Source organism: Pseudomonas fluorescens (assembly GCF_001648775.1).
GTDB classification, from domain to species: domain Bacteria; phylum Pseudomonadota; class Gammaproteobacteria; order Pseudomonadales; family Pseudomonadaceae; genus Aquipseudomonas; species Aquipseudomonas fluorescens_M.
Window position 1 is genome coordinate 395,687 of the sequence record NZ_LVEJ01000001.1, and the last position, 197,074, is coordinate 592,760.

The window sequence follows — 197,074 nt, forward strand, 5'->3', positions numbered from 1 at the left end:
CGCAGCGGCGCTGTTCGATTTCTTTGGCCAACGCCTGATTGAGCTGCTCGCTGCGCGCCTGCGTCTGCTGCAGGTGTTCGATAAGGTGCTGATTCTGGAAGCGCCGCAGCAAGCCGCGATCGATCAGCCGATTGACCTGCCACGCCACCACGCTCAGCGAGCCGAGCAGGATCAGTCCGAGCCAGCCCCAGCCGCGTGCCTGCTCGTCACCGCCCCAGAACAGAAAGCCGATCGCCGGCAACAGACAGGGCAAGGTAAACGACAGGAAGGCCGGCAGGCTCACCGCGTAGGCAACACTGGCCGACAGCGTTGCGGCGCCGATCAGGCCGAACACCCAGGCTTGTTGAATGAAATTATCGGCGGGCACCAGCGCAATACCGGCACCGGCCAGGGTCAGCCCGGTCATGGTCGAGCCAAGCAGGAACATGCGAAACCAGATGGGTTGGGCCTGGCGATTGGGGATCGCCGAATCGAACGCCGCGACCTGGATCACCCGTAACGCGACCAGCGACAGCAACCACACCAGCCAGACGCTGACCACGAAGTAGCGCTGCGGGCTCCAGAGCAAACCGGCGCAGACCAGACCATTGATCAACATGAACAGCGTGGGCAACAAGGAGCCCTGATACAGCAGGCGCGTGCGCTCGACCGCCATTTCGACGGCATAGTGCTTGCGGATAACCCGGGGTTCCACAGAGGGGCCCGACAGTTCGGAGCTGAGGGTCATGGGCAACGTTCTTGTTCTTATAAGGAGGGCGTGCGCCCGAAACGTGGACGGAGCATACACAAGCCGATCCCGTTGCCAAACTGCTCCAGATCATAATTTCACCGAAACTGTTCCGCCCTTTGCCACCGGCCAAACCCTTGAAGCGCGGTGGGCCGATGCCTGCAGGCAGTGACCGACCGGTCGTCATCGACAGGACTTTCATCGGCTAATGCAAAGCTCGGTTTGCCCGGGCCTGCGGCGCACCCTAGAATGCCCCGATGCGCGATGATCTCTCCCTTCTGCTGAACTCCCTCAACGATGCCCAACGCCAGGCCGTAGCAGCCCCCGTTGGCCGTCAGTTGGTCCTGGCCGGTGCTGGCTCCGGTAAAACCCGAGTGCTGGTGCACCGTATCGCCTGGTTGATCCAGGTCGAAAACGCCTCGCCCCACTCCATTCTGTCGGTGACCTTCACCAACAAGGCCGCTGCCGAGATGCGTCATCGCATCGAGCAGTTGCTGGGCATCAACCCGGCCGGCATGTGGGTCGGCACCTTCCACGGCCTGGCGCACCGCTTGCTGCGGGCGCACTGGCAAGAAGCCGGCCTGAGCCAGACCTTCCAGATTCTCGACAGCGACGACCAGCAACGGCTGGTCAAGCGGGTGATCCGCGAGCTGGGTCTGGACGAGCAACGCTGGCCGGCGCGTCAGGCGCAGTGGTTCATCAACGGCCAGAAAGACGAAGGCCTGCGTCCGCAACACATTCAGGCCAGCGGCGATTTGTATCTGGCGACCATGCGCGGCATTTACGAAGCCTACGAGGCGGCGTGCCAGCGTGCCGGCGTCATCGACTTCTCCGAACTGCTGCTGCGCGCCCTCGACCTCTGGCGCGATCATCCGGGCCTGCTGGCGCACTATCAGAAGCGCTTCCGCCATATTCTGGTAGACGAGTTCCAGGACACCAACGCCGTGCAGTACGCCTGGTTGCGCTTGCTCGGCAAGGGCGGTGACAGCCTGATGGTGGTTGGCGACGACGACCAGTCGATTTACGGCTGGCGCGGCGCGAAGATCGAGAATATTCATCAGTACTCGTCCGACTTCGCCGACTCGGTGACCATTCGTCTCGAGCAGAACTACCGCTCCACTGCCGGCATCCTCAAGGCTGCCAACGCCCTCATCGCCAACAACACCGGGCGTCTGGGCAAAGAGCTGTGGACCGACGGCGGCGATGGCGAAGCGATCAATCTGTATGCCGCGTTCAACGAACACGACGAAGCACGCTACGTTGTCGAAACCATCGAAAGCGCGCTGAAAACCGGCTTGGCTCGCAGCGATATCGCGATTCTGTACCGCTCCAACGCCCAATCGCGCGTTCTGGAAGAAGCCTTGCTGCGTGAACGCATTCCGTACCGCATCTATGGCGGCCAGCGCTTCTTCGAGCGTGCGGAAATCAAGAACGCCATGGCCTACTTGCGCTTGCTAGAGGGTCGCGGCAACGATGCGGCGCTGGAACGCGTCATCAACGTGCCGGCCCGTGGCATTGGCGAGAAAACCGTCGAAGCCATCCGCGATCACGCGCGCCACAGCGATGTGTCGATGTGGGAGGCGATGCGCCAACTGGTCGCCAACAAAGGCCTGACCGGTCGCGCGGCCGGTGCTTTGGGTGCATTTATCGAGTTGATCGAGAATCTCGCCGCCAAGTGCATGGAAATGCCGCTGCACTTGATGACGCAAACCGTCATCGAGCAGTCCGGCCTGATCGCTTATCACGAAGCGGAAAAAGGCGAGAAAGGCCAGGCCCGGGTAGAAAACCTTGAGGAACTGGTCAGCGCCGCGCGCAACTTCGAGAACACCGAAGAAGACGAAGAGCTGACGCCATTGGCGGCGTTCCTCGGCCACGCTTCGCTGGAGGCCGGCGACACGCAGGCCGACGAGCACGAAGACAGCATTCAGTTGATGACCCTGCACAGCGCCAAAGGCCTGGAATTCCCTTACGTGTTCCTCGTGGGCATGGAAGAAGGCCTGTTCCCACACAAGATGAGCCTGGAAGAGCCCGGTCGTCTTGAAGAAGAACGGCGTCTGGCCTATGTCGGTATCACCCGGGCAATGCAGAATCTGGTGATGACCTATGCTGAAACCCGACGCCTGTACGGCAGCGAGACCTATAACAAGGTCTCGCGTTTCGTCCGCGAAGTGCCGAAGGGTCTGATTCAGGAGGTGCGTCTGTCGAACAGCGTCAGCCGACCGTTCGGAGGTAATCAGTCGATGAGCGGCAGTAACCTGTTCAGCGGCAGCGAGATTCCGGAAACGGGTTTCAGCCTCGGCCAGGCGGTGCGCCATTCGATCTTTGGCGACGGCGTGATCCTCAACTTCGAGGGCGCAGGCGCGCAGGCGCGGGTGCAGGTGAATTTCAGCGAAGGCAGCAAGTGGCTGATGCTCGGCTACGCCAAGCTGGAAGCGATCTGAAGCCGGTTTCGCTTTTCTGTGGGAGCGAGCCTGCTCGCGAATGAAATCACCGCGGTTGATCTGATAGACCGCGGTGCAGCTTTCGCGAGCAGGCTCGCTCCCACAGGGTTTGGCTTTGAGTGATCTATCAAGGATATCTCCATGGGCTCAGGCTTCTTTTCTTCCTGGACATTCTGGGCCCTGCTCTCGGCGACGTTCGCCGCATTGACGGCGATCTTCGCCAAAGTCGGCATCGAAAACGTCAACTCCGACTTCGCCACCCTGCTGCGCACCATCGTGGTACTGGTCAGTCTGGCCTTGATTTTGTACGCGACGGGCCAATATCAGTCATTGGGATCGATTTCCGCCAAAAGCTATCTGTTCCTGTTGTTGTCCGGTCTGGGTACCGGCGCGTCGTGGCTGTGCTACTTCCGCGCGCTGAAAGTCGGCCCGGCCTCGCTGGTCGCACCGGTGGACAAACTCAGCGTGGTACTGGTGGCGGTGCTTGGCGTGATCCTGCTGGGCGAGAAACTCGACTTGCGCCAATGGGGCGGTATCGGCCTGATCACGGCCGGTGTGGTGATGCTGGCGTTTCGTCGCTGAGCACGTTTTCTTACTGAACCTGTCTCGATTTCCTACAGCCAAAAGTACATGGCCTTATTGCCCCGACCGAGCTGAACGTAACCTGTCAGGCAAAAGCCCGAAACACTCTCTCGCTAGCCAGCAACACTTCAGCTGTGCAACATGGCGCGCGTGTCTCCACAAACGGGAATTCCCTTTATGAAACGTTTTCTTAGCATCGCCATGGCGTTGTGCATCGGCCTGACGATGAGCCTCGACGCCAACGCCAAGCGCTTTGGTGGTGGCAAAAGCGCCGGCGCTGCGCCGACGCACCAGACCAGCCAGATGGCTCCTTCTTCTCCAGGCATGGGCGGCGCAGCAGCGACCGCTGGTGCTGCCGGTGCCGCAGGCGCTGCGGCCAAGGCCGGCGGTGCTTCGAAATGGCTCGGCCCTCTGGCCGGCATCGCTGCCGGTGGCCTGCTCGCGTCCATGTTCATGGGCGGCGGTTTCCAGGGCATGCAGATCTTCGACATCCTGATCATGGCGGTAATCGCGTTCGTGATCTTCCGCTTCATCGCCGCGCGTCGACGCAAGCAGCAGGAGCAATTCGCTCCGGCCGGCGCGCCGATGCAGCGTGAAGTGTTCGAGCAAAAGCCTGCAGCCATGGGTTCGATCTTCGGTGGTTCGGCGCCTGCCGCTGCCGCTCGTCCGGTGATCAACGCACCGGCCTGGTTCAACGAAGAGCGCTTCCTTGAAGCTGCGCGCAGCCACTTCCAGTCGCTGCAACAGCACTGGGACGCCAACGAAATGGACAAGATCGCCGAGTTCGTCACTCCGCAGATGTTCGAGTTCCTCAAGCGTGAGCGTGCGGATCTGGGCGACGCGTTCCAGTCGACCTACATCGACAACCTTCAGGTGCAACTGGACGGCGTCGATGACCGTGCCGACAAGACCATCGCCACCCTGACCTTTAACGGCGTGTCGAAGTCTTCGCGCTTCGACCAGGGTGAAGTGTTCAGCGAAAGCTGGAACATGGAACGTCCGCAGGGCGACAACCAGCCTTGGCTGGTCGCCGGTATCCGCCAGAACGGCTGATCCCTCCCTCGCTTCACTTGCTGTAATAAAAACCCCAGCCTCGGCTGGGGTTTTCTATTTCGCGGTTGCATCTATAGCAAGCTACTGTATAAACCGGCCCATATAAACCGCGCCATTCAAGCAAGAGGATCCCGGACGTGGAAGAAATCATCGAACAACTGCGTGAAGCCAACGAACCCGTGCCGGTTCCTTTGGAATTGCCTGACGAAGACCAACTGGTGGAAGTCGAAGAAGAACTCTTCATCAACATTCCGTTCGTCTTCAAAGAGTTTTTGCTGACCGTCAGCGATGTGGTTTACGGCAGCCTGGAGCCGGTGACCGTCACCGACCCGCAATCGCACACCTATCTGCCCGATGTCGCGGCCAATGCCTGGGACATCGGTGTACCGCGTGATCTGATTCCGATCTGCCAGGACGGCGAGAACTACTACTGCGTCGAAGAAGACGGCACCGTGGTGCTGTGGTCGGGCGAAGAAGAGCTGATCACCGAAGAATCCTGGGAATCGGTCTGGCACTGGGCGCGGGACGTCTGGCTGGAAAGCTGATCGACCCGCCGCCCCGGCCGGTCAATGCCCCGACGACTCCTTATGGTTGTCGAGGGTTTCCAGCAGCGCCACCTGCATCCGCGTGTGCACGCGAATGAACCAGCGCCAGAGCAGCGCCGCTACCGCAGCGGCGACGACGGCAATCAGCACCAGCAACTTGTTGGTCGGCAAGATACTGGCCGACAAGGCTGCCAGCAGCAGGAAAATCACCAGCAGCGAGAGGATCGGGATCACTTCGGCGATCACCCGGCGCACTCGCTGTGTGTGCCGCCCGGCCATCTCCGGCTTGACGCCCATCTCCGCCAGCAGCATCGACAGCGCCTTGAGCTTGCGATACGCCGCGATCAGGAACGGCAGCGATACCAACAACGCCCCGCCCCAGATCAACGCCTTCTGCCAGCTCGGATCGCTGATCCAGTCTTGCAGCCACAGCGAGATGCGTTCAGCGAAATACGCGCCGGCGAAGAAGATCGCGATCACCAGCGCCAGATTGACGCCGACCTGCAGCAAGATCTTGCGAATGATCGACGCCAGCATCGCCCCCTCACCCTGCGGCTGAATGCTGCGCAGCCATTCGCCGTACATGCCCAACACACGGCCAAGAGGCTTGGGCACCGCCGCCGACAACTTGATCGACAGCGGATCAGCCGCGCGGATCAGGTACGGTGTCAGCAGCGTGGTGATCACCGACACCGCCACGGCGACCGGATAAAGGAAGTTGCTGGTGACCTGCAGGGTCATGCCCAGCGCGGCAATGATGAAGGAAAATTCGCCAATCTGTGACAGACCCATACCCACGCGCAGTGAGGTGCGTCCGTCATTGCCAGCGATAAACGCACCGAGGCCGCAGGACAACATCTTGCCGAGTACCACGGCGACGGTGATCACCGCGATCGGCCACGCATAGTCGAGAAGGATCATCGGGTCGAGCATCAGGCCGATCGCCACAAAGAAGATTGCGCTGAACAGGTCGCGTACCGGCTCGATCAGCCGTTCGATCTTCAGCAATTGCCGCGACTCGGCCATGATTGCGCCGATCAGGAAGGCGCCAAGCACCATGCTGTATTCGAGTTTGACCACCAACAGGCAGAAGCCGAAACACAGGCCGAGCACGGTGATCAGGAGCATTTCGTTGCTTTCGAATTTGGCCACGTAGGCCAGCAATCGCGGCACCAGCAGGATGCCGATGACCAGCGCGACGATCATGAACAGCGACAGCTTGCCGACCGTGGAAAATACTTCACCGGAGCTGACAGTGCCGCTGACCGCTATGCTCGACAGCAGCGCAATGATGCCGATGCCGAGGATGTCTTCGACGATCAGCACGCCGAAGATCAGCTGCGCAAAGCGCTCGTTCTTCATCTTCAGGTCATTGAGTGCCTTGACGATGATGGTGGTCGAGGAAATCGCCAGAATCGCGCCGAGGAACAGCGAATCCATGGTGTTCCAGTCGAACCAGCGGCCGATTTCGTAGCCGATCCAGATCATCAGGACAATTTCGAGGAACGCCGCGATAAACGCCGTGGCGCCAACCTTGAACAGCTTGCGCAGACTGAATTCCAGGCCCAGACAGAACATCAGGAAGATCACCCCGAGTTCAGCGAGGGTCTTGATGGTTTCTTCATCATGGATCAGGCCGAACGGTGGCGTATGCGGGCCGATAATGAAACCGGCGACGATGTAGCCGAGTACCACCGGTTGCTTGAAGCGATGGAACAGCACGGTCACCACGCCTGCGACCAACATGATCACTGCCAGGTCCTGAATAAAACTGATGGCATGCATGGCGTGGCCTCCTTGAATGACGAGACTCGCGGGCAGACGTCAGAAAGGTCTGGGCGAGTTGGGTAAAAATCCGATTTTCATGTGGGAATTGCCCTTGAGCAGGGCCTTTTGCAGGTTAACACCGCGACTTCCCACTGGAAGGCGGTGCAATATAAGGAAACAGATCGATTCCGGCGTGACGGCGGCCAGTCGCCCGGCGTCCCGATAACGGTGCTTTTGAAAAGTGACCAGGCACCCGCAGAGGTGCTTCCAGAAACCAGCCTTGATCCGTGAGAACGTTATGGAACCCGGAAACGCCCAGCTGTCGATGACGGTACTGATGACCCCCGACATGGCCAACTTCTCTGGCAATGTCCACGGCGGCACGCTGCTCAAATACCTCGACGAAGTGGCCTACGCCTGCGCGAGCCGTTATGCCGGCCGCTACGTGGTGACGCTGTCGGTGGATCAGGTGATTTTCCGCGAGCCGATCCATGTCGGCGAACTGGTGACCTTCCTCGCGTCGGTCAACTACACCGGCAACACCTCGATGGAAGTCGGTATCAAAGTCGTCACCGAAAACATTCGCGAGCGTTCGGTGCGCCACACCAACAGCTGCTTCTTCACCATGGTCGCCGTGGATGACCAGCGCAAACCAGCCGCCGTGCCGCCGCTGCAGCCGCAGAACAGTGAAGACAAGCGTCGTTATATGCAGGCGCAGCAGCGTCGGCAGATTCGTCAGGAGCTGGAGAAGCGCTATCAGGAAATCAAGGGCGACGCCTGAGATTGGTAGCGATCTGAAGAACGCTTTCGCGAGCAAGCTCGCTCCCACGCATTCCAAATGTGGGAGCGAGCCTGCTCGCGAATGGGGGCAACGCGGTCTTAAAGACTGATTGCAGTAGCCTCGAACTTCACCCGCGGATGCGCAATCCGGTCCTGCGCCCGCACCAACTGCAGCTCATAACTGGCGCACGCCTGCGTTTCCAGCAGCACCTCATGCACCGCCGCCGCGGTGAACTCGAACGCTGCCACCAGGCTGTCGCCCAGCAGCACCCGCGCCAGAAACAAGCCGGATGTCAGGTCCCCCACGCCCACCGGCTGACGCGGAAACGCCAGCAGCGGACGGCGCAAGTGCCAGCTGCCCTCGGCCGTCACCAGCAACATCTCAAAGCCATCCGCCGGTTTGCCCGGATAGTCCAGATGCTTGACCAGCACCGCTTTCGGCCCACGCGCCAGCAGCGCCCGCGCCATCGCCAGGCAATCGAACAGCGACTGCGGCTTGCGCCCGGAAAAGCTGTCCAGCTCCAACTGGTTCGGACACAGGATGTCGGCCACGGCCGCCGCCTCTTCCAGCAGGAAATCGCTGACCTCGGTCGGCACACTGCAGCCCTTCTCCGGGTGGCCCATCACCGGATCACACAGATACAAGGCCTTCGGGTTGACCGACTTGATGCGCTCGACGCCGCTGAGAATTGCTCGCCCCTGCGCCGCGCTGCCGAGATAACCGGACAGCACTGCGTCGCAGTTGCCCAGCTCGCCAATCGCCGCAATGCCTTCGACCAGCTCGGGAATCTGCTGCGGCGCCAGTACTTCGCCGGCCCATTGGCCATACTGGGTGTGGTTGGAAAACTGCACGGTATTGAGCGGCCAGACATTCACCCCGACTCGCTGCATCGGAAAAACCGCAGCGCTGTTGCCGGCGTGGCCGAACACTACGTGGGACTGAATGGCGAGCAGATGAGGCGTACGTTTCATTCGGGTCATTCCGTAAAACGATTGAAATTCAAGCCGCGCAGTATGCGACGAAACGCAGCCTGTACGACAGACCGGCGACGCAGTTAAGCTGACGCTATCTTTTGGAGTTCGATGTTGATGCTGACCCTGGAAAACATCTTCGTGCTGATGCTGTTCGCCGCCGCTGGCGCCTGGCTATGGCACAACCATGGCTTGCGCGAGCGGGCGCTGGAGCGGGTCAAACAGCATTGCATCAACGTCGGCGTCGAACTGCTGGACGGTAACGTCGCACTGAAAAAGATCGGTTTGATCAAAGATGCCAGTGGTCGCCGACGACTGGCGCGGGTCTACAACTTCGAATTCACCGTGACTGGCGAAACCCGGCACAACGGCACCATCACCCAATTCGGTGCGCACAGTGCGCAGATTGAACTGGCGCCCTACCCGGCACCGTTCGACGACACCCCGCCGGTGGTTGAAGTGCACAAGCCGCGCGCGGAAGTGATCGAGCTGAGTCAGTGGCGGCAGGAACACACCAAGTGGAAGCCTTGAACTCAATTCGTTCGGCAAGCCGATAACGCCCTCTGCAGCACTTCAACCTTTTGCGGCTCACTGAAGATCAGCTCGATACGCGAATCCTTTCGCCATTCACTGGTCTGCCAGACCAACGCTGCATTCTCCAGCGCATTCGCCGAAACCCAGCCTTCAGCGCTGTGGATAACCAGTTTCGCGCGCTTGCAGTCGAGGCCGGTTAGCCATTCGGCAATGCGCCCCAAGTCGAACGTCTGAGCGGGATGCCAACGCCACCCGATGCTCCAGCCACCCTCCTGCGCCTGGCTCAGGCAAATGGGCAGCGTCGGATCGCTCCAGACCGCCGGCATTTGCGCCAGTCCGTCAGGCACCACTAGGTTATCCACACCGATAACCGCTTGCGCCGCCAGCCCCGGCAGATCGCTCAAAGTGAATTGTGCATGCTGCGTCCAGATCTGCCGGACCGGCGGCAGCTGACGGGCAATTTTCTGCCGTTCATTCTCGTCAAGGTTTTCAGCCTTGTTCAGCACTAACAACCCGGCGCTGGCCAATGCTTCCTGCTGCGCTGCCGCCAGCGCTTTCCCAGCGTGGAGTGCTTGAGCATCAAGCACCAGAACACACGGCTGAACCGCCAACACCCCCAGCCATGGCGCCTCATTCAACTGTTTGAGCAACTGCGCCGGATGCCCCAGCCCGGACGGTTCGATGAACAGTCGATCCGGCCTCGCCTTGCGCAGCAACCGCCCGAGGCCAATCTGAAACGGCGCGCCATTGACGCAACACAGGCAGCCACCAGCCACTTCGCCCAGTGCGATACCCTCGGCGTCGCGGGTCAGCAGTGCCGCGTCGAGGCCGATCTGGCCGAACTCATTGATCAGCACCGCCCAGCGCTCGCCGTCTGGCCGCTGTGCCATGAGCTGGCGAATCAGGCTGGTCTTGCCGGCGCCCAAAGGGCCAGCAATGACATGGGTAGGAATATTCTGCAACATGGCCGCCAGCTTTCTTGGGAGATTCAAAGATGCGTCGGATGGGATGGTCGTTGCTGTTGGCGCTGCTGTCGAGCGAAGTGTGGGCTCAGGCCTGCGTGGTGCACAGTCAGGGCGAGCGGCTCGACGTCAAAGTCTGTCAGCAGAACCGCAACATTCCGCAGAAACTGTTCAACGACGGTTTCTGCCAGCCAACGCTGGCCGGGCAGAAAGTCGAGGTGCAGTACGTCGATCAATGCCCGAGCGGGGCTTTCGGTGTGTGCAGCAACGCGCAAGTCGCCAATATGCCTTATCGCCAGGACATCCACTATTACGGCGTCGCCACCGATGCGGCGTATTTGAAGCCGTATTGCGAAGGTCAGAGCCAAGGATCGTGGCTAAAACCTTGAAGCGTCTTGAGACGTTAGCCGAGCCAGTCGAGGGTGAGGATCAATCGACGCTCGCCTGCGGGCGGTTGCGGCGAGCGATGGATGAGACCGAAGCCTTCATTGCCGTGCCATTTCTCGCCTTTCAATAGCGCGACGTCGCCACTGTTCAGTTGCTGAATGTGCGCTTGGGGTTCGGCGTTGGCCTGCCCCAGTTGCTGACGATCCATCGCGCCTTCCTTGAGCCATTGGCTGCCGACCCCGGCGTAGGTGGTGATCAGCCGCACCGGTACGTGATCGACGTGGAAACGCGGACACATGGCCTTATCGAGTACCCGCAGGCGCAGGCCGATTCGCTTGGCTCCCAGCAAGCACGCGAAGGCACTGACCAGCCATTTCAGGTCAGCGATAAAGCCTTCGTAGCCTTCTAGATCACGCAAGCCTGAGGCCAGCCCGGTCAGGTCAGGCTCGTCGTCCTCATCCGGCAGTTCCAGGCACAACGATTCAGCCAAGGGCTCGTTAAGCGACACCAGTAACTTGGCGAAATCGCTGATGTGCAATGGCAGTTGACGCTGCCAGACGGCCAGGTTGGTGTCGTCATGCAGAATATTAGTCAGCGCTTTCGGCGTAGGGCCTTGATGCTGATGACGGGTTCGGTTTTGCTGCAGTTTGAGTGCGAGCATCAGGCAGCCTCTTCGTGCCAAGGCCCGAACGGATCCGGCAGCAATCGCCAGCCCTCTACGCCAAGGGCCATTTCTTCATCGGTGAGCAGGCAGTCGTCCAGTTCCTCAGAAAGCTGTAGGAAATCGATGTTCTGACCAATGAAAACCAGTTCTTGGCGACAATCTCCTACGCTCGGCGTCCAGTTTTCCATGATGGCGGCAGTGCTTTCCTGATCCTGTGGCCACTGGTTCTTCGGCACGAAACGCCACCAGCGCCCGGCGAAACCATGCCGCATCAACCCGCCGGCCTGCGACCAGCTCCCGGCGTCCGTGGGTTTGCTGGCGAGCCAGAAAAAGCCTTTGGAGCGCAGCAGTTTGCCGTTCAGCCACGGTCGATCGATGAAGCTAAAGAAACGTTGCGGGTGGAACGGGCGGCGTGCGCGGTAGGCCGTGGAGGCGATGCCGTATTCGTCGGTTTCCGGCACGTGTTGACCACGCAACTCCTGCAACCAACCGGGTGCTTGCGCAGCTTTCTCGAAGTTGAAGCGGCCGGTGTTGAGAATCTTCTCCAGCGCTACCTCGCCCATCACCATCGGGATGATTTCAGCTTGGGCATTGAGGCGCTTGAGGATGGCGATCAGCTCTTCGCGCTCGCTTTGGCTGATCAGGTCGATCTTGCTGATCAACAGTACGTCGGCAAACTCGATCTGTTCGATCAACAGGTCGGTGATGGAGCGCTCGTCTTCTTCGCCGAGAATCTCGCCACGCGAAGCGAGGCTTTCGGCCGCCTGGTAGTCCGGCAGGAAATTCATACCGTCGACTACAGTCACCATGGTGTCGAGGCGGGCGATGTCAGAGAGGCTTTGGCCATGTTCATCGCGGAAAGTGAAGGTTTCTGCGACCGGCAGCGGCTCGGAGATGCCGGTGGACTCAATCAACAAATAATCGAAGCGTCCTTCACGAGCGAGTTTGCTGACTTCATCGAGCAAGTCTTCGCGTAACGTACAGCAGATGCAGCCGTTGCTCATTTCGACGATTTTCTCTTCTGCGCGGTTCAGGCTGACATCACGCTGGACTTCGCTGCCATCGATGTTGATCTCGCTCATATCATTGACGATGACCGCTACACGCAATCCCTTTCGATTACGTAGTACGTAATTCAAAAGTGTACTTTTTCCAGCACCGAGAAATCCTGAAAGTACGGTGACGGGCAATTCGGCTGACATTGGATAATCCTCATAGGAAGGCAGGCGATTGGCGCTTTTGCCAGCGCTTGGCGTTTTGGCGCTTCAGGCGAGGGTTTCGCTGAAGGTAAACGCTTGAAACCGGCCCGCTCAGGCTCAGTTGTTATTTATGTTATAGTATAACAACAAGAATAAACCAGCCCTGCTCTTGTCCTGAACAATAAACAGCAGGAAGCTGAGCTAATCCCAGTTTCGGAATCCGCAATGAAAAGTGCGTTGAAATGCTCACTGTTGAGCCTTGGATTGCTGCTGGCTGGCAATGCATGGGCACAGTTGCCGGCGCTCGCTACCTGCACACGCAGCGCCAACCTGTTGGCATGTGTCGATGCCGACGGTAATGCTTACAGCGTCAATACGGTCGGCAGCACGCTTTACCTGCGCGGCTTTGAAAAGAATGGTCAGCGCTATTGGGCGCAGACCAACAGTCGGTTTGGCCAACTGACGTTTTTCACCGGTATCGCCTCCGATGGCGAAGCCTGGGTTGGCTACACCCGGCGTGTCGGCTGGACGACGATCAATCGTTTCTCCAGCTCCGGCGGCAGCAGCGCAAAATTCACCTGCAGCCGCCTTACTGGATGCTAGACCCGCGCCTTCTGTTCCTCCTGCCGCCAGGCAAGGTAGCTATCGATCGGCGGATTCTTTTCAAAATAACGCTGCAAGCCCTCAAATAAACCGTCAGCCACGGCCTGTTGGTGGCGCGCTGTGACCAGCCGTTGACTGTCGCGCGCATTGGAAATGAACCCCGTTTCGACCAGAATCGAGGGGACATCCGGCGACTTCAGCACGGCAAATCCTGCCTGTTCCACGCGCTTCTGATGCAGTGTAGTGATGCCGGCGAGGCTGCCAAGAATTGTGCTGCCGAGTTGCAGACTGGCAGCGATCGTGGCGTTCATCGACATGTCGAGAATCACCCCGGCCAGCATCGGATCCTTGTCTTTCAGATTGAGCAGACTGGTGGCGCCGAGCAGATCCGCGCCGTTCTCACGCTGCGCCATAAAGCGCGCTGTCGCCGAGGTGGCACCGCCCTCGGACAAGCAATACACCGACGCGCCAAACGCCGTGAGCCGTGGCGCGGCATCGGCATGAATCGAGATGAACATGTCGGCCTTGTGCTGACGGGCGATCTCCACGCGCTTGCGCAAAGGCACGAAAAAGTCGTCATTGCGCACCAGCTTTACGTCGAAACCTTTCTCTTTCTTCAAGCGTTTGGCGAGCAGTTGCGCGATGGAAAGCACTACATCTTTTTCCCTTTCACCCTTGGCGCCGACTGCACCGGGATCCTTTCCGCCGTGTCCAGGATCGACAACTACGATGATGTCGCGCTTCGAGTGAGGCCCCACCTTGGGTGTTTCACGTGGAACCTTTGGTGCCGGTGGCACCGCTTTTGCGCTGACTAAATCCAGAACCAAACGATGACCTTGGCCATCCTGGGGCGCTAAAAGGAAGCTGTTCAGCAGCACCGGGTTGCTCAGATCGAGAACAATCCGCGTATCTCCCTGACCAAAAGGCCCGGATCGAATCGACCGGATCACCGTGTCACTCAGTGCCAACTGACTGAAATCACCGCTCAAGTTGGCACCGGACACATCAATGATCAGCCGTTCCGGAGCGCTCAGCGTGAAGGTTCTGTAGCGCACTGGACCGCTCAAATCGAAGACCAATCGCAACTTCTCATCAGAACGCCAAAGTCGCGCGTTGCGAATTTGCGTGGCTGAAACACTGAACGGGAGGGCGAAGGCCGCGCTGGCCAGAATCAGATTGAGCAGATGACGTCTGTGCATATGAAAGCCTGTTCATGAAAAAGGCATCGTGATTTGTATTGTTATAATGTAACATCGATTTGAATCAACACGATGGTTCCGAACATGAATTCGCTGACACTTCCGGATATCGCCGCGCAGTCCGCTCGCCAAGCCTTGCCCCTCGAATGGGTGGGCATGCACGGCATCGCATTACCTGTTTTATTGGAAGGCCAACGCTTGAGCGCGAACGCTGATGCGGGAGTGAGCCTGGATGATGGCGAGGCGCGGGGCATTCATATGTCGCGTCTGTATCTGGCCCTGGAAGCGCTCGAACAGCAGAGTCTTTCACCCCTCCTGCTGCACCAGGTACTCAAACGTTTTTTGGCTAGCCACGAAGGTTTATCCAACTGTGCCTACCTGAATATCCACACCGATCTGCTGCTGAAAAGGCCTGCGTTAATCAGCCCATTGGCCGGTTGGAAATCCTATCCCGCGACCATTTCAGCCAGTCTGAAAAACAAGATGTTCCACGTGGAACTCAAAATAGAGGTGCCCTACTCCTCGACTTGCCCTTGTTCCGCAGCCTTGGCGCGACAGTTAATCCAGCAACAATTTGTCGACGACTTTGCCAACAAAGCCCTTCAGCACGCCGATGTGTTGGCATGGCTCGGCTCGACGCAAGGCATCATCGCCACGCCTCACAGCCAACGCAGCACCGCAAAATTGCATCTGCACCTCGATGAGTTCATCGACGAATTACCGCTGAGCGCGATCATCAATGACGCCGAAGCGGCGCTCGGCACCGCCGTACAAACCGCAGTAAAGCGCGCAGACGAGCAAGCCTTCGCCCTCGCCAACGGACAGAACCTGATGTTCTGCGAAGACGCCGCACGTCGACTGAATCTCGCGCTACGCCGCACACCCGGCGTCAACCAGTTCCACCTGCGAGTGATCCACGCCGAAAGTCTGCACGCCCACGACGCCGTAGCCGAAAGCCGTTGGCAGCGTGAGCAAGCATGATCCGCTGCCAATCCCTGAGTTGGGGCGCTCCTGGCCAGCCACTAACCGCCCCGCTGAATCTGGAGTTCGACAGCGGTAGCCTGACCGCGATTATCGGTGCCAACGGTTGTGGCAAGAGCAGCCTTTTGAAAGTCGTCGCCGGCCTGCAAAAACCTTTAGCAGGCAAAGTCAGCCTGAGTGTTCCACGTCAAAGCGGATTGTCCTTCCTGCCGCAACAACAGCACCTCGACCGCCAATTCCCCATCAGCCTCGAAGAGTTGATTGCCGCCGGGTTCTGGGGACGTCGACTCTCAACCCAACTGCGTGCGCAACGTCTCAAAGACGCATTGGAAAACTGGCACCTGAGTGGACTGGAACAACGCCCGCTCATGGCTCTGTCCGGCGGCGAATTGCAGCGCGCCCTGCTCGCTCGTTTGAGTCTGACCGATGCCGCCGTTCTGCTGCTCGACGAACCTCACGCCGCGCTCGATGAACTTGGCCAACAGTTACTCTGGCAACACCTGCATGCCTGGCATAACGAAGGTCGAACAATCGTCGTGGTCTGTCATGACCTCTGCGCCGTGCGCCAGCACATCCCGCAAACCCTGCTGATCAAAAACCGCGAATGCGTGTACGGCGCCAGCGTCGACCTGATCCGGCAAACACCTCACACGCAGGTGGCCTGATGCTCGCCGTCGCCCACTTCTGGCAACCGTTCAACGAGTTCGTGTTCATGCGCCGCGCGCTCCTTGGCGGGTTGGTATTGGCATGCAGCACGGCACCACTCGGCGTGTTTTTGATCCTGCGACGGATGAGCCTGATCGGTGACGCGGTGGCCCACGGCATCCTTCCCGGCGCGGCATTAGGATTCTGGTTTGCCGGTTTGAGTCTCCCCGCGCTCACACTCGGCGGCCTCGGTGCCGGCCTGAGCATGGCCGGACTCGCCGCCTGGATCACCCGCCGCACCGGTCTGCGCGAAGACGCCAGTCTCGCCGCAATCTATCCAATCTCCCTCGCCAGCGGCGTATTGATCCTCGGCATCGCCGGCAAACGCCTCGATCTCCTGCATCTATTGTTCGGCTCGGCTCTGGCCGTCGACGGCCCGACACTCAATGGCATGTTGTGGGTCTCGGCATTCAGCCTGATTGCCATGGCACTGATCTACCAGCCACTGCTGCTCGACACCCTCGACCCGCTGTTTCTGCGAACCGTGAGCCGTCTCGGGCCCCTCGCCCACGGCGTGTTCCTGACCCTCGTGGTGTTGAACCTGGTGATCGGTTTCCAGGCGATCGGCGCACTGATGGTGGTCGGGTTGATGATGCTGCCCGCCGCGGCCTCGCGATTCTGGAGCCGACGGTTACCGATCCTGATCGCCATCGCCGCCGCCATCGGTTGCCTCTCGGTGTGGTTCGGATTGTTGCTGTCGTTCTATTACTCGCTGCCAAGCGGCCCGGCCATCGTGCTGGTCGCAGGCCTCGGTTATCTGTTGTCCGTGGTGTTCGGGCCGGTTCATGGCTTGCTGCGCCGCCCGCCCTTGCTCACATCCCAATGAGGTGTTTCCCGATGCGTGCTCTACTCGTGTTGTTCAGCCTGATGCTGTCGATGTCCTTGTCGGCGGCGGAAAAATTGCCGGTGGTGACCAGCTTCAGCATTCTCGCCGACATGGTTCACCAAGTCGGTGGTGAGCATATCCAGATCACCAACATGGTCGGCCCGGACGCCGATGCGCACACCTATGAGCCGACACCGGACGATGCCAAAGCCCTGCTCAGCGCCAAACTGATCATCAAGAACGGCCTCGGTTTCGAGCCGTGGCTGGATCGCCTGGTGACCAGCACCGAGACCAAGGCCAGCGTCATCAGTGCCAGCCATGGCGTGATTCCGCGCTCACTGGATGAGGACGGCGAAACCGTGCCCGACCCTCACGCCTGGCACAATCTGGCGAACACCGAGTTGTACATCGCCAACATCACCAAAGCGCTGATCGCTGCCGACCCGGCGAACAAGGCCGATTACCAAAGCAACAGCCAAACCTATCTGAAACAGATCTACGCCCTGCTCGCCGAAGCCAAGGCCAAGTTCGGTTCGCTGCCCCCAGGCAATCGCAAGATCGTCACCAGCCACGATGCCTTCGGTTATCTCGGTCAGGCTTACGGTATCGACTTCATGGCGCCGCAGGGTTTGTCCACTGAGCGTGAACCTTCGGCCGCCGAAGTGGCTGCGCTGATTACCCAGATACGTCAGGCCAAGGTCAAAGCGGTGTTCATGGAAAACATCAAGGATGCGCGCCTGCTTAAACAGATCGCCGACGAAAGCGGCGCCCACATCGGCGGCACGCTGTACTCCGATGCCCTCGCCGCCAGCGGTCCTGCCAGTACCTTTGCGGGGCTGTTCGAATACAACCTCAACACCCTTTACAACGCCCTGAGCCGACCATGATCCGTAAAAACCCTTCAGGTGATTTACCGCAAATCGCCGAGTCGGCGTACGTCGATAAAACCGCAATCATCTGCGGCAAAGTGGTGATCGGCGAGAACGTCTTCGTCGGTCCTTACGCGGTCATCCGTGCTGACGAAGTCGACGCGACTGGCACGATGGAGCCGATCACGATCGGCGCCAATTCGAACATTCAGGACGGTGTGGTGATCCACTCCAAATCCGGTGCAGCGGTGACCATCGGCGAGTTCAGTTCCATCGCCCACCGTTCGATCGTGCATGGTCCCTGCGTGGTTGGCGACCGCGTGTTCATCGGTTTTAACAGTGTGCTGTTCAATTGTGTGGTGGGTAACGGTTGCGTGGTGCGGCACAACTCGGTGGTCGATGGTCGCGACTTGCCGGATGCTTTTTATGTGCCCTCCACCACCCGCATCGGCCCGAACACCGACCTCTCGTTATTCCCGCCGGTGAGCGTCAGCGCTTCGGATTTTTCCGAAGACGTGGCGCGCACCAACGTCGATCTGGTGCGCGGCTACAAAGCCTTGCAGAACGAGTTCTGAACCATGAGCAGCGTGCTGATTCGCAACGCGAGACTGGTCAATGAAGGACGCGAGTTCGACGCGGATCTGTTGCTCAGCAATGGACGCATCGTCAAGATCGCGCGCAGCATCGAAGGTGAAAATGCCACGGTGGAAATCGATGCCAACGGCCAATGGCTGCTGCCGGGGATGATCGATGATCAGGTGCATTTTCGTGAACCGGGTACGCCGGCCAAGGGCAGCATTCACAGCGAATCGCGCGCTGCGGTGGCCGGCGGCATCACCAGCTTCATGGACATGCCCAACACCAACCCGGCAACCCTCACCCTCGAAGCGCTGGCGGATAAAAAGCGCCGGGCAGCGATCAACTCGGTGGCCAATTACGGCTTTCACTTTGGCGTGAGCCGCGACAACCTCGACACGGTCGCCGCGCTCAATCCGTGTGAAGTGGCCGGCGTGAAAGTATTCATGGGTGCCTCGACCGGCAACATGCTGGTGGACGATCCACAGATTCTCGAGCGGCTATTTGCCGAGGTGCCCACCATCCTGTTGGCGCACTGCGAACACACGCCGAGCATCGACGCCAACGCAGCCAATCTGCGTGAGTTGTTCGGTGAGCGAATCCCGCCTGCCGCTCATCCGCTGATCCGTAATGCCGAAGCGTGTTTTCGCTCTTCGTCACTGGCGGTGGAACTGGCCAAACGTCATGGCACACGCTTGCATGTTTTGCACCTGACCACGGCGCGCGAACTGATGTTGTTCGAGGACAAACCGCTGGCGCAAAAACGCATCACCGCGGAAGTCTGTCTGCACCATTTGCTGTTCGATGATCGCGACTACCCGAGCCTGGGCAACCTGATCAAGTGCAACCCGGCGATCAAGACTCAGAACGATCGCGATGCCCTGCGCGAAGCATTGAACAGCAATCGACTGGACGTGATCGGCAGCGATCACGCACCGCACACCTGGGAAGAAAAACAGCGGCCCTATGCGCAAGCGCCCTCTGGATTGCCACTGGTGCAGCATGCGTTACCGGCACTTTTGGAGTTGGTGGCGGAGGGAGTTTTACCAGTCACTACTTTGGTGGCGAAGACCAGCCATCGCGTCGCGGATCTGTTTGCGATTCCGGATCGGGGTTATTTGCGTGAGGGGTATTGGGCGGATCTGGTACTGGTTGAAGCGCAGACGCTGGAGGTCGATCGGCAACCGATCTTGTCGCAATGCGGATGGACGCCGTTTGCCGGGCGCAGCTTTCGGCATCGGGTGAGTACGACGATTGTGTCAGGGCAGATTGCCTGGCGGGAAGGTCGGGTGAACGAGCGATGTCGGGGGTTGGCGCTGCGTTTTATGCGTTGAATGTGATGACGCCATCGCGAGCAGGCTATCTCCCACAGTTGGAATGCATTCCCCCTGTGGGAGCAAGCCTGCTCGCGATGCTTTTAAGCGCGAGGCTTCACTGCGCCACAATCCTGGCCCAACCAAACCGCCCGCGTTTCGAGACTGCCCTTCTGGTTGATGCCGATCGCATTGAACGTGCCGTTGGCCACCGTGGTGAACTCACGATCACTGAGGAACGTCGCCACGCCAGTGCCCTGCGCTTTCGGGCAACTGAAACGGAATTTCCACTGGTTGCCGGTGCGATCAGTGATCTGCTGTTTGCAGCCCGATTGTGGATCAGCCAACGGAATGTCGTTGGTTGCCACTTGCTCCGGCGTCAGACAGGCACGAATGCCCTTGCCGCCGATGTTGATGCCGTTCTTCTCCAGCGCCGCGCGCTGTTGCGGGGTCATCTGGCCTTGAAGCTGGCCGAGGATCGATTGCACATCCATTGGCTGGTCATCGACCTTGACGTTGCTCGAGGTCATTTCCCACAGCCCCGGCTGCAGCATCTGCGCCTGCGCAATCACCGGCAATGCCAAACCCAGGCCCAGCGCCAAACCCAGCAGACGAACGTTCATCGAAAAACTCCTGATCAGTAGTGGCCGTTAGACGTCGGCCGATTGCTTCGGTTCATGCACCAATTAAATAGCGACATTCGCCACAGAACATGGTCTGTTAAGCATTGAATCTTCCGGAGCAAGGCTGCCCCATGGATTATTTTGGACCGCACATTTTCGGTTATCTGATTGCCCTGTTACATACCCTCGGCTTGATCGCCGCCGTCCACGCGGTGCTCACCGTGCGCACGGCTCAAGGCTCGATCGCCTGGGCATTGTCGCTGATCTTCATTCCTTATCTCACGCTTATTCCGTATCTGGTGTTCGGCCGCAGCACCTTCGATGGCTACATCAAGGCGCGACGCCAGGCCAACGAACAAATGCGCCAGGCGATCTCTGAGTTGAACTGGCGGCCGTGGGTCGAAGAAGCTCTGACTGCCCGCGCCTCGAATGCCTACGCCTCGTTACGGGCCATGCCCAAACTCGGGCGCATGCCTTGTCTGGCGAACAACGAAGTGCAGTTGTTGATAAACGGTACGGCAACCTTTGACGCGATCTTCCAGGCCATTGATCAGGCGAAGGAAGCTGTACTTATTCAGTTTTTCATCATCCACGATGATCGCCTCGGCCAGCGTCTGCGCGATTTGCTCCTGAAGAAAGCCAGCGAAGGCGTGACGATTTATCTGCTCTACGACCGCATCGGCAGCCACGCCCTGCCCCACAGCTATGTGCAGGCGTTGCGCGATGCCGGTGTCGAGGTCAAAGCCTTCGCCACGCGCAGCGGCTGGCTAAACCGCTTTCAGGTCAACTTCCGTAACCACCGCAAAATCGTCGTGGTCGATGGCGTGGTCGGCTTTGTCGGCGGACACAACGTCGGCGATGAATACCTGGGTGAAAAACCGCCGCTGGCACCGTGGCGTGATACCCACGTGAAGGTCCGCGGTCCGGTGGTGGCGTGCATGCAGGAATCCTTCGCCGAAGACTGGTTCTGGGCGGCGCGAACGCTGCCACCGCTGATCCTGCCGGATCAATACCCGGATGACGGCGTACTCTGCCAACTGCTCGCCAGCGGTCCCGCCGATGCCTACGAAACCTGCTCGCTGTTCTTTGTCGAAGCGATCCACGCGGCGACGGAACGCGTGTGGATCACCAGCCCGTATTTCATCCCCGACGAAGCGGTATTCGCCGCATTAAGGCTGGCGGTATTGCGCGGTGTCGACGTGCGTTTGCTGCTGCCTTCACGTCCCGACCATCGCATCGTCTACGCCGCTTCCAGCCTGTATGCCTTCGAAGCCGTGCGCGCCGGCGTTCGGGTGTTCCGTTACGAACCCGGGTTTCTGCATCAGAAAGTGGTGTTGATCGACAGCGAGATCAGTGCGATCGGTAGCGCCAACCTCGACAATCGCTCGTTCCGGCTGAATTTCGAAGTGATGTTGCTGACTGTCGACAGTGCCTTCGCTGCCAGCGTGGAAGCGATGCTCAACGAGGATTTCGCGCAGGCCTATGAGATTGCCAAAGAAGAAAGCCGGGAGATCCACCGCCTGCAACAAGTCGGCATGCGGATCGCCCGGCTGATTTCACCGATTCTATGAAACCCTCTCCCCGCGAGGAGAGGGTTTCGCGCGGCATCAAGGGTTGTAGATATCGTCGCGGGTCCATGGCAGTTCATGGCTGCCATCCGGGTGCGCTTTCACCGCGAGAATCTGGTGCAGGTTGATCCAGCCACGTGCAAACGCGTACGCACAACCGGCCAGGTACAAACGCCAGATGCGCAGTGCTTGATCGGGCACCAGTTTGCCAGCCGCTTCGAGGTTGTCTTCCAGCCGCTCACTCCAGTGATCGAGCGTACGCGCGTAGTGCAGGCGCAGGCTTTCGACGTCGACAATCTCCAGCCCGGCTTCGCTGATTTCGGCAGAAATCATCGACAGGTGTGGCAGTTCGCCGTTGGGGAATACGTACTTCTCGATGAAATCCCCGGCTCCGCGTCCCACCGGACGGCCGTCGGTGTGCTTGGCGGTAATGCCGTGGTTCATCACCAGCCCGCCCTCCTTCACCGCGCCGAACAGGGTTTTGCAGTACTCGGCGAGATTGGCGTGGCCGACGTGTTCGAACATCCCCACGCTGACGACTTTGTCGAAACGCCCGTCTTGCGGCAGATCGCGGTAGTCGAGCAGCTGCAGTTCGATCTGGTCTTCGAGGCCTTCGGCCTTGACCCGTTCGCGCGCCAGTTCCAGCTGTTCTTTGCTGAGGGTGATGCCGAAGACTTTCGCGCCGAATTCGCGCGCGGCATACCGCGCCAGCCCACCCCAGCCGCAGCCAACATCCAGCAAGTATTCGCCCGGCTGCAAACGCAGCTTGCGGCATAAATGACGGAATTTGGCTTGCTGCGCCTGCTCCAGGGTTTCGCTGCCCGTTTCGAAATACGCGCAGGAATACGCCATGTCGCTGTCCAGCCAGAGCTGGTAGAACGCATTGGACAGGTCGTAATGGTAGGAGATGGCTTTGGCGTCGGTTTCCTTGTCATGCAAGGCCCGCACCGGCTGATTGTCGTCATCGTCACCGAGCAACGCATTGCTCAATTCGTCGCAGACCCGGATGACCTCGCTGATCGAGCCCTCCAGTTCAAGTTTGCCTTCAACGAATGCCGCTCCGAGCGCATCAAGGCTTGGATGGGTGAACTGGGTGACCATCTGCGGGTCCTTGACCACGATGGTGACGCTGGGCGTCGGCCCCAGATTAAACTCATGGCCATCCCAGAGTCGCAAGCGAAGCGGAAGCTGCAGATTCTGTAAGGCCGGTGGAAGTTGCGCGAGCATGGAAAATCCCCCTTGTTTCAGACCGTCAGATCTGAGGGTAGACCATCCCAGAAAAATAGCAGGCTATCGATTTGATTAGCCTTATCTATCGTTACAGGCGCTCCAGCAAACCGTCCTGTACCCATTGTTTCAGCCAAGTAACAGCTTGCAGTGGAGCGCCCTCACCATAAGTGACTGCTAACGCTGCGCACAGTTCGGAGAAATTCCAGGCCTGGTTCAACAGTCCATCAAGGGCATCCGCCTCAGCGCTTTCGAGGCTGTGATAACTGCACACCAACTCACTGCGCCAGATCACACAGACGTGAGGCGACGCCAACGTCTGGCTCTCAGGAAAATCCGCTTCATCCTTTACCGAACGCCATATCGCAACACTGTTGAATTCGCACCGTAGCCATTGCAGTGAAGGCGTCGCTTTAAACTGCAGGGTCGGCCATTCTTCGGGGGCAAGCGCCGCCATTGCATTGATCGTCAGTGGCGTACCTGCCGGAGAATCGAATGCCAGGGTGAACGCCCATTCCAGTGCAGCCAGTTCAGCCAGTGGCGCGCTCTGTTCCGGTACCAGATGCGCACGGATAAAGGCTGCGAATTCTTTGCCCAGCCAGCGCAGGCTGAAATGCGCTGACGGGTGTTGGCGAATGTACGCCGAGGCGAGTTGATCGAACTCTGCGTCACCCAGCCAGTGCCAGATCGTCGCAAAGTCATTGCGCAGCACGTCCAGCAGACGCGCCTTATAGGCGTTGTGATAAATCGCCAGACCGGTGCCGACATCCAGCGTCGGCCCGCCAATCAGACTGTTGCCCAGGACCGCATCCGCCGCCGTTTCATCCAGCAAAAACGCTTCGAAGGCCAGCTGCCATTCATTCAGGCGCATCGCTGTCTCCCGGCCAGGGCGTGGTCGCCCAGTTCACGTGCGGTGTGCAACTCATCGAGCAACTCTTCGAAAGGCGGGAAGTGATCGTCGCGCTCCAGCAACGTCGCCACCGGGCCGAAGTGCGCCAGCGTGCGCTGGTACAACGCCCAGACCGGATCGCTTACCGGATGGTCGTGGGTATCGATGACGTAGTCGCCGAAATCGCTGTGGCCGGCAAGGTGCAACTGGCGGACCTTGTCGGTCGGCAGGCTTTGAATAAAGGTCCAGGGATCGAAACCGTGATTGCGCGAACTGACATAAACGTTGTTCACATCCAGCAGCAACTCGCAGCCAGTCGCCTGGCTCAACGCGCCTAGAAATTCCCACTCGGTGAAATCATCCGCAGCGCCGCGTACGTAACTGGAGACGTTCTCCAGCACCAGTGGCCGCTGCAGAACGTCCTGCACCTGAGCCACGCGGTCAGCAATGTATTCGAGACTTTCTTCGGTGTATGGCAGCGGCAACAAGTCATGCAACTGATGGGCGTTGCCACGGCTCCAGCACAAGTGGTCGGAGATCCACGCGGGTTTGATCCGTTCGGCTAATTGTTTGAGTTGCTTGAGGTAGTCCGGGTCGAGGGCATGCGGCCCGCCGATGGACAGGGACACGCCGTGCATCACCAGTGGATAGCGCTCGGCGATGGCGTCCAGGTAGTACAGGGCTTTGCCGCCCGGCACCATGAAGTTTTCCGAGACCACTTCAAACCAGTCGACATCCGGCGACTGTTCGAGGATCTGCTGGTAGTAAGCGCTACGCAATCCCAGGCCATAGCCGAGGAAGGGAAATGAAGCGGACATGGGCCGACTCCTGCAAAAAAAGTGGCCACAGTGGCCTGAACCACTGCGGCAGCACCTGGCGGTCAGTTATTCGCCGACCTTGCCACCGGCTTTTTCGCAAGCCGATTGAGTCATGGCTTTGAAGCCCTGGCCTTTGCAGGCGCCCATGCCTTTGCACGCGTGGTCTTTGGTTTTGCAGTCGTTTTGGCCTTTGCAGGCGTTGACGCCGTAGCAATGAACGTTGGCATCGGCAGCCATCGCGTTGGTAGCAATACCGGCAAACATCGTGGCGGCAGCCAAAGCGAGAGCGGCACCAGCAGCAGCGGTCTTGATGGTCATTTTTCTTATCCTCGGTAATCGTCAGGGGCGTCGGCTGGAAGGTTGTTCAGTCCCGACATAGCACTAGAGAAGGCTGCCCTTGTGGCGTTACAGAGGCGACGAAAATAATTTCAGAGGTCTTTCTTGAGCTTGAGCAACGGCTCCTGAAAGCGCAGCAAGCGCCCGGCATTGCCCAGCACCAGCAGCGTGCTGAGGTTATGCAGCAGCGCCGCAATCATCGCCCCGGCGGCGCCGAGCCAGCCGAATGCGGCAAACACCACGATTGCCAGGGTCCAGCCCAGACCAATGATCACGTTGACTTGCAGAGTCCGCCGGCACTGCCGGCTCAGTCGCACGCAAGTGCCGAGCCGACGCAGGTCGCTCCCGATCAGCACGATGTCGGCCGAGGCCAGGGCGATGTCGGCACCGCCCGCTCCCATCGCGACGCCCACCACGCCGGCCTTGAGTGCCAGCGAATCATTGATGCCGTCGCCGACCACCATCGGCCGGAAACCGTCATCGATCTCTTTGAGCACACGATTGAGTTTGTCCTCGGGCAACGCTTGCGCTTGCACCTCGTGCAAACCGACATCTTTGGCCAAGGCTTGAGCAACGCTGTGCCGGTCTCCCGTCAGCAACAATTGCCGCCCCAGGCCCAACTCGCGCAATTCGCCGAGGGCGAAACGCGCTTCCGGTTTGACGCTGTCGGCCAGCAACAACCAGGCGAGGAACTCACCGTTCAGCGCCAGTCCGGCAATCGGGCCATCGTGTTCGGGCACTGCCGTGGTAGCGATGCCCAACTGCGCGAACAACTCCGGACGGCCAAGTGCCGCTTCGCCCTGCGCGGTCATGGCGACGACCCCGAGGCCTTGGCGCTCATGAAAAACAGTCAGCGCCACACAATCCTCCGGGCGGACCAACCCGGCGAGTGCGCGACTGACCGGATGGCTGCTGGCCGCGCCGAGGCTGGCGGCCAGCGCCCTGACACTGGAAGAATCCGCGCGAGGACTGCTGATCGACTGCAAGTGCAAGCTGCCATACGTCAGCGTGCCGGTCTTGTCGACCACCAGCGAAGTCAGATCAGCCAGCTCTTCGAGGAACGCCGAGCTGCGGATCAGAATGCCGTGGCGCGCCGCCACCGCCACTCCGGCAATCGCCGTGGCCGGCGCCGACAAGACCAAGGCGCACGGACACGCGGCGACCAATACCGCGAGCATCGCCTGCGCGTTATTGGTGATGAACCAGGTCACTGCCGCCAGCAACAACACCAGCACCATGTAGCTGCCGGCATAGCGCTCCAGCAATCGGGTGATCGGGGGTTTCGAACGTTCGGCGTTTTGCATCAGCGCGATGACTTTACCGAGGGTCGACTCACCGCCGGTACGGGTAACTTCGATGCGCAGCAGGCCATCGAGATTGATCGCACCGCCGAACACGGTCATGCCGACACCCGCCTCCACCGGTACCGATTCACCGGTAATCGACGCCGTGTCGAGACTGGCCTGGCCGGACAACACACGACCGTCCGCCGGCACCCGATCACCTGCACGAACTTCAACGCTGTCGCCTGACTTCAGCGTGCCGTTGTCGACTTCGATGATCGTCCCGTCCGCCTGAATCTTGCGTGCATGGCTGCGGGTCAATTGGCCGAGGGCGTGAATCGCTTCCTGCGAACCGATGACACTGCGCTCCTCCAGCACATGGCCGAAGATCATGATGATCGGCAGCAGCGCCGCCGTGAGTAAATCACCGGTCGCCCAGGCCCCGAGCATCGCCAGAGCAATCAGTTGATCGGTAATGCCGTGCAGGCTTGGATAACGCAGGCTGTACCACGCCGAACGCATGACCGGCACGGCCACTAATAAAGAAGCGAAACCGAGCAGCAACTGACTCACGCCGCTTTGTTCCGGCAGCAGCCAACGCCAGATCAGACCGAGGCCGAGCAGCCCCAACGCGAGCATCGCCAGGGTCAGTTGTCGCGCAGCGCGGCGTTGTTCGGCCGAGGACAGCAGGCTAGGCGCAGCGGTGGTTGCAGTCATTTTGTCGCTCCCTGAATGATCAGGCGGGAATCGTCTTTCGGGTCGACCGTGGTCACCGAGCCGGCCTGGCCAAGAATCTTCGGCATGCGCTCGCGATACAAACGCAAGAGCATTTGCGGATCAGTGCCCTGCTGTTGCGCCTTGGCCAGACTCAACACCGTTGCAGTGTCCGTCGAAGCTTTGGCCAAACGTTCACCCGCTTGCGCATGTGCGACCTGCAGTGTGCGATCCGCCTGTTCGTTGGCCGTCTGAGTGAGTTTTTCTGCGTCAGTCCGCGCGTTGGCCACGGCTTTGTCGGCTTGCTGACTGGCGGTCAACACCGCATTGAAAGCACTGACCGCAGGGTCGGGCAAGCTTGATTGCACATCGACCCGAGCCACTTCGACACCGATGCCCTGCCCGCTCGCTTTCAATTCAGCCAGGCGCTGGTTGATGCCTTGCACCAGATCACCGCGCAGTCGTTCGCGGCGTTCAGCGGCCTGATTGTCGGCACCGATCAATTCCGGACGCGCAACCAGAATGGTGTCCAGATCGCGCGCAGCGGTGAGCGCCACGGCACTGCGGGTGACCAGACGATCCAAGGCTGGCAACACATGATCGCCCTGCAGTACGAAGTCATACGGGTCGGTGACTTTGTAAAAGACCCGCACATCCAGTTGCACCACGCCGGCGTCGCCGGTCAATAAATAACCAGAGCCAGCCAGCGCATCACTGATCGGCACAGCGAACGAGGCGACTCGATCCGCTTTCAGCGCCTCGTCGCTGCGTAACAGGTTTTCTACTCGACGCTCGATGACCCGGTCGGCTGCGGGCAGCAAAACCACTTGCTCGAATGGCTGCGGCCACGCCAATAACAGACCCGCATTTTGAATGCGGTCCAGCGCTCCCAAGTGCAAAACCACGGCACGATTTTGCGGGTCAATCTGCCGCACATTGGAAACCGCCCACGCCAATGCGGCCAACAGCGTCACCGCATACAGCGCAATGAACGCCAAACGACCGGCCTGAATCCACGGGCTATTTAGCGAATGTGTTCCACGTGGAACTTCTTCACTCATGGCTGCGATCCGGTTTTACTGTCGAGGCTCGGCGGGCCGTCGACCAATACACGGAACGGCGCGGCATCGGTGCGCAGAATCAGTTTTGTGTCCGGGCTGACGATGGTGCCAAGGGTGTCCAGTGAGCGCAGCAAATTGTAAAGCTGCGGTGAACTGGCGTAGGCACGCCCGTAGATTTGCGCGGCTTCGACGCGCGATTGCGCTTCAATGTCGGCGGCCTTCACCGTTGCGTCGGCCTGCACGATTCGCGCATCGCGCTCGGCGGCGGAGCGAATTTGCGCCGCCTCGCGTTTGCCGATCGCTGTGCGTTCGGTGGCAATGGTTTCCCGCTCGGCACGCATGCGATCGACCGTGGCGGTGAGTGTCACCGACGGCAAGGTCAATCGTTCAATGCCCACCTGGACCACGCGAACACCGTAGGTGGCGAGCAATTGCTGATCGATCTGCTGACGCAACTGCGCTTCGAAATCGGCGATGCGCACCTGACCGGCGTCAGTATTGACCAGACTCGCCAGATCAAAACTGCTGGCCGTGGTTTCCAGCGCCGAGCCGACAAACGTACGAATCTGCCGCGCCGCCTCGTCCGGCTGGTTCTGCACGGCGCGCATAAAGCGCTGCACATTGTCCGGGTCGCCCTGCACCTGCCACGCCACGTAAGCCTGGACGATGATGCGCAAACCGTCGCGCGTACCGACATCCTGTAAACCGCTGGAGGTGGTACGCAGGCGCAGATCAACCGGAATCGCCGCTTCGAACGGCGCCGGCCAGCGCCAGCTCAAGCCCGGATCAAGCAACACCCGCGACGGATTACCAAAACGGGTAATGACCGTGGCTTCGCCCGAGCGCACTTGCACCAGACTCGCCGCCGCGATGGCAAACGCCACCAGCAACGCCGCCCAGCCCATGCGCCGCCACGGGAACGGGCCAGCCTCTGCCGGTGCGCCGTGGTGGTGATGCCCATGATGATGGTGATGCCCGCCGTGGCCGTGGTCGTGGCCGCCGTGGTCATGATGATCGTGAGTGTGCGACTGGCTCAATGGGCAACTCCTGGTTGAGCGGTGGTGCGCGCTGGCGCTGGGTCTGCCGGCAGCGTGAACGTACGCAGGTCGATGGTCGGCGCGTTACTGCTGCCGCCAAGTCGATGATCAAGTACAAGCAACTTGGCTTTACTCAAGCCCTGACTGAGCTGACTGAAATATTGCTCCAGCACGAAGGCCTGACCGGCACTGGCGTAGGCTTTCTGTTCGGCGGTGAATTTCAGGTCCGCCGCCTGCGCCGCCGCCTGGGTTTCACGCGCGTTGGCGCTGGCCTGATCGCGCGCGAGGCTGGCCTGCAACTGCGCCTGATTGCTCGCTTGCGCCGCAGCGCCCCGCTCACGCGAGATCAACGCCTGCGCGCCGATCTGCGCCGCTTGCACACTGTGATAGGCATTGGCGGCACCGGCCGGCGGATGAATCGCCTCGACCACGGTCGCGAGAATCTCGACACCACTGTCGAGTTTTTGCAGATCGGCTTGGACTGCGCGACCGATTTCCTCGCCCAGCCCGACCCGATCGGCACCGAGCAAACCGTCGAGGGTGCGCGAAGCGAAGTCGTGCACCAGAATCCGGCTGGCCGTGCTGCGAATCAGCGTGGGTACATCGGCGCTGTTGTAGGTGGCGGCCAGTGCAGCCTGATCTGTCAGGCCAATGCGATAGACGAAACGCACATCCATATTGACGATCTGAAAGCTCTGCTGCTCGCCACGGCTACTGGCGATGACCTGCGACTTGTCGTTGACGTGGCTGGCATCCCACAGGCGATTGGCAGTGATGGGCGCCGGGCCTTCGGCAGGCTCCGGTTGCACCGCCAGCGGGTTTTCGACGCTGGTCGCCAGCTCATGTACCACACCGTTTTCAATGTTGATGACCCGTCCCAATGGCCACGGTAATCCCGTGTGCAAACCGGGGCTGAACACTTCAACCGGTTTGCCGAAACGCTCGTAGATGCCGCGACCTTGCAGAGGTATTTCATGAATACCGGTGAGTAACCAACCGAGCGCGGCGATCAGCAGCAACACCGGCAAAAACGCGCGGCGCATGTAGCTGAACGCCCAGATCTGGCGCAAATCGATGCCAAACCGGTTGTGCAATTCGTGCTGCAACGCGAGCAACGGTTGCGGTGGCCAGCGCAGCAGGTCGGCGACAAAACTGCGCGCCAGCAGGGTCGGCTCAAGCAGTTCACGGCGTGGACTGAACACCGAGAGAACAGCACGCAATAGCAGCTCGATTGCGACCAATCCCGGCAAAATACCAATCAACACCGCCAACCGGATAGGCCAAATAGCGTTGTCGCTGGCGAACAATAGACACAACGCACTGAGCAGCAAACTGGTGATTGCCACCCGCGTCAGTTGCGCCAGTACTCCGGCTTCCGGCCATTGCGCGGGATTTTCCTGCGCCAGGTGGCGCTCCAGCACCAGCAACGCAAACGCCAGCAGTAACGCCAGCACCGCACCGACGGTTGCCGACAAACCCACGGCAGCCGGTGGTAATGCGAGGTTCCATACCTGCTCGATACTCAGCACTGCCATCAGCGCCCAAGCGCCCAGCCACAGGGTCGCAGCACCGATCTGGCCGAGCAGATGCACACTGCGCTGACTCAAGCGATCGAGCAGCCGTTCGTACCAGCCATCTGGCGCAGTTTGCTCGTCCACCGCTTGAGAAACCGGCGCCAGCGGATTGATCACCCTTGCCCGCCACGCCGTCACCCACCAGGCCGACTGCAGTCCGCCGACCAGCACCAGCAATGCCGCGCTTTGATTGACCAACAGCGGCAACCACAGCGATTGCGGTGCAAACAGCCCGACAAAAAATGCCAGCACCCAACCCGCACCGGCGAGACTGCCAAGGCCAATGGCCCAGCGTCGTAATCGCCGCCCTTGCGCTGCCGCTTGTTGAAAGCGCGGCAATCCGCTCACTTGCGTGCCATCAACCTCCAGATCGACTTGCATATCACCCCAAAATCTTCGGCTCGCTGTTCATATCGTTACGATATAACGAAAAGCGTGAAATATTCGTACACAATTACGCTTATCTAAAGATGCCCAACCTGTCGCTTGCCTGAAGCCTTGACCGAAATGTCCGTAAACGCACATATTACGTGCGTAATTTTATCCGAGAACTACTTTTAGCGATCGCATCCATCAATCTGGAGTAAGCGCATGAGCAACTATGACGTGGTGATTCTGGGCGGCGGCCCGGGTGGTTATAACGCGGCGATCCGCGCCGGGCAGTTGGGCCTAAAGGCGGCGTGTGTCGAAGGTCGCGCAACCCTCGGTGGCACTTGCCTGAACGTCGGTTGCATGCCCTCCAAAGCGTTGCTGCATGCCTCGGAGTTGTACGATGCGGCGATGGGTGCGGAGTTCGCCAACCTCGGTATCGAAGTCAAACCGACGTTGAACCTCGCGCAAATGATGAAGCAGAAAGATGAAAGCGTGGCAGGCCTGACGAAGGGCATCGAATTTCTCTTTCGCAAAAACAAGGTCGACTGGATCAAGGGCTGGGGCCACATCGATGGCCCGGGCAAGGTCACGGTAACCGGCGATCAGGGCAGCAAGGTCGAGCTGACCGCCAAGGACATCATCATCGCCACCGGCTCCGAGCCCACTCCCCTGCCGGGTGTCGAGATCGACAATAAACGCATTCTGGATTCCACCGGCGCGCTGTCGCTGAGCGAAGTGCCCAAGCACCTGGTGGTGATCGGTGCCGGTGTCATCGGCCTCGAACTCGGCTCGGTGTGGCGGCGTCTGGGCGCGCAGGTCACCGTGGTCGAATACCTCGACCGCATTTGCCCCGGCGTCGATGGCGAAGCGGGCAAAACCTTGCAGCGCTCGCTGAGCAAACAGGGCATCGCCTTCAAACTCAGTTCGAAAGTCACCAGCGCGACCTCTTCCGCCAGCGGTGTGCAGCTCAGCGTCGAGCCCGCCGCGGGTGGCACCGCCGAGTTACTGGAAGCCGATTACGTGCTGGTGGCCATCGGTCGCCGCCCGTACACCGAAGGCCTGGGTCTGCAGAACGTTGGCCTGAGCACCGACAAGCGCGGCATGCTCGCCAACAAACAGCATCGCACCGAGGCCGCCGGGGTCTGGGTCATCGGCGACGTGACGTCCGGCCCGATGCTCGCGCACAAGGCCGAAGACGAAGCGATGGCCTGTGTCGAGCAGATCCATGGCAAGGCTGGTGAGGTCAATTACGACCTGATCCCCAACGTGATCTACACCAAACCGGAGCTGGCCAGCGTCGGCAAGACCGAAGAGCAGCTCAAGGCTGAAGGGCGCGCCTACAAGGTCGGCAAGTTTCCGTTCACCGCCAACAGCCGGGCGAAGATCAACCATGAAACCGAGGGTTTCGCCAAAGTCATCGCTGACGAACGCACGGATGAAGTGCTCGGTGTGCATCTTGTCGGCCCGAGCGTCAGTGAAATGATTGGCGAATTTTGTGTGGCGATGGAGTTCAGCGCGTCGGCCGAGGACATTGCGTTGACCTGTCATCCGCATCCGACGCGCTCCGAGGCGTTGCGCCAGGCAGCGATGAATGTCGAGGGGATGGCCACGCAGATGTAGGGACGCAAATGTTTATTGGCTGAGCTGCCGCCTTCGCGAGCAGGCTCGCTCCCACAATGACCGCGCTCTTTCAGGAATGTGACGATCGAATGTGGGAGCGAGCCTGCTCGCGAAGGGCCCGCCTCGGTCTACAGCGGAAGATGCCCCAGCGGCAAAGCGCCCGGGGTCTTCACCGTATGAATCGCAAAGTTGCTGCGAATGTCACTCACCCCCGGCAACTTCAACAGGCAGCCGCTGAGAAAGCGGTCATACGCGCGCAGATCCGGCACCACCACTTGCAGCAGAAAATCCGATTCACCCGACACCAGAAACGCTGAAATCACTTCCGGCAACGCGGTCACGGCTTTGTAGAATGCTTCGGCCTGCTCATCGTTATGCCGCTCGACCTTGACCCCGACAAACACCGTCAGCCCCAACCCGACTTCGTCACGGTCCAGATTGGCCTGATAGCCGCGAATCACTCCGGCCTCCTCAAGCATGCGCACTCGGCGTAAACATGGCGACGCCGACAGGCCGATCTCGTCTGCCAACTCGACGTTGCTCAGGCGTCCGTTGCGTTGCAGGGCAGCGAGAATTTTGCGGTCGAATGCATCGAGTTTCATCTTTGGCAGATCCTGATCGTCATGGCGCTGAAAGCCAGCAGGTTATGCCAAAGCTGCGAACTTTTGAAGCGGACTACGCAAGCACCTGCCCCACCCTTCGGCTCTAGACTTGGCTCACCGAATCGACAACGAAAGGACGGCGGCATGGCGAGTCTCTGGCTATTTTTCCTGGCATTGGCAGTGGTTTATCTGCTGCCCGGTCCGGACATGATCCTGCTCCTGCAAACCGGTGCGCGTCAGGGTCGCGGCGCGGCGTTGGCCACGGCGGTCGGCCTGGGAGTTGCTCGCGGCTGCCATGTCGCGCTGGCGGCGTTGGGTTTGGCAGCGCTGTTCAAGGCGGCGCCATGGACCTTTGAAGTGGTGCGCCTGGCGGGCGCGGCGTATCTGTTATGGATCGGCATTCAATGCTTGCGCAGCACGCTGCTGCCGAACCTGAATGCTGGCGATATTGCCAACACTCAGGGGCAATGGCGCGAAGCGATTCGGCGCGGTTTGCTGACCAACCTGCTCAACCCCAAAGCGCTGCTGTTCTGCTCGGTGCTGTTGCCGCAATTCATCGTCAATGACGGCGCGCCGGTACTGAGCCAATTCGCCGTGCTCGGTGCGCTATTGGTCGGCGTCGGCCTGCTGTTCGACAGCGCTTATGCGCTGACCGGCGCCGCATTGGGCCGCTGGCTGCAACACAGTCCAACGGCGCAACGGGTTCAACAATGGCTGTTCGGCAGCCTGTTGATCGGCTTCGCGATACGCTTGACCTTCGTCCAGCAGGCTTAGCCTTTGCGCGCCTTGCGCTGACGTCGTGAGATCAACAGCAACGCGGCCGCCGTGACCAGCACAATGGCGCCGATTTGCACCGGCCACTTGTACGGTCGCAGCGATGAGCGCACGGCATCCGTTACCTGCGTCACGTAGCGTTTGTCGGCGTTTTCGAAGTCCGGGTACGGGCACTGATTGCCGAAATCCACCGCCCACGGTACGAACGGGCCTTCTTTGATGTAACGCTGATACAGCGCGCTCTGATCTTCCAGGCTGCTGTTCCAGCCGGCGGCGTTACACAGCACGGCGGCAAACGCCTGACTGGTGTGCGGCAGATTGTCAGCGGCGCGCCCGGCCAGTTCGGTGGCGACGAAACGGTAGTGATAACGCTGATCCGGTTTCGCTGCACTGGCGACCTGACGTTGCACTTCGGCGTCGCTGACCAGCGGGCCGACTTTCAGCTCCGTGGTTTCCAGACTGTAGTTACCACCGAACGTGGCGTAGTCCGGAGCCATCTCGTAACCGAGAATGTCCATGCCCCACTCACGCGCCGTCCACGCGGCGTTGTAAAGCGCACTGGCACGCTTGGTCGGCCACCACGCAGCATCGGCTTTCAAGCGCTGCTCGCCGTAGAGGCGGGCCTTGTTTTGCAGGTCGGGATTGTCGAAGTAAGCCACCGCATCGGCGTAATGGCCTTCACGCAACAACCGCCGCCCGAGCAGATTGCGCAGACTGGCGGCGACCGGCAGCGGCACGTAGTTGTCACGCTGCTGCTGGGTCAGCGCGGGCGGCGCCGGCACGTTTTCATCGACGTAGCGTTTCAGTTCATCAACCGTCAGCACCCGCTCGGCCACGGTTGCGGCGTCAAACCAATAGGTGCTGTTGCTGCGATACAACTGCACGAAGGCTTGCAGATATTCGCCACGCTGCAACGCCAGAATGGCACTTTCACCTTCGACCCGGCACTTCGGCTGAACGCTTTCAAACGCCCAGTCCGGCGTGCGTCGATAGCCCCAATCCTCGTTCTGCGGAAAGGCCTGCGCGGCTTTGGAGTAGGCTTGCGCGGCGGCAGTCCTGTCGCCGTCGCGTACCGCCAGTTTCGCCCGTAGCCACCACGCCAGGCCGCCGTCCCCGGCGTTTACGAGGAAGGCCTTGGCGCCGGCATAGTCGCCCTGTTGATAGCTCATCGCGGCCAGGCGATCGGCGTTTTCGAGGCTGCCGCGCGTGCTGTTTTGCAGCAACTTGACGAGTTTTTTCTCGTTCGGCGGTTCATCGCCATACGACCAGCCCTCGCGACTGACCAGCGATGCCGTAACCAGTTGCTGCACCGCTTTATGCTGGAACAACTCAGCCAGTTCGGCCTCGGGCAATTCGGCCAGTTCATTCATCAATTGCTTGAGCGAGGTGTACCCCACGCCAGAGCCGTGCAGGTTTTGCGCTTCATACAATTCGATGGCGCCGCTCCAGTTGCCAGCCGTGCGCAGCACCCGCGCCTCTTCACCGAGGCTGGCAACCCCCAACTCCAGCGGATCGCTGAGACCGTCGATGCTCATCTGCCGGACCTGACGGAACGCCGCCAGCGATTGCTCCAGCGCTTCCACCGCATCGCCGCTCTCACTGCTGATGGCAAACCAGGTGCGCCCCAGCGAGTAGGCGGCCCACGTACTGCGCAACGGACGCTGATCCACCGGCAATGCCAGCAGTTTGTCGAAATACTCGACGGCGAGTTGATGATCGCCCGTGGCAAACGCCACCGCACCGGCCACGTACAAACGGATTTCCGCCGGCAGGCTGGCGCCCTGCGCCTCGGCCTGGCGCGCATCTGTCAGGCCGCGCAGTTGTTTGACCAACGCTTGCTGCTCGGCACTCAGGCCGGCCTGTTCGGCGATTTCCCGAGACTCGGCGGCGGCGTTTTCCTCGCCGTACACGTCGTTCGGATTGTGTGTCGCGGCGGTGACGTTCTTCAGCCCGGCGATGGTTTTGCCGAGGCGACTGAGTTCGAAGTGGAAGTTGCCTTCAGGCAGATCCGCCAGGCTCTGCCCGCGATTGTCGAGCAGGCGCATCGGGAAATCCGGCCCGCAGGCCAGCGCCGACCCCAGCGGCAAGCAGAGGCTCAGGCAGAGCAGATGGCGGGGCCAGTTACGGGTCAACATGCGAACCTCCTTGATCAATATGTGCGCAACGTGCCCAACCGATGGCGCGTTGTCCGCCCGCCGGCAATCGGCCGTCGCGCAGGCGGGTGAAGGTAAGCAGATCCGGGCTTTGTTGCAATGAGTAACCGGCGAGCGCATCAGCGCCTTCACAGCCCTGCGCCTTGAGGGTGATCCGCGCGGGCCAGGCGCTGTCGAGATTGCCGGGGTTGTCGAGTTTGATGTCGGAGAGACCGTCGTGTTCGCTCAACGTCACGCCGAGCCGACGATTGAGTTGATCGCCACGGGCGACGGCGCGCAGGGTGGTCAGGCTCCAGGCGCGGCGATCATTGACCAGCGGCAAGCGAAACCAGATCAACCCGGCCAGATGCGCCGGCGGCTGTTCGCGCAACGCTTGAGCGAGTTGGCTGAGTTGCAGCGGATCGGCGAGCAATTCCCGCCGCTGGCCGCCCCGCTCCAATTGCACTTCGCTTTCCACCACCGGCGCCCCGCCGTCATCCGGCAACAGCGCCACACCATAGGCCGGCAGCGCCAGATAGAACGGCTTGTCGGTGATCCGGGCCCAGGCCTTGGCCCACGTAAGCGCCTGCTCAGGATCAAACAGACCGCGGCGTGGATCGCTGACGGCATGCACTTGCAGCACGCTGCTGTCGACGCTTTGCAGGAGTTCGGGCAATTGCGCACTGTCGAGCCAGGCTGGCAGCGCCGTGATGCTCAGCGGTAGCGCGCTCGGCAATGCCGAGCGCAAATGGTTGAGGAATTGCGCGTACGCCGGCAAGCGCGCATTACCCGCGTCGTGATCGATCTCAACGCCACTCAGCGTCAGACCTTGCGCCTGCCAATCGGCCAGTACCTGAAGAATCTGCGCGGTGACTTGCTGCTGATCCAGCGCCTTGAGCTGCCCGTCGAGACGAATCACCGCAATCAACGGACGACCATCGGCTTTCAATAATTGCGCATCGATCCGCGCCCTGCTCCATCCGGCATTGGGAAAGGCTTGCAGGGCGAGCACGCGGAGCGTCGAGAAGTCAGGACGACTGTCACGCAACGCTGCCGCATGGGCCGGCGTCCATTGGCGTTGCCAGATGTAGAGTTGTTGGTCGAGCGGTGGCGCGTCCTGCTGCTTGCAAGCAGAAAGCACCATCAACGCAAACAGACCGACGAGAAACCGCATACTTTGCACACCCCTGAAACCACAAGGCAGCAAGGTTACACAAAACCTTGTGGCAGAAGATCAGGGTTTGCGGGCGATGATCACCTGACTTTTCGCGACCACTGCATCCAGGGCTTTTTTGATCTGCGCGCCGCGCGGCGAATCGAGCACCGCCTGCCAGGTGTCGGCCCAGCGATTGAGCAGCGGATGGTCAGGGTCGCTGAACTCGACCTTGGCCTCCCAGAACAACAGCATCCACATCGACCAGTAAAACCCGTACTGACTGTGGCTGATGATCTCCAGCCCGGCGTCACTGACCATCGCCTTGAACTGATCCTCGCTGATGATGCGAATGTGGTTGGGCTTCTGGAAGTACTCCGGTGCGGCGATGTCTTTTTGCAGGTCTTCGGAGCTCGGGTGCGGCACGCTCAACAGGTACAGTGCGCCCGGCTTGCCGACGCGCACCAGTTCGGCGAGAAACTGCGCGGGATCGTCAACGTGTTCGATGACTTCGGTCGAGACCACCCGCGTCGCGGTGGCATCGGCGATCGGCAGTGGGTTGCAATCAGTGACGTGGCATTCGATTTCGCGCGCCGGGGTATCACCCAGACGTTGACGGGTGGCCTCAACCTTGGCGCCGTCAATGTCGGCAATGATGATCTTCGCACCGCGCATGCCACAAAAATGTACGTTGCCGCCATCACCACAGCCAACGTCGAGCAGGGTGTCATCGGCGCTGACCGCAAACCCGGTGAACAGCTCACCGGTTTCCTGATTGAACCAGCCGCTGAGCATCGCATCGTGCAGACCGAGCATGTACGGATCGGTTTTTTCCTCGGCCGCAGCAACGGGCTGCTCAATCGGTGCAGGCGTCGCCGCCGTGAGTTTCTTCAAAAGGCTCAGCATGGGGTGGCTCCAATGGACGGGACGGCGATTCGAGAGGTGGACGGCTTGCGGCCAGTGATGACCTTGCGTTTTGGCAGCAAACGATGCCGTCCTGCGCGGGTGAGCAATGCGTCAATCATGTGCCGGTGGCCTCTACGGCCAGCACCGCTCGATGTTCGATCAATTGGGCGAGAAAATCGCGCAAGCGCTGTTCGGCCACAGCCTGACTGCAAAAAGCTTGCAGGCTGCTCACGGCCTGGGCTGACATTCGCGCATACGTGTGCGGATCATTTTTAGCCACCGCGTAACTGGCACGATAAGCCGCACATAACGACGCCCAGTCCGTCGCATAGCGCAACGTGCGAAAGGCCTTGCGCGGGTCGTGTGGCCACGCCGTGAGCTCGTCGGTGGACTTGATCAGGAAAGCGTTTTCCGCGCTCAGATAATCGACCATCGCCGTGGTTCGCGGGGCCACCGCCGGCTTGCCGCAGGACATGAACTCCATCAGCGGCAGGCACTGGCCTTCACCATAAGAGGTGTTCACCACGTAGCGGGTGGCCTGCACCAACCGTTCGTAGTCCGGATCGGCGAGGTAGCCGTGAATCAACACGATACGGCAGCGATACGACTGGTTTTTGTACAAGTGATGCAGGATGTCGCCGAGCGCTTCTTCGGCATCGAAGTGCGTGAGTTTCAGCACCAGCGTGGCGTCTTCAACGTCGCGAAAACTCACGCAGAACGCACTGAGCATGTCTTCCCAGTTCTTGCGACCGTCGCCTGGGTTGAACACCGAGGTGTACACCACACCGTCGAGCCATAGCGTCTGTTCGGTGACCGGCGCCGTGAAATCAATGCCCTCACCAGAGCGCAAATGCTCCGGCCCGAAGGCATTCAGATCGAGCTGACGACTGTCAGCGACCAGCCCTTTAATCGTCAACTTCAACGGCTCGGATGGCGTGCGGTTTTGCGCTTGCACGCCGCGAGCGGCAAAGCGATCCCAGACGGGCGCCGGGATGGCAATGATCGGGTAGTCGGCATCCATCGCCTCGCGCACGGCGTCGACCGTGTAGCTGGAATGGGTGATGGCTGCACCGCACGCCTGCAACACCGTGCGCCAGTCATTGCGCGGCTCATTGGCAAACGGTTCGTTGGGGATCGTGCTGAATTCCCAGGCAAACACCGGCAACGTCGGGCACGCCAGGTTCACCGGCGTGCGATGCGGCGGGGAAAACGACAGAAATACACAGGGCTCGCCACGGGCCAGGCACTCCAGATAGAGCACATCGACTTCTTTCTGCGGATCGGCCACCTCGACCACGCGCGCGATGCGTTCCAGTACCGGACGGTATTCCTTGAGCACGAAGTAATAGCTGTACTCGGAACGGCCCAGGTTTTGCGTGATGGTGTACTGGTTGGTTTCCGAATGAATGATGATCAGCATCAGGCGTTATCCATCACAGGTGTAGTCTGCGGAGCCTTGGCGGCCACCGCGAAAAAATCCGCCAGGCGCTTTTGCACCGGGGCAAACGCACAGTAATCATGCATGCGCGCGACGGCGGCGGCCGACATCTGTCGATAATCCTGTGGTTGCGCCGTGGCCATCCGGTAACTGTTTTCGTAGGCGTTTTTCAGCGATCCCCAATCCGGGCGGTAACGCAGGGTGCGGTAAATGATGCGGGTATCTTGCGGCCAAATAGTCAGCTCTTCGCTGGACTTGACCACGAATGCGACCGAGTCATCGATGTAATCTTCCATCGCCGTGTGGTCCGGGGCGATCACCGGTTTGCCGCTGGACATGAACTCCATCAACGGCAGGCACAGGCCTTCGCAGCGAGAAGCGTTGACGTAAAAACTGGCGGCCTTGTACAGCCCGGCGTATTGCGCATCGTCGAGGTAACCGTGCAGCACTACCACGCGGCAGGCGAACGGGGTCAGTTGTGCAAGCAACGTCATCAGCTCGGTGTAATAAGCGGCCAGATCGTTCTGCGTAATCTTCAGCACCAGCGTCGCGTCTGGCGTCTCGCGAAAGGCCCAGCAGAACGCGGTAATCAGGTGATGCCAGTTCTTGCGGCCGTCCTTGGGGTTGAACACCGAGACATACACCACGCCATCAACGCGGGTTTCGACCACCCCTGAGGTGTCCGGCAAATCAAGTGCCGGCGGTTCGACGACAGGGACCGGCTGCGGCCCGCAGATGGCCGGCAGGCGCTGTTCGAGCCAATTGTGCAGAGGCTCCGGGACTCGATCGCGAAGTCCTTCCCAGTACCCGTTCTGCAGGAATTTTACCCGCGGCACCGGCTCCTCCAGCTCCCGTCCAAGATCGAGCGCCCACAGACGCAAGTAATGCCGGGCGATGACGAATCGGCGTTTGAGCGTTAGCGGTGGCGGCCGCGCCGCCTCGATTGCAGCCGCCAGTGCAGCCTCTTCTTCCGCCGTCAGGGGCGTTGGAATCAGTGCATCGGCAGACAGGCCGAGCTCGCGACTGTCGAAAATGCAGCCCTTGATCGCCAGCGTGGCCCCCGGGTTGATCGGCGCAGGAACGTGTTGCTGACGAATCGCCGAGAAGTTTTCCCACAGCGGTGTCGGCAATACCAACACCGGGAAATCCTCACCCATGGCCCGGCGGATCGCCCGCGCGGTGTGGCTCGACAGGGTGATGACCCGTCCCTGGCGGGCGAGCATTTGTGTCCAGTCCTGGCGTGGATCGTTGTCCCACTGCTCATCGGGAATCGAATCGAATTCCCAGGCCACCACGCAAATCGTCGGGCACTGGAGATCGAGCGGGGTTTTCTGTGGTGGAGCAAACGAAAGGAAAACACACTCTTCGCCGGCAGCGAGCAGTTTTCGATAGAGGGGATCGACGTCGGCGGTGGACGCTACGACGTGCACACGCCCAAGGCTTTCCAGCACCGGCCGATAGGCCTTGAGCACAAAGTAGTAACTGTATTCAGGACGACCGAGACTCTGGCTGATGGAGTTGTCGTTGACGTCGGAGTAAAGAATGAAATTCATGGCACCCCACGCTGAAGCTGCCATCCCGGCAACCTCATGCTGTAACGAGCTGGTATTGGATCGGTCCGGAACTACCGGCACGCGTCCTTCATCAGGCACGTCTTCGTTCTTGTTTTAGTGGTCAGTTTCACCCTCAGTCGCCACCCCGTATCAACGCTCGGGATTTCGCGACGAGGGGCATTCTAAACACATCCGTCGAGTGTTCGTGAACCGTCCGGCGAGAATAAATCCGTCTACGCTGACGAGAACTGACCGGTCACGGTGTGCACTGTTGAAATTGTCGTGCAATTGGCACAGATTGGTCGCAAACAAATACAACAACTGTTTCGCCTGTTCTCTGACAGACCTTGTTTCTCGGTCTGACAGAGCTTTCCGACAAGCCTGTGGGAAGTGGCGAAAGTAAAAGGCCAAGGGGTCGCTGTTGAAAAATTGCCTGTTCATCACGGGTCTCAGTGGATTCGTGGAACACCCTCTCCACACACATCAGCGGCACGCCGTTTTCAGTCGGCACCGGCTGCATGCCGCATCGACGTGCGACCGCGCAACGGCGAGCCGCCTCGAGTGGCCATCACCCTTTGCCGGCTCGTGCACCACCCTCCTCGCAACACGTCCAGCCCTCGGCCGGGAAGAGCGTTACTGGCTCGCATCCGCTGCGCCAGCCGTAGGCACCCGCACTGCCCGGACATCGACAACCCGCAGCGCTGAATCGGCAATCACGGAGCGTGCCCCATGACTCGACTGCTGGTGGAATGCACCCATGTTTTCAACCACCCGAAACTCAATTCAGGGATTCAGCGGGTAGTCCGCAACGTCGTCAATAAATTGCCCTCAAGCACCGACGGTATCGAGTGCCTGCCAGTGGTCTTGCTCAATGGCCAGCTCTATCGGGTGCTGCGTCTGGCGCCTCTGAATACGCCGGTATTCAATGCCCTCGCGACCTTCGGCGAGCGACTCGAGCGCCTGGGCCATCGATGCTGGCAATGGCATCAGCGACGCGACGCCAAATGCCAGTCGAAACTGGCGCGGCGGCTGCTGTACGTCGGCTATCGGGCGTTTTCATTCGCAGCCTTTGGGGCACCGTTGCGGGTTTTGCGGCGCATAAGCCGCTTTCAACTGCTCAAGCGCTGCACGCCATTGCAACACCAGCCGGACGATCAACTGGTGCTGCTCGACTCCTCCTGGCATTCGGATTTTTTCCTCCATGCCGAACAACTCAAGCGCGAAGGCGTCGGGATCATTGCCGTGATCTACGACCTGATTCCGCTGACCCACCCGCATTTCTATGAAACGCGGCCAGCACAGGTGTTCCGCGAATGGTTCGACTGGATCTCGCGTACTGCCGACGGTTTCATGGCCATTTCCGCCACCGTACGTGATGAAGTACGTGAGGAACTGCAACGGCGGATCGGCACCGAACAGAGCGAAAAACGCTGGTTCGACTTTTTCCATCTGGGCTCGGAACTGGATCTGCGCAGCTCGGACGCAACAGTGGATCCCGCCCTGCAAACAATGTTCGAAGCGCCGGGACCGGTGTTCCTGATGGTCAGCACCATCGAACCTCGCAAGAACCACGCCTATCTGCTCGACGCCTTCGAACGCGCCTGGGCGAGCGGCTCCAAGGCAAGGCTGTGTATCGCCGGGCATATCGGCTGGAAGTGTGACGAGCTGATTGCACGCGTACGCAACCACCCTGAGTTCAACCAGCGCCTGTTCATGTTCAACCACTTGAGCGACACCAGCCTGGAGCATGCGTACGCCCATGCCAGTTCGCTGGTGTTCCCGTCTTTCGTCGAAGGTTTTGGCCTGCCGCTGGTGGAGGCGATGCAACGTGGCTTGCCGGCCATGGGCAGCGACATCGCGGTGTTCAGGGAAATCGGCAGCGACTTCATGGTTTACTTTGATTTGCGCGATCCGCACAGCCTCACTGAGCTGATCAACGCGTTCGAACAAAGCGGCCAGTTTCCGGCCAGTCGCGATGTTCGCGACTGGCGCTGGATCAATTGGAGCGAAGCCAGTCTGCAACTGGTCGAGCGCAGCGCGCGTCACGTTCTGCAGGGGTCGGCGACACCCTCCAGCGAGATCATCGAAGCCAGCAGCGAGCCGGTCAATTCATTGCCGTTGAAAACTGAATACTCAATACCTCGCACAGCGGTCTCGGTGACCACATCACCGCACTGGTGAGCACAGAAACCCCTGCGCCGCCCGGCGCAGGGTTACTGATGTCGCCAAAGGTCCGCGATGGTTAACGCGTGCGCACATTCATTCTTATAGATCCAGCACCAGCGGCTGCGCACTCTGTGCCGGCACCGCACAACAAATCAGTACGTGCCCCGCTTCGGGAACCTCGGCCGGCGGCTGTGGATAATTCACCGCACCACTGACCAGCCGAGTCTTGCAGGTACCGCACGATCCACCCCGGCAACTGAATTCCGGACGCAATCCACGACTTTCCGCCAATTCCAGCAGGCTGCCGCCATCCGGTTGCCAACGGGCTTCCTTGGCCGAGCGTTCGAACACCACGGGGACGGATGTCGTCGCTGCGGGCGGTTGCTCGATGACGATTGCGTCAGCATCTCGCTGGCGTTTGAGCGTCGAGGGGCCGAAGGTTTCCGCGTGAATCCGGGCATCGCGCACGTCCAGCTCACGCAGGCTGTCATACACACCTTGGGTAAAACCGCCGGGGCCACACAGGACAAAGTCGATTTGATCGTAATCCTCAACCTCAAGCAGATCGCGCAACAACGCACAGTCGATACGCCCATGCCGATCAAAATCTGCGTCCAGTTCAGCATCGGCTTCCGGCTGGCTGAGCAAACGCAGCACCCGCACGGCGTCACCCGCTTTCGCCAGTAAATGATCGAGTTCTTTGCGAAACGGCTGGTCAGCCAGACTGCGTGAACTCTGCAGCAACCACGTTTGGCGAATGCCGCGCGTCCGCAGGCCTTGGTAAACCACTTCGCGCAGCATCGACAGCAATGGCGTGATACCGACGCCCGCCGCCAACAACACCAACGGCCGGCGCTCCAGCGGCGCTACCGTGAAATGCCCCTGTGGCGCCCGCGCCTCCAGCACATCGCCGACGCGGATCTGTTCATGCAGGTGCGACGAAATCAGGCCTTCGCGCTTCACACTGATCCGGTAGAAACCATCCGATGGCGCGCTCGAAAGGCTGTAGGTGCGGATGTGCACCTCACCGTCGAGGGTGAACCGCAACGGCAGATGCTGGCCGGCAAGAAACACCGGCAAACCGGCGCCATCGGCTGGCTCCAGATAGATCGAGCGGATGCTGCGGCTTTCCGCTTCGATCTTCGCCACCCGCAATGGCCGCCATTGATTGCCCAGCGCCTGCGCCTGCAAACGCGCATCCGCTTCGGCCCAGTTGCCCGTCAACAGACTGGTTGGTGACATGCCGTCGAAGCGCCAACGTAATGCCAAAGCTGCCGGGCGCCGCACCAGTTTCTCCACCTCAAAGGTCCACAGCCGCTCCGCACCCTGGAAGGCCTCGATCTGCGGATCGTCGAGCAGAATCTCGGTGCGCCCGCTGAGTTGCAGCAGATCGCCTGTGGAAAAGTCGATGAACAGCAAGCCGGCCTTGGGATTGAGCAGCAGATTGCCGAGGGTGTTGAAATGCAGATTGCCGGCGAAATCGGGGATGGTCAGACGATTGCCTTCCACCCGAACGAAACCGGCCTGGCCACCCCGATGGGAAACATCCACCGCGCGTTGGCCATCGACGTCGACATAACTGGCGACGAAAAACGTGTCAGCGCCAGCGATCAGCGCTGTGGCTGCGTCATCGAGAACGTCCAGAGATTGCGCCGGGCGCGTCTGAGGGTCGGTCAGTGGCACGCGTTGAAACTGGCGCAACTGAATGTATTGCGGACAGTTGCCGAAGGCCTGGTCCACGCTGACATCGAACCCTTGCGCCGACAGATTACCGACATGGCCGTTGAGGCGATTGCGCCGACGGGTGTGCAGTTCGATGCCGAGCAAACCGATCGGCTCGCCATCACGCAGTTGCGCCGGATCATCGGCAGCAGGTTGGCTGGCGAACTGCAGATGCTCTGGATCAGGCGAATGGGCAAACCCCGGCGCGCCTTCGAGCACACTGGCCCACGGCCGCCCCTGCGCATCGACGGCGCCGTACAGCATGAAAGGCAATTGCTGATAGAACTCACGGTGCTGGTCCGGCATCCAGGTGCGAATGACCTTTCGCCCGAAGGCCTCCATGCGTTCGGCAACACCGACATGGGCCTGCAATTGCTGTTCGCCAGCGTGCCACGGTGAACGTTCCATCACGACCTCTCCCCTGCACCGTCGGCACAGTGTGGATTGCGAAATCAGGCGGTGGTTTGCAGACCGGCGACCGTGCGCGGCATGCCGACGAAACCGGGCAGGGCTTCAACCCGTGCCAGCCAGGCGCGGACGTTGCCGTAGTCGTCGAGCGACACGTTGCCTTCCGGTGCGTGGGCGATATAACTGTAGGCGGAAACGTCGGCAATGCTCGGTTCGGCGCCGGCCAGAAACGGCGTTTTGCCCAATTCGGCGTCCATCACCTTGAGCAGGTTGTGCGCACGGGTAATCGCTTCTTCAGCATTCAGTTGGGCACCAAACACCGTGACCAGGCGCGCAGCGGCAGGCCCGAAAGCAATCGGCCCGGCAGCGGCCGACAACCAGCGCTGCACACGTGCCGCACCGACAGGATCAGTTGGCAGCCAGCGACCGTGGCCGTATTTCTGCGCCAGATACACCAGAATTGCGTTGGAGTCAGCAAGCACCACGCCGCCGTCGTCAATCGCCGGCACCTGGCCAAAACTGTTGATCGCGAGGTACGCCGGCTGCTTGTGCTCACCCTTGGCCAGATCGATGAAGATCAACTCGGTCGGTAGTTGCAGCAGGGACAGCATCAGCTCGACGCGATGAGCATGGCCGGAACGCGGGAAGTTGTAGAGTTTAATCGCTTGCATGGTCGACTCCGCTGGACAGAGGCGCCGCTGCGGGGATGAGCGCGCCGATGGAGGCCATCTTCCCCTTAACGCGAAAAGAACAGAATCACCAGCAAGCGCAATCGATTATTTCATCTCGTGCAATAACGAAGGATTTTTCAATGAAGGATGCTCACGCAAAGCGTTTACTGCGAAATCGACAAAACTGCGAATCCGCGCCGGGGCCTTGCGCCCGCCCTGATACACGACATGAATCGGCAGCGGCGGCAGCTCGAATTCAGCGAGGACGATTTCCAGTTCCCCGGCAGCCACCTTGCTCGCCACTTGATAGGACAACACCCGGGTCAAACCCAGGCCCTTGCAAGCGGCCGTGATCGCAGCCTGATTGGCGGTAACGGTCAGACGCGGCTCGGGACGCACACTCAGCGGTTCGCCATCGTCGAGAAATGGCCAGGTGCGTTGCTGGCCAATCGCTGACGTCGCCACCACGGGCGCTCCCGCCAATGCCTGGGGATGAGCCGGTCGACCATGATTGGCAAAGTATTCAGGCGAGCCGCAAATAACCCGACGCACCTCACCCACGCGAATCGCATGCTGACTGCTGTCAGGCAGATCACCGATGCGCACCGCGACATCGATGCCCTCCTCAACCATGTTGACGATCCGATCAACCAGTAGGGCGTTGATCGTGACATCCGGATACTGCGCGAGATAACCCGCCATCACCGGCGTCACAAACAAATCACCGAACAACACCGGCGCTGTCACCGTCAGTTGCCCACGCGGCTCGGCATGACTGCCCGCCGCCGAATCCTCGGCTTCCTGCACCTCGGCGAGAATCCGCCGACAATCTTCCAGATAACGCTGCCCGGCTTCGCTCAAATGCACGCTGCGCGTAGTACGAACCAGCAACTGCGTGCCGATGCGCAACTCCAGCGCCGCCACCGCCCGCGTGACGCTGGCCGCTGACAAACCCAGACGCCGCGCGGCTGAGGAGAAGCCTTGCTCCTGAGCAACGGTGGTGAAGATGTGCATTTCCTGGAAGCGGTCCATGGTGCCCCTCAAGTCAGATACGAAAATCGCAGCCGAAGCTGCGATTTTGTTGTGTCGATATCAGCTGTGGATAACTTATTCCACCGTCACCGACTTCGCCAGGTTACGCGGCTGATCCACATCCGTGCCCTTGAGCACCGCCACGTAGTACGACAGCAACTGCAGCGGGATCGTGTAGAGGATCGGCGAGAGGATGTCGTGGATGTGCGGCATTTGCACCACGTGGGTGCCTTCGCCGTTGGTCATCCCGGCTTTCTCGTCGGCGAACACGATGAGTTCGCCGCCACGGGCGCGGACTTCCTGCAGGTTGGATTTGAGCTTTTCCAGCAGTTCGTTGTTTGGCGCGACGGTGACCACCGGCATGTCGTTATCCACAAGCGCCAGCGGGCCGTGTTTCAGCTCGCCGGCCGGGTAGGCTTCGGCGTGGATGTAGGAGATTTCCTTGAGTTTCAGGGCGCCTTCCATCGCCACTGGGAATTGCGCACCGCGACCGAGGAACAGGGTGTGGTTCTTCTCGGCGAACAGCTCGGCGATTTTTTCCACGGTGCTGTCCATCGCCAACGCTTCGCCCAAACGGGTTGGCAGGCGACGCAGCTCTTCGACCAGACGCGCTTCAACGCCGTCGGCCAAGGTGCCGCGCACCTGGCCCAGCGACAGCGTCAGCAGCAACAGGCCGACCAATTGCGTGGTGAACGCTTTGGTCGAGGCGACGCCGATTTCGCGGCCGGCCTGGGTCAGCAGGGTCAGATCGGATTCGCGCACCAGCGAACTGATGCCGACGTTGCAGATCGCTAGGCTGGCCAAGAAGCCCAGCTCTTTGGCGTTGCGCAGGGCAGCCAAGGTGTCAGCGGTTTCGCCGGATTGCGAGATAGTCACGAACAGCGTGTCCGGCTGCACCACCACTTTACGGTAGCGGAATTCGCTGGCGACTTCGACCTGGCACGGGATGCCGGCCAGTTCTTCGAGCCAGTAACGCGCAACCATACCCGCGTGATAGCTGGTGCCGCAGGCGACGATCTGCACGTTGCGCACTTTGGCGAACAGCTCGGCAGCTTGCGGGCCGAACGCTTGCACCAGCACCTGATCGTTGCTCAGGCGACCTTCGAGGGTGCGCTGGACTACGGCGGGTTGCTCGTGGATTTCCTTGAGCATGTAGTGGCGGAATTCACCTTTGTCGGCGGCTTCGGCACCGTCGCTGTACTGCACGGTCTGGCGCTCGACGGCATTGCCGTTGATGTCCCAGATCTGCACGTTATCGCGGCGAATTTCGGCGATATCGCCTTCTTCCAGGTACATGAAGCGGTCGGTGACCTGACGCAGCGCCAACTGGTCAGACGCGAGGAAGTTCTCGCCCAGACCCAGACCAATCACCAACGGACTGCCACTGCGCGCGGCGACCAGACGATCCGGCTGCTTGGCATTGATCACGGCCAGGCCGTATGCACCGTGCAGTTCCTTGACCGTCGCTTTAAGCGCAACGCTGAGGTCAGGCTGATCCTTGAGTTTGTGGTTGAGCAGGTGAGCGATAACTTCGGTGTCGGTGTCCGACGTAAACACGTAACCCAGCGCTTTCAGTTGTTCACGCAAGGCTTCGTGGTTTTCGATGATGCCGTTGTGCACCACCGCGATGTCGCCGGAGAAATGTGGGTGGGCGTTACGCTCGCACGGTGCGCCGTGAGTCGCCCAACGGGTGTGGGCAATGCCGAGACGGCCCACCAGCGGGTGTTCGGCCAGCGCCGCTTCGAGCTCGCTGACTTTACCCGGGCGACGCATGCGCTCGAGGGTTTCGTCGTTGGTGAAGACCGCGACACCGGCGCTGTCATAGCCGCGGTATTCAAGGCGCTTGAGGCCTTCGAGCAGGATGGCGGTGATATTACGTTCAGCAACTGCGCCGACAATTCCACACATGCTTATTTCTCCTGACTGACAGCCGCGCAAATCACGGTGATACCGCGGGCTTGAATCTGATCGCGTGCATCGATAGGCAGGCGATCATCGGTAATTAGGGTATGGACACTGCTCCACGGCAGCTCCAGGTTGGGAATCTTGCGGCCGATCTTGTCGGCTTCGACCATGACGATGACTTCCCGCGCCACTTCCGCCATGACCCGGCTCAAACCGAGCAATTCATTGAAAGTCGTCGTGCCGCGCACCAGATCGATACCGTCGGCACCAATGAACAACTGGTCGAAGTCGTAAGAGCGTAGTACTTGCTCGGCGACCTGGCCCTGAAAGGATTCCGAATGCGGATCCCAGGTGCCACCGGTCATCAGCAGCACCGGTTCGTGTTCGAGTTCGCTGAGGGCGTTGGCGACGTGCAGGGAATTGGTCATCACCACCAGGCCCGGCTGTTGGCCAAGCTCAGGAATCATTGCGGCGGTGGTGCTGCCACTGTCGATGATGATCCGCGCATGTTCACGGATGCGTTTCACCGCCGCGCGGGCGATGGCCTGTTTGTATTTGGAAACGCTCTGCGCGGTTTCCGCGACCAGTTCCTGAGGCATGGTGATCGCCCCGCCATAGCGGCGCAGCAACAGGCCATGACTTTCCAGCGCGGCCAGATCCTTGCGAATCGTAACTTCGGAGGTTTCGAAGCGCTTGGCCAGTTCATCCACACTGACTTCACCCTGCTCATTGAGCAAGGCGAGGATGTTGTGGCGGCGTTGCGGCGTATTGCGTTTCGACATGGCGACTTAAGTTTCGATTCGAAAGATAACGGAAGCAATCAAAACCTATCGGATCTCAATCGTCAAGCGGCAGTCAGACTATTTTGAAAACGACACAAACAAAAATGTGGGAGCGAGCTTGCTCGCGAAGGCATCGTGTCAGTCAACATCAATATTGAATGATCTACCGCATTCGCGAGCAAGCTCGCTCCCACATTGGATTTTCGTCGCTAAAAAGAAACTGTGGATAACTCAGCTCTTCTTGATTTTTTCCGGCCGCTTCCAGCCATCAATATTTTTCTGCCGTGCACGGCCGACGGCCAACTGCGCGTTATCCACATTCTGCGTAATCGTCGAACCGGCCGCCGTGGTCGCACCGTCAGAGATATCCACAGGCGCCACCAACGAATTATTGGAGCCAATGAACACATCGGCACCCAACACGGTTTTCCACTTGTTGGCGCCGTCGTAGTTGCAGGTGATGGTACCGGCGCCGACGTTGGTGCGCGCACCGATTTCGGCATCGCCCAGATAGGTCAGGTGTCCGGCCTTGGCGCCCTCGCCCATGTGCGCGTTCTTCAACTCAACAAAGTTACCCACATGCGCGCGTGCATCGAGCACGGTCCCCGGACGCAGACGCGCGAACGGGCCGGCATCACTGCCCTCGCCCAGGACGGCGCCTTCGATATGACTGTTGGCCTTGATCACCACGCCTTTGCGCAGGGTGCTGTCCTTGATCACGCAGTTCGGGCCGATGACCACGTCGTCTTCGATAACCACGTTTCCTTCAAGAATCACGTTGATGTCGATCAGCACGTCGCGGCCAACGGTCACTTCGCCACGCACGTCGAAGCGTGCCGGATCACGCAGGGTCACGCCTTGCGCCATCAAACGACGGCCGGCCCGCAACTGGTAATGACGCTCCAGTTCCGACAGCTGCTTGCGATCATTGGCGCCCTGCACTTCCATTGGGTCATGCGGTTGCTCGGTGGCGACGAGCAGGCCATCGCTGACAGCCATCTCGATCACGTCGGTCAGGTAGTACTCGCCTTGGGCATTGTTGTTGGACAGGCGACTCATCCAGTCGGCCAGACGATTGGCCGGCACAGCGAGGATGCCGGTGTTGCCTTCGGTGATCGCACGTTGTGCTTCGCTGGCGTCTTTGTGTTCAACGATCGCGGCCACCTTGCCGTCAGCGTCACGCACGATGCGGCCATAGCCGGTCGGGTCGTTCAGCTCGACGGTGAGCAAACCCATTTGCCCCGGCACGACGTGCTTGAGCAGGCGTTGCAAAGTTTCGACTTCAATCAGCGGCACGTCCCCGTAGAGGATCAACACGGTGTCGGCAGTGATGAACGGCACCGCTTGAGCAGTGGCATGACCGGTGCCCAGTTGCTTGTCCTGCAGGACGAAATTCAGATCATCAGCGGCCAGGCGTTCACGCACTACGTCGGCGCCATGGCCGATCACCACATGAATGCGTTGCGGCGCAAGTTGCCGGGCGCTGTGGATAACATGGCCCAGCATGGAATCGCCGGCAATCGGATGCAGCACTTTCGGCAGCGCCGAACGCATACGGGTGCCTTGACCGGCCGCGAGGATAACGATTTCAAGAGACATGACTGGCTACCAATCCTGGGTGGTCAGCAACTGCGACCGGGTTTCGGGAATTCGGAAAAGAAAAAAGGGTAGCCGAGGCTACCCTTTTTTATCAATCGCACAACAAGCGGCTGACGGATTAACCGCCAAACTTCTTGCGGATCTGCTGGACGGTGCGCAGCTGAGCTGCAGCCTCGGCCAGACGTGCTGACGCAGCGCTGTAGTCGAAATCAGCGCCTTTTTCATGCAGAGCATGCTCGGCAGCCTTGAGAGCTGCTTGAGCCTGAGCTTCATCCAGGTCGGCGGCACGTTGCACGGTATCGGCAAGCACTTTGACCATGTTCGGCTGAACCTCGAGGAAACCACCGGAGATGTAGAACACCTCGGCTTCCCCGCCTTGCTTGATCAGGCGGATCGGACCTGGCTTCAGATTAGTGATCAGCGGCGCGTGACCCAGAGCGATACCAAGATCACCCAGTGCACCGTGCGCAATCACCATCTCGACCAGGCCGGAAAAGATTTCCCCTTCCGCGCTGACGATATCGCAATGGACTGTCATAGCCATCTGATTGCCTCAACCTAAATTAGCGCCCGTTGCCGGGCGCCGGGATTACAGTTTCTTGGCTTTCTCGATCGCTTCTTCGATGCCGCCAACCATGTAGAACGCTTGTTCTGGCAGGTGGTCGTAGTCACCGTTGAGGATGCCTTTGAAGCCAGCAATGGTGTCTTTCAGGGAAACGTATTTACCCGATGCACCGGTGAAGACTTCAGCCACGAAGAACGGCTGCGACAAGAAGCGCTGGATCTTACGAGCACGGTTTACCAACTGCTTGTCGGCTTCCGACAGCTCGTCCATACCCAGGATCGCGATGATGTCCTTCAGCTCTTTGTAACGTTGCAGAACGTACTGAACGCCGCGAGCGGTGTCGTAGTGGTCCTGGCCGATTACGTTCGGGTCCAGCTGGCGCGAAGTCGAATCCAGTGGATCTACTGCTGGGTAGATACCCAGGGAAGCGATGTCACGGGACAGAACGACGGTGGCGTCCAAGTGGGCGAAGGTGGTCGCTGGCGACGGGTCGGTCAAGTCGTCCGCAGGTACGTATACCGCTTGGATCGAAGTGATCGAACCTTCCTTGGTCGAAGTGATACGTTCTTGCAGAACGCCCATCTCTTCAGCCAGGGTCGGCTGGTAACCTACTGCCGAAGGCATACGGCCCAGCAGTGCGGATACTTCAGTACCGGCCAGGGTGTAACGATAGATGTTGTCGACGAACAACAGAACGTCGTTACCTTCGTCACGGAACTTCTCGGCCATGGTCAGGCCGGTCAGTGCTACGCGCAGACGGTTACCCGGCGGCTCGTTCATCTGACCGTAAACCAGTGCCACTTTGTCCAGAACGTTGGAGTCCTTCATCTCGTGGTAGAAGTCGTTACCCTCACGAGTACGCTCACCCACACCGGCGAACACGGAATAACCGCTGTGCTCGATGGCGATGTTACGGATCAGTTCCATCATGTTTACGGTTTTGCCTACACCGGCACCACCGAACAGACCGACTTTACCGCCTTTGGCAAACGGGCAAACCAGGTCGATAACCTTGATGCCGGTTTCCAGCAGGTCGTTGCCGCCTGCCTGTTCAGCGAACGAAGGCGCTGGACGGTGAATGCCCCAACGCTCTTCGGTGTCGATCGGGCCAGCTTCGTCGATCGGGTTACCGAGGACGTCCATGATCCGGCCCAGGGTCGCTTTACCGACCGGTACGGAGATGGCTGCGCCAGAATCGGTAACTTCCAGACCGCGCTTCAAGCCCTCGGTGGAACCCATCGCAATGGTGCGAACCACGCCGTCGCCCAGCTGTTGCTGAACTTCCAGAGTGGTTTCAGCCGCGCTCACTACTTTCAGCGCGTTGTAGATGCTCGGTACGCTGTCGCGTGGAAATTCCACGTCGATAACGGCGCCGATGATTTGAACGATACGTCCGCTACTCATAGCTGGATCCTCTGAATATTTGAACCGTTAAACCGCGGCAGCGCCGCCGACGATTTCCGAGATCTCTTGGGTGATCGCAGCCTGACGCGCCTTGTTGTAGATCAGCTGCAAATCGCTGATCAAATCACCGGCGTTGTCGGTAGCGTTCTTCATCGCGATCATCCGCGCAGCTTGTTCAGCCGCGTTGTTCTCGACCACCGCCTGGTAGACCTGCGACTCAACGTAGCGGACCATCAAGCCGTCAAGCAGCTCTTTGGCATCCGGTTCGTAGAGATAGTCCCAGTGGTGCTTGAGATCCTGATCCGGGGTGGCCACCAGTGGAATCAACTGCTCCACGGTAGGCTGTTGCGTCATGGTGTTGATGAACTTGTTGGACACCACGGACAGGCGGTCAATACGGCCGTCCAGGTAGGCATCCAGCATCACCTTGACGCTGCCGATCAAGTCATTGATCGACGGCTCTTCACCCAGGTGGCTGATAGCTGCAACGACGTTACCGCCGAAGTTGCGGAAAAAGGCCGCACCCTTGCTACCAACGACACACAGATCAATCTCGACGCCGTTTTCGCGGTTTACCGCCATGTCCTTGACCAGGGCCTTGAACAGGTTGGTATTCAAGCCGCCGCACAGACCACGGTCACTGCTCACCACAACATAACCAACGCGCTTGATAGCGCGGTCGATCATGAACGGGTGGCGGTATTCCGGGTTGGCGTTGGCCAGATGCCCAATAACCTGGCGGATACGCTCCGCATAAGGACGGCTAGCAGCCATGCGCATTTGTGCCTTGCGCATTTTGCTGACCGCCACTTTTTCCATGGCGCTGGTAATCTTTTGCGTGCTTTTGATGCTCGCAATCTTACTGCGAATCTCTTTTGCGCCTGCCATGTAACACCTATCAGGTTAGCAAGCGGGAGCCTCGCGGCTCCCGCTGCGGCTTACCAGGTTTGGGTGGCCTTGAACTTCTCGATACCGGCTTTCATGCCAGCGTCGATTTCGTCATTGAAGTCACCTTTAACGTTGATCTTGGCCATCAAATCGGCGTGATCGCGGTTGAAGAAAGCGATCAGCGCTTGTTCGAAGCTGCCGATCTTGGCGATTTCAATGTCAGTCAGGAACCCACGCTCAGCGGCATACAGCGACAGCGCCATGTCAGCGATCGACATTGGTGCGTATTGCTTCTGCTTCATCAGCTCGGTAACGCGCTGACCATGCTCAAGTTGCTTACGGGTCGCTTCGTCCAGGTCAGAAGCGAACTGGGCGAATGCCGCCAGTTCACGGTACTGAGCCAGAGCGGTACGGATACCACCGGACAGCTTCTTGATGATCTTGGTCTGAGCGGCACCACCCACACGGGATACCGAAACACCGGCGTTCACTGCAGGGCGGATGCCCGAGTTGAACATGGCCGATTCCAGGAAGATCTGACCGTCGGTGATGGAAATCACGTTGGTCGGAACGAACGCGGAAACGTCGCCAGCCTGGGTTTCGATGATCGGCAGTGCGGTCAGGGAACCGGTTTTGCCGGTCACTGCGCCGTTGGTGAACTTCTCTACGTATTCTTCCGAAACGCGGGATGCGCGCTCCAGCAGACGGGAGTGGAGATAGAACACGTCGCCTGGGTAAGCTTCACGGCCTGGTGGACGGCGCAGCAGCAGGGAAATCTGGCGGTAAGCCACTGCTTGCTTGGACAGATCGTCATAAACGATCAGCGCGTCTTCACCGCGGTCGCGGAAGAATTCACCCATGGTGCAACCGGAGTACGGTGCCAGGAATTGCAGCGCAGGAGATTCCGAAGCACTGGCAGCCACGATGATCGTGTTGGCCAGGGCGCCGTTTTCTTCCAGCTTGCGAACCACGTTGGCGATGGTCGATTGTTTCTGACCGATGGCTACGTAGACGCAGAAAATGCCGCTGTCTTTCTGGTTGATGATCGCGTCGATCGCCAGAGCGGTTTTACCGATCTGACGGTCACCGATGATCAGCTCACGCTGGCCACGGCCGACAGGGATCATGGCATCGACAGCCTTGTAGCCAGTCTGTACAGGCTGGTCTACCGACTTACGCCAGATCACGCCCGGAGCAACTTTCTCGACCGCGTCGGTCTCGGTGTTGCCCAGTGGACCTTTGCCGTCAACAGGGTTACCCAGTGCGTCGACTACGCGACCCAGCAGTTCCTTACCAACAGGAACTTCGAGGATGCGGCCAGTGCACTTGGCGCTCATGCCTTCAGCCAGAGACTGGTAAGCGCCCAGTACAACGGCACCTACGGAGTCTTGCTCCAGGTTGAGGGCCATACCGTAGACGCCGCCCGGAAACTCGATCATCTCGCCGTACATTACGTCGGCCAGACCGTGAATCCGCACGATGCCGTCAGATACGCTGACGACAGTGCCTTCGTTACGGGCTTGGGAGGTCACATCGAGCTTGTCGATGCGGCCCTTGATAATTTCACTTATTTCGGAAGGATTGAGTTGCTGCATTGCTCTGCTGCCCCTTCAAACTCAAGATTTCAATGCTTCGGCAAGTTTCGCGATTTTGCCGCGAATCGAGCCATCGATAACCAGGTCGCCGGCGCGGATAACGACACCACCTATAAGGGCAGCATCCTCCGCAACTTGCAGGCGCACTTCCCGGTTGAGTCGTGCACTGAGAACCTTGGCGAGTTTGTCTTGCTGTTCTTGGTTCAATGCAAAAGCACTGGTCACTTCAACGTCTACCGACTTCTCTTGTTCGGCCTTGTACAGGTCGAAAAGAGCGGCAATCTCCGGCAGAAGCGGGAGACGGTCGTTTTCGGCAACGACGTTGATGAAGTTCTGTGCCTTGGCATCAAACTTGTCGCCGCACACGTCAATAAACGTGGCGGCCTTTTCTGCGCTCGTCAGTCGCGGGGCCTTGAGCACGCGCTGCATGGTGTCGTCTTGCGACACCGCTGCAGCCAGGCCGAGCATGGCTGACCAATTGGCCAGTTGCTGGTGGGCCTGAGCGTGCTCGAAGGCCGCCTTAGCGTAAGGTCGGGCCAACGTGGTCAGTTCTGCCATGATCGCCCTCGCTTAGATTTCAGCAGCCAGTTGGTTAACCAGCTCTGCGTGCGCGTTTTGATCGATTGTGGCACCCAGGATCTTCTCGGCGCCGCCGACAGCCAGCATGCCCACTTGGGCGCGCAGCTTGTCTTTGACACTGTTCAGTTCCTGTTCGATCTCGGCTTGAGCCTGAACCTTCACACGGTCAGCATCGACACGGGCCTTTTCAACGGCCTCTTCGACAATCTGGTTACCGCGTTTCTTGGCTTGCTCGATGATTTCAGCTGCCTGAGCTTTCGCTTCGCGCAGTTGCTGACCCGCTTTTTCTTGGGCCAACTCCAGGTCGCGAGCTGCACGGCTGGCAGCGTCCAGACCATCAGCGATCTTCTTTTGACGTTCGTGCAGAGCAGCGATGACCGGAGGCCATACATACTTCATGCAGAACAGTACAAAAATCAGGAACGCAACGGACTGGCCAATCAGGGTCGCATTAATGTTCACGCCAACACCTCGCAGTTACGTTGTCCATCACATCAAATTACTCGGAAGAATCCGGGTAATTAGCCAGCGATCTGACCAACGAACGGGTTCGCAAAGGTGAAGAACAGAGCGATACCAACACCGATCATGGTTACGGCGTCGAGCAGACCGGCAACGATGAACATTTTAACTTGCAGCATTGGAACCATTTCTGGCTGACGCGCTGCGCCTTCCAGGAACTTGCCGCCCAGCAGGCCGAAACCAATTGCGGTACCCAGTGCGCCCAGGCCGATCAACAGTGCAACAGCGATAGCGGTTAGACCAACTACAGTTTCCATCTTTCCTCCCGACTTTTACGTCGTATGGTTTAGGTTTTTTAGATTAAAGCGGTAAAACAAATCGTTTCAGGTGCCCTGTGAAGAGCCCCTTCCCGTTTGACCGGGAAGGACATCAGACTAGTCGAGACTGGTCTTAATGGTTTTCTTCGTGCGCCATCGACAGGTAGACGATGGTCAGCATCATGAAGATGAACGCCTGCAGGGTGATGATCAGGATGTGGAACACAGCCCACGCCCACTGCAGAACAACGCCCAGGCCGCTCAGCCAGAGCAGGCCGCTGCCGAACATCACAGCGATCAGAATGAACACCAGCTCGCCGGCATACATGTTGCCGAACAGACGCAGAGCCAGAGAGATCGGCTTGGCGATCAGGGTCACGAATTCCAGCAGGAAGTTCACCGGGATCAGCAGGGCTTGAACGAAGATGTTCTTGCTGCCGAACGGGTGCAGGGTCAGCTCGCCGATGAAGCCGCCGAGACCCTTGACCTTGATGCTATAGAAAATGATCAGTGCGAAAACCGAGAACGCCATGCCCAGAGTCGCGTTCGGGTCGGTCGTCGACACGGCACGGAACGGGATGTGGTGGTCGCCGGTGATCAGGATGGCCAGCTGAGGAATCCAGTCGACCGGTACCAGGTCGACGGCGTTCATCAGGAACACCCAGACGAAGATGGTCAGTGCCAGCGGTGCGATCACCGGGCTACGGCCATGGAAGCTGTCTTTCACGCTGCCATCGACGAATTCGACCAATACTTCAACGAAGTTCTGCAAAGCACCCGGCTGACCCGAAGTTGCCTTCTTTGCCGCCATGCGGAAAAGAAGAACGAAGATCAGACCCAGCGCGACCGACCAGCCGAGGGTATCGACGTGGAAAGCCCAGAAGCCCATTTCTTTGGCTTCTGCTGCGGTATGGGCAAAGCCCCAGCCGCCGTTAGGTAGCTGACCGAAGGTCAGGTTCTGCAAGTGGTGCTGGATATAGCCCGAAGCGGTTGTTTCTGCCATGGTTGCCTCAAACGCCCTAAGGTCTCGAAAGTCTTGTTCTCATCAGCAGGGGAGCGAACCAGCTGACCGACTGAGTCAGCACGAACACGCCGAATACTGCTACCGGCGCCAGTGGCTTCACACCTGCAAACACCAGCGCAAAAAGCACTGCCGTCAAAATCAGTTTGCCTGCCTCGCCGGCATAAAAAGACCGGACGATGGACTGGGCTGCTCGGGCGCCGGAAAACCGAAATGCCTTGTGAGCGAAATAAACATTGGGCAGCAAGGCTATCAGGCCTCCGCAAAGTCCCGAGTATCCGGCAACGACTCCATGCCACTGCCAGAGCGCCAAAGCGGCAATGAGCAAAATGACAAATTGAGCCATCAACACCGGAAAAACCGCCAGGCGATGGAACGGCAGGCGGTTTGGCTTGCGGGTTTCCATCACTATTGCTCTCCAATGGTCGGCTGCCAGAATTCAATAACTTGGCATAATTTGTGCCGACAAAATGCGCGCAGAGTATAGGGGCGGTTCTGCCCCTATTCAACTGTCAGGTAGTGATTTCCGACTGCGCGCTACATGAGGAAATGTTTCAGCGGATGTGTGCGAGCACACCTTGAAGCTCATCGAGGGAGTTGTAACCGATCACCAACTGACCCTTTCCCTTCTTGCCGTGGCGAATCTGCACCGCAGAGCCTAGGCGCTCGGCCAGGCGCTGTTCGAGACGAGCGATATCCGGGTCGGGTTTGGTCGCTTCTACAGGCTCCGGTTTGCCACTCAGCCACTGACGAACCAGTGCCTCAGTTTGGCGCACGGTGAGACCGCGTGCGACAACATGTCGCGCCCCTTCAACCTGCTGATTGTCCGGCAGACCGAGCAAAGCACGGGCATGACCCATTTCCAGGTCGCCGTGGGACAGCATGGTTTTGATGACTTCAGGCAGAGCAATCAAGCGCAACAGGTTGGCCACCGTGACGCGGGACTTGCCCACCGCCTCGGCAACCTGCTGTTGAGTCAGCTGGAATTCCTGCTGCAAACGCTGCAAGGCCACCGCTTCTTCGATCGGGTTGAGGTCTTCGCGCTGGATGTTCTCGATCAGCGCAATGGCGATCGCGGTTTCATCCGGTACATCACGGACCATCGCCGGGATGGTTTCCTGCCCGGCCTGCTGGCTCGCGCGCCAGCGGCGTTCACCGGCGATGATTTCAAAGCGGCCACCGCCAATCGGGCGCACCACGATCGGCTGCATCACGCCCTGCGCCTTGATCGACAACGCCAGTTCTTCCAGCGCCTGCGGATCCATGTCCCGGCGCGGCTGGTATTTGCCACGCTGCAGCAGATCCAGCGGCAGGTGTTGCAACTCACGGGTGTCAGCCTGCGCGGCCTGTTCTTCCAGCGCGCTGACGGTCGGACCACTCAGCAGTGCATCCAGTCCACGTCCGAGACCTCGTTTCTTGACGGCCATGGGGATTCCTTAAGTTGGCTGAGCGGCAGCAATGCGTGAATTTTTGCGTTGACGGCGAACCATCTCCCCCGCCAAAGCCAGATAGGCCAGCGCGCCACGCGATTGCTTGTCGTAGGCCAGTGCCGGCATACCGTAACTCGGCGCTTCGGCCAGGCGGATGTTGCGCGGGATCACCGTGTCGTACAGCTGCTCGCCGAAGTGTTCCTTGAGCTGCGCCGAAACGTCGTTCATCAGGCTCAGGCGCGGGTCGTACATCGTGCGCAGCAAACCTTCGACTTTCAGGTTCGGATTCAGCAGTTCGGCGATGCGCTTGATGTTATCCACAAGGTCGCTCAGACCTTCGAGCGCAAAGTACTCGCACTGCATGGGGATAATTACCCCGTCAGCGGCGACGAGTGCATTCAGAGTGAGCATCGACAGCGACGGCGGGCAGTCGATCAAAATGTAATCGTAGTTTTCACGGATCGGCGCCAGCGCGCTGCGCAGACGGCTTTCCTTCATCTGCATTTCCAGCAGCACCACTTCAGCCGCCGTCAGATCGCGGTTGGCCGGCAGCAGTTGATAACCGCCGTGCTCGGAATAGTGCATGGCCTGGGCCAGATCGCATTCGCCGATCAGCAGGTCGTAGACCGAGTTTTCCAGGCCGTGTTTATCCACACCGCTACCCATGGTGGCGTTGCCCTGTGGATCGAGATCGATCAACAGCACCCGGCGCTTGGTCGCGACCAGGGATGCTGCGAGGTTGATGCAGGTGGTGGTCTTGCCCACACCACCCTTCTGGTTCGCTATCGCGAATACCTTAGCCATTCTTGCTTGTGTTCCCAATCATGCCGTGCGGCGCAGTATCAGCAGATGGCGTTGGCCTTGGCAACCGGGTACGGCCAGGGCGTGTTCGCTATCGAGTTTGAAGTCTGCCGGCAATGCTACCAGCTCATCGGCCGGATGAACGCCCTTCATTGCCAGCCAGCGTGTATCGGCGTCGCCGAGGTGGCGAGTCCAGTTGGTGAAGTTCTCCATGCTGCTGAACGCCCGGGAAATGATCCCGTTGAACGGCTGCGCAGGCTGGAAGGCTTCGACACGACTGTGGATAACTTGCAGGTTATCCAGTTTGAGCTCGAGTTTGACCTGAGTCAGGAAGCGGGTTTTCTTGCCGTTGCTGTCCAGACAGGTCACTTGCGAGTCCGGGTACAGGATCGCCAACGGAATCCCTGGCATGCCGCCGCCGCTGCCGACGTCGAGCCAGCGGCCGTTTTCGATGAACGACATCACGCTGAGACTATCGAGCAAGTGCCGCGAAACCATTTCGTCCGGATCGCGCACAGCGGTCAGGTTGTAGGCCTGGTTCCATTTGATCAACAGGGCCAGATAACCCAGCAACAATTCGTGCTGGGTTTCAGTGAGATGGACACCGAGCTCGCGGGCTCCTGTGGATAACTCTTCGGCGTGTTGCGAAGTGACCTTAGAACTCAAGCGCTTTGCTCCAACTGACGGCCCGCGCCGCGTTTTTTCAAATGAATCATCAACAGCGAAATCGCTGCCGGGGTCACGCCCGGGATCCGCGAAGCCTGGCCCAGCGTCTCTGGACGAGTCGCGCCGAGCTTGCTCTGGATCTCCTTGGAGAGACCGGAAATGTTGGTGTAATCGATATCCACAGGCAATTTCGTGTCTTCACTGGCGCGCAGACGGGCGATTTCGTCCTGTTGACGGTCGATGTAACCGGCGTATTTGGTCTTGATTTCAACCTGCTCGGCGACCTGTGGATCTTCGGCGCCGTTGCCGGTCACTTCGACCAGACCAGCGTAGTCGATTTCCGGACGGCTCAAGAGGTTGAGCAAGTTGTATTCGTGAGTCAGCGGTGTGCCGAATTTCTCGGCAATCGCATCGCCCTGCTGCGTCTTCGGGCGAACCCAAGTGCTTTTCAGGCGCTGCTCTTCGAGTTCGATGCTTTCGCGCTTCTTGCAGAAGGCCGCCCAACGCGCGTCATCGACCAGGCCGAGCTCGCGACCTTTTTCGGTCAGACGCAGGTCGGCGTTGTCTTCACGCAGGATCAGGCGGTACTCGGCACGGGAAGTGAACATGCGGTACGGCTCTTGGGTGCCGAGGGTGATCAGGTCGTCGACCAATACACCGATGTACGCTTCATCGCGACGCGGGCACCAGGCTTCTTTGCCCTTGGCGCGCAGTGCGGCGTTGGCGCCCGCGAGCAAACCTTGAGCGCCGGCTTCTTCGTAACCGGTGGTGCCGTTGATTTGCCCGGCGAAGAACAGACCGCCGATGACTTTGGTTTCCAGGCTGTACTTCAGGTCGCGCGGATCGAAGTAGTCGTACTCGATCGCATAACCCGGACGCACGATGTGCGCGTTTTCCATGCCGCGAATCGATTGCACGATCTGCAATTGCACGTCGAACGGCAAGCTTGTGGATATCCCGTTCGGATACAGCTCATGGGTGGTCAAACCTTCCGGTTCGATAAACACCTGATGGCTTTCCTTGTCGGCAAAGCGGTGGATCTTGTCTTCGATCGACGGGCAATAGCGCGGGCCGATGCCTTCGATTTCACCGGCAGCGGAATACATCGGCGAACGATCGAGGTTCGCGGCAATGATTTCGTGGGTGCGGGCGTTGGTGTGAGTAATCCAGCAGCTGACCTGGCGTGGATGTTGTTCTTTGTTGCCCATGAACGACATCACCGGGATCGGTGTATCGCCCGGCTGCTCGGTCATCACCGAGAAATCCACAGACTTGCCGTCGATGCGTGGCGGGGTACCGGTTTTCAGGCGACCGACACGCAGTGGCATTTCACGCAGACGGTGAGCCAGGGCGATCGACGGCGGATCACCGGCACGGCCGCCGGAAAAATTCTGCAAACCGATGTGGATAAGTCCGCCGAGGAACGTACCGGTGGTCAACACCACGGAATCGGCGAAGAACCGCAGACCCATTTGCGTGACAACACCACGGACTTGTTCCTGCTCGACGATCAGGTCGTCAGCGGCTTGTTGAAATATCCACAGGTTGGGCTGGTTTTCCAGGATTTCGCGGACAGCGGCTTTGTACAGAATCCGGTCAGCTTGCGCACGGGTCGCCCGTACGGCCGGGCCTTTGCGGCTGTTCAACACGCGAAACTGGATGCCGCCCAAGTCGGTAGCTGTGGCCATCGCGCCGCCGAGGGCATCGATTTCCTTGACCAGATGGCTTTTGCCAATCCCACCGATGGCCGGGTTGCAACTCATGGCACCGAGGGTTTCCACGTTATGCGTCAGCAACAGGGTTTTTGCCCCCATACGTGCTGAGGCCAGTGCTGCCTCGGTACCGGCATGACCGCCGCCGATGACGATCACTTCAAAACGGGAAGGGAAATCCACCACGCACCTCGTGCCTGCTTAAGTAGGTAATTCAGGAATAGTTTGAGATCAGGTTTCTGGACCTGGTCGACAAGTATAGGGACTTCGCCCTTCCTAAAGAACCCTTTGCACAAAATTTAACCAGCTGTGGAGAACTCGAGGTTAAAAGAATAAAAAAGAGAGAAATTTATAAAACCTTTGTTTTTATGTTTATTCTTACTGAGCCACATTTCTGTGGATAGATCGCTACAGGCCTTTATATTCAATGTGTACAGAGTTTCAAAAGCCTGTGCTCATGTGCCAATGAGGCCCTTGGATAACCGGTCTAAGCCTGTGGATGAAAGGGATGGTTATCCACAAGGGGGGTTATATCCAGTTTTGAAGCCCTGTTATCAACCGACCTCAATGGCAGTTATTCACAGGGCTTAATCCACAGAAATTCGACCAGACGGCTTTTTCGAGGCGCAAAAAAAACGCCACCGAGGGATCAGTGACGATCATGAAGCCGATAGAGGGATGTGAAAGGGCTATTGTGAGAGAACGTAACAGAGGCTAATAATAGCCATTATCATTAACTCGTCAGTTTCTCCTTATGTCCCTACCCGCCCATCACGCTGCGATCGAGCAAATCTACGAGCAACACCATTCGTGGCTATATGGATGGCTGAAGGGCAAATTGCATGACGCCTGCGATGCGGCCGATGTCGCGCATGACACCTTTGTGCGGATTCTGGTGGCACGCAACGCCGCGCAGATTCGCGAACCGCGTGATTACCTGGCGACCATTGCACGCGGCCTGGTCATTGATCGTTATCGACGACAGGCCATCGAAGTCGCCTACTTGCAGACTTTGGCTACTCGACCAGAAGCCACCGCCATCAGCGAAGAAGACAAGGCGCTGATCATCGAAACCCTGTTCGCTGTCGATAAAGCCTTGGCCAGTCTCGGCACGCGAACCCAGCAAATCTTCATGCTTTCGCAGATCGACGGCCTGACTTATCAACAGATCGCCGCGCAGTTGAAGGTATCGCTGACCACCGTGAAGAAGCACATGGTCCGCGCTCTGACGGAATGTGCCCTGATCATGGCGCAGCGGTGATGGCCATCGCACCGAACCGCAAGGTTTTTGAAGCCGCCGCCAGTTGGTACGTGCAGTTTCAGGCCGATCCGCCGACGCTCGCGGAACAGAAAGCCTGGCAACTGTGGATAGATAGCGATCCAGCGCATATGGCAGCATGGAACCAGATGGACCAACTGCAGCGCCATCTCGGCACCCTGCCGCAGGACCTGAAACGTCGCGCGCTGAATACCGGCCAGCAACGGCGTCAGGTGCTGAAGCTGTTGCTGCTCGCGACCGGTACAGGTTTGCTGGGCTGGAATGTTCAGCAACACACATCCCTGGGGAATGTCTGGGCTGACTATAGAACCGGCGTTGGTCAGCGTCGCACCATCAGCTTGGCTGATGGCAGTCAGATCCAGCTCAATACCGACACGGCCATCGATGTGTCTTTCGACGCCGCGCAGCGACTGATTCGGCTGCGTTCAGGTGAGATCCTCATTCAAACCGGCAAGCTTGGCGATCAACGACCGCTTTTTGTTGAAACCCGCGATGGCCGCATTCAAGCGTTGGGTACCCGTTTTTCTGTGCATCAGCTGTCGGGCGTAACGCGGGTTGGCGTGCTGGAAGACCGGGTCAGCGTTCAGCCAGCTGATTTGCCAGCCGCCGCAGTTATTTTGAGCGCGGGTGAAGGCGCGGACTTCGACAGTCGGCATATCGGGCTCATTCATCCCTTCAAATCCTCGGCAGTCGCGTGGACCAACGGCCAACTTATCGTGCTCGATGCGCGGCTGGGCGAGGTGATCGAAGAGTTGGGGCGTTATCGCAGCGGCGTTTTACATTGCGACGAGCGCGCTCGGGATCTAAGAGTCTCCGGCACTTTTCGGCTTGATTCCACAGATGCTGTATTGGCCAATCTCCAGGCATCGCTGCCAATCAACGTGCGTTATTTCACCCGTTACTGGGTGTCGATCAGCCACGTCGCCTGAGCGAAAAAACACCTGGGGAAAAATAAATCGAAAACAGGGTTATCTTTTTTTGCCCTGACCCGGCCCTACAGGTAATCGCGATAAACGCGGCTCTTCGCCACCTTCAGGGCTTATTCCACACATGCGTCTTCCCATGTTCCGTCAGCGTTTTTCCCACCACTGCATTGCCTACAGCTTGCTGATGACCAGCGCCGCGTCCTGCCTGGTGATTAGCCATAACGCTGTCGCTGCATCAGTAGCCCAGCGTTATGCCATCGCCGCCGGCCCGCTGGATAATGCGCTGAGCCAGTTCGCCTCCGCCGCCAACGTGATTCTGTCGTTCTCTCCGCAACAGACCAGCCGCTTGCGTAGCACCGGGCTAAACGGCAGCTTCACCGTCGAACAAGGCTTCGCCCAACTGCTGCAAGGTTCGGGGTTGCAAGCCGTGCCGCAGGCCCCGGGCAGTTACATTCTGCAGGCGCTACCCAATGGTGACTCGCTGGAACTGGCCCCGACCAACATCAATGGTGAGTTGGCCAATCCGATGAACCTCGATTACGCCGCCGACGTCGGTTACAAGGCGCAAAACAGCCGGATCGGTACGAAAACCAGCACACCGTTGTCGGAAACGCCGCGCTCGGTGTCAGTCGTAACCGCGCAAAGAATGAAAGATCAGAAATCTCAGACACTCACCGAAGTACTCGGCTACGTGCCGGGGATCTTCGCCCCACCGTTTGCCGCCGGCGACAGTCTGGCCGGGGACCTGTTCTACATACGCGGTTTCAACGCCACCGATTATGGCTACGGTCTGTTGCGCGATGGACTACGCGTCCAGGGCAATCGGTATGACACCAGCACCGAGCCCTACGGACTGGAGCGCGTCGAGATTTTCCGTGGCCCGTCCTCGCTGCTCTATGGGGAAAACGCGCCGGGCGGTCTGGTCAATCTGGTGAGCAAACGGCCCACCGCTGCACCGCAAGGCGAAGTGCAACTGGGCTATGGCTCGAACAATCGTCGGCAGATCGGCGTCGATGTGTCGGGGCCACTCAACGACGGCGGCAACATTCTCGGGCGCGTAGTGATGCTCGGGCGCAAGTCCGACACCCAGACCGATCACGTCCCGGATGACCGCCTCTACATCGCCCCTTCGCTGACCCTGAATTTTGACGATTTCAACACCCTGACCCTGCTGGCCAACTACCAGAAGGATCACACCAACATGGAACTTGGCCTGCCGGCCGCCGGGACTTTGCTGACAAACCCCAACGGCAAATTATCCAAAGGCACCATGCTCGGCGACCCGGACTGGAACACGTTCGAACGGGAAACCTGGAGCAGCGGTTACGAGTTCAGCCACTCATTCAATGATGATTGGCAGTTCCGGCAGAACTCGCGCTATATGCAGTCGCGCATTACCCGCCATGAAACCTGGCCGGGCAACCTCAACAATGCCGGTTTCGGCACGCGCCTGAACATGACCGCCTACGATCGCTTCAACAAGTCGATGGTCTATTCGCTGGATAACCAACTGGAAGGCAAATTCCAGGTTGGCGGTCTGGAAAACACCGTGCTGTTCGGCGCCAGCTACGACCGCACCTCGTTCAATCAAGACTGGAATGCCGGCATCGTCGGACCGATCGATATCTATAACCCAGTTTACCTGCGCGATCCCACCACCCCGATCGCGGTACAAAACACCTTGCTCGAGCAGCAGATGAAAGGCGTTTATGCACAGATCCAGAGCAAGTATGACCATTGGCTGTTCCTGCTCGGCGGCCGTCAGGACTGGGTCGACAGTGATTTTCGCGACAAGGTGGCCAAGGGCAGCAACATCAGTTCCGAGGACAAGAAGTTCACCTATCAGGGCGGCGTGATGTACCAGTTCGACAACGGTATGACGCCGTATGTCAGCTACTCCACCTCGTTCGTCCCGGTGCAGCAGATTTCCAATGCCGGTACGCCACTCGACCCGATCACCAGCAGCCAATATGAAGTGGGCCTGAAGTACGAACCGCTCGGTTGGGACACAGCGTTCACGGCGTCGGTGTATGACCTTCGCAAAAAGGACGACACCTACTTCGACGCCACCACATCGAGCTATCGCCAAGTGGGCGAGAGCCGCTCCAAAGGTGTGGAACTGGAGCTCAACAGCAACCTGACCCAGAACCTCAACGTCACGGCGGCCTACACCTACACCGACGCGCGAATCACCAAGGATGCCGCGACGTCATTGGTCAAAGGCCATCAAATAACGGGCGTGCCGCGTAATCAGGCTTCGGTCTGGGCGAAATACCGTTTCCTCGATGGCGACTTGAAAGGTTTGTACGTGGGTGGCGGTGTGCGTTATTTCGACAGTGCCTTCGCTTACACCTCGCCTTCTCTCTACGGGAAGCTGGATGCCGGCGACGTCACCTTGGTGGATGCGGCCATTGGTTATCAGATCGATACGCACTGGAGCGTCGACCTGAATGCGAAGAACCTGTTCGACAAAGAATATGTGTCGGGTTGCAACGATGCGGGTCGTTGCTACTGGGGTGAGGATCGCACCCTGCTCGGTACGGTTTCCTACAACTGGTAAAACGAAAAAGGGGCTGTGGATAAATTGTCCACAGCCCCTTTTGTCATTTGCCGATACAGAAACTGGAAAAGATTCGTCCCAACAGATCATCAGAGCTGAAAGCCCCGGTTATTTCGCCGAGAGAATGCTGAGCCTGGCGCAAATCCTCGGCCAGCAACTCCCCAGCGCCAGCCAATGTCAGCTGAGCGCGGCCGTGCTCCAACGCTGCACTGGCGTGACGCAAAGCTTCCAGATGCCGGCGACGCGCGCTGAAACTGCTTTCCGACGTCTGCTCATAACCCATGCAGGCCTTGAGATGATCGCGCAGCAGATCCAGGCCTTCACCAGCCGACCTGGCGCTGAGACTGATCGTCACGTGGCCGTCTTCACTGGTTTCCAGGGCAATCGCTTCGCCGGTCAGATCGGCTTTGTTGCGAATCAGGGTAACTTTTGCCGGATCCGGACGGGTTTCGAGAAACTCCGGCCACAACGCAAACGGGTCGAGTGCTTCCGGTGCAGTCGCATCGACAACCAACAACACTCGATCGGCTTCACCAATGGCCTTCAATGCCCGCTCAACACCGATCTTTTCAACATGATCGTCGGTATCGCGCAGCCCTGCAGTATCGACAACGTGCAGCGGCATGCCGTCAATGTGGATATGTTCACGCAGGATATCGCGGGTGGTGCCGGCGATCTCTGTCACGATGGCCGCTTCGCGACCGGCCAATGCATTCAACAGGCTGGACTTGCCGGCATTCGGGCGACCGGCAATCACCACGGTCATGCCGTCGCGCAACAACGCACCTTGCCCGGCTTCACGCAGTACTGTGGATAACTCGTCGCGCACCTTGTCGAGCATGTTCAGCACGTGGCCATCGGCGAGGAAGTCGATTTCTTCTTCCGGGAAGTCGATGGCGGCTTCGACATAGATGCGCAGACCGATCAACTGTTCGGTCAAGTTATGCACACGCTGGGAAAACGCGCCTTGCAATGAACGCAATGCATTGCGCGCAGCCTGTGCAGAACTGGCTTCGATCAAATCGGCAATTGCCTCGGCCTGGGCCAGGTCGAGTTTGTCATTGAGGAAAGCGCGTTCGCTGAATTCACCTGGACGGGCCAAGCGGCAACCCAATTCCAGGCAACGCTTGAGCAACATGTCCAGAACGATCGGGCCGCCGTGGCCCTGCAATTCCAGCACGTCTTCACCGGTGAACGAGTTTGGCCCCGGGAAATACAGCGCCAGACCTTCATCGAGCACTTGCTGGTCGTCAGTGAAAAACGGCCCGTAATGGGCGTAACGCGGTTTCAGTTCGCGGCCGCTGATGGCTTTTGCCGCAACGCTGGCCAACGGCCCGGAAATACGGACGATGCCCACACCACCGCGGCCTTGAGCGGTGGCGACGGCGGCGATGGTTTCACGAGATACGCTCATTAACCGGAATCCAGACAAAAATGACAGATAGCAAAACGCCCCACTAGGGGGCGTTTTGAGTGGTTATCCACAGTGTAAATCAAGCGGCTGCTTTGGTAGCCCGTTCGATTTTACGCGTGATGTACCACTGTTGGGTGATAGACAGGCAGTTGTTCACAACCCAGTACAGCACCAGACCCGCCGGGAACCACAGGAAGAAGAAGGTGAAGATGATTGGCATCATTTTCATGACCTTCGCCTGCATCGGATCCGGTGGAGTCGGGTTCAGCTGCTGCTGGATGAACATGGTTGCGCCCATGATGATCGGCAGAATGAAGAACGGATCCTTGATCGACAGGTCAGTGATCCACAGCATGAACGGTGCCTGGCGCATTTCCACGCTTTCCAGCAGAACCCAGTACAACGAAAGGAAAACCGGCATCTGCACGAGGATCGGCAAGCAGCCGCCCAGCGGATTGATCTTCTCTTTCTTGTACAGCTCCATCATGGCTTGCGACATTTTCTGCCGGTCATCGCCATGTTGCTCTTTCAGAGCAGCCAGTTTCGGTGCAACGGCACGCATGCGCGCCATCGATTTGTAGCTGGCAGCCGACAGAGGGAAGAACAGACCCTTGATCAGCATGGTCAGGAAGATGATCGACCAGCCCCAGTTACCGACAATGGCGTGGATGTGTTGCAGCAGCCAGAAAATCGGCTGGGCAATGAACCACAGAATGCCGTAGTCGACGGTCAGTTCCAGACCTGGGGACAACTCTTTCAGCACAGCCTGGCTTTTTGGACCGGCGTACAACACAGCGCTGGTTTCAACTTTGGCACCTGGAGCAGCGGTCAGTGTAGGACCGGTGTAACCGATGATGTAGTTGCCTTTGCTGTCCTTGCGGGTCTGGACGACATTGTTTTCGCCCTTCGCCGGAATCCACGCGGTCACGAAGTAGTGTTGCAGCCAGGCTACCCAACCACCGGTGACGGTTTCTTTCAGTTGCGCCTTGTCCATGTCCTTCATGGACACTTTCTTGTACGGCTCCGAACTTGTCCACAGGGCAGCGCCCAGGTAAGTCGCGGTGCCAGTAGCGGTTGTGGACGAAGGATCAGCGCTGTTATCGCGCTTCAACTGAGCGAACATCGCGCCATTCCAGGGCTGAGCGCTCTGGTTATCCACAAGGTAGGAAACGGTTACGTCGTACAAGCCGCGTTTCAGGGTGAAACGCTTGATGTAATTGACGCCGTCCTTGCTGAACTTCAGGTCTACGACCAGTTGGTCCTGACCGTCAGCCAGTTGATAAGTCTTCTTCTCCGAGGAGTAAACCGGACGACCGGCCGGGTTTGCATCCGGGCCATTGGTGCCGATCAGACCGCTTTGTGCCAGATAAACACGTTCGCCGCCATTATCGAACAGCTGGAACGGCACATCAGGACGATCCTGACGACGCGGATACAGAGGCAAGGTCAGTTGAGCAACGTCACCACCCTGTGGATCGATTGCCAGATCGAGCACGTCGGTTTTGATCTGGATCAGATCCTTGCTGGCGGCTACCGGAGTTTCGGCAGGTGCGCTGGTATCGCTAGCGGCGCGCGGAATATCGTCACTGGCGGCAGCAGTATTGCCAGTGGCGGTGTCCGGCAAACCGGATGTAGTCGTACTGGAAGCAACATTCTGAGTCGGCAGGGCAGCCTGACCATAGTCCTGGTTCCATTTAAGGACCATAACGTAGGCCACGATTGCCAGGGCGACGATCAGGATCGTGCGTTTGATATCCATGATTACTCGGCCATCGAAGAAGAACGGGAGGTAGGGATAGGTGGAACCGGGTCATAACCACCGGGATTCCACGGATGACAGCGACCTAAACGACGAAAGGTCAGCCAGCCACCGCGCAGAAGGCCATGATTTTCGATGGCTTCTAACGCGTAGCAGGAACAGCTGGGGTAGAAACGACAGTGATTGGCCATCAAAGGACTGATGGCATAGCGATAAAACTGGATCGGAACGAGGGCCAGTTTACGCATCTGGACTGTCTACCCCTACAGTTTCGGTTTTGACTTCTGGAACGGGCTTGCTGCGTGCCAGACGCTTCCAGAGCTTGCCGAAATGCTGAATCAATTCGGGGTTTTCTACATCGCCCAGACCTTTGCGCGCGACGATAACGATGTCCCAGCCGACCAGTGAATCCTGGTGCAGACGGAACGATTCGCGCATCAAACGTTTGAGGCGATTGCGCTCAACGGAGAGCTTTACGCTCTTTTTCCCGATAACCAGCCCGAGACGGGGGTGATCAAGATCGTTGTTGCGTGCAAGGAGCAGGAGATTTTTCCCCGGAACCTTGCCGGTAGGGGAGTCAAAGACTGCCTTGAAATGCCGGGGGGTAAGCAGACGCTTTTCCCGACTGAAGTCCTGACTCACCTCCAGTACCGGATTATCAAACTGCCAGACGCGCACGACCTTTGGCGCGACGACGCGACAGGACTGCGCGGCCGTTCTTGGTAGCCATGCGAGCACGGAAACCGTGGGTACGAGCGCGTTTGATAGTGCTTGGTTGGAAAGTACGTTTCATGTCGTGTTACCTGGTTCGTCCACAACGGGCCGGAATGGCCCCCGTTTTAAGAGACCGGGGATTCTAGAGAAAGCAAGCCTTCAGGTCAATTTCCAACCAACGTTTCCTTATAAATAGATCTCGAGAGCAATTTCTCCCGATCACCTGTTCGCCATACATAAAAATAAAGAAGGGAATTATTTAAAGCTTTTCTGTAAAGCTTATAAAAGCTAGGCCGGCCTTCATCTGTGGATAAGTGCCATGAGCCCTTGTTTGACCTGATGTACAGAGAATGACAACTACAGTGGAAAACCGTGGTCAGCCTGTGCTGCGCTATCGGATAACCTGTGTGTGGAAAGGCCTGTTATCCACAGGCAGGTTATCCACCGAGTTTCGCCCCCACTTGTCCAATGCCCTCAGAGGCGGTTATCCACAGAGCTTATTCACACGCCGTTGGTCGCCTTTTTTCGTTTTAACGCATTGATAAATCATGGTCAGTGAGTCACCCGCATGTGGATAAGTGGACGGCTCGCCGCTACAATGGCCGCTTGTTTTTGCCTCACCGGCTTTCAACTTAGGGGATATCCGTGTCAGTGGAACTTTGGCAGCAGTGCGTGGAGCTTTTGCGCGAAGAGCTGCCTGCCCAACAATTCAACACCTGGATCCGTCCACTACAGGTCGAAGCCGAAGGCGACGAGTTGCGCGTCTACGCACCGAACCGTTTTGTGCTGGACTGGGTCAACGAAAAGTACCTGGGTCGCGTCCTTGAACTGCTGGATGAGCATGGCAACGGCATGGCGCCGGCGCTCTCCTTATTAATAGGCAGCAAACGCAGTTCGGCTCCGCGCGCCGCACCGAACGCCCCGCTGGCCGCCGCACAGGTTTCCCACGCGCAGGCAAATGCCTCATCTGCGAATGCGCCAGCACCTGCTCAGACGCAGGCCCCGGCGGCGAAGCGTTCGACGCAAAAAAGCCCCGAAGTCAGCGATGAGCCATCGCGTGACAGCTTCGATCCGATGTCCGGCGCTGCGTCGCAACAAGCGCCGGTTCGTGCAGAACAGCGCTCCGTGCAGGTTGAAGGCGCGCTCAAGCACACCAGTTACCTGAACCGCACCTTTACCTTCGAAAACTTCGTCGAAGGTAAATCCAACCAGCTCGCCCGCGCGGCGGCCTGGCAAGTGGCGGACAACCCCAAGCATGGCTATAACCCACTGTTCCTTTATGGTGGCGTCGGTCTGGGTAAAACCCACTTGATGCACGCGGTGGGTAACCACCTATTAAAGAAGAACCCGAATGCCAAGGTCGTGTACCTGCATTCCGAGCGTTTCGTGGCCGACATGGTCAAGGCGCTCCAACTGAACGCGATCAACGAGTTCAAGCGTTTCTACCGCTCGGTGGATGCTTTGCTGATCGATGACATTCAGTTCTTCGCCCGCAAAGAGCGCTCGCAGGAAGAGTTTTTCCACACCTTCAACGCTCTGCTTGAAGGTGGTCAGCAGGTCATTCTCACCAGTGACCGCTACCCGAAAGAAATCGAAGGCCTGGAAGAGCGCCTAAAATCCCGCTTCGGCTGGGGCCTGACGGTTGCCGTCGAGCCGCCGGAGCTGGAAACCCGCGTGGCGATCTTGATGAAGAAGGCCGATCAGGCCAAAGTCGATTTGCCGCATGACGCCGCGTTCTTCATTGCCCAACGCATTCGCTCCAACGTCCGTGAGCTGGAAGGCGCGCTGAAACGCGTGATCGCCCACTCGCACTTCATGGGCCGCGACATCACCATCGAGCTGATTCGCGAATCCCTGAAAGACCTGTTGGCGTTGCAGGACAAACTGGTCTCTGTGGATAACATTCAGCGCACCGTCGCCGAGTACTACAAGATCAAGATCTCGGATCTGCTGTCCAAGCGCCGTTCGCGCTCGGTCGCACGTCCACGTCAGGTAGCCATGGCGTTGTCCAAGGAACTGACCAACCATAGCCTGCCGGAAATCGGCGATGTGTTTGGCGGCCGCGATCACACCACCGTGTTGCACGCCTGCCGCAAGATCAACGAACTTAAGGAATCCGACGCGGACATCCGCGAGGACTACAAGAACCTGCTGCGTACACTGACCACTTGATGAACACCAGCGCAGCTTATTAAGGCAAGGGACTAGACCATGCATTTCACCATTCAACGCGAAGCCCTGTTGAAACCCCTGCAACTGGTCGCAGGCGTCGTCGAGCGTCGACAGACCTTGCCGGTACTGTCCAACGTGCTGTTGGTAGTCGAAGGCCAGCAACTGTCGCTGACCGGTACCGACCTTGAGGTCGAACTGGTCGGTCGTGTGCAACTCGAAGAGCCGGCTGAAACAGGCTCCATCACCGTGCCTGCGCGCAAGCTGATGGATATCTGCAAAAGCCTGCCCAACGATGCGCTGATCGACATCAAGGTTGATGAGCAGAAGCTGGTCGTCAAGGCTGGCCGTAGCCGTTTCACCCTGTCGACTCTGCCGGCCAATGATTTTCCGACTGTTGAAGAAGGTCCGGGCTCGCTGACCTGCAGCCTTGAGCAAAGCAAACTGCGTCGTTTGATCGAGCGCACCAGTTTCGCCATGGCTCAGCAGGACGTGCGTTATTACCTCAACGGCATGCTGCTGGAAGTGTCCGAAGGCATCATTCGCGCTGTGGCCACTGACGGTCACCGTCTGGCCATGTGCTCGATGAAAGCCGATATCGGCCAGCCGGATCGTCATCAGGTGATCGTGCCGCGCAAAGGTATTCTTGAACTGGCACGTCTGCTCACCGAGCCGGACGGCAATGTCAGCATCGTCCTGGGTCAACACCACATCCGCGCCACCACCGGCGAATTCACCTTCACCTCGAAACTGGTCGACGGCAAATTCCCGGACTACGAGCGCGTGCTGCCGAAGGGCGGCGACAAGCTGGTACTCGGCGATCGCCAGGCGCTGCGTGAAGCGTTCAGCCGCACCGCGATTCTGTCCAACGAGAAGTACCGTGGTATCCGCCTGCAACTGGCCAGCGGTCAGTTGAAGATCCAGGCCAACAACCCGGAGCAGGAAGAAGCGGAAGAAGAAGTGGGCGTTGAATACAACGGCGGCTCCCTGGAAATCGGCTTCAACGTCAGCTACCTGCTCGACGTGCTGGGCGTGATGACCACCGAGCAGGTTCGTCTGATCCTGTCCGACTCCAACAGCAGTGCGCTGGTGCAAGAGTCCGACAACGACGATTCGGCTTACGTTGTCATGCCGATGCGTCTGTAATCAGCTGACCCTGGATGTCCTTAAGTCGTGTTTCGGTCACCGCGGTGCGCAACCTGCACCCGGTGACCTTCTCCCCCTCCCCCCGCATCAACATTCTTTACGGCGCCAACGGCAGCGGCAAAACCAGTGTTCTGGAAGCCATTCATCTGCTGGGGCTTGCCCGTTCGTTTCGTAGCACGCGGCTGTTGCCGGTCATCCAGTACGAGCAACTCGCCTGCACCGTGTTTGGTCAGGTCGAATTGGCCGAGGGTGGCCACAGCGCGTTGGGCATCTCGCGTGATCGTCAGGGCGAGTTCCAGATCCGCATCGACGGCCAGAACGCCCGCAGTGCCGCGCAACTGGCAGAGATCCTGCCGCTGCAGTTGATCAACCCTGACAGCTTTCGCTTGCTCGAAGGTGCGCCAAAGATTCGCCGGCAGTTTCTCGATTGGGGTGTGTTCCATGTCGAGCCGCGGTTCATGGCCACTTGGCAGCGTTTGCAGAAGGCCTTGCGCCAGAGAAACTCCTGGCTGCGGCATGGTACACTTGACGCCGTTTCGCAAGCGGTTTGGGACAGGGAACTGTGCCAGGCCAGCGCTGAAATCGATGAATACCGCCGCGCTTACATCAAGGCCTTGAAACCAGTCTTTGAACAAACCTTGAGCGAACTGGTTGAGCTCGAAGGTTTGACGCTCAGCTATTACCGAGGCTGGGACAAAGACCGGGAATTGAGCGCCGTACTGGCCGGTTCCGTGCAACGGGATCAGCAAATGGGTCATACCCAGGCCGGACCGCAACGAGCTGATTTGCGTCTTAGATTGGGCGCACACAACGCCGCGGACATTTTGTCCCGGGGTCAGCAGAAGCTGGTGGTCTGTGCACTGCGGATTGCCCAAGGGCATCTGGTCAGCCAGGCCCGCCGCGGTCAGTGTATTTATCTGGTCGATGACTTGCCGTCCGAGCTGGACGAGAGCCACCGTCGCGCGCTGTGCCGCTTGCTGGAAGACTTACGCTGCCAGGTGTTCATCACCTGTGTAGATCACGAATTATTGAGGGAAGGCTGGCAGACGGAAACGCCAGTCGCTTTGTTCCACGTGGAACAGGGCCGTATCACCCAGACCCACGACCATCGGGAGTGAAGGCATTGAGCGAAGAAAATACGTACGACTCAACGAGCATTAAAGTGCTGAAAGGCCTGGATGCCGTACGCAAACGTCCCGGTATGTACATTGGTGACACCGACGATGGCAGCGGTCTGCACCACATGGTGTTCGAAGTGGTCGACAACTCGATCGACGAAGCCCTCGCCGGCCACTGCGACGACATCAGCATCATCATCCACCCGGATGAGTCCATCACCGTTAAAGACAACGGTCGTGGCATCCCGGTAGACGTGCACAAAGAGGAAGGCGTTTCCGCAGCCGAGGTCATCATGACCGTCCTCCACGCTGGCGGTAAGTTCGACGACAACTCCTACAAAGTATCCGGCGGTCTGCACGGTGTAGGTGTGTCGGTAGTGAACGCCCTGTCCGAAGAGCTGGTACTGACCGTTCGCCGCAGTGGCAAGATCTGGGAACAGACCTACGTCCACGGCGTGCCTCAGGCACCGATGGCCATCGTTGGCGACAGCGAAACCACTGGTACCCAGATTCACTTCAAGCCTTCGGCTGACACCTTCAAGAATATCCACTTCAGCTGGGACATCCTGGCCAAGCGTATTCGTGAACTGTCCTTCCTCAACTCCGGTGTCGGCATCGTCCTCAAGGATGAGCGCAGCGGCAAGGAAGAGCTGTTCAAGTACGAAGGCGGCTTGCGTGCGTTCGTTGAATACCTGAACACCAACAAGACTGCGGTCAACCAGGTGTTCCACTTCAACATCCAGCGTGAAGACGGCATTGGCGTGGAAATCGCCCTGCAGTGGAACGACAGCTTCAACGAGAACCTGTTGTGCTTCACCAACAACATTCCGCAGCGCGACGGCGGTACTCACCTGGTGGGCTTCCGTTCGGCACTGACGCGTAACCTGAACACCTACATCGAAGCCGAAGGCCTGGCGAAGAAGCACAAAGTCGCCACCACCGGTGACGATGCGCGCGAAGGCCTGACCGCGATCATCTCGGTGAAAGTGCCGGATCCGAAGTTCAGCTCGCAGACCAAAGACAAACTGGTCTCTTCCGAAGTGAAGACCGCGGTCGAACAGGAAATGGGCAAGTACTTCTCCGACTTCCTCCTGGAAAACCCGAACGAAGCCAAGCTGGTCGTCGGCAAGATGATCGACGCTGCGCGTGCCCGTGAAGCCGCGCGCAAGGCCCGTGAGATGACTCGCCGCAAAGGCGCGCTGGACATCGCCGGCCTGCCGGGCAAGCTCGCTGACTGCCAGGAAAAAGACCCGGCACTGTCCGAACTGTACCTGGTGGAAGGTGACTCCGCGGGCGGCTCTGCCAAGCAGGGACGTAACCGCAAGACCCAGGCGATCCTGCCGTTGAAGGGCAAGATCCTCAACGTCGAGAAAGCCCGTTTCGACAAGATGATCTCGTCCCAGGAAGTGGGCACCTTGATCACCGCACTGGGCTGCGGTATCGGTCGCGACGAGTACAACATCGACAAGTTGCGTTATCACAACATCATCATCATGACCGATGCTGACGTCGACGGTTCGCACATCCGTACCCTGCTGCTGACCTTCTTCTTCCGTCAGTTGCCGGAGCTGATCGAGCGTGGCTACATCTACATCGCCCAGCCGCCGCTGTACAAGGTCAAGAAAGGCAAGCAAGAGCAATACATCAAAGACGACGACGCCATGGAAGAGTACATGACGCAGTCGGCCCTGGAAGATGCGAGCCTGCACCTGAACGAAGAAGCCCCGGGCATTTCCGGTGAAGCGCTAGAGCGTCTGGTGAATGACTTCCGCATGGTGATGAAGACCCTCAAGCGTCTGTCGCGCCTGTATCCACAGGAACTGACCGAGCACTTCATCTACCTGCCGGCCGTGAGCCTGGAAAAGCTTGGCGACCACGCCGCGATGCAAGAGTGGCTGGCCCAGTACGAAGCGCGTTTGCGTACCGTGGAAAAATCCGGTCTGGTCTACAAGGCCAGCCTGCGTGAAGATCGTGAACGTGGCGTGTGGCTGCCAGAGGTCGAACTGATCTCCCACGGCCTGTCGAACTACGTCACTTTCAACCGCGACTTCTTCGGCAGCAACGACTACAAAACCGTGGTTACCCTCGGCGCTCAATTGAGCACCCTGCTCGACGAAGGCGCGTACATCCAGCGTGGCGAGCGTAAGAAAGCGGTCACCGAGTTCAAGGAAGCACTGGACTGGCTGATGGCTGAAAGCACCAAGCGCCATACCATTCAGCGATACAAAGGTCTGGGCGAAATGAACCCGGATCAGCTGTGGGAAACCACCATGGACCCAAGCGTGCGCCGCATGCTGAAAGTCACCATCGAAGACGCCATTGGCGCAGACCAGATCTTCAACACCCTAATGGGTGATGCGGTCGAACCTCGCCGTGACTTCATCGAGAGCAATGCGTTGGCGGTTTCGAACCTGGATTTCTGATCCGGGTTTGCGTCAAACAAAAAGGCCAACGCATTGCGTTGGCCTTTTTATTGGCGGATCAAAAGATCGCAGCCTGCGGCAGCTCCTACAGAGATCGATGTAGGAGCTGCCGCAGGCTGCGATCTTTTGATCTTTACTCGGGCGCTGCCGCCACACTCTCCAACCGATACCCATACCCATAAATCGTCAACAGCTGCCAACCCCGATCCGCCGTCAGCCCGAGCTTGTTCCGCAACCGATAGATATGCGTATCCAGCGGTCGCGATGACGCCATCTCCTCATGCGGCCAGAACCGCTCATACAGATAATCCCGCGACAACGGCCGACCCAGGTTGCTGAACAAACACCGTGCCAGTCGATACTCGCGTTCGGTCATGACAATCGGTTTGCCCTCGCGAGTGACGGTCAGTTCAGCGTCATCAAACGTCAAATCATTAAAGCTCAGCACCTCAGTAGCAGTCGCGCGTTGCTGGCTATGCCGACGCAACACCGCCGCCACTCGCGCTTTCAACTCATTCGGCCGAAACGGCTTGCTCACATAATCATCAGCCCCGGCATTCAGTGCCTGAACAATATCGCTCTCACCATCGCGACTGGTCAGCATGATCGCTGCCGGTGGCGCTTCCATGTGTTCGCGGGTCCAGCGCAGCAGCGCCAGGCCGGTGAGGTCGGGCAGTTGCCAGTCGAGGATCAGCAGGTCGAAGGTTTCCCGGCGCAGTTGGCGCAGCAGGTCCTCACCGCGTTCGAAGCTGTGCAGCGACCACGGCTGATCACCGGCATCGGCCATCTGTTGCAGGGTTTGCTCGACCCGGCGCAGTTCGGCGGGTTCATCGTCCAGTATCGCAACGCGCATACGCGGTTATTCCTTGATGCTTGGGCTGTTGGGCATGAACCATAGTCGCTGCGCCAACGCTATGAAAGTAAGCGGCCCGTCATGGGACGACGTCCGCTATGATTCTTCGGGTCTACGTCCTCAGACCTGTGACCTATGAATCCATTCGCCGCGCCCTGCCCTTTTTCCCGTGAATCCTCCTTCCATGAATAACGAACGTCGGCGTGAAAGCCGTGAGCCAAGTCAGGTTCAGCGATTGTTTCGACGGCTGGTCCGTGAGTGGGTGTGGATAAGTCTAGTGCTGTTGCCGCTGACTGCATTGTTGTCTTATCGCGCGCAGATCAATCTGCACGATGCCTCGCCAGTGTTGAGTGCCGCGCTCTCGGTGGTATTGGTCGCCTGTGTGCTAGGTCTGCTGCTGTGGCGTCCGCGTCTGGCGCTGTGGATAACGCTGGTGGGTATCGCCTGTGTATTGCTGAGCAGCGCCGGGCTTGCGGAAATCAGACGCTGGTGGTCGCCGACGCCGGCAGCGCTGGGCATGCTGTTTGGTTACCTGATCTGGAACTGGCGGCGCCTGAGCGTTGTGTTGACTTATTTTGGCTGGGAGTTGGCGCGACTCGATCGTGAGCCAAAGGTGTTTCCCGAACGCCGCCGCGCACAATTCACCGGTGCTGATCGTTTGCAGGGCCAGATCATGGCGCTCGAACAAGCGATGAGCCGCACCCGCGATACCCGACGGTTCATTGCTGATGGTCTGGAATATTTACCGGTGGCGACGCTGATCAGTGACCCGAGCGGAAAGATCCTGCTGGGCAACCGCAAGGCCCGTAACCTTTTCGAAAAGCCGTTGGTGGGCGACGATGTGCTCGATCAGTTGGCACAACTCGGCTACCCCGATTTGTCCACAACCCCGCGCCCACTGATGTCAGCCTTGCCGCTGCTGGAGTTTCGCGATCACAAGGAGCGCAGCTTGCGCCTTGAGCGTGCGGCGTTGTTGCCGGTGGATGGCGATACGCCGATTGGCTGGCTGCTGAGCCTTACTGACCTCAGTGCCGAACGCGCTGCCGAAGAGCAACGCAGCGTGTTGTTACGCTTTCTGTCCCACGACTTGCGTGCGCCGCATTCGGCCATTCTGGCGTTGCTCGATGTGCATCGTCATCAGGCTGAAGCGGATGCGCCATTGTTTGAGCAGATTGAACGGCAGGTGCGCCGGGCGCTCTCGCTGACCGACGGCTTCGTCTTGTTGGCGCGGGCCGAATCGGAGGCCTACCAGTTTCAGCCGAGCCTGTTTGCGATGCTCGTGCTCGACGTGCTCGATCAGGCACTGCCGATCGCGCAACAAAAAGGTATCGAGTTGCTCCACGACATGGATGAGCAGTCTCAGGAACGCCTTGTTTTAGCGGATCAGGGCCTGCTGACCCGTGCGCTGTTCAATCTGTTGGAGAACGCGATCAAATACAGCGGCGCCAATACCACGGTTCGCCTTAATGTTCGTTGCCATGAAGAATGGCTGCGCTGCGAACTGACCGATCAGGGTAAAGGCATCGCCGCCGAAGAGTTGCCCGACCTGTTCAGCCAGTACCGACGTTTTTCCTCCGCCCAAGGCATCGATGGCGTGGGCCTGGGCTTGTCGATGGTCAAAGCGGTCATCGATCATCATGGCGGCAAAATCGACTGCGAAAGCGTTGTCGATCAAGGCACCAGTTTCCGGCTCGAGTTACCGCTGATTGCCGAGTAAACAGGCACAAAAAAACCGGCTATATCAGCCGGTTTTTTTACTTCCTAAAAAAACTTATGCACCTTTTACGGTGTTTTATGAGCTTGAGAAATATATAGATAAATCAATAACTTACTTCCAATATTCAAGCTTTTTCAAGCAAACCGTACACAGGTTATCCACAAAATCTCAGACAGCGATCTGATCATTCGCAGCCGGTGCCTGCGGAGCCGGTGGCAGCGAGCCCATTTCGCGCTGAGTCTTCTCGTTCCAGGCTTGCACGCGGTCGTTCAGATCAGCGATGGCGCGCGGGCCTGTGCCTTCGGCGTACATCGGTTCACCGATGACCACAGTGATCACCCCAGACTTCTTGCCCCAGCCGATTTTCGGCCAGAATTTGCCGGCATTGTGTGCAATCGGCAGCACCGGAAGCGCCGCATTCACCGCCAATGCACTGCCACTGCGGGAGAACTTGCCGACAGTGCCAAACGGAACACGCGTACCTTCCGGGAAGATCAGCACCCAGACGTTATCTTTGAGCAGTTCATCACCCTTGGCCGCGACTTGTTTCAGCGCCGCTTTCGGGTTGTCGCGATCAATCGCGATTGGCCGCAGCATGGCCATTGCCCAGCCGAAGAACGGCACGTACAGCAGTTCGCGTTTGAGCACCTGGCTCAACGGCGAGAAATAAGCGGAGAGAAAGAATGTCTCCCAGGTGCTCTGGTGGTTCGATTGAATCACGCAGGGCCGGTCAGGCACGTTTTGCGCACCTTTGATTTCGTAACGGATACCGAGGAACACCTTGGTCAACCACAAGGCGCAACGGCACCAGTACACGTTGATAAAACGATAACGCGCCTTGAATGGCAAAAACGGCGCGATAAAAAAACTCAAGCTGCACCACAGCAGGGAAGTGGTGCCCAGCAGCAGGTAAAAGAGAAAAATCCTGATGGCCCGCAGTATCGACATAGTGACGTTTACCGTTACGGGGCAATGCCCGACTGTTCAAGCGCACTCCCGATCAATCCCTGGTCAGGAACTTCAGAAGTACTCTAGTTGTGGATAAGTTCTGCGGCAATCGCCGCCAGATCGTCAAAAATCAGAGTGCCAACCGGCAGGGTTTTGCCCTGAGTCTTTGCGCCTTTTCCGGTCTTTACCAAAACTGGCTGTGAATCGACGGCTTTGGCGGCCTCCAGGTCACCAAGGCTGTCACCGACGAACCAGACATTGGTCAGGTCGACGTCGTAATGCGCGGCGATGGTTTTCAACATCCCCGGTTTCGGCTTGCGGCAATCGCAGCCTTCGTCCGGGCCATGCGGGCAATACACGATCAGCCCGACTTCACCGCCCTGCTCCGCGACAAGCTCGCGCAAGCGCGCGTGCATGGCATCGAGGGTGGCGAGGTCGTAATAGCCGCGAGCAATGCCCGACTGGTTGGTGGCCACCGCCACCGTCCAGCCGGCCTTGCTCAACTGCGCAATCGCTTCGATCGAGCCCGGCAACGGAATCCACTCCGCCACTGACTTGATGTAAGCGTCGGAGTCGTAATTGATCACTCCGTCCCGATCGAGAATCAGCAGTTTCAACAGCAATCCCTCAACCCAGCAGCGAAATGTCGGCAACACCCAGGAACAGACCACGCAGACGCGCCAGCAGCGCGTAACGGTTGGCCCGCACATTGGCGTCGTCGGCATTGACCATTACCGCGTCAAAGAACGCATCCACCGGCTCACGCAATGCCGCCAGGCGTGCCAGCGATTCGTTGTACTGACGCGCCGCAGCCATCGGCTGTACCGCCTGATCCGCTTGCTGAATCGCCGAGTACAGCGAGAACTCGTTGGCGTTGTCGAAGTACTTGGCTTGGACTTCGGTCGGTACCGCGCCTTCGAGTTTGCTCAACAGGTTCGATACACGCTTGTTCACCGCCGCCAGCGCTGCCGCTTCCGGCAGTTTGCGGAATGCCTGAACCGCTTGCACACGCTGATCGAAGTCCAGCGCCGAACCCGGCTTCAGGGCACGTACCGACAGGTAAGTAGCGACTTCAACGCCTTCGTCTTCATAACGCGCACGCAGACGGTCGAAGATGAATTCCAGCACGGACTCGTTGAGGCCGGCAGCCTTGACCTTGGCACCGAACGCATTCACGGCGAAAGCCACAGCGTCGTTGAGGTCGAGGTCGAGTTTCTTCTCGATGAGGATACGCAGCACGCCGAGTGCCGCACGGCGCAGGGCGTACGGGTCTTTGCTGCCGGTTGGCAGCATGCCGATACCGAAGATACCGACCAGCGTGTCGAGCTTGTCAGCGATCGCGACGGCCGCACCGGTCAGGGTGGCTGGCAGTTCAGCACCGGCACCGCGTGGCATGTATTGCTCGTTGAGCGCCAACGCGACGTCTTCCGGCTCGCCATCATTGAGGGCGTAGTAGTAACCGGCGACACCTTGCATCTCCGGGAACTCGCCGACCATTTCGGTGGCCAGGTCGCACTTCGACAGCAGGCCTGCACGGGCAGCCCACGAAGCGTTGCCGCCAATGCGTGCGGCGATGTATGCGGCCAGCTTGGAAACGCGCTCGGCCTTGTCGTAGACGCTGCCGAGTTTTTCCTGGAACACCACGTTCTTCAGGCGATCATTGAAAGCTTCGAGCTTCTGCTTCTTGTCTTGCTTGAAGAAGAACTCGGCGTCGGTCAGACGTGGGCGAACCACTTTCTCGTTACCGGCGATGATCTGCTGCGGGTCTTTGCTTTCGATGTTGGCCACAGTGATGAAACGTGGCAGCAACTTGCCGTCGGCATCCAGCAGGCAGAAATACTTCTGGTTGTCCTGCATGGTGGTGATCAGCGCTTCCTGCGGCACGTCGAGGAAGCGTTCCTCGAACGAGCACACCAGCGGCACCGGCCATTCAACCAGTGCGGTCACTTCGTCGAGCAGCGCCGGCGGAACGATTGCCGTGCCTTCCTGACGGGTGGCCAGCTCTTCGGTGCGCTTGCTGATGATCTCGCGACGCTCGTTGGCGTCGGCCAGCACGTAAGCGGCACGCAGGTCGGCGAGGTAGCTCGACGGCGAACCGATGCGCACGTTTTCCGGGTGATGGAAACGGTGACCACGGGAATCACGGCCAGCCTTCTGCGCGAGGATGGTGCAATCGATGACCTGGTCACCGAGCAGCATCACCAGCCATTGGGTCGGACGCACGAACTCTTCCTTGCGCGCACCCCAACGCATGCGTTTCGGGATCGGCAGGTCGTTCAGCGAGTCTTCGACGATGGTTGGCAGCAGGCTTGCGGTCGGCTTGCCGGCGATGCTTTGGCTGTAGCGCAGTTTCGGGCCGCTCTGATCGATTTCGCTCAGATCAACGCCGCATTTCTTGGCGAAGCCCAAAGCTGCCTGAGTCGGATTGCCTTCAGCGTCGAACGCGGCCTGACGTGGCGGGCCGTCGAGGTTGATGCTGCGATCCGGTTGCTGGGTGGCCAGCGCAGTGATCAGCACAGCCAGACGACGTGGCGCGGCGTAGACGGTTTTGCTTTCGTAGCTCAGGCCAGCGGCTTGCAGGCCCTTGTCGATACCGGCGAGGAACGCCTCAGCCAAGGTGTTCAGGGCTTTCGGTGGCAGTTCTTCGGTGCCCAGTTCAACCAGAAAATCTTGCGCACTCATTGTGCTGCCTCCAGCTTGGCCAGTACTTCGTCACGCAGGTCCGGGGTCGCCATCGGGAAGCCCAGCTTGGCGCGCGCCAGCAGGTAGGCTTGCGCAACGGAACGCGCCAGGGTGCGTACGCGCAGAATGTATTGCTGACGCGCGGTCACCGAGATCGCCCGGCGCGCATCCAGCAGGTTGAAGGTGTGCGACGCCTTCAACACCATTTCGTAGCTCGGCAACGGCAGCGGCTGGTCGAGTTCGATCAGGCGCTTGGCTTCGCTTTCATAGAAGTCGAACAGTTCGAACAGCTTGTCGACGTTGGCGTGTTCGAAGTTGTAAGTGGACTGCTCCACCTCGTTCTGGTGGAACACGTCGCCGTAGGTGACTTTGCCCATCGGGCCGTCAGCCCAGACCAGGTCGTAGACCGAATCCACGCCTTGCAGGTACATGGCCAGACGCTCGAGACCGTAAGTGATCTCGCCGGTCACCGGGTAGCACTCGATGCCGCCCGCCTGCTGGAAGTAAGTGAACTGAGTCACTTCCATGCCGTTCAGCCAGACTTCCCAGCCCAGACCCCAGGCGCCGAGGGTCGGCGATTCCCAGTTGTCTTCGACGAAGCGAATGTCGTGAACCAGTGGATCGAGGCCGACATGCTTGAGCGAGCCCAGGTACAGTTCCTGGAAATTGTCCGGGTTCGGCTTCAGGACCACCTGGAACTGGTAGTAGTGCTGCAGACGGTTCGGGTTTTCGCCGTAACGGCCGTCAGTCGGACGGCGGCTTGGCTGCACGTAGGCGGCGTTCCAGGTTTCCGGGCCGATGGCACGGAGGAAGGTCGCGGTGTGGAAAGTGCCGGCGCCTACTTCCATATCGTAGGGCTGAAGTACCACGCAACCTTGCTCGGCCCAGTATTGCTGGAGCGCGAGGATCAAGTCTTGGAAGGTACGCACGGCTGGCGTAGGCTGGCTCACGAAATTCACCTGTTTCTTGGGCTGCGATTTAAAGAGCGGGAGTATACCCGATTCATTGCTGCGCACGCCCCCTGGAGCCTTATGCCACGCTGCTTTTGGTGTACCGAAGATCCGCTGTACATGGCTTATCACGACCAGGAGTGGGGCACGCCGCTACGCGATGCGCAGGGTTTGTTCGAGTTGCTTTTGCTCGAAGGGTTCCAGGCCGGGTTGTCCTGGATCACCGTGTTGCGCAAACGCGAGCGTTATCGCGAAGTGTTATTCGGCTTCGACGTACAGCGCGTAGCGCAGATGAGCGACGCCGAAATCGACGAGTTGATGCTCGATCCGGGGATCATCCGCAACCGCCTCAAACTCAACGCCGCCCGGCGTAACGCCCAAGCCTGGCTGGCGCTGGAGGATCCGGTGGCGTTCCTCTGGTCGTTCGTCAACGACCAACCGATCATCAATCATTTCAAGGATCGCAGCGAAGTCCCGGCGATCACCCCCGAAGCGCTGGCGATGAGCAAAGCCCTGAAAAAGGCCGGGTTCACGTTCGTCGGCCCGACCATTTGCTACGCGTTGATGCAGGCTTCGGGCATGGTCATGGACCACACCCGGGATTGCGACCGCTACGCGCAGCTCGCCAACGGCGGTTAGAATGGCCGCCTCGCGCACCGCACAAGATCAGGAGTGACCTGTGGAAAAGTTTAAAGGCGCCTTGCTGGTAGGCGCTCTGCGGCTGTTTGCCCTGCTGCCATGGCGGGCCGTGCAGGCCGTGGGTTCGGCGATCGGCTGGATCATGTGGAAAACCCCCAACCGCTCCCGCGACGTGGTGCGGATCAACCTCGCCAAATGTTTTCCACAGATGAATGCGGCCGAGCGTGAGCGTCTGGTCGGGCAGAGCCTGAAAGACATCGGCAAGTCGCTGACCGAAAGCGCCTGCGCGTGGATCTGGCCGGCGCAGCGCTCAATCGATCTGGTGCGCGAAGTCGAAGGCCTCGACGTGCTGAAAGACGCCTTGGCCTCGGGCAAAGGCGTGGTCGGCATCACCAGCCACCTCGGCAACTGGGAAGTGCTCAACCACTTCTATTGCAGCCAGTGCAAACCGATCATTTTCTATCGCCCGCCGAAGCTCAAGGCTGTGGATGAATTGCTGCGTAAACAGCGCGTGCAACTGGGCAACAAAGTCGCTGCTTCCACCAAGGAAGGCATCCTCAGCGTCATCAAGGAAGTGCGCAAAGGTGGTGCAGTGGGTATTCCTGCCGACCCGGAACCGGCCGAATCCGCCGGGATCTTCGTGCCGTTCTTCGCCACACAGGCACTGACCAGCAAATTCGTGCCGAACATGTTGGCGGGCGGTAAGGCAGTCGGCGTGTTCCTGCATGCGCTGCGCCTGCCCGACGGTTCTGGCTACAAAGTCATCCTCGAAGCGGCGCCGCAAGCCATGTACAGCACCGACACGGCTGAATCCTGTGCGGCGATGAGCAAAGTGGTTGAGCGTTACGTGGCGGCGTATCCGAGCCAGTACATGTGGAGCATGAAGCGCTTCAAGAAACGTCCGCCGGGCGAAGAGCGCTGGTACTGAGCTATTTAGATGTGATTGGCATGATCTGTGGATAACCTCTACTGGCGAGGTTATCCACAACCGTTCATTCAAGGGCGCAGCAGATGTCCGAACACCGCAAATCGTTTCGCATCAAGATCACCCACGACAGCTTCGGCGAATGCCTGGGGCAGACGCGCAACCTGTCGCCCACTGGCGTGTATGTCCAGCATCCGAGCCTGGCGTCGTTGCCCAAAGGTGCGGTGGTTTATGGCCAAGTGCAGGATTTACCCACAGGCGCGCCGCGTGTGCGGATGGAAGTGGTGACGGTGGACCCCGAAGGCATCGGCCTGCGTTATCTCTGATTCACTGCGCCTGACGATCGAGCTTCTTCAGAAACACCGTCATTTCCTTCTCGGCCTGCTTGTCGCCATGGGCGCGGGCCGCCTCCAGACCCTGTTCCCACGCATTACGCGCGGCGGCGTGATCGCCCTGCGCAAGTTGCGCCTTGCCTAACAGTTTCCACGCCGCCGAATACTTGGGATCGAAACCGACACAGCGCTGAAAATGCTCGGCAGCCTTGGCGTTTTCGCCAAGGTCCAGATAGCCCTTGCCCAGGCCGAAGCGCAGCAGGGAGTTATCCACACCCTTGGCGAGCATTTTTTCCAGGGATTCGAGCATTGGTGGATTCCTTTCTTGGGTGTCAGATGTTGATGAGGTGTATTGAGACCGCCTTCGCGAGCAGGCTCGCTGCCACAGGGGAAACGCATTCCAAATGTGGGAGCGAGCCTGCTCGCGAAGGGGCCAGTGCCGTCAGCGCAAACCTCAGAAGAAGCTCAACCCCACATGGAAGAGCTTCTCCACATCGCGAATATGCTTTTTATCCACAAGGAACAGAATCACATGGTCGCCCGCTTCGATCACCGTGTCGTCGTGGGCGATGATCACTTGTTCATTGCGGATCACCGCGCCAATCGTGGTGCCCGGCGGCAGGCCGATCTTCTCGATTGGCCTGCCAATCACCTTGCTCGACTTCGCATCGCCGTGGGCAATCGCCTCGATGGCTTCCGCCGCACCGCGCCGCAATGAGTGCACGCTGACGATATCGCCACGGCGCACGTGGGCCAGCAGCGTGCCGATGGTCGCCAGTTGCGGGCTGATGGCGATGTCGATGTCGCCGCCCTGAATCAGGTCGACGTAGGCCGGGTTGTTGATGATCGTCATGACCTTCTTCGCGCCCAGCCGTTTGGCCAGCAGCGACGACATGATGTTGGCTTCGTCATCGTTGGTCAGCGCGAGAAAAATGTCGGCGTCGGCGATGTTCTCCTCCAGCAGCAAGTCGCGATCTGACGCGCTGCCCTGCAACACCACGGTGCTGTCGAGGGTGTCGGAGAGATACCGGCAACGCGCTGGGTTCATCTCGATGATCTTCACCTGATAACGGCTTTCGATGGCCTCGGCCAGACGCTCGCCAATCTGCCCGCCACCCGCGATGACAATACGTTTATAGGTTTCGTCGAGACGGCGCATTTCGCTCATGACCGCGCGAATATTCTCACGGGCGGCGATGAAGAAGACTTCGTCATCGGCCTCGATCACCGTATCGCCTTGCGGCAGGATCGGCCGGTCACGGCGGAAAATCGCCGCAACGCGGGTCTCGACATTCGGCATGTGTTCGCGCAACTGCCGTAGTTGCTGGCCGACCAGCGGCCCGCCGTAATAGGCGCGCACCGCCACCAGTTGCGCCGCGCCTTCGGCGAAATCGATCACCTGCAACGCGCCCGGATGCTGGATCAGGCGTTTGATGTAGTTGGTCACCACTTGCTCGGGGCTGATCAGCACGTCGACCGGGATCGCTTCGTTCTGGAACAACTGTTCCTCGCGATGGAGGTAGGACGCTTCGCGCACCCGGGCGATCTTGGTCGGGGTGTGGAACAGCGTGTGGGCGACCTGGCAGGCGACCATGTTGGTTTCGTCGCTGTTGGTTACCGCGACCAGCATGTCGGCGTCGTCGGCACCGGCCTGACGCAGCACCGACGGCAGCGAGCCACGGCCCTGCACGGTGCGGATGTCGAGGCGGTCGCCGAGGTCGCGCAGGCGCTCGCCGTCGGTGTCGACCACGGTGATGTCGTTGGCCTCACTGGCCAAATGCTCGGCCAGCGAACCGCCGACCTGTCCTGCACCGAGGATGATGATTTTCATCCAGTCACTCCGTTGAATCCGTTTAGCCGCGCGCGGCAGCGATCTTGATCAGCTTGGCGTAGTAGAACCCGTCATGCCCGCCCTGCTGGGCCAGCAATTGGCGACCATGGGGCTGCTTGATCCCGGCACTTGTGGCCAGGTCCAGTTCGCGGGCGCCGGGCGTGCGCTCAAGAAACGCGGCGATGACTTCGGTGTTCTCGGTCGGCAATGTCGAGCAGGTCGCATAAAGCAGGATGCCGCCGACTTCGAGGGTTTTCCACATGGCGTCGAGCAGCTCGCCTTGCAGTTGCGCAAGGGCGACGATGTCGTCCGGCTGACGGGTCAGCTTGATGTCCGGGTGGCGACGAATGACGCCAGTGGCCGAACACGGGGCGTCGAGCAGGATGCGCTGGAACGGTTTGCCGTCCCACCATTTCGCGGTGTCGCGACCGTCGGCGGCGATCAGTTCGGCATCCAGACCCAGGCGTTCAAGGTTTTCCTTAACGCGCACCAGCCGCTTGGCTTCCAGATCCACCGCGACGACACCGGCCAGTGCCGGCTCGGCTTCAAGAATGTGGCAGGTCTTGCCGCCGGGGGCGCAGCAAGCGTCGAGCACGCGTTGGCCCGGCGCCAGATCGAGCAGGTCGGCGGCCAGTTGCGCGGCTTCGTCCTGCACGCTGATCCAGCCTTCGGCGAAACCCGGCAAGCTGCGCACGTCGGCGGCGGCTTCGAGAACGATGCCGTCGCGGCTGTAAACACACGGCGTCGCGGCAATCCCGGCTTCGGTCAGCAAGCCGAGGTAAGCGTCGCGGCTGTGATGGCGGCGATTGACCCGCAGGATCATCGGCGGATGCGCGTTGTTCGCCTCGCAAATCGCTTCCCACTGCTCAGGCCAGAAGGCCTTCAGGGATTTTTGCAGCCAGCGCGGGTGAGCGGTGCGCACCACCGGATCACGCTCCAGCTCGGCAAAAATCGTCTCGCTTTCGCGCTGAGCGTTACGCAGCACGGCGTTGAGCAGGCCCTTGGCCCACGGCTTTTTCAGCTTGTCGGCGCAACCTACGGTTTCACCGATGGCGGCGTGGGCCGGTACGCGGGTGTAGAGCAATTGGTAGAGACCGACCAGCAGCAACGCTTCGACATCGGCGTCGGCAGTCTTGAACGGTTTCTGCAGCAGCTTCTCCGCCAGCGCCGACAGGCGTGGCTGCCAGCGTGCGGTGCCGAACGCCAGATCCTGAGTGAAACCGCGATCGCGATCGTCGACCTTGTCCAGTTGCGTCGGCAGGGAGCTGTTCAGCGAGGCTTTGCCGCTGAGCACGGCGGCGAGTGCCTTGGCGGCGGCCAGACGAGGGTTCATTGCGCGTCCACCGCTGCGCCGAGCACCGTGCCGACAGCGAACTTCTCACGACGGCTATTGAACAGGTCGCTGAAATTCAGCGCTTTGCCGCCGGGCAATTGCAGGCGGGTCAGGCACAGCGCTTGTTTGCCGCAGGCGACGACCAGGCCGTCCTTGCTGGCGCTGAGGATTTCACCTGGCGCGCCTTTACCGTCGGCAAGCGTCGCCGCCAGCACTTTCAGTGCTTCACCGTTGAGGCTGCTGTGAGTGATTGGCCATGGGTTGAAGGCGCGGACCAGTCGCTCCAGCTCAACCGCCGGACGGCTCCAGTCGATGCGTGCTTCATCCTTGTTGAGTTTGTGCGCGTAGGTGGCGAGCTCATCGTTCTGCACTTCGCCTTCCAGCGTGCCAGCAGCGAGGCCGGCAATCGCTTGCACCACGGCCGGTGGGCCCATCTCGGCGAGACGGTCATGCAGGCTGCCGCCCGTGTCTTCGGCGCTGATTGGCGTGACGACTTTGAGCAGCATCGGCCCGGTGTCGAGGCCGGCTTCCATGCGCATCACGGTCACGCCGCTCTCCGCGTCACCGTGTTCCACGGCGCGTTGAATCGGCGCGGCTCCGCGCCAGCGTGGCAGCAAGGAGGCGTGGCTGTTGATGCAGCCCAGGCGCGGAATATCCAGCACCACTTGCGGCAGGATCAAGCCGTAGGCGACCACCACCAGCAAGTCCGGCTTCAACGCGGCCAGCTCGGCTTGAGCGTCAGCATTGCGCAAGGTCGGCGGCTGCAACACCTGGATATTGTTTTCCAGCGCGAGCTGTTTGACCGGGCTCGGCATCAGTTTTTGCCCGCGACCGGCCGGACGATCCGGTTGGGTGTAGACCGCAACGATCTCGTAAGGGCTGGTCAGCAGGGCCTTGAGGTGTTCGGCGGCGAATTCCGGGGTACCGGCAAAAACGATGCGCAGTGGCTCAGTCATGAAGGGAGTCTCATAAAAAGAAAAAGGCTTGCCGCAGCAAGCCTTTGAAGAGGGGCATCAAGCGTTCTGGCGGTGCTGCTTTTCCAGTTTCTTCTTGATCCGGTCGCGTTTGAGCGTGGACAGGTAATCGACGAACAATTTGCCGTTGAGGTGGTCGCATTCGTGCTGGATGCACACCGCGAGCAGGCCTTCGGCGATCAGCTCATAGGGCTTGCCGTCGCGGTCCAGCGCCTTGATTTTGACCTTTTGCGGGCGGTCGACGTTTTCGTAGAAACCCGGTACCGACAGGCAGCCTTCCTGGTACTGCTCCATTTCTTCGGTCAGCGATTCGAACTCGGGGTTGATGAACACCCGCGGTTCGGTGCGGTCTTCGGAAAGGTCCATCACGACGATACGTTTGTGCACGTTGACCTGGGTCGCGGCAAGGCCGATGCCCGGCGCTTCATACATTGTTTCAAACATGTCATCGACCAACTGACGCACTTCGTCGTCCACTACAGCCACAGGCTTGGCGATAGTGCGCAGACGCGGGTCCGGGAATTCGAGGATGTTTAAAATGGCCATAGGCTTTGATTGCTGCACATGTTGAGTAAAGTCGGGCGATGGCCTGGCAGGTCCGAAGATGCAGGCTACCGTTGTGAAGCGTAGCTTCTACAAAATCAGAAGCGAGCCACGGGGGCTCTGACGGTTCACGCGAATGCACATGATAAAGGGATTCACTGCATGAGGAAAACACTACTCGCCCTGCTGCTGTTGGCTTCGGCCGGCGTGGCACAAGGGCAAGTGCAACTCAGGGATGGTTTTCCACAGCAATACACGGTGGTTTCGGGGGACACACTCTGGGACATTTCCGGCAAATACCTGCGCGAACCCTGGCAGTGGCCACAACTGTGGCGGGCCAATCCGCAAATCGAAAACCCCAACCTGATCTATCCCGGCGACACGCTGACGCTCAGTTATGTCGATGGCCAGCCGCGTCTGACCGTCAATCGCGGTGAGTCGCGCGGCACCATCAAGCTCTCGCCACGCATTCGCACCAGCCCGGTGGCTGAGGCAATCCCGAGCATTCCGCTGAAATCGATCAACAGTTTTCTGCTGAGCAACCGTATCGTCGACAAGGTCGAGGACTTCGACAAGGCGCCGTACATCGTCGCCGGCGATGCTGAACGCGTGCTCAGCGGTACCGGTGACCGGATCTTCGCGCGTGGCCATTTCGACCCCGATCAACCGGTCTACGGCATCTTCCGTCAGGGCAAGGTCTACACCGATCCACAGACCAAGGAGTTCCTCGGGATCAACGCCGACGATATCGGCGGCGGTGAGATTGTGGCAACCGAAGGCGACGTCGCCACCCTCGCCTTGCAACGTACGACTCAGGAGGTACGCCTCGGCGACCGTTTGTTCAGCGGCGAAGAGCGCTCGATCAACTCGACCTTCATGCCCAGCGCACCGACCACCAGTATCAACGGCGTGATCATCGATGTCCCACGCGGCGTCACCCAGATTGGCGTGATGGATGTGGTCACATTAAACAAAGGCAAGCGCGATGGTCTCGCCGAAGGCAACGTTTTGGTGGTGATGAAAACCGGCGAAACCGTGCGTGACCGCATTACTGGCCAGCCACTGAAAATTCCCGACGAACGCGCCGGATTGCTGATGGTGTTCCGCACCTACGACAAACTCAGCTACGGCCTCGTTCTCAACGCTTCACGCTCGCTGGCGGTGCTTGACAAGGTGCGAAATCCGTAAGCTTGCTTCACAAGTTACCAACAGACTTATCCACAGCTTGTTCCGAATGGTTCGGGGCTTATAACGATCAAGGATGATCCATGATATTGCCTGTCTGTACGCCGGTTTCCCCAGCGGAACTGGAAGCGCGTTTGCGCCTGCACCGCTTGCCGGAAATCGGTCCCAAGCGTTTTACAAAGCTGCTCGAAGCCTTCGGCTCGGCATCCAAAGCCATCAGCGCGCCGGCCAGCGCCTGGCGTTCGCTGGGTTTACCGGCGGCCTGCGCCGAAGCGCGACGGTGTCCCGAAGTTCGCGACGGCGCCAGTCATGCAATGCGCTGGCTAGAGCGGCCGGAGCATCATTTGCTGATGTGGGACCAGGCCGATTATCCGGCGTTGCTCGGACAAATTGCGGATCCGCCACCCCTGTTGTTCGTGGCGGGCGATCCACTGATTCTGGAGAAACCGCAGCTGGCGATGGTGGGTAGCCGTCGCGCCTCACGTCCGGGAATGGACACTGCTGCGGCGTTTTCCCGCTGCCTTGCCGGGGCCGGTTTTGTCATCACCAGCGGTTTGGCACTGGGTATCGATGCGGCTGCGCATCAGGCCGCGCTGGATGTTGGCGGGTTGACGGTCGGTGTCCTCGGCACCGGCCTGGAAAATTTTTATCCACAGCGCAATCAACGCCTGGCGGACGCCATGATCGCCTCGGGCAGCGCGGTGCTTTCGGAGTTTCCGCTGGATGCCGGGCCGACGGCGAGCAACTTCCCGCGCCGCAACCGGATCATCAGCGGTTTATCCCTTGGCGTATTGGTGGTTGAGGCCAGTGTGGCCAGTGGTTCACTGATCACCGCGCGGCTGGCGGCAGAACAGGGGCGCGAGGTGTATGCGATTCCCGGTTCGATCCATCACCCCGGCGCGCGCGGCTGTCACCAATTGATCCGCGATGGCGCAGTGCTGGTGGAAACCATCGAACACATTCTCGAAGCCTTGCGAGGCTGGCAGCGCTTGCCGTTATCCACAGACACAGCGAAAGCGGATCATCCGTTGCTCGCCCTGCTCCACGCCGCGCCGCACACCAGTGAGGGCCTGGCTGACAGCAGCGGCTGGACGTTACCGAAAGTGTTGGCAGCCCTCACCGAGCTTGAGATGGAGGGCCGGGCGGTGAATGAAAATGGCCGCTGGTTTGCGCGAGTGAACTAACGTTTTTACAGGCTGGGTTTTACTAGGAAGATCGGTAAACTGCGCGAAACCTGTTTGCGGAGAGTTTTTTCATGGTCAACAGTTGGCGTGTGCAACAAGCCGCACGAGAGATTCGCGCCGGGGCGGTCATTGCCTATCCAACCGAAGCCGTCTGGGGGCTGGGTTGCGACCCGTGGAACGAAGAGGCGGTGGATCGACTGCTGGCGATCAAGAATCGCTCGGCGGACAAGGGCCTGATACTGGTCGCCGACAACATTCGCCAGTTCGATTTCCTGTTCGAAGACTTCCCGCAAGAATGGATCGACCGCATGGCCAGCACCTGGCCGGGGCCGAACACGTGGCTGGTACCGCATCAGAACCTGTTGCCCGTGTGGGTGACCGGCATCCACGACACCGTGGCGCTGCGGGTCAGCGACCATCCTCAGGTGCGCGATCTGTGTTCGATGGTCGGGCCGTTGATTTCAACATCAGCCAATCCGCAAGGCCGGCCGGCGGCGCGTACACGCTTGCGGGTCGAGCAATATTTCCGTGGTCAGATTGACCTGGTGCTGGGCGGCAGCCTCGGTGGTCGGAAAAACCCTAGCGTCATCCGCGACCTGGCGTCCGGTAACGTCATTCGTCCGGACTGACGCGTTTATTGCATTCTGATTGATGGCGTACTCCTCGGTGGTATTCACCGAGGAGTTTTGCGCATGCCGACTATTTCTTTTTAAACAGATCGTGCAACTTAAACAGTTCGTTGTTCATGTTGCGCTGTGCGTCAGATAAATCATTAAGTTCGAAATATCAGTAATTTTTCCCACGTCATTATCAGAAGTCGCGCAGTGGCGATATTTCTAAAAGCATCCATCCTTTCAATGCGCGCAGAAAACTTCGATAAGTTCACGTTTGCGGAGATTGAATGGATACTACGGATTTGCAACTCAGGGATTATCTCCAGGGTCTTCAACAGACATTAACTCGTCAGCAAGGTGATTATCGCGTCGTGATACTTGAGGCGGGTTGCGACCCGCTCGAGTTCGAGCGATTTATCGGTCGGCAATTTCGTCTTCGATTACAGCATTACATGTTGACCTCAAGAGCCCGGGCGCTTGAGACCAGCCTGGCGATCGCCTCGCGCAGTACTCATTTCCTGCTGTATCAGCGCGATCAGATCGTGGCGGTTTTAAGAGCGACTCCGGCGCCTTTCGAATGGGCCTCGCTGGCTCACCAGCACGTTTCGCCGACTGTGGCGCTGGCACGTCATGTCGAGTTCAGTCGCCTGATCACTCATTCTCAACAACACCGGCCGGTATCAATCAACGGCCTGCTGGCGACCGCCACCGAATGGGCCATCGATCGCGGTTATCAAGGCATTACCGCCATGTGCAGATCGCCCCAGCGGCGACTGTTCCAGCGTTTTGGTCTGACCCCGATCACCTCCAACTCACTTCATATCGAACATCGCGCTCGCGGCGACTACTGGCTGCTGTCTGCGCAATGGCGGCAAATCCTCACAGCGCTGCAACAACCCTTTCCCATGAACGCCAACTCCCCGGAGAGTCGCGATGAATGCATCCGTCAGTTTTGAACAGCAATTGATTGTGCTCGATCAACGAATTGAAAAAGCGTGGAGCGATATCCTGGATAACTCCCGGCTGGTCAAAGCCATCCGCGAGGGCAGTGTTTCCAGAGCGTTATATGCTATCTATATGATCGAGACCTTTCATTACACTGCGCACAACGCGCGAAACCAGGGGTTGGTCGGTGTGCGACATGCCGATAATCCTGTTTATGCGAAGTTCTGCTTTGAGCATGCGGCGCAAGAAGTCGGTCATGAAAAAATGGCTCTACATGATGTCATGAGTCTGGGATTGAAAAATGAGGTTTTTGATATCCCGCCAGCACTTCCTGAAACTGAAGTACTGATTGCTTACTTGTACTGGATTTCTTTTACCGGTAATCCGTTACAACGGCTGGGATACAGTTACTGGGCGGAAAACGCCTATCACTTCATTACTCCGCTGATCGACAAACTGAGCGAAACGCTGGCGCTGAAGCCCGCGCAACTGACGTTTTTCATCGCCCACTCGGATATCGATGTCGAGCACTTCAACGAGATCAAACTCATCCTGCAGCGGACCTGCAAGCACCAGGCTGACTGGGATGCCATCGCCACCGTGATGGAAACCAGCCTGCGCCTGACCGGCAATATGCTCGACGCGGTTTATAAGCAGTACGAAGCCTGGCAAAACGGCGATGCGCCCCGCTACGAATTCCTCCATGCCCTGGATAAATCATGAGCCCCTCACATTTATCTGCACGCCGGGCAGGTGGAGGTCGACATGGCTGATTACTTCGAGCGGTTGAACTACGCGTTGGGGGATGAGGACACGGCGCTCGAGTATGCGATTTTACCCAAGCAGGCCACGCATGTGGTGGCCGTTGCCGGTTGTGGCGGGCGGGTTCTGCCGTTGCTGGCGCGCAGACCGGCCCGTCTGACTTGCGCTGATATCAGCGCGCCGCAACTGGCCTTTACCCGTCTGCGTTTTGCCCTGCTGGAACAGACCGATCACCCGTCATTCATGGACTTCATGGGCTATTGCTCAAGCACTACGGCGCAACAGCGCCAGTCCATTTTTCGCCATCTGGACCTGCCGCCACCGGATCGCCGCTGGCTGAACGACCTGTTTCATTCCCGGCACTGGCAAGCACCGATCTACCTGGGTGCCTTCGAGCAGACTCTACAACGATTGGCAAAGGTCAACGGACTGTTCACCGGCAAGGCCGGCCGAGCGATCTTTCAGTGCCGCGAGCTGGGGGAACAATCGGCCTATTACCAAAGCCACTTCCCTCGCAGGCGCTGGAAAGCCGTGGTCGCATTGTTGGGAAATGCCGCGGTACTCAATTCGCTGCTGTACCGCGGCGCATTTCCCCGCAATAACCTGGGGATCAGCTCCCGCGAGGCCTATCTGGGTATTTTCCATACCTTGTTCACCACGCAGGTCGTGCGCGAAAGCTTTTTCCTACAAATGCTGTTTTTCGGTGAGCTGCGATATGAGCAAGGCTTTCCGCTGGAGTGTGATCCGCAACTTTTCCAGCAGGCTCGCAAGGCGCTCGGGGAGTGCAAGTTGAGCGTGGTGCAGGGCGATATTTTCGACTGCGTTGCGCACTGCCGGGATGTCGATTTTGTATCGCTTTCCGATGTGCCGTCATTCTTGCCCCCGGCGGTCGGCACCCGCGTCCTGCAGCAAATTCAGCCTGCCTTGGGCGAGCACGCACTGACGGTCATTCGCGGCCATTTGCATGTGGTAAAGCCCGATTGCCAAGGCTTCTGCGACGTCACCGCGCAGTTTCAGGACGCAATCGCACGAGAAAAAACCCAACTCTGGCGGGTACAGGTCTACCGCCAGACATCACCTGTGCAGGTATCTCGATGAATACGCCTCACCCGACCGTCAATTGGGTCAAGAACCGCGTGCGTCAGGCGCGTGACGATCAGCAGCAATTGTTCGATGCCGGACTCAATGGCCTGAAACTGGAAAAGCGCGAAGGCAAGGTCATTGAGTTGGGTAGCGGCGAGCAGTTGACCGAATTTCTTTCATGTTCCTATCTGGGACTTGAGAGCGATCCCCGCTTGATTCAAGGCGCAGTGCAAGCCGTCGAGTCCTTTGGTGTGCAGTTCGCTGCCGCCCGGACCCGAGCGCTGCTACCACCGATGCGTGAACTCGATGAGCAGTTGAACCGCATATTCCAGGGGCATACGGTCACGTTCAACTCGGTGGGCAGTGCCCATCTTGGTTGTTTGCCGCTATTGGGTTCCGGTGAGTTGCCGTCGTATCCCCTGCGTCGTGGCCCGGGCTGGATTGTTGACCGTGCGGCCCATGCTTCGATGCAAGTCCTGCAAGGCATTCTGTGGCAGTTCGGCCCGGTGCGGCGCTGCGATTGCAGCGATCTCCAGCAAGTCGAAGACGCCTGCTCCAGTGCTGTCGCTGCCGGCAATACGCCGATTATCCTGACTGACAGCATTGGCTCGATGCGCGGGCTTTATCCCGTCAGTCGACTGCTGCAACTGGCAGAGCGCTTTGAAGGTTACCTGTATGCGGATGACGCTCACGGTACTTCGATCCATGGCCAGGACGGGGGCGGTTATGCACTTGATGTCGCAGTTGAGCCGTTGCGCAATCGCCTGATCCTGCTGTCGTCATTGTCCAAGGCCTTCGGTGCAACCGGCGGTGCGATTACTGTGCTGACGGCAGCGGATGCCGAGCTGATTCGGCGCCATGCCTCGACTTATACCTTCGGTGGACCACTGTCCATGGGCGGTGTCGGCGCGGCAGTCGCCTCGGCCAGAATTCATCTTTCTGCGCAGTTGGGCCGGTTGCAGGCCTCACTATGGCGAAATGTGGCGGTCGTTGATGATCTGCTCGGGCCGGTGCTGGGCAACCACCAGATTGCTTCACCCATACGTTTTGTCCGGGTCGGCGCCGAGCGTGACGCCATCCGCCTGGCGTTGCATCTGCGCAGGCACGCCATCGCGGTCACCACGGCCCTGTTTCCGGTGGTGGCCAAAGGCGAAGCGATCCTGCGCCTGGCCATCAGCGCCAATCACAACCAGGTCCAGTTGGAGCATCTGGCCAGCGCCATTAACGACGGGTTCGCCGAATTGAACATTCGTCAGGGAGAGCCGCGTCATGCCCAGTGACTCGATGATGCATGCCAGTTCGACAGCCATTGACGCGGCTGCAACAGACGCCTTCGCGCATAAATTGACCCATGCGCGGTCATTGCCATGGTTCTGCACGTGGTGTCCGCAAATTCGCCAGGTACGGACCTTGAAGGATCTGCATCGGTTGCCGGTCCTGGCCGTAGAGGATGAACAGGGCGGATTGCTGTTTAGCCATCTCGGTGAAGCGTCACACCGTGGGTCGGGCGGCGGGTTGACGCTGACCTCGGGTGGCAGCACGGGTCTGCGCAAGCACATCACCCATTCCTGGACATTCAACGACAGCATCGTGCCCTTGGGCGCGCGGATGTTTGGTGCAACCGATGAACTCCCGCGTGTCGTCATCAATTGTCTGACGCCCGGTGAAATGCAGGGCGCCATTCAATACGCGGCGGCCATCGTCCAGCACATCGGTGCGCGTCTGCTGCCTGCCGGCGCCTTGATGGGCATCGCGCGTATTGCCGGTTTGATTCATGCACAAGCGGCCGATGCGCTGATCTGCACCCCTTCGTTTGCCGCGGCGCTGTTCAATCATGCCGATGGCAGTGAGGGGCAATTGAGCAGTTTGAAGTGGCTCTACTACATTGGCGAACCCTGCCATCAGCCGCTACGCGAGCAACTGGCTCGGGACTGGCCGGCGCTGAACATACGCTCATTGGGTTATAGCTCGACTGAAACCGGCCCGATCGGGTTCCAGTGCGCGCACCTCGAACAGGGTTTCTACCATTTGCATGCAGACGCCATGCTGCTTGAGGTGGTCGACCCGCTGAGCCTGCGAGCGCTGGCCGACGGCGAAACCGGTGAGTTTCTGCTGACGCCTTTGCTGCCCGATCACGTGCCTTTACTGCGGTATCGCATTGGCGATCGTGGGCGCGTCCTTGGCAGGCAATCAACGTGCGCCTGTGGCAGCGCTCTGCCAATACTGGAACTGGAAGGGCGAGTCGAGACCTCGATCAAGCTGGGCGGTGCGATTGTCACTCAGCGACAGGTTCTCAGCGTGCTCGCCGAGAAACTGCCTGAGCTGCACGCCTCGGATGTGCAGGTGCGGCTTGATCGACAGGCTGACGGTGCGCATCTGCACCTGCTCATCGCTGAGGACCGATTGCCGACCGGTGCAGAACGCGTTATCGAACAAGCCTTGCACCACGAGGCGCAGGCCAGCGCATTGCTCAAGTTGCCCGGTGTGCTGGGCATCCAGGTGCAGCGTCTGCCGCGTGGTGCCTTTGCAACCACCGTGGCAGGCAAAACAGCATTCTTTGTGGAGCGGCGAAGCGACCCGGACGCGTCATGACGATGCGTCCGGGTGCTCCGTTTGATGGCCGCGTGTCAGGGCAGCAGAACGGTCGAACCGGTGGTGCGCCGCGCCGACAGTTCGGTTTGCGCCTTCGCCGCATCAGCCAGTGGATAACGCTGGCTGACGTCCACCTTCAACTTGCCGCTGATGATCATCTCGAACAGTTCATCAGCCATCCGCTGCAGGTTTTCGGCATTGTTGGCGTAGGTCGCCAGCGTTGGCCGGGTCACGTACAGCGAACCCTTGGCGGAGAGAATCCCCAGATTCACGCCGTCCACCGCACCGGAAGCATTACCGAAGCTCACCACCAGTCCGCGCGGCGACACGCTGTCGAGCGAAGTCAGCCAGGTGTCCTTGCCGACGCCGTCATAGACCACCGGGACTTTCTTGCCATCGGTCAATTCCAGCACGCGCTGGGCGACGTTTTCATGGCTGTAATCGATCGTCGCCCACGCCCCATTGGCCTTGGCCAGATCAGCTTTCTCTTTGGAACTGACGGTGCCGATCAGCTTCACGCCCAAGGCCTTGGCCCATTGGCAGGCCAGCGAACCGACCCCCCCGGCCGCAGCGTGGAACAGAATGGTTTCGCCACCCTTGAGCTCATAAGTCTGACGCAGCAGATACTGCACGGTCAGGCCCTTGAGCATGACCCCGGCCGCCGTTTCGAAACTGATTTCGTCGGGCAGGTGCACCAGATTGTCCTGAGGCAAAACGTGCAACTCGCTGTACGCCCCCAACGGGCCGCTGCCGTACGCTACGCGGTCACCGACCTTGAACCGGGTCACGTCGCTGCCCACGGCATCGACGATGCCCGCACCTTCAGCCCCCAGGCCCGACGGCAAGGCTGGCGGCGCATACAGGCCGCTGCGGAAATAGGTGTCGATGAAGTTCAGGCCGATCGCCTTGTTGGCCACACGCACTTGATTCGGGCCAGGTGCGGCGGGTTGGTAGTCAACATATTCGAGCACTTCGGGGCCGCCGTGGGCGCGGAACTGGATACGCTTTGCCATTTGCCTGCTCTCCTTGGGTCTTTTGTCAGCCCCCTATCCAACTCCGATGCTTGATCTTCGTCAACTGCGGCGCGCCAGTCTGCGGTGGTATGCTACGCGCCCATTTGCGTCGCCCGCCTGCGGGGCGCCGCCCGATCCAAGGTGAAGCCATGACGACCCGCACCGACGCCGTAAAGGCCTATCTGCTCGACCTGCAAGACCGCATCTGCGCGGCTCTCGAAAACGAAGACGGCGGCACGCGCTTCGTCGAAGACGCCTGGACCCGGCCGGCCGGCGGTGGCGGTCGTACCCGCGTGATCGAGAACGGTACGCTGATCGAAAAGGGCGGCGTTAACTTTTCCCACGTCTTTGGCAGTGGCTTGCCGCCCTCGGCCAGCGCCCATCGCCCGGAACTGGCCGGTCGTGGCTTTGAAGCCCTCGGCGTGTCGCTGGTGATCCACCCGCACAACCCGCATGTGCCGACGTCCCACGCCAACGTGCGCTTTTTCATCGCCGAGAAGGAAGGTGAGGAGCCGGTCTGGTGGTTCGGCGGTGGCTTTGACCTGACGCCGTATTACGGCAACGAAGAAGACTGCATTCATTGGCACCGCGTCGCCGAACAGGCCTGCGCGCCATTCGGCTCGGATGTTTATCCGCGCTACAAGGCCTGGTGCGACACCTACTTCCACATCAAGCATCGCCACGAGCCGCGCGGCATCGGCGGCCTGTTTTTCGATGACTTGAACGAGTGGGATTTCGACACCAGCTTCGCTTTCATGCGCGCCATCGGCGACGCCTACATCGACGCGTATCTGCCGATTGTGCAACGGCGCAAAAACGATGCGTTCACCGCTCAACAGCGTGAATTCCAGGAATTCCGCCGTGGCCGCTACGTCGAGTTCAACCTGGTTTACGACCGTGGCACGCTGTTCGGCCTGCAATCGGGTGGACGTACCGAATCGATCCTGATGTCGCTGCCGCCGCAAGTGCGCTGGGGCTACGACTGGAAGGCCGAGCCCGGCAGTGAAGAAGCGCGCCTGACCGAATATTTCCTGCAAGACCGCGACTGGCTGGCCCAGGCCTGAGGATCTCTGATGGATCGTTACGTCGTTTTCGGAAACCCGATCGGCCACAGCAAATCGCCGATGATTCACAAACTGTTCGCTGAACAGACCGGTCAGAGCCTCGACTACAGCACCCTGCTGGCACCGCTTGATGATTTCACCGGCTGCGCCACGGCGTTTTTTCAGGAAGGTCGCGGCGCCAACGTCACTGTGCCGTTCAAGGAAGACGCCTACCGCCTGGCCAATAGCCTGACTGCCCGCGCAGAACGCGCCGGCGCGGTGAACACCTTGAGCAAACTGGCCGACGGCTCGCTGCTCGGCGACAACACCGACGGCGCCGGACTGGTGCGTGATCTGACGGTAAACGCCGGATTCAGCCTGGCCGGCAAACGCATCCTGTTACTCGGTGCCGGCGGTGCAGTGCGTGGTGCGCTGGAGTCGTTGCTGGCGGAGCAACCGGCGTCGGTGATCATTGCCAATCGCACGGTGGACAAGGCTGAATTGCTGGCGGAGTTGTTCTGCGATCTGGGGCCGGTATCGGCCAGTGGTTTCGATTGGTTGCGCGAGCCGGTGGACGTGATCATCAACGCCACATCGGCGAGCCTGACTGGCGATGTGCCGCCGATTGCGCCGAGCCTGATCGAGCCGGGCAAGACCCTGTGCTACGACATGATGTATGGCAAGGAACCGACGGCGTTCTGCCGTTGGGCCAGTGAACAGGGTGCAGCGGTGGCGATGGATGGTTTGGGGATGCTCGCTGAACAGGCGGCCGAGGCGTTCTTTTTGTGGCGCGGTGTGCGTCCCGACACGGCGCCGGTGCTCACAGAGTTGCGCCGACAACTATCCCTTTAAAAGCTACGCGAGCAAGCTCGCTCCCACAGTGGAATGCGATCAAATGTGGGAGCGAGCTTGCTCGCGAATGGCCGCACCGCCGGTCTTTGATCAATCCTCAAACCGGATCGGACATTTCTCCGGCCCTTCCAGCTTCCGTAACTCCTCCACCACCTGCGGCCGCGCCCGGCGCAACGTCAGGCTGCGATTCTGGCTCAGCAACCGCCGCGCCTCCTGATGCAGCATCTCCACCCCCGAATAGTCGATGAAGTTGATCTGCTGTGCCTCGATCACCACCCGCGCGCCGTGCATGCGTTGCAGGCGTACTTGCAGGTAATGGCTGGCGCCGAAGAAGATCGAACCGCCGACGCGCAGCACATCATCCTCACCGTCACGCCAATGCTGCACGCGCGGTTGCGAGGTGCGCTTGAGGTAGAAAAACAGCGAGGCCAGCACGCCTGCGTAGATCGCGGTCTGCAACTCCAGCAGCAACGTCGCCAGACAGGTCAGGGCCATGACCACGAATTCGGCGCGACTGACCCGCAGCAACGCGCGAATGCCGCGATGATCCACCAGCCCCCAGGCGATCAGCAGAATGCTCCCGGCCATGGCCGGGATCGGAATGTGCGCAATCAGTCCTGCGCCGAAAATCGCAAACAACGCCACCCAGATCGCCGAGAACACCCCGGCCAGCGGCGAGCACGCGCCCGCCTCGTAACTGAGCCCCGAGCGGGTAAAGGATCCGGCCGACAACGATCCGGAAAAGAACGCCCCGACGATATTCGACAAGCCCTGCGCGCGGACTTCCTGATTGGCATCGAGCAACTGCTGCGAGCGCGCCGAAATCGAGCGCGCAATCGACAGGCTGGTAACCAGTCCAAGCATGCCCACCGCCACGGCGCTGGGCAGCAACCGCAGAATCACATCCAGATCCAGCGGCAACCCACTAAACGGTGGCAACCGCCCAACGAATGCGCTGACCAGATGCACACGGCCGAACATCGCCGGCCACAGCCACACCAACAAGCTGGCCAGTACCAGGGTGATCAAGAGCGTCGGCCAGCGCGGCAGCAATTGTTTCAACACCACACCGACAACCACCGTCGCCACACCGAGTACCAACGAAGGCTTATCCACAGCCCTGAGGTGCTGCAGCAGATCCATCAAACTCGCCAGCGCCGTGGCTTTCGCCGGTAATTCCAGTCCCAACAGATTCGGCAACTGCCCGATGGCGATCACCACCGCCGCGCCGAGGGTGAAGCCGAGCACCACTGAATGCGAGACGAAATTCACCAGCGCGCCGAAGCGCAACAGGCCGAGCAGCCACTGGAAAATCCCGGCCAGAAACGTCAGCAGTAGAATCAGGGTGATGTAGTCCTGCGAGGCTGGCACGGCCAAGGGACTGACGCTGGCGTACAGCACAATCGAAATCGCCGCCGTCGGGCCGCAGATCAAATGCCACGATGAACCCCACAAGCAGGCGATCAACACCGGGATGATCGCAGCGTAGAGGCCATATTCAGGTGGGAGCCCGGCGATCAGTGCGTAGGCAATCGACTGGGGTAAGGCGAGAATCGCACCGCTGAGGCCGACGATCAGGTCCCGTCCGACGCTGGCGCGGGTTTGCCGCGGGAGCCAGGTGAGGAAGGGGAAGAGAGAGTGGCGGCTGGGGAAGGCCATGGATCCTCGCGGTTGGGGTTTTATTCAAGGTTATCAGGGTGTCAGGGAAAGAGCCCTCACCCTAGCCCTCTCCCGGAGGGAGAGGGGACTGATCGAGGTGTTTGAACTGAATGCGTCGACCTGGGGAATCAGCGTTGAACTCAGGTCTTGAATCCAACAAATATCGGCTCCCTTTCCCCCTCGCCCCCCTGGGGGAGAGGGCTGGGGTGAGGGGGCAAAAATCTTAAGCCAAGCCCAATTCCAGCCACCCCACAATCAAAGCTTCGCCTTCACCGCCGCCAACGCATCCTTCCCGTCGGCCGTCTTCACCCCTTCCAGCCACTTATCCAACACTGCCGGATTCGCCTTGATCCACGCCTTCGCCGCCTCGGCATTGCTGACTTTCTTGTTCACCACCTCGGCCATGATGCTGTTCTCCATCTCCTGAGTGAACGAAAGATTGGTCAGCAATTTACCCACATTCGGACAGGCCTCGGCGTAACCCTTGCGCGTCAGCGTAAACACGCTGCCGGTGTCGCCAAAGTATTTCTCGCCACCCTTCAGGTAATGCATCTTCAGCTGCACGTTCATCGGGTGCGGGGTCCAGCCGAGGAAGGTGACGAATTTCTGTTTTTTCACCGCCCGCGACACTTCCGCCAGCATCGCCTGTTCGCTGGACTCGATCAGTTTCCACTGGCCCATGTCGAAGTCGTTCTTCTTAATGATTTCCTGAAGCGAGATGTTCGCCGGCGCGCCGGAGCCGATGCCATAGATCTTGCGCTCGAACTTGTCGGCGTATTTGTTCAGGTCGGCAAAGTCATGCACACCGGCGTCCCATACGTAATCCGGCACGGCGAGGGTGAACTCGGTGCCGTCGAGGTTTTTCGCCAGTTGCGTGACATCGCCGGTGGCGACGAACTTGTCGTAGAAGCCCTGCTGCGCCGGCATCCAGTTGCCGAGGAAGACATCCACCTGGCCATCCTTCAAACCGCCAAAGGTGATCGGCACTGCGAGAGTGTCGACCTTGGCCTTGTAGCCCATGCCGTCCAGCAGAAACCCGGTGATGGCGTTGGTCGCGGCAATGTCGCTCCAGCCCGGGTCGGCCATTTTCACCGTATCGCAGCTCTGCTCGGCGAACGCCGAAGCGCTGCTCAACGCGAGCAGGCCGACCGTCACTACTGTGGATAACTTACGCATGGACTTCCCCTTAACATTATTGGTTTTGGCAGGGTTGTGGATAACGTGCTTTGCGCTCCAGATCATCAAGGTCGATGTGATTGCGCATGTACTGCTGACTGGCGTCCACCAGCGGCTGGTGATCCCAGCTCTTCAGCTTGCCGATGGTCAGTGCGTCGGCAACAAAACGGCGGCGGCGCTGACTGGCCAAGACTTGCCGATGGATTGCCGGAATATCCCATTTGGCCCGCGCTTCAGCGAGAAAATCGTCGAACAGCTGGCGATGTTGCGGCGATTGACTGAGTTCTTCCAATTCGCGCGGATCGTTGCTCACATCGAAGAGTAGGCAAGGGTCGCTTTCACTGTAGATAAATTTGTAAGGGCCGCGACGGATCATCATCAACGGGCTGACGGTGCCTTCGGCCATGTATTCGCCGAACACTTCGTCATGACCGCCCTTGCCTTGAAGGTGTGAAACCAGCGAACGGCCATCCAGCGGCAAACCGGGTTGCAGCGTGCCGCCGGCCAATTCAACGAAGGTTGGCAGCAGGTCCGCGGTCGACACAGCAGCACTGACTCGGCCTGAAGCAAACTGTCCAGGCGCACTTATCAACAGCGGCACGCGGGCTGCCATTTCGTACCAGTGCATTTTGTACCAAAGGCCCTTCTCGCCGAGCATGTCGCCGTGGTCACCGGAGAAAACGATGATGGTGTCATCGATCAGCCCGGTTTCTTCGAGGGTTTGCAGGAGTTTGCCGACGTTGGCGTCGATATAGCTGCACGCCCCGAAGTACGCCCGCCGCGCGTCGCGAATCTTATCCACAGGCAGTGGCTTATCCCACAGGTCATAAACCTTGAGCAGGCGTTGCGAGTGCGGATCGAGTGCGTGTTGATCCGGGGTTGTAGGCAACGGGATATCGGCATCGTCGTACAAATCCCAGAATGCCTTGGGAATCGTGTACGGATCGTGTGGGTGAGTCATCGACACGGTCAGGCAGAACGGCTGGTCGCCGTCCTCGCGGATGTGATCGAACAGGTATTGCTGCGCCTTGAACACCACCTCTTCATCGAAATCCAGTTGATTGGTGCGCACACAGGGCCCGGCCTGCAGCACCGAAGACATGTTGTGATACCAGGTCGGCCGCACATCCGGCTCATCCCAATTCACCGCCCAACCGTAGTCAGCCGGGTAGATGTCGCTGGTCAGGCGCTCTTCGTAGCCGTGCAATTGATCCGGACCACAGAAATGCATTTTCCCGGACAGCGCGGTGCGATAACCGAGGCGGCGCAAATAGTGGGCGTAAGTCGGAACATCGGCAGGGAAATCGGCGGCGTTGTCATAGGCGCCGATCTTGCTCGGCAACTGGCCACTGACCAGGGTGAAACGCGACGGCGCGCACAACGGGCTGTTGCAGTAAGCGGCGTCGAACACCACGCCTTGTTCGGCGAGGCGGGAAAGATTCGGCAGTTTGATCGGCGAAGGGCCGTAGAACGGCAACATTGGCGCGGCCATCTGATCGGCCATGATGAAAAGAATATTCTTGCGCTTCATCTGATCGCGGCATTCCATAGTGAATATTTATGCGACATTGCTGCGATCGAGCATGGAGTCCATGCTCTGTCGGGTAAAGCCCGCGCCGGGCAATGACTAGGATAAGCACAGCTTATGTATGAAGCCTTGGGCGATCTGTCGCTCGACCTGTTGCGTGCCTTCGAAGCTGCCGCCCGTCATCGAAGTTTTACCGCTGCCGCGGTCGAGCTGGGCACCACGCAACCGGCAATCAGCCAGCAGATCAAACGGTTGGAGGAACAGCTCGGCACGCGGCTGTTTGATCGCATCTATCGTGGGATCGAGTTAACCGAAGTCGGTGCAATCCTTTTCGAGCAAGTTAGCCTCGGTTTGCAGAATATCGATGCAGGGTTAAGCGCAATCAGCGCACAGCAACAACATGAAGTGCTGCAAGTCGCCACAGATTTCGCCTTCGCCGCGTACTGGCTGATGCCACGCTTGCACCGTTTCCACGAAGCCAATCCGCACGTCGACGTCAGCCTGGTGACCAGCGAACGCAACCACAACATGCTGCGCACCGATATCGATGTGGCGATTCTGTTCGGCGAAGGACGTTTCAAACAGGGCGAAAGCCATTGGCTGTTCAGCGAAGAAGTGTTCCCGGTGTGCAGCCCGCAATTGCTCAAGGACCGCGCCCTGCCCTTGCCCGCTCAAGCATTGCTGGAGTTTCCGTTGTTGCACTTGCGTGGCGAAAACAGCAGTAACTGGTTTGACTGGAGCGGACTGTTTCGCGAGTTGGGCATCAGCACGCCGCCAGCGCCGGGGCAATTGCGTTTCGACAATTACACGCTGTTGATCCAAGCGGCAATCGGCGGGCAAGGCGTGGCGATTGGCTGGCGGCACCTTGTGGATAACTTGCTGACCCAAGGATTGCTGTGCCGACCGATCGCCGAAACCACCCTGTCGCGCCTCGGTTATTACGTCGTGCTGCCGCAACGCAAACGCCGGGGTGCGCTGATTCAGCTATTTGTCGATTGGTTGATGGCGGAACAGGCGAGCAGCGCACAATCTCTCAATGGACTCGCACTGCCCGCCATCGCGGTATAGAGCCTATTCGCTGGCCGCAACGAAATTCACATGCTGGCCTACGTGCAAATTAAGCCGCAGCTCATCGGCAATCCCCACCGCTACGCGATTCAAACGCTCCAGCGGTTCGGCCAGCCCCGGCTCGAGGTTGCCGCCGACCTGACTGAAATGCTCAATCGTCAGCCCGGCCACACCGTGTGGCGCATTGACCAGCGTCCAGTGCAGCGGACTGCTTTGCAGGGCTTCGCGAATTTCCTCGGCGGCGTGGCGCTGCAGGCGATCGTCGACATCCGGCTCATCGAGCACGCCAAAATCCCCCACCAGAAACAGCCGCGAAACGTTGGCCGCTTGCAGCCCATCGACCAATGCATCGACGGCCAGCACCTGCTCGACTGGCCCGAGCACCACCGAGCGCTCAACGTGGTCGCTATTGAATGGCAACCCCGGCGCATCCAATAAGCAGATGACCGCCGAACTGCCGGCGACACTTTGATTGACCCGCTCGGAATCGAACAGGTCGCCGCTTTTGGTACGCAAGCCCGGACGCGGTGCGAGTGCGGTCAAATCGTCGAGAATGGCGATGACTTCGTGCTGGCGGCGCAGCAACTCAGCCATCAACGCACCGCCCAGGCTGGCCATGGCACCATAGAGCACCACTTTCACCGTCGGGGTTTCGGCATTTTTCATGGCTGATCCCTTTTGTTATCCCTTGTATGGCGTGTGACATACGGGCAACGCCGAGGGTTCGAACCGATTTGCGAGGGTTTCAGATGCAAGCGATCAAGGGCTACCACGCCCACGTTTATTTCGATGCGGGTTCCATCGACCAGGCGCGAGCCTTGTGCGAAACGGCGGCGCAGTTGTTTCCATTGAAGATGGGCCGCGTCCACGAGCGCCCGGTCGGGCCGCACCCGGACTGGAGCTGCCAGTTGGCCTTCGGCCCTGAGTTGATCGGTGATGTATTGCCGTGGCTGGCGTTGAACCGCAAAGGTCTGGTGGTGTTTCTGCACCCGGACACCGGCGATGACTTGCTCGACCACACTGAGCATGCCATCTGGATGGGCGCGATGCGGCCGCTGGATCTGTCTATCTTCTGATCAAAGCGTTTCTTCGGCTTCGCCCGGCAGGTGTTCGTCTAGATGCAGCCAGGGCAATTGGCTGTCGGTCCAGATATGTCGCTCGGCGGGCGCCAGTTCCGGGTGATCGAGGGTGGCAATGGTCACGTCGATACTGTCGGGGCTGAGCAACGTCATCAGCGCCAATTGCGCGCCGCATTGTGGGCAAAAGAATCGCGCACAACTGTCCGATGAGGCATAACGCGACGGCGTCCCGGCCAGCCACTGGAAATTCGCTGCCGGCACGGTGATCCATGTGGTGACGATGCCGCCGCTGACTCGCCGGCAAATCGAACAATGACAGTGCGCGATGTCCTGCAACGCCCCGCTGAACTGATAACGAATGTGTCCGCAGTGGCAGCCGCCGCTGTGCAATTCGCTCATGTCGAACGCCCTCCTTCCCGTGTTTGTTGACTGTAGTTCGCATCCGACGGCCGGTTGACCGTTCATTCAAAGCTTTCACCAGCGAAAGGTAGCTGAAAGCTTCCCCGATTAGGATCGCCTCCACTTCCGGCAACAGACCGGTTGGCCAATGCGTGTGATACCTCGCACGAACGGCCCAATTAACAACAACAATGGTGATTCTGATGTCCTCTGTAGCCCGCCTCCTCGCTGTGACTCCGCCCGTACGTCTCGTGCTTCCCGTTCTGCGCTGATCCGACCCGATCCGCTCACTCAACTAGCCGCGCTACGCCTGGAGTATTCCCATGCTGACTTTCCTTGGCTTCGCCATGGTCATCACGTTCATGTTCCTGATCATGACCAAGCGCCTGTCCGCGCTGATCGCTCTGATCATCATCCCGATTGTCTTCGCCCTGTTCGGTGGTTTCGCACCGAAGATCGGCCCGATGATGCTCGAAGGCATCACCAAGCTCGCGCCGACCGGCGTGATGCTGATGTTCGCCATTCTCTATTTCGCCCTGATGATCGACTCCGGCCTGTTCGACCCGGCCGTGCGCAAGATCCTCAAACTGGTCAAGGGCGACCCGCTGAAGGTTTCGGTCGGCACCGCCGTACTGGCGCTCGTCGTTTCCCTCGATGGTGACGGCGCGACCACTTACATGATCTGCGTGGCCGCCATGCTGCCGCTGTACAGCCGCATTGGCATGAGCCCGCGGATCATGGCCGGTCTGATCATTCTCGCCGGCGGCGTGATGAACATGACCCCGTGGGGCGGCCCGACCGCGCGTGCGGCGAGTGCGCTGCATGTCGATCCGTCGGACATTTTCGTGCCGATGATCCCGGCCATGGCCGCCGGGGTGGTGGCGATTCTGCTCATCGCCTACTTCTACGGCAAACGTGAGCGAGCGCGCCTCGGTGAGCTGCATCTGGCCGGCGACGAAATCGATCACAGCGAAATCAGCGTCTCGCAATTCCCGGATGCCCGCCGTCCAAAACTGATCTGGTTCAACGGCGCTCTGACCTTCGGCCTGATGTGCACCCTGATCGCTGGCCTGCTGCCGCTGCCGGTGCTGTTCATGGTGGCGTTCAGTATCGCCATGATCGTCAACTACCCTTGCCTGCAAATGCAGAAGGATCGCGTCGCCGCTCACGCCGGCAGCGTGCTGGCAGTGGTCGGACTGATCTTTGCCGCCGGTATCTTCACCGGTATCCTGAGCGGCACCGGCATGGTCGATGCGATGTCGAAGAGCCTGTTGGCGGTGATTCCGGATTTCCTCGGCCCGTACCTGGCGGTGATTACGGCGTTGGTGAGCATGCCGTTCACCTTCTTCATGTCCAACGATGCGTTCTACTATGGCGTGTTGCCGGTGTTGGCCGAAGCCGCCAGCCACTACGGGATTACCGCAGTGGAAATGGCCCGTGCCTCGATCGTCGGTCAACCCGTCCACTTGCTGAGCCCGTTGGTGCCATCGACCTATCTGTTGGTGGCCCTGGCCGGTATTGATTTCGGTGACCACCAGCGTTTCACCCTGAAATGGGCGATTCTGGTGTGCATCTGCATCCTGATTGCTGCACTGCTGTTGGGGACTTTCCCGGTGTTCAGCACTCTATAAGCCCAAGACTCACCGTTTCGGGTCCTGGCTTCGCGGTTTGAAGCCCGGACCTTTTTCGGTTTAACACTCGCTCAAAGGAATACACATGGATTGGCTGACCAACCCCGAAATCTGGGTTGCCTTCTTTACCCTGACCGCCCTGGAAATCGTTCTGGGCATCGATAACATCATCATGATTTCGATCCTGGTCAGCCGCATGCCCAAACACATGCAGCAGCGCACCCGGATCTTCGGTCTTGGCCTGGCCATGATCACCCGCATCCTGTTGCTGCTGTCGATCACCTGGGTCATGCGCCTTACCGCCGACCTGTTCGAAGTGTTCGGCCAGGGCATCTCCGGTCGCGACCTGATCCTGTTCTTCGGTGGTCTGTTCCTGCTGTGGAAGAGCTCGCAAGAGATGTACCACGCACTGGAAGGCGAAGACGAAAGCGACGACACCCCCGGCGGCAAGGGCGGCAACTTCCTCTACACCATCATCCAGATCGCGATCATCGACATCGTCTTCTCGCTGGATTCGGTGATCACCGCTGTCGGTATGGTTTCCCACGTGCCGGTGATGGTCGCGGCGATTGTCGTGGCGGTGCTGGTGATGATGCTGGCGTCGGGCAAGATCAGCGAGTTCATCGACAAGCACCCGTCGCTGAAAATGCTCGCGCTGTCGTTCCTGCTGGTGGTCGGTACTGTGCTGATTGCCGAGTCGTTCGACGTGCATGTGCCGAAAGGCTACGTCTACTTCGCCATGGCGTTCTCGCTGGCGGTTGAGGCGATCAACATCAAACTGCGCGGCGCGATGGCCAAGAAAAAACAGCAACAAGACCCGGTGAAACTGCGCAAGGACATCCCGGGCCAGTAACCCGGTAATCCAGACGCACGCAATACCCCTGTGGGAGCGAGCTTGCTCGCGAAGGCGTCATGTCAGTCGACAGAAATGTAGGCTGGCCCACCGCTTTCGCGAGCAAGCTCGCTCCCACATTTATTTTCGGCAACACACAGAACCGTGTCGGATTCAGGTGAGTGTATGAAGCGCTTTTCATGACACTTTTGTTTCAATCGACACTTTAGCTGTGCAATGCTGGCGTCCAGACCGTTAGCCAACTACAGCTTAAGTATCAAAAACGTAGAAACCGCGCGGTACCGTCAACTTGCTCCTCTGGGGCACTGCTAATACAGGGGGTCTGCATGCTCACCCTGCTCAATCTGCTTTCCGCCGTCGCCCTGCTGATCTGGGGCACGCACATTGTCCGAACCGGCATCCTGCGGGTGTACGGCACCAACCTGCGCCATGTGATTGGCCAGAACATGTCCAAGCGCTGGCTCGCCTTTGTCGCCGGCATCGTCGTCACCGCGATGGTGCAGAGCAGCAACGCGACGGCGATGCTCGTGACGTCCTTCGTCGGCCAGGGGTTGATGGCGCTGACCCCGGCGCTGGCGACCATGCTTGGCGCCGACGTCGGTACCGCGCTGATGGCGCGGGTGCTGACGTTCGACCTGTCGTGGCTGTCGCCGCTGCTGATTTTCCTCGGGGTGATTTTCTTTCTGTCGCGCAAACAGACGCGGCTCGGGCAAATGGGCCGGGTGTCCATTGGCCTCGGGCTGATCATTCTCGCGCTGCAATTGATCGTCGAAGCCGCCGCGCCGATCACCCACGCCCAAGGCGTGAAAGTGATATTCGCTTCGCTGACCGGCGACATCCTCCTCGACGCCCTGGTCGGCGCGCTGTTCGCGATGATTTCCTACTCCAGCCTCGCCGCCGTGCTGCTCACCGCGACGCTGGCCGGCGCCAGTGTGATCAGCCTGCCGGTGGCGATCGGTCTGGTGATTGGCGCCAACATCGGCAGCGGCGTGCTGGCGTTCATGAGCACCAGCATGCAGAACGCCGCCGGCCGGCAAGTGGCGCTGGGTAGCCTGTTGTACAAACTGATCGGCCTGTTGCTGATCATTCCGGTGCTCGACCCGCTGGTGCACTGGATCGACAGCCTCGATTTCAGCCCGCAGGAAATGGTCATCGGCTTCCACCTGCTCTACAACACTGCGCGCTGCCTGATTCTGCTGCCCAGCGTCGGGCCGATGGCGCGACTGTGCGCGTGGTTGCTGCCGGAGCGCCCGGAGGTCAACGGCAGGGCCAAGCCGCGTCACCTCGATGCCACCGCACTGGTCACGCCGAGTCTGGCGCTGGCCAACGCCGCGCGGGAAACCCTGCGCATGGGCGATCTGCTGGAGAACATGCTCGACGCCACCCTTGATGTACTGCGCGGCAAGCAGACGGCGGTGACCCAGGAAATTCGGCGCCTGACCGATGACATCGAGTCGCTGTACAGCGCGATCAAGCTGTACCTGGCGCAGATGCCCCGCGAAGACCTCGGCGAGCAGGACAGTCGGCGCTGGGCCGAAATCATTGAACTGGCGATCAACCTGAAACTGGCCAGCGACCTGATCGAACGCATGCTGCGCAAGATCCAGCAGCAGAAAACCTCGCAGCGCCGCTCGTTCTCCGAGGAAGGTCTGGAAGATCTGGCCGGTCTGCAACAGCAATTGATCTCTAACCTGCGCCTGGGCCTCTCGGTGTTTCTCAGCGGCGACCGCGAAAGTGCCCGGCAGTTGTTGCGCGAAAAACGTCGCTTCCGCGCACAGGAACGCCGGTTGGCGCATGCGCATGTCAGCCGTTTGCAACGCAAGATCGTGCAGAGTATCGAGACCAGTTCGCTGCACCTGGAGTTGATTGCCGACATGAAACGGCTGAATTCGCTGTTCTGCGGCAGTGCCTATGTGGTGCTGGAAACGGCGGACACCGGGGCGCTTGAGTCGGATGATATGGCCGACATTACGCATTCGCCTTGAACGTCTGGAGCTGGGGTTAGTCAGTAACTTTGATTCAGCTTTAAGACCTTCGCGAGCAGGCTCGCTCCCACAGGGGAATGCGTTTCAAAAGTGGGAGTGAGCCTGCTCGCGAATGGCGGCCTGAATAGCGACACGGATCTCCAAATCAGCCGTATGGAAGCCTGTTATGCGTTGCCTGTTGTTCGCCTGTCTGTTGCTCGGTTCCCTGCCTGCCTTTGCCCTGGATCGTTTTCAGGTCGAAGGCTATGCGCTGCCCAACGGTTTGCAACTGCTGCTCAAGCCCGGCACTGAACGCGGGCATGTGGCGATCCGGCTGGTGGTCGGCGTTGGTCTCGATGATTTCGACTGCGATGAAAAAGAGCTGCCGCACCTGCTCGAACACCTGCTGTTCAGCGGTATCGACGCGACCGGCGAAGGTGGTTTAGAGGAGCGCATGCAGGCGCTGGGCGGTGACTGGAACGCGTTCACCAGCAATGCCGACACCACTTTCGTCATCGAAGCCCCGGCGAAGAATCAGCGCAAGGTGCTCGACCTGCTGCTCGACTTGCTCACGCAAACGCGCATCGACGACAACGCGATCAATGCCGCCAAACGCGTGGTCGAGCGCGAGGACGGCGGCCATTACACTCGCCTGCAACGCTTTCTCGACCGTCAGGATCTGGGCCACACCGCGAGCAATCAACTCGCCGTCGAGCTGGGTCTGAAATGCCCGCAGCGCGCCGAGGTCGGCCACCTGACCCAGGAACAACTGGAGAAGGTGCGCAAGGCCTGGTACGCGCCGAACAACATGACGCTGATCGTCGTCGGCGAACTCGACAAACTGCTGCCGGCCTATCTGGAACGCACCTGGGGCGCCCTCGAAGCCGTCGACCCGAGCGAACATCGGCCGCTGCCGGACATCCGCACCAGCGCCGCGCATGAACGCACCCTCACTCGTGGTTTCATCGGCGACAGCGCCAAGTTGCACTGGCTGGTGCCGGAACCGGTGATCGACGATCAATACGACCAGACCTTCGACATCCTCAAGGATTACCTCGACTGGGCGCTGTATCGGCAGATCCGCCTCAATCATGGCTTGTCCTACGGGCCGTGGGCCGAGCGCGAGGTGTTTGGCGGCGTCGGTTTCATGAGCCTGAATGCCGATCTGGATCGCGATGATGTCGACGAAGCGATTCAGGTGCTGGAAGACCTCAAGGCTGATCTGCTGAAAAACGGCCTCGACCCGGACACGTTCGCGCGGATCAAACAGGCTTCGATCGCCCATCAGGCGTGGGCGGTGCAAGGCAACAGCGCGATGGCGGATTACTACTGGAGCGCCCTCGGCGATTACGAGGACGGCCGCTTTGCCAACCCGGCGCGCGAACTGCAAGGCGTGACGCTGGAAGCGGCGAACAAGGCCATGCGTGAGTTGCTGCTGCAGCCGGGGTATCTGCGGATTGAAAAACCTTTGATCAGTGATGATCAGGTGTTGTGGTTGAGTGCGGGTGGGTTGGGTGTGTTGCTATTGATCCTGATCGGCTGGCGTTTGCACCACCGTCGAAAACCCGCCGAACACTGACCTCTGTGGGAGCGAGCTTGCTCGCGAAGGCGTCGTGTCAGTCACTGCAATGTTGTATGACCCACCGCTTTCGCGAGCAGGCTCGCTCCCACAGGGTCAGGGGGTGAATTTACTGACCGGCAGCCTCGCCACAGCGCCCGGTGGGCGCTACTCTGTCGAGGTTTTTTCCTACAGCGTTGTGAACTGCCCAAATGCCGAAAATACAGCTCCTGATCCAGCGCATTCTCGAACTGATGAAGCGCTATCCCGGGGTCATTGCGCTCGGCGGTTTCATCTCCGGAGTCGGCAGTTTCATCATGGTCGATCGTCAGCAAGGGCTGGCGAGCTGGATCACCGTGATCATGCTGCTCAGCTGGATCTGGCTGATGCTGGAAAACACCCTCACCGGCCTCTTCACTCGCGTGTTCAAACGCGAGATTCCCCAGCCGCTGTTGCGTTACGCGACGCAGATGATCCATCAGGAAAGCCTGTTTTTCGTCCTGCCGTTCTTCTTCATCACCACGACGTGGAACAGCGGCCAGTTGTTCTTCACTGGCCTGCTCAGCGTCGCGGCACTGATCTCGATCGTCGATCCGCTCTATTACAAATGGCTGGCGCCACGGCGCTGGGCGTTTCTGGCGTTGCACACCCTGACGTTGTTCGCTGCCCTGCTCACCGCATTGCCGGTGATCATGCACCTGACCACGGCGCAGAGCTTCAAGTGGGCGCTGGGGATTGCCGTGCTGTTGTCGTTCCCGAGCCTGGCGTCGATTTTCCCGATCCGCACGGTGCGCAACGCCTTGGCGATCCTGTGCATCACGGTTGGCATTGGCGGCGTCGGCTGGGCGCTGCGCTCGTGGGTGCCGCCGGCGACACTGTGGATGACCGACGTGGCGATCAGCACGCAACTGCAGGATCGCACCCCCGGTGACAGCCTCGATGAGGTCAGCGCCGAGCAGATCCGCAACGGCGGGCTCTACGCCTACACCGCGATCAACGCGCCACGCGGGCTCGATGAGCGGATTTATCACGTCTGGCAGTTCAACGGCAAAGAGGTCGACCGCATCGCCCTCGATATCCATGGCGGGCGCAAGGAAGGCTACCGCGCGTGGACGCACAAGCAGAATTTCCCCGGCAACCCGGCGGGCAAATGGCAGGTGCGCGTGTTGACCGAGGATGGCCAGGTGATTGGCGTGCTGCGCTTCGAAGTCACCGACAGCACAGCGATCAAAGAAAAGTAATCCGGTTCGTGCTATTACGTTAGTTCGCTTAGCAGACGAACAAGCACGGAGCTTATGACCAGCAGCTCGATCAGCGGTAATGCCCAACTGGACACGTCGATCAGCCCTGCCCGCTTGCGGGTCACCGGGGACTGGACGCTTGCCCATTACGCCGAGCTCAAGCAACTGAGCGAAAAGCTCCACGGCCAGTACGACGCCAACACCCCGATTGATCTGAACAGCCTCGGCGCCCTCGACACCGCTGGCGCTTCGTTGCTGGTCGAACTGCTCGGCTCCGAGCGCCTCGGTAAATCCGCCGAACACCCCGATTGCACCCTGACCTCCGCCGACCGCGCGCTGCTACAAACCGTGTATTGCTCGATGACCGATTTCTGCGTGCCAATCAAGGAGCCGGAAATCAGCGTCAGCGTGCAATTGCTCACGCGCATCGGTCGTGCGGTCGATACGGTCTGGCAAGACACCCTGCAACTGCTCGGTTTCGTCGGCCTGATTCTGGAAACCATCGCTCGCAACCTGTTCCGGCCCAAGCGCTGGCGCATTACGCCAATGATCGCGCACATCGAACAGACCGGCCTCGACGCTGCACCCATCGTGGCGCTGCTGACCTTTCTGGTCGGTGCGGTGGTGGCGTTTCTCGGTGCGACGGTGCTGGCCAGTTTCGGCGCGACGATTTTTACCGTGGATCTGGTCGGGTTTTCGTTCCTGCGCGAATTCGGCGTATTGCTCACAGCGATCCTGATGGCCGGGCGCACAGCCAGTGCCTTCACCGCGCAAATCGGCTCGATGAAGGCCAACGAAGAAATCGATGCGATCCGCACCCTCGGCCTCGACCCGATGGAGTTGCTGGTGGTGCCGCGCGTGCTGGCGATGCTGGTGGCGCTGCCGATGCTGACGTTTTTGGCGATGCTCTGCGGGATCATTGGCGGCGGCGTGGTCTGCGCGGTGTCGCTGGATATTTCGCCGGCGATGTTCCTGACGCTGTTGCAGTCGGACATCGGCGTTCAGCATTTTCTGGTCGGCTTGGTCAAAGCGCCGATCTTCGCCTTCATCATCGCCGCGATTGGCTGCCTGGAAGGCTTCAAGGTCAGCGGCAGCGCCGAGTCGGTCGGCGCCCACACCACGTCCGCCGTGGTCCAATCGATTTTCGTGGTGATCGTGCTCGACGCGGTGGCCGCGCTGTTCTTCATGGAGATGGGCTGGTGAGTCGTCTACCCCGCGCGCCCTCGGAGGCGGTGATCGAAGTCCGTGGCCTGTGCAATCGTTTCGGCAGCCAGAGCGTGCACGAGAACCTTGATCTGGATTTGTACAAAGGCGAAATCCTCGCCGTGGTCGGCGGTTCTGGCAGCGGTAAGTCGGTGCTGTTGCGCAGCATTGTCGGTTTGCGCCGGCCCAGCGAAGGCATGGTCAAAGTGTTTGGCAAGAACCTGCCGAGCCTGTCCGAGCATGAACGTTCGCTGGTCGAGCGACGCTTTGGTGTGTTGTTTCAGAAAGGCGCGCTGTTCTCCTCGCTGACCGTCACCGAGAACGTCGCCCTGCCCCTCATCGAACACGCCGGCCTCAGTCGCAATGATGCCGAGCACCTCGCGGCGGTGAAGCTGGCGCTGGCCGGGCTGCCGCTGTCGGCGGCGGACAAGTACCCGGCATCGCTGTCCGGCGGCATGATCAAACGCGCCGCGCTGGCCCGGGCGCTGGCGTTGGATCCGGACATTCTGTTTCTCGATGAACCCACCGCCGGACTCGATCCGATCGGCGCGGCGCAGTTCGATCAACTGATCCTGACCCTGCGCGATGCGCTCGGCCTCAGTGTGTTTCTGGTGACCCACGACCTCGACACGCTCTACACCATCACCGACCGCGTGGCCGTGCTGGCGCAGAAGAAAGTGCTGGTCGCAGGACCCATCGACGTCGTCTCGGAAACCGACGACGCGTGGATTCACGAATACTTCCACGGCCCGCGCGGCCGCTCGGCGCTGGACGCCGCCAAATTGCTCAACGAGGTCTGACATGGAAACCCGAGCGCATCATGTATTGATCGGCTTGTTCACCGTGATCGTGGTGGCAGGCGCCCTGCTCTTCGGCCTGTTCCTGGCCAAGTCCAGTGTCGATACCGAGTTCAAGGACTACGAGATTGTCTTCAGTGAAGCGGTCAGCGGTTTGTCCAAGGGCAGCCCGGTGCAGTACAGCGGGATCAAGGTCGGCGATGTGATCAACCTGCGTCTTGACCCAAAAGATCCACGGCGGGTGCTGGCGCGGATTCGTCTGGCTGGGGACACGCCGGTCAAGGAAGACACCCAGGCGAAACTGGCGCTGGCCGGGATCACCGGCACCTCGATCATCCAGCTCAGCGGTGGTACGCCCGAGAGCCCGAAACTGCGTGGCCGCGACGGCAACTTGCCGACCATCGTCGCCTCGCCCTCGCCTATCTCGCGGCTGCTCAATGACAGTAACGATTTGATGACCGGTATTACTGCACTGCTGCAGAACGCCAACCAGATGTTTTCGGCTGAAAACGTCGAGCGCGTGAGCAAGACCCTCGCCCACCTTGAACAAACCACCGGCACCATCAACGATCAGCGCGGCGACATCAAGCAAGCGATGCAGCAACTGGCGACCGTCGGCAAACAGGCCGGCAGCATGCTCGAACAGACTTCGCTGCTGATGCGCAACGCCAACGGCTTGATCAATGATCAGGGCAAACAGGCGCTGGGCAGCGCCGAGCAAGCCATGAAGTCGCTGGAGCAAAGCACCGCGACGATCAGCACCTTGCTCAGCAAAAACGAAAACTCCCTCGACAACGGCATGCAGGGCCTCAATGGCCTGGCCCCGGCGATCCGCGAACTGCGCGAGACGCTGACCTCGCTGCGCGCCATCTCGCAACGCCTTGAGGCCAACCCCAGCGGCTACCTGCTGGGCCGTGACAAGAACAAGGAATTCACGCCATGAAGCTGACTCGACTTGCCCTCCTCGCCGGCTTCACGCTGATCAGCGCCTGTTCGATTCTGCCCCAGTCCGAGCCGTCGGATGTCTATCGCTTGCCGACCGCACAGGCGCCCACCCCGGCCAGTTCGGCGGCTGCTCAGCCTTGGTCGTTGCGGTTGAACAAGTTGCAGGCGAGTGAGGCGTTGAATCGGCCGACGATTGCGGTGATTCCACAGGGTGACGTGATCAGCAGTTACAAGGCCTCGCGCTGGAGCGATCCGGCGCCGGTGCTGATGCGTAACCGTTTGCTCGACGGCTTTGCGCGCGATGGCCGGGTGACGCTGCTCAGTACCGATGACAGCAACTTTGCGGCGGATCTGGAATTGGGCGGCAGCTTGCAGGCGTTTCAGACGGAATATCAGGGCTCGCAGGCCAGTGTCGTGGTGCGGGTTGATGCGCTGCTGGTGCGTGGCTACGACCAGCGGATTCTCGCCAGTCGGCGCTTTGAAGAGCGTCAGCCGTTGAGTGATGTTCAGGTGCCTGCGGTGGTCGCGGGGTTTGGCCAGGCCAGTGATCGTCTGACCGCCAAAGTCGTGGCTTGGGCTGTCAACCAGGGCCAGAAACTCGCCCCCCCAAAACCTTAAACCCGACACAATCCCTGTGGGAGCGAGCTTGCTCGCGAATGCGGCGGGTCATTCAGCGATGATGTTGACTGACTGGACGCCTTCGCGAGCAAGCTCGCTCCCACAATGGGATTAGTGGTTAGCCGAAGAACCAGTAGCAGACGAAGATAGCCCCGACCACACCAGCAAACTCCGCCAACAACGCACACCCCACCGCATGCCGCGCCCGTTGAATTCCCACCGCGCCGAAGTACACCGCCAGCACATAGAACGTCGTCTCGGTACTGCCCTGAATCGTCGCCGCGACCAATGCCGGGAAACTGTCGACGCCCGAGGTCTTCATGGTCTCGATCAACATCGCCCGCGCCGCACTGCCGGAAAACGGTTTGACCATCGCCGTCGGCAGCGCATCGACAAACCGCGTGTCCCAGCCGGCCCACTCGACCAGATGACGAATGCCGTCCAGACCAAAATCCAGTGCCCCGGAAGCACGCAACACACCCACCGCACAGAGCATCGCTACCAGATATGGCAGCAGATTCTTCGCGACATCGAAGCCTTCCTTCGCGCCTTCAACGAACGCCTCGTAGACCTTCACCTTCTTCAGCGCGCCGATCAGCAAAAACAGCATGATCAACCCGAACAGCGTGAGATTGCCGAGGATCGACGACAATCCGGCCAAAGCCGTTGCCGAAAGCGTACCCAGCAATGCCATGAATCCACCGAGGATCAGCGCACCGGGAATCAAGTAAGCCAACACCACCGGATCCCAGATTCGCAGGCGCTGCATGAACGCCACCGAGAGGAAACCGACAATCGTCGAGCAACTGGTCGCCAGCAGAATTGGCAGGAATACCAGCGTCGGGTCCGGCGCACCTTGCTGGGCGCGGTACATGAAGATCGTCACCGGCAGCAGCGTCAGGGAGGAGGCGTTGAGCACCAGAAAGAGGATTTGCGCGTTACTGGCGATGGTGGCACTGGGGTTGAGCTCCTGCAGCGCCTTCATGGCTTTCAGGCCGATCGGCGTGGCCGCGTTGTCGAGGCCCAGACCGTTGGCAGCAAAGTTCAGCGTAATGAGGCCAAGGGCAGGGTGACCGGCCGGGACTTCCGGCATCAGCCGCAGGAACAGCGGGCCGAGGACTTTCGCCAGCCATTCGACGATCCCGGCCTTCTCGGCAATGCGCAGAAAGCCCAGCCACAGAGTGAGGGTGCCGAACAGCAGCACCATGACTTCGACCGAGAGCTTGGCCATGGCGAAAATGCTTTCCACCATCGCCGCAAAGATCCCGGCGTTGCCGCCGATCAGCCACTGCGCCAGCGCCGATACGGCTGCGACGATAAAGAAGCCAAGCCACAGGCCATTAAGCATCAGTCAAATCCCCCGAAGAATGCGGCGAATGATAGCGGGGTCGCCAGAAACGACAAACCCCGGATTTCTCCGGGGTTCGTTGGTAAGCCTTGCATCAATCACTGTGGGAGCGAGCTTGCTCGCGAAGGCGGTGTGTCAATCAACATAATTGTTGGATGTGCCGGCCTCTTCGCGAGCAAGCTCGCTCCCACAGGGTTTTGCGTTACGGCTTGGAGATTTCGCCCGCTGGCAGTTTTTCCTTGCTGCGCCAGTGTGGCAGGGAGTTCCAGTAGCGCTCGCCCTTGGCGTCATCGTACATGCCTTCCCAGCGCGAGATCACCAGCACGGCCAGTGCGTTACCGATCACGTTCAGTGCGGTACGGGCCATGTCCATGACGCGGTCGACACCGGCGATGAACGCCAGGCCTTCCAGCGGAATACCCACGCTGCCCAGGGTAGCCAGCAGCACCACGAAGGACACGCCCGGTACACCGGCGATGCCTTTGGACGTAACCATCAGGGTCAGCACCAGCAACAGTTGCTGGCTGATCGACAGGTCGATGCCGTACAGCTGCGCGATGAAGATCGCCGCGATCGATTGGTACAGAGTCGAACCGTCGAGGTTGAACGAGTAACCGGTCGGTACCACGAAGCTGCAGATGGCTTTCGGCGCGCCGTAGGCTTCCATCTTCTCGATCACGCGCGGCAGCACGGTTTCCGAAGAAGCGGTGGAGTAGGCCAGCACCAGCTCATCCTTGAAGATGCGCATCAGCTTGAACACCGAGAAACCGAACAGCTTGGCGATCAGGCCCAGCACCACGAAGGCGAAGAAAGCGATGGCGAAGTAAACCAGGATCACCAGTTTGGCCAGCGGCACCAGCGAGGCGAAACCGAAGTTGGCGACGGTCACCGCGATCAGTGCGAACACGCCGATCGGCGCATAGTTCATGATCATGTGGGTGACTTTGAACATGCTTTCCGAGACGCCCTGGAACATCTTCACCAGCGGCTCGCGCAGGTCCGACTGCAGGCTCGACAGACCGAGACCGAACAATACGGAGAAGAAGATGATCGGCAGCATTTCGCCGCGGGCCATGGCCGCGAAGATGTTCGACGGGATCAGGTTGAGGATGGTCTCGATGAACGCGTGTTCATGCTGTACTTCGGCGGCGGTCGCCTGGTACTTGGAGATGTCCACCGTACCGAGGGTGCTCATGTCGATGCCGGCGCCCGGATGGAACAGGTTGGCCAGCAGCAGGCCGACGACGATGGCGATGGTGGTGACGATTTCGAAATAGATGATCGTCTTCAGGCCGATACGCCCGAGCTTCTTGGCGTCACCGACGCCGGCGATGCCGACAATCAGGGACGAGATGACGATCGGGATCACGATCATCTTGATCAGACGGATAAAGATATCGCCTGCTGGTTGCAGGACGTTACTGATCCACCAGGCCTTCTCGGCACTGAAATGGTTGAGCAACGCACCAATTGCAATCCCCAAAACCAGACCGATGAGGATCTGCCAGGCGAGGCTAATTTTTGCCTTCTTCATTATCTTTACCCTTACTTGCGTTTGACTCAGGCACATGCAGGAACTGGAACGCTCTTTAGCGGAAAAGTCTGTGCATCTGCCTCCGTATAAGGTGCCCCGAAGCGAGTGTTTACGGCTCTTCGGCAGGCGAAAAAAGGCGCAACTATTCCGATGCAAGGTTGCGCCGTCTAATGCCGTAAACGCCTACCCTATGCCGAATCGGCATGAGCTTTTTTAAATGAAACTGGCGTCCCAACCGGTTCGATTGTGACATTTCGGCCGGCATAAGTGCCGTGAACCGGCCATCACAGCGGAGGTTGGTTATTTTTTGAACGAGAAAATTCGACGAAAATTTTAGGAAAAAGCCTACGCAAGAAGACTAGAAGTCCTACTGTTTAAACGGTCTCTTTGTCGATATACGGTCGCGTGGAAACACCGCGTAATGTTTTCGCGCGCAGTGTCAGCGAAAAAAACCATGAGCTGGACGCTCTAGATCAACGTTTTGTTGAATTGAAAGCCCAGCGCAAGTCCGTCGAACCTCGGTGGGTCGGCGAACCTGCGGCGCAGCTTTTACCCTGACCCGGCCCTTGCGCAGGCACTCCCTGTACCCGTAGGTCACTCCGACCCTGTAACAGTCAGAACATCCCGGCCCCTTGGTCATGCGCCAGCCTTCCTCAGGTGGGCGCAATGGAGGGCAGCAGGGCGCTGCCCTCATGTTCAAATCAGTACCAGTTCGGATCTTTCTTCAGGGTTTCCATCAGAAGATCCTGCATGCCTTGATTCGGCTTGCCGAGGAAGCGGTAGGTGGCATGTCGCGTTGGCGACTTGTCGGCCGGCAGTCCTTCAGGCACATCGACGAGCATGGCGTAAGCATCTTTTTTGTCGAAACTGAACGCGACGATCAAGCGGTGGTTGAGGCATTTGTCTGCAGTTTCGCAGAGCGGCCCGACCAGATACTTGTCACCGTCTTCAGTCACGGCATTCATCTGTTGGTCAGGCGTGCCAGACAGGTTCATCACCCACTCCGGCAGGCGTTCTTCCTTCTTCACCACGCCTTCCCAGGTTTGCCGATATTGCGGGTCTGAGCTCAACAGTTCGTTAACCCGCGTCTGGCCATCATTGGCAGCCATCGCCATGGCACTACCGCCCAGAAGCAGGGCGGCTGCCAGTGTCTTTAACGCACTCATCGTTAACCTCGGCCGCGACGGCCAAAGAAGAAGGAAGCGATGAACATCACCAGGAACACGACAAAGAGAATCTTGGCGATACCCGTGGCGGTGCCCGCGATACCACCGAAGCCCAGTACTGCAGCGATGATGGCAATGATCAAGAATGTAATTGCCCAGCTCAACATGGTGATTCTCCTTACTTCTCTATTTAGGGGTGTTGCGTGTTCCGGCGCTGCGCGCCCGAATTCGTTTTGCTCTTTAGAAAACCCAACGCTCTTCACGTGGCAGCTGATCCAGTGGCTGTGCCTGGTCGACGTCCATCATGCGCATCGAGGCGCTCTCGGCCTGGCTGCTGCTGACGGCGCTGAAGTGCGTTTGCGTCTTGTGCTGGATCGAGATCAGCGGCTCAGCCTGCTGGCTGTTTTCCCAGCGCAGGTATTGCTGGCAAGCGATCAGAGTGATCAACAGCGCCAATACGCCAAACAGACCTTGCTGGATATGCAGTGGCGAGATACGCACTTGGGCGGCACGTTGGCGAGTCATCCTGGGTTCCTCACTCTTATTCGGTTGGGGCAGTTCATTTCTGCCCGGGCTGAGTAAGCTATTGCAGCCTGCATGCCAGTTTTTTAATCGAAAAATATTCAATAAAATCAACGTGTTACATGAATATGAAAAAACTTTCGCGACGCATCCTGCACGATGGGTCGTCTGGGATCGTGCGCAATGCACGATTTTTTCGTAGGAGATTTCATTCTTATGGAATTGCGAGCAGGGCGCAGATGTCAGAAAAGTACGCAGGGAATCCCCTGCAAATCGGCAATTGTTTAAAAAATCAGCAAAACCAACAACTTGGCTGTAAAGGCAGGAGAGAGCTACCCTCCTATGGCTGGCATCGTTCAGAATCAACCATGCAACTTGCCCGATTTTTCCGGGACTAACCCAAGACCAATCACTATGGAGCGTAGGAAAAATGGAATCTGCCACTGAGCATCAAGGCCGCATTCTGCTGGTGGACGACGAATCCGCCATCCTGCGTACCTTCCGTTATTGCCTCGAAGATGAAGGCTATACGGTTGCCACAGCCAACAGCGCGGCTCAGGCCGACGCCTTGCTGCAACGCCAGGTCTTCGACCTGTGCTTCCTTGATTTACGCCTTGGCGAAGACAACGGTCTCGACGTGTTGGCGCAGATGCGTATTCAGGCGCCGTGGATGCGCGTGGTCATCGTCACCGCGCATTCGGCAGTGGACACCGCCGTCGATGCGATCCAGGCCGGCGCCGCTGACTATCTGGTCAAGCCGTGCAGCCCGGATCAGTTGCGTCTGGCCACCGCCAAGCAACTGGAAGTGCGCCAACTGTCGGCGCGCCTCGAAGCCCTCGAAGGCGAGATCCGCAAGCCGAAGGACGGTCTCGATTCCCACAGCCCGGCGATGAAAGTCGTACTGGAAACGGCCCGCCAGGTCGCCAGCACTGACGCCAACATTCTTATCCTCGGCGAGTCCGGTACCGGTAAAGGTGAACTGGCCCGAGCGATTCACGGCTGGAGCAAACGAGAGAAGAAATCCTGCGTGACCATCAACTGCCCATCGCTGACGGCGGAACTGATGGAAAGCGAATTGTTCGGTCACAGCCGCGGTGCGTTCACCGGTGCCAGCGAAAGCACTTTGGGTCGGGTCAATCAGGCCGATGGCGGCACGCTGTTTCTCGACGAGATCGGCGATTTTCCGCTGACATTGCAACCCAAATTGCTGCGTTTCATTCAGGACAAGGAATACGAGCGGGTAGGGGATCCGGTCACCCGCCGCGCAGACGTGCGTATTCTGGCGGCGACCAATCTCAATCTTGAAGACATGGTTCGTGACGGTCGTTTCCGTGAAGACCTGCTGTATCGCCTGAACGTCATCACCCTGCATCTGCCGCCGCTGCGCGAGCGCGCCGAGGACATCCTGACCTTGGCCGATCGCTTCCTCGCCCGTTTCGTCAAAGAATACGCGCGCCCGGCACGGGGTTTCAGTGATGAGGCGCGTGAGGCGCTGCTCGGCTACCGCTGGCCGGGTAACATTCGCGAACTGCGCAACGTGGTCGAGCGCGCGAGCATCATCTGCCCGCAGGAGCGCGTGGAAATCAGCCACCTCGGCATGGCCGAGCAACCGGCCAACAACGCGCCAAGGGTGGGTGCCGCGCTGAGCCTGGATGAGCTGGAGAAAGCGCACATCGGTGCGGTGCTTGCCACCGCCGGCACGTTGGATCAAGCGGCGAAAACCTTGGGCATTGATGCTTCGACCCTTTATCGCAAGCGCAAGCAGTACAACCTGTGAGTGCCCGGCGATGAAACTGGCGATGAAGTTGCGCACACGCTTGTTCCTGAGCATTTCGGCACTGATCACCGTGGCCTTGCTCGGGCTGTTGCTCGGGCTGGTCAGCGTGATGCAGATGGCCGGGTCGCAGGATATGACGCTGCGTAACAACTTCGTCACTCTCGATTTGGGCCTCAAGCTGCGGCAAACCTTGGGCGATCAACTGGTCCTCATGCTCGCCGAAGAATCCGATCCGGTCGCGTTCGAGGCGTCCAAGCAGCAATACCTCAAGTTGCTGGATGAAGGCATCGCCCAAGAGCAGGTGGGTGATGGCCGCCATTACGGTTTCAGTCAGGCCAAGGCGGATTACCTGAGTTTTCTTCAGGCCTTCGATGTGTCCCGTGATCCGGCGGCTGCGTTGAGCAGCAACGCCAATCTCAGAGAGCGCTTCAATACGTTGCGCAACGGTTTGATCACCGAACACAAGCATGCGCTGGACAACATCAATGCGGTCCAGCATCAAGCGCGTGACCGCGCCTTGTTGATTGCCGGCCTGCTGGGATTTGTCGGATTGGCGGTGCTGATCATCGGTTTCATCACCGCCCACGGGATTGCGCGGCGTTTCGGCGCACCGATCGAGGCGCTGGCGCAAGCGGCAGACAATATCGGCCAAGGCAATTTTGAAGTGACCCTGCCGATTTCCTCGGCGATGGAAATGAATCAGCTGACCAAGCGTTTCGGGCTGATGGCCGAAGCGCTGCGTGAGCATCAGGCGACCAACGTCGATGAACTGTTGGCCGGTCAGCAACGCTTGCAGGCGGTACTCGACAGCATCGACGATGGTTTACTGATGATCGACCGTCAGGGGCATCTGGAGCACCTCAACCCGGTCGCTCAACGCCAGTTGGGTTGGGACGATGATCGCCTCGGCCAAGGCTTGGGCACGGCGCTGCAGCGGCCGGAGCTGGATGCACAGCTGCAACTGGTGTTGCGTGGCGGCACGCTGGAACGCGCACCGGAAGACTTGATCATCGAGGTCGACGGCGAATCACGCTTGCTGACCTACAGCCTGACGCCGGTCAGCCACACGCAGGGGCATATTCTCGGGGCGGTGATGGTCTTGCATGACGTCACCGAGCAGCGCGCCTTCGAACGCGTGCGCAGCGAATTTGTCCTGCGCGCGTCTCATGAGTTGCGCACACCAGTCACCGGCATGCACATGGCCTTCGGGCTGTTCCGCGAGCGGGCGAAGTTTGCCCCGGAATCACGCGAAGCCGATCTGCTCGACACGGTGAACGAAGAGATGCAGCGCTTGATGCAGTTGATCAACGACTTGCTCAACTTCTCGCGCTACCAGAACGGCTTGCAGAAACTCACGCTGGCGCCGTGTTCCATCGAAGATTTGCTGGAGCAGGCGCAGTTGCGCTTTGCCGAGTCGGCCGCGGACAAAGGCATCGCCTTGAATGTTGAAGTGCAGAGCCCGCTGCCGCGCTTGCAGGCGGATCAGGCGCAACTCGACCGCGTGCTCGACAACCTCATCGACAATGCCTTGCGCCATACCGCCCGTGACGGCCAGATTCGCTTGCAGGCGCGTCGTCACGGTGAGCGCGTGATCATCAGCGTCGAAGACAATGGCGAAGGCATCGCCTACGGTCAGCAAGGGCGAATTTTCGAACCGTTTGTGCAGGTCGGGCGCAAGAAGGGCGGTGCGGGACTGGGGTTGGCGCTGTGCAAGGAAATCGTCCAGTTGCATGGCGGGCGGATGGGCGTTTATTCGCGTCCGGGGCAGGGCACTCAGTTTTATATGGCGCTGGCGGTCTAAGCTTCATCGTCCATGCGTCGACCGGCAAGGCGTCGGCCACGGGTGATCAGTTCGATGAACTGCACCGCGCTCAGGGCATGTGCGAACAGCCAGCCCTGACCGAATTTGACCCCTTCACTGCAGAGCAATTGCGCTTGGGATTCGAGCTCGATGCCTTCGGCAATCACCTTCAGATCGAGTGCCTGGGCCATGTGGATGATGTGCGGGGCCACGCCGCTGCTGGCTGCGTCATGGCCAAGGGCATCGATAAAGGCCTTGTCGATTTTCAGGCAGTCGACCGGCAGGGTTTGCAGGTAGGCGAGGCTGCAATAGCCGGTGCCAAAATCGTCGATCAGCACCTGATGGCCAACATCGCGCAGCGCTTGCAGATTTTCCCGCGCGACCACCACATCAATCAAACCACGCTCGGTGACCTCGAAGGCAATCTGTCGTGCGGCGACGCGGTGCAACGTGAGCAGCCGCGCCATGACTTGGCCAATACGCGGCACCATGACGTCGCACGCGGCGAGGTTGACCGAGATGTACAGCGCTGGATTGGCGCGCAGCAACTGGCCGAGTTGCTCCAGCAAGCGTTGCAGGACGAAGTCGGTCATCTGACGGATCTGTCCGGTGTTTTCCGCCATCGGGATGAACAGGTCGGGGCTGGTCAGCGTGCCGTCCGGGCGGCGCCAGCGCAGCAAGGCCTCGGCGCCGACGCAGTTGCGGCTGTCGAGATCGAAGATCGGTTGATACAGCACCTGCAACTCGCCACGGCGGATCGCGCCGTGCAATTCGGCGTCCAGCGACTGGCGTTGACGCACCAGCAGAAATACCAGGAAGCCGACAATGGCGCCGGCGATGAGGCAGGCGGGGATCATCCACCACCAGACGGCGGGAATGTGCATGCCGCTGCGCGGGGTGATCAGCACCAGTTGGTATTCGGGGTTGTCGGTGGGCATGCGATAGATCAGCCGGGTTTGCGTCACCTGCAACGCATCGCGGCTTTTTGGCGGCCAATGTTCCGTGGGCGGCCAGGCCTGCTCCGTGCCCAGCACCGGTATGGCCCGGGTGCCGTGGTCAAGCACCACCAACAGGCTGCTGCCGGGCGACAGATCGACCATGTCGGTCAGGTGTCCGCGTGAAGTGGCCACGCGGAAATTGCCGCGCCCCAGCATCAGCGCGGCGCGGTTTTCATCCGGTTCGGTGGTGGTGTTCAGCCAATAGCTGTAAGTCGGGCCTTTGATATCAGGCGCGCGGACAACCGACAGACCTTCCTGGCGCGGGCGGTTGGAGCAGATTCGCGAGGAATCCATATAGGCGGCTTCATAAACGAAGCGATAGTTGAAGGTGACTTGCTGCAGCGTGGCGATCATTTCGTCGTCGCAGCTTCGTAAGGGCTGAGCTTCAAGATCGTCGAGGCTTTCGCGCAACTGGCCGAACAATTGTTCCAGACGGGCGAGGAAACGCTCGCCTTGCGCGTTCATCTCCTGGCTTTCGCTTTGCTCGACCTGGCGCATCGCCACGAACATACCGCCGGCGATCAGCAGGCTGGCACTGAGGACAGCCGCGATCATCGCCAAAAACCAGGGGCGATAAAACCAGCTACGCAGCGTCTCTCGGGTAGCAACCATCATGGAATATCCGAAGAATTACCAATGAGTTATAGCTGCTGATTGCAATTTCGCCCTGACCGTCGGGCGGGCGTCATTATTTTGTCTGATTGAGTACCAGCAACAGCGCGGCCGTTTGCGCGTCCGGCGTACCCTCGAAGTGCGAAGGGCGGAAGTGCATCTGGAAGGCGGCGAGGACATGGCGCGTGGCGACATCCAGCTCGCCGGTCTGCGGCGTGTCATACCCCAAGTGCGCCAACTGTGCCTGGAACCAGCTGACGCTCGGCAGTTCGCTGCTGTTGAACAGCATTTGCTGACGCGCTACCGCCTGTTCGTTCGGCCACACACCCAAGCCTTCAGCGGCGAGACGCTTCCATGGGAACAACGGGCCCGGATCGAGTTTGCGCAGCGGCGCGATGTCGCTATGGCCGATGATGTGGCGTGGGCTGATGCCGTTGCGTTTGCTGATGTCCTTGAGCAGGACGATCAGCGCTTGAATCTGTGCTTCGCTGTACGGATACCACAGACGCCCGGTCGGCGTGTCCTTGAAGCCCGGATTGACGATTTCAATGCCGATGGAGCTGGAGTTGAGCCACGTCCGGCCCTGCCACTGGCTTTCGCCGGCGTGCCAGGCGCGCTGGTTTTCGTCCATCAGCTTGTAGACGGTGGCGCTCTTGTCGTCGCCGATCAGGTAGTGGCTGCTGACTTCGCCATGGGTCAGCAGTTGCAGCGAACGCTCCAGCGACGCCGAGGTGTAATGCACGATCACGAACTGGATGCGGCTGTCGTAATTGGCCGAAGGATGGCTGGTGTCGTAACGCGGAGCGCTGGCACAACCGGCCAGAACGAGCAGCGACGCGAGGAGAGCAAAAAATTTCATGGCAGAAGACGGTACACGCAAGACAATAATGCAACAGTGTAACGTACTGCCTTGCGTCTCGACGGTCAGTGGGCGGATTTAAACAAAATGGCACAAATTACTCAGCCCAGTTCGACCCGGTTGCGCCCGGCATTTTTCGCTCGATACAGCGCCTGATCGGCTCTTTTCAATACCAGATCACTGTGTTCTCCGGCACGGAATGACGCCAGCCCCATCGAAATGGTGATCGTTACGCGCTCGCCCTTGAAGTGAAACGGGCAAGCTTCGATTGCCGCTCGCAATGTTTCCAGCAATTTTGCGCCGACCGCTGGCGGAGTGGCGGGTAGCAGCAAGACGAATTCTTCGCCGCCGAAACGGGCAATGAAATCGGAACCACGCAGGCGTTTGCGCAACACCGTGGCGATGATTTTCAACACCTTGTCGCCAGCGAGGTGGCCGTAGTTGTCGTTGATCCGTTTGAAGTGATCAAGGTCGAGCATCGCCAGGCTCAAGGTGTTGCCGTGCTGTTGCCACTGTTTGATTTCATGCTCGAGGCGTTCGCTCCACGCCGCGCGATTGGGCAGGCCGGTGAGCGGATCGATCAGGGCTTTCTGCCGCTGGACTTCAAGGTGTTCGCGGAAGCCCTGGGCTTCCTGCTCCATATGCGCCACGCGCTCAGACAGGCTTTTGAGCCGCGTGGCGACTTCCTGTTCGCGGGCGTCGCGCTGCTTCTGATGCTGATCCATGGTGCCGATCAGGCCTTCGAGATGATTCTCCAGCACTTGCTTGAGGTCATCCAGATCCGCCGCTTCCTGCACGCTGGTCTGTAAACCGTCGACTTGCTCGCGGATTTGCGTGTCCATTGCCCGCGCCGCCGAGCTGTTGTCGGCATGCCCTGCACTGGCGGCTTGCAGGTTGCTCTGAAACGCTTCGAGGCGTTCGTTGAGTTGCTGCAGATAGGCTTCGAATTCGTGCTGGCCGCTGTCAGTGATCGCCAGCATCAACGTCGCAAGATCGTCGAGGATCGGGATCAGTTCGTACCAGTTCAAACCGTGTTTCAGCCGTTCGCGCATGGCCTCGGCTTGCGGGCGGTGGCGTTCCGGCAGGGTCAGGTCGTCGAGCAGGCCGATGAGGGTGTCTTCGATGTGCTTGGCCACGGAGCTGTAGGACGGCTCCGGGGTGTCCGGCAGGGCGAACAGGATGTCGTGCTCGGGCTGCTCCGGGTCGATGGCCGCCAACGCCTGCGCAATCGGTTCGGGCAGCGGCAGGCTGTCGAGGATCAGCGGTGTCGGGTCGCCGGGGTGGATCAATTCGTCGGGGTTGAAGGCGGCAGCCATGGCCGGCGTCGGGGCGGCGCTTGGCGCAATCACAGTCTCGGGTTTGAGTTCGACGGCGGGGGCTTCGACCGTAACAGGGGCCACTTGGTGGGGGACGCTGGGCGGTATGAAGGCGACGACGTCAGGTTCCGGCATTGACTGGGGGACCGGCGAGGACGGCGCAATCGTGGGTGCAGGAGGCTGGACCGTAGGCGCGGCGCTTATGGGCTCCGAAACAGCGGCAGGGTGCACGGGCTCTGGCGTTGGCTCGGGCTCGGACTCTGCCGCGACAGGCGTTTGCACTTCACGCGTTACCGCAGCCGGCGCAGCTGCTTCTGCGCTCGGTGCTGGCGCTTCTTCGCTGTCGCGTGTACCAAACAGACGCTGTAACAAGCCAGGACGTCCAGGCTCTGGCGGCGTCTCCAACTGACTTAATGCCTTGCCCTGCAAACCGCTGAGCTCACTCAGCAGCAATGGCATCTCCCGCGCCGAACCGACACGGCCATCCAGTTGTTTGGCGAATTTTTTCAGCGGCTGGGCGACTTCACGCGGCAGTGGCAACGCCTGCAACTGCGTGACCAGCGATGTCAGCGCGCTGCTGACCTGATCGATGCGGGTTTCGCGGCGTTGCTCGGAATCGAGCACGGCTTTTTCCAGGCGCGGCAGCAGAGCGGCGAGGCCAGCGTCCATGTCGTCGGTGCGCACCACGTCGCGCATCTCTTTCATGCACTGATCAACGACCTTGTCAGTGCCCTCGGCGGCCAGCGTGCTGCGCACCAGGCCGCGCCGCAGCAAGTCGAGCCTGGCGGCCCAGCGGCGTTCGAGCTTGTCCTGCTGTTCGATGCTTTTGAGGTACTTCTCTTTCCAGCGCTGGGCGTCGTCGCTCATTCAGGGGTTCCGCGAGGGGCAGGACTCAACGCGGGCAATGCATCGGCCGTGAGCGAACCCGGCAGACGAATCTCTACCGCGACCGGCAGGTGATCGGAAATCGGTTGTGCCAGCACTTCGACCTTTTCCAGGGTCAGGGTCGGGCTGAGCAAAATATGATCAAGGCAACGCTGCGGGCGCCAGCTGGGGAAAGTCGCTTCCACCTGCGGGGCGAGCAAGCCGAGATCGCGTAACGGTGACTGGTGTAGCAGATCGCTGGCATGGGTGTTCATGTCGCCCATCAACACTTGGTGTTTGTAGCCGCCAATCAGCTCGCGAATATAGCCCAGTTGCAGGCTGCGCACACGGGCGCCGAGGGCCAGATGCATCATCACTACCACCAACGCTTCCGGGCCTTCGCCGAAACGCAGGAGGATCGCACCGCGACCTTTCGGGCCGGGCAGCGGGTGGTCTTCGATCGCCCACGGCTTAAGACGACTGAGCACGCCATTGCTGTGCTGGGCCAGTCGACCGAGGTTGCGATTGAGTTGTTGATACCAGTAGGGGAAGGCGCCGAGGTGCGCCAGGTGTTCGACTTGATTGACGTAGCCTGAGCGCAGGCTGCCGCCATCGGCTTCCTGCAAGGCGACCAGATCGAAGTCGCCGAGCAGGTCGCCGATCTTTTGCAGATTGCCCGAGCGCCCGGTGTGCGGCAGCAAGTGCTGCCAGCTGCGGGTCAGGTAATGCCGATAACGCTCGGTGCTGATGCCGACCTGGATATTGAAACTGAGCAAGCGCAGACGCTGGTCTGCTGGCAGGCCCGTGGATGCCAGGTGATGCTCGTTGACCTGCGGATCATGCAGGCCAACGGTGCGTTCGGTCTTCCAGCGGCGCATGGCGGTTGCCGCGCTTAGTTGGCAGCAGCCTTGGTTGCCGCTCGCTCTTTGGCGACCAGTTGATCAGCCAGTTGCAGCGCTTGCTCGGCACCACCGGCAGAGCCGATGTCGAAGCGGTATTTACCGTTGACGATCATGGTAGGTACGCCAGTGATTTCGTACTTCTTGGCCAGCTCGCGAGCTTTTACGATCTGACCTTTGATGGCGAACGAGTCGAAAGTGGCGAGGAACTTGTCCTTGTCCACGCCTTGGGTGGCGAGGAAGTCAGCCATGTCGTTCTTGTCGGTCAGCTTCTTGTGTTCTTTCTGGATCGCGTTGAAGACCGCCGCGTGGACCTTGTGCTCGACACCCATCGCTTCCAGGGTCAGGAACATTTGGCCGTGAGCGTCCCACGGGCCGCCGAACATGGCCGGGATACGCACGAAGTTGACGTCCGATGGCAGTTTCTCGACCCATGGGTTGATCACCGGCTCAAACGCGTAGCAATGCGGGCAGCCATACCAGAACAGCTCGACCACTTCGATCTTGCCAGGCTCTGCAACCGGCACCGGGTTGGCCAGTTCCACGTAAGGGGCGGCTGGGGCTTCAGCGGCTTGAGCGGTCACGCCGAACAGGCTGGCAGCGACGAGAGCGGCGCTGATGATCAGATTACGCATGCTTTACTCCTGGACAATTTTGGTCGCCTCGCGCGACCTGTTTTCAGACAGATCCTGGCGGGCATGAGTTCTGTAGTGTAACGGCAGCGGCCACAAAAAAGGGCGGCCAAAGCCACCCTTTTTATACTTGCTGCGACGGATTAATCGAGCGTTAACATTGCAGGAGATGTCCATCCCCTGCAGCGCTCAATCCGCGGGCCTTAGTGCAGGCCTTGAATGTAGCTTGCGACTGCCGCGATGTCTTCGTCGCTCAGGCGCTTGGCGATGGTCTGCATGGTCATGGTGTCGCCGTCGTTGGTGCGGCCGCCTTCTTCCTTGCGGAAATCGGTCAGTTGCTTGGTGATGTATTGAGCGTGTTGGCCACCCAGGTGCGGGAAGCCGGCCGCGGCGTTGCCGGCGCCTTTCGGCGAGTGGCAGCCGGTGCAGGCTGGCAGGCCTTTGGCGAGGTTGCCGCCACGGAACAGCGCTTCACCGCGCGCGACGATCTTCGGATCGGCGGCGCCGACGCTGCCTTTCTGGCTGGCGAAGTAGGCGGCGATATCGGCCAGGTCCTGATCGCTCAGGTTGGTCAACAGACCGGTCATTTCCAGAACCGTGCGCTTGCCCGACTTGATGTCGTGCAGTTGCTTGGTCAGGTAGCGTTCACCTTGACCGGCCAGTTTTGGAAAGTTTGGCGCCATGCTGTTCCCGTCCGGGCCATGGCAGGCTCCGCATACGGCGGCTTTTGCCTGGCCTGCTGCGGCATCACCGGCAGCATGGGCGAAGCCTGAGATTCCCACGGTCAACAGCAGACTCACGATCAATTTGTTCATCAGCTAATCCAACTACGGCTAAGGGTTAAGTTATGGACCGGGCTTACTCGCGCTCATCAAAAGGATGATGGCTTGGTAATCCTCGGCACTGCAGTCCATGCACAAACCACGCGGCGGCATCGCCTTGAAACCCTGGGTCACGTGTTGCACCAGCGTCCCCATACCTTTCGCCAACCTCGGCGTCCAAGCTTCCTGATCGCCTCTTTCGGGCGCCATGGGTAGTTGGCCGGAATGACAGGCACCACAAACACGGTTGTACACAGCTTCCGGATCCTGTGTAGCCTGTGCGCTGTAAAGCGGCATCAAGACTCCGGCAGCCAGCAGCCATTTCGTCATAAAACGACCTTTTCAGGGTTGAGAGCGTTCTGCGTTCTAATGCGCAATAAAGGTCTGTCGCTCTCGTGAACTTCATCCTTCGCTGGGACAAAGCACACACAAAATCTGCGGCATTATATACTGGCGTCACTGAAACGGAAGCGACACCGCGTTCCGCGCCCAATCCCGGCGCCGCCCACATCGGAAATCCCATGCAACTCAAGAATCCCATCCTCGGCCTGTGCCAACAGTCCACGTTCATGCTCAGTGCCGCCAAAGTCGATCAATGCCCTGACGACGAAGGCTTTGAAGTAGCGTTTGCCGGCCGTTCCAACGCCGGCAAATCCAGCGCGCTGAACACCCTGACTCACGCCAGCCTGGCGCGCACCTCGAAAACCCCGGGTCGCACACAGCTGTTGAACTTCTTCAAGCTAGACGAAGATCGGCGTCTGGTCGACCTGCCGGGCTACGGTTACGCAAAAGTACCGATCCCGCTGAAGATGCACTGGCAGCGTCACCTTGAGGCTTACCTCGGTGGCCGCGAGAGTTTGAAGGGTTTGATTCTGATGATGGACATCCGTCATCCAATGACCGACTTCGACCTGCTGATGCTCGACTGGGCCGTTGCCGCCGGCATGCCGATGCACATCCTGCTGACCAAGGCCGACAAACTCACCTACGGCGCCGCCAAGAACACCCTGCTCAAAGTGCAGTCGGAAATCCGCAAGGGCTGGGGCGATCTGGTCACCATCCAGCTGTTCTCCGCGCCAAAACGCATGGGCCTGGAAGAGGCCTACACTGTATTGGCAGGCTGGATGGAACTCGCAGACAAAGGCGCCGAGGCGGTAGCCGAGTAAGTCGGGATTGGGAAAAATTGGTTGTAGTGTGGTCAGGCAAGGCAAAGGTGATGCTCAAAAGCGGAGTTTAGGGGACCTAAATGAGCATTTTGAGTAGCGCCTTTAACGCAGCATGGCCGCGCTACAGCCGATTTTTGGGCAAAAAAAGCCCCGGATTTCATTGGGGAGGGAGAAATTCCGGGGTTTAAGTTCCGAACCGCTAGGGCGGGGTTCAGATATCTGCCAACACTTAACACAACATAGGAGCATCGAAGGGCTTCACCAGCCATTCAGTAACTCTGAGTAGTGTCCTTCCAGATTAGTTCAGAATTTTTTCAAAAAGCTTTGGAATAATCCCAAGTGCTTTTTGAAATAAGCAGGTTTTACCGGCATTGCCGCGACATCGAGTCGCGGCAAACTGTGATCAAAAGGCTCAGTGAGCCTCATCCCAATTGTTGCCCACACCCACTTCGACCAGCAGCGGCACATCCAGTTTCGCCGCTTCGCTCATGTGCAGGCGAATCTCGGCGCTGACCCGCTCGACCAGATCCTCGCGAACCTCCAGCACCAGTTCATCGTGTACCTGCAGGATGACGCGAGCGTCCAGCCCGGACGTCGCCAGCCAGTTATCCACCGCCACCATGGCTTTCTTGATGATGTCGGCAGCGGTGCCCTGCATCGGCGCGTTGATCGCCGTGCGCTCGGCGGCGGCGCGTTCCTGCGGCTTGTTCGAGTTGATCTCCGGCAGGTACAGGCGACGACCGAAGAAGGTTTCGACATAACCCTGATCCGCCGCCTGTGCGCGGGTGCGATCCATGTATTCGCGAACGCCTGGATAGCGGGCGAAGTAGGTGTCGATGTAAGCCTTGGCCGTCTTGGTGTCGACGCCGATGTCCTTGCCGAGCTTCTGCGCGCCCATGCCGTAGATCAGGCCGAAGTTGATCGCCTTGGCGCCACGGCGCTGATCGGAGGTCACTTCGTTGAGTTCGACCTTGAATACTTCGGCAGCGGTGGCGGTGTGCACGTCCAGATTGTTGCGGAAGGCGTTCATCAGGCCTTCGTCCTTGGACAGGTGCGCCATGATCCGCAGTTCGATCTGCGAATAGTCCGCCGCCAGCAGTTTGTAGCCTTTCGGCGCGACGAACGCTTGGCGGATACGGCGGCCTTCAGCGGTACGCACCGGGATGTTCTGCAGGTTCGGATCACTGGAGGACAAGCGACCGGTCGACGCAACCGCCTGATGATACGAAGTGTGGATGCGCCCCGTGCGCGGGTTGATCTGCTCCGGCAGGCGATCGGTGTAAGTGCTTTTCAGCTTGCTCATCGAGCGGTGCTCCATCAGCACCTTCGGCAAACGGTGATCGTCTTCAGCGAGTTTCGCCAACACTTCTTCAGCGGTCGACGGCTGACCCTTGGCGGTCTTCTTCAGCACTGGCAGGCCGAGTTTCTCGTAGAGAATCACGCCCAGTTGTTTCGGCGAGCCAAGGTTGAATTCTTCCCCGGCGATTTCGAACGCTTCGCGCTCCAGCGCCACCATCTTGTTGCCCAGCTCGATGCTCTGGATGCCGAGCAGCTCCGCATCAACGAACGCGCCTTGACGCTCGATGCGCGCCAGCACCGGCACCAGCGGAATTTCGATGTCGGTCAGCACGCTGGCCAGGCTCGGGATGGCGCTGAGTTTTTCGAAAAGCGTCTGGTGCAAGCGCAGGGTGATGTCGGCGTCTTCGGCAGCGTACGGCCCGGCCTGTTCCAGGGCGATCTGGTCGAAGGTCAGCTGCTTGGCGCCTTTGCCGGCGATGTCCTGGAAGCTCACGGTCGTGTGATCCAGATACTTCTGCGCGAGGCTGTCCATGTCGTGGCGGGTCGCGGTGGAGTTGAGCACGTAGGACTCAAGCATCGTGTCGAAGGCAATGCCGCGCACGGTGATGCCGTTGTTCTGGTCGCCACCGATGGCGCAGTTGGCCAGGATGTTCATGTCGAACTTGGCGTGTTGGCCGACCTTGAGCTTGCTCGGGTCTTCCAGAATCGGCTTGAGGGCGCGCAGCACGGTGTCGCGATCCAACTGGTCCGGCACGCCGATGTAGGAGTGGGTCAGCGGAATGTACGCGGCCTCGTTGGCCTGCACGGCGAACGACAGGCCGACCAGTTGCGCCTGCTGCGCGTCGATGCCGGTGGTTTCGGTGTCGAAGGCGAACAGCTTGGCGTTGTTCAACTTTTCCAGCCAGACATCAAAACGCGCCTGATCGAGGATCGTCTCGTAAGCAGCTTCGGTCGGAGCAGCGGGCGTTTCGATATCTGGCGCGCTGAACAGATCGCCGGCCGGCGCAGGCTCAGCGGCCGCGCTCAGTTCGAGACGCTTGGCGTCGCGATCCAGATCATTGATCCAGCTTTTGAATTCCAGCAGCGAGTACAGCTCGTAAAGCTTGGCCGGGTCTTCCGCGCCCATTTGCAGATCGTCGAGTTCGACATCCAGCGGCACGTCGACCTTGATGGTCGCCAGTTGATAGGAGAGGAACGCCATCTCCTTGTGCTCTTCGAGCTTGGCCGGCAGGGTTTTTGCGCCGCGAATCGGCAGGGTCGGGACGATGTCGAGATTGGCGTACAGCTCGGTGAGGCCACCGTTGACCCCGACCAACAGGCCGGAGGCAGTTTTCGGGCCGATGCCCGGAACGCCCGGAATGTTGTCGGACGAATCGCCCATCAGCGCCAGATAATCGATGATCTGCTCCGGTGCGACGCCGAATTTCTCCTTCACGCCTTCGACGTCCATCGAACTACCGGACATGGTGTTGACCAAGGTAATGTGGCCGTCGACCAGTTGCGCCATGTCCTTGTCGCCGGTGGAGATCACCACCGGGCGATCCGCCGCCGCGCTGCTGCGGGCGAGGGTGCCGATGACGTCGTCGGCCTCGACGCCTTCCACGCACAGCAGCGGGAAACCGAGGGCGATCACGCTCTGGTGCAGCGGCTCGATCTGCACGCGCATGTCGTCGGGCATGCTTGGACGGTTGGCCTTGTATTCGGCGTACATTTCATCTCGAAATGTCCCGCCCTTGGCGTCGAACACCACGGCGAACGGGCTGTCCGGGTACTGCTTGCGCAGACTCTTGAGCATGTTCAGCACGCCTTTGACCGCACCGGTCGGCAGGCCTTTGGAGGTGGTCAGTGGTGGCAGTGCGTGAAAGGCGCGGTACAGGTAAGACGAACCGTCCACCAGGACGAGGGGGGCTTGGCTCATGAGCAGGATCAACCTTTTCGGCGGGTCCGGCGCTAGAATAGCGGGACCGTTGACGACAAAGGGACAAGGTTATCATGCGTACGTTAAATCGCTTGCTGCTGGTCGGTCTGATTGCTGCCTCACCGTTGGCCGCGATGGCGGCGGATGATGCGCCCGCCTCGGAGCCGGAAGTTACCATCAACACGCACACGGAAGGCGACAAGGTCATCCAGGAATACAGTCGCAGTGGCTTCGTCTACGCGATCAAGGTCACGCCGAAGGGTGGCAAACCGTATTTCCTGGTGCGCGCCGATGGTACGGACGCGAACTACATTCGCTCCGACCAGCCGGATATGCTGATTCCGTCGTGGGAAATCTTTACCTGGAAGTAAGATTCCCGACTTTTAATCGGCGTCGCCTGAGCGCGACGCCTGAACTGAGCAGTTTTTAACCATGTCTGTGTTCACTCCCCTGGCTCGGCCCGAGCTGGAAACCTTTCTCGCCCCTTACGGGCTTGGCCGTCTGCTTGATTTCCAGGGGATCGCCGCCGGCAGCGAAAACACCAATTTCTTTATCAGCCTGGAGCAGGGCGAATTCGTCCTGACCCTGGTCGAACGCGGCCCGGTGCAGGAGATGCCGTTCTTCATCGACCTGCTCGACGTGCTCCACGAAGCCGATCTGCCGGTGCCTTACGCACTGCGCACCACCGACGGCGTGGCGTTGCGTGAGCTGAAAGGCAAACCGGCACTGCTGCAACCGCGCCTGTCCGGCAAGCACATCAAAGTCGCCAATGCTCAGCATTGCGTGCAGGTCGGCGAATTGCAGGCGCATCTGCACCTGGCGACCCAGGGCGAGCGCATGATCAAGCGCAAGACTGATCGTGGTCTGGACTGGATGCTCGAGGAGGGCACGGAGTTGCTCTCGCACCTGAGCGATGAGCCGCGTGCTTTGCTGCAAAAGGCCCTGGATGAAATCACCGAGCGCAAAGACAAGATTCTCGCGCTGCCTCGGGCGAACATTCATGCCGACTTGTTCCGTGATAACGCGATGTTCGAAGGCACGCACCTGACCGGGCTGATCGACTTCTACAACGCCTGTTCGGGGCCGATGCTCTATGACGTGGCGATTGCCTTGAATGACTGGTGTTCGGACGAGGACGGTTTGATCGATGGACCGCGAGCCCGCGCGTTTCTCGGCGCCTATGCAGCGTTGCGCCCGTTCACGGCGGCGGAGGCCGAGTTGTGGCCGACCATGCTGCGTGTGGCGTGTGTGCGGTTCTGGTTGTCGCGGTTGATCGCGGCGGAGCAGTTTGCCGGGCAGGATGTGTTGATTCACGATCCGCGAGAGTTTGAACAGCGGTTGGCGCAGCGGCAGCAGGTGCACACACCGCTACCGTTTGCCCTCTGAGTTAATTCTGGAAGCCAACACGAACCTGTGGGAGCGAGCTTGCTCGCGAAGGTGGCGGTACATTCAGCATTTGTTTAGCTGACCCACCGCTTTCGCGAGCAAGCTCGCTCCCACAGGGTTTGAGTTGTTACAACGATTCCAGGCACCCGACCAGATCGTTACCCAACTTTTCCAGCACCTGCTCATAGCCCTGAGCCGTCGCCGGGGTGTACCCGCCCAACGCATCCAGTTCAGCCAGTTTCACCGGCAGGCCAGCGACCAAGGTTTCGGCCAAGCGCGGACGCAACGGCGGCTCGCTGAACACACAAGTCTTGCCCACTTCCTGCAAACGCTTGCGCATTGCTGCGACATGTTGCGCGCCCGGCTGCACTTCAGCGGCCACGCTGAACACTCCGGTGTGCTTCAGGCCGTAAGCCTCTTCAAAGTAATCAAACGCCTCGTGAAAGACGAAGTACGGCTTGCCTTCAACACTGGCCAAACGCTGCTTCAAGCGCAGATCCAGTGCATCCAGACGCTGATCAAACGCCTTGGCGTTGCTCTGATAACGCTCGGCGTTGGCAGGATCAGCGGCGCTGAGGTCTGCGGCCATTTTGTCGGCGATTACCCGCGCATTGACCGGCGATAACCACAAATGCGCATCCAGCGTGCCCGGGCGGTGATCGTGATCATGCTCGTCGGCGTCTTCGGCGTGGGAATGGCTGTCTTCAGCGAAACGCCGCAGCTTCATCCCCGGCAGATCCTGCACGGCGACGCTCGGCAGCGTACGACCGTTCAGCACACGCGGCAGGAAACCTTCCATGTCCGGACCGATCCAGTAGAGCAGATCCACCGACTGCACCTTCCGTACGTCGGATGGCCGCAGGGCGTAATTATGCGGCGAGGCACCCGGCGGCAGCAGCACTTCAGGAATCGCCACGCCGTCCTGCACGGCCGCTGCAATCAGCTGCAACGGTTTGATGCTGGTGAGGACTTTGACCTCGGCCTGAGCCGAACCGATCAGCAGAAAACTGGCGACAAAAGCCACAAAAACAGAAAAAAGTCGGGACACGATGACCACTCAAGGAGGCGAGAACGGGTAACATAATAACGTCTCTATCAAAACTCGTCGCCGCCCATGCCTATTACACCGATTGCCAGCCGTCCCCACGACCACTCTCATTGCGTGCACAGCGCTTTGTCCGAGGCCGATACCTTGTGCGCCCAGAAAGGCTTGCGCCTGACCGCGTTGCGCCGCCGGGTGCTGGAACTGGTGTGGCAGAGCCACAAGCCGCTGGGCGCCTACGACATTCTCGCCGTGCTGAGCGAGCAGGACGGCCGCCGCGCCGCGCCGCCGACCGTTTATCGCGCACTGGATTTCCTGTTGGAAAACGGCCTGGTGCACCGCATCTCCTCGCTCAACGCCTTCGTCGGCTGCGTACACCCGGAGCACGCGCATCAGGGCCAGTTCCTGATTTGCCGCGATTGCCACGCCGCCATTGAACTTGAGCAAAAAGTGATCAGCGACGCGATCATCAACAGCGCCAAGGACGTCGGTTTCATTGTCGAAGCGCAGACCGTCGAAGTCGTCGGCCTGTGCTCCGGTTGCCAGGGGGCTTGATGAGCAATGCGCTGATCCGTCTGGAACAGGTCGCCGTCACGTTTGCCGGGCAGACCGTACTGGACAACATCGAACTGAGCGTCGAGCCGGGGCAGATCGTCACCCTGATCGGCCCCAACGGCGCCGGCAAGACCACGCTGGTGCGCGCCGTGCTCGGGCTGTTGAAACCGGACAGCGGCAGCGTCTGGCGCAAACCGAAACTGCGTGTCGGCTACATGCCGCAAAAACTCCACGTTGATCCGACCTTGCCGCTTTCAGTGCTGCGCTTTCTGCGGCTGGTACCGGGCGTTGACCGTCCGCGTGCGTTAGCGGCATTGAAAGAAGTCGGCGCCGAACACGTTATCGACAGCCCGGTGCAAAGCGTTTCCGGCGGCGAAATGCAGCGCGTGCTGCTGGCGCGGGCGTTGCTGCGCGAACCGGAATTGCTGGTGCTCGACGAGCCGGTACAAGGCGTCGACGTCGCCGGGCAAGCCGAGTTGTACAGCCTGATCACCCGTCTGCGCGACCGCCATGGCTGCGGCGTGCTGATGGTGTCGCATGATTTGCATCTGGTGATGAGCACCACCGATCAGGTGGTCTGCCTCAACCGTCACGTTTGCTGCTCCGGGCACCCCGAGCAGGTCAGCGGCGATCCGGCGTTCGTCGAGCTGTTCGGCAAGAACGCGCAGAGCCTGGCGGTTTATCACCACCATCACGACCACGCTCACGACCTGCACGGTTCGGTGGTCAAAGGGCCGGTTATTGGCCAACCTCACGTTCACGGAGACAACTGCAAGCATGGCTGATTTTCTGTTGTATGCCCTGCTTGCAGGTCTGGCGCTGGCGCTGGTGGCCGGGCCGCTCGGTTCGTTTGTCGTCTGGCGGCGCATGGCCTATTTCGGCGACACCCTGTCCCACGCCGCGCTGCTGGGTGTGGCGCTGGGCTTTTTGCTGGATGTCAGCCCGACCGTTGCGGTCACCGTTGGCTGCCTGCTGTTGGCGGTTTTGCTGGTGACCCTGCAACAGCGTCAACCGCTGGCGTCTGACACGCTTTTGGGAATTCTCGCACCGAGCACGCTCTCTCTCGGCCTGGTGGTACTAAGCTTCATGCATGAAGTGCGGATCGACCTGATGGCCTACCTGTTCGGCGACCTGCTGGCGATCAGCCCGACCGATCTGGCGTGGATCCTCGGTGGCAGCGCGGCGGTGCTGGTGTTGCTGGTGACGCTGTGGCGGCCATTGCTGGCGATTACCGTGCACGAAGAGCTGGCCAAGGTTGAGGGCCTGCCGGTGGCGGGCCTGCGCATGGCACTGATGCTGTTGATTGCGGTGGTGATCGCGGTGGCGATGAAAATCGTCGGTGTATTGCTGATTACGTCGCTGTTGATCATCCCGGCGGCTGCGGCACAGCGTCACGCCCGCTCGCCGGAGCAGATGGCCGTGGGCGCGAGCCTGCTGGGCATGCTCGCCGTGTGTGGCGGGCTGGCGCTTTCGTGGTTCAAGGACACCCCGGCGGGGCCGTCAATCGTTGTGACGGCGGCCGCACTGTTTCTGCTGAGTTTTGTTCTGCCCCGCCGTGGGGTGTAGACTTGGCCGCTTTTTGCGCAAATAGAGAGTCGCAGGAATGAAGCCGTTCGCCTCCCGTTATCTGCTCCTTGTCGCATTTTCAGTGCTGCTGGGCGCCTGCCAAAGCACGCCGCCGGTGGCCGAAGCCCCCGATGCGCGGGCTACGGCCATCGCACAGCTGGAGCAAAGCCTGGCCAGCAGCGAACTGGCCACCGCCGAAGACCAATTGGCCGCTTTGCAGAAAGAAACCCCAAACGATCAATCCCTTGAGCAATACCAGCGGCAGCTTGCCGAAGCGTATTTGCGTCGCAGCCAGATCGTGCTGCAGAAAGGTGATGTGAATGCCGCCGCCACCGCATTGAGCCGTGCCCGTGCGTTGATGCCGAAAGCGCCGGCGCTGACCGGTGGTGTTAACGGTGCAATTACCGAAGCGCGCAAGGCTGAGCTGGAAAAGGCGGAAGCAGCGCTGTTGGCAGCTGAAGCCAAGCCGAAAGCCAAGGTGATCGATCCGACTGCCGAAAGCACCACGGTTGCGTTGAACATCACTGATAGCCGCAAACTTCGCCGTCAACTGGATGCGATCGCCGCTGATGTGGTGAATTATGAGTGTGGGGTGACGATTCAGGCACCACGGACGAATGACTATCCATGGTTGGCGACGTTGCTGACCAAGCGTGTGAAGAAGTTGAATCCGGATTTTGATCTGAAGATTGTGAAGCAGACCGTACGCACCGTACCGGCGCAGATGGTTCTGAGTCCGCGTAAACCCTAAAAAGCTTCGTCGGAACGCCGCCCGGAGCAAGCTCGCTCCCACATTTGATCTCGGTCTGACACAAAATCTGTGATCAACCATATCCCTTGTGGGAGCGAGCTTGCTCGCGAAAGCGTCCTTTCAACCAACGAAGATCTTAAGCTGGAATGGCCTTCGCCTTAGGCTCCCGATCCCAAACCCGATGCTGCCCGATCGCCGTAAAGAACGGCTTGGTCAACGCCGGCACATCCTTGCCCTGCAGCAACCCCGCATCCGCTTCCAGTTTCAGCAGATCCTGCAACTGCTTGGCATCCCCGTGTAGCGCAATCGCCTTCAAATGCTTGTACGCCTCCAGCAGGTAATGCAACGCCACACCATCGCCGCTCAATGCCTTGATCGACGCCGCGCCACCCGGCACAAACACCGCATCGAAGATCACCGATGGCATGCCTTCCATCGAGGCGTCCACTGGCAGGCTTTTGCCGTCCGCTGTTTTCACCGGCGCCGAAGTCGGCCCCAGTAACTTGGCATGCGCACCTTCAGCCGCCAATGCTTTCTTCATCGCATCAATCGCCGCACCATCGACGCCGTTAGCCACTAGAATGGCCACTTTTCGCGTCTTGATATTCTCTGGCAACAGGTTCGCCTGGCTCAACGCCGGCGAATGATCGAAAGACACCTTACGTACATCCACCGTGCCTTTGCTCGGCGCCGGCAGACCCAGGTTGGCCGCCACACGCTTGGCCAGTTCCAGATCGATGTTGGCCAGAATCTCGTTCACTTCCCGTGCACGGATATGCTCACGCTCCACCTTGCCCAACTCAAAGCTGTAGGCGGCAATGATGTGCTCCTTCTCGTGATCGCTCATGCTGTTGAAGAACAGAGTCGCCTGAGAGAAGTGATCGCTGAACGATTCGCTGCGCTGGCGGATCTTGTTCGCATCGATGCGCTCTGGATAACTCTCGAAACCTCCATCCTGCGCAGCTGGCGGCGTTTCTTTCGGCCAGCCACCATCAATCGAGTTCGGCTCGTAAGAGGCACGGCCCTTGTCGATCACCGTGCGGTGTTGCGCATCACGCTGGCCATTGTGGAACGGCGCCACCGGGCGGTTGATCGGCAGCTCATGAAAGTTCGGCCCGCCGAGTCGGCTGATTTGCGTGTCGGTGTAGGAAAACAGCCGACCTTGCAACAGCGGGTCATTCGAGAAGTCGATGCCCGGCACGATGTGGCCAGGGCAGAACGCAACCTGCTCGGTCTCGGCAAAGAAGTTGTCCGGGTTGCGGTTCAACGTCATTTTGCCCAGCGGGGTGATCGGCACGATTTCTTCGGGGATCAGCTTGGTCGGGTCGAGGATGTCGAAATCGAAGTCGTGCTCGTTTTCCTCCTCGATGATCTGCACACCGAGTTCCCATTCCGGGTAGTCGCCCATCTCGATCGCTTCCCAGAGGTCGCGACGGTGGTAGTCAGTGTCTTTGCCGGCAAGCTTCTGCGCCTCGTCCCACACCAGCGAGCAAGTGCCGGCAGTAGGGCGCCAGTGGAATTTGACGAAGCGCGATTTGCCTTCAGCGTTGATCAGCCGGAAGGTGTGCACGCCGAAGCCCTGCATGCTGCGCAGGCTTTTCGGAATGGCCCGGTCGGACATCGCCCAGATGACCATGTGTGCCGACTCCGGCACCAGCGAGACGAAATCCCAGAAGGTGTCGTGGGCCGAGCCGCCAGTCGGGATTTCATTGTGCGGCTCAGGTTTCACCGCATGGACGAAGTCGGGAAACTTGATCGCGTCCTGAATGAAAAACACCGGCATGTTGTTGCCGACCAGGTCGAAGTTGCCTTCATCGGTGAAGAACTTCACCGCGAAGCCACGCACGTCACGCACGGTATCGCCGGAACCACGCGGGCCCTGCACCGTGGAAAAGCGCACGAACACCGGCGTCTTTTTCCCCGGATCCTGTAGGAACCCGGCCTTGGTCAGCGTCGAATGGTTCTCGTAGGCTTGAAAGAAACCATGGGCGCCAGTGCCGCGCGCGTGGACGATGCGTTCCGGGATCCGCTCATGGTCAAAATGCGTGATTTTTTCCCGCATGATGAAGTCTTCAAGCAACGATGGTCCGCGCGGGCCGGCCTTGAGGGTGTTCTGGTTGTCGGCAACCTTGACCCCCTGATTGGTGCGCAGCGCTTGGCCGGTGGCATCGGAGCGGAATTTTTCGAGGCTATCGAGTTTGGCGTTGGTGTTGGTGTTGGCGCGATCCGGGGTATCGGTTCCGGCCATCTGGCTTTTATCGGTCGTAGGCTTCTTGCTCATCAGTCGTAAACTCCTCGGTTGACCCCGATGCTTGCCGGGGACTCTTGAGTGGTTCCCAGGCACGGCACCCAGGGTTTTCAAGTCGCTTACTTAGTGACTGATGGGCTGCTTTGGACGTTCCTTTTTTATGACCTTTGATCTTGTTATTGCTAAATCGAAGGTTAGTTACGAAATAAATGCTAAGAACCTCTATACGGACAGGCTAAAATGCGCGCCCGGCTAACCGCTGATCCTTTTCTAACGCGCCCCACAAGGTTCGCTACGTGATCGAGTTTCAAAACGTCCACAAGACTTACCGCGTCGCCGGTAAGGACATTCCCGCGCTGCACCCGACCAGTCTCTCTATCGAGAACGGGCAGGTGTTCGGCCTGATCGGCCATTCCGGCGCGGGCAAAAGTACCCTGCTGCGTCTGATCAATCGCCTGGAAGACTCCAGCGGCGGCAAGATCTTCGTCGACGGCGAAGAAGTCACCGCGCTGGACGCCAACGGCCTGCGCCGTTTCCGCCAGCAAGTCGGGATGATCTTCCAGCACTTCAACCTGCTCGCCTCCAAGACTGTGGCCGACAACGTTGCGTTGCCGTTGACCCTGGCTGGCGAACTGTCGACCAGTGAGATCGACCAGCGTGTCGCCGAGTTGCTGGCGCGGGTCGGTCTGTCCGACCACGCCAAGAAATACCCGGCGCAATTGTCCGGCGGCCAGAAGCAGCGCGTCGGCATCGCCCGCGCCCTGGCGACCAAGCCGAAGATTCTGCTGTGCGACGAGGCCACCAGTGCCCTCGACCCGCAGACCACCGCGTCGGTTTTGCAACTGTTGGCCGAGATCAACCGCGAACTGAAACTGACCATCGTCCTGATCACCCACGAGATGGATGTGATCCGTCGCGTCTGTGATCAAGTGGCGGTGATGGACGCTGGCGTGATCGTCGAGCAAGGTTCGGTGGCCGATGTGTTCCTGCATCCCAAGCACCCGACCACCAAGCGCTTCGTTCAGGAAAGCGAGCAGATCGACGAAAGCGAACAGCGCGATGATTTCGCTCACGTGCCGGGGCGCATCGTGCGTCTGACCTTCCAGGGCGAAGCGACCTACGCGCCGCTGCTCGGTACCGTCGCCCGCGAAACCGGCGTCGACTACAGCATCCTCGCCGGTCGTATCGACCGCATCAAAGACATTCCGTACGGGCAATTGACCCTCGCCGTCACCGGTGGCGACATGGAAGCGGCTTTCGCCCGCTTCACCGCCGCTGACGTTCACATGGAGGTATTGCGCTAATGGAAGACCTGATCAGTTTCTTCACCAACATCGACTGGTACGAAATCTGGCTGGCCACTGGCGACACGATGCTGATGCTCGGTGGTTCGCTGCTGTTCACCGTGCTGCTCGGCCTGCCGCTGGGCGTGTTGCTGTTCCTCTGCAGCCCGCGTCAGTTGCTGGAAAGCCGTGGCCTCTATGCGTTCATGTCGCTGGCGGTGAACATCCTGCGTTCGCTGCCGTTCATTATTCTGTTGATCGTGATGATCCCGTTCACCGTGCTGATCACCGGCACGTCGCTGGGCGTGGCCGGTGCGATTCCGCCGTTGGTCGTCGGTGCGACGCCGTTCTTCGCGCGTCTGGTGGAAACCGCGCTGCGTGAAGTCGATCGCGGCATCATCGAAGCGACCCAGTCGATGGGCGCGACCACGCGGCAGATCATCGTCAACGCCTTGCTGCCGGAAGCCCGCCCGGGCATCTTTGCGGCGATTACGGTGACGGCGATTACACTGGTGTCCTACACGGCGATGGCCGGTGTGGTCGGCGCCGGTGGGTTGGGTGACCTGGCGATCCGTTTCGGCTACCAGCGTTTCCAGACCGACGTGATGATCGTCACCGTGGTGTTGCTGCTGATTCTGGTGCAAGTGCTGCAGATGGTCGGTGATCGACTGGTCGTGCATTTCTCGCGCAAATAACCGGTTTTTGTAATCAAGAGATGAGCCGGCCATTCGCTGGCAGGCGCCAGAGGGGCGCCTCATAAGGAGTTAGCTGAATGAAAAAACTGATCGCTGCTTTTGCTGCCGTTGCAGCATTCTCGGCCCACGCCGAAACCCTGACCGTTGCTGCCACCCCGGTGCCGCACGCAGAAATCCTCGAATTCGTGAAGCCAGCGCTGGCCAAAGAAGGCGTGGAACTGAAGGTCAAGGTCTTCACCGACTACATTCAGCCGAACGTACAGGTCGCGGAAAAGCGTCTGGACGCCAACTTCTTCCAGCACCAGCCGTATCTGGATGAGTTCAACAAGGCCAAGGGCACCAATCTGGTGGCTGTGACCGGCGTGCACCTGGAGCCGCTGGGCGCTTACTCGAGCAAGCTCAAGGATCTGAAGGATCTGCCAAGCGGCGCTAACGTGGTGATCCCGAACGACGCCACCAACGGCGGCCGTGCGCTGTTGCTGCTGGCCAAGGCTGGCGTGATCACGCTGAAGGACCCGACCAACATCCTGTCGACCGTCAAAGACATCGCGACCAACCCGAAGGACCTGAAAATCCGTGAACTGGAAGCCGCGACCATCCCGCGCGTGCTGACCCAGGTCGATCTGGCACTGATCAACACCAACTACGCGCTGGAAGCCAAGCTCGATCCGTCCAAGGATGCGCTGGTAATCGAAGGCAACGACTCGCCGTACGTGAACATCCTCGTGTCCCGCCCGGACAACAAGGACAGCGACGCGATGCAGAAACTGGCTGCTGCCCTGCACAGCCCGGAAGTGAAGCAATTCATTACCGAGAAGTACAAAGGTGCGGTATTGCCGGCGTTCTGATACGGGCTGCAATGAAAAAGGGGACGCCATGAGCGTCCCCTTTTTTGTGTCTGGTGTTTGGCTTTGGACCTGCTGTGAAGCTGCCCCTCACCCCAGCCCTCTCCCGAAGGAGAGGGGCCGATCGAGGTGTCTTGCGTTCTACATCGACCTGAAAGATCCAGTCGATTATGTATTCGGTACTGCACGTCGACCTGAACGATCTTGGCGATTATGGATTCAGCACAGCGCTTACAGGTCGGCGTATTGCTTCAGCATCCCCCAATCAGTCCCCTCTCCCTCTGGGAGAGGGCTAGGGTGAGGGGCTCTTGGCTTTTGACCCATCACTTGCGGTTAAGCATGACCGGCAACTGCGCAACCAGTTTGGCATTGTTCAACGGCGCCCGAATAAACCCGCGCTGAGTGCCATCCGGCCCGATCACCGCCAGATTCCCACTATGGTCCACCGTGTAATTCGGCTTACTCGTATCCGCCGGAATAAACGGAATACTCACCGCATTCGCGACCTTCTGCAGCTCTTCAATCGAAGTCGGTGTCAGGCCGACAAACTGCGGATCGAAGTAACCCAGATACTGCTTCAACTGCTTGGGGTTATCACGGTTAGGGTCAACGCTGACCAGCACGATCTGCAACTTGTCCACAGCGTCTTTCGGCAATTCACTCTTGATCTGCCGCAGCTGCGCCAGCGTGGTCGGGCAGATGTCCGGGCAGAAGGTGTAGCCGAAGAAGAGCAGGCTCCACTTACCTTTGAGCTCGTTGATCGCCACCGGTTTGCCGTCCTGATCGGTCATCGTCACGTCCGGCAGATTGCGGCTCTGCGGCAGCAGGATGATGCCGGCGTCGATCAGCGCCGTCGGATCGCCCTGGCCCTTGCCGCTCAGCACTTTGTTGACGGTCAGGCCGAGGATCAGCGCGATCACGGCGACGAGGATGAAGACGGTTTTCTGGGTTCGAGTCATAGGTTCAACAGTAAGTAGTGGTCTACGAGCAGGGCGATGAACAACAGGAACAAGTACCAGATAGAGTACTTGAAGGTGTTGATCGCCGCGTGCGGCCGAGTGCCACGGTACAGCACCACGGCCCATTGCAGAAACCTTGCGCCCAGAGCGAGGGCGCAAACCAGGTAGAGCACGCCGCTCATGTGGATCACGTACGGCAGCAGACTCACCGCCAGCAGCGCGAAGGTGTACAGCAGAATGTGCACTTTGGTGTAGTGCTCGCCGTGGGTGACCGGCAGCATCGGGATGTCGGCTTTGGCGTATTCCTCTTTGCGATGAATCGCCAGTGCCCAGAAGTGCGGCGGCGTCCAGGCGAAGATGATCAGCACCAGCAACAACGGTTCGGCGCTGACGTGGCCGGTGGCAGCTGTCCAGCCCAACAGAGGTGGGGCGGCGCCGGCGAGGCCACCGATGACGATGTTCTGCGGCGTCGCGCGTTTGAGAAAACCGGTGTAGACCACCGCGTAACCGAGCAGCGAAGCGAGCGTCAGCCACGCCGTCAGCGGATTGGTGAACGTCAGCAACAAGGCCTGACCGAGCAGCGCCAGTACCAATGCAAACGTCAGCGCCGCCGCCGGCGAAACCCGTCCTTCAGCGAGCGGCCGTTTATGCGTGCGCGCCATCACCGCATCGATGCGCCGATCGACCACATGATTGACCGCTGCCGCGCCGCCGGCACACAGCGCAATCCCCAGATTGCCGAACACCAGCACCGTCCACGGCACCCCGGCGCGGGTCGCGAGGAACATGCCGACCAACGAGGTGATCAACATCAGCACCACGACTTTCGGTTTGGTCAGTTCCAGATAATCACGCCACAGCGCTTGGGCGGGACGTTCGCCAATCAGAATCGCCACGGCGTTTCTCCTTTAATAGTGATGGGCGCGGCGGAGTGTTTGCGCGGGCTCAGGCGCCAGCGTGCGAGCACCGGTTGTTTGACCCGAACCAGGCTGGTGCGCGCGTGGTAATTGACCAGCACCATGGTCAGCAACAGCGCGGCACCGCCGGCGTTATGCGCGACCGCCACCGGCAGCGGCAGATGGAACAGCACGTTGCTGATGCCGAGGGTAATTTGCGCGGCGAGGGCGACCACAACCAATCCGGCAAGCCGCGTCATGCCGACGACTTTCAGTTGCCAGGCCAAGCCGAGCAGAACCAACGTCACCAGCAAAGCGCCGATCCGGTGGGTCAGGTGAATCGCCGTGCGCGCATCGCTGTCGAGTTGCCCGCCGAGATAATTCGGGCCGATGTGTTGAGTCAGATGAAAGCCGTTGGCGAAATCCGCCGGCGGCAGCCACTGCCCGTGGCAAGTCGGGAAGTCGATGCAGGCCACCGCCGCGTAGTTGGAACTGACCCAGCCACCCAACGCGATCTGGCCAATCACCAACAACAATCCAGCCGTCGCCCAATACTGCAAACGCTTGGGCACGGTCAGCGCCGGCAAGACCCCGGACAATCGCAACGTCAGTAAAAACAACAGACTCAACGTGGCAAAGCCGCCGAGCAAATGCCCGGTCACCACTTGCGGCCAGAGCTTGAGCGTCACCGTCCACATGCCAAACGCCGCTTGCGCAAACACCACCGCCAGCAGAAACAGCGGCAGTTTCAACGGTTGCCCCGGATGACGCCGGTTGACCCACGCGCGCCCGGCGAGAATCGAAATCAGCAGGCCGAGGGTGCCGGCGAAGTAGCGGTGGATCATCTCGTTCCAGCCCTTGTGCGCCTCCACCGGCGAGTCCGGGTAATGCAGTTCGGCGTGAGCCAGTTGGGCTTCGCTTTTCGGCACGCTGATAAAGCCGTAGCAGCCCGGCCAGTCCGGGCAGCCGAGGCCAGCGTGGGTCAGGCGCGTGTAGGCGCCGAGGAGCACCACAATCAGGGCCAGCAGGGTGGCAAACAGCGCGAGGCGAAATCCAGGTTTGGCCATGACAATGCCCTTATCCGATGTTCGACAGTTTCAGCAGGTGACGCAGGTCGTTGAGCAGATCCTTGCCTTTCACATTCGGCTCGTAACGCAGCACGAGATTGCCGTGCGGGTCGATGATCCACAGTTGCGGCGTGGCCTTGTCGCCGGTGGTTTTGCTGAACACCCCAGCGTCCAGCGGATAGCGTTGCAGCTGCGGATATTCGCGGCTCAGCTTGGCTTCGTAATCGGCGCTTACCGGTTGCGCCACGGCGAGTGCATGGCTGGCGCGCCCGGCATCGCGACCGAGGCCGATCTGGATCTGCCGCGCCAGATACACCAGTTGCTGGCAATCCACTGCGCAATCCTTCGGCGCGGTGACCAGCATCTGCCAGCGCTCCTCGTCGGCTTGCACGCCGAGGTCGGCGCGGGTCTGGCCGTTGCCGATCAGTTCGCCGTGATAGCTGCGACCTTCCGGGACCCAGAACTGCAATTTGTACATGCCGGTGGCGAGCACCATCGGGCCGATCACGCCGAGCAAAATCAGCAGCAATTGAATGCGCCCGCGACGACGGGTAGCGACAGGTTTCGCCTCAGACATGCTGGGTGGATTCATGGCCGTTCCCATGGTGTTTCTCCTTTGCGTTGTGCAAGCCCAAATAGACGTAGAGGCCGAGCAGGGCGGTGGCCATGGCGAACCACTGCACGGCGTAACCGAGGTGTTTTTCAGGGCCCATGGCAACCACCGGCCAATCGGCCTCGTAGCTGGCCGGGCCGGGTTCGGCGCGTAATTCGTAGGCGAAGCCGTCGCGCTCCAGGGTTTGCCACAGCTTGGCGGGTTCGACGGCGGTGATGGTTTGCGGCCAGGTGCTGCTGACTGGATCAGCGTGCAACTGGAAAGTGGCGCCGGGGGCGACGTAGACCCAGGCGTCGACATTCAACGCCTCAGTGGGCGTGGTGAATTGCGGCGGTACACGGCGATCCGGCCACGGCAACCAGCCGCGATTGACCAGCATCCAAAGGCCGGTGCGTTGATCCTGAAACGGTTGCAGCAACTCGACGCCGACCTTGCCGTTGCGTTGACGGTTATCCAGCAGCAAACTGTGCGCGGCATCGAACTGGCCGTGCAGGTGCACGCGGCGATAGGCCGGATCGGCGTTGTTAAGGAGTTCGGTGCTGGCCATCGGGTCGGCCGCGCGACGTTCGGCGTAACTGGCGAGCAGGGCGGTTTTCTCGGCGCCACGGCTCAGTTGCCAGAAGCCCAGCGACACCAGCAAGGGCAGCAACAACGCCACCACCACGGTCGGTATCACGCCCGGACGAAAACGCTTCATGGGCGTGCCACAAAGTCAGTCGTTGCGATCGCTATACTCAACTGCATCGCCTGTCCCCCGGAGTTCTTCCCATGCTCAAAACAGCGATCGTCCTGATGCTGATTGCCACGGTGATCAGCCTGTTCAGCGGCCTGTTTTTCCTGGTCAAGGACGACAGCAGTTCCAATCGCCTGGTCATCGCCTTGAGTGTTCGGGTGGCACTGGCCGCTGCCACCGTCGGCTTGATCGCCTGGGGCTTTTACAGCGGCCAATTGGTGTCGCATGCGCCTTGGTAGCGTTGATCCTCAGAGTACGTAAACGAAGATAAACAGGCCGATCCACACCACGTCGACGAAGTGCCAATACCAGCTCGCCGCTTCGAAGCCGAACTGGTGCTCGTTGTCGAAATGGCCCTTCATGATGCGCATCAGCATCACAAACAGAATGATCGTGCCGATGGTCACGTGGGCGCCGTGGAAACCGGTGAGCATGAAGAACGTCGCGCCATAAATGCCCGAACCGAGGGTCAGCCCCAGTTCGTGGTAGGCGTGCATGTATTCCTCGGCCTGGAAACCGAGAAACGCGCAGCCGAGCAGCACGGTGATCGCCAGCCAGATTTTCAGCGCGCCGCGATGGCCCTTCTTCAAGGCGTGGTGGGCGATGGTGATGGTCACGCTGGAGCTGACCAGCAGGATCGTGTTGATCAGCGGCAGGCCCCACGGGCTGATGACTTCTTTCGGCGGCGGGAACAGTTTCGGGTCCGGCGTGTGCAACAGCGGCCAGGTGAACTGGAAGTTCGGCCAGAGCATGTGCGCGATGCCTTTCGGGCCTTCGCCACCGAGTGCCGGCCCGGAGACATGGCGCACATAGAACAGCGCACCGAAGAAGGCCACGAAGAACATCACCTCGGAGAAGATGAACCAACTCATGCCCCAGCGAAACGAGCGATCCAGTTGCGCACTGTAAAGGCCCGCGCGACTTTCCTTGATCACCGTACCGAACCAGCCGAACAGCATGTACGCCAGCAACAGGCCACCGACGAAAAAGATGTACGGGCCGTGGGATTCCGGGCGCGCCGCCTTCAGATCGTTGAACCAGGTAGCGAGGCCGTACACGGTGATGGCCATGCCGAAGGTGGCGATGATCGGCCATTTGCTCTGGGCCGGAACGAAATAGTGCTCATGAGTTGCCATTTATTGTTCTCCTTATCGGGCACGCTCAACCGCCAGTGTTTACAGCCACCGGCGGATGTCGGGCGGTGATATCGAACAGCGTGTAGGACAGCGTCAGGTGCTTCACATCCTTGGGCATGTCGCGGTCAACAATGAAACGCACCGGCATCTCGATCTGCTGACCGGGCTGCAGCACCTGCTGGGTAAAGCAAAAGCATTCGGTCTTGTGGAAATACGCCGCCGCATTGCTTGGCGCGATGCTCGGCACGGCTTGCGCACTCATCGGTTTGTCGGTGGGATTGCGCGCGATGAAAATCATCTCGTTGACCGCGCCGGGGTTGGCCGTGAGTTCGTCATGCTTGGGATAGAAATCCCACGGCATGTCGACGTTGTTGGTCGACAGAAACTGCACGCGCACCTGGCGCGAGGTGTCGACCACTTGCTCACCCTCGTACTGCCCGGCGGTCTTGCCGTTGATGCCGAAGGCTTTGCACATCACGTCGTAAATCGGCACCAAAGCAAAACCGAACACAAACATCGCCAGCACCACCCCGAGCAGGCGGGTGACCAGTTTTTTCATCGAGATCGAATCAGCCATGGTTGAAGCCTCTGCGCAGATCCCTTGTGGGAGCGAGCCTGCTCGCGAAGCAGACAACTCGGTACATCCGATGAACCGCGTCATCGTTCTTCGCGAGCAGGCTCGCTCCCACAGTCATTTCACTTCCGGCGGTGTGGTGAAGGTGTGATACGGCGCCGGTGACGGCACGCTCCACTCCAGGCCTTCCGCGCCATCCCACGGTTTGGCCGGTGCTGGCGGGCCGCCGCGAATGGTCTTGATGACGATGAACAGGAAGAAAATCTGCGTCGCGCCGAACATGAACGCGCCAATCGACGAGACCATGTTGAAGTCGGCGAACTGCAGGTTGTAGTCCGGAATCCGTCGCGGCATTCCCGCAAGACCGACGAAGTGCATCGGGAAGAAGGTCAGGTTCATGCCGACGAACGACAGCCAGAAATGCAGCTTGCCGAGGGTTTCGTCGTACATGTGGCCGGTCCATTTCGGCAGCCAGTAGTAGGTCGAAGCGAAGATCCCGAAGATCGCTCCCGGCACCAGCACGTAGTGGAAGTGCGCGACCACAAAGTAGGTGTCCTGATACTGGAAGTCCGCCGGGGCGATCGCCAGCATCAGCCCGGAGAAACCGCCAATGGAGAACAGGATCACGAACGCCACGGCAAACAGCATCGGCGTTTCGAAGGTCAGCGAGCCTTGCCACATGGTGCTGGCCCAGTTGAACACCTTCACTCCGGTCGGCACCGCGATCAGCAGCGTGGCGTACATGAAGAACAGCTCGCCCACCAACGGGATGCCGACCACGAACATGTGGTGCGCCCAGACAATGAACGACAGGAAGGCGATGCTCGCCGTCGCATAAACCATCGAGGTGTAGCCAAACAGCGGCTTGCGCGAGAAGGTCGGAATGATCGAGCTGACGGCGCCGAAGGCCGGCAGGATCATGATGTACACCTCGGGATGCCCGAAGAACCAGAACACATGCTGGAACAACACCGGATCACCGCCGCCGGCCGCACTGAAGAAACTGGTGCCGAAGTGGATGTCCATCAGCATCATCGTCACGCAGCCGGCCAGCACCGGCATCACTGCAATCAGCAGGAACGCGGTGATCAGCCAGGTCCAGACGAACAGCGGCATTTTCATCAGCGTCATGCCGGGGGCGCGCAGGTTGAGGATGGTCGCGATCACGTTGATCGCGCCCATGATCGAACTGATCCCCATCAAGTGGATGGCGAAGATGAAGAACGTCACGCTTTCCGGCGCGTAAGTGGTCGACAGCGGCGCATAGAACGTCCAGCCAAAGTTCGGCCCGCCACCGGGGGTGAACAGGGTCGAGACGAGGATCAGGAATGCCGCCGGCAACAGCCAGAAACTGAAGTTGTTCATCCGCGGCAGGGCCATGTCTGGCGCGCCGATCATCAACGGGATCATCCAGTTGGCGAGGCCGACGAAGGCCGGCATCACCGCACCGAAGACCATCACCAGGCCGTGCATGGTGGTCATCTGGTTGAAGAACGCCGGCTCGACGATTTGCAGCCCCGGCTGGAACAGTTCGGCGCGAATCACCATCGCGAACGTACCGCCGAGCAGGAACATGCAGAACGCAAACCACAGGTACAACGTGCCGATGTCCTTGTGGTTGGTGGTCAGCACCCAGCGCATCAGGCCTTTGGCGGGGCCGTGGGCGTGGTCGGCATGACCATGGTCATCGATTACAGCGCTCATGGCCGGTCTCCTTTACGTGAACAGGCGAGGTGGTTCGCGGCGCTGAGCCGCGAACCGTGGCGGGTAGATGCGATAGGCCGGCTCATTTGTCCCCCGCCTGTTTCATCTCCAGCACTTCTTTTGGCGTGACCATGTCGCCCTTGTTGTTGCCCCAGGCGTTACGTTCGTAAGTCACGACCGCTGCGATATCGACTTCCGACAACTGCTTGCCGAAGGCCGCCATGGCGGTGCCCGGTTTGCCGAAGACCACGCGATGCAGGTGATCGGCCTTGCTGCCTTTCATGATCAGTTCCGAGCCCTTGAGCGCCGGGAACATCGGCGGCAGGCCCTGACCTTCGGCCTGGTGACAGGACACGCAAGTGGTGTGATAGATCTTGTCGCCGCGTTCCTTGAGTTCGTCGAGGGTCCAGTCTTTGCTGGTCAGCTCTTTGAGCTGCGCAGCTTCGGCTTTGCGCTCGGCGAGCCACTTGTCGTAGTCGGCCTTCTCCTTGACCTCGACCACGATCGGCATGAAGCCGTGATCCTTGCCGCACAGTTCGGCGCATTGGCCACGGTAAATGCCGGGCTTGTCGATGCGCGTCCACGCCTCGTTGACGAACCCCGGGATCGCATCGCGTTTCACCGCGAAGGCCGGCACCCACCAAGAGTGGATAACGTCGGCGGAGGTCACGAGGAAGCGCACCTTGGCGCCGGTCGGCAGCACCAACGGCTTGTCGACCTCGAGCAAGTAATGCTCGCCCTTGGCTTCCTTGTTGTGGATCTGCTCGGCGGGGGTGGCCAGGTTGCTGAAGAACTCAACGTCCTGGCCCAGATATTTGTAGTGCCACTTCCACTGGTAACCAGTGATCTGGATATCGATATCCGGCTCACTGGTGTCGTACATCTTGATCAGGGTGGCGGTCGCCGGCACGGCCATCGCCACCAGAATCAGGAACGGTACGATGGTCCAGAGAATTTCGACGGTAGTGCTTTCGTGGAATTTTGCGGCGACCTGCCCGGTAGAACGGCGGTGCACCATCATCGACCAGAACATGGCGCCGAAGACGATGATCCCGATCACCACACAGATCCAGAATATGGTCATGTGCAGGTCGAATACTGCGTGACTGATTTCAGTCGCTCCAGGCGCCATATTCACAGTCCATGCGGCGTGCGCCGGACTGAAAATCGACCACAACAGGAGGCCCATCCAGACGTGTGGATGTCGCATCATTGCGGGTTCCCCTTATCGTTCTTGTTATCCCGCCGGCTTTCGCCTGCGGCAAGGGAGCGGCTGCATCAGACTACGAACTTGAATCGCCGGGCCTTGCTGCGGGTGCAGTCGGGCGTCATCAGCTAACTCCATTCAATGGCGAGTATAGACAGCGACGGGAAATTGCAATGTGCACACGTAAATCAACTGAAACAGCTGGCACTTGCGTTCAAGGGCACGAATGGAGAAGGATGCAGACCAGTGGTGGCAAATCGATATAACGCAGGTGCATCAAGGATGAAATAATTATGACAAATGCGTCTTAGCATTTTTCGTAAGCCAGCTAAGTTATGTCTTCCCTATTTCATTGCCTTGTTTCCTGGAGTTTTCATGAACACCGCCGCATTGCGCGAGCAGATCCAAAAAGCCCAACAACACGAAAAAGAAACCGGCCTGCTGACCCGTCAGCTGGAAAGCAAGCTGCCTCATTTACACCCGGCGATCCAATTGCCGGAAGCCGACGCCAATGGTGTGCTGACGCGTTTTGTCGCCGCCTACATCGATGAAGTGCCAGACCTGCTGGATGCAGCCAATGAAGTTGCCAGGGAAGCGGGAATCGAATCGCAGATCAAACCGGTGCTGAAAATCGCCGAGCAGTATTTCCTCCAGCCGCCGGCGATCATGGCCGGGCACGTTGGCCTGGACAGCCTGCTCGACGAAGCCTATCTGGCGCACCGTTTTGTCGAAGAGGTCAACGACCTGTACATCAAGCATTTCGGCCAGCCACTGATCCCCCTGGACATGACGGTCGCCAACTTGATTGCTCACCAATTGATCGGTGAGGAATTTGCCAACCAACTGGACGAAGCGGTGCATCACGCCATCGACGAGATGCTCAACGACGAGAGTTTTGCCCTGGAGTCGGTAGAAATTTACCGCGAAAAACTCAGCAGCCCGGATACCGGTGCCGCGTGGAAACGCTGGCCGTGCATGGGCCGTCGACTGGGTGTGGGCCTGGAACTGGATCAGCCTGCTGCGTAACCTTCATAGGCCATAGATCCAATGTGGGAGCGAGCCTGCTCGCGAATGCGGTCGATCATTCAACATCTCTGTTGGCTGATATACCGCTTTCGCGAGCAGGCTCGCTCCCACAGGGTTTGTGTTCACAACAGTTGTTTAGCCGGCCGCGCCGATCCCGGTAGTCGTCCGGATCCGCCCTTCAAGCCGTCGCTTCAAGCCCCGCGACTCGATCAACAGCTTCGAGCCCTTCGCCGCATTCGCCCGACCCCACTCTTCCAACAACTCCAGACACGAATGGTCGATGTAACTCAGGTTATTGAGCGGCACATGCACCGTCGTCCCCTGCGGAATACCGCCCAGCACCTGAGTCAACGCCGGCACCTTGAGGAATGTCGCCGCACCGACCAGACGCAACTCCATCTCACCATCCTGCGGCAGATCGATCAGGCTGATCTTCAACCGCGACGCCTTGAACGCCAGTTTCAACATCGTCAGGCCGAAACCGATCAGCACACCTGTCAGCAGGTCAGTGAAGATGATCGCCAGCGCCGTCGCGGCGTAGGTGAACATCGGCATCCGGCCATAACGACTCAAGCCGCGAAAGGCTTTCAGGTCGACCAGTTTGAAACCGGTATACACCAGCACACCGGCCAGACTCGCCACCGGAATGCTTTGCAGCACGCTCGACAACAACAACACGAACGCCAGCAGCCACAGGCCATGGAAGATCGTTGAGTAACGCGTGGTCGCGCCGGCCTGGACGTTGGCCGAACTGCGCACGATCACCCCGGTCATCGGCAGCGCGCCGAGTAGACCGCAGAGCATATTGCCAACCCCTTGCGCCGACAGCTCACGGTCGAAGTCCGAACGTACGCCGCTGTGCATGCGGTCCACCGCAGCGGCGGACAACAGGGTTTCCGCACTGGCAATGAACGCCACGGCGAACGCGGCGATCAGCAACGTCGGATCGGCCAGGCTGAGGAGATCCGCAGGCTTGAGCCAATCAATGGCTTCCGCCAGATTCGCCGGCACCTCGACGCGTTTCACCTGCAACGCCAGCAGCAGACTGGCGCCTGTTGCCAGGCCGACGCCGAGCAACGCCCCGGGCACGAAACGCAGCGAATGTGGGCGAAATTTCTCCCACAGCCACATCACCGCAATCGTCGACAGTCCGAGCAGCCCGGCCTGCCAGCCAAACGACGGCAGCGCTTGTGCCACGGCCGCCGGGAACGCCGTGAGGTTATCCAGCCCCGAAGGCTTGGGCGACGCATCGAGCATCACATGCACCTGCGACAGCACGATCAACACGCCAATTCCCGCCAGCATCCCGTACACCACCGCTGGCGCCGTGACCCGAAACCAGCAACCGAGCTTCAAGCGCCCGGCAACCAGTTGCAGAAACCCGGCAAGCAACAGGATCGGCCCGAGCATCTCGATGCCGTGTTGGCGCACCAGTTCGAACACCAACACCGCCAGCCCCGCCGCCGGTCCGCTGACCTGCAATGGCGAGCCCGCCAGCCAACCGACCACCAGACCACCGATGATCCCGGTGATCAGCCCTTTGGCCGGTGGCAACCCTGAGGCGATCGCAATACCCATGCACAGCGGCAGGGCGACCAGAAACACAACCACTGAAGCGAGCAACTCCCGTGGCAACACCGCTTTCAATTGAGCCGCACGCATGGCGATTCTCCCGAAGTTTTCTTCAGGCATGGCTTCGCCGAACCGCTGAAACAGCGGCCGGCGTCAAACCACACAGATTGTCAGGAAAGATTTAGAAGCGCGCTTTGGGCGTCGCCACCGGAATCGGATGGCTACCGTCGAGCGGCAGGAAACGGCCCTGATCCGCGTCGTAAGCTTTGATTTCGCTGGTTTCGATGTTGTAGACCCAGCCATGGATGAACAGATGACCGTTCGCCATGCGCGAGGCTACCGAAGGATGGGTACGCAAGTGCTGCAATTGGGCGATGACGTTTTCCTCGGTGAGGATCGGCATGCTTTCTTTTTCGTCGGCGCAGTGACAGTTGTCATGCACCATGGTTTTTGCGACTTCGGCGTGGCGCAGCCAGGCTTTGACCGTCGGCATTTTTTCCAGGCTGTCCGGGTTGAGTACCGCACGCATGGCGCCGCAATCGGAGTGGCCACAGATGATGATGTGCTGCACGCCGAGGGCCAGTACCGCGTATTCGATCGCGGTGGATACGCCGCCGTTCATCTGGCCGTACGGCGGCACGACGTTGCCGACGTTACGGGTCACGAACAGATCGCCGGGCGAGCTTTGGGTGATCAGCTCGGGGACAATGCGCGAGTCGGCGCAGGTGATGAACATCGCTTTTGGCGCCTGAGCCGTGGCGAGTTTCTTGAAGAGTTCTTCCTGCTGCGGAAAGACCTCATGATGAAAATGCAAAAAGCCGTCTACGATCTGTCGCAGCGCTGCATCGGCGGATTCCGCTTCAGGGGTTTGCGCCGACGCAGCCAACGGCTGTTTATCCTTGTCACTCATGATTCATCCTCTTTGGCGGATTAGGGGAGTCGTTCCCATGTATTCCGGTATGAAGCCAGTGGCTGTTTAAAACATCCGGGTCATCCCGACCCGTCAGTCACTCGATGAACAAGGTAGCCGCCGAAACTTAACTCAAACTGAATCAAACGCTCTAGCACGTGTGTTCCAGGTCACAAAAAACGTGACTGGGTGATTTCGGCGGAAGGATTCCAACCCCTCAACCATAGGCCAATTGTCGCTAAATCAACGACATCTGGCGACCCGGCGGACAGAAGGCAGTGCAATCGAGGTTGTAGCCTTCGCGGTGATTCAGACCCAGACGCTTGATCGCTTTGGCGAAGCGTTGTGCGAGCAGGTCGGCAAATACCCCTTCGCCGCGCATGCGTGCACCAAAACGGCTGTCGTAGAGCTCGCCGCCACGGCTCTGACGGATCAGGCTCAGCACGTGTGCGGCGCGTTGCGGATAGTGCGCCTGAAGCCACTCTTCAAACAGCGGCGCTACTTCCAGAGGCAGACGCAACATCATGTAGGCGGCGCTTTGCGCTCCGGCGGCATGGGCTTCGGTGAGCAGGTTTTCGATTTCGCTGTCGTTGATCATTGGAATCATCGGCGAACACAGCACGCCAACCGGAATTCCCGCTTCGCGCATCACCCGGATCGCGCGCAATCGTGCCTTGGGCGCAGCGGCGCGCGGCTCGAGAATACGTTTGAGTTCGTCGTCCAGCGTGGTCAGGCTGATCATCACCGCGACCAGACGTTGCTGCGCCAACTCGGTCAGCAGATCTAGATCGCGAAGAATCAGCGAGCCCTTGGTGACGATGGTCACCGGATGCTTATAACGCAGCAGCACTTCGAGGATCTGGCGGGTGATTTTGTGTTCACGCTCGATGGGCTGGTACGGGTCGGTGTTGGAGCCCAGGTTGATCGGCGCGCATTGATAACCTTTCTTTCCGAGCTGTTCTTCCAGCACTTGGGCGGCGTTGGTTTTGGCAATCAGCCTGGTTTCGAAGTCCAGCCCCGGTGACATGTCCCAATAGGCGTGGCTGGGCCGTGCGTAGCAATAGATGCAGCCATGCTCGCAACCGCGATAAGGATTGATGGAACGGTCGAAGGGCAAGTCTGGTGAGGTGTTACGGGTGATGATGGTCTTTGCGGTTTCGATCATCACCTCGGTGCCTTGAGTCAGCGGCACTTCCTGGTACCAGCCGTCATCCTCGGCCACCGAACGGTTCGGCGCGAAGCGGTTGTGCGGGTTGGTCGCGGTGCCGCGAACCTTGGGCGGGAGAGGATTGATCATTGGGCAGGATCCTGATCTGTATATGCATACAGTACCCGAGCAAGGCTGGTGCGATCCAGTACCGTTCAGCGATGGGATTTTTTTGAATTCTAAAGTTTATATACAGGTGTAAAGGCTGAATACAACCCCAGATACATATGCTCCATTGTCTCGACAAGTTATCGAATATAGTCTTTGCCACTTCCATCGGCACTTGTCCGAGAACTAGATTAAAAGGATTTAATTAATGTCTTATCTCAATCAGCGTGGCGTCTTTATGCAACTGATGCTGCCCAATGCATCGGAGTCCAATACCATTGTGTCGATGCAGCTTGCGCGCAAGGAGCTGGGCTGGAATGCCGAGCAAGAGCTGTCCACCGAGACTCTGGTCGATTCGACCTATGTGGTGGCGGTGTCCAGCGACCGTGGCAAGACATTCACTGTTCGCACCAACAAGAACGACGTAGACGGTGATGGCGATATTGATAACGATGACAAGGCGAAGTTGATTGCACTGGCCAAGGCTTATGTAAGTATCGTTAATCCATAACAGAAAACTTACTGTGCTGTATCCGGTAAAAAAGCCCTGCATAAGTGATTTATGCAGGGCTATATGGTTGCCAACCAATGTATTTTGACGAAGCAGCTAACTCAAGTACGCAACGGGTTCATTTAGCGAAGTTTCTCATTGAAACAAACGAATTCGCGATATTGACGAAAATCAGTTTGTCATTGGCATCAGAATCGTCATCACCATCCGCATCGACGTTGAATTTGCCATCACCCTCCAATGTACCCTCCACTTTATAAAAGCCAGTGGCGTTGATCTTTAACTTCACATTAGCGTCGGGGTGAGACAGATCGCTATTTGAAACTTTAAATAGATTAATATTCACGTATGTCGGTTTAGCCGTTTTCGCTTCACTGTCGGACGATATAAGGATGCAACTGTACAGGCGACCTTCGCCCACAGTACTCAAACCAGCCAACTTTGAGGCAAGCCCCGCCGCGACGGTGTAGGTGTCCGTATCATATTCGTCGACCCCGTCATCTCCCTCCACATCATCCACCCCTGCAGCGCGATCGTACTCCCCCTGGTCGTTGGCGTAAGCCGTGACTGTTACATCAGGCTTGAGATTATTCGTATAGCCATTGTTATAACGGGAAATTACAGCCTCTTGCTTGCCGTCTGTATTAGTGTCCTTAAACTCAACCACGACTGAATAGCTCATGTGATTTGCTCCATGCCTGCGCAATATCAAGATTTGAATTGCGTCACTTGGACAGTAATTCAGACCGCAAATAACCGGCTACTGTCAGAGTTGACAGGTGTATGCATTCACAGTGTCCTGGTCGGAGCGTGACGGAATCTTTATCGGCTGTTCGGATATACACCAGTTCAGCTCAGACAGTAGTTGAGGTTTTCCCAGGTACCGCTGATACAGCACAAAAAACTCATGCTGCATCAACGTGCCAGGCACTCCAACAGTCAGTTATGCGTGGTGACTTGCCCCAGGTCATCCCCGGAAGTGGTCTGCATATCGTTCTTGCGCAAGCTGGCCACATCGGCAGCTTTCACCGGCGCACCTTTATTACCCCAACTGCCACGGATGAAACTCACCACATCCGCCACTTCCTGATCCGACAAGCGCCACGCAAAACCCGGCATGGTGAAGGTCGACGGCGCGGTGTGCGTCGCCGGCAGGGTACCGCCCTTGAGCACGATGTGGATCAGCGATGTCGGGTCTTCCGATTGCAGCACCGGATTGCCCGCCAGCGCCGGGAACACCCGCGTGTAGCCGTGGCCGTCAGTGCGGTGGCACGCCGCGCAGTTGTCGATGTACACCGACGCACCACGCTGGCTGTCGTCACCGTTCCACAGGGCTTTGGCGGCTTTCTCATCGTACTGATGCGGCTGATCATTTGGATCAGTGGCCGGCAGCGACTTGAGGTAGCGGGCTATCGCCGTCAGATCGGCATCCGTCATGTATTGCATGCTGTGGGTGACCACATCGCTCATCCCGCCGAACACCGCGCTGCGGTCGCTGCGCCCGGTCTTGAGGAATTGCACCAGTTGCTCTTCGCTCCAGCTGCCGAGGCCGTCCTTGTGGTCGCCGCGCAGGCTCTTGGCGATCCAGCCTTCCAGCGGCGCACTGCCGGCGAGGAAGTTTTTGCCGTCAGCGGCGCTCAGGGATTTTTCCTGCATGGTCAGCGCACGTGGCGTATGGCAGGCGCCGCAGTGGCCGAGACCTTCGACCAGATAGGCGCCACGGTCGATCACCGGGTCGGCACTTGTCGCCTTGTAGTCCTCGACCTTTGGCGCAAACATCCAGCGCCAGCCCATCAGCGGCCAGCGCATGCTCAACGGCCACGGGATGTCGCTGGCCTTGTTCTCCTGCGCGACCGGTGCGACGCCGTGCATGAAGTACGCGTACAGCGCTTGCATGTCGGTTTCGCTGACACGCGCGTAGGACGGATACGGCATCGCCGGGTACAACGTACTACCGTTTTTGGCGACGCCATGGCGTACAGCCTGATCGAAGTCTTCGAAGCTGTATTCACCAACGCCGGTTTTGTCCGGGGTGATGTTGGTCGAGTAAATCGTGCCGATCGGCGTTTCCATCGGCAGACCACCGGCGAACGGCTTGCCGCCCTTGGCGGTGTGGCAAGCCACGCAATCACCGGCACGGGCGAGGTATTCGCCTTGTTTGATCAACGCTTGATCAACGTCAGCCGCATGAATGGAGGCGCTGCCGAGCAGCGCCAGGGTCGCGATAACGAAATTCTTCATGGTCATCGCTCCTTAAGCCTGAACCAGCGGGCCGGGGTTTTTCAGGTACTGCTCGCGGATCGCTTTCGCCGACCAATAGGTCAGTGCGGCAACCAGGCCGGTCGGGTTGTAGCCCAGGCCTTGCGGGAACGCCGAGGCGCCCGGCACGAAAACGTTGTGCACGTCCCAGCTCTGCAGATAACGGTTCAGCGCGCTCTTCTTCGGATCGGTGCCCATGATCGCGCCACCGTTGAGGTGGGTGGTCTGGTACGACGCGGTGTTGAAGTGGTCACCGACTTTCTTGCCGATCACCGCAATGGCTTTCGGGCCCATCGCTTCGGCGACCTTGCCCATTTTCTCGACCATGAAACGGTTCATCTTGATGTCGTTTTCTTGCCAGTCGAAGGTCATCCGCAGCAGCGGCAAACCGTAGGCATCGCGGTACACCGGATCGAGATCGAGGTAGTTGCCCCGGTAGGACTGATGCGCGCCGTGGGCGTCCATCGACACCTGGTGGGTGTAGTAATCGGCGGTCGCGCGTTTCCAGTCACTGCCCCAGGCCGGGGTGCCCGGCGGGTTCGAGGTGCCTGCAATCGGCCGGCTGCCGGCCTGGTTGACCCACATTGGCGAGCCGCCGACGAAGCCGTGCGGGCCGTGGTCGAAGTTGTCGGCGTTGAAATCGTCCAGCGCCACGCCGTTGCCGCCGGCGCCGATGAAGTTGTTGGTGTGGGTGTCCTTGTCGAAGAACGCCTTGATGGTCGCCATGTTCTGGTAGGCAAAGTTACGCCCGACCACGCCCTCGCCCGTGATCGGGTCGTATGGCTTGCCGATGCCGGACAGCAGCATCAAACGCACGTTGTGCAACTGAAACGCGCCGAGGATCACCAGATCCGCCGGTTGCTCGATCTCGCGACCCTGGCCGTCGATGTAGGTCACGCCGGTGGCTTTGCTTTTCGTACTGTCGAGGTTGATGCGCAGCACGTGGGCGTTGGCGCGCAGCTCGAAATTCGGTAGCGGCTTCAGCGCCGGCAGAATGTTCACGTTCGGCGAAGCCTTGGAGTACATGTAGCAAACATAACCGCTGCAGAAACCGCAGAAGTTGCACGGCCCCATCTGCGCGCCGTAAGGGTTGGTGTAAGGCCCGGAGGTATTTGCGGACGGCAGGTTGTAGGGTTTGTAGCCGACCTCTGTAGCCGCTTTGCCGAACAGCTGTGCGGACACCGTGTTCTTCTGCGCTTCCAGCGGGAACGGATTGGAACGGTCCGGCGCGTACGGGTTGCCGCCCTTGCCCTGACCGACCAGTTGGCCTTTCACGGTCCACGCCTGACCCGAGGTGCCGAAGACTTTCTCGGCGAAATCGAAGAACGGCTCCAGCTCTTCATAGCTGACGCCGAAGTCCTGGATGGTCATGTCCTTGGGGATAAAGCTCTTGCCGTAGCGCTCTTCGTAGTGGCTGCGCATGCGCAACTCGATCGGATCGACCCGGAAGTGCACGCCCGACCAGTGCAGGCCGGCACCACCGACCCCATTGCCCGGCAGGAACGCGCCCAACTGGCGGTTCGGCAGGGCGATGTCGTTGACGCTGTGGCGGATGGTCACGGTCTCTTTGGAGATGTCCTGAAAGAGTTTTTTGCGCACGCTGTAGGTAAGTTCGTCGATCACCTGCGGGTAGTTGCCGTCGGGGTAGGTGTCCTGCATCGGCCCGCGCTCCAGCGCCAGCACGTTGAGACCCGCTTCGGTCAGTTCCTTGGCCATGATCGCGCCGGTCCAGCCGAAACCGACGATGACTGCATCAACCTTCTTCATTACCGTTGCCATGCTTACGCCCTCTCGCCGCGAATCGAAACTGCCGGGAAGGGGTATTGTTCGTTGCGTTCCACCCAATCCATGAAATCGGCGCGGGCGCCGGGGAAGCCGATCATGGTCCAGCCGACCATACCTTTGTTGCCGCCGTGGATCGGGTCACAGAAGAACCCTTCCTTGGTATTTTGCAGCAGCAGATTGAAGAAAATCTTCGCCGGAACCGCGTCGAACTGTGGTTTGCCGGCTTCGAGTTGCTTGAGCAAATCGTCTCGGGTAGCGCTGTCTTGCTCAGCAAATACTTTACCGTTGAGGGATTTTGCCCACTGATCCGTGGCAGCGATGCCGAGGCGATAGATCTCTTTGGGTACCAGTTTGCTCTGCCAGCCCATCTCGGGCGCGGCGTCGGCATTGAACGGGCCTTGCATGTACCACAGGGCACCGGCGGCGTATGGCGTGTTCATCTGGCGGTCGATGTATTCCGGCACACCGGCTTCGAGCGCGCCCGGGCCTTGGGCATCGTTGGGGATCAACTGCGCGACGGCAGCGTTGATGAACGCCCATTCTTCGGCGGTGAAGTAGCTCGGCTGATAAACACCGGCATCCGCTCGAACAGGCTGCGGCGCGGGTGCTGCCGGCGCTGCTTCAGGCGCGGCTTGCAGGACGCTACTGCCCAGACTGGTACCGGCCAGGGTGACCACCGGGATCAGGGTCAGGGATTTGCGCAAAAAATCACGCCGCGGGTTGTCTCGACTTTCATCAGACATGGGGTGCACCTCATCAGGCATCAGGGGTAGCCGTTTCTGCGAACGGCTTGAGGATTTATCGTCGAGACGGATTCGGTCTGACCCGGAAAAGGGGGACGCGTCTGCAACATCGTGTGACAAATGGTAGCAGGCTAAGCTTCCAGGTGAACCGATTCAGTGGAAAAAAGAGCGGTTTTTATTGGCTGAACTCAATGAAACAGCGCTGATTCACGATTCTTTTACAAATGGCTCACGGGGCTTTGACCGCTGAACATCGAAGCTGCGGCTCCTCTCATCGATGAATCCCGACACGGTCACCCAGCATGTCCCGAGTGCGTTTGTTCTCTGCTTTGTGTTTATCGCTTGTAGTCCTGCTGCCCTGGATGCCGGCCCACGCCGCATCGGCAACGGCCGTCCGCCCGACTGAATGGGCGCAACCGGTCGAAGTGCAATACAACCTGTTTCAGATGTCGCCGACGCTCTACCGCAGTGCGTTGCCGGATGGCGGTGCGGTGCCGTTGCTGAAAAATCTCAAAGTCGCCACGGTGATCAACTTCCTGCCGGAGGCCGATAGCAACTGGTTGTCCGAGCCTGGCATCAATCAAGTGCAACTGCCGTATCGCACCAACCACGTCGACGACGCCGATGTGCTCAAGACGCTGCGTGCGATTCAGGCTGCCGAAGCCAACGGCCCGGTGTTGATGCATTGCAAACACGGCTCCGACCGCACTGGCCTGATGGCGGCGATGTATCGGGTGGTGGTGCAGGGCTGGAGCAAAGAAGACGCCTTGAGCGAGATGACCCAAGGCGGTTTTGGGGAGAGCGGGCATTTTCGCGACAGCGTGCGTTACGTGATGCAGGCCGATGTCGACAAGCTGCGCACGGCGCTGGCCAATGGTGATTGCAGCACCAGCGCGTTCGCCACTTGCTCGATGAAGAGCTGGTTTCAGTCGGTCAATCTGAAGTAACCGATACCTTCCACGACATTGCGTCGTGGAAGGCTAAGCAGCGACTCAGTCTTCAGTCTTTTTCTTCAGCTTCGGATTCGGAAAGAACTGCACCGCCTGCACGGTTTTGTCCGGTGCAGGTTTGTTCAGCGCGCTGGTGTTGACCCGCGTGCCCAGCTCTTTCGGTACCGACAGCCCTTGCTCGTTGAGCGTATCCGAGTAACCGCAAGCCACACACTCACGGTGCGGCACACTGTCCTCGTTCCACATCATCAATTTGTCCGGCTCGCTGCACGCCGGGCAGACTGCCCCGGCGATAAAGCGCTTCTTGGTAATCACAGGCCCCTCACTCATGCTGCCGCGTCCTCACTCAGGCCGCTATGGCGCAACAGTGCGTCAATCGACGGCTCACGGCCACGGAAGTCGACGAACAGCACCATCGGTGCCTGCGAACCGCCGCGCGCCAGAATCGCTTCGCGGAAGGCGCGACCGGTTTCTGCGTTGAGCACGCCGTCTTCTTCGAACTTCGAGAAGGCATCGGCCGAGAGCACTTCAGCCCACTTGTAGCTGTAGTAACCCGCTGCGTAACCGCCGGCGAAGATGTGCGCGAAACTGTTCGGGAAACGGTTGTAGGCCGGTGGGCGCATTACCGACACCTCGTCACGCACGCCTTCAAGCACTTGCAGCGGACTGCGGCCGTCACCGTGGGTGGCGTGCAGTTCGAAGTCGAACAGCGAGAACTCGAGCTGACGGACCATCATCAGGCCGGACTGGAAGTTCTTCGCCGCGAGCATTTTTTCCAACAGATCCTGCGGCAGCGGCTCGCCGCTTTCGTAGTGACCGGAAATCAGCGCGAGGCCTTCTGGCTCCCAGCACCAGTTTTCCATGAACTGACTCGGCAGCTCGACCGCGTCCCACGCCACGCCGTTGATGCCGGAAACACCGGCGTGATCAACGCGGGTCAGCAGGTGATGCAGGCCATGACCGAATTCGTGAAACAGCGTGGTCACTTCATCGTGGGTCAGCAGCGCAGGCTTGCCGCTGTCGGCCGGGGTGAAGTTGCACACCAGATTGGCCACCGGGCTTTGCAGCACGCCGTCGACAGTGCGGCGGCGGTCACGGGCGCCGTCCATCCACGCACCGCCACGCTTGTTGGCGCGGGCGTAGAGGTCGAAGAAGAAGCGGCCGACGTGCTGACCGTTTTCCTTGATCTCGAACAGGCGCACGTCCGGGTGCCAGGTGTCGAAGCCTTTCTGTTCGGCGATCTCGATGCCGTACAGACGTTGAACGATGGCAAACAGGCCGCCCAGCACTTTGTCGATCGGGAAGTAGGCGCGCAGGGTTTCCTGAGCAACGCTGTAGCGTTGTTCACGCAGCTTTTCGCCGTAGAAACCACTGTCCCAGCTTTGCAGATCGGCGCAGCCCTGTTCGGCGGCGTAGGCGCGCAGTTGTTGCAGATCCTGCGCGGCGAACGGCTTGCTGCGCTTGGCCAGATCGCGCAGGAAGCTCAGCACCTGATCGCTGGACTCGGCCATTTTCGTCGCCAGGCTCAGCTCGGAGAAGCTGGCGAAACCCAAGAGTTTGGCCAGTTCCTGACGCAGGTCGAGGATCTCTTCCATCACCGGGCCGTTATCGTTCTGGCCGGCGTTCGGGCCTTGATCCGAGGCGCGGGTGCAGTAGGCGGCGTAGACTTCTTCACGCAATGCACGGTCTTGCGCGTAGGTCATCACCGCGTAGTAGCTCGGGAATTCCAGGGTGATCAGCCAGCCATCGAGGCCTTTGGCCTGAGCGGCGGCAGCCATTTGCGCCTTGGCCGAATCGGTCAGGCCGGCGAGGGCGGCGTCGTCGGTAATGTGCTTGGTCCATGCCTGAGTGGCGTCGAGCAGTTGATTGGAGAAACGACTGCCCAGCTCGGACAGTTTGCTTTGCACTTCGGCGTAGCGTTTCTGCTCGGCTTCCGGCAGGTCGATACCCGACAGACGGAAGTCACGCAGGGCGTGTTCCAGAATAGTCTTTTGCGCCACGTCGAAGCCGGCGGCTTCGGGGCTGTTGGCCAGTGCTTCATAAGCCTGGAACAGTTCACGGTTCTGGCCCATCTCGGTGGAATAGGCGCTCAAGGCTGGCAGGCACGACTCGTAGGCTTCGCGCAGTTCGGCGCTGTTGCACACGGCGTTGAGGTGGCTGACCGGGCTCCAGGCGGCGCCGAGGCGGTCATTGAGTTCGTCCATCGCCAGTACCAGGCCGGCCCAGGTCGGGTTCTCGACTTGAGTCTTGAGAATTTCGGCAATGGCGGCGCGGTTGTCGGCCAGGATCGTTTCGATGGCGGGCAGGACGTGTTCGGCACGGATCGTGGAGAACGGTGGCAGGTCATAGGACTGCAGCAGAGGGTTGTTCACGCTCACGGTTGGCACCTTGGCTGGGGAAACATTGCCCCATCTTAATTACAATCGGCATTCACCGCAGCTATCGGCGACAGAGAGAGAAATTATCGTGTCCGTTCGCAAGTACCAGAATCACACCCCACGCTTGAATAAAGGCGCGTTTGTCGACGCCTCGGCGGTGGTAATCGGCGACGTCGAAATCGGTGAAGACAGCTCGGTCTGGCCGCTGACCGTGATCCGTGGCGACATGCACCGCATCCGCATCGGTGCGCGCACCAGCGTGCAGGACGGCTGCGTGCTGCACATCACCCACGCTGGCCCGTTCAACCCCGACGGCTTCCCGCTGCTGATCGGCGACGACGTGACCATCGCCCACAAAGTCATGCTGCATGGCTGCAGCGTCGGCAGCCGCGTGTTGATCGGCATGGGCAGCATCGTCATGGACGGCGCGGTGGTTGAAGACGACGTGATCATCGGCGCCGGCAGCCTGGTGCCGCCGGGCAAGCGTCTGGAAAGCGGCTTCCTTTATGTCGGTAGCCCGGTAAAACAGGTGCGTCCGCTCACCGACAAGGAAAAAGCCTTCTTCACCTACAGCGCGGCGAACTACGTGAAGCTCAAGGATCTGCACCTGGCCGAAGGCTACGACACACTCTGAATCGAATTGGCGACTGCCCAGGAATTCCCATGCACTACCAAACCGTACTGTTCGACCTCGATGGCACCCTGACCGACCCGCGTGAGGGCATCACCCGTTCCATTCAGTTTGCCCTCGCCAAACTCGGCATCGATGAGCCGGACCTGACCAAACTCGAACACTTCATCGGCCCGCCGCTGTTGCAGGCGTTTATGCAGTTCTATGACTTTGATGAGGCCAAGGCGTGGCAGGCGGTGAATTTTTATCGCGAGCGTTTCAAAGTCACTGGCCTGTATGAAAACCGTGTGTTCGATGGCGTCACGCCGTTATTGGAAACCCTGAGCGGGCAGGGACGGCAGCTGTATATCGCCACCTCGAAGCCATGGGAATTCGCCCGCGAGATTGCCCGGCATTTTGATTTTGCCCGGCATTTCAAGGTGATTTATGGCAGCGAACTGGACGGCACGCGCACCAACAAGGTTGAGCTGATTGCGCATCTGATCAAGGAAGAAGGGCTGGATCCTGCGAATACGCTGATGATCGGCGACCGTAAGCATGACCTGATCGGTGCGCGCAGCAATGGGCTGGATGCGGCGGCGGTCGGTTATGGGTTTGGCAGTTTTGAAGAGTTGAATGCCGAGGCGCCGGCTTATCACTTTGAAACGCTGGCCGCGTTGCATCAGGCGTTTTTGCAGCGCTGATCAAATTGCTTTCGCGAGCAGGCTCGCTCCCACAGGGATTCGTGTGGCACACAGATCCAATGTGGGAGCGAGCCTGCTCGCGAAGGGGCCTGTTGTGCCCCGAGATCATTAGGATTGTGCCATTGCCTTCAGTGCCGCCTTACGCTCAGCCACCGGCAACCGACCCAACCTCTCAACCTCCGCATAAAACCTCAGCCAATCCCCCCCGACCTTTTTGAACAACGCCGCAAACGCCGGCACCCATTGGTCATACAGGCCAAACGGCAACAACCGCGCATTGTTCAACGGCGCATTCACCCAAGCGTCATAACGCTTGTCCCCGGCCCACTGACTGTCCCTCATCACCCGATAATCCCGGCGAAACTGCTCGAACTCGGCCGCTTTGCGTTCGCGCATTTGTTCAGTGGGCAATGGCTGCGCATAGAGCTTGTCCAGCCGTGAGCGGGTATCGAGCACCAACTCAATAAACTGATCGCGCTGCTTCAGCCGTGAATCTGTATCCGCCGGTAACCCACGAAACGACCGCCACTGGCGCGTACCTTCCTGCTCGACAAACGTGGCAAAGGATTCGTTGAATTCGGTGTCGTCCTTTACATAAAAGCGCTGATGCGCCAGCTCGTGAAAGATCAGCGTGGCCAGACGCTCATCGCCCCAGCCCATCATCGAATTGAGGATCGGGTCGTTGAACCAGCCAAGCGTCGAATAGGCCTCAACGCCACCAATCGATACGTCCATGCCTTGCAGGCGTTGAATTGCTGCTTCGCCGCGCGCCGCGCCCTGACTGTAGTAACCCCGATAAGCCACACAGCCGGCAATCGGGAAACAGTGGTTTTGCGGCGTCAGGGAGAACTCCTGAGTGGCGAACACATTCCACACCACGTACGGGCGATGGATGTCGGCGTAGAGACGATAGCTCTGGTTATCCGGCAGGTGCAGATGCTCGCTGGCAAAGGCGCGCGCCTTTTGTGACTGGGCCAGATGCGCGCGCAGTGTCGCGTCGCGGCTCGGGTCATTGATCACCTGTTCCACAGGCTCGCGCGCGTGCAGTAATTGCAACTGACCGTTGGCCAACTGAGCGTAATAGCTGACGCTGGCGCAACCGTTGAGCAACAAAAACATCACACCCGGAAACAAAACCCGAAAAACGCGATCAAGTAACCCAAGGCTTGGAAACGGCCTGCTCAAAATAAGAAATCCCCCCGGAAAGTCTGTCCGCAAGACTATCCCGCCTTAAGGAGCACCGCTATGCGCATGTTGATGCTGTCAGGAGGCCTGCTGACGCTGGCCGGTTGTGCCGGATTCGGAATGCCCGATCCTGATCCTTCACAAGCCTGGGTCGATCTCGATGCCCGGCAACAGGACACAACCTTGCAAGCGCTGAAGGTCGATAGCAGCGTGACCGACGATAAACGTTATTTTGAAGTGCAGCCAGGCAGCCATGAATTGAAGGTGCGTTATCAGTTTCCGGTGGCCGCGACCAACATCGGTCCCGACGCTGAACCGTTGTGGCGTGATTGCCAGTTGAGCGTGAAATTCAAGGACTTCAATGCCGGCCAACGTTATCAGTTGCAGGCTGGCAGCATTGGTTTTCGGCCATGGGCCAAGCTCTATGACGAGCAGCGCAAAGTCGTAGGCCAAGGCACGCCAGCAGGCTGTCAGAGCACCTGATCGGCGCTATGCTGGATATTCAGATCCGTGGATATTCATCATGCGCCAGTTGCTGTTGTTGCTCGTTGCCAGTCTTGTCGCCGGTTGCCAGACGCCGTTGCCGCCGGTCGATCCGCACATGGCCTGGGTCGACTTCTCGACGCCGACCCCCGGCGGCAAAGTACTCATGGCCGAGCGCCTCGACAAACAACGACTGAATGACGGGCGTTACTTTCAGGTCACTCCCGGCAGTCACGAATTGCGCGTGCGCTTCGATTTCGAAGTGTTTGGCGGTGGCGGCAGTTTGATGACCGGACCGGTAGAGCGACTTTGCTACCTGTATATCCGCTACGACCATTTCGAGGCAGGGCAGCGGTATGTGCTTGAGGGGCGTTCGCTGGGGTTCACCCCGAGTGCCCGGCTGTACAACGCCAAGCGCGAAATCGTTGCCGAGGATTACGACTCCGATTGCATTATCTGAGGCGACTCAGCTGTCGTTTTTCTGATAGATGATCGCTTTGGTGCCGTTCTCACATGAACCGACCACCATGGCCACATCGTGCTTATCGGCCTCTTCCTTGCTGACGATTTCCAGTGTGTAGGACGGCACGGCTTTGGCCTGAATCTTTACTTCGATTTCTTTTTTCAGTTCTTCGCAGTCTTTGGGTGCCGCGATGACAGAAGTGGCCAGTGCACTGCAGAGGATCGCCAAGCCAATACGTTTCATGAGTGAAGCTCCCTGAGGCAGCGCGCACGGGCGTGCGCTGAAGCTGCTGTCACTTATTCGACCATATTTTTACAGCGAGGGTTCTGACTTCGCTCACAACTTGTATGTTTGGTTTCAGACCTGTGTCGATTGCGAAATCGCCTTCGCGAGCAGGCTCGCTCCCACATTGGAACTGTGTGCCACACGAATCCCTGTGGGAGCGAGCCTGCTCGCGAAGGCGTCAGATCAGCCAGCGACAAATTAGCTGACCAAAGAAGCCTCAAGCGTAATCTTCGCATTCAGCACTTTCGACACCGGGCACCCTTCCTTGGCCTTGTTGCTCAGCTCCTCGAACTGCGCCTGTGACGCACCCGGGATTTTCGCCTTGAGGATCAGCTTCACCGCGGTGATCGCGAACCCGCCCTCTACCTGATCGAGGGTCACTTCAGCCTGAGTATCGATGCTGTCAGCCTTCAGGCCCGCATCGCCCAGAATCATCGAAAACGCCATGGAAAAACAACCGGCATGCGCCGCGCCGATCAGCTCTTCCGGGTTGGTGCCCTTACCGCCCTCAAAGCGCGCCTTGAAACCGTAGGGTGCTTCTCTGAGGACACCGGTTTCGGTGGAGATCGAGCCGATGCCGGTTTTCAGATCGCCTGCCCAATGTGCGGATGCTTTCTTCACGATAGCCATGTCTGCCTCCTCAAGATCTGGCGCGGAAACGCCGCGCCGTCGTGGTTTTACTTGCAAGGCTTCTGAGGATAGACGCCGCAGCAAAGTTCAGCCCGACTGAATCGTTGACTTTTTTAGTAGGAAATTTCGACTCGGCTATTGAAACTCGGGTATATGCCCTCATTGCACAAAACACGCTTATGAATTCGGCAGGTTTTCGTTCGCAAGAAAAACCTGCCTCCCCACTCGGAGACGCAGGTTTATGAAACAACTGTCCGACGTAAAATTTTCCACCCTCGATCTTGTGCCGGTGCGCGAGAACGGCAGCCCGGCGCAATCGCTGCGCAACTCGCTGGACCTGGCGCAGCACGTCGAGAAATTCGGCTACACGCGGTTCTGGGTGGCGGAACACCACAACATGGACGGCATCGCCAGCTCCGCCACTTCAGTGCTGCTCGGTTATCTGGCGGGCGGGACGTCGACCATTCGCGTCGGCTCCGGCGGCGTGATGCTGCCTAACCATGCGCCGCTGGTAATCGCTGAGCAGTTCGGCACCCTCGAAAGTCTGTATCCGGGCCGGATCGACCTCGGCCTGGGCCGCGCGCCGGGTTCCGACCAGATGACCGCCCGTGCCTTACGCCGTGAACGCTCCGGCAGCGCTGATGATTTCCCCGAAGATGTTGCCGAACTGGTGCGCTACCTCGGCCCGCGTACCCCGGATCAGCGCGTGATTGCTATGCCGGGCACGGGCACCAATGTGCCGATCTGGTTGCTGGGTTCCAGCCTGTTCAGTGCGCAACTGGCCGGTGAGCGCGGTTTGCCCTACGCCTTTGCCTCGCATTTCGCCCCGCGCTTCATGCATGAAGCGATCCGCGTTTATCGCAATCACTTCAAGCCGTCGGCGGTGCTCGACAAGCCATACGTGATGCTGGGCGTGCCGCTGGTGGCGGCGGATACCGATGAACAAGCCGATTACCTGGCGACCTCGGTGTATCAGCGCATTCTCGCCTTGATGCGTGGGCAGAGCCTGGTGCAGCGTCCGCCAGTGAAAACCATGGACGGCTTGTGGCTGCCGCATGAGCGTGAGGCGGTGGGGGATTTCCTTGGGCTGGCGATGGTTGGCAGCCCGCAGAAGATCCGCGCCAAGCTTGAGGTGCTGGTTGAGCAGACGCAGGCGGATGAGCTGATTTTTACCAGTGATTTGTATGAGCACGCTGATCGGGTGCATTCGTACGAGTTGCTGGCGCAGGTGATGAAGGGCTGAAAAGCCCCTCACCCTAACCCTCTCCCGGAGGGAGAGGGGACTGACCGAGGTGGATGTTCGAGATACGCCGACGTGAAATTCTTCGGTCGAACTCAGGTTCTGAAAACAATGAAGATCTGCTCCCTTTCCCCTCTACCCCTTGGGGGAGAGGGCTGGGGTGAGGGGGTTCGATTTCAAACCCACCAAAAATCCCAAATCCCGGACACAAAAAAGCCGACGCCTTCACGTCGGCTTTTTGTATTTCACACGCGATCAACCACGTTTGTAGACGATTTCCTTGGTACCACCTTCGCAGGTGCCAACCACTTTCCCGTCAGCCGCGGCGCCTTTATCGACAACCTCCAGCGAGTAATTGGACGCACCTTTGGCATCCAGCTTCGCCGCAATCTCGCTTTTCAAATCTTCACAAGGCTTGCCGGCAGCAAACGCACCACCCGCAAGGCTCAACAAACCTACTGCCAACATGAACTTCTTCATCGGTCGCACTCCCTGGTCGGATTAAAAGAGGCGGGCATCGAGTCGTTCACTCGATGCGGCCACCCTGTAGCGCTTTGCCATTCCTATGGCACTCGGCCAGCGCGCAAGTTCAGAAGACTAGACCAAACTCAGCTGCTGGCAATGCGGAAGCCGACTTTCAGCGTCACTTGAAAGTGCGCAGCCTTGCCGTCCTTGATGTGGCCACGGGTGTCGACCACTTCAAACCACTCAAGATGCTTGATGCTCTTGTTGGCTTCGGCCAGCGCGTTGTTGATGGCGTCTTCGATGCTGCTGGCGGACGAACCGACCAGCTCGACTTTCTTGTACGTGTGATGGTCACTCATAACGATCTCCTTGGCGTGTGGAATTGAGACTAGCAGTGAATCTGCACTGTTGATTTCGGCGGCCGTGCGCAGACGAAGTTCAGATTTTCTGCACTTTCTCAAACCGCTGAAGTCCCAACCAACACACGCCACTCATCACCAATGCAGGAGAGCCACCATGGCCAACACCTCTTTACGTAAAGCCTCGTTGCAAAGCATGGAAGCCGAGATCGAGAGTCTGCTCAAGTCGTTGGAAAGCCTGAAGGACGACGCTTCGGACGAGTCGCGCAAGACCCTCAAGGCGCTGAAAAGCAATGCCGAAAGCGCGCTGAAGCACTCGCGCCACCTGCTCAGCGATGCCTATGAAGAAGTCAAAGTGAAAACCCGCGAAACCGGGATCGCCACCCGCGATTACGCGCAGGAACATCCGTGGACGACCGCTGGTGTGGCGGTCGGTGCAATCGGTCTGCTGGCCGCTTACTTGCTGTTCAAGCGCGGCGAGTGATCGCCTTGGCGCAGCTCGTTCTTGAGCCATTGCGCCAGTTGCCGGGCGCGCCCGTCTGCGGCGCGCTTGGGTAGCCACAATGCCAGTTGCGCCGGGGTTTCACAGAAGCCCCACGGCGCAACCAGGCGACCGGCTTTCAAATCTTCCGTCACCAGCGGTTCCGGTGCGATCGCTACGCCGAGACCAGCGACGGCTGCTTCCAGCAAATAATACAAATGCTCGAAACCTTGCCCCAACTTGATTGCTTTGACATCGAGGTGGTTTTGCTGTGCCCAGCTTGGCCAGGCTTGTGGGCGGGAAGTAGTGTGCAGCAGCGGTTCACTGAGCAGCTCTGAGCCTGGCGCTGTTTTTAGGCGTTGGTAACCGCTGAAGAGTGGACTCATGACCGGGCCTATGCGTTCTGCGGCCAGTTCGTAGACCTGCATGTCGGCCGGCCATGGTGTTTCGGCGAACAGCAACAAGGCATCCAGTCCCGGTCGCCGAGGATCAAGATCGCCTTCACCCGCCGACAGATGCAGACGCAAATCCGGCAGATCAGCATTCAATCGCCCCAAACGCGGAATAAACCATCGCGCCAGCAAACTCCCAGAACAGCCGAGCACAAACGGCGCATCGGCGGTGCTCTGGGTTAACTCGGCGCAAACACTGCGCAGCCGATCAAAAGCTTCGCCACTGGCATCACGCAAACGCATGCCGGCATCTGTGAGTTTCAAGCCGCGACCATCCTTGACGAACAGGCTGACACCCAGGTGTTCTTCGAGCACTTTGAGCTGACGACTGACCGCACCATGAGTGACGTGCAGCTGCTCGGCAGCCTGACTGACACTGTTCAGCCGGGCGGTGGCTTCGAACGCACGCAAGGCGTTCAGCGGAGGAAGGTCGTGGCTCATGATATCTGTGAGTTTTCCTGACAGGTTGTGGCGATCTTATCGGTTTTCAGCCTGGAAGGTCAGGGGTAGAGTGGTCGTCATTGTCTTCTCACCCGAATTCACCTGGAGCGACTCATGACCCAGACTTCGAACACCTCTGATCTGCGTAACGGCCCTGACGCGAACGGCCTGTTCGGCTCGTTCGGTGGCCGCTACGTGGCAGAAACCCTGATGCCGTTGATCCTCGATCTGGCCCGCGAATACGAAGCGGCCAAGGAAGATCCGGCGTTCAAAGAAGAATTGGCCTACTTCCAGCGCGACTACGTCGGACGTCCGAGCCCACTGTATTTCGCCGAACGCCTGACCGAGTTCTGCGGCGGCGCGAAGATTTATCTCAAGCGCGAAGAGCTCAACCACACCGGCGCGCACAAGATTAACAACTGCATCGGCCAGATCCTGCTGGCGCGACGCATGGGCAAAAAACGCATCATCGCCGAGACCGGCGCCGGCATGCACGGCGTGGCGACTGCCACCGTCGCTGCGCGTTTCGGTCTGGATTGCGTGATCTACATGGGCACCACTGACATCGAACGTCAGCAGGCCAACGTGTTCCGCATGAAGCTGCTGGGCGCTGAAGTGATTCCGGTGGTTGCCGGCACCGGCACCCTGAAAGATGCGATGAACGAGGCGCTGCGTGACTGGGTGACCAACGTCGACAGCACGTTCTACCTGATCGGCACCGTGGCCGGCCCGCACCCTTATCCAGCGATGGTTCGCGACTTCCAGGCCGTTATCGGCAAGGAAACCCGCGATCAGTTGCAGGCTCAGGAAGGTCGTCTGCCGGACAGCCTGGTGGCGTGCATCGGTGGCGGTTCCAATGCGATGGGCCTGTTCCACCCGTTCCTTGACGACAAGAGCGTCGAGATCATCGGCGTTGAAGCGGCCGGTTACGGCATCGAAACCGGTAAGCACGCAGCGAGCCTGAACGGTGGCGTTCCGGGTGTGTTGCACGGCAACCGCACTTTCCTGCTACAGGACGACGATGGCCAGATCATCGACGCCCACTCGATTTCCGCCGGCCTCGACTACCCGGGCATCGGCCCGGAACACGCATGGTTGCATGACATCGGTCGTGTTCAGTACACCTCGGTGACTGACGACGAAGCCTTGGATGCGTTCCACAAATGCTGCCGCCTGGAAGGGATCATTCCTGCCCTGGAAAGCGCTCACGCTCTGGCTGAAGTGTTCAAACGTGCGCCGAAGCTGCCTAAAGATCACCTGATGGTGGTCAACCTGTCGGGCCGGGGCGACAAAGACATGCAGACCGTCATGCACCATATGGAAAACTCTCAACAAGAGCCATCCAAGCAGGAGAAACACTGATGAGCCGCCTGCAAACCCGTTTTGCCGACCTCAAAGAACAGAACCGCGCCGCGCTGGTGACCTTCGTCACCGCCGGTGATCCGGACTACGACACCTCGCTGGCGATCCTTAAAGGCTTGCCGGGCGCTGGCGCCGACGTGATCGAGCTGGGCATGCCGTTCACCGACCCGATGGCCGATGGCCCGGCGATCCAGTTGGCGAATATCCGCGCCTTGGGCGCCAAGCAGAACCTGGTGAAAACCCTGCAAATGGTTCGCGAATTCCGCGAAGGCAACAGCGATACCCCGCTGGTGCTGATGGGCTACTTCAACCCGATTCACATGTATGGCGTGCCGCGTTTCATCGCTGATGCGAAAGAGGCCGGTGTCGATGGCCTGATCGTCGTAGACATGCCACCTGAGCACAACGCCGAACTGTGCGACCCAGCGCAGGCTGCGGGTCTGGACTTCATCCGTCTAACCACGCCGACCACTGACGATGCGCGTCTGCCGAAAGTACTCAATGGTAGCTCCGGTTTCGTTTACTACGTGTCGGTAGCCGGTGTGACCGGTGCTGGCGCTGCAACGCTGGAACACGTTGAAGAGGCGGTGACCCGTCTGCGTCGTCATACCGATCTGCCGATCAGCATCGGTTTCGGCATCCGTACGCCGGAGCAGGCTGCGGCCATCGCGCGTCTGGCCGATGGTGTGGTGGTGGGCTCGGCGTTGATCGATCACATCGCCAATGCAACGACTCCAGCTCAGGCCGTCGACGGTGTGTTGAGCCTGTGCTCGGCACTTTCCGAGGGCGTACGTAAGGCCCGCGTCAGCTGAAGGTAAAGTTCCTGATACAGAGGAATTAGCACCTTAAAGCACAGACTAAATGAGCAAGACCGAGGGCTTCAGAACATCGTTCTGAGGCCCTTTTTGCTGTTTGTGCCGTGAGGAAAGACCCGATGAAAATGCCGAAACGTCTGATGGCCGGATTGGGCGTGCTGTTGATCAGTGCGACACCGCTGCTCGCCAGCGCCGATCCGCGCGATGATCACGACCACGGCGGCCCGCAGCAGGGCCAGCACGATAACCGCGGCGACAATCACGGTGACGACCACCGGGGCCCACAGAATGATCACCGCGGCGGCCCGCCGCCTCATGACTTCGGGCCTGTACGCCAGACCATTCGTGACAATCATGGCTACTTTGTCCGCGGTGCACCGCCGCCGCCGGGGATTCATCTGGAGCGTGGCCGGCCGTTGCCGCACGGCTATTACGGCGAGCGTCTGGACAATCGCGCGTTAGGTCGTTTGCCGGTGTATCCGGGCTACGAATGGCGCCGGGCGGGAGGCGATATCGTGCTGATCGCGGTGGGTACCGGGATCGTTTACGAAATTCTCGATGGTGTTTTGTATTGATTCGCAGGCAATAAAAAAGATCGCAGCCAATGGCTGCGATCTTTTTTTCAGGGCAGTTCCAGGCCGCCCGAAGCTTTGTGCAATTTGCGCAAATGCGCGCCAATCTGTTTCACATTCTCCTCGCTGGCGGCAATCTCGGCAGCGCGCTTGGGCTCCAGCAACTTACGCACTTCGGCGTCGAGATCGCCAGACAGTGCGAGCAACTTCTTCTGCCGCTGACTGCTCTCCGCTTCCAGTCGAGTGAACTCGGTCGGCTGCGGTAATCCGTAACCCTTGGCGTCGAGCAATTCTGCCGGACGGCTGAGGAAGCCACTGTTGGCGAGAATCTCCTGCAAGGTCGCATTGGCCTTGTCCATGCCGCCGTTTTCCAGCTCGCGGGCTCCCAAGTAGCGTTGCTTGACCTCATCCTGAGCCAGCAGCAACTGGCGTCGATAACTCGCCTGCTCCAACAGCAGCAGTGCAGCGCTGGTACGCAAGTCAGCACGTTCGAACCACCCACGGCGTTCTTCGGCGGACAGCGAAAGCCATTCCTCGACGGTGGTCTGTTTGATCGGCAGTTGCTTCTTCAACACATCGAACATCGCCTGATAGCGATCGCGGAATGAGTCGAAGCGGTAACCCAAACGTAGCGCTTCTTTCGGATCATCCAGCACGCTGGTGTCCGCCAGACCACGGCCCTTCATCACTTCCAGCAAGCCGTTGGGCATGATGCTGTCCAGGCCCACGAACTGGTTGTTGTTGCTGCCGCTGCGCAACAGCTTCAGGCCTTCCACCGCACAGTTGTTGGAGAGGAAGAAGTAGTTGCCGTCATAGCTCCAGTGCATTTCGGCAGCGTGTTCGACCACGCCTTCGATCTCGTCCCGTGACAGGTTCAGCGGCACCGAGGCGAGGCTACGCAGTTCGGTCTTGGTGTATTCGTCGATGACCTGCGCAAGCGGCAGTACGAACAGGCGCGACGGGTATTTGCCGACCAGTCCGTCCCAGCTCGACAGCTGCACATCGCCGACGAACGCGCGATATGACAACACTAGATGCTGATCCAGATCGAGCCGGCAATCCGGCCCACGTGGGCGGCCCGGTGCGCAGATCACCAGACGCAACATGCTGTGGCCCCAGCGGCTGACCCAGTTTTGATTGGCCTCGGCCAACAAATAATCAACGGCGTAAACCCGCTCCGGATCGACTTGCCCCAGCGGTTGCTTGGCAAAATCGTTACCCGCGTTCAAAAACGCGAAGGTCTTGCTGCAAGTGTCCTTGGCCGGCGGCGCCCAGCCAAAGTGTTGCTGGTAATAGCGATAGAGCGCCGGGCGTCGGCAGGCGTAGCTCGGGTCGAGGAGGAAATACTCCATGTTGACCGCGACGAACTCTTTCGGGCTGGAAATCTCGTACAGATCCGGGCTGCGGGCGATCTGGCGGTTGTGCTGTTCGCGTTCGCCACGACGGCCGACGTATTGCTGCCAACCGGCGAGGTCGAGCAGACGCGGATCATCGCTGAGGGTGAAGCGGCGGCCGTTCTGGCCGCGACACTCGTCGGGAATGCCGATCAGTCCGGCGCTGTTGAAACGACGCGTGCAACGCTGAATCAGCGTGCGCTCCGCATCCGGCCACAAGCGGGCGCGGTCATAAATGTGAGTGATTTCGTGCAGCACCGTGGCGAGCAGTTCCTGACGCACAGTGCCGTGGGGGCGATTGGTTTTTTCTTTGGCGGCGCTGCCGTCAGTGAGACTGGCCAGCAGTTTGCGATTCAGATCGAGTTCGGACACCAGCGTGGCCTGGCCGTAGGCATTGGCGGGCATGTCGTCGGTCCAGCCGACATCAATGCGCCGATCCAGCCGCTCGATAAAACTCGGTGGCAGCTTTTGCATCGCCTCATCGATCAGCGCCTGGCTGGCCTGTTGTTGGGCGGGGCTCAGACCGTCGGCCTTGAGCCGCAGTTGCAGGCCGGCGTGGGCGCTGTTGCCAAGCAGCAACAACGCCCCGGCCAGCAGCCAGGCGCCGAGTGACTTCACAGTGCGAGGATGGCTTCGGCGAGAACCTGATCGCTGGCGTCGCGCGCTTCCGGCACACGGGTGCGCAAGGTGTTGAGCGCGGCTTCCAGATGCGCGCCACGGATATCACCGTTAGTGGCGACGAAACTGGCAGCGTCATCGTGCGCTTCGCGGATGATTTTCGAATCGCGAATCGACGTGGTGGTATCGGAGGTGAAATCGATAGTGCGCTGGGAGGCACGAACGATGATGTTACTGGTGGCTACCAGGGTGTGCGCCTGGGCCACGTCGGCCAAAAAAAACAGGCCAAGGGCGGCAGCAATCAGCGGGCTACGCATGGAACGACTCCGGAGGGGCAAGGATAACTGGGGGTACAGGATAACTATTGGACGAGAATTGCTTCTGCCAGTTCAAGGTCGCTGACATGAAGTTTCGGCCGGGTTTTGCGCAAGTAATGCAGCGCGGATTCCAGACGAGCACCTCGCCAATCACCGTCACTGGCAACAAATGCGGCCGCGTCATCGCGGGCGGCGAGCAGTAGTTTACGGTCGAAAGGTGCGGAAGACACCATGCTGGTGGCGTAACCACTGACGACGGTGCCTTGGGTCGACGCATTAAAGGCATCGAAGGCATCCACCGACGTCGCCCAGCCAGCGGTTAGCAGAACAGAGGGGATAAGCAGATTTGAAAGAAAACGCATGGGACTCGGTAACTGTTAGCGAGCCCAAAGGCTAGCGCAATGCCCGGACCAGAGCCAGCGCTGAAACATCGGGACACGCCCGGCGTGCCCCGAACGGTGTCAGTCGCTTAGATCGTCAGGATGGCCTGGGCCAACTGTGCGTCCGTGGCGTTGAGCTGTGGCGCTTGATGGCGGATGTGATCCAGCGCGCTTTCCAGTTTCACCCCACGGATTTCGCCTTCGCTGGCGACGAAGCTGGCCGCGTCGTCACGGGCAGCAAGCACGATTTTGTCGTCACGGAAGGACGAGGTGACATCGGAAGTCGCGTCGGACGAGGACTTCAGAGCACCGACAACGGCGTCGGTGGTGACGATGAAGCTGGTGGCGCTGGCGTTGGCAGCCACGGCCAGCAGGGCGGCAGCGCTGAGCAGACGAAGACGGGACATGGGGTAACTCCTGTGGATAAACCGTATTGAGAGGTGGCTCGGTATCTGAGGAGTCAGACGCCAGTGACACAGCATTCGCCACGTTCTGCGTGGATATTAGGCCTGCTGGCGAAGTTCGCACAGTGGGCAGAATGCTAGCGCCAGAAGGGTTTATCCAGTTCATGGAGGCGATCGGCGTGGCTGAGGCCAAGATCGGCGAGATCACGACCATCGAGTTGAGACAGCAGGCGTCGCGTTCTGGCGCGCTCCAGGCTGTCCCAAAGTCTCCTGCACAGGCGGCGCAAGGCATTTGGGCGATCGGTTCGATGGCTGAAGATTTCTGAAACATCCTGTAAGTCATTCATCATGTATTCCTTTACCAAGGAGGGCGGGAAGTCATGTTGAACCTGTGACAAACAGAGAGTCAGATACACCGGGGTAAAATTGTACTGGTTCAGATTGCCAATATTTGAAACTGTACCTATCTGGATGATCAGTCGCTGTATTGGAATTTTCCAGGCTCAAAACGACAAAACCCGTCGTGGCTTCCCACGACGGGTTTTGCTTGTTCAATTCGGGTTGCTGGCGGTGGGTCTAACGACCAGAGCCAGCGACGCTACTTAGCGCCAGAACGGCTTGCTCAGCTCTTCGTAGCGTTGTGCTTCGCTGATACCGGCGTCAGCCAGCAGACGCGAATCCAGACGGGCCAACTGGTGGCGGCTGGAGATGCGGCGCTGCCACAACATCAGGTTGGCGATAACGCGCAGAGGCAGAGAAGCCTGGGTGTTTACAGCTTTGTCTTCGAAGAACAGTTCGGAACTGAGTGTACGTTCCATGGTTGACATCCTTCCGCTTGTGGCGGGATCAGGTAGTGGTTTGACTGGTGCCCATGATCCTCTCGTTTGCCTAGTCTCTCTAGATACAGTTCAACTGTATTGTGAGTGACCAGTTAACTGTTTAAAGGGGGTGTACGGGTCGAAATAGAGCAAACTGTACCTGTCCGCACTTAAGTGGTGCATTTTTGCTCTATTCGATAGGAAAAGTAGGCAAATGCTGTAGGAAATGACCAGTACAGCAGTACAGTTTTTGTCAGGTGGGAGACTCGCGAGAGTACGCTGATGCAAACTGTGTTTGCATCAGCGGTTTATCTGTGTGAATTACACCGCCAGCATGCGCCCGGTTTCTTCCAGGTTCATGTGCCAGCTCAAGGCTTCGCGCAGGATGTGCGGGGTGTGTCCACCGATTGCACAGGCCGCCGTGAAGTAATCGTTGAGTGCCTGACGGAAGTCCGGGTGTACACAGTTATCAATGATGACCCGCGCACGCTCGCGTGGCGCCAGGCCACGCAAGTCGGCCAAACCCACCTCGGTCACCAGAATGTCGACGTCATGCTCGGTGTGGTCGACGTGGCTGACCATCGGCACGACGCTGGAAATCGCCCCGCCCTTGGCGATCGACTTGGTCACAAACACCGCCAGATGCGCGTTGCGCGCGAAGTCACCGGAACCGCCGATGCCGTTCATCATTCGCGTGCCGCAGACGTGGGTCGAATTGACGTTACCGTAGATGTCGAATTCCAGCGCCGTGTTAATGCCGATGATGCCCAGGCGACGCACCACTTCCGGGTGGTTGGAGATTTCCTGCGGCCGCAGCACCAGTTTGTCCTTGTACTTCTCCAGATTGCCGAACACGTCGCTGTTGCGGCGCTCCGACAGGGTGATCGAGCTGCCCGACGCAAAGCTCAGCTTGCCGGCGTCGATCAGGTCGAAGGTCGAATCCTGCAGCACCTCGGAGTACATGGTCAGGTCTTCGAACGGCGAATCGATCAGGCCGCACATCACCGCGTTGGCAATGTTGCCGATCCCGGCCTGCAACGGGCCGAGCTTGTTGGTCATACGCCCGGCGTCGACTTCCTGCTTGAAGAAGGTAATCAGGTGCTCGGCGATGGCGTTGGTATCGACGTCCGGCGTCGACACGGTGGACGGCGAATCCGACTGTTGGGTGATGACGATGGCGACAATCTTCTCCGGCGGAATCGGAATTGCGGTGCTACCGATGCGGTCGTCGACTTTTACCAGCGGGATCGGCGTGCGCGTCGGGCGATACGTGGGGATATAGATGTCGTGCAGGCCTTCGAGATTGGCGTTGTGCGCCAGGTTGATCTCGACGATCACCTGTTTGGCGAAAATTGCGAAGCTCGCCGAGTTGCCCACCGAGGTGGTCGGCACGATGTGACCTTGTTCGGTAATGGCCACCGCTTCGATGACCGCGATGTCCGGCAGCTTCAATTGTTGGTTGCGCAGTTGCTCAACGGTTTCCGACAGATGCTGGTCGATGAACATCACCTGGCCGGCGTTGATCGCCTTGCGCAACGTGCTGTCGACCTGGAATGGCATGCGTCGCGACAGTACGCCGGCTTCGGTCAGTTGCTTGTCGAGGTCGTTGCCCAGGCTGGCGCCGGTCATCAGGCTAATCTTCAGCGGCGTGACCTTGGCGCGCTCGGCCAGTGCGTGAGGGACGGCTTTGGCTTCGCCGGCACGGGTGAAACCGCTCATGCCGACGGTCATGCCGTCCTCAATCAGAGCGGCGGCGTCGGCGGCGCTCATCACTTTGTCCAACAACGAAGGCAGGCGAATACGGTCACGGTACATGGATTATTATCTCGGGAAGCGAGTAGCAGGATGCGCAGTCTAGTGAATTTGACGGGCGCCTGTCCCGCTACCAAGGTCGCAAACGAGGCGTCTATTTAGCGGGTTTGAAGTAAAACACCGTTACTGGATCTGCAACAACGCGGCAAATTGTCCGACGTTTTGTGCAAATAAAAACGCCCCGACGAGTCGGGGCGTTCGGTGCAGCAGTGGTGGCTTACTCGACCGCTTTGACCATGTCTTCGATGACCTTCTTCGCGTCGCCGAAAACCATCATGGTCTTGTCCAGGTAGAACAGTTCGTTATCCAGACCGGCATAGCCGCTGGCCATCGAGCGCTTATTAACGATGATGGTCTTGGCCTTGAACGCTTCGAGAATCGGCATGCCGGCAATCGGCGACTTCGGATCGTTCTTCGCCGCCGGGTTGACCACGTCGTTCGCGCCGAGCACCAGCACCACGTCAGCCTGGCCGAACTCGGAGTTGATGTCTTCCATCTCGAACACCTGGTCGTAAGGCACTTCGGCCTCTGCGAGCAGGACGTTCATGTGCCCCGGCATACGGCCTGCCACCGGGTGAATCGCATACTTCACAGTCACACCACGGTGAGTCAGCTTCTCGGTCAGCTCTTTCAGCGCATGTTGTGCACGCGCTACTGCCAAGCCATAACCCGGCACAATGATCACGGTGTCGGCGTTGGTCAGCAGGAAGGTTGCGTCGTCAGCCGAACCGGATTTCACCGGACGCGCTTCTTTCGCGCCAGCAGGACCTGCATCCGCCGTATTGCCGAAACCGCCGAGCAGTACATTGAAGAAGGAACGGTTCATCGCCTTGCACATGATGTACGAGAGGATCGCACCGCTCGAACCCACCAGCGAACCGGCAATGATCAGCATCGAGTTGTTCAGCGAGAAGCCGATACCTGCCGCCGCCCAGCCCGAATAGCTGTTGAGCATCGATACCACCACCGGCATGTCGGCGCCGCCGATCGGGATGATGATCAGCACGCCCATCACGAACGCCAGCGCCAGCATCAGCGCAAATGCGGTGAGGTTGTCGGTGAACATGAAGGTCAGGCCGAGTGCCAGCGTTGCCAGACCCAGCACAGCATTCAGCTTGTGCTGGCCAGTGAACTGTACCGGTGCGCCCTGGAACAGGCGGAACTTGTACTTGCCCGACAGCTTGCCGAACGCAATCACCGAACCGGAGAAGGTGATCGCGCCGATGGCGGCACCGAGGAACAGTTCAAGACGATTGCCCGTCGGGATCGAGTCGCCCAGCTGTTTAACGATCCCCAGCGATTGCGGCTCAACGACAGCTGCAATGGCAATGAACACCGCCGCGAGGCCGATCATGCTGTGCATGAAGGCGACCAGTTCCGGCATCTTGGTCATTTCAACGCGTTTGGCCATGATCGAACCGGCAGTCCCGCCGACCAACAAGCCGACGATGACATAACCGATACCGGCAGTGGCCAGCTCAGCGCCCAACTTATAGATGAGGCCGACGGTGGTAACAATTGCCAACGCCATGCCGAGCATGCCGAACAGGTTGCCGCGCCGCGAAGTAGTCGGGTGCGACAGGCCTTTAAGGGCCTGGATAAAGCAGATCGACGCGATCAGGTAGAGCGTCGTGACGAGATTCATGCTCATTACTTCGGCGCCTCTTCTTTTACTTTCGGGGCTTTCTTCTTGAACATCTCAAGCATGCGGCGGGTGACCAGGAAGCCACCGAAGACATTGACCGCAGCCAGTGCCACGGCGAGTGTGCCCATGGTTTTGCCCAGCGGCGTGACGGTCAGTGCGGCGGCAAGCATGGCGCCGACGATCACGATCGCCGAGATGGCGTTGGTTACTGCCATCAACGGTGTGTGCAGCGCAGGTGTCACGTTCCAGACCACGTGGTAACCGACATAAATTGCCAGCACGAAGATGATCAGGTTGTAGATACCGGGGGAGATAAGCTCTTCCATCGTCTGAATCCCTGCTTAGGCGTTTTTGCGGATGACTTGGCCGTCGCGGCACATCAGGCACGCGGCGACGATGTCGTCTTCGAGGTTGACGTCGAACTGGCCTTCTTTGGTGAACACCAGCTTGAGGAAGTCCAGCAGGTTGCGCGCATACAGTGCCGAGGCGTCTGCAGCGACTTCACCGGCCAGATTGGTCGGGCCACAAATGGTCACGCCATTCTCGATCACGACTTGATCAGCCACGGTCAGCGGGCAGTTGCCACCCTGAGCAGCGGCGAGGTCGATGACCACCGAACCCGGTTTCATCTGCGCCACGGTGTCCGCGCTCAACAGCGTCGGTGCCTTGCGGCCCGGAATCAGCGCGGTGGTGATGACGATGTCGGCCTGCTTCGCGCGCTCGTGCACGGCCTGGGCCTGACGCTGCATCCAGCTCGCCGGCATTGGCCGCGCGTAACCGCCGACACCGACGGCGCATTCGCGCTCTTCATCGGTCTCGTACGGCACGTCGACGAACTTCGCGCCGAGGGATTCGATCTGCTCTTTCACCGCCGGACGCACGTCGGACGCTTCGATCACCGCACCCAGACGTTTCGCCGTGGCAATCGCCTGCAATCCAGCCACACCGGCGCCGAGAATCAACACGCGCGCCGCTTTCACGGTGCCCGCAGCGGTCATCAGCATCGGCATGAAGCGTGGATAGTGGTGAGCGGCCAGCAACACAGCCTTGTAGCCGGCAATGTTCGCTTGCGACGACAACACATCGAGACTCTGCGCGCGCGAGGTGCGCGGCGCCGCTTCTAGGGCGAACGCGGTAATGCCGCACTCGGCCATCTTCGCGATGGTGTCATTGTTGAACGGGTTGAGCATGCCGACCAGCACCGTACCGCGCTTGATCAGCGTCAATTCGGCATCAGTTGGCGCGACCACTTTGAGAATCAGCTCGGCGCCAAACGCATCATTGGCACTGCCAATGGTCGCGCCTGCCGCTTCATAGGCACTGTCGACAACGCTGGCTTTAACGCCGGCGCCGGTTTGCACAGTGACCTTATGACCTTGGCTGATCAGCTTTTTAATGGTTTCCGGGGTTGCAGCAACCCGTGTTTCACCGGTCTGGGTTTCGAGAGGAACACCAATGTGCACGTCAAATCTCCTGCGTGATCTTATTGAGTAAACCCATGCACTACGGATGGTGCGACTGGGGCGGCCGATCAGCACGATCCCGCCAAATCAGGGCGGGGCGCGGCATTTTGCAGGCGAACTTTATGCCCTTCAAGGGATTATGACGGGTGACGGAAAATTAACTACAAGTCATGCCGTGACCGAATGTCGCACATGGCCTGCTGAATCCCTTGCAGGCCGTGCCTTGTAAGGATTCTGGCCGAATATGGAAAAATTTCTCATCGGTGGCGTGAATAGGCAGTAATGCGTCGTGGATGAAGGCTCAAAGCCACGTGGTCAGGCGCTTGTGGGACGTCTGTACGACTTTCGGATACAGTCAGTGGAATTGCGACAAATAGTTATATCTGTAGGGCTTTGATTTTCCTGACTACGGGGTTAATTAACGCTGTAAGCCTTTATCCTTCTAGGCTGTAGCTGTTTGCCTGGTTCACCAGCCAGTCGCGAAATGCCTTGAGGGACGCCGATTCGACCTTTCGCTCGGGAATCATCAAGTAATAAGCCTTGATGCTGGAGAGCGCCTGCGGGTTGGCAATCACCAGGCGCTTCTCGGCCAGTTCACGCTGGATCAGGAACGGTGGAATCAGCGCGATCCCCATGTCGTGCATGGCCGCTTGGGCGAGCATGGAGAATAGCTCGTAGCGCGGACCTGTCATGTCGCGGGGGATATTCAGGTGCTGCGAGTTGAACCATTGGCGCCAGGCATAGGGGCGGGTGGTTTGCTGCAGCAGCGGTAGCTCGGCAATCTCATCGGCTGTCAGATACGTCTTGTTGCCAAGTAGGGCAGGGCTGCACACCGGCATCGGATTTTCACCCATCAGTCTGTGGGATTCGGTACCGGACCAATCGGCATCGCCGAAGTAGATCGCTGCATCGAATTCGGTGTCGGCAAACAGAAAGGGCCGGGTGCGGTTGGTCAGGTTGACCGTGACTTCCGGGTGCTTGAGCTGGAAATCCTTGAGCCGCGGCAGCAGCCATTGCGTGCCGAAGGTCGGCACCACCGCCAGTTCGATCACATTGGTGCCTTGCTGGCCCATCACCGACAAGGTGTCGCGTTCGACTGCATCCAGTTGCGTGGCGACCCGGCGACTGTAGGAAAGTCCCGCCTCGGTTAGTTTTACCCCGCGTCGCGAGCGTCGGAACAGTTCCACACTGAGGAACTCTTCAAGGCTGGCGATCTGTCGGCAAATGGCGCCTTGGGTGAGGGAAAGTTCTTCAGCGGCCCGGGTAAAGCTCTCGTGACGCGCGGCGGCTTCGAAGCTGATCAGGGCGGTTGTACTGGGGATCTTTCTGCGCATGTACGTCAACCTCACTAATGCGCCGCATAAAAGGCATTTCGCGACGTTTCGGAGTGAGAAATTAGCACAACAGAATGCGAAATCCTCGTTTGCCGCGACGGCGAACCGCGCCTAGGATCAATGCCACGTTAATTCAGCCGATTTGCGAGGACACACTCATGGGCGCTAAAGCTAGCTTCAACTGGATCGATCCCCTGCTGCTGGATCAACAGCTCACCGAAGAAGAGCGCATGATCCGCGACACCGCCGAGCAGTTCGCTCAGCAGAAGCTCGCGCCGCGTGTTCTTGAGGCTTTCCGTCATGAGAAGACTGATCCGGCGATCTTCCGTGAAATGGGCGAAGTCGGCCTGCTGGGCGCGACCATTCCAGAGCAGTACGGTGGCAGTGGCCTCAACTATGTCAGCTACGGCCTGATTGCTCGCGAAGTGGAGCGTGTCGACTCTGGCTATCGCTCGATGATGAGCGTGCAGTCCTCGCTGGTGATGGTGCCGATCAACGAATTCGGCACCGAAGCACAGAAACAAAAATATCTGCCAAAACTGGCTTCCGGTGAATGGATCGGCTGCTTCGGCCTGACCGAGCCAAACCACGGTTCCGATCCGGGCGCGATGATTACCCGGGCCCGCAAGGTCGACGGCGGCTACAGCCTGACCGGCGCGAAGATGTGGATCACCAATAGCCCGATTGCCGATGTGTTCGTGGTCTGGGCCAAAGATGATGCCGGCGACATCCGTGGCTTCGTACTGGAAAAAGGCTGGAAAGGCCTGAGCGCTCCGGCGATTCACGGAAAAGTCGGCCTGCGTGCGTCGATCACCGGTGAGATCGTTATGGACAACGTGTTCGTGCCGGAAGAGAACATCTTCCCGGACGTGCGTGGCTTGAAAGGTCCGTTCACCTGCCTGAACTCCGCGCGCTATGGCATTTCCTGGGGCGCACTGGGCGCTGCCGAGTTCTGCTGGCACACCGCGCGTCAGTACACGCTGGATCGCCAGCAGTTCGGTCGTCCATTGGCCGCTACTCAGTTGATCCAGAAGAAATTGGCCGACATGCAGACCGAGATCACGCTGGCCCTGCAAGGCTGCCTGCGTCTGGGTCGTATGAAGGACGAAGGCACGGCCGCCGTGGAAATCACTTCGATCATGAAGCGCAACTCGTGCGGCAAGTCGCTGGATATCGCCCGCATGGCTCGCGACATGTTGGGTGGTAATGGTATCTCCGACGAGTTCGGCGTGGCCCGTCACCTGGTCAACCTGGAAGTGGTGAATACCTATGAAGGTACTCATGACGTTCACGCACTGATCCTTGGGCGTGCGCAAACCGGTCTGCAGGCGTTCTATTAATAGGAGAGCGACCATGGGCGCGCTGTCGCATCTGCGGGTACTGGATTTATCGCGAGTGTTGGCCGGGCCGTGGGCCGGGCAGATCCTCGCCGACCTTGGCGCCGAGGTGATCAAGGTTGAGCGCCCGGGCAATGGTGACGACACTCGCGCCTGGGGGCCGCCCTTCCTTAAGGACGCTTATGGCGAGAACACGTCAGAGGCGGCTTATTACCTGTCGGCTAATCGTAATAAGCAATCGGTGACTATCGACTTCACGCGCCCTGAAGGTCAGAAGCTGGTGCGGGAGTTGGCGGCGAAGTCGGACATCCTTATCGAGAACTTCAAGGTCGGTGGGCTCGCGTCGTATGGTTTGGATTATGAGTCGCTGAAGGCGATCAATCCGAACCTGATCTATTGCTCGATTACCGGGTTCGGCCAGACCGGGCCGTATGCCAAGCGTGCCGGCTATGACTTCATGATTCAGGGGCTGGGTGGGCTGATGAGTCTGACCGGTCGTCCTGAGGGTGATGAGGGCGCTGGGCCAGTGAAGGTTGGTGTGGCGTTGACGGATATTCTCACCGGTCTTTATTCGACGGTAGCGATCCTGGCGGCGTTGGCTCATCGCGATCACGACGGTGGTGGTCAACACATCGATATGGCGTTGCTGGATGTCCAAGTCGCGTGTCTGGCTAACCAGGCGATGAATTATCTGACCACGGGCAATGCGCCTAAGCGTCTGGGTAATGCGCATCCGAACATCGTGCCTTATCAGGACTTTCCTACGGCTGACGGGGATTTCATTCTTACCGTGGGCAATGACGGGCAATTCCGCAAGTTTGCTGAAGTGGCGGGGCAGCCGCAGTGGGCTGACGATCCACGGTTTGCTACTAATAAGCTGCGAGTGGCGAACCGGGCAGTGTTGATTCCCCTTATCCGTCAGGCAACGGTGTTCAAGACGACTGCACAGTGGGTGGCTGAGCTGGAGCAGGCGGGTGTGCCATGTGGGCCAATCAATGATCTGTCGCAGGTCTTTGAGGATCCGCAGGTAAAAGCGCGTGGTTTGGCAATAGAACTGCCGCATGCATTGGCGGGGATGGTGCCGCAGGTGGCCAGTCCTATCCGTATGTCGCAGACACCGGTTGAATACCGTCGCGCTCCTCCTCTATTAGGTGAGCATACGCTGGAGGTTCTTCAGGGTGTGCTGGGCTTGGGCGCGGGTGCGGTGGCTGAGTTGAAGGCTGCTGGGGTGCTCTGACAATCCCTTCTATATAGATGGGGTTGTGTTTTCTTCCTGTTTGGTCGTTTTTTAACCAATCTGCAAGTGATTGAAAGAAAAGCGAAATTAACGGTTGACGGCAGATTTCAGGTGTCTATAATTCGCCCCACTTCCGGCGCAGTCGAAACGGAAAACTCCTTGAGATTCAATGAGTTATGCAGGTTTCGACAGCAGGTTGCTTCAGTTCAT

The 197,074-nt window shown here is 59.4% G+C and carries 189 protein-coding genes (1 of these 189 only partly in view); 77 read left to right on the forward strand and 112 right to left on the reverse strand.

Annotated elements, in window-relative coordinates; genetic code table 11:
* On the reverse strand, window positions 1–727 hold the beginning of the coding sequence (locus tag A8O26_RS01820) for a GGDEF domain-containing phosphodiesterase (RefSeq protein ID WP_064116502.1). It extends 2,144 nt beyond the left edge of the window; only the first 727 of its 2,871 coding nucleotides appear in the window; its start codon is at window positions 725–727; its stop codon lies beyond the left edge, outside the window.
* Window positions 728–984: 257 nt separating this feature from the next.
* Between A8O26_RS01820 and uvrD the strand changes: the two genes are divergently transcribed.
* The 4 genes from uvrD to A8O26_RS01840 all read left to right on the forward strand — a co-directional run bounded on the left by uvrD (window position 985) and on the right by A8O26_RS01840 (window position 5,348).
* On the forward strand, window positions 985–3,168 hold the full coding sequence (gene uvrD / locus A8O26_RS01825) for a DNA helicase II (RefSeq protein WP_007912069.1): 2,184 nt from the start codon (window positions 985–987) through the stop codon (window positions 3,166–3,168).
* A 141-nt stretch (window positions 3,169–3,309) separates the two neighbouring features.
* Complete coding sequence (locus tag A8O26_RS01830; RefSeq protein WP_016984014.1) at window positions 3,310–3,750, forward strand: EamA family transporter; 441 nt, start codon at window positions 3,310–3,312, stop codon at window positions 3,748–3,750.
* Between the two features lie 177 nt (window positions 3,751–3,927).
* Window positions 3,928–4,803: a Tim44 domain-containing protein gene (locus A8O26_RS01835; protein ID WP_064116503.1), complete on the forward strand. Its 876-nt coding sequence runs from the start codon at window positions 3,928–3,930 to the stop codon at window positions 4,801–4,803.
* A 137-nt stretch (window positions 4,804–4,940) separates the two neighbouring features.
* A complete protein-coding gene (locus A8O26_RS01840; protein ID WP_008078852.1) occupies window positions 4,941–5,348 on the forward strand; it encodes an SMI1/KNR4 family protein in 408 nt (135 codons plus the stop codon).
* Between the two features lie 21 nt (window positions 5,349–5,369).
* Here the strand turns inward: A8O26_RS01840 and A8O26_RS01845 are convergent, their stop codons facing one another.
* The gene (locus A8O26_RS01845) at window positions 5,370–7,133 is read right to left on the reverse strand and encodes a cation:proton antiporter (protein ID WP_064116504.1); all 1,764 of its coding nucleotides are present in this window, start codon (window positions 7,131–7,133) and stop codon (window positions 5,370–5,372) included.
* Between the two features lie 280 nt (window positions 7,134–7,413).
* Between A8O26_RS01845 and A8O26_RS01850 the strand changes: the two genes are divergently transcribed.
* Complete coding sequence (locus tag A8O26_RS01850) at window positions 7,414–7,896, forward strand: acyl-CoA thioesterase (RefSeq protein ID WP_003229693.1); 483 nt, start codon at window positions 7,414–7,416, stop codon at window positions 7,894–7,896.
* 98 nt (window positions 7,897–7,994) lie between these two features.
* Here A8O26_RS01850 and pdxY read toward each other — a convergent pair whose 3' ends face one another.
* Complete coding sequence (pdxY, locus tag A8O26_RS01855; protein ID WP_064116505.1) at window positions 7,995–8,867, reverse strand: pyridoxal kinase PdxY; 873 nt, start codon at window positions 8,865–8,867, stop codon at window positions 7,995–7,997.
* Between the two features lie 117 nt (window positions 8,868–8,984).
* On the opposite strand from pdxY, the gene A8O26_RS01860 reads away from it, so the two are divergent.
* Complete coding sequence (locus A8O26_RS01860) at window positions 8,985–9,398, forward strand: DUF3301 domain-containing protein (RefSeq protein WP_064116655.1); 414 nt, start codon at window positions 8,985–8,987, stop codon at window positions 9,396–9,398.
* A 2-nt stretch (window positions 9,399–9,400) separates the two neighbouring features.
* On the opposite strand, the gene A8O26_RS01865 is transcribed toward A8O26_RS01860, so the two are convergent.
* Complete coding sequence (locus A8O26_RS01865; protein ID WP_064116506.1) at window positions 9,401–10,366, reverse strand: CobW family GTP-binding protein; 966 nt, start codon at window positions 10,364–10,366, stop codon at window positions 9,401–9,403.
* A 29-nt stretch (window positions 10,367–10,395) separates the two neighbouring features.
* Here A8O26_RS01865 and A8O26_RS01870 point away from each other — a divergent pair, with 29 nt between their 5' ends.
* Complete coding sequence (locus A8O26_RS01870; RefSeq protein ID WP_064116507.1) at window positions 10,396–10,752, forward strand: hypothetical protein; 357 nt, start codon at window positions 10,396–10,398, stop codon at window positions 10,750–10,752.
* Window positions 10,753–10,766: 14 nt separating this feature from the next.
* Here the strand turns inward: A8O26_RS01870 and A8O26_RS01875 are convergent, their stop codons facing one another.
* Complete coding sequence (locus A8O26_RS01875; RefSeq protein WP_064116508.1) at window positions 10,767–11,411, reverse strand: DUF1826 domain-containing protein; 645 nt, start codon at window positions 11,409–11,411, stop codon at window positions 10,767–10,769.
* Window positions 11,411–12,616 carry a zinc metallochaperone GTPase ZigA gene (zigA, locus tag A8O26_RS01880; RefSeq protein ID WP_064116509.1) on the reverse strand — a complete coding sequence of 402 codons (1,206 nt, stop codon included), beginning with the start codon at window positions 12,614–12,616 and terminating at the stop codon, window positions 11,411–11,413. The genes A8O26_RS01875 and zigA overlap by 1 nt, the downstream gene beginning before the upstream one ends.
* 222 nt (window positions 12,617–12,838) lie before the next feature.
* Between zigA and A8O26_RS01885 the strand changes: the two genes are divergently transcribed.
* The gene (locus tag A8O26_RS01885) at window positions 12,839–13,216 is read left to right on the forward strand and encodes a hypothetical protein (RefSeq protein WP_064116510.1); all 378 of its coding nucleotides are present in this window, start codon (window positions 12,839–12,841) and stop codon (window positions 13,214–13,216) included.
* Here the strand turns inward: A8O26_RS01885 and A8O26_RS01890 are convergent.
* The gene (locus tag A8O26_RS01890) at window positions 13,213–14,415 is read right to left on the reverse strand and encodes an N-acetylmuramoyl-L-alanine amidase (protein ID WP_064116511.1); all 1,203 of its coding nucleotides are present in this window, start codon (window positions 14,413–14,415) and stop codon (window positions 13,213–13,215) included. The genes A8O26_RS01885 and A8O26_RS01890 overlap by 4 nt on opposite strands.
* A gap of 84 nt (window positions 14,416–14,499) precedes the next feature.
* Here A8O26_RS01890 and folE2 point away from each other — a divergent pair, with 84 nt between their 5' ends.
* From folE2 to A8O26_RS01920, 6 genes are read left to right on the forward strand one after another with little or no spacing between them, the layout of a single operon-like run.
* Complete coding sequence (gene folE2 / locus A8O26_RS01895; protein ID WP_064116656.1) at window positions 14,500–15,396, forward strand: GTP cyclohydrolase FolE2; 897 nt, start codon at window positions 14,500–14,502, stop codon at window positions 15,394–15,396.
* On the forward strand, window positions 15,393–16,061 hold the full coding sequence (locus A8O26_RS01900; RefSeq protein WP_064116512.1) for a metal ABC transporter ATP-binding protein: 669 nt from the start codon (window positions 15,393–15,395) through the stop codon (window positions 16,059–16,061). Before folE2 ends, A8O26_RS01900 begins: the two co-directional genes overlap by 4 nt.
* A complete protein-coding gene (locus A8O26_RS01905; protein WP_064116513.1) occupies window positions 16,061–16,927 on the forward strand; it encodes a metal ABC transporter permease in 867 nt (288 codons plus the stop codon). The genes A8O26_RS01900 and A8O26_RS01905 overlap by 1 nt, the downstream gene beginning before the upstream one ends.
* An 11-nt stretch (window positions 16,928–16,938) precedes the next feature.
* Complete coding sequence (locus tag A8O26_RS01910; protein ID WP_064116514.1) at window positions 16,939–17,814, forward strand: metal ABC transporter substrate-binding protein; 876 nt, start codon at window positions 16,939–16,941, stop codon at window positions 17,812–17,814.
* Window positions 17,811–18,371 (forward strand): carbonate dehydratase, encoded by a 561-nt coding sequence (locus A8O26_RS01915; RefSeq protein WP_064116515.1) that lies wholly within the window; start codon window positions 17,811–17,813, stop codon window positions 18,369–18,371. The genes A8O26_RS01910 and A8O26_RS01915 overlap by 4 nt, the downstream gene beginning before the upstream one ends.
* 3 nt (window positions 18,372–18,374) lie before the next feature.
* A complete protein-coding gene (locus A8O26_RS01920) occupies window positions 18,375–19,706 on the forward strand; it encodes a dihydroorotase (protein WP_064116516.1) in 1,332 nt (443 codons plus the stop codon).
* An 83-nt stretch (window positions 19,707–19,789) separates the two neighbouring features.
* Here A8O26_RS01920 and A8O26_RS01925 read toward each other — a convergent pair whose 3' ends face one another.
* Window positions 19,790–20,308 carry a DUF3617 domain-containing protein gene (locus A8O26_RS01925; RefSeq protein WP_064116517.1) on the reverse strand — a complete coding sequence of 173 codons (519 nt, stop codon included), beginning with the start codon at window positions 20,306–20,308 and terminating at the stop codon, window positions 19,790–19,792.
* A gap of 131 nt (window positions 20,309–20,439) precedes the next feature.
* On the opposite strand from A8O26_RS01925, the gene cls reads away from it, so the two are divergent.
* Window positions 20,440–21,879, forward strand: coding sequence for a cardiolipin synthase (gene cls / locus A8O26_RS01930; RefSeq protein ID WP_064116518.1), 1,440 nt, complete (start codon window positions 20,440–20,442; stop codon window positions 21,877–21,879).
* Window positions 21,880–21,915: 36 nt separating this feature from the next.
* On the opposite strand, the gene cfaB is transcribed toward cls, so the two are convergent.
* The 8 genes from cfaB to hflK (A8O26_RS01970) all read right to left on the reverse strand — a co-directional run bounded on the left by cfaB (window position 21,916) and on the right by hflK (A8O26_RS01970) (window position 31,196).
* A complete protein-coding gene (gene cfaB, locus A8O26_RS01935; RefSeq protein WP_064116519.1) occupies window positions 21,916–23,103 on the reverse strand; it encodes a C17 cyclopropane fatty acid synthase CfaB in 1,188 nt (395 codons plus the stop codon).
* Window positions 23,104–23,194: 91 nt separating this feature from the next.
* Window positions 23,195–23,974, reverse strand: a complete 780-nt coding sequence (locus A8O26_RS01940; RefSeq protein ID WP_064116520.1) for an HvfC/BufC N-terminal domain-containing protein — start codon at window positions 23,972–23,974, stop codon at window positions 23,195–23,197.
* Window positions 23,965–24,810: an MNIO family bufferin maturase gene (gene bufB / locus A8O26_RS01945; protein WP_064116521.1), complete on the reverse strand. Its 846-nt coding sequence runs from the start codon at window positions 24,808–24,810 to the stop codon at window positions 23,965–23,967. The genes A8O26_RS01940 and bufB overlap by 10 nt, the downstream gene beginning before the upstream one ends.
* Window positions 24,811–24,876: 66 nt before the next feature.
* The gene (gene bufA2 / locus A8O26_RS01950) at window positions 24,877–25,128 is read right to left on the reverse strand and encodes a BufA2 family periplasmic bufferin-type metallophore (RefSeq protein WP_064116522.1); all 252 of its coding nucleotides are present in this window, start codon (window positions 25,126–25,128) and stop codon (window positions 24,877–24,879) included.
* 110 nt (window positions 25,129–25,238) lie between these two features.
* Complete coding sequence (locus A8O26_RS01955; protein WP_064116523.1) at window positions 25,239–27,146, reverse strand: heavy metal translocating P-type ATPase; 1,908 nt, start codon at window positions 27,144–27,146, stop codon at window positions 25,239–25,241.
* A complete protein-coding gene (gene hflK, locus A8O26_RS01960; protein WP_064116524.1) occupies window positions 27,143–28,204 on the reverse strand; it encodes a protease modulator HflK in 1,062 nt (353 codons plus the stop codon). Before hflK (A8O26_RS01960) ends, A8O26_RS01955 begins: the two co-directional genes overlap by 4 nt.
* Window positions 28,201–29,241, reverse strand: a complete 1,041-nt coding sequence (hflC, locus tag A8O26_RS01965) for a protease modulator HflC (RefSeq protein WP_064116525.1) — start codon at window positions 29,239–29,241, stop codon at window positions 28,201–28,203. The genes hflK (A8O26_RS01960) and hflC overlap by 4 nt, the downstream gene beginning before the upstream one ends.
* Window positions 29,238–31,196: a protease modulator HflK gene (gene hflK / locus A8O26_RS01970; protein WP_064116526.1), complete on the reverse strand. Its 1,959-nt coding sequence runs from the start codon at window positions 31,194–31,196 to the stop codon at window positions 29,238–29,240. Before hflK (A8O26_RS01970) ends, hflC begins: the two co-directional genes overlap by 4 nt.
* Before the next feature lie 210 nt (window positions 31,197–31,406).
* Between hflK (A8O26_RS01970) and lpdA the strand changes: the two genes are divergently transcribed.
* Window positions 31,407–32,807 (forward strand): dihydrolipoyl dehydrogenase, encoded by a 1,401-nt coding sequence (gene lpdA / locus A8O26_RS01975; RefSeq protein WP_064116527.1) that lies wholly within the window; start codon window positions 31,407–31,409, stop codon window positions 32,805–32,807.
* Window positions 32,808–32,935: 128 nt separating this feature from the next.
* On the opposite strand, the gene A8O26_RS01980 is transcribed toward lpdA, so the two are convergent.
* On the reverse strand, window positions 32,936–33,409 hold the full coding sequence (locus tag A8O26_RS01980) for an Lrp/AsnC family transcriptional regulator (RefSeq protein ID WP_064116528.1): 474 nt from the start codon (window positions 33,407–33,409) through the stop codon (window positions 32,936–32,938).
* Between the two features lie 144 nt (window positions 33,410–33,553).
* On the opposite strand from A8O26_RS01980, the gene A8O26_RS01985 reads away from it, so the two are divergent.
* Window positions 33,554–34,183 carry a LysE family translocator gene (locus A8O26_RS01985; RefSeq protein WP_064116529.1) on the forward strand — a complete coding sequence of 210 codons (630 nt, stop codon included), beginning with the start codon at window positions 33,554–33,556 and terminating at the stop codon, window positions 34,181–34,183.
* On the opposite strand, the gene A8O26_RS01990 is transcribed toward A8O26_RS01985, so the two are convergent.
* The 5 genes from A8O26_RS01990 to A8O26_RS02010 all read right to left on the reverse strand — a co-directional run bounded on the left by A8O26_RS01990 (window position 34,180) and on the right by A8O26_RS02010 (window position 41,365).
* Window positions 34,180–36,318 (reverse strand): hypothetical protein, encoded by a 2,139-nt coding sequence (locus tag A8O26_RS01990; RefSeq protein ID WP_064116530.1) that lies wholly within the window; start codon window positions 36,316–36,318, stop codon window positions 34,180–34,182. The genes A8O26_RS01985 and A8O26_RS01990 overlap by 4 nt on opposite strands.
* Window positions 36,305–37,489, reverse strand: a complete 1,185-nt coding sequence (locus A8O26_RS01995) for a DUF3142 domain-containing protein (RefSeq protein WP_064116531.1) — start codon at window positions 37,487–37,489, stop codon at window positions 36,305–36,307. Before A8O26_RS01995 ends, A8O26_RS01990 begins: the two co-directional genes overlap by 14 nt.
* Window positions 37,490–37,549: 60 nt before the next feature.
* Window positions 37,550–38,374 (reverse strand): class I SAM-dependent methyltransferase, encoded by an 825-nt coding sequence (locus tag A8O26_RS02000; RefSeq protein WP_064116532.1) that lies wholly within the window; start codon window positions 38,372–38,374, stop codon window positions 37,550–37,552.
* A gap of 115 nt (window positions 38,375–38,489) precedes the next feature.
* Window positions 38,490–39,794, reverse strand: coding sequence for a glycosyltransferase (locus tag A8O26_RS02005; RefSeq protein WP_064116533.1), 1,305 nt, complete (start codon window positions 39,792–39,794; stop codon window positions 38,490–38,492).
* A complete protein-coding gene (locus tag A8O26_RS02010) occupies window positions 39,794–41,365 on the reverse strand; it encodes a glycosyltransferase (RefSeq protein ID WP_064116534.1) in 1,572 nt (523 codons plus the stop codon). Before A8O26_RS02010 ends, A8O26_RS02005 begins: the two co-directional genes overlap by 1 nt.
* A 729-nt stretch (window positions 41,366–42,094) precedes the next feature.
* Here A8O26_RS02010 and A8O26_RS02015 point away from each other — a divergent pair.
* On the forward strand, window positions 42,095–43,546 hold the full coding sequence (locus tag A8O26_RS02015) for a glycosyltransferase family 4 protein (RefSeq protein WP_081265142.1): 1,452 nt from the start codon (window positions 42,095–42,097) through the stop codon (window positions 43,544–43,546).
* Between the two features lie 84 nt (window positions 43,547–43,630).
* Here the strand turns inward: A8O26_RS02015 and A8O26_RS02020 are convergent, their stop codons facing one another.
* The 19 genes from A8O26_RS02020 to mnmG all read right to left on the reverse strand — a co-directional run bounded on the left by A8O26_RS02020 (window position 43,631) and on the right by mnmG (window position 63,273).
* Window positions 43,631–45,661: a pyridoxamine 5'-phosphate oxidase family protein gene (locus A8O26_RS02020; protein ID WP_064116535.1), complete on the reverse strand. Its 2,031-nt coding sequence runs from the start codon at window positions 45,659–45,661 to the stop codon at window positions 43,631–43,633.
* A gap of 44 nt (window positions 45,662–45,705) precedes the next feature.
* Entirely contained in the window at window positions 45,706–46,332 is a 627-nt protein-coding gene (locus tag A8O26_RS02025; RefSeq protein WP_064116536.1) for a glutathione S-transferase family protein, read from the reverse strand.
* Between the two features lie 105 nt (window positions 46,333–46,437).
* Window positions 46,438–47,364: a LysR family transcriptional regulator gene (locus A8O26_RS02030; RefSeq protein WP_064116537.1), complete on the reverse strand. Its 927-nt coding sequence runs from the start codon at window positions 47,362–47,364 to the stop codon at window positions 46,438–46,440.
* A 75-nt stretch (window positions 47,365–47,439) separates the two neighbouring features.
* Entirely contained in the window at window positions 47,440–49,272 is a 1,833-nt protein-coding gene (gene glmS / locus A8O26_RS02035; protein WP_064116538.1) for a glutamine--fructose-6-phosphate transaminase (isomerizing), read from the reverse strand.
* A gap of 2 nt (window positions 49,273–49,274) precedes the next feature.
* A complete protein-coding gene (locus A8O26_RS02040; RefSeq protein ID WP_064116539.1) occupies window positions 49,275–50,051 on the reverse strand; it encodes a DeoR/GlpR family DNA-binding transcription regulator in 777 nt (258 codons plus the stop codon).
* Window positions 50,052–50,282: 231 nt separating this feature from the next.
* Window positions 50,283–51,650 carry a bifunctional UDP-N-acetylglucosamine diphosphorylase/glucosamine-1-phosphate N-acetyltransferase GlmU gene (glmU, locus tag A8O26_RS02045; protein ID WP_064116540.1) on the reverse strand — a complete coding sequence of 456 codons (1,368 nt, stop codon included), beginning with the start codon at window positions 51,648–51,650 and terminating at the stop codon, window positions 50,283–50,285.
* A 118-nt stretch (window positions 51,651–51,768) separates the two neighbouring features.
* Window positions 51,769–52,194: a F0F1 ATP synthase subunit epsilon gene (locus A8O26_RS02050; protein ID WP_053125284.1), complete on the reverse strand. Its 426-nt coding sequence runs from the start codon at window positions 52,192–52,194 to the stop codon at window positions 51,769–51,771.
* A gap of 45 nt (window positions 52,195–52,239) precedes the next feature.
* On the reverse strand, window positions 52,240–53,619 hold the full coding sequence (gene atpD, locus A8O26_RS02055; RefSeq protein WP_007911961.1) for a F0F1 ATP synthase subunit beta: 1,380 nt from the start codon (window positions 53,617–53,619) through the stop codon (window positions 52,240–52,242).
* Between the two features lie 27 nt (window positions 53,620–53,646).
* Window positions 53,647–54,507 (reverse strand): F0F1 ATP synthase subunit gamma, encoded by an 861-nt coding sequence (gene atpG, locus A8O26_RS02060; RefSeq protein ID WP_008084419.1) that lies wholly within the window; start codon window positions 54,505–54,507, stop codon window positions 53,647–53,649.
* Window positions 54,508–54,557: 50 nt separating this feature from the next.
* On the reverse strand, window positions 54,558–56,102 hold the full coding sequence (gene atpA / locus A8O26_RS02065; RefSeq protein WP_016984064.1) for a F0F1 ATP synthase subunit alpha: 1,545 nt from the start codon (window positions 56,100–56,102) through the stop codon (window positions 54,558–54,560).
* Window positions 56,103–56,123: 21 nt separating this feature from the next.
* Window positions 56,124–56,660 (reverse strand): F0F1 ATP synthase subunit delta, encoded by a 537-nt coding sequence (locus A8O26_RS02070; RefSeq protein ID WP_007911956.1) that lies wholly within the window; start codon window positions 56,658–56,660, stop codon window positions 56,124–56,126.
* A 12-nt stretch (window positions 56,661–56,672) separates the two neighbouring features.
* The gene (locus A8O26_RS02075) at window positions 56,673–57,143 is read right to left on the reverse strand and encodes a F0F1 ATP synthase subunit B (protein ID WP_064116541.1); all 471 of its coding nucleotides are present in this window, start codon (window positions 57,141–57,143) and stop codon (window positions 56,673–56,675) included.
* Between the two features lie 59 nt (window positions 57,144–57,202).
* Window positions 57,203–57,460, reverse strand: a complete 258-nt coding sequence (gene atpE, locus A8O26_RS02080) for a F0F1 ATP synthase subunit C (RefSeq protein WP_003097235.1) — start codon at window positions 57,458–57,460, stop codon at window positions 57,203–57,205.
* Between the two features lie 133 nt (window positions 57,461–57,593).
* Entirely contained in the window at window positions 57,594–58,463 is an 870-nt protein-coding gene (gene atpB, locus A8O26_RS02085) for a F0F1 ATP synthase subunit A (RefSeq protein ID WP_034152183.1), read from the reverse strand.
* A 16-nt stretch (window positions 58,464–58,479) separates the two neighbouring features.
* Entirely contained in the window at window positions 58,480–58,887 is a 408-nt protein-coding gene (locus A8O26_RS02090; RefSeq protein WP_064116542.1) for a F0F1 ATP synthase subunit I, read from the reverse strand.
* A 148-nt stretch (window positions 58,888–59,035) separates the two neighbouring features.
* The gene (locus A8O26_RS02095; RefSeq protein WP_064116543.1) at window positions 59,036–59,908 is read right to left on the reverse strand and encodes a ParB/RepB/Spo0J family partition protein; all 873 of its coding nucleotides are present in this window, start codon (window positions 59,906–59,908) and stop codon (window positions 59,036–59,038) included.
* A 9-nt stretch (window positions 59,909–59,917) separates the two neighbouring features.
* A complete protein-coding gene (locus A8O26_RS02100) occupies window positions 59,918–60,715 on the reverse strand; it encodes a ParA family protein (RefSeq protein ID WP_003229787.1) in 798 nt (265 codons plus the stop codon).
* A gap of 18 nt (window positions 60,716–60,733) precedes the next feature.
* On the reverse strand, window positions 60,734–61,378 hold the full coding sequence (gene rsmG, locus A8O26_RS02105) for a 16S rRNA (guanine(527)-N(7))-methyltransferase RsmG (protein ID WP_064116544.1): 645 nt from the start codon (window positions 61,376–61,378) through the stop codon (window positions 60,734–60,736).
* The gene (gene mnmG / locus A8O26_RS02110) at window positions 61,375–63,273 is read right to left on the reverse strand and encodes a tRNA uridine-5-carboxymethylaminomethyl(34) synthesis enzyme MnmG (RefSeq protein WP_064116545.1); all 1,899 of its coding nucleotides are present in this window, start codon (window positions 63,271–63,273) and stop codon (window positions 61,375–61,377) included. The genes rsmG and mnmG overlap by 4 nt, the downstream gene beginning before the upstream one ends.
* Window positions 63,274–63,844: 571 nt before the next feature.
* On the opposite strand from mnmG, the gene A8O26_RS02115 reads away from it, so the two are divergent.
* The 3 genes from A8O26_RS02115 to A8O26_RS02125 all read left to right on the forward strand — a co-directional run bounded on the left by A8O26_RS02115 (window position 63,845) and on the right by A8O26_RS02125 (window position 67,855).
* Window positions 63,845–64,351, forward strand: coding sequence for a sigma-70 family RNA polymerase sigma factor (locus A8O26_RS02115; protein WP_064116546.1), 507 nt, complete (start codon window positions 63,845–63,847; stop codon window positions 64,349–64,351).
* Entirely contained in the window at window positions 64,351–65,298 is a 948-nt protein-coding gene (locus A8O26_RS02120) for a FecR domain-containing protein (protein ID WP_064116547.1), read from the forward strand. The genes A8O26_RS02115 and A8O26_RS02120 overlap by 1 nt, the downstream gene beginning before the upstream one ends.
* 121 nt (window positions 65,299–65,419) lie before the next feature.
* The gene (locus A8O26_RS02125) at window positions 65,420–67,855 is read left to right on the forward strand and encodes a TonB-dependent siderophore receptor (RefSeq protein WP_064116548.1); all 2,436 of its coding nucleotides are present in this window, start codon (window positions 65,420–65,422) and stop codon (window positions 67,853–67,855) included.
* Window positions 67,856–67,898: 43 nt separating this feature from the next.
* On the opposite strand, the gene mnmE is transcribed toward A8O26_RS02125, so the two are convergent.
* The 5 genes from mnmE to rpmH all read right to left on the reverse strand — a co-directional run bounded on the left by mnmE (window position 67,899) and on the right by rpmH (window position 71,821).
* Window positions 67,899–69,269, reverse strand: a complete 1,371-nt coding sequence (gene mnmE / locus A8O26_RS02130) for a tRNA uridine-5-carboxymethylaminomethyl(34) synthesis GTPase MnmE (RefSeq protein ID WP_064116549.1) — start codon at window positions 69,267–69,269, stop codon at window positions 67,899–67,901.
* A 79-nt stretch (window positions 69,270–69,348) separates the two neighbouring features.
* Entirely contained in the window at window positions 69,349–71,028 is a 1,680-nt protein-coding gene (gene yidC, locus A8O26_RS02135) for a membrane protein insertase YidC (RefSeq protein WP_064116550.1), read from the reverse strand.
* Between the two features lie 2 nt (window positions 71,029–71,030).
* Window positions 71,031–71,276, reverse strand: a complete 246-nt coding sequence (gene yidD / locus A8O26_RS29245; protein WP_003213574.1) for a membrane protein insertion efficiency factor YidD — start codon at window positions 71,274–71,276, stop codon at window positions 71,031–71,033.
* Window positions 71,269–71,670 (reverse strand): ribonuclease P protein component, encoded by a 402-nt coding sequence (gene rnpA / locus A8O26_RS02140; RefSeq protein WP_042704971.1) that lies wholly within the window; start codon window positions 71,668–71,670, stop codon window positions 71,269–71,271. Before rnpA ends, yidD begins: the two co-directional genes overlap by 8 nt.
* A gap of 16 nt (window positions 71,671–71,686) precedes the next feature.
* Window positions 71,687–71,821: a 50S ribosomal protein L34 gene (gene rpmH, locus A8O26_RS29250; RefSeq protein WP_003213577.1), complete on the reverse strand. Its 135-nt coding sequence runs from the start codon at window positions 71,819–71,821 to the stop codon at window positions 71,687–71,689.
* 566 nt (window positions 71,822–72,387) lie between these two features.
* On the opposite strand from rpmH, the gene dnaA reads away from it, so the two are divergent.
* From dnaA to gyrB, 4 genes are read left to right on the forward strand one after another with little or no spacing between them, the layout of a single operon-like run.
* Window positions 72,388–73,914, forward strand: coding sequence for a chromosomal replication initiator protein DnaA (gene dnaA, locus A8O26_RS02145; RefSeq protein WP_064116551.1), 1,527 nt, complete (start codon window positions 72,388–72,390; stop codon window positions 73,912–73,914).
* A 39-nt stretch (window positions 73,915–73,953) separates the two neighbouring features.
* Window positions 73,954–75,057, forward strand: coding sequence for a DNA polymerase III subunit beta (dnaN, locus tag A8O26_RS02150; protein ID WP_007911887.1), 1,104 nt, complete (start codon window positions 73,954–73,956; stop codon window positions 75,055–75,057).
* 14 nt (window positions 75,058–75,071) lie between these two features.
* Window positions 75,072–76,175, forward strand: coding sequence for a DNA replication/repair protein RecF (recF, locus tag A8O26_RS02155; protein ID WP_003220208.1), 1,104 nt, complete (start codon window positions 75,072–75,074; stop codon window positions 76,173–76,175).
* A 5-nt stretch (window positions 76,176–76,180) separates the two neighbouring features.
* Window positions 76,181–78,598: a DNA topoisomerase (ATP-hydrolyzing) subunit B gene (gyrB, locus tag A8O26_RS02160; protein WP_008084382.1), complete on the forward strand. Its 2,418-nt coding sequence runs from the start codon at window positions 76,181–76,183 to the stop codon at window positions 78,596–78,598.
* A gap of 133 nt (window positions 78,599–78,731) precedes the next feature.
* Here gyrB and A8O26_RS02165 read toward each other — a convergent pair whose 3' ends face one another.
* A complete protein-coding gene (locus tag A8O26_RS02165) occupies window positions 78,732–79,451 on the reverse strand; it encodes a response regulator transcription factor (protein WP_064116552.1) in 720 nt (239 codons plus the stop codon).
* A 184-nt stretch (window positions 79,452–79,635) separates the two neighbouring features.
* On the opposite strand from A8O26_RS02165, the gene A8O26_RS02170 reads away from it, so the two are divergent.
* Window positions 79,636–81,168 (forward strand): sensor histidine kinase, encoded by a 1,533-nt coding sequence (locus A8O26_RS02170; RefSeq protein WP_064116553.1) that lies wholly within the window; start codon window positions 79,636–79,638, stop codon window positions 81,166–81,168.
* A gap of 168 nt (window positions 81,169–81,336) precedes the next feature.
* Here the strand turns inward: A8O26_RS02170 and A8O26_RS02175 are convergent, their stop codons facing one another.
* The 4 genes from A8O26_RS02175 to glyQ form a co-directional block, all read right to left on the reverse strand.
* A complete protein-coding gene (locus tag A8O26_RS02175; RefSeq protein WP_064116554.1) occupies window positions 81,337–82,116 on the reverse strand; it encodes a lysophospholipid acyltransferase family protein in 780 nt (259 codons plus the stop codon).
* Between the two features lie 83 nt (window positions 82,117–82,199).
* Window positions 82,200–82,739: a D-glycero-beta-D-manno-heptose 1,7-bisphosphate 7-phosphatase gene (gene gmhB, locus A8O26_RS02180; protein WP_172828103.1), complete on the reverse strand. Its 540-nt coding sequence runs from the start codon at window positions 82,737–82,739 to the stop codon at window positions 82,200–82,202.
* 4 nt (window positions 82,740–82,743) lie between these two features.
* On the reverse strand, window positions 82,744–84,798 hold the full coding sequence (gene glyS, locus A8O26_RS02185) for a glycine--tRNA ligase subunit beta (protein WP_064116556.1): 2,055 nt from the start codon (window positions 84,796–84,798) through the stop codon (window positions 82,744–82,746).
* Window positions 84,795–85,748, reverse strand: a complete 954-nt coding sequence (gene glyQ / locus A8O26_RS02190; RefSeq protein WP_025112261.1) for a glycine--tRNA ligase subunit alpha — start codon at window positions 85,746–85,748, stop codon at window positions 84,795–84,797. The genes glyS and glyQ overlap by 4 nt, the downstream gene beginning before the upstream one ends.
* Window positions 85,749–85,829: 81 nt before the next feature.
* Between glyQ and A8O26_RS02195 the strand changes: the two genes are divergently transcribed.
* The 3 genes from A8O26_RS02195 to A8O26_RS02205 all read left to right on the forward strand — a co-directional run bounded on the left by A8O26_RS02195 (window position 85,830) and on the right by A8O26_RS02205 (window position 87,638).
* Entirely contained in the window at window positions 85,830–86,387 is a 558-nt protein-coding gene (locus A8O26_RS02195) for a DNA-3-methyladenine glycosylase I (RefSeq protein WP_064116557.1), read from the forward strand.
* A gap of 40 nt (window positions 86,388–86,427) precedes the next feature.
* Complete coding sequence (locus A8O26_RS02200) at window positions 86,428–87,315, forward strand: lysophospholipid acyltransferase (RefSeq protein ID WP_064116558.1); 888 nt, start codon at window positions 86,428–86,430, stop codon at window positions 87,313–87,315.
* An 83-nt stretch (window positions 87,316–87,398) separates the two neighbouring features.
* Window positions 87,399–87,638 (forward strand): PilZ domain-containing protein, encoded by a 240-nt coding sequence (locus A8O26_RS02205; protein WP_064116559.1) that lies wholly within the window; start codon window positions 87,399–87,401, stop codon window positions 87,636–87,638.
* A gap of 1 nt (window position 87,639) precedes the next feature.
* Here A8O26_RS02205 and A8O26_RS02210 read toward each other — a convergent pair whose 3' ends face one another.
* The 5 genes from A8O26_RS02210 to def all read right to left on the reverse strand — a co-directional run bounded on the left by A8O26_RS02210 (window position 87,640) and on the right by def (window position 92,328).
* Window positions 87,640–87,954, reverse strand: coding sequence for a tetratricopeptide repeat protein (locus tag A8O26_RS02210; RefSeq protein WP_064116560.1), 315 nt, complete (start codon window positions 87,952–87,954; stop codon window positions 87,640–87,642).
* 144 nt (window positions 87,955–88,098) lie between these two features.
* The gene (gene trkA / locus A8O26_RS02215) at window positions 88,099–89,475 is read right to left on the reverse strand and encodes a Trk system potassium transporter TrkA (protein WP_064116561.1); all 1,377 of its coding nucleotides are present in this window, start codon (window positions 89,473–89,475) and stop codon (window positions 88,099–88,101) included.
* A 22-nt stretch (window positions 89,476–89,497) separates the two neighbouring features.
* On the reverse strand, window positions 89,498–90,808 hold the full coding sequence (gene rsmB, locus A8O26_RS02220) for a 16S rRNA (cytosine(967)-C(5))-methyltransferase RsmB (RefSeq protein WP_064116562.1): 1,311 nt from the start codon (window positions 90,806–90,808) through the stop codon (window positions 89,498–89,500).
* A complete protein-coding gene (fmt, locus tag A8O26_RS02225; RefSeq protein WP_064116563.1) occupies window positions 90,805–91,764 on the reverse strand; it encodes a methionyl-tRNA formyltransferase in 960 nt (319 codons plus the stop codon). Before fmt ends, rsmB begins: the two co-directional genes overlap by 4 nt.
* 57 nt (window positions 91,765–91,821) lie before the next feature.
* Window positions 91,822–92,328: a peptide deformylase gene (def, locus tag A8O26_RS02230; RefSeq protein WP_064116564.1), complete on the reverse strand. Its 507-nt coding sequence runs from the start codon at window positions 92,326–92,328 to the stop codon at window positions 91,822–91,824.
* A gap of 159 nt (window positions 92,329–92,487) precedes the next feature.
* Here def and A8O26_RS02235 point away from each other — a divergent pair, with 159 nt between their 5' ends.
* The 8 genes from A8O26_RS02235 to A8O26_RS02270 all read left to right on the forward strand — a co-directional run bounded on the left by A8O26_RS02235 (window position 92,488) and on the right by A8O26_RS02270 (window position 100,690).
* Window positions 92,488–93,513 carry a LysM peptidoglycan-binding domain-containing protein gene (locus A8O26_RS02235; RefSeq protein ID WP_064116565.1) on the forward strand — a complete coding sequence of 342 codons (1,026 nt, stop codon included), beginning with the start codon at window positions 92,488–92,490 and terminating at the stop codon, window positions 93,511–93,513.
* Between the two features lie 80 nt (window positions 93,514–93,593).
* Window positions 93,594–94,694, forward strand: a complete 1,101-nt coding sequence (gene dprA, locus A8O26_RS02240) for a DNA-processing protein DprA (protein ID WP_064116566.1) — start codon at window positions 93,594–93,596, stop codon at window positions 94,692–94,694.
* Between the two features lie 71 nt (window positions 94,695–94,765).
* Window positions 94,766–95,323, forward strand: a complete 558-nt coding sequence (locus tag A8O26_RS02245; protein ID WP_064116567.1) for an L-threonylcarbamoyladenylate synthase — start codon at window positions 94,766–94,768, stop codon at window positions 95,321–95,323.
* A gap of 272 nt (window positions 95,324–95,595) precedes the next feature.
* The gene (locus A8O26_RS02250; protein ID WP_064116568.1) at window positions 95,596–96,264 is read left to right on the forward strand and encodes a hypothetical protein; all 669 of its coding nucleotides are present in this window, start codon (window positions 95,596–95,598) and stop codon (window positions 96,262–96,264) included.
* Window positions 96,242–96,976: an iron-containing redox enzyme family protein gene (locus A8O26_RS02255; protein WP_064116569.1), complete on the forward strand. Its 735-nt coding sequence runs from the start codon at window positions 96,242–96,244 to the stop codon at window positions 96,974–96,976. The genes A8O26_RS02250 and A8O26_RS02255 overlap by 23 nt, the downstream gene beginning before the upstream one ends.
* Before the next feature lie 42 nt (window positions 96,977–97,018).
* On the forward strand, window positions 97,019–98,113 hold the full coding sequence (locus A8O26_RS02260) for a DUF3419 family protein (protein ID WP_064116570.1): 1,095 nt from the start codon (window positions 97,019–97,021) through the stop codon (window positions 98,111–98,113).
* Window positions 98,110–99,378 carry an aminotransferase class I/II-fold pyridoxal phosphate-dependent enzyme gene (locus tag A8O26_RS02265; protein WP_064116571.1) on the forward strand — a complete coding sequence of 423 codons (1,269 nt, stop codon included), beginning with the start codon at window positions 98,110–98,112 and terminating at the stop codon, window positions 99,376–99,378. The genes A8O26_RS02260 and A8O26_RS02265 overlap by 4 nt, the downstream gene beginning before the upstream one ends.
* The gene (locus A8O26_RS02270; RefSeq protein ID WP_253756620.1) at window positions 99,368–100,690 is read left to right on the forward strand and encodes a phenylacetate--CoA ligase family protein; all 1,323 of its coding nucleotides are present in this window, start codon (window positions 99,368–99,370) and stop codon (window positions 100,688–100,690) included. The genes A8O26_RS02265 and A8O26_RS02270 overlap by 11 nt, the downstream gene beginning before the upstream one ends.
* Window positions 100,691–100,725: 35 nt before the next feature.
* Here the strand turns inward: A8O26_RS02270 and A8O26_RS02275 are convergent, their stop codons facing one another.
* Window positions 100,726–101,703 carry an NADPH:quinone reductase gene (locus tag A8O26_RS02275; protein ID WP_064116572.1) on the reverse strand — a complete coding sequence of 326 codons (978 nt, stop codon included), beginning with the start codon at window positions 101,701–101,703 and terminating at the stop codon, window positions 100,726–100,728.
* A 149-nt stretch (window positions 101,704–101,852) separates the two neighbouring features.
* On the opposite strand from A8O26_RS02275, the gene hemF reads away from it, so the two are divergent.
* Window positions 101,853–102,767: an oxygen-dependent coproporphyrinogen oxidase gene (gene hemF, locus A8O26_RS02280; protein ID WP_064116573.1), complete on the forward strand. Its 915-nt coding sequence runs from the start codon at window positions 101,853–101,855 to the stop codon at window positions 102,765–102,767.
* A gap of 9 nt (window positions 102,768–102,776) precedes the next feature.
* Window positions 102,777–103,598, forward strand: a complete 822-nt coding sequence (gene aroE, locus A8O26_RS02285; RefSeq protein ID WP_064116574.1) for a shikimate dehydrogenase — start codon at window positions 102,777–102,779, stop codon at window positions 103,596–103,598.
* A gap of 90 nt (window positions 103,599–103,688) precedes the next feature.
* Here aroE and A8O26_RS02290 read toward each other — a convergent pair whose 3' ends face one another.
* The 3 genes from A8O26_RS02290 to betC form a co-directional block, all read right to left on the reverse strand.
* Complete coding sequence (locus A8O26_RS02290) at window positions 103,689–105,257, reverse strand: SulP family inorganic anion transporter (protein ID WP_064116575.1); 1,569 nt, start codon at window positions 105,255–105,257, stop codon at window positions 103,689–103,691.
* 255 nt (window positions 105,258–105,512) lie between these two features.
* Complete coding sequence (gene choX / locus A8O26_RS02295; RefSeq protein ID WP_064116576.1) at window positions 105,513–106,433, reverse strand: choline ABC transporter substrate-binding protein; 921 nt, start codon at window positions 106,431–106,433, stop codon at window positions 105,513–105,515.
* Window positions 106,434–106,449: 16 nt separating this feature from the next.
* Window positions 106,450–107,964 carry a choline-sulfatase gene (gene betC, locus A8O26_RS02300; RefSeq protein ID WP_064116577.1) on the reverse strand — a complete coding sequence of 505 codons (1,515 nt, stop codon included), beginning with the start codon at window positions 107,962–107,964 and terminating at the stop codon, window positions 106,450–106,452.
* A gap of 114 nt (window positions 107,965–108,078) precedes the next feature.
* Between betC and A8O26_RS02305 the strand changes: the two genes are divergently transcribed.
* Entirely contained in the window at window positions 108,079–109,029 is a 951-nt protein-coding gene (locus A8O26_RS02305) for a choline sulfate utilization transcriptional regulator (protein ID WP_064116578.1), read from the forward strand.
* A 3-nt stretch (window positions 109,030–109,032) separates the two neighbouring features.
* Here A8O26_RS02305 and A8O26_RS02310 read toward each other — a convergent pair whose 3' ends face one another.
* A complete protein-coding gene (locus A8O26_RS02310) occupies window positions 109,033–109,695 on the reverse strand; it encodes an NAD(P)-dependent oxidoreductase (protein ID WP_064116579.1) in 663 nt (220 codons plus the stop codon).
* Between the two features lie 83 nt (window positions 109,696–109,778).
* On the opposite strand from A8O26_RS02310, the gene A8O26_RS02315 reads away from it, so the two are divergent.
* Window positions 109,779–110,105, forward strand: coding sequence for a DOPA 4,5-dioxygenase family protein (locus tag A8O26_RS02315; RefSeq protein WP_064116580.1), 327 nt, complete (start codon window positions 109,779–109,781; stop codon window positions 110,103–110,105).
* Here A8O26_RS02315 and A8O26_RS02320 read toward each other — a convergent pair whose 3' ends face one another.
* Entirely contained in the window at window positions 110,106–110,507 is a 402-nt protein-coding gene (locus A8O26_RS02320) for a GFA family protein (RefSeq protein ID WP_064116581.1), read from the reverse strand.
* A gap of 323 nt (window positions 110,508–110,830) precedes the next feature.
* On the opposite strand from A8O26_RS02320, the gene A8O26_RS02325 reads away from it, so the two are divergent.
* The 9 genes from A8O26_RS02325 (at window position 110,831) to A8O26_RS02365 (ending at window position 121,317) form a co-directional block, all read left to right on the forward strand.
* Window positions 110,831–112,138 carry a CitMHS family transporter gene (locus A8O26_RS02325; RefSeq protein ID WP_034152221.1) on the forward strand — a complete coding sequence of 436 codons (1,308 nt, stop codon included), beginning with the start codon at window positions 110,831–110,833 and terminating at the stop codon, window positions 112,136–112,138.
* Window positions 112,139–112,223: 85 nt separating this feature from the next.
* On the forward strand, window positions 112,224–112,991 hold the full coding sequence (locus A8O26_RS02330; protein WP_064116582.1) for a TerC family protein: 768 nt from the start codon (window positions 112,224–112,226) through the stop codon (window positions 112,989–112,991).
* A gap of 326 nt (window positions 112,992–113,317) precedes the next feature.
* A complete protein-coding gene (locus A8O26_RS02335; RefSeq protein ID WP_064116583.1) occupies window positions 113,318–114,976 on the forward strand; it encodes a Na/Pi cotransporter family protein in 1,659 nt (552 codons plus the stop codon).
* A 166-nt stretch (window positions 114,977–115,142) separates the two neighbouring features.
* A complete protein-coding gene (locus A8O26_RS02340) occupies window positions 115,143–116,534 on the forward strand; it encodes a M16 family metallopeptidase (protein ID WP_064116584.1) in 1,392 nt (463 codons plus the stop codon).
* A 191-nt stretch (window positions 116,535–116,725) separates the two neighbouring features.
* A complete protein-coding gene (locus A8O26_RS02345; RefSeq protein ID WP_064116585.1) occupies window positions 116,726–117,754 on the forward strand; it encodes a DUF5924 family protein in 1,029 nt (342 codons plus the stop codon).
* Window positions 117,755–117,808: 54 nt separating this feature from the next.
* A complete protein-coding gene (locus A8O26_RS02350; RefSeq protein WP_064116586.1) occupies window positions 117,809–118,957 on the forward strand; it encodes an ABC transporter permease in 1,149 nt (382 codons plus the stop codon).
* Window positions 118,954–119,757: an ABC transporter ATP-binding protein gene (locus A8O26_RS02355; RefSeq protein WP_007911797.1), complete on the forward strand. Its 804-nt coding sequence runs from the start codon at window positions 118,954–118,956 to the stop codon at window positions 119,755–119,757. The genes A8O26_RS02350 and A8O26_RS02355 overlap by 4 nt, the downstream gene beginning before the upstream one ends.
* 1 nt (window position 119,758) lies before the next feature.
* On the forward strand, window positions 119,759–120,697 hold the full coding sequence (locus tag A8O26_RS02360) for an MlaD family protein (RefSeq protein ID WP_064116587.1): 939 nt from the start codon (window positions 119,759–119,761) through the stop codon (window positions 120,695–120,697).
* Complete coding sequence (locus A8O26_RS02365) at window positions 120,694–121,317, forward strand: ABC-type transport auxiliary lipoprotein family protein (protein WP_064116588.1); 624 nt, start codon at window positions 120,694–120,696, stop codon at window positions 121,315–121,317. Before A8O26_RS02360 ends, A8O26_RS02365 begins: the two co-directional genes overlap by 4 nt.
* Before the next feature lie 118 nt (window positions 121,318–121,435).
* Here the strand turns inward: A8O26_RS02365 and A8O26_RS02370 are convergent, their stop codons facing one another.
* From A8O26_RS02370 to A8O26_RS02385, 5 genes are all read right to left on the reverse strand, one after another.
* Window positions 121,436–122,665, reverse strand: coding sequence for a nucleoside recognition domain-containing protein (locus A8O26_RS02370; RefSeq protein WP_007911793.1), 1,230 nt, complete (start codon window positions 122,663–122,665; stop codon window positions 121,436–121,438).
* Window positions 122,666–122,867: 202 nt separating this feature from the next.
* Entirely contained in the window at window positions 122,868–124,199 is a 1,332-nt protein-coding gene (gltP, locus tag A8O26_RS02375) for a glutamate/aspartate:proton symporter GltP (protein WP_064116589.1), read from the reverse strand.
* 701 nt (window positions 124,200–124,900) lie between these two features.
* Window positions 124,901–125,365 carry an inhibitor of vertebrate lysozyme family protein gene (locus tag A8O26_RS02380; protein ID WP_064116590.1) on the reverse strand — a complete coding sequence of 155 codons (465 nt, stop codon included), beginning with the start codon at window positions 125,363–125,365 and terminating at the stop codon, window positions 124,901–124,903.
* A 2-nt stretch (window positions 125,366–125,367) separates the two neighbouring features.
* Complete coding sequence (locus A8O26_RS29185) at window positions 125,368–125,532, reverse strand: DUF1328 domain-containing protein (RefSeq protein WP_003177151.1); 165 nt, start codon at window positions 125,530–125,532, stop codon at window positions 125,368–125,370.
* A 73-nt stretch (window positions 125,533–125,605) separates the two neighbouring features.
* On the reverse strand, window positions 125,606–125,890 hold the full coding sequence (locus A8O26_RS02385; RefSeq protein WP_064116591.1) for a hypothetical protein: 285 nt from the start codon (window positions 125,888–125,890) through the stop codon (window positions 125,606–125,608).
* Window positions 125,891–126,317: 427 nt separating this feature from the next.
* Between A8O26_RS02385 and algB the strand changes: the two genes are divergently transcribed.
* Window positions 126,318–127,664 (forward strand): sigma-54-dependent response regulator transcription factor AlgB, encoded by a 1,347-nt coding sequence (gene algB / locus A8O26_RS02390; RefSeq protein WP_025112294.1) that lies wholly within the window; start codon window positions 126,318–126,320, stop codon window positions 127,662–127,664.
* Between the two features lie 10 nt (window positions 127,665–127,674).
* Window positions 127,675–129,465, forward strand: a complete 1,791-nt coding sequence (locus tag A8O26_RS02395) for a KinB sensor domain-containing domain (RefSeq protein WP_064116592.1) — start codon at window positions 127,675–127,677, stop codon at window positions 129,463–129,465.
* Here A8O26_RS02395 and A8O26_RS02400 read toward each other — a convergent pair.
* The 7 genes from A8O26_RS02400 to A8O26_RS02430 form a co-directional block, all read right to left on the reverse strand.
* Window positions 129,462–131,075: an EAL domain-containing protein gene (locus A8O26_RS02400; RefSeq protein WP_172828104.1), complete on the reverse strand. Its 1,614-nt coding sequence runs from the start codon at window positions 131,073–131,075 to the stop codon at window positions 129,462–129,464. The two genes, A8O26_RS02395 and A8O26_RS02400, sit on opposite strands and share 4 nt — an antisense overlap.
* 76 nt (window positions 131,076–131,151) lie before the next feature.
* Window positions 131,152–131,934, reverse strand: a complete 783-nt coding sequence (locus A8O26_RS02405; RefSeq protein ID WP_064116594.1) for an N-acetylmuramoyl-L-alanine amidase — start codon at window positions 131,932–131,934, stop codon at window positions 131,152–131,154.
* 101 nt (window positions 131,935–132,035) lie between these two features.
* Entirely contained in the window at window positions 132,036–134,117 is a 2,082-nt protein-coding gene (locus A8O26_RS02410) for a GGDEF domain-containing protein (RefSeq protein WP_064116595.1), read from the reverse strand.
* Window positions 134,114–134,992 (reverse strand): endonuclease/exonuclease/phosphatase family protein, encoded by an 879-nt coding sequence (locus A8O26_RS02415; RefSeq protein WP_064116596.1) that lies wholly within the window; start codon window positions 134,990–134,992, stop codon window positions 134,114–134,116. The genes A8O26_RS02410 and A8O26_RS02415 overlap by 4 nt, the downstream gene beginning before the upstream one ends.
* 14 nt (window positions 134,993–135,006) lie before the next feature.
* Window positions 135,007–135,648 (reverse strand): thiol:disulfide interchange protein DsbA/DsbL, encoded by a 642-nt coding sequence (locus A8O26_RS02420; protein ID WP_034152237.1) that lies wholly within the window; start codon window positions 135,646–135,648, stop codon window positions 135,007–135,009.
* A 200-nt stretch (window positions 135,649–135,848) separates the two neighbouring features.
* Window positions 135,849–136,460 (reverse strand): c-type cytochrome, encoded by a 612-nt coding sequence (locus A8O26_RS02425; protein ID WP_064116597.1) that lies wholly within the window; start codon window positions 136,458–136,460, stop codon window positions 135,849–135,851.
* Window positions 136,461–136,490: 30 nt separating this feature from the next.
* On the reverse strand, window positions 136,491–136,796 hold the full coding sequence (locus A8O26_RS02430) for a c-type cytochrome (protein ID WP_064116598.1): 306 nt from the start codon (window positions 136,794–136,796) through the stop codon (window positions 136,491–136,493).
* Window positions 136,797–136,987: 191 nt separating this feature from the next.
* Between A8O26_RS02430 and yihA the strand changes: the two genes are divergently transcribed.
* Window positions 136,988–137,632 carry a ribosome biogenesis GTP-binding protein YihA/YsxC gene (yihA, locus tag A8O26_RS02435; protein WP_064116599.1) on the forward strand — a complete coding sequence of 215 codons (645 nt, stop codon included), beginning with the start codon at window positions 136,988–136,990 and terminating at the stop codon, window positions 137,630–137,632.
* A 412-nt stretch (window positions 137,633–138,044) separates the two neighbouring features.
* Here the strand turns inward: yihA and polA are convergent, their stop codons facing one another.
* Window positions 138,045–140,849 (reverse strand): DNA polymerase I, encoded by a 2,805-nt coding sequence (gene polA / locus A8O26_RS02440; protein ID WP_064116600.1) that lies wholly within the window; start codon window positions 140,847–140,849, stop codon window positions 138,045–138,047.
* 74 nt (window positions 140,850–140,923) lie between these two features.
* On the opposite strand from polA, the gene A8O26_RS02445 reads away from it, so the two are divergent.
* Both A8O26_RS02445 and A8O26_RS02450 read left to right on the forward strand, forming a co-directional pair.
* Entirely contained in the window at window positions 140,924–141,220 is a 297-nt protein-coding gene (locus A8O26_RS02445) for a DUF2782 domain-containing protein (RefSeq protein ID WP_008081231.1), read from the forward strand.
* A gap of 61 nt (window positions 141,221–141,281) precedes the next feature.
* Complete coding sequence (locus A8O26_RS02450) at window positions 141,282–142,235, forward strand: homoserine kinase (protein ID WP_064116601.1); 954 nt, start codon at window positions 141,282–141,284, stop codon at window positions 142,233–142,235.
* Window positions 142,236–142,362: 127 nt separating this feature from the next.
* Here A8O26_RS02450 and A8O26_RS02455 read toward each other — a convergent pair whose 3' ends face one another.
* Entirely contained in the window at window positions 142,363–143,283 is a 921-nt protein-coding gene (locus tag A8O26_RS02455) for a zinc ABC transporter substrate-binding protein ZnuA (RefSeq protein WP_081265147.1), read from the reverse strand.
* 66 nt (window positions 143,284–143,349) lie between these two features.
* Here A8O26_RS02455 and A8O26_RS02460 point away from each other — a divergent pair, with 66 nt between their 5' ends.
* The 4 genes from A8O26_RS02460 to A8O26_RS02475 are packed head-to-tail and all read left to right on the forward strand — an operon-like array spanning window position 143,350 to window position 146,149.
* Complete coding sequence (locus A8O26_RS02460; protein ID WP_007911760.1) at window positions 143,350–143,832, forward strand: Fur family transcriptional regulator; 483 nt, start codon at window positions 143,350–143,352, stop codon at window positions 143,830–143,832.
* A complete protein-coding gene (gene znuC / locus A8O26_RS02465) occupies window positions 143,832–144,617 on the forward strand; it encodes a zinc ABC transporter ATP-binding protein ZnuC (protein ID WP_008081224.1) in 786 nt (261 codons plus the stop codon). Before A8O26_RS02460 ends, znuC begins: the two co-directional genes overlap by 1 nt.
* Entirely contained in the window at window positions 144,610–145,398 is a 789-nt protein-coding gene (znuB, locus tag A8O26_RS02470; RefSeq protein ID WP_008081222.1) for a zinc ABC transporter permease subunit ZnuB, read from the forward strand. Before znuC ends, znuB begins: the two co-directional genes overlap by 8 nt.
* Before the next feature lie 37 nt (window positions 145,399–145,435).
* A complete protein-coding gene (locus A8O26_RS02475; protein ID WP_064116603.1) occupies window positions 145,436–146,149 on the forward strand; it encodes a PA5502 family lipoprotein in 714 nt (237 codons plus the stop codon).
* Between the two features lie 136 nt (window positions 146,150–146,285).
* Here the strand turns inward: A8O26_RS02475 and katE are convergent, their stop codons facing one another.
* The gene (gene katE, locus A8O26_RS02480) at window positions 146,286–148,433 is read right to left on the reverse strand and encodes a catalase HPII (RefSeq protein WP_064116658.1); all 2,148 of its coding nucleotides are present in this window, start codon (window positions 148,431–148,433) and stop codon (window positions 146,286–146,288) included.
* Between the two features lie 260 nt (window positions 148,434–148,693).
* On the opposite strand from katE, the gene A8O26_RS02485 reads away from it, so the two are divergent.
* From A8O26_RS02485 to A8O26_RS02495, 3 genes are all read left to right on the forward strand, one after another.
* Entirely contained in the window at window positions 148,694–149,701 is a 1,008-nt protein-coding gene (locus tag A8O26_RS02485) for a methionine ABC transporter ATP-binding protein (protein ID WP_064116604.1), read from the forward strand.
* Complete coding sequence (locus A8O26_RS02490; RefSeq protein ID WP_064116605.1) at window positions 149,701–150,375, forward strand: methionine ABC transporter permease; 675 nt, start codon at window positions 149,701–149,703, stop codon at window positions 150,373–150,375. The genes A8O26_RS02485 and A8O26_RS02490 overlap by 1 nt, the downstream gene beginning before the upstream one ends.
* A 77-nt stretch (window positions 150,376–150,452) precedes the next feature.
* Window positions 150,453–151,223 (forward strand): MetQ/NlpA family ABC transporter substrate-binding protein, encoded by a 771-nt coding sequence (locus A8O26_RS02495; protein WP_064116606.1) that lies wholly within the window; start codon window positions 150,453–150,455, stop codon window positions 151,221–151,223.
* 320 nt (window positions 151,224–151,543) lie between these two features.
* Here A8O26_RS02495 and A8O26_RS02500 read toward each other — a convergent pair whose 3' ends face one another.
* Genes A8O26_RS02500 through A8O26_RS02520 form a run of 5 tightly spaced genes read right to left on the reverse strand, consistent with a single transcriptional unit; the run spans window position 151,544 to window position 155,452 of the window.
* Window positions 151,544–152,179 carry an SCO family protein gene (locus tag A8O26_RS02500; RefSeq protein WP_007911741.1) on the reverse strand — a complete coding sequence of 212 codons (636 nt, stop codon included), beginning with the start codon at window positions 152,177–152,179 and terminating at the stop codon, window positions 151,544–151,546.
* Window positions 152,176–153,075 (reverse strand): heme o synthase, encoded by a 900-nt coding sequence (gene cyoE / locus A8O26_RS02505; RefSeq protein WP_064116607.1) that lies wholly within the window; start codon window positions 153,073–153,075, stop codon window positions 152,176–152,178. Before cyoE ends, A8O26_RS02500 begins: the two co-directional genes overlap by 4 nt.
* Window positions 153,063–154,142, reverse strand: a complete 1,080-nt coding sequence (locus tag A8O26_RS02510; protein WP_064116608.1) for a COX15/CtaA family protein — start codon at window positions 154,140–154,142, stop codon at window positions 153,063–153,065. Before A8O26_RS02510 ends, cyoE begins: the two co-directional genes overlap by 13 nt.
* Before the next feature lie 10 nt (window positions 154,143–154,152).
* Window positions 154,153–154,746, reverse strand: coding sequence for a hypothetical protein (locus tag A8O26_RS02515; RefSeq protein WP_064116609.1), 594 nt, complete (start codon window positions 154,744–154,746; stop codon window positions 154,153–154,155).
* The gene (locus A8O26_RS02520) at window positions 154,712–155,452 is read right to left on the reverse strand and encodes an SURF1 family protein (RefSeq protein WP_064116610.1); all 741 of its coding nucleotides are present in this window, start codon (window positions 155,450–155,452) and stop codon (window positions 154,712–154,714) included. Before A8O26_RS02520 ends, A8O26_RS02515 begins: the two co-directional genes overlap by 35 nt.
* A gap of 71 nt (window positions 155,453–155,523) precedes the next feature.
* Here A8O26_RS02520 and A8O26_RS02525 point away from each other — a divergent pair, with 71 nt between their 5' ends.
* Window positions 155,524–155,727 (forward strand): twin transmembrane helix small protein, encoded by a 204-nt coding sequence (locus A8O26_RS02525; RefSeq protein WP_007911731.1) that lies wholly within the window; start codon window positions 155,524–155,526, stop codon window positions 155,725–155,727.
* 9 nt (window positions 155,728–155,736) lie between these two features.
* Here A8O26_RS02525 and A8O26_RS02530 read toward each other — a convergent pair whose 3' ends face one another.
* The 4 genes from A8O26_RS02530 to coxB all read right to left on the reverse strand — a co-directional run bounded on the left by A8O26_RS02530 (window position 155,737) and on the right by coxB (window position 160,115).
* On the reverse strand, window positions 155,737–156,624 hold the full coding sequence (locus A8O26_RS02530) for a cytochrome c oxidase subunit 3 (RefSeq protein WP_064116611.1): 888 nt from the start codon (window positions 156,622–156,624) through the stop codon (window positions 155,737–155,739).
* A gap of 25 nt (window positions 156,625–156,649) precedes the next feature.
* A complete protein-coding gene (locus A8O26_RS02535) occupies window positions 156,650–157,201 on the reverse strand; it encodes a cytochrome c oxidase assembly protein (RefSeq protein WP_064116612.1) in 552 nt (183 codons plus the stop codon).
* 114 nt (window positions 157,202–157,315) lie between these two features.
* Window positions 157,316–158,902 (reverse strand): cytochrome c oxidase subunit I, encoded by a 1,587-nt coding sequence (ctaD, locus tag A8O26_RS02540; protein WP_016986466.1) that lies wholly within the window; start codon window positions 158,900–158,902, stop codon window positions 157,316–157,318.
* Window positions 158,903–158,984: 82 nt separating this feature from the next.
* Window positions 158,985–160,115 carry a cytochrome c oxidase subunit II gene (gene coxB, locus A8O26_RS02545; protein ID WP_064116613.1) on the reverse strand — a complete coding sequence of 377 codons (1,131 nt, stop codon included), beginning with the start codon at window positions 160,113–160,115 and terminating at the stop codon, window positions 158,985–158,987.
* Window positions 160,116–160,484: 369 nt separating this feature from the next.
* On the opposite strand from coxB, the gene A8O26_RS02550 reads away from it, so the two are divergent.
* On the forward strand, window positions 160,485–161,135 hold the full coding sequence (locus tag A8O26_RS02550; RefSeq protein ID WP_064116614.1) for a hypothetical protein: 651 nt from the start codon (window positions 160,485–160,487) through the stop codon (window positions 161,133–161,135).
* A 135-nt stretch (window positions 161,136–161,270) separates the two neighbouring features.
* Here A8O26_RS02550 and A8O26_RS02555 read toward each other — a convergent pair whose 3' ends face one another.
* The 3 genes from A8O26_RS02555 to A8O26_RS02565 form a co-directional block, all read right to left on the reverse strand.
* Window positions 161,271–162,797, reverse strand: coding sequence for a SulP family inorganic anion transporter (locus A8O26_RS02555; protein WP_064116615.1), 1,527 nt, complete (start codon window positions 162,795–162,797; stop codon window positions 161,271–161,273).
* 91 nt (window positions 162,798–162,888) lie between these two features.
* Complete coding sequence (locus tag A8O26_RS02560) at window positions 162,889–163,617, reverse strand: carbonic anhydrase (protein ID WP_064116616.1); 729 nt, start codon at window positions 163,615–163,617, stop codon at window positions 162,889–162,891.
* 238 nt (window positions 163,618–163,855) lie between these two features.
* Window positions 163,856–164,914 carry a PA0069 family radical SAM protein gene (locus tag A8O26_RS02565; protein WP_064116617.1) on the reverse strand — a complete coding sequence of 353 codons (1,059 nt, stop codon included), beginning with the start codon at window positions 164,912–164,914 and terminating at the stop codon, window positions 163,856–163,858.
* 226 nt (window positions 164,915–165,140) lie between these two features.
* On the opposite strand from A8O26_RS02565, the gene A8O26_RS02570 reads away from it, so the two are divergent.
* A complete protein-coding gene (locus tag A8O26_RS02570) occupies window positions 165,141–165,443 on the forward strand; it encodes a hypothetical protein (protein WP_064116618.1) in 303 nt (100 codons plus the stop codon).
* 118 nt (window positions 165,444–165,561) lie between these two features.
* Here A8O26_RS02570 and A8O26_RS02575 read toward each other — a convergent pair whose 3' ends face one another.
* The 4 genes from A8O26_RS02575 to A8O26_RS02590 form a co-directional block, all read right to left on the reverse strand.
* The gene (locus tag A8O26_RS02575; protein WP_064116619.1) at window positions 165,562–166,125 is read right to left on the reverse strand and encodes a hypothetical protein; all 564 of its coding nucleotides are present in this window, start codon (window positions 166,123–166,125) and stop codon (window positions 165,562–165,564) included.
* Window positions 166,126–166,382: 257 nt separating this feature from the next.
* On the reverse strand, window positions 166,383–167,684 hold the full coding sequence (locus A8O26_RS02580) for a c-type cytochrome (RefSeq protein WP_064116620.1): 1,302 nt from the start codon (window positions 167,682–167,684) through the stop codon (window positions 166,383–166,385).
* Window positions 167,685–167,696: 12 nt separating this feature from the next.
* Window positions 167,697–169,481, reverse strand: a complete 1,785-nt coding sequence (locus A8O26_RS02585; protein ID WP_064116621.1) for a GMC family oxidoreductase — start codon at window positions 169,479–169,481, stop codon at window positions 167,697–167,699.
* A gap of 2 nt (window positions 169,482–169,483) precedes the next feature.
* The gene (locus A8O26_RS02590; protein WP_064116622.1) at window positions 169,484–170,230 is read right to left on the reverse strand and encodes a gluconate 2-dehydrogenase subunit 3 family protein; all 747 of its coding nucleotides are present in this window, start codon (window positions 170,228–170,230) and stop codon (window positions 169,484–169,486) included.
* Window positions 170,231–170,532: 302 nt separating this feature from the next.
* Between A8O26_RS02590 and A8O26_RS02595 the strand changes: the two genes are divergently transcribed.
* Window positions 170,533–171,177 carry a dual specificity protein phosphatase family protein gene (locus tag A8O26_RS02595; RefSeq protein WP_064116623.1) on the forward strand — a complete coding sequence of 215 codons (645 nt, stop codon included), beginning with the start codon at window positions 170,533–170,535 and terminating at the stop codon, window positions 171,175–171,177.
* 45 nt (window positions 171,178–171,222) lie between these two features.
* On the opposite strand, the gene A8O26_RS02600 is transcribed toward A8O26_RS02595, so the two are convergent.
* Both A8O26_RS02600 and prlC read right to left on the reverse strand, forming a co-directional pair.
* A complete protein-coding gene (locus A8O26_RS02600) occupies window positions 171,223–171,510 on the reverse strand; it encodes a YheV family putative zinc ribbon protein (protein WP_064116624.1) in 288 nt (95 codons plus the stop codon).
* A complete protein-coding gene (prlC, locus tag A8O26_RS02605) occupies window positions 171,507–173,558 on the reverse strand; it encodes an oligopeptidase A (RefSeq protein ID WP_064116625.1) in 2,052 nt (683 codons plus the stop codon). The genes A8O26_RS02600 and prlC overlap by 4 nt, the downstream gene beginning before the upstream one ends.
* Window positions 173,559–173,646: 88 nt before the next feature.
* Here prlC and A8O26_RS02610 point away from each other — a divergent pair, with 88 nt between their 5' ends.
* A complete protein-coding gene (locus A8O26_RS02610; RefSeq protein ID WP_064116626.1) occupies window positions 173,647–174,192 on the forward strand; it encodes a gamma carbonic anhydrase family protein in 546 nt (181 codons plus the stop codon).
* A gap of 29 nt (window positions 174,193–174,221) precedes the next feature.
* On the forward strand, window positions 174,222–174,872 hold the full coding sequence (locus A8O26_RS02615; RefSeq protein WP_064116627.1) for an HAD family hydrolase: 651 nt from the start codon (window positions 174,222–174,224) through the stop codon (window positions 174,870–174,872).
* A gap of 108 nt (window positions 174,873–174,980) precedes the next feature.
* Here the strand turns inward: A8O26_RS02615 and A8O26_RS02620 are convergent, their stop codons facing one another.
* On the reverse strand, window positions 174,981–176,057 hold the full coding sequence (locus A8O26_RS02620) for an aminopeptidase (protein WP_064116628.1): 1,077 nt from the start codon (window positions 176,055–176,057) through the stop codon (window positions 174,981–174,983).
* A 60-nt stretch (window positions 176,058–176,117) separates the two neighbouring features.
* Here A8O26_RS02620 and A8O26_RS02625 point away from each other — a divergent pair, with 60 nt between their 5' ends.
* Window positions 176,118–176,540 carry a hypothetical protein gene (locus A8O26_RS02625; RefSeq protein ID WP_064116629.1) on the forward strand — a complete coding sequence of 141 codons (423 nt, stop codon included), beginning with the start codon at window positions 176,118–176,120 and terminating at the stop codon, window positions 176,538–176,540.
* Window positions 176,541–176,580: 40 nt separating this feature from the next.
* Window positions 176,581–177,000 carry a hypothetical protein gene (locus tag A8O26_RS02630; RefSeq protein ID WP_064116630.1) on the forward strand — a complete coding sequence of 140 codons (420 nt, stop codon included), beginning with the start codon at window positions 176,581–176,583 and terminating at the stop codon, window positions 176,998–177,000.
* A 6-nt stretch (window positions 177,001–177,006) separates the two neighbouring features.
* Here the strand turns inward: A8O26_RS02630 and A8O26_RS02635 are convergent, their stop codons facing one another.
* On the reverse strand, window positions 177,007–177,246 hold the full coding sequence (locus tag A8O26_RS02635; RefSeq protein ID WP_064116631.1) for a DUF1161 domain-containing protein: 240 nt from the start codon (window positions 177,244–177,246) through the stop codon (window positions 177,007–177,009).
* Between the two features lie 240 nt (window positions 177,247–177,486).
* Window positions 177,487–177,918: an OsmC family protein gene (locus A8O26_RS02640; RefSeq protein ID WP_064116632.1), complete on the reverse strand. Its 432-nt coding sequence runs from the start codon at window positions 177,916–177,918 to the stop codon at window positions 177,487–177,489.
* A gap of 241 nt (window positions 177,919–178,159) precedes the next feature.
* Here A8O26_RS02640 and A8O26_RS02645 point away from each other — a divergent pair, with 241 nt between their 5' ends.
* Window positions 178,160–179,161, forward strand: a complete 1,002-nt coding sequence (locus A8O26_RS02645) for an LLM class flavin-dependent oxidoreductase (RefSeq protein ID WP_034152274.1) — start codon at window positions 178,160–178,162, stop codon at window positions 179,159–179,161.
* Window positions 179,162–179,413: 252 nt separating this feature from the next.
* Here A8O26_RS02645 and A8O26_RS02650 read toward each other — a convergent pair whose 3' ends face one another.
* Together A8O26_RS02650 and A8O26_RS02655 are read right to left on the reverse strand one after the other, a co-directional pair.
* Window positions 179,414–179,638: a DUF1161 domain-containing protein gene (locus tag A8O26_RS02650; protein WP_064116633.1), complete on the reverse strand. Its 225-nt coding sequence runs from the start codon at window positions 179,636–179,638 to the stop codon at window positions 179,414–179,416.
* A 128-nt stretch (window positions 179,639–179,766) separates the two neighbouring features.
* A complete protein-coding gene (locus A8O26_RS02655) occupies window positions 179,767–179,982 on the reverse strand; it encodes a dodecin (RefSeq protein ID WP_007911688.1) in 216 nt (71 codons plus the stop codon).
* Between the two features lie 157 nt (window positions 179,983–180,139).
* On the opposite strand from A8O26_RS02655, the gene A8O26_RS02660 reads away from it, so the two are divergent.
* A complete protein-coding gene (locus A8O26_RS02660) occupies window positions 180,140–180,466 on the forward strand; it encodes a DUF883 family protein (RefSeq protein ID WP_007911686.1) in 327 nt (108 codons plus the stop codon).
* Here the strand turns inward: A8O26_RS02660 and A8O26_RS02665 are convergent.
* Window positions 180,439–181,356: a LysR family transcriptional regulator gene (locus A8O26_RS02665; RefSeq protein ID WP_064116634.1), complete on the reverse strand. Its 918-nt coding sequence runs from the start codon at window positions 181,354–181,356 to the stop codon at window positions 180,439–180,441. The two genes, A8O26_RS02660 and A8O26_RS02665, sit on opposite strands and share 28 nt — an antisense overlap.
* Before the next feature lie 114 nt (window positions 181,357–181,470).
* On the opposite strand from A8O26_RS02665, the gene trpB reads away from it, so the two are divergent.
* The 3 genes from trpB (at window position 181,471) to A8O26_RS02680 (ending at window position 184,108) form a co-directional block, all read left to right on the forward strand.
* Window positions 181,471–182,718 carry a tryptophan synthase subunit beta gene (gene trpB / locus A8O26_RS02670; protein ID WP_064116635.1) on the forward strand — a complete coding sequence of 416 codons (1,248 nt, stop codon included), beginning with the start codon at window positions 181,471–181,473 and terminating at the stop codon, window positions 182,716–182,718.
* Window positions 182,718–183,530, forward strand: coding sequence for a tryptophan synthase subunit alpha (gene trpA, locus A8O26_RS02675; RefSeq protein WP_064116636.1), 813 nt, complete (start codon window positions 182,718–182,720; stop codon window positions 183,528–183,530). Before trpB ends, trpA begins: the two co-directional genes overlap by 1 nt.
* A 122-nt stretch (window positions 183,531–183,652) precedes the next feature.
* Window positions 183,653–184,108 carry an anti-virulence regulator CigR family protein gene (locus tag A8O26_RS02680; protein ID WP_064116637.1) on the forward strand — a complete coding sequence of 152 codons (456 nt, stop codon included), beginning with the start codon at window positions 183,653–183,655 and terminating at the stop codon, window positions 184,106–184,108.
* A 47-nt stretch (window positions 184,109–184,155) separates the two neighbouring features.
* Here the strand turns inward: A8O26_RS02680 and A8O26_RS02685 are convergent, their stop codons facing one another.
* From A8O26_RS02685 to A8O26_RS02735, 11 genes are all read right to left on the reverse strand, one after another.
* Entirely contained in the window at window positions 184,156–186,117 is a 1,962-nt protein-coding gene (locus A8O26_RS02685; protein ID WP_064116638.1) for a DUF7844 domain-containing protein, read from the reverse strand.
* Window positions 186,114–186,434 carry a DUF2388 domain-containing protein gene (locus A8O26_RS02690; protein ID WP_064116639.1) on the reverse strand — a complete coding sequence of 107 codons (321 nt, stop codon included), beginning with the start codon at window positions 186,432–186,434 and terminating at the stop codon, window positions 186,114–186,116. The genes A8O26_RS02685 and A8O26_RS02690 overlap by 4 nt, the downstream gene beginning before the upstream one ends.
* A 44-nt stretch (window positions 186,435–186,478) precedes the next feature.
* The gene (locus A8O26_RS02695; RefSeq protein WP_064116640.1) at window positions 186,479–186,796 is read right to left on the reverse strand and encodes a DUF2388 domain-containing protein; all 318 of its coding nucleotides are present in this window, start codon (window positions 186,794–186,796) and stop codon (window positions 186,479–186,481) included.
* A gap of 107 nt (window positions 186,797–186,903) precedes the next feature.
* Window positions 186,904–187,221 carry a DUF2388 domain-containing protein gene (locus A8O26_RS02700; RefSeq protein ID WP_007953908.1) on the reverse strand — a complete coding sequence of 106 codons (318 nt, stop codon included), beginning with the start codon at window positions 187,219–187,221 and terminating at the stop codon, window positions 186,904–186,906.
* A gap of 134 nt (window positions 187,222–187,355) precedes the next feature.
* Window positions 187,356–187,565, reverse strand: coding sequence for a DUF1127 domain-containing protein (locus A8O26_RS29265; protein ID WP_081265145.1), 210 nt, complete (start codon window positions 187,563–187,565; stop codon window positions 187,356–187,358).
* A gap of 255 nt (window positions 187,566–187,820) precedes the next feature.
* Window positions 187,821–188,036: a DUF1127 domain-containing protein gene (locus tag A8O26_RS02710; RefSeq protein WP_007911656.1), complete on the reverse strand. Its 216-nt coding sequence runs from the start codon at window positions 188,034–188,036 to the stop codon at window positions 187,821–187,823.
* A 321-nt stretch (window positions 188,037–188,357) separates the two neighbouring features.
* On the reverse strand, window positions 188,358–189,851 hold the full coding sequence (locus A8O26_RS02715; RefSeq protein WP_008081132.1) for an acetyl-CoA hydrolase/transferase family protein: 1,494 nt from the start codon (window positions 189,849–189,851) through the stop codon (window positions 188,358–188,360).
* A gap of 214 nt (window positions 189,852–190,065) precedes the next feature.
* Window positions 190,066–191,499, reverse strand: coding sequence for an NAD(P)(+) transhydrogenase (Re/Si-specific) subunit beta (locus tag A8O26_RS02720; RefSeq protein WP_064116642.1), 1,434 nt, complete (start codon window positions 191,497–191,499; stop codon window positions 190,066–190,068).
* Window positions 191,499–191,819 carry an NAD(P) transhydrogenase subunit alpha gene (locus tag A8O26_RS02725; RefSeq protein WP_003187417.1) on the reverse strand — a complete coding sequence of 107 codons (321 nt, stop codon included), beginning with the start codon at window positions 191,817–191,819 and terminating at the stop codon, window positions 191,499–191,501. Before A8O26_RS02725 ends, A8O26_RS02720 begins: the two co-directional genes overlap by 1 nt.
* Window positions 191,820–191,834: 15 nt before the next feature.
* Window positions 191,835–192,956: a Re/Si-specific NAD(P)(+) transhydrogenase subunit alpha gene (locus A8O26_RS02730; protein ID WP_064116643.1), complete on the reverse strand. Its 1,122-nt coding sequence runs from the start codon at window positions 192,954–192,956 to the stop codon at window positions 191,835–191,837.
* Window positions 192,957–193,390: 434 nt separating this feature from the next.
* Window positions 193,391–194,290: a LysR family transcriptional regulator gene (locus A8O26_RS02735; protein WP_064116644.1), complete on the reverse strand. Its 900-nt coding sequence runs from the start codon at window positions 194,288–194,290 to the stop codon at window positions 193,391–193,393.
* 158 nt (window positions 194,291–194,448) lie between these two features.
* On the opposite strand from A8O26_RS02735, the gene A8O26_RS02740 reads away from it, so the two are divergent.
* Window positions 194,449–195,630 carry an acyl-CoA dehydrogenase gene (locus tag A8O26_RS02740; protein WP_064116645.1) on the forward strand — a complete coding sequence of 394 codons (1,182 nt, stop codon included), beginning with the start codon at window positions 194,449–194,451 and terminating at the stop codon, window positions 195,628–195,630.
* Between the two features lie 13 nt (window positions 195,631–195,643).
* Window positions 195,644–196,864, forward strand: a complete 1,221-nt coding sequence (locus A8O26_RS02745; protein ID WP_064116646.1) for a CaiB/BaiF CoA transferase family protein — start codon at window positions 195,644–195,646, stop codon at window positions 196,862–196,864.
* Window positions 196,865–197,074 lie beyond the last annotated feature (210 nt).

Excerpts from the sequence above, each read along its gene's own strand:
- uvrD (WP_007912069.1), top strand. The coding sequence starts at position 985 with ATGCGCGATGATCTCTCCCTTCTGCTGAACTCCCTCAACGATGCCCAA.
- A8O26_RS01830 (WP_016984014.1), top strand. The coding sequence starts at position 3,310 with ATGGGCTCAGGCTTCTTTTCTTCCTGGACATTCTGGGCCCTGCTCTCG.
- A8O26_RS01835 (WP_064116503.1), top strand. The coding sequence starts at position 3,928 with ATGAAACGTTTTCTTAGCATCGCCATGGCGTTGTGCATCGGCCTGACG.
- A8O26_RS01845 (WP_064116504.1), bottom strand. The coding sequence starts at position 7,133 with ATGCATGCCATCAGTTTTATTCAGGACCTGGCAGTGATCATGTTGGTC.
- A8O26_RS01850 (WP_003229693.1), top strand. The coding sequence starts at position 7,414 with ATGGAACCCGGAAACGCCCAGCTGTCGATGACGGTACTGATGACCCCC.
- pdxY (WP_064116505.1), bottom strand. The coding sequence starts at position 8,867 with ATGAAACGTACGCCTCATCTGCTCGCCATTCAGTCCCACGTAGTGTTC.
- A8O26_RS01860 (WP_064116655.1), top strand. The coding sequence starts at position 8,985 with ATGCTGACCCTGGAAAACATCTTCGTGCTGATGCTGTTCGCCGCCGCT.
- A8O26_RS01865 (WP_064116506.1), bottom strand. The coding sequence starts at position 10,366 with ATGTTGCAGAATATTCCTACCCATGTCATTGCTGGCCCTTTGGGCGCC.
- A8O26_RS01870 (WP_064116507.1), top strand. The coding sequence starts at position 10,396 with ATGCGTCGGATGGGATGGTCGTTGCTGTTGGCGCTGCTGTCGAGCGAA.
- A8O26_RS01875 (WP_064116508.1), bottom strand. The coding sequence starts at position 11,411 with ATGCTCGCACTCAAACTGCAGCAAAACCGAACCCGTCATCAGCATCAA.
- zigA (WP_064116509.1), bottom strand. The coding sequence starts at position 12,616 with ATGTCAGCCGAATTGCCCGTCACCGTACTTTCAGGATTTCTCGGTGCT.
- A8O26_RS01885 (WP_064116510.1), top strand. The coding sequence starts at position 12,839 with ATGAAAAGTGCGTTGAAATGCTCACTGTTGAGCCTTGGATTGCTGCTG.
- A8O26_RS01890 (WP_064116511.1), bottom strand. The coding sequence starts at position 14,415 with ATGCACAGACGTCATCTGCTCAATCTGATTCTGGCCAGCGCGGCCTTC.
- folE2 (WP_064116656.1), top strand. The coding sequence starts at position 14,500 with ATGAATTCGCTGACACTTCCGGATATCGCCGCGCAGTCCGCTCGCCAA.
- A8O26_RS01900 (WP_064116512.1), top strand. The coding sequence starts at position 15,393 with ATGATCCGCTGCCAATCCCTGAGTTGGGGCGCTCCTGGCCAGCCACTA.
- A8O26_RS01905 (WP_064116513.1), top strand. The coding sequence starts at position 16,061 with ATGCTCGCCGTCGCCCACTTCTGGCAACCGTTCAACGAGTTCGTGTTC.
- A8O26_RS01910 (WP_064116514.1), top strand. The coding sequence starts at position 16,939 with ATGCGTGCTCTACTCGTGTTGTTCAGCCTGATGCTGTCGATGTCCTTG.
- A8O26_RS01915 (WP_064116515.1), top strand. The coding sequence starts at position 17,811 with ATGATCCGTAAAAACCCTTCAGGTGATTTACCGCAAATCGCCGAGTCG.
- A8O26_RS01920 (WP_064116516.1), top strand. The coding sequence starts at position 18,375 with ATGAGCAGCGTGCTGATTCGCAACGCGAGACTGGTCAATGAAGGACGC.
- A8O26_RS01925 (WP_064116517.1), bottom strand. The coding sequence starts at position 20,308 with ATGAACGTTCGTCTGCTGGGTTTGGCGCTGGGCCTGGGTTTGGCATTG.
- cls (WP_064116518.1), top strand. The coding sequence starts at position 20,440 with ATGGATTATTTTGGACCGCACATTTTCGGTTATCTGATTGCCCTGTTA.
- cfaB (WP_064116519.1), bottom strand. The coding sequence starts at position 23,103 with ATGCTCGCGCAACTTCCACCGGCCTTACAGAATCTGCAGCTTCCGCTT.
- A8O26_RS01940 (WP_064116520.1), bottom strand. The coding sequence starts at position 23,974 with ATGCGCCTGAATGAATGGCAGCTGGCCTTCGAAGCGTTTTTGCTGGAT.
- bufB (WP_064116521.1), bottom strand. The coding sequence starts at position 24,810 with ATGTCCGCTTCATTTCCCTTCCTCGGCTATGGCCTGGGATTGCGTAGC.
- bufA2 (WP_064116522.1), bottom strand. The coding sequence starts at position 25,128 with ATGACCATCAAGACCGCTGCTGCTGGTGCCGCTCTCGCTTTGGCTGCC.
- A8O26_RS01955 (WP_064116523.1), bottom strand. The coding sequence starts at position 27,146 with ATGACTGCAACCACCGCTGCGCCTAGCCTGCTGTCCTCGGCCGAACAA.
- hflK (WP_064116524.1), bottom strand. The coding sequence starts at position 28,204 with ATGAGTGAAGAAGTTCCACGTGGAACACATTCGCTAAATAGCCCGTGG.
- hflK (WP_064116526.1), bottom strand. The coding sequence starts at position 31,196 with ATGCAAGTCGATCTGGAGGTTGATGGCACGCAAGTGAGCGGATTGCCG.
- lpdA (WP_064116527.1), top strand. The coding sequence starts at position 31,407 with ATGAGCAACTATGACGTGGTGATTCTGGGCGGCGGCCCGGGTGGTTAT.
- A8O26_RS01980 (WP_064116528.1), bottom strand. The coding sequence starts at position 33,409 with ATGAAACTCGATGCATTCGACCGCAAAATTCTCGCTGCCCTGCAACGC.
- A8O26_RS01985 (WP_064116529.1), top strand. The coding sequence starts at position 33,554 with ATGGCGAGTCTCTGGCTATTTTTCCTGGCATTGGCAGTGGTTTATCTG.
- A8O26_RS01990 (WP_064116530.1), bottom strand. The coding sequence starts at position 36,318 with ATGTTGACCCGTAACTGGCCCCGCCATCTGCTCTGCCTGAGCCTCTGC.
- A8O26_RS01995 (WP_064116531.1), bottom strand. The coding sequence starts at position 37,489 with ATGCGGTTTCTCGTCGGTCTGTTTGCGTTGATGGTGCTTTCTGCTTGC.
- A8O26_RS02000 (WP_064116532.1), bottom strand. The coding sequence starts at position 38,374 with ATGCTGAGCCTTTTGAAGAAACTCACGGCGGCGACGCCTGCACCGATT.
- A8O26_RS02005 (WP_064116533.1), bottom strand. The coding sequence starts at position 39,794 with ATGCTGATCATCATTCATTCGGAAACCAACCAGTACACCATCACGCAA.
- A8O26_RS02010 (WP_064116534.1), bottom strand. The coding sequence starts at position 41,365 with ATGAATTTCATTCTTTACTCCGACGTCAACGACAACTCCATCAGCCAG.
- A8O26_RS02015 (WP_081265142.1), top strand. The coding sequence starts at position 42,095 with ATGACTCGACTGCTGGTGGAATGCACCCATGTTTTCAACCACCCGAAA.
- A8O26_RS02020 (WP_064116535.1), bottom strand. The coding sequence starts at position 45,661 with ATGGAACGTTCACCGTGGCACGCTGGCGAACAGCAATTGCAGGCCCAT.
- A8O26_RS02025 (WP_064116536.1), bottom strand. The coding sequence starts at position 46,332 with ATGCAAGCGATTAAACTCTACAACTTCCCGCGTTCCGGCCATGCTCAT.
- A8O26_RS02030 (WP_064116537.1), bottom strand. The coding sequence starts at position 47,364 with ATGGACCGCTTCCAGGAAATGCACATCTTCACCACCGTTGCTCAGGAG.
- glmS (WP_064116538.1), bottom strand. The coding sequence starts at position 49,272 with ATGTGTGGAATTGTCGGCGCAGTTGCTGAACGTAATATCACCGCCATC.
- A8O26_RS02040 (WP_064116539.1), bottom strand. The coding sequence starts at position 50,051 with ATGTCGAAACGCAATACGCCGCAACGCCGCCACAACATCCTCGCCTTG.
- glmU (WP_064116540.1), bottom strand. The coding sequence starts at position 51,650 with ATGTCTCTTGAAATCGTTATCCTCGCGGCCGGTCAAGGCACCCGTATG.
- A8O26_RS02050 (WP_053125284.1), bottom strand. The coding sequence starts at position 52,194 with ATGGCTATGACAGTCCATTGCGATATCGTCAGCGCGGAAGGGGAAATC.
- atpD (WP_007911961.1), bottom strand. The coding sequence starts at position 53,619 with ATGAGTAGCGGACGTATCGTTCAAATCATCGGCGCCGTTATCGACGTG.
- atpG (WP_008084419.1), bottom strand. The coding sequence starts at position 54,507 with ATGGCAGGCGCAAAAGAGATTCGCAGTAAGATTGCGAGCATCAAAAGC.
- atpA (WP_016984064.1), bottom strand. The coding sequence starts at position 56,102 with ATGCAGCAACTCAATCCTTCCGAAATAAGTGAAATTATCAAGGGCCGC.
- A8O26_RS02070 (WP_007911956.1), bottom strand. The coding sequence starts at position 56,660 with ATGGCAGAACTGACCACGTTGGCCCGACCTTACGCTAAGGCGGCCTTC.
- atpE (WP_003097235.1), bottom strand. The coding sequence starts at position 57,460 with ATGGAAACTGTAGTTGGTCTAACCGCTATCGCTGTTGCACTGTTGATC.
- atpB (WP_034152183.1), bottom strand. The coding sequence starts at position 58,463 with ATGGCAGAAACAACCGCTTCGGGCTATATCCAGCACCACTTGCAGAAC.
- A8O26_RS02090 (WP_064116542.1), bottom strand. The coding sequence starts at position 58,887 with ATGGAAACCCGCAAGCCAAACCGCCTGCCGTTCCATCGCCTGGCGGTT.
- A8O26_RS02095 (WP_064116543.1), bottom strand. The coding sequence starts at position 59,908 with ATGGCCGTCAAGAAACGAGGTCTCGGACGTGGACTGGATGCACTGCTG.
- A8O26_RS02100 (WP_003229787.1), bottom strand. The coding sequence starts at position 60,715 with ATGGCTAAGGTATTCGCGATAGCGAACCAGAAGGGTGGTGTGGGCAAG.
- A8O26_RS02115 (WP_064116546.1), top strand. The coding sequence starts at position 63,845 with ATGTCCCTACCCGCCCATCACGCTGCGATCGAGCAAATCTACGAGCAA.
- A8O26_RS02120 (WP_064116547.1), top strand. The coding sequence starts at position 64,351 with ATGGCCATCGCACCGAACCGCAAGGTTTTTGAAGCCGCCGCCAGTTGG.
- A8O26_RS02125 (WP_064116548.1), top strand. The coding sequence starts at position 65,420 with ATGCGTCTTCCCATGTTCCGTCAGCGTTTTTCCCACCACTGCATTGCC.
- mnmE (WP_064116549.1), bottom strand. The coding sequence starts at position 69,269 with ATGAGCGTATCTCGTGAAACCATCGCCGCCGTCGCCACCGCTCAAGGC.
- yidC (WP_064116550.1), bottom strand. The coding sequence starts at position 71,028 with ATGGATATCAAACGCACGATCCTGATCGTCGCCCTGGCAATCGTGGCC.
- yidD (WP_003213574.1), bottom strand. The coding sequence starts at position 71,276 with ATGCGTAAACTGGCCCTCGTTCCGATCCAGTTTTATCGCTATGCCATC.
- rpmH (WP_003213577.1), bottom strand. The coding sequence starts at position 71,821 with ATGAAACGTACTTTCCAACCAAGCACTATCAAACGCGCTCGTACCCAC.
- dnaN (WP_007911887.1), top strand. The coding sequence starts at position 73,954 with ATGCATTTCACCATTCAACGCGAAGCCCTGTTGAAACCCCTGCAACTG.
- recF (WP_003220208.1), top strand. The coding sequence starts at position 75,072 with ATGTCCTTAAGTCGTGTTTCGGTCACCGCGGTGCGCAACCTGCACCCG.
- A8O26_RS02165 (WP_064116552.1), bottom strand. The coding sequence starts at position 79,451 with ATGCGCGTTGCGATACTGGACGATGAACCCGCCGAACTGCGCCGGGTC.
- A8O26_RS02170 (WP_064116553.1), top strand. The coding sequence starts at position 79,636 with ATGAATAACGAACGTCGGCGTGAAAGCCGTGAGCCAAGTCAGGTTCAG.
- A8O26_RS02175 (WP_064116554.1), bottom strand. The coding sequence starts at position 82,116 with ATGTCGATACTGCGGGCCATCAGGATTTTTCTCTTTTACCTGCTGCTG.
- glyS (WP_064116556.1), bottom strand. The coding sequence starts at position 84,798 with ATGAGTGCGCAAGATTTTCTGGTTGAACTGGGCACCGAAGAACTGCCA.
- A8O26_RS02195 (WP_064116557.1), top strand. The coding sequence starts at position 85,830 with ATGCCACGCTGCTTTTGGTGTACCGAAGATCCGCTGTACATGGCTTAT.
- A8O26_RS02205 (WP_064116559.1), top strand. The coding sequence starts at position 87,399 with ATGTCCGAACACCGCAAATCGTTTCGCATCAAGATCACCCACGACAGC.
- A8O26_RS02210 (WP_064116560.1), bottom strand. The coding sequence starts at position 87,954 with ATGCTCGAATCCCTGGAAAAAATGCTCGCCAAGGGTGTGGATAACTCC.
- trkA (WP_064116561.1), bottom strand. The coding sequence starts at position 89,475 with ATGAAAATCATCATCCTCGGTGCAGGACAGGTCGGCGGTTCGCTGGCC.
- rsmB (WP_064116562.1), bottom strand. The coding sequence starts at position 90,808 with ATGAACCCTCGTCTGGCCGCCGCCAAGGCACTCGCCGCCGTGCTCAGC.
- fmt (WP_064116563.1), bottom strand. The coding sequence starts at position 91,764 with ATGACTGAGCCACTGCGCATCGTTTTTGCCGGTACCCCGGAATTCGCC.
- def (WP_064116564.1), bottom strand. The coding sequence starts at position 92,328 with ATGGCCATTTTAAACATCCTCGAATTCCCGGACCCGCGTCTGCGCACT.
- A8O26_RS02235 (WP_064116565.1), top strand. The coding sequence starts at position 92,488 with ATGAGGAAAACACTACTCGCCCTGCTGCTGTTGGCTTCGGCCGGCGTG.
- dprA (WP_064116566.1), top strand. The coding sequence starts at position 93,594 with ATGATATTGCCTGTCTGTACGCCGGTTTCCCCAGCGGAACTGGAAGCG.
- A8O26_RS02245 (WP_064116567.1), top strand. The coding sequence starts at position 94,766 with ATGGTCAACAGTTGGCGTGTGCAACAAGCCGCACGAGAGATTCGCGCC.
- A8O26_RS02250 (WP_064116568.1), top strand. The coding sequence starts at position 95,596 with ATGGATACTACGGATTTGCAACTCAGGGATTATCTCCAGGGTCTTCAA.
- A8O26_RS02255 (WP_064116569.1), top strand. The coding sequence starts at position 96,242 with ATGAATGCATCCGTCAGTTTTGAACAGCAATTGATTGTGCTCGATCAA.
- A8O26_RS02260 (WP_064116570.1), top strand. The coding sequence starts at position 97,019 with ATGGCTGATTACTTCGAGCGGTTGAACTACGCGTTGGGGGATGAGGAC.
- A8O26_RS02265 (WP_064116571.1), top strand. The coding sequence starts at position 98,110 with ATGAATACGCCTCACCCGACCGTCAATTGGGTCAAGAACCGCGTGCGT.
- A8O26_RS02270 (WP_253756620.1), top strand. The coding sequence starts at position 99,368 with ATGCCCAGTGACTCGATGATGCATGCCAGTTCGACAGCCATTGACGCG.
- A8O26_RS02275 (WP_064116572.1), bottom strand. The coding sequence starts at position 101,703 with ATGGCAAAGCGTATCCAGTTCCGCGCCCACGGCGGCCCCGAAGTGCTC.
- hemF (WP_064116573.1), top strand. The coding sequence starts at position 101,853 with ATGACGACCCGCACCGACGCCGTAAAGGCCTATCTGCTCGACCTGCAA.
- aroE (WP_064116574.1), top strand. The coding sequence starts at position 102,777 with ATGGATCGTTACGTCGTTTTCGGAAACCCGATCGGCCACAGCAAATCG.
- A8O26_RS02290 (WP_064116575.1), bottom strand. The coding sequence starts at position 105,257 with ATGGCCTTCCCCAGCCGCCACTCTCTCTTCCCCTTCCTCACCTGGCTC.
- choX (WP_064116576.1), bottom strand. The coding sequence starts at position 106,433 with ATGCGTAAGTTATCCACAGTAGTGACGGTCGGCCTGCTCGCGTTGAGC.
- betC (WP_064116577.1), bottom strand. The coding sequence starts at position 107,964 with ATGAAGCGCAAGAATATTCTTTTCATCATGGCCGATCAGATGGCCGCG.
- A8O26_RS02305 (WP_064116578.1), top strand. The coding sequence starts at position 108,079 with ATGTATGAAGCCTTGGGCGATCTGTCGCTCGACCTGTTGCGTGCCTTC.
- A8O26_RS02310 (WP_064116579.1), bottom strand. The coding sequence starts at position 109,695 with ATGAAAAATGCCGAAACCCCGACGGTGAAAGTGGTGCTCTATGGTGCC.
- A8O26_RS02315 (WP_064116580.1), top strand. The coding sequence starts at position 109,779 with ATGCAAGCGATCAAGGGCTACCACGCCCACGTTTATTTCGATGCGGGT.
- A8O26_RS02320 (WP_064116581.1), bottom strand. The coding sequence starts at position 110,507 with ATGAGCGAATTGCACAGCGGCGGCTGCCACTGCGGACACATTCGTTAT.
- A8O26_RS02325 (WP_034152221.1), top strand. The coding sequence starts at position 110,831 with ATGCTGACTTTCCTTGGCTTCGCCATGGTCATCACGTTCATGTTCCTG.
- A8O26_RS02330 (WP_064116582.1), top strand. The coding sequence starts at position 112,224 with ATGGATTGGCTGACCAACCCCGAAATCTGGGTTGCCTTCTTTACCCTG.
- A8O26_RS02335 (WP_064116583.1), top strand. The coding sequence starts at position 113,318 with ATGCTCACCCTGCTCAATCTGCTTTCCGCCGTCGCCCTGCTGATCTGG.
- A8O26_RS02340 (WP_064116584.1), top strand. The coding sequence starts at position 115,143 with ATGCGTTGCCTGTTGTTCGCCTGTCTGTTGCTCGGTTCCCTGCCTGCC.
- A8O26_RS02345 (WP_064116585.1), top strand. The coding sequence starts at position 116,726 with ATGCCGAAAATACAGCTCCTGATCCAGCGCATTCTCGAACTGATGAAG.
- A8O26_RS02350 (WP_064116586.1), top strand. The coding sequence starts at position 117,809 with ATGACCAGCAGCTCGATCAGCGGTAATGCCCAACTGGACACGTCGATC.
- A8O26_RS02360 (WP_064116587.1), top strand. The coding sequence starts at position 119,759 with ATGGAAACCCGAGCGCATCATGTATTGATCGGCTTGTTCACCGTGATC.
- A8O26_RS02365 (WP_064116588.1), top strand. The coding sequence starts at position 120,694 with ATGAAGCTGACTCGACTTGCCCTCCTCGCCGGCTTCACGCTGATCAGC.
- A8O26_RS02370 (WP_007911793.1), bottom strand. The coding sequence starts at position 122,665 with ATGCTTAATGGCCTGTGGCTTGGCTTCTTTATCGTCGCAGCCGTATCG.
- gltP (WP_064116589.1), bottom strand. The coding sequence starts at position 124,199 with ATGAAGAAGGCAAAAATTAGCCTCGCCTGGCAGATCCTCATCGGTCTG.
- A8O26_RS02380 (WP_064116590.1), bottom strand. The coding sequence starts at position 125,365 with ATGAGTGCGTTAAAGACACTGGCAGCCGCCCTGCTTCTGGGCGGTAGT.
- A8O26_RS29185 (WP_003177151.1), bottom strand. The coding sequence starts at position 125,532 with ATGTTGAGCTGGGCAATTACATTCTTGATCATTGCCATCATCGCTGCA.
- A8O26_RS02385 (WP_064116591.1), bottom strand. The coding sequence starts at position 125,890 with ATGACTCGCCAACGTGCCGCCCAAGTGCGTATCTCGCCACTGCATATC.
- algB (WP_025112294.1), top strand. The coding sequence starts at position 126,318 with ATGGAATCTGCCACTGAGCATCAAGGCCGCATTCTGCTGGTGGACGAC.
- A8O26_RS02395 (WP_064116592.1), top strand. The coding sequence starts at position 127,675 with ATGAAACTGGCGATGAAGTTGCGCACACGCTTGTTCCTGAGCATTTCG.
- A8O26_RS02400 (WP_172828104.1), bottom strand. The coding sequence starts at position 131,075 with ATGGTTGCTACCCGAGAGACGCTGCGTAGCTGGTTTTATCGCCCCTGG.
- A8O26_RS02405 (WP_064116594.1), bottom strand. The coding sequence starts at position 131,934 with ATGAAATTTTTTGCTCTCCTCGCGTCGCTGCTCGTTCTGGCCGGTTGT.
- A8O26_RS02410 (WP_064116595.1), bottom strand. The coding sequence starts at position 134,117 with ATGAGCGACGACGCCCAGCGCTGGAAAGAGAAGTACCTCAAAAGCATC.
- A8O26_RS02415 (WP_064116596.1), bottom strand. The coding sequence starts at position 134,992 with ATGCGCCGCTGGAAGACCGAACGCACCGTTGGCCTGCATGATCCGCAG.
- A8O26_RS02420 (WP_034152237.1), bottom strand. The coding sequence starts at position 135,648 with ATGCGTAATCTGATCATCAGCGCCGCTCTCGTCGCTGCCAGCCTGTTC.
- A8O26_RS02425 (WP_064116597.1), bottom strand. The coding sequence starts at position 136,460 with ATGAACAAATTGATCGTGAGTCTGCTGTTGACCGTGGGAATCTCAGGC.
- A8O26_RS02430 (WP_064116598.1), bottom strand. The coding sequence starts at position 136,796 with ATGACGAAATGGCTGCTGGCTGCCGGAGTCTTGATGCCGCTTTACAGC.
- yihA (WP_064116599.1), top strand. The coding sequence starts at position 136,988 with ATGCAACTCAAGAATCCCATCCTCGGCCTGTGCCAACAGTCCACGTTC.
- polA (WP_064116600.1), bottom strand. The coding sequence starts at position 140,849 with ATGAGCCAAGCCCCCCTCGTCCTGGTGGACGGTTCGTCTTACCTGTAC.
- A8O26_RS02445 (WP_008081231.1), top strand. The coding sequence starts at position 140,924 with ATGCGTACGTTAAATCGCTTGCTGCTGGTCGGTCTGATTGCTGCCTCA.
- A8O26_RS02450 (WP_064116601.1), top strand. The coding sequence starts at position 141,282 with ATGTCTGTGTTCACTCCCCTGGCTCGGCCCGAGCTGGAAACCTTTCTC.
- A8O26_RS02460 (WP_007911760.1), top strand. The coding sequence starts at position 143,350 with ATGCCTATTACACCGATTGCCAGCCGTCCCCACGACCACTCTCATTGC.
- znuC (WP_008081224.1), top strand. The coding sequence starts at position 143,832 with ATGAGCAATGCGCTGATCCGTCTGGAACAGGTCGCCGTCACGTTTGCC.
- znuB (WP_008081222.1), top strand. The coding sequence starts at position 144,610 with ATGGCTGATTTTCTGTTGTATGCCCTGCTTGCAGGTCTGGCGCTGGCG.
- A8O26_RS02475 (WP_064116603.1), top strand. The coding sequence starts at position 145,436 with ATGAAGCCGTTCGCCTCCCGTTATCTGCTCCTTGTCGCATTTTCAGTG.
- A8O26_RS02490 (WP_064116605.1), top strand. The coding sequence starts at position 149,701 with ATGGAAGACCTGATCAGTTTCTTCACCAACATCGACTGGTACGAAATC.
- A8O26_RS02495 (WP_064116606.1), top strand. The coding sequence starts at position 150,453 with ATGAAAAAACTGATCGCTGCTTTTGCTGCCGTTGCAGCATTCTCGGCC.
- A8O26_RS02500 (WP_007911741.1), bottom strand. The coding sequence starts at position 152,179 with ATGACTCGAACCCAGAAAACCGTCTTCATCCTCGTCGCCGTGATCGCG.
- A8O26_RS02510 (WP_064116608.1), bottom strand. The coding sequence starts at position 154,142 with ATGGCCAAACCTGGATTTCGCCTCGCGCTGTTTGCCACCCTGCTGGCC.
- A8O26_RS02515 (WP_064116609.1), bottom strand. The coding sequence starts at position 154,746 with ATGGGAACGGCCATGAATCCACCCAGCATGTCTGAGGCGAAACCTGTC.
- A8O26_RS02520 (WP_064116610.1), bottom strand. The coding sequence starts at position 155,452 with ATGAAGCGTTTTCGTCCGGGCGTGATACCGACCGTGGTGGTGGCGTTG.
- A8O26_RS02525 (WP_007911731.1), top strand. The coding sequence starts at position 155,524 with ATGCTCAAAACAGCGATCGTCCTGATGCTGATTGCCACGGTGATCAGC.
- A8O26_RS02530 (WP_064116611.1), bottom strand. The coding sequence starts at position 156,624 with ATGGCAACTCATGAGCACTATTTCGTTCCGGCCCAGAGCAAATGGCCG.
- A8O26_RS02535 (WP_064116612.1), bottom strand. The coding sequence starts at position 157,201 with ATGGCTGATTCGATCTCGATGAAAAAACTGGTCACCCGCCTGCTCGGG.
- ctaD (WP_016986466.1), bottom strand. The coding sequence starts at position 158,902 with ATGAGCGCTGTAATCGATGACCATGGTCATGCCGACCACGCCCACGGC.
- coxB (WP_064116613.1), bottom strand. The coding sequence starts at position 160,115 with ATGATGCGACATCCACACGTCTGGATGGGCCTCCTGTTGTGGTCGATT.
- A8O26_RS02550 (WP_064116614.1), top strand. The coding sequence starts at position 160,485 with ATGAACACCGCCGCATTGCGCGAGCAGATCCAAAAAGCCCAACAACAC.
- A8O26_RS02555 (WP_064116615.1), bottom strand. The coding sequence starts at position 162,797 with ATGCGTGCGGCTCAATTGAAAGCGGTGTTGCCACGGGAGTTGCTCGCT.
- A8O26_RS02560 (WP_064116616.1), bottom strand. The coding sequence starts at position 163,617 with ATGAGTGACAAGGATAAACAGCCGTTGGCTGCGTCGGCGCAAACCCCT.
- A8O26_RS02565 (WP_064116617.1), bottom strand. The coding sequence starts at position 164,914 with ATGATCAATCCTCTCCCGCCCAAGGTTCGCGGCACCGCGACCAACCCG.
- A8O26_RS02570 (WP_064116618.1), top strand. The coding sequence starts at position 165,141 with ATGTCTTATCTCAATCAGCGTGGCGTCTTTATGCAACTGATGCTGCCC.
- A8O26_RS02575 (WP_064116619.1), bottom strand. The coding sequence starts at position 166,125 with ATGAGCTATTCAGTCGTGGTTGAGTTTAAGGACACTAATACAGACGGC.
- A8O26_RS02580 (WP_064116620.1), bottom strand. The coding sequence starts at position 167,684 with ATGAAGAATTTCGTTATCGCGACCCTGGCGCTGCTCGGCAGCGCCTCC.
- A8O26_RS02585 (WP_064116621.1), bottom strand. The coding sequence starts at position 169,481 with ATGGCAACGGTAATGAAGAAGGTTGATGCAGTCATCGTCGGTTTCGGC.
- A8O26_RS02590 (WP_064116622.1), bottom strand. The coding sequence starts at position 170,230 with ATGTCTGATGAAAGTCGAGACAACCCGCGGCGTGATTTTTTGCGCAAA.
- A8O26_RS02595 (WP_064116623.1), top strand. The coding sequence starts at position 170,533 with ATGTCCCGAGTGCGTTTGTTCTCTGCTTTGTGTTTATCGCTTGTAGTC.
- A8O26_RS02600 (WP_064116624.1), bottom strand. The coding sequence starts at position 171,510 with ATGAGTGAGGGGCCTGTGATTACCAAGAAGCGCTTTATCGCCGGGGCA.
- A8O26_RS02615 (WP_064116627.1), top strand. The coding sequence starts at position 174,222 with ATGCACTACCAAACCGTACTGTTCGACCTCGATGGCACCCTGACCGAC.
- A8O26_RS02625 (WP_064116629.1), top strand. The coding sequence starts at position 176,118 with ATGCGCATGTTGATGCTGTCAGGAGGCCTGCTGACGCTGGCCGGTTGT.
- A8O26_RS02630 (WP_064116630.1), top strand. The coding sequence starts at position 176,581 with ATGCGCCAGTTGCTGTTGTTGCTCGTTGCCAGTCTTGTCGCCGGTTGC.
- A8O26_RS02635 (WP_064116631.1), bottom strand. The coding sequence starts at position 177,246 with ATGAAACGTATTGGCTTGGCGATCCTCTGCAGTGCACTGGCCACTTCT.
- A8O26_RS02640 (WP_064116632.1), bottom strand. The coding sequence starts at position 177,918 with ATGGCTATCGTGAAGAAAGCATCCGCACATTGGGCAGGCGATCTGAAA.
- A8O26_RS02645 (WP_034152274.1), top strand. The coding sequence starts at position 178,160 with ATGAAACAACTGTCCGACGTAAAATTTTCCACCCTCGATCTTGTGCCG.
- A8O26_RS02650 (WP_064116633.1), bottom strand. The coding sequence starts at position 179,638 with ATGAAGAAGTTCATGTTGGCAGTAGGTTTGTTGAGCCTTGCGGGTGGT.
- A8O26_RS02655 (WP_007911688.1), bottom strand. The coding sequence starts at position 179,982 with ATGAGTGACCATCACACGTACAAGAAAGTCGAGCTGGTCGGTTCGTCC.
- A8O26_RS02660 (WP_007911686.1), top strand. The coding sequence starts at position 180,140 with ATGGCCAACACCTCTTTACGTAAAGCCTCGTTGCAAAGCATGGAAGCC.
- A8O26_RS02665 (WP_064116634.1), bottom strand. The coding sequence starts at position 181,356 with ATGAGCCACGACCTTCCTCCGCTGAACGCCTTGCGTGCGTTCGAAGCC.
- trpB (WP_064116635.1), top strand. The coding sequence starts at position 181,471 with ATGACCCAGACTTCGAACACCTCTGATCTGCGTAACGGCCCTGACGCG.
- trpA (WP_064116636.1), top strand. The coding sequence starts at position 182,718 with ATGAGCCGCCTGCAAACCCGTTTTGCCGACCTCAAAGAACAGAACCGC.
- A8O26_RS02680 (WP_064116637.1), top strand. The coding sequence starts at position 183,653 with ATGAAAATGCCGAAACGTCTGATGGCCGGATTGGGCGTGCTGTTGATC.
- A8O26_RS02690 (WP_064116639.1), bottom strand. The coding sequence starts at position 186,434 with ATGCGTAGCCCGCTGATTGCTGCCGCCCTTGGCCTGTTTTTTTTGGCC.
- A8O26_RS02695 (WP_064116640.1), bottom strand. The coding sequence starts at position 186,796 with ATGCGTTTTCTTTCAAATCTGCTTATCCCCTCTGTTCTGCTAACCGCT.
- A8O26_RS02700 (WP_007953908.1), bottom strand. The coding sequence starts at position 187,221 with ATGTCCCGTCTTCGTCTGCTCAGCGCTGCCGCCCTGCTGGCCGTGGCT.
- A8O26_RS29265 (WP_081265145.1), bottom strand. The coding sequence starts at position 187,565 with ATGAATGACTTACAGGATGTTTCAGAAATCTTCAGCCATCGAACCGAT.
- A8O26_RS02710 (WP_007911656.1), bottom strand. The coding sequence starts at position 188,036 with ATGGAACGTACACTCAGTTCCGAACTGTTCTTCGAAGACAAAGCTGTA.
- A8O26_RS02715 (WP_008081132.1), bottom strand. The coding sequence starts at position 189,851 with ATGTACCGTGACCGTATTCGCCTGCCTTCGTTGTTGGACAAAGTGATG.
- A8O26_RS02720 (WP_064116642.1), bottom strand. The coding sequence starts at position 191,499 with ATGAGCATGAATCTCGTCACGACGCTCTACCTGATCGCGTCGATCTGC.
- A8O26_RS02725 (WP_003187417.1), bottom strand. The coding sequence starts at position 191,819 with ATGGAAGAGCTTATCTCCCCCGGTATCTACAACCTGATCATCTTCGTG.
- A8O26_RS02735 (WP_064116644.1), bottom strand. The coding sequence starts at position 194,290 with ATGCGCAGAAAGATCCCCAGTACAACCGCCCTGATCAGCTTCGAAGCC.
- A8O26_RS02740 (WP_064116645.1), top strand. The coding sequence starts at position 194,449 with ATGGGCGCTAAAGCTAGCTTCAACTGGATCGATCCCCTGCTGCTGGAT.
- A8O26_RS02745 (WP_064116646.1), top strand. The coding sequence starts at position 195,644 with ATGGGCGCGCTGTCGCATCTGCGGGTACTGGATTTATCGCGAGTGTTG.